Annotated in this window: 216 protein-coding genes and 5 pseudogenes (1 of these 221 cut by a window edge); 149 read left to right on the top strand and 72 right to left on the bottom strand. The window is 57.5% G+C overall.

Translation table 11 applies throughout. The features are described 5' to 3' along the window. Positions 1-547: the 5' end (the start) of an Rpn family recombination-promoting nuclease/putative transposase gene (locus tag ACZ500_RS08960; protein WP_464232163.1), read on the bottom strand. 548 nt of this gene lie to the left of the window's left edge; only the first 547 of its 1,095 coding nucleotides appear in the window; it begins with the start codon at positions 545-547; its stop codon lies off the left edge, out of view. A 748-nt stretch (positions 548-1,295) separates the two neighbouring features. On the opposite strand from ACZ500_RS08960, the gene ACZ500_RS08955 reads away from it, so the two are divergent. Further along, complete coding sequence (locus ACZ500_RS08955; RefSeq protein ID WP_464232162.1) at positions 1,296-2,498, top strand: hypothetical protein; 1,203 nt, start codon at positions 1,296-1,298, stop codon at positions 2,496-2,498. On the opposite strand, the gene ACZ500_RS08950 is transcribed toward ACZ500_RS08955, so the two are convergent. The 13 genes and pseudogenes from ACZ500_RS08950 to ACZ500_RS08890 form a co-directional block, all read right to left on the bottom strand. After that, complete coding sequence (locus ACZ500_RS08950; RefSeq protein WP_464232161.1) at positions 2,491-2,673, bottom strand: hypothetical protein; 183 nt, start codon at positions 2,671-2,673, stop codon at positions 2,491-2,493. The two genes, ACZ500_RS08955 and ACZ500_RS08950, sit on opposite strands and share 8 nt — an antisense overlap. A 108-nt stretch (positions 2,674-2,781) precedes the next feature. Then, complete coding sequence (locus tag ACZ500_RS08945; protein ID WP_464232160.1) at positions 2,782-3,210, bottom strand: RpnC/YadD family protein; 429 nt, start codon at positions 3,208-3,210, stop codon at positions 2,782-2,784. Continuing rightward, the gene (locus ACZ500_RS08940) at positions 3,207-4,781 is read right to left on the bottom strand and encodes an ATP-binding protein (protein ID WP_464232159.1); all 1,575 of its coding nucleotides are present in this window, start codon (positions 4,779-4,781) and stop codon (positions 3,207-3,209) included. The genes ACZ500_RS08945 and ACZ500_RS08940 overlap by 4 nt, the downstream gene beginning before the upstream one ends. A 99-nt stretch (positions 4,782-4,880) precedes the next feature. Further along, complete coding sequence (locus ACZ500_RS08935; RefSeq protein ID WP_464232158.1) at positions 4,881-5,891, bottom strand: Rpn family recombination-promoting nuclease/putative transposase; 1,011 nt, start codon at positions 5,889-5,891, stop codon at positions 4,881-4,883. 842 nt (positions 5,892-6,733) lie between these two features. After that, positions 6,734-8,317, bottom strand: a complete 1,584-nt coding sequence (locus ACZ500_RS08930) for an ATP-binding protein (RefSeq protein WP_464232157.1) — start codon at positions 8,315-8,317, stop codon at positions 6,734-6,736. A gap of 67 nt (positions 8,318-8,384) precedes the next feature. Then, positions 8,385-8,645 carry a type II toxin-antitoxin system RelE family toxin gene (locus ACZ500_RS08925; protein WP_464232156.1) on the bottom strand — a complete coding sequence of 87 codons (261 nt, stop codon included), beginning with the start codon at positions 8,643-8,645 and terminating at the stop codon, positions 8,385-8,387. Then, entirely contained in the window at positions 8,635-8,853 is a 219-nt protein-coding gene (relB, locus tag ACZ500_RS08920; RefSeq protein WP_464232155.1) for a type II toxin-antitoxin system RelB family antitoxin, read from the bottom strand. The genes ACZ500_RS08925 and relB overlap by 11 nt, the downstream gene beginning before the upstream one ends. Before the next feature lie 189 nt (positions 8,854-9,042). Further along, positions 9,043-9,477 (bottom strand): annotated as a pseudogene (locus ACZ500_RS08915) (PD-(D/E)XK nuclease domain-containing protein); the annotation flags it as partial. A gap of 14 nt (positions 9,478-9,491) precedes the next feature. Further along, positions 9,492-9,605: an AAA family ATPase gene (locus tag ACZ500_RS08910; RefSeq protein ID WP_464232154.1), complete on the bottom strand. Its 114-nt coding sequence runs from the start codon at positions 9,603-9,605 to the stop codon at positions 9,492-9,494. Positions 9,606-9,704: 99 nt separating this feature from the next. Beyond that, positions 9,705-10,832: an Rpn family recombination-promoting nuclease/putative transposase gene (locus ACZ500_RS08905; protein WP_464232153.1), complete on the bottom strand. Its 1,128-nt coding sequence runs from the start codon at positions 10,830-10,832 to the stop codon at positions 9,705-9,707. A gap of 792 nt (positions 10,833-11,624) precedes the next feature. Then, complete coding sequence (locus ACZ500_RS08900) at positions 11,625-13,208, bottom strand: ATP-binding protein (protein WP_464232152.1); 1,584 nt, start codon at positions 13,206-13,208, stop codon at positions 11,625-11,627. A gap of 99 nt (positions 13,209-13,307) precedes the next feature. Then, positions 13,308-13,610 carry a hypothetical protein gene (locus ACZ500_RS08895; RefSeq protein WP_464232151.1) on the bottom strand — a complete coding sequence of 101 codons (303 nt, stop codon included), beginning with the start codon at positions 13,608-13,610 and terminating at the stop codon, positions 13,308-13,310. A 1,113-nt stretch (positions 13,611-14,723) separates the two neighbouring features. Then, positions 14,724-15,884, bottom strand: a complete 1,161-nt coding sequence (locus tag ACZ500_RS08890) for a hypothetical protein (RefSeq protein WP_464232150.1) — start codon at positions 15,882-15,884, stop codon at positions 14,724-14,726. A 190-nt stretch (positions 15,885-16,074) separates the two neighbouring features. Here ACZ500_RS08890 and ACZ500_RS08885 point away from each other — a divergent pair, with 190 nt between their 5' ends. Continuing rightward, positions 16,075-17,409 (top strand): IS1380 family transposase, encoded by a 1,335-nt coding sequence (locus ACZ500_RS08885; protein WP_464232149.1) that lies wholly within the window; start codon positions 16,075-16,077, stop codon positions 17,407-17,409. A gap of 845 nt (positions 17,410-18,254) precedes the next feature. On the opposite strand, the gene ACZ500_RS08880 is transcribed toward ACZ500_RS08885, so the two are convergent. The 6 genes from ACZ500_RS08880 to ACZ500_RS08855 form a co-directional block, all read right to left on the bottom strand. Then, positions 18,255-18,590 carry an AAA family ATPase gene (locus ACZ500_RS08880; protein ID WP_464232148.1) on the bottom strand — a complete coding sequence of 112 codons (336 nt, stop codon included), beginning with the start codon at positions 18,588-18,590 and terminating at the stop codon, positions 18,255-18,257. Between the two features lie 99 nt (positions 18,591-18,689). Beyond that, a complete protein-coding gene (locus tag ACZ500_RS08875) occupies positions 18,690-19,721 on the bottom strand; it encodes an Rpn family recombination-promoting nuclease/putative transposase (protein WP_464232147.1) in 1,032 nt (343 codons plus the stop codon). Between the two features lie 167 nt (positions 19,722-19,888). Then, a complete protein-coding gene (locus ACZ500_RS08870) occupies positions 19,889-21,472 on the bottom strand; it encodes an ATP-binding protein (protein WP_464232146.1) in 1,584 nt (527 codons plus the stop codon). 99 nt (positions 21,473-21,571) lie between these two features. Next, positions 21,572-22,690 carry an Rpn family recombination-promoting nuclease/putative transposase gene (locus ACZ500_RS08865; RefSeq protein ID WP_464232145.1) on the bottom strand — a complete coding sequence of 373 codons (1,119 nt, stop codon included), beginning with the start codon at positions 22,688-22,690 and terminating at the stop codon, positions 21,572-21,574. Positions 22,691-23,532: 842 nt separating this feature from the next. After that, positions 23,533-25,116, bottom strand: a complete 1,584-nt coding sequence (locus ACZ500_RS08860) for an ATP-binding protein (RefSeq protein ID WP_464232144.1) — start codon at positions 25,114-25,116, stop codon at positions 23,533-23,535. Between the two features lie 99 nt (positions 25,117-25,215). After that, a complete protein-coding gene (locus ACZ500_RS08855; protein ID WP_464232143.1) occupies positions 25,216-26,214 on the bottom strand; it encodes an Rpn family recombination-promoting nuclease/putative transposase in 999 nt (332 codons plus the stop codon). 971 nt (positions 26,215-27,185) lie between these two features. Here ACZ500_RS08855 and ACZ500_RS08850 point away from each other — a divergent pair. The 31 genes from ACZ500_RS08850 (at position 27,186) to ACZ500_RS08700 (ending at position 63,868) form a co-directional block, all read left to right on the top strand. Further along, positions 27,186-29,105, top strand: a complete 1,920-nt coding sequence (locus ACZ500_RS08850) for a hypothetical protein (RefSeq protein ID WP_464232142.1) — start codon at positions 27,186-27,188, stop codon at positions 29,103-29,105. Between the two features lie 572 nt (positions 29,106-29,677). Then, entirely contained in the window at positions 29,678-29,920 is a 243-nt protein-coding gene (locus ACZ500_RS08845) for a hypothetical protein (RefSeq protein ID WP_464232141.1), read from the top strand. 1,147 nt (positions 29,921-31,067) lie between these two features. After that, positions 31,068-31,319, top strand: a complete 252-nt coding sequence (locus tag ACZ500_RS08840; protein WP_464232140.1) for a flagellar FlbD family protein — start codon at positions 31,068-31,070, stop codon at positions 31,317-31,319. 311 nt (positions 31,320-31,630) lie between these two features. Beyond that, positions 31,631-32,395 carry a WecB/TagA/CpsF family glycosyltransferase gene (locus tag ACZ500_RS08835; protein WP_464232139.1) on the top strand — a complete coding sequence of 255 codons (765 nt, stop codon included), beginning with the start codon at positions 31,631-31,633 and terminating at the stop codon, positions 32,393-32,395. A gap of 27 nt (positions 32,396-32,422) precedes the next feature. Continuing rightward, positions 32,423-34,090: a glycosyltransferase family 4 protein gene (locus tag ACZ500_RS08830; protein WP_464232138.1), complete on the top strand. Its 1,668-nt coding sequence runs from the start codon at positions 32,423-32,425 to the stop codon at positions 34,088-34,090. A 33-nt stretch (positions 34,091-34,123) separates the two neighbouring features. Next, positions 34,124-36,703: a hypothetical protein gene (locus tag ACZ500_RS08825; protein ID WP_464232137.1), complete on the top strand. Its 2,580-nt coding sequence runs from the start codon at positions 34,124-34,126 to the stop codon at positions 36,701-36,703. Between the two features lie 32 nt (positions 36,704-36,735). After that, the gene (locus ACZ500_RS08820; RefSeq protein WP_464232136.1) at positions 36,736-38,916 is read left to right on the top strand and encodes an O-antigen ligase family protein; all 2,181 of its coding nucleotides are present in this window, start codon (positions 36,736-36,738) and stop codon (positions 38,914-38,916) included. Between the two features lie 230 nt (positions 38,917-39,146). Continuing rightward, positions 39,147-39,782, top strand: coding sequence for a cohesin domain-containing protein (locus ACZ500_RS08815; RefSeq protein WP_464232135.1), 636 nt, complete (start codon positions 39,147-39,149; stop codon positions 39,780-39,782). Positions 39,783-39,888: 106 nt separating this feature from the next. Then, complete coding sequence (locus ACZ500_RS08810; RefSeq protein ID WP_464232134.1) at positions 39,889-40,206, top strand: dockerin type I domain-containing protein; 318 nt, start codon at positions 39,889-39,891, stop codon at positions 40,204-40,206. 80 nt (positions 40,207-40,286) lie between these two features. Next, a complete protein-coding gene (locus ACZ500_RS08805; RefSeq protein ID WP_464232133.1) occupies positions 40,287-40,583 on the top strand; it encodes a dockerin type I domain-containing protein in 297 nt (98 codons plus the stop codon). Between the two features lie 359 nt (positions 40,584-40,942). Beyond that, entirely contained in the window at positions 40,943-42,259 is a 1,317-nt protein-coding gene (locus tag ACZ500_RS08800; protein WP_464232132.1) for an outer membrane beta-barrel protein, read from the top strand. 239 nt (positions 42,260-42,498) lie between these two features. Continuing rightward, positions 42,499-43,539, top strand: coding sequence for a polysaccharide biosynthesis/export family protein (locus ACZ500_RS08795; protein ID WP_464233024.1), 1,041 nt, complete (start codon positions 42,499-42,501; stop codon positions 43,537-43,539). 35 nt (positions 43,540-43,574) lie between these two features. After that, positions 43,575-45,854: a GumC family protein gene (locus tag ACZ500_RS08790; RefSeq protein ID WP_464232131.1), complete on the top strand. Its 2,280-nt coding sequence runs from the start codon at positions 43,575-43,577 to the stop codon at positions 45,852-45,854. A gap of 76 nt (positions 45,855-45,930) precedes the next feature. Next, positions 45,931-46,710 (top strand): tyrosine-protein phosphatase, encoded by a 780-nt coding sequence (locus ACZ500_RS08785; RefSeq protein WP_464232130.1) that lies wholly within the window; start codon positions 45,931-45,933, stop codon positions 46,708-46,710. Between the two features lie 5 nt (positions 46,711-46,715). Beyond that, positions 46,716-47,813, top strand: coding sequence for a DegT/DnrJ/EryC1/StrS family aminotransferase (locus ACZ500_RS08780; protein ID WP_464232129.1), 1,098 nt, complete (start codon positions 46,716-46,718; stop codon positions 47,811-47,813). A gap of 104 nt (positions 47,814-47,917) precedes the next feature. Next, positions 47,918-48,670 (top strand): acyltransferase, encoded by a 753-nt coding sequence (locus ACZ500_RS08775; protein ID WP_464232128.1) that lies wholly within the window; start codon positions 47,918-47,920, stop codon positions 48,668-48,670. Then, complete coding sequence (locus ACZ500_RS08770) at positions 48,657-49,142, top strand: acyltransferase (protein WP_464232127.1); 486 nt, start codon at positions 48,657-48,659, stop codon at positions 49,140-49,142. The genes ACZ500_RS08775 and ACZ500_RS08770 overlap by 14 nt, the downstream gene beginning before the upstream one ends. Then, positions 49,135-49,578: a sugar 3,4-ketoisomerase gene (locus ACZ500_RS08765; protein ID WP_464232126.1), complete on the top strand. Its 444-nt coding sequence runs from the start codon at positions 49,135-49,137 to the stop codon at positions 49,576-49,578. The genes ACZ500_RS08770 and ACZ500_RS08765 overlap by 8 nt, the downstream gene beginning before the upstream one ends. Positions 49,579-49,614: 36 nt before the next feature. Beyond that, positions 49,615-50,034, top strand: a complete 420-nt coding sequence (locus ACZ500_RS08760) for a sugar 3,4-ketoisomerase (protein WP_464232125.1) — start codon at positions 49,615-49,617, stop codon at positions 50,032-50,034. Positions 50,035-50,198: 164 nt separating this feature from the next. Then, on the top strand, positions 50,199-51,281 hold the full coding sequence (gene rfbG, locus ACZ500_RS08755; protein ID WP_464232124.1) for a CDP-glucose 4,6-dehydratase: 1,083 nt from the start codon (positions 50,199-50,201) through the stop codon (positions 51,279-51,281). Continuing rightward, on the top strand, positions 51,203-51,796 hold the full coding sequence (locus tag ACZ500_RS08750; RefSeq protein ID WP_464232123.1) for a hypothetical protein: 594 nt from the start codon (positions 51,203-51,205) through the stop codon (positions 51,794-51,796). The genes rfbG and ACZ500_RS08750 overlap by 79 nt, the downstream gene beginning before the upstream one ends. After that, positions 51,789-53,405: a lipopolysaccharide biosynthesis protein RfbH gene (rfbH, locus tag ACZ500_RS08745; protein ID WP_464232122.1), complete on the top strand. Its 1,617-nt coding sequence runs from the start codon at positions 51,789-51,791 to the stop codon at positions 53,403-53,405. The genes ACZ500_RS08750 and rfbH overlap by 8 nt, the downstream gene beginning before the upstream one ends. Positions 53,406-53,448: 43 nt before the next feature. Further along, entirely contained in the window at positions 53,449-54,252 is an 804-nt protein-coding gene (gene rfbF / locus ACZ500_RS08740; RefSeq protein ID WP_464232121.1) for a glucose-1-phosphate cytidylyltransferase, read from the top strand. A 55-nt stretch (positions 54,253-54,307) separates the two neighbouring features. Further along, on the top strand, positions 54,308-56,026 hold the full coding sequence (locus ACZ500_RS08735) for a thiamine pyrophosphate-binding protein (protein ID WP_464232120.1): 1,719 nt from the start codon (positions 54,308-54,310) through the stop codon (positions 56,024-56,026). 43 nt (positions 56,027-56,069) lie between these two features. Further along, on the top strand, positions 56,070-57,104 hold the full coding sequence (locus ACZ500_RS08730; RefSeq protein ID WP_464232119.1) for an NAD-dependent epimerase/dehydratase family protein: 1,035 nt from the start codon (positions 56,070-56,072) through the stop codon (positions 57,102-57,104). Between the two features lie 63 nt (positions 57,105-57,167). Beyond that, a complete protein-coding gene (locus tag ACZ500_RS08725) occupies positions 57,168-58,157 on the top strand; it encodes a glycosyltransferase family 2 protein (RefSeq protein WP_464232118.1) in 990 nt (329 codons plus the stop codon). Further along, positions 58,132-58,608 carry a GtrA family protein gene (locus ACZ500_RS08720; RefSeq protein ID WP_464232117.1) on the top strand — a complete coding sequence of 159 codons (477 nt, stop codon included), beginning with the start codon at positions 58,132-58,134 and terminating at the stop codon, positions 58,606-58,608. The genes ACZ500_RS08725 and ACZ500_RS08720 overlap by 26 nt, the downstream gene beginning before the upstream one ends. Next, positions 58,605-60,125: an ArnT family glycosyltransferase gene (locus tag ACZ500_RS08715; RefSeq protein WP_464232116.1), complete on the top strand. Its 1,521-nt coding sequence runs from the start codon at positions 58,605-58,607 to the stop codon at positions 60,123-60,125. Before ACZ500_RS08720 ends, ACZ500_RS08715 begins: the two co-directional genes overlap by 4 nt. 238 nt (positions 60,126-60,363) lie before the next feature. Continuing rightward, the gene (locus ACZ500_RS08710) at positions 60,364-60,657 is read left to right on the top strand and encodes a GtrA family protein (RefSeq protein ID WP_464232115.1); all 294 of its coding nucleotides are present in this window, start codon (positions 60,364-60,366) and stop codon (positions 60,655-60,657) included. Positions 60,658-60,692: 35 nt separating this feature from the next. Beyond that, complete coding sequence (locus ACZ500_RS08705) at positions 60,693-62,183, top strand: hypothetical protein (protein WP_464232114.1); 1,491 nt, start codon at positions 60,693-60,695, stop codon at positions 62,181-62,183. A 221-nt stretch (positions 62,184-62,404) separates the two neighbouring features. Continuing rightward, complete coding sequence (locus ACZ500_RS08700) at positions 62,405-63,868, top strand: O-antigen translocase (protein ID WP_464232113.1); 1,464 nt, start codon at positions 62,405-62,407, stop codon at positions 63,866-63,868. Positions 63,869-64,331: 463 nt separating this feature from the next. Here ACZ500_RS08700 and ACZ500_RS08695 read toward each other — a convergent pair whose 3' ends face one another. Beyond that, positions 64,332-66,089: an IS1634 family transposase gene (locus ACZ500_RS08695; protein ID WP_464232112.1), complete on the bottom strand. Its 1,758-nt coding sequence runs from the start codon at positions 66,087-66,089 to the stop codon at positions 64,332-64,334. Positions 66,090-66,376: 287 nt separating this feature from the next. Here ACZ500_RS08695 and tnpA (ACZ500_RS08690) point away from each other — a divergent pair, with 287 nt between their 5' ends. The 6 genes and pseudogenes from tnpA (ACZ500_RS08690) to tnpA (ACZ500_RS08665) all read left to right on the top strand — a co-directional run. Continuing rightward, entirely contained in the window at positions 66,377-66,808 is a 432-nt protein-coding gene (gene tnpA / locus ACZ500_RS08690; protein ID WP_464232111.1) for an IS200/IS605 family transposase, read from the top strand. A 264-nt stretch (positions 66,809-67,072) separates the two neighbouring features. Then, positions 67,073-68,143 (top strand): glycosyltransferase, encoded by a 1,071-nt coding sequence (locus ACZ500_RS08685; protein WP_464232110.1) that lies wholly within the window; start codon positions 67,073-67,075, stop codon positions 68,141-68,143. Between the two features lie 238 nt (positions 68,144-68,381). Next, a complete protein-coding gene (locus tag ACZ500_RS08680; protein ID WP_464232109.1) occupies positions 68,382-68,993 on the top strand; it encodes a serine O-acetyltransferase in 612 nt (203 codons plus the stop codon). After that, positions 68,990-69,340 carry a glycosyltransferase family 2 protein gene (locus ACZ500_RS08675; protein WP_464232108.1) on the top strand — a complete coding sequence of 117 codons (351 nt, stop codon included), beginning with the start codon at positions 68,990-68,992 and terminating at the stop codon, positions 69,338-69,340. The genes ACZ500_RS08680 and ACZ500_RS08675 overlap by 4 nt, the downstream gene beginning before the upstream one ends. Further along, complete coding sequence (locus tag ACZ500_RS08670; RefSeq protein ID WP_464232107.1) at positions 69,341-69,589, top strand: hypothetical protein; 249 nt, start codon at positions 69,341-69,343, stop codon at positions 69,587-69,589. Beyond that, positions 69,502-69,744, top strand: a pseudogene (gene tnpA, locus ACZ500_RS08665) (IS200/IS605 family transposase); the annotation flags it as partial. The gene ACZ500_RS08670 and the pseudogene tnpA (ACZ500_RS08665), both read left to right, overlap by 88 nt. Positions 69,745-69,858: 114 nt before the next feature. Here tnpA (ACZ500_RS08665) and ACZ500_RS08660 read toward each other — a convergent pair. Then, complete coding sequence (locus tag ACZ500_RS08660) at positions 69,859-71,046, bottom strand: IS4 family transposase (protein WP_464232106.1); 1,188 nt, start codon at positions 71,044-71,046, stop codon at positions 69,859-69,861. A 493-nt stretch (positions 71,047-71,539) separates the two neighbouring features. Between ACZ500_RS08660 and ACZ500_RS08655 the strand changes: the two genes are divergently transcribed. The 17 genes and pseudogenes from ACZ500_RS08655 to ACZ500_RS08575 form a co-directional block, all read left to right on the top strand. Further along, the gene (locus tag ACZ500_RS08655; RefSeq protein ID WP_464232105.1) at positions 71,540-72,400 is read left to right on the top strand and encodes a class I SAM-dependent methyltransferase; all 861 of its coding nucleotides are present in this window, start codon (positions 71,540-71,542) and stop codon (positions 72,398-72,400) included. A 473-nt stretch (positions 72,401-72,873) separates the two neighbouring features. After that, a complete protein-coding gene (locus ACZ500_RS08650; RefSeq protein ID WP_464232104.1) occupies positions 72,874-73,917 on the top strand; it encodes a glycosyltransferase family 2 protein in 1,044 nt (347 codons plus the stop codon). A 49-nt stretch (positions 73,918-73,966) separates the two neighbouring features. Further along, a complete protein-coding gene (locus ACZ500_RS08645; protein ID WP_464232103.1) occupies positions 73,967-75,088 on the top strand; it encodes a glycosyltransferase family 4 protein in 1,122 nt (373 codons plus the stop codon). Between the two features lie 3 nt (positions 75,089-75,091). Beyond that, positions 75,092-76,408, top strand: coding sequence for a phenylacetate--CoA ligase family protein (locus tag ACZ500_RS08640; protein ID WP_464232102.1), 1,317 nt, complete (start codon positions 75,092-75,094; stop codon positions 76,406-76,408). 79 nt (positions 76,409-76,487) lie between these two features. Next, positions 76,488-77,741: an O-antigen ligase family protein gene (locus ACZ500_RS08635; RefSeq protein WP_464232101.1), complete on the top strand. Its 1,254-nt coding sequence runs from the start codon at positions 76,488-76,490 to the stop codon at positions 77,739-77,741. Positions 77,742-77,758: 17 nt separating this feature from the next. Beyond that, positions 77,759-79,360 (top strand): hypothetical protein, encoded by a 1,602-nt coding sequence (locus ACZ500_RS08630; RefSeq protein ID WP_464232100.1) that lies wholly within the window; start codon positions 77,759-77,761, stop codon positions 79,358-79,360. 317 nt (positions 79,361-79,677) lie between these two features. Further along, on the top strand, positions 79,678-80,637 hold the full coding sequence (locus ACZ500_RS08625; protein WP_464232099.1) for a GDP-L-fucose synthase family protein: 960 nt from the start codon (positions 79,678-79,680) through the stop codon (positions 80,635-80,637). Positions 80,638-80,668: 31 nt separating this feature from the next. Then, positions 80,669-81,427 carry a glycosyltransferase family 2 protein gene (locus ACZ500_RS08620; RefSeq protein WP_464232098.1) on the top strand — a complete coding sequence of 253 codons (759 nt, stop codon included), beginning with the start codon at positions 80,669-80,671 and terminating at the stop codon, positions 81,425-81,427. Positions 81,428-81,747: 320 nt separating this feature from the next. Beyond that, the gene (locus ACZ500_RS08615; protein ID WP_464232097.1) at positions 81,748-82,614 is read left to right on the top strand and encodes a glycosyltransferase family 4 protein; all 867 of its coding nucleotides are present in this window, start codon (positions 81,748-81,750) and stop codon (positions 82,612-82,614) included. A gap of 49 nt (positions 82,615-82,663) precedes the next feature. After that, entirely contained in the window at positions 82,664-83,581 is a 918-nt protein-coding gene (locus ACZ500_RS08610) for an acyltransferase family protein (RefSeq protein WP_464233023.1), read from the top strand. A 277-nt stretch (positions 83,582-83,858) separates the two neighbouring features. Continuing rightward, positions 83,859-85,340 carry an MBOAT family O-acyltransferase gene (locus tag ACZ500_RS08605; protein WP_464232096.1) on the top strand — a complete coding sequence of 494 codons (1,482 nt, stop codon included), beginning with the start codon at positions 83,859-83,861 and terminating at the stop codon, positions 85,338-85,340. 243 nt (positions 85,341-85,583) lie between these two features. Next, on the top strand, positions 85,584-86,498 hold the full coding sequence (locus tag ACZ500_RS08600; RefSeq protein ID WP_464232095.1) for a hypothetical protein: 915 nt from the start codon (positions 85,584-85,586) through the stop codon (positions 86,496-86,498). A gap of 431 nt (positions 86,499-86,929) precedes the next feature. Next, entirely contained in the window at positions 86,930-87,805 is an 876-nt protein-coding gene (locus ACZ500_RS08595; protein WP_464232094.1) for a Druantia anti-phage system protein DruA, read from the top strand. After that, a complete protein-coding gene (locus tag ACZ500_RS08590) occupies positions 87,798-88,457 on the top strand; it encodes a DUF6444 domain-containing protein (RefSeq protein WP_464232093.1) in 660 nt (219 codons plus the stop codon). The genes ACZ500_RS08595 and ACZ500_RS08590 overlap by 8 nt, the downstream gene beginning before the upstream one ends. Then, positions 88,378-89,199 carry an IS66 family transposase gene (gene tnpC / locus ACZ500_RS08585; RefSeq protein WP_464232092.1) on the top strand — a complete coding sequence of 274 codons (822 nt, stop codon included), beginning with the start codon at positions 88,378-88,380 and terminating at the stop codon, positions 89,197-89,199. Before ACZ500_RS08590 ends, tnpC begins: the two co-directional genes overlap by 80 nt. 255 nt (positions 89,200-89,454) lie before the next feature. After that, the gene (locus ACZ500_RS08580; protein WP_464232091.1) at positions 89,455-89,652 is read left to right on the top strand and encodes a hypothetical protein; all 198 of its coding nucleotides are present in this window, start codon (positions 89,455-89,457) and stop codon (positions 89,650-89,652) included. Between the two features lie 77 nt (positions 89,653-89,729). After that, positions 89,730-90,101: pseudogene (locus ACZ500_RS08575) on the top strand (sugar nucleotidyltransferase); the annotation flags it as partial. A 199-nt stretch (positions 90,102-90,300) separates the two neighbouring features. On the opposite strand, the gene istB reads toward ACZ500_RS08575, so the two are convergent. The 4 genes from istB to ACZ500_RS08555 form a co-directional block, all read right to left on the bottom strand. Next, positions 90,301-91,041, bottom strand: coding sequence for an IS21-like element helper ATPase IstB (istB, locus tag ACZ500_RS08570; RefSeq protein ID WP_464232090.1), 741 nt, complete (start codon positions 91,039-91,041; stop codon positions 90,301-90,303). A gap of 2 nt (positions 91,042-91,043) precedes the next feature. Then, a complete protein-coding gene (gene istA, locus ACZ500_RS08565; protein ID WP_464232089.1) occupies positions 91,044-92,510 on the bottom strand; it encodes an IS21 family transposase in 1,467 nt (488 codons plus the stop codon). Then, entirely contained in the window at positions 92,485-92,874 is a 390-nt protein-coding gene (locus ACZ500_RS08560; RefSeq protein WP_464232088.1) for a hypothetical protein, read from the bottom strand. The genes istA and ACZ500_RS08560 overlap by 26 nt, the downstream gene beginning before the upstream one ends. An 86-nt stretch (positions 92,875-92,960) precedes the next feature. Then, the gene (locus ACZ500_RS08555; protein WP_464232087.1) at positions 92,961-93,380 is read right to left on the bottom strand and encodes a hypothetical protein; all 420 of its coding nucleotides are present in this window, start codon (positions 93,378-93,380) and stop codon (positions 92,961-92,963) included. Between the two features lie 228 nt (positions 93,381-93,608). Here ACZ500_RS08555 and ACZ500_RS08550 point away from each other — a divergent pair. From ACZ500_RS08550 to ACZ500_RS08530, 5 genes and pseudogenes are all read left to right on the top strand, one after another. Next, positions 93,609-94,133: pseudogene (locus ACZ500_RS08550) on the top strand (sugar nucleotidyltransferase); the annotation flags it as partial. Continuing rightward, positions 94,120-94,695 carry a dTDP-4-dehydrorhamnose 3,5-epimerase gene (rfbC, locus tag ACZ500_RS08545; protein ID WP_464232086.1) on the top strand — a complete coding sequence of 192 codons (576 nt, stop codon included), beginning with the start codon at positions 94,120-94,122 and terminating at the stop codon, positions 94,693-94,695. The pseudogene ACZ500_RS08550 and the gene rfbC (ACZ500_RS08545), both read left to right, overlap by 14 nt. A 154-nt stretch (positions 94,696-94,849) precedes the next feature. Continuing rightward, the gene (locus ACZ500_RS08540; protein WP_464232085.1) at positions 94,850-95,017 is read left to right on the top strand and encodes a hypothetical protein; all 168 of its coding nucleotides are present in this window, start codon (positions 94,850-94,852) and stop codon (positions 95,015-95,017) included. A gap of 76 nt (positions 95,018-95,093) precedes the next feature. Beyond that, positions 95,094-95,858: a glycosyltransferase family 2 protein gene (locus tag ACZ500_RS08535; RefSeq protein WP_464232084.1), complete on the top strand. Its 765-nt coding sequence runs from the start codon at positions 95,094-95,096 to the stop codon at positions 95,856-95,858. Then, positions 95,851-97,422, top strand: coding sequence for a hypothetical protein (locus ACZ500_RS08530; protein ID WP_464232083.1), 1,572 nt, complete (start codon positions 95,851-95,853; stop codon positions 97,420-97,422). The genes ACZ500_RS08535 and ACZ500_RS08530 overlap by 8 nt, the downstream gene beginning before the upstream one ends. 294 nt (positions 97,423-97,716) lie before the next feature. On the opposite strand, the gene ACZ500_RS08525 is transcribed toward ACZ500_RS08530, so the two are convergent. Further along, positions 97,717-97,908: a hypothetical protein gene (locus ACZ500_RS08525; protein ID WP_464232082.1), complete on the bottom strand. Its 192-nt coding sequence runs from the start codon at positions 97,906-97,908 to the stop codon at positions 97,717-97,719. Positions 97,909-97,958: 50 nt separating this feature from the next. Here ACZ500_RS08525 and ACZ500_RS08520 point away from each other — a divergent pair, with 50 nt between their 5' ends. From ACZ500_RS08520 to ACZ500_RS08505, 4 genes are all read left to right on the top strand, one after another. Next, positions 97,959-98,144 (top strand): hypothetical protein, encoded by a 186-nt coding sequence (locus ACZ500_RS08520; protein WP_464232081.1) that lies wholly within the window; start codon positions 97,959-97,961, stop codon positions 98,142-98,144. Then, positions 98,141-98,938, top strand: a complete 798-nt coding sequence (locus tag ACZ500_RS08515; RefSeq protein ID WP_464232080.1) for a response regulator — start codon at positions 98,141-98,143, stop codon at positions 98,936-98,938. Before ACZ500_RS08520 ends, ACZ500_RS08515 begins: the two co-directional genes overlap by 4 nt. A gap of 67 nt (positions 98,939-99,005) precedes the next feature. Further along, positions 99,006-102,515 (top strand): PAS domain S-box protein, encoded by a 3,510-nt coding sequence (locus tag ACZ500_RS08510; protein ID WP_464232079.1) that lies wholly within the window; start codon positions 99,006-99,008, stop codon positions 102,513-102,515. Between the two features lie 59 nt (positions 102,516-102,574). Beyond that, positions 102,575-104,965, top strand: coding sequence for a hybrid sensor histidine kinase/response regulator (locus ACZ500_RS08505; RefSeq protein ID WP_464232078.1), 2,391 nt, complete (start codon positions 102,575-102,577; stop codon positions 104,963-104,965). A 61-nt stretch (positions 104,966-105,026) separates the two neighbouring features. On the opposite strand, the gene ACZ500_RS08500 is transcribed toward ACZ500_RS08505, so the two are convergent. Together ACZ500_RS08500 and ACZ500_RS08495 are read right to left on the bottom strand one after the other, a co-directional pair. Beyond that, positions 105,027-105,275: a hypothetical protein gene (locus ACZ500_RS08500; protein WP_464232077.1), complete on the bottom strand. Its 249-nt coding sequence runs from the start codon at positions 105,273-105,275 to the stop codon at positions 105,027-105,029. Positions 105,276-105,284: 9 nt separating this feature from the next. Further along, positions 105,285-105,458 carry a hypothetical protein gene (locus tag ACZ500_RS08495; protein ID WP_464232076.1) on the bottom strand — a complete coding sequence of 58 codons (174 nt, stop codon included), beginning with the start codon at positions 105,456-105,458 and terminating at the stop codon, positions 105,285-105,287. Between the two features lie 269 nt (positions 105,459-105,727). Here ACZ500_RS08495 and ACZ500_RS08490 point away from each other — a divergent pair, with 269 nt between their 5' ends. Further along, complete coding sequence (locus ACZ500_RS08490) at positions 105,728-105,943, top strand: hypothetical protein (protein WP_464232075.1); 216 nt, start codon at positions 105,728-105,730, stop codon at positions 105,941-105,943. Here ACZ500_RS08490 and ACZ500_RS08485 read toward each other — a convergent pair. Both ACZ500_RS08485 and ACZ500_RS08480 read right to left on the bottom strand, forming a co-directional pair. Further along, positions 105,893-106,252, bottom strand: a complete 360-nt coding sequence (locus ACZ500_RS08485; protein WP_464232074.1) for an HVO_A0114 family putative DNA-binding protein — start codon at positions 106,250-106,252, stop codon at positions 105,893-105,895. The genes ACZ500_RS08490 and ACZ500_RS08485 overlap by 51 nt on opposite strands. 4 nt (positions 106,253-106,256) lie before the next feature. Then, the gene (locus ACZ500_RS08480; RefSeq protein WP_464232073.1) at positions 106,257-106,778 is read right to left on the bottom strand and encodes a toxin-antitoxin system TumE family protein; all 522 of its coding nucleotides are present in this window, start codon (positions 106,776-106,778) and stop codon (positions 106,257-106,259) included. A gap of 166 nt (positions 106,779-106,944) precedes the next feature. Between ACZ500_RS08480 and ACZ500_RS08475 the strand changes: the two genes are divergently transcribed. Both ACZ500_RS08475 and ACZ500_RS08470 read left to right on the top strand, forming a co-directional pair. Continuing rightward, positions 106,945-107,559: a type IV toxin-antitoxin system AbiEi family antitoxin domain-containing protein gene (locus ACZ500_RS08475; RefSeq protein WP_464232072.1), complete on the top strand. Its 615-nt coding sequence runs from the start codon at positions 106,945-106,947 to the stop codon at positions 107,557-107,559. Further along, a complete protein-coding gene (locus tag ACZ500_RS08470; RefSeq protein ID WP_464232071.1) occupies positions 107,556-108,488 on the top strand; it encodes a nucleotidyl transferase AbiEii/AbiGii toxin family protein in 933 nt (310 codons plus the stop codon). Before ACZ500_RS08475 ends, ACZ500_RS08470 begins: the two co-directional genes overlap by 4 nt. A gap of 40 nt (positions 108,489-108,528) precedes the next feature. Here the strand turns inward: ACZ500_RS08470 and ACZ500_RS08465 are convergent, their stop codons facing one another. Continuing rightward, positions 108,529-109,920: a sigma-54 interaction domain-containing protein gene (locus ACZ500_RS08465; RefSeq protein WP_464232070.1), complete on the bottom strand. Its 1,392-nt coding sequence runs from the start codon at positions 109,918-109,920 to the stop codon at positions 108,529-108,531. Positions 109,921-110,140: 220 nt separating this feature from the next. Between ACZ500_RS08465 and ACZ500_RS08460 the strand changes: the two genes are divergently transcribed. The 8 genes from ACZ500_RS08460 (at position 110,141) to ACZ500_RS08425 (ending at position 116,223) form a co-directional block, all read left to right on the top strand. Beyond that, on the top strand, positions 110,141-110,314 hold the full coding sequence (locus ACZ500_RS08460) for a hypothetical protein (RefSeq protein WP_464232069.1): 174 nt from the start codon (positions 110,141-110,143) through the stop codon (positions 110,312-110,314). 74 nt (positions 110,315-110,388) lie between these two features. Then, on the top strand, positions 110,389-110,637 hold the full coding sequence (locus ACZ500_RS08455; RefSeq protein WP_464232068.1) for a type II toxin-antitoxin system Phd/YefM family antitoxin: 249 nt from the start codon (positions 110,389-110,391) through the stop codon (positions 110,635-110,637). Further along, positions 110,634-111,020, top strand: a complete 387-nt coding sequence (locus ACZ500_RS08450) for a type II toxin-antitoxin system VapC family toxin (protein ID WP_464232067.1) — start codon at positions 110,634-110,636, stop codon at positions 111,018-111,020. The genes ACZ500_RS08455 and ACZ500_RS08450 overlap by 4 nt, the downstream gene beginning before the upstream one ends. A 529-nt stretch (positions 111,021-111,549) precedes the next feature. Continuing rightward, positions 111,550-111,882 carry a thioredoxin family protein gene (locus ACZ500_RS08445; protein WP_464232066.1) on the top strand — a complete coding sequence of 111 codons (333 nt, stop codon included), beginning with the start codon at positions 111,550-111,552 and terminating at the stop codon, positions 111,880-111,882. A 766-nt stretch (positions 111,883-112,648) separates the two neighbouring features. Beyond that, positions 112,649-113,302 (top strand): DUF1638 domain-containing protein, encoded by a 654-nt coding sequence (locus tag ACZ500_RS08440; protein WP_464232065.1) that lies wholly within the window; start codon positions 112,649-112,651, stop codon positions 113,300-113,302. A gap of 164 nt (positions 113,303-113,466) precedes the next feature. Next, positions 113,467-114,237, top strand: a complete 771-nt coding sequence (locus tag ACZ500_RS08435; RefSeq protein ID WP_464232064.1) for an inositol monophosphatase family protein — start codon at positions 113,467-113,469, stop codon at positions 114,235-114,237. A 48-nt stretch (positions 114,238-114,285) separates the two neighbouring features. Continuing rightward, a complete protein-coding gene (locus ACZ500_RS08430; RefSeq protein ID WP_464232063.1) occupies positions 114,286-115,017 on the top strand; it encodes a ZIP family metal transporter in 732 nt (243 codons plus the stop codon). 84 nt (positions 115,018-115,101) lie between these two features. Beyond that, positions 115,102-116,223 (top strand): PAS domain-containing sensor histidine kinase, encoded by a 1,122-nt coding sequence (locus ACZ500_RS08425; protein WP_464232062.1) that lies wholly within the window; start codon positions 115,102-115,104, stop codon positions 116,221-116,223. Positions 116,224-116,361: 138 nt separating this feature from the next. Here ACZ500_RS08425 and ACZ500_RS08420 read toward each other — a convergent pair whose 3' ends face one another. The 3 genes from ACZ500_RS08420 to ACZ500_RS08410 all read right to left on the bottom strand — a co-directional run bounded on the left by ACZ500_RS08420 (position 116,362) and on the right by ACZ500_RS08410 (position 120,282). Continuing rightward, positions 116,362-117,585 (bottom strand): ATP-binding protein, encoded by a 1,224-nt coding sequence (locus ACZ500_RS08420; RefSeq protein WP_464232061.1) that lies wholly within the window; start codon positions 117,583-117,585, stop codon positions 116,362-116,364. 107 nt (positions 117,586-117,692) lie between these two features. Then, positions 117,693-119,636 (bottom strand): ATP-binding response regulator, encoded by a 1,944-nt coding sequence (locus tag ACZ500_RS08415; RefSeq protein ID WP_464232060.1) that lies wholly within the window; start codon positions 119,634-119,636, stop codon positions 117,693-117,695. Between the two features lie 64 nt (positions 119,637-119,700). Next, the gene (locus tag ACZ500_RS08410) at positions 119,701-120,282 is read right to left on the bottom strand and encodes a response regulator (protein WP_464232059.1); all 582 of its coding nucleotides are present in this window, start codon (positions 120,280-120,282) and stop codon (positions 119,701-119,703) included. A gap of 525 nt (positions 120,283-120,807) precedes the next feature. Between ACZ500_RS08410 and ACZ500_RS08405 the strand changes: the two genes are divergently transcribed. Together ACZ500_RS08405 and ACZ500_RS08400 are read left to right on the top strand one after the other, a co-directional pair. Beyond that, positions 120,808-122,382, top strand: coding sequence for a DUF4301 family protein (locus ACZ500_RS08405; protein WP_464232058.1), 1,575 nt, complete (start codon positions 120,808-120,810; stop codon positions 122,380-122,382). 145 nt (positions 122,383-122,527) lie between these two features. After that, positions 122,528-123,697, top strand: a complete 1,170-nt coding sequence (locus tag ACZ500_RS08400) for a two-component system sensor histidine kinase NtrB (RefSeq protein WP_464232057.1) — start codon at positions 122,528-122,530, stop codon at positions 123,695-123,697. Between the two features lie 40 nt (positions 123,698-123,737). On the opposite strand, the gene ACZ500_RS08395 is transcribed toward ACZ500_RS08400, so the two are convergent. After that, positions 123,738-123,869: a hypothetical protein gene (locus tag ACZ500_RS08395; RefSeq protein WP_464232056.1), complete on the bottom strand. Its 132-nt coding sequence runs from the start codon at positions 123,867-123,869 to the stop codon at positions 123,738-123,740. A gap of 34 nt (positions 123,870-123,903) precedes the next feature. Here ACZ500_RS08395 and rfbD point away from each other — a divergent pair, with 34 nt between their 5' ends. From rfbD to rfbC (ACZ500_RS08375), 4 genes are all read left to right on the top strand, one after another. Further along, the gene (gene rfbD, locus ACZ500_RS08390) at positions 123,904-124,791 is read left to right on the top strand and encodes a dTDP-4-dehydrorhamnose reductase (protein WP_464232055.1); all 888 of its coding nucleotides are present in this window, start codon (positions 123,904-123,906) and stop codon (positions 124,789-124,791) included. After that, positions 124,788-125,837: a dTDP-glucose 4,6-dehydratase gene (gene rfbB, locus ACZ500_RS08385; protein ID WP_464232054.1), complete on the top strand. Its 1,050-nt coding sequence runs from the start codon at positions 124,788-124,790 to the stop codon at positions 125,835-125,837. The genes rfbD and rfbB overlap by 4 nt, the downstream gene beginning before the upstream one ends. Positions 125,838-125,914: 77 nt before the next feature. After that, positions 125,915-126,811 carry a glucose-1-phosphate thymidylyltransferase RfbA gene (gene rfbA / locus ACZ500_RS08380; protein WP_464232053.1) on the top strand — a complete coding sequence of 299 codons (897 nt, stop codon included), beginning with the start codon at positions 125,915-125,917 and terminating at the stop codon, positions 126,809-126,811. Then, positions 126,798-127,346: a dTDP-4-dehydrorhamnose 3,5-epimerase gene (rfbC, locus tag ACZ500_RS08375; protein WP_464232052.1), complete on the top strand. Its 549-nt coding sequence runs from the start codon at positions 126,798-126,800 to the stop codon at positions 127,344-127,346. The genes rfbA and rfbC (ACZ500_RS08375) overlap by 14 nt, the downstream gene beginning before the upstream one ends. Before the next feature lie 200 nt (positions 127,347-127,546). On the opposite strand, the gene ACZ500_RS08370 is transcribed toward rfbC (ACZ500_RS08375), so the two are convergent. Further along, positions 127,547-129,052 carry a phosphomannomutase gene (locus tag ACZ500_RS08370; RefSeq protein WP_464232051.1) on the bottom strand — a complete coding sequence of 502 codons (1,506 nt, stop codon included), beginning with the start codon at positions 129,050-129,052 and terminating at the stop codon, positions 127,547-127,549. 482 nt (positions 129,053-129,534) lie between these two features. Next, on the bottom strand, positions 129,535-129,816 hold the full coding sequence (locus ACZ500_RS08365) for a hypothetical protein (protein ID WP_464232050.1): 282 nt from the start codon (positions 129,814-129,816) through the stop codon (positions 129,535-129,537). Positions 129,817-129,862: 46 nt separating this feature from the next. Between ACZ500_RS08365 and ACZ500_RS08360 the strand changes: the two genes are divergently transcribed. From ACZ500_RS08360 to ACZ500_RS08345, 4 genes are all read left to right on the top strand, one after another. Continuing rightward, a complete protein-coding gene (locus ACZ500_RS08360; protein ID WP_464232049.1) occupies positions 129,863-130,165 on the top strand; it encodes an encapsulin-associated ferritin-like protein in 303 nt (100 codons plus the stop codon). 60 nt (positions 130,166-130,225) lie between these two features. Beyond that, the gene (locus ACZ500_RS08355) at positions 130,226-130,561 is read left to right on the top strand and encodes a ferredoxin-thioredoxin reductase catalytic domain-containing protein (protein WP_464232048.1); all 336 of its coding nucleotides are present in this window, start codon (positions 130,226-130,228) and stop codon (positions 130,559-130,561) included. A gap of 224 nt (positions 130,562-130,785) precedes the next feature. Beyond that, a complete protein-coding gene (locus tag ACZ500_RS08350) occupies positions 130,786-131,301 on the top strand; it encodes a DUF6125 family protein (RefSeq protein ID WP_464232047.1) in 516 nt (171 codons plus the stop codon). Positions 131,302-131,383: 82 nt separating this feature from the next. Continuing rightward, entirely contained in the window at positions 131,384-133,186 is a 1,803-nt protein-coding gene (locus tag ACZ500_RS08345) for a M3 family metallopeptidase (RefSeq protein ID WP_464232046.1), read from the top strand. Between the two features lie 70 nt (positions 133,187-133,256). Here ACZ500_RS08345 and ACZ500_RS08340 read toward each other — a convergent pair whose 3' ends face one another. Beyond that, the gene (locus tag ACZ500_RS08340) at positions 133,257-133,850 is read right to left on the bottom strand and encodes an HD domain-containing protein (RefSeq protein WP_464232045.1); all 594 of its coding nucleotides are present in this window, start codon (positions 133,848-133,850) and stop codon (positions 133,257-133,259) included. Positions 133,851-134,044: 194 nt separating this feature from the next. After that, a complete protein-coding gene (locus ACZ500_RS08335; protein ID WP_464232044.1) occupies positions 134,045-134,224 on the bottom strand; it encodes a hypothetical protein in 180 nt (59 codons plus the stop codon). 443 nt (positions 134,225-134,667) lie between these two features. Here ACZ500_RS08335 and def point away from each other — a divergent pair, with 443 nt between their 5' ends. Genes def through ACZ500_RS08300 form a run of 7 tightly spaced genes read left to right on the top strand, consistent with a single transcriptional unit; the run spans position 134,668 to position 140,052 of the window. Then, positions 134,668-135,186 carry a peptide deformylase gene (gene def, locus ACZ500_RS08330; protein ID WP_464232043.1) on the top strand — a complete coding sequence of 173 codons (519 nt, stop codon included), beginning with the start codon at positions 134,668-134,670 and terminating at the stop codon, positions 135,184-135,186. After that, a complete protein-coding gene (fmt, locus tag ACZ500_RS08325) occupies positions 135,183-136,196 on the top strand; it encodes a methionyl-tRNA formyltransferase (RefSeq protein ID WP_464232042.1) in 1,014 nt (337 codons plus the stop codon). The genes def and fmt overlap by 4 nt, the downstream gene beginning before the upstream one ends. Continuing rightward, positions 136,193-137,059: a DUF116 domain-containing protein gene (locus ACZ500_RS08320; protein WP_464232041.1), complete on the top strand. Its 867-nt coding sequence runs from the start codon at positions 136,193-136,195 to the stop codon at positions 137,057-137,059. Before fmt ends, ACZ500_RS08320 begins: the two co-directional genes overlap by 4 nt. Then, a complete protein-coding gene (gene rsmB, locus ACZ500_RS08315) occupies positions 137,040-138,470 on the top strand; it encodes a 16S rRNA (cytosine(967)-C(5))-methyltransferase RsmB (RefSeq protein ID WP_464232040.1) in 1,431 nt (476 codons plus the stop codon). The genes ACZ500_RS08320 and rsmB overlap by 20 nt, the downstream gene beginning before the upstream one ends. 23 nt (positions 138,471-138,493) lie before the next feature. Then, entirely contained in the window at positions 138,494-139,162 is a 669-nt protein-coding gene (gene rpe, locus ACZ500_RS08310) for a ribulose-phosphate 3-epimerase (protein WP_464232039.1), read from the top strand. A gap of 47 nt (positions 139,163-139,209) precedes the next feature. Further along, entirely contained in the window at positions 139,210-139,434 is a 225-nt protein-coding gene (locus ACZ500_RS08305; RefSeq protein WP_464232038.1) for a rhodanese-like domain-containing protein, read from the top strand. A 33-nt stretch (positions 139,435-139,467) separates the two neighbouring features. Then, positions 139,468-140,052: a ferritin-like domain-containing protein gene (locus tag ACZ500_RS08300; RefSeq protein WP_464232037.1), complete on the top strand. Its 585-nt coding sequence runs from the start codon at positions 139,468-139,470 to the stop codon at positions 140,050-140,052. A 76-nt stretch (positions 140,053-140,128) separates the two neighbouring features. Here the strand turns inward: ACZ500_RS08300 and ACZ500_RS08295 are convergent, their stop codons facing one another. After that, positions 140,129-141,052 carry a universal stress protein gene (locus tag ACZ500_RS08295; RefSeq protein WP_464232036.1) on the bottom strand — a complete coding sequence of 308 codons (924 nt, stop codon included), beginning with the start codon at positions 141,050-141,052 and terminating at the stop codon, positions 140,129-140,131. Between the two features lie 179 nt (positions 141,053-141,231). After that, entirely contained in the window at positions 141,232-141,525 is a 294-nt protein-coding gene (locus ACZ500_RS08290; RefSeq protein WP_464232035.1) for a hypothetical protein, read from the bottom strand. 569 nt (positions 141,526-142,094) lie between these two features. On the opposite strand from ACZ500_RS08290, the gene ACZ500_RS08285 reads away from it, so the two are divergent. Next, positions 142,095-142,817 carry a LysM peptidoglycan-binding domain-containing protein gene (locus ACZ500_RS08285; RefSeq protein WP_464232034.1) on the top strand — a complete coding sequence of 241 codons (723 nt, stop codon included), beginning with the start codon at positions 142,095-142,097 and terminating at the stop codon, positions 142,815-142,817. A gap of 63 nt (positions 142,818-142,880) precedes the next feature. On the opposite strand, the gene ACZ500_RS08280 is transcribed toward ACZ500_RS08285, so the two are convergent. From ACZ500_RS08280 to ACZ500_RS08250, 7 genes are all read right to left on the bottom strand, one after another. Then, positions 142,881-144,002: an ABC transporter permease gene (locus ACZ500_RS08280; RefSeq protein ID WP_464232033.1), complete on the bottom strand. Its 1,122-nt coding sequence runs from the start codon at positions 144,000-144,002 to the stop codon at positions 142,881-142,883. Between the two features lie 2 nt (positions 144,003-144,004). Further along, complete coding sequence (locus tag ACZ500_RS08275) at positions 144,005-145,138, bottom strand: ABC transporter permease (RefSeq protein WP_464232032.1); 1,134 nt, start codon at positions 145,136-145,138, stop codon at positions 144,005-144,007. Beyond that, positions 145,135-145,887: an ABC transporter ATP-binding protein gene (locus tag ACZ500_RS08270; protein ID WP_464232031.1), complete on the bottom strand. Its 753-nt coding sequence runs from the start codon at positions 145,885-145,887 to the stop codon at positions 145,135-145,137. The genes ACZ500_RS08275 and ACZ500_RS08270 overlap by 4 nt, the downstream gene beginning before the upstream one ends. Further along, positions 145,868-146,674 carry an ABC transporter ATP-binding protein gene (locus ACZ500_RS08265; protein ID WP_464232030.1) on the bottom strand — a complete coding sequence of 269 codons (807 nt, stop codon included), beginning with the start codon at positions 146,672-146,674 and terminating at the stop codon, positions 145,868-145,870. Before ACZ500_RS08265 ends, ACZ500_RS08270 begins: the two co-directional genes overlap by 20 nt. Continuing rightward, on the bottom strand, positions 146,658-147,824 hold the full coding sequence (locus tag ACZ500_RS08260) for an HlyD family secretion protein (RefSeq protein WP_464232029.1): 1,167 nt from the start codon (positions 147,822-147,824) through the stop codon (positions 146,658-146,660). Before ACZ500_RS08260 ends, ACZ500_RS08265 begins: the two co-directional genes overlap by 17 nt. A gap of 347 nt (positions 147,825-148,171) precedes the next feature. Next, positions 148,172-148,636: a type II toxin-antitoxin system VapC family toxin gene (locus tag ACZ500_RS08255; protein ID WP_464232028.1), complete on the bottom strand. Its 465-nt coding sequence runs from the start codon at positions 148,634-148,636 to the stop codon at positions 148,172-148,174. Beyond that, entirely contained in the window at positions 148,633-148,854 is a 222-nt protein-coding gene (locus ACZ500_RS08250; RefSeq protein WP_464232027.1) for a hypothetical protein, read from the bottom strand. Before ACZ500_RS08250 ends, ACZ500_RS08255 begins: the two co-directional genes overlap by 4 nt. A 202-nt stretch (positions 148,855-149,056) precedes the next feature. On the opposite strand from ACZ500_RS08250, the gene ACZ500_RS08245 reads away from it, so the two are divergent. The 17 genes from ACZ500_RS08245 to ACZ500_RS08165 all read left to right on the top strand — a co-directional run bounded on the left by ACZ500_RS08245 (position 149,057) and on the right by ACZ500_RS08165 (position 172,425). Next, positions 149,057-149,221 carry a hypothetical protein gene (locus tag ACZ500_RS08245; RefSeq protein ID WP_464232026.1) on the top strand — a complete coding sequence of 55 codons (165 nt, stop codon included), beginning with the start codon at positions 149,057-149,059 and terminating at the stop codon, positions 149,219-149,221. A 310-nt stretch (positions 149,222-149,531) separates the two neighbouring features. Next, the gene (gnd, locus tag ACZ500_RS08240) at positions 149,532-150,449 is read left to right on the top strand and encodes a phosphogluconate dehydrogenase (NAD(+)-dependent, decarboxylating) (RefSeq protein ID WP_464232025.1); all 918 of its coding nucleotides are present in this window, start codon (positions 149,532-149,534) and stop codon (positions 150,447-150,449) included. Further along, a complete protein-coding gene (locus ACZ500_RS08235; RefSeq protein ID WP_464232024.1) occupies positions 150,450-150,638 on the top strand; it encodes a hypothetical protein in 189 nt (62 codons plus the stop codon). It begins immediately after the preceding gene. Beyond that, positions 150,635-151,378, top strand: coding sequence for an EI24 domain-containing protein (locus ACZ500_RS08230; RefSeq protein WP_464232023.1), 744 nt, complete (start codon positions 150,635-150,637; stop codon positions 151,376-151,378). Before ACZ500_RS08235 ends, ACZ500_RS08230 begins: the two co-directional genes overlap by 4 nt. 120 nt (positions 151,379-151,498) lie before the next feature. Further along, positions 151,499-152,764, top strand: coding sequence for a DNA-processing protein DprA (gene dprA, locus ACZ500_RS08225; protein WP_464232022.1), 1,266 nt, complete (start codon positions 151,499-151,501; stop codon positions 152,762-152,764). Between the two features lie 57 nt (positions 152,765-152,821). After that, a complete protein-coding gene (topA, locus tag ACZ500_RS08220; RefSeq protein ID WP_464232021.1) occupies positions 152,822-155,260 on the top strand; it encodes a type I DNA topoisomerase in 2,439 nt (812 codons plus the stop codon). 330 nt (positions 155,261-155,590) lie between these two features. After that, a complete protein-coding gene (locus tag ACZ500_RS08215) occupies positions 155,591-158,023 on the top strand; it encodes a 3-hydroxyacyl-CoA dehydrogenase/enoyl-CoA hydratase family protein (RefSeq protein WP_464232020.1) in 2,433 nt (810 codons plus the stop codon). 53 nt (positions 158,024-158,076) lie between these two features. Continuing rightward, entirely contained in the window at positions 158,077-159,261 is a 1,185-nt protein-coding gene (locus tag ACZ500_RS08210; RefSeq protein ID WP_464233022.1) for a thiolase family protein, read from the top strand. A 145-nt stretch (positions 159,262-159,406) separates the two neighbouring features. Then, complete coding sequence (locus ACZ500_RS08205; protein ID WP_464232019.1) at positions 159,407-161,191, top strand: acyl-CoA dehydrogenase family protein; 1,785 nt, start codon at positions 159,407-159,409, stop codon at positions 161,189-161,191. 249 nt (positions 161,192-161,440) lie between these two features. Beyond that, entirely contained in the window at positions 161,441-163,531 is a 2,091-nt protein-coding gene (fusA, locus tag ACZ500_RS08200; RefSeq protein WP_464232018.1) for an elongation factor G, read from the top strand. After that, entirely contained in the window at positions 163,528-164,223 is a 696-nt protein-coding gene (locus ACZ500_RS08195; protein WP_464232017.1) for a hypothetical protein, read from the top strand. The genes fusA and ACZ500_RS08195 overlap by 4 nt, the downstream gene beginning before the upstream one ends. A 94-nt stretch (positions 164,224-164,317) precedes the next feature. Beyond that, positions 164,318-164,632, top strand: a complete 315-nt coding sequence (locus tag ACZ500_RS08190) for a hypothetical protein (protein WP_464232016.1) — start codon at positions 164,318-164,320, stop codon at positions 164,630-164,632. Positions 164,633-165,146: 514 nt separating this feature from the next. Next, positions 165,147-167,972 carry an FIST N-terminal domain-containing protein gene (locus tag ACZ500_RS08185; RefSeq protein WP_464232015.1) on the top strand — a complete coding sequence of 942 codons (2,826 nt, stop codon included), beginning with the start codon at positions 165,147-165,149 and terminating at the stop codon, positions 167,970-167,972. 9 nt (positions 167,973-167,981) lie between these two features. Next, positions 167,982-168,545: an ANTAR domain-containing response regulator gene (locus ACZ500_RS08180; protein ID WP_464232014.1), complete on the top strand. Its 564-nt coding sequence runs from the start codon at positions 167,982-167,984 to the stop codon at positions 168,543-168,545. 484 nt (positions 168,546-169,029) lie between these two features. Continuing rightward, complete coding sequence (locus ACZ500_RS08175) at positions 169,030-170,487, top strand: aldehyde dehydrogenase family protein (RefSeq protein WP_464232013.1); 1,458 nt, start codon at positions 169,030-169,032, stop codon at positions 170,485-170,487. Positions 170,488-170,889: 402 nt separating this feature from the next. Then, positions 170,890-172,215 carry a phenylacetate--CoA ligase family protein gene (locus ACZ500_RS08170; RefSeq protein WP_464232012.1) on the top strand — a complete coding sequence of 442 codons (1,326 nt, stop codon included), beginning with the start codon at positions 170,890-170,892 and terminating at the stop codon, positions 172,213-172,215. A 48-nt stretch (positions 172,216-172,263) separates the two neighbouring features. Next, a complete protein-coding gene (locus ACZ500_RS08165) occupies positions 172,264-172,425 on the top strand; it encodes a hypothetical protein (RefSeq protein ID WP_464232011.1) in 162 nt (53 codons plus the stop codon). Between the two features lie 118 nt (positions 172,426-172,543). On the opposite strand, the gene ACZ500_RS08160 is transcribed toward ACZ500_RS08165, so the two are convergent. Beyond that, a complete protein-coding gene (locus ACZ500_RS08160) occupies positions 172,544-172,708 on the bottom strand; it encodes a hypothetical protein (RefSeq protein ID WP_464232010.1) in 165 nt (54 codons plus the stop codon). A gap of 104 nt (positions 172,709-172,812) precedes the next feature. On the opposite strand from ACZ500_RS08160, the gene ACZ500_RS08155 reads away from it, so the two are divergent. The 4 genes from ACZ500_RS08155 to ACZ500_RS08140 all read left to right on the top strand — a co-directional run bounded on the left by ACZ500_RS08155 (position 172,813) and on the right by ACZ500_RS08140 (position 175,703). Then, complete coding sequence (locus ACZ500_RS08155; protein ID WP_464232009.1) at positions 172,813-173,124, top strand: hypothetical protein; 312 nt, start codon at positions 172,813-172,815, stop codon at positions 173,122-173,124. A gap of 110 nt (positions 173,125-173,234) precedes the next feature. Further along, on the top strand, positions 173,235-174,443 hold the full coding sequence (locus ACZ500_RS08150; RefSeq protein ID WP_464232008.1) for an acyl-CoA dehydrogenase family protein: 1,209 nt from the start codon (positions 173,235-173,237) through the stop codon (positions 174,441-174,443). A gap of 38 nt (positions 174,444-174,481) precedes the next feature. After that, a complete protein-coding gene (locus ACZ500_RS08145) occupies positions 174,482-175,000 on the top strand; it encodes a response regulator (protein ID WP_464232007.1) in 519 nt (172 codons plus the stop codon). Positions 175,001-175,502: 502 nt separating this feature from the next. Further along, positions 175,503-175,703 (top strand): hypothetical protein, encoded by a 201-nt coding sequence (locus ACZ500_RS08140; protein WP_464232006.1) that lies wholly within the window; start codon positions 175,503-175,505, stop codon positions 175,701-175,703. Between the two features lie 164 nt (positions 175,704-175,867). Here ACZ500_RS08140 and ACZ500_RS08135 read toward each other — a convergent pair whose 3' ends face one another. The 3 genes from ACZ500_RS08135 to ACZ500_RS08125 all read right to left on the bottom strand — a co-directional run bounded on the left by ACZ500_RS08135 (position 175,868) and on the right by ACZ500_RS08125 (position 179,863). Next, on the bottom strand, positions 175,868-176,143 hold the full coding sequence (locus ACZ500_RS08135) for a GNAT family N-acetyltransferase (protein ID WP_464233021.1): 276 nt from the start codon (positions 176,141-176,143) through the stop codon (positions 175,868-175,870). 294 nt (positions 176,144-176,437) lie between these two features. Beyond that, positions 176,438-179,011 (bottom strand): hypothetical protein, encoded by a 2,574-nt coding sequence (locus ACZ500_RS08130; RefSeq protein WP_464232005.1) that lies wholly within the window; start codon positions 179,009-179,011, stop codon positions 176,438-176,440. 213 nt (positions 179,012-179,224) lie between these two features. Next, on the bottom strand, positions 179,225-179,863 hold the full coding sequence (locus ACZ500_RS08125) for an outer membrane protein (RefSeq protein WP_464232004.1): 639 nt from the start codon (positions 179,861-179,863) through the stop codon (positions 179,225-179,227). Positions 179,864-180,522: 659 nt separating this feature from the next. Between ACZ500_RS08125 and ACZ500_RS08120 the strand changes: the two genes are divergently transcribed. Further along, positions 180,523-180,840, top strand: a complete 318-nt coding sequence (locus ACZ500_RS08120) for a hypothetical protein (RefSeq protein WP_464232003.1) — start codon at positions 180,523-180,525, stop codon at positions 180,838-180,840. Between the two features lie 45 nt (positions 180,841-180,885). On the opposite strand, the pseudogene ACZ500_RS08115 reads toward ACZ500_RS08120, so the two are convergent. Both ACZ500_RS08115 and ACZ500_RS08110 read right to left on the bottom strand, forming a co-directional pair. Then, a pseudogene (locus ACZ500_RS08115) lies at positions 180,886-181,023 on the bottom strand (GNAT family N-acetyltransferase); the annotation flags it as partial. Continuing rightward, positions 181,020-181,304, bottom strand: a complete 285-nt coding sequence (locus ACZ500_RS08110) for a type II toxin-antitoxin system TacA family antitoxin (protein WP_464232002.1) — start codon at positions 181,302-181,304, stop codon at positions 181,020-181,022. The gene ACZ500_RS08110 and the pseudogene ACZ500_RS08115, both read right to left, overlap by 4 nt. 626 nt (positions 181,305-181,930) lie before the next feature. Between ACZ500_RS08110 and ACZ500_RS08105 the strand changes: the two genes are divergently transcribed. Beyond that, the gene (locus tag ACZ500_RS08105) at positions 181,931-182,236 is read left to right on the top strand and encodes a hypothetical protein (RefSeq protein WP_464232001.1); all 306 of its coding nucleotides are present in this window, start codon (positions 181,931-181,933) and stop codon (positions 182,234-182,236) included. A gap of 170 nt (positions 182,237-182,406) precedes the next feature. On the opposite strand, the gene ACZ500_RS08100 is transcribed toward ACZ500_RS08105, so the two are convergent. Both ACZ500_RS08100 and ACZ500_RS08095 read right to left on the bottom strand, forming a co-directional pair. Then, positions 182,407-182,853: a HEAT repeat domain-containing protein gene (locus tag ACZ500_RS08100; RefSeq protein ID WP_464232000.1), complete on the bottom strand. Its 447-nt coding sequence runs from the start codon at positions 182,851-182,853 to the stop codon at positions 182,407-182,409. Between the two features lie 2 nt (positions 182,854-182,855). Beyond that, positions 182,856-189,125: an FG-GAP-like repeat-containing protein gene (locus tag ACZ500_RS08095; RefSeq protein WP_464231999.1), complete on the bottom strand. Its 6,270-nt coding sequence runs from the start codon at positions 189,123-189,125 to the stop codon at positions 182,856-182,858. A gap of 462 nt (positions 189,126-189,587) precedes the next feature. Between ACZ500_RS08095 and ACZ500_RS08090 the strand changes: the two genes are divergently transcribed. The 6 genes from ACZ500_RS08090 to ACZ500_RS08065 all read left to right on the top strand — a co-directional run bounded on the left by ACZ500_RS08090 (position 189,588) and on the right by ACZ500_RS08065 (position 192,288). Continuing rightward, entirely contained in the window at positions 189,588-189,821 is a 234-nt protein-coding gene (locus ACZ500_RS08090; RefSeq protein ID WP_464231998.1) for a hypothetical protein, read from the top strand. 229 nt (positions 189,822-190,050) lie between these two features. Beyond that, positions 190,051-190,257, top strand: coding sequence for a hypothetical protein (locus ACZ500_RS08085; RefSeq protein ID WP_464231997.1), 207 nt, complete (start codon positions 190,051-190,053; stop codon positions 190,255-190,257). 377 nt (positions 190,258-190,634) lie between these two features. Beyond that, a complete protein-coding gene (vapB, locus tag ACZ500_RS08080) occupies positions 190,635-190,862 on the top strand; it encodes a type II toxin-antitoxin system antitoxin VapB (RefSeq protein ID WP_464231996.1) in 228 nt (75 codons plus the stop codon). Next, entirely contained in the window at positions 190,859-191,263 is a 405-nt protein-coding gene (gene vapC, locus ACZ500_RS08075; RefSeq protein WP_464231995.1) for a type II toxin-antitoxin system tRNA(fMet)-specific endonuclease VapC, read from the top strand. Before vapB ends, vapC begins: the two co-directional genes overlap by 4 nt. Positions 191,264-191,276: 13 nt before the next feature. Further along, positions 191,277-191,441 (top strand): hypothetical protein, encoded by a 165-nt coding sequence (locus ACZ500_RS08070; RefSeq protein WP_464231994.1) that lies wholly within the window; start codon positions 191,277-191,279, stop codon positions 191,439-191,441. A 541-nt stretch (positions 191,442-191,982) separates the two neighbouring features. Beyond that, complete coding sequence (locus ACZ500_RS08065) at positions 191,983-192,288, top strand: hypothetical protein (RefSeq protein WP_464231993.1); 306 nt, start codon at positions 191,983-191,985, stop codon at positions 192,286-192,288. A gap of 177 nt (positions 192,289-192,465) precedes the next feature. On the opposite strand, the gene ACZ500_RS08060 is transcribed toward ACZ500_RS08065, so the two are convergent. The 7 genes from ACZ500_RS08060 to ACZ500_RS08030 all read right to left on the bottom strand — a co-directional run bounded on the left by ACZ500_RS08060 (position 192,466) and on the right by ACZ500_RS08030 (position 201,181). Beyond that, positions 192,466-193,416, bottom strand: a complete 951-nt coding sequence (locus ACZ500_RS08060; protein ID WP_464231992.1) for a nitrilase-related carbon-nitrogen hydrolase — start codon at positions 193,414-193,416, stop codon at positions 192,466-192,468. A 28-nt stretch (positions 193,417-193,444) separates the two neighbouring features. After that, complete coding sequence (locus tag ACZ500_RS08055; protein WP_464231991.1) at positions 193,445-194,623, bottom strand: trimethylamine methyltransferase family protein; 1,179 nt, start codon at positions 194,621-194,623, stop codon at positions 193,445-193,447. A 334-nt stretch (positions 194,624-194,957) separates the two neighbouring features. Further along, positions 194,958-195,773 (bottom strand): MBL fold metallo-hydrolase, encoded by an 816-nt coding sequence (locus ACZ500_RS08050; protein ID WP_464231990.1) that lies wholly within the window; start codon positions 195,771-195,773, stop codon positions 194,958-194,960. 286 nt (positions 195,774-196,059) lie between these two features. Then, the gene (locus tag ACZ500_RS08045) at positions 196,060-197,394 is read right to left on the bottom strand and encodes an NAD(P)/FAD-dependent oxidoreductase (RefSeq protein WP_464231989.1); all 1,335 of its coding nucleotides are present in this window, start codon (positions 197,392-197,394) and stop codon (positions 196,060-196,062) included. A gap of 45 nt (positions 197,395-197,439) precedes the next feature. Beyond that, positions 197,440-199,062, bottom strand: a complete 1,623-nt coding sequence (asnB, locus tag ACZ500_RS08040) for an asparagine synthase B (RefSeq protein WP_464231988.1) — start codon at positions 199,060-199,062, stop codon at positions 197,440-197,442. Positions 199,063-199,129: 67 nt separating this feature from the next. After that, a complete protein-coding gene (locus ACZ500_RS08035) occupies positions 199,130-200,344 on the bottom strand; it encodes a trimethylamine methyltransferase family protein (protein ID WP_464233020.1) in 1,215 nt (404 codons plus the stop codon). A 282-nt stretch (positions 200,345-200,626) separates the two neighbouring features. Beyond that, positions 200,627-201,181: a MarR family winged helix-turn-helix transcriptional regulator gene (locus tag ACZ500_RS08030; RefSeq protein ID WP_464231987.1), complete on the bottom strand. Its 555-nt coding sequence runs from the start codon at positions 201,179-201,181 to the stop codon at positions 200,627-200,629. A 468-nt stretch (positions 201,182-201,649) separates the two neighbouring features. Between ACZ500_RS08030 and ACZ500_RS08025 the strand changes: the two genes are divergently transcribed. Then, positions 201,650-202,987: a sigma-54 interaction domain-containing protein gene (locus ACZ500_RS08025; protein ID WP_464231986.1), complete on the top strand. Its 1,338-nt coding sequence runs from the start codon at positions 201,650-201,652 to the stop codon at positions 202,985-202,987. A gap of 75 nt (positions 202,988-203,062) precedes the next feature. After that, on the top strand, positions 203,063-203,419 hold the full coding sequence (locus tag ACZ500_RS08020; protein WP_464231985.1) for a hypothetical protein: 357 nt from the start codon (positions 203,063-203,065) through the stop codon (positions 203,417-203,419). A 42-nt stretch (positions 203,420-203,461) separates the two neighbouring features. Here ACZ500_RS08020 and ACZ500_RS08015 read toward each other — a convergent pair whose 3' ends face one another. Further along, the gene (locus tag ACZ500_RS08015; RefSeq protein ID WP_464231984.1) at positions 203,462-203,683 is read right to left on the bottom strand and encodes a hypothetical protein; all 222 of its coding nucleotides are present in this window, start codon (positions 203,681-203,683) and stop codon (positions 203,462-203,464) included. 429 nt (positions 203,684-204,112) lie between these two features. On the opposite strand from ACZ500_RS08015, the gene ACZ500_RS08010 reads away from it, so the two are divergent. The 13 genes from ACZ500_RS08010 (at position 204,113) to ACZ500_RS07950 (ending at position 212,214) form a co-directional block, all read left to right on the top strand. Beyond that, positions 204,113-204,316: a hypothetical protein gene (locus ACZ500_RS08010; protein WP_464231983.1), complete on the top strand. Its 204-nt coding sequence runs from the start codon at positions 204,113-204,115 to the stop codon at positions 204,314-204,316. A gap of 229 nt (positions 204,317-204,545) precedes the next feature. Further along, positions 204,546-205,043, top strand: a complete 498-nt coding sequence (locus ACZ500_RS08005) for a rubrerythrin family protein (RefSeq protein ID WP_464231982.1) — start codon at positions 204,546-204,548, stop codon at positions 205,041-205,043. Between the two features lie 173 nt (positions 205,044-205,216). Beyond that, a complete protein-coding gene (locus tag ACZ500_RS08000; protein ID WP_464233019.1) occupies positions 205,217-205,426 on the top strand; it encodes a rubredoxin in 210 nt (69 codons plus the stop codon). 95 nt (positions 205,427-205,521) lie between these two features. Further along, complete coding sequence (locus ACZ500_RS07995; protein ID WP_464231981.1) at positions 205,522-206,013, top strand: Fur family transcriptional regulator; 492 nt, start codon at positions 205,522-205,524, stop codon at positions 206,011-206,013. Between the two features lie 168 nt (positions 206,014-206,181). Next, positions 206,182-206,700: a thiol peroxidase gene (gene tpx, locus ACZ500_RS07990; protein WP_464231980.1), complete on the top strand. Its 519-nt coding sequence runs from the start codon at positions 206,182-206,184 to the stop codon at positions 206,698-206,700. 144 nt (positions 206,701-206,844) lie between these two features. Next, on the top strand, positions 206,845-207,222 hold the full coding sequence (locus ACZ500_RS07985; RefSeq protein ID WP_464231979.1) for a desulfoferrodoxin: 378 nt from the start codon (positions 206,845-206,847) through the stop codon (positions 207,220-207,222). A 130-nt stretch (positions 207,223-207,352) separates the two neighbouring features. Beyond that, entirely contained in the window at positions 207,353-207,508 is a 156-nt protein-coding gene (locus tag ACZ500_RS07980) for a rubredoxin-like domain-containing protein (protein ID WP_464231978.1), read from the top strand. 38 nt (positions 207,509-207,546) lie between these two features. Next, positions 207,547-207,729, top strand: coding sequence for a hypothetical protein (locus ACZ500_RS07975; RefSeq protein ID WP_464231977.1), 183 nt, complete (start codon positions 207,547-207,549; stop codon positions 207,727-207,729). A 49-nt stretch (positions 207,730-207,778) separates the two neighbouring features. After that, positions 207,779-208,219, top strand: a complete 441-nt coding sequence (locus ACZ500_RS07970; protein ID WP_464231976.1) for a flavodoxin domain-containing protein — start codon at positions 207,779-207,781, stop codon at positions 208,217-208,219. 192 nt (positions 208,220-208,411) lie between these two features. Beyond that, positions 208,412-208,597, top strand: coding sequence for a hypothetical protein (locus tag ACZ500_RS07965; protein ID WP_464231975.1), 186 nt, complete (start codon positions 208,412-208,414; stop codon positions 208,595-208,597). Between the two features lie 204 nt (positions 208,598-208,801). Next, positions 208,802-209,029, top strand: a complete 228-nt coding sequence (locus tag ACZ500_RS07960) for a hypothetical protein (RefSeq protein ID WP_464231974.1) — start codon at positions 208,802-208,804, stop codon at positions 209,027-209,029. A gap of 60 nt (positions 209,030-209,089) precedes the next feature. Beyond that, entirely contained in the window at positions 209,090-211,063 is a 1,974-nt protein-coding gene (cooS, locus tag ACZ500_RS07955) for an anaerobic carbon-monoxide dehydrogenase catalytic subunit (RefSeq protein WP_464231973.1), read from the top strand. A gap of 365 nt (positions 211,064-211,428) precedes the next feature. Next, positions 211,429-212,214 carry an NRDE family protein gene (locus ACZ500_RS07950; protein ID WP_464231972.1) on the top strand — a complete coding sequence of 262 codons (786 nt, stop codon included), beginning with the start codon at positions 211,429-211,431 and terminating at the stop codon, positions 212,212-212,214. A gap of 121 nt (positions 212,215-212,335) precedes the next feature. Here the strand turns inward: ACZ500_RS07950 and ACZ500_RS07945 are convergent, their stop codons facing one another. Continuing rightward, positions 212,336-214,177: a lytic transglycosylase gene (locus ACZ500_RS07945; RefSeq protein ID WP_464231971.1), complete on the bottom strand. Its 1,842-nt coding sequence runs from the start codon at positions 214,175-214,177 to the stop codon at positions 212,336-212,338. Positions 214,178-214,679: 502 nt separating this feature from the next. Here ACZ500_RS07945 and ACZ500_RS07940 point away from each other — a divergent pair. After that, positions 214,680-214,802, top strand: coding sequence for a hypothetical protein (locus tag ACZ500_RS07940; protein ID WP_464231970.1), 123 nt, complete (start codon positions 214,680-214,682; stop codon positions 214,800-214,802). On the opposite strand, the gene ACZ500_RS07935 is transcribed toward ACZ500_RS07940, so the two are convergent. Continuing rightward, complete coding sequence (locus tag ACZ500_RS07935; RefSeq protein WP_464231969.1) at positions 214,774-216,078, bottom strand: CCA tRNA nucleotidyltransferase; 1,305 nt, start codon at positions 216,076-216,078, stop codon at positions 214,774-214,776. The genes ACZ500_RS07940 and ACZ500_RS07935 overlap by 29 nt on opposite strands. Positions 216,079-216,308: 230 nt before the next feature. Between ACZ500_RS07935 and ACZ500_RS07930 the strand changes: the two genes are divergently transcribed. From ACZ500_RS07930 to ACZ500_RS07920, 3 genes are all read left to right on the top strand, one after another. After that, positions 216,309-216,551 carry a hypothetical protein gene (locus tag ACZ500_RS07930; RefSeq protein WP_464231968.1) on the top strand — a complete coding sequence of 81 codons (243 nt, stop codon included), beginning with the start codon at positions 216,309-216,311 and terminating at the stop codon, positions 216,549-216,551. A gap of 167 nt (positions 216,552-216,718) precedes the next feature. Further along, the gene (locus tag ACZ500_RS07925) at positions 216,719-217,480 is read left to right on the top strand and encodes an ATP-binding cassette domain-containing protein (protein WP_464231967.1); all 762 of its coding nucleotides are present in this window, start codon (positions 216,719-216,721) and stop codon (positions 217,478-217,480) included. Next, positions 217,461-218,381 carry a SufB/SufD family protein gene (locus ACZ500_RS07920; protein WP_464231966.1) on the top strand — a complete coding sequence of 307 codons (921 nt, stop codon included), beginning with the start codon at positions 217,461-217,463 and terminating at the stop codon, positions 218,379-218,381. Before ACZ500_RS07925 ends, ACZ500_RS07920 begins: the two co-directional genes overlap by 20 nt. A 196-nt stretch (positions 218,382-218,577) precedes the next feature. Here ACZ500_RS07920 and ACZ500_RS07915 read toward each other — a convergent pair whose 3' ends face one another. The 3 genes from ACZ500_RS07915 to resB form a co-directional block, all read right to left on the bottom strand. Then, positions 218,578-218,766, bottom strand: coding sequence for a hypothetical protein (locus tag ACZ500_RS07915; RefSeq protein WP_464231965.1), 189 nt, complete (start codon positions 218,764-218,766; stop codon positions 218,578-218,580). A gap of 17 nt (positions 218,767-218,783) precedes the next feature. Further along, the gene (gene ccsB / locus ACZ500_RS07910; protein WP_464231964.1) at positions 218,784-219,626 is read right to left on the bottom strand and encodes a c-type cytochrome biogenesis protein CcsB; all 843 of its coding nucleotides are present in this window, start codon (positions 219,624-219,626) and stop codon (positions 218,784-218,786) included. Between the two features lie 120 nt (positions 219,627-219,746). Then, positions 219,747-221,180 (bottom strand): cytochrome c biogenesis protein ResB, encoded by a 1,434-nt coding sequence (gene resB, locus ACZ500_RS07905; protein ID WP_464231963.1) that lies wholly within the window; start codon positions 221,178-221,180, stop codon positions 219,747-219,749. 317 nt (positions 221,181-221,497) lie between these two features. Here resB and ACZ500_RS07900 point away from each other — a divergent pair, with 317 nt between their 5' ends. From ACZ500_RS07900 to ACZ500_RS07870, 7 genes are all read left to right on the top strand, one after another. After that, on the top strand, positions 221,498-221,818 hold the full coding sequence (locus ACZ500_RS07900) for a hypothetical protein (RefSeq protein ID WP_464231962.1): 321 nt from the start codon (positions 221,498-221,500) through the stop codon (positions 221,816-221,818). 146 nt (positions 221,819-221,964) lie between these two features. After that, complete coding sequence (locus ACZ500_RS07895) at positions 221,965-222,921, top strand: DUF2333 family protein (protein ID WP_464231961.1); 957 nt, start codon at positions 221,965-221,967, stop codon at positions 222,919-222,921. A 90-nt stretch (positions 222,922-223,011) separates the two neighbouring features. Continuing rightward, positions 223,012-223,362, top strand: a complete 351-nt coding sequence (gene hypA / locus ACZ500_RS07890; RefSeq protein WP_464231960.1) for a hydrogenase maturation nickel metallochaperone HypA — start codon at positions 223,012-223,014, stop codon at positions 223,360-223,362. A gap of 116 nt (positions 223,363-223,478) precedes the next feature. Continuing rightward, the gene (gene hypB / locus ACZ500_RS07885) at positions 223,479-224,144 is read left to right on the top strand and encodes a hydrogenase nickel incorporation protein HypB (RefSeq protein ID WP_464231959.1); all 666 of its coding nucleotides are present in this window, start codon (positions 223,479-223,481) and stop codon (positions 224,142-224,144) included. Between the two features lies 1 nt (position 224,145). Continuing rightward, a complete protein-coding gene (hypF, locus tag ACZ500_RS07880; RefSeq protein WP_464233018.1) occupies positions 224,146-226,509 on the top strand; it encodes a carbamoyltransferase HypF in 2,364 nt (787 codons plus the stop codon). Next, a complete protein-coding gene (gene hypD / locus ACZ500_RS07875; protein ID WP_464231958.1) occupies positions 226,506-227,588 on the top strand; it encodes a hydrogenase formation protein HypD in 1,083 nt (360 codons plus the stop codon). The genes hypF and hypD overlap by 4 nt, the downstream gene beginning before the upstream one ends. A 9-nt stretch (positions 227,589-227,597) precedes the next feature. Further along, on the top strand, positions 227,598-228,272 hold the full coding sequence (locus ACZ500_RS07870; protein ID WP_464231957.1) for an RIO1 family regulatory kinase/ATPase domain-containing protein: 675 nt from the start codon (positions 227,598-227,600) through the stop codon (positions 228,270-228,272). Positions 228,273-228,309: 37 nt separating this feature from the next. Here ACZ500_RS07870 and ACZ500_RS07865 read toward each other — a convergent pair whose 3' ends face one another. Continuing rightward, a complete protein-coding gene (locus ACZ500_RS07865) occupies positions 228,310-228,696 on the bottom strand; it encodes a cupin domain-containing protein (RefSeq protein ID WP_464231956.1) in 387 nt (128 codons plus the stop codon). Positions 228,697-228,825: 129 nt separating this feature from the next. Further along, on the bottom strand, positions 228,826-230,373 hold the full coding sequence (locus tag ACZ500_RS07860; protein ID WP_464231955.1) for a long-chain-fatty-acid--CoA ligase: 1,548 nt from the start codon (positions 230,371-230,373) through the stop codon (positions 228,826-228,828). Positions 230,374-230,686: the final 313 nt, after the last annotated feature.

The following is a 230,686-nucleotide window of genomic DNA, read 5'->3' as shown; positions in this document are numbered from 1 at the left end:
TCAGCAGCAGGAGCGGCAGCCTGAGCCGGATGGCGCCCTTGATCTGCTCGTCGCTGTATTGCGACAGGTCGCATAGCAGATACTTGAACTTCGGCACCAGAGGGCGCAATTCCCGGGGCAGCTCGAAAAGGTCTTCGAATGCGAGCCCGATCTTCCAGCAGCTCAGACCGTGATAGAGAACCACCGGGATTACCGGCGGGAGCGCCCCGGCCTCTCCCCGTTTCAACCACTCCGCCCATATCCGGACCATGTAGCGCAGCACCTGGTAGGCGGTCAGGCGATCCGGAGAACTCTTGTGCTCGAAGAGCAGATAGACGAAGGCCGAACCGCCTTGCTCGATCTCGACCTCGTAGAGCAGATCGGAGAAATAATGCTGCAGCTGGCGGTCGACGAAACTGCCCTTGCACACCGAAAGGGTTTCCAGATCCAGCAGGCGCGTGATCTCCGCCGGCAGGTAGTGGAGCACGAAGTCCCTGGCCTGATCCGCGTGCGACAGGGTTTGCTTGAAGTACCTGTCATGCGGACTGTTTACCTTATCTGAAGCCATGTTAAACGTGCTCCCTCGTCTCGTCAAGCTTCAAACCGGGCAGGGGGGTGGCTGCAGCCCTGAAGGGGAGGGCCGCCCGTCTTGGCTGCTTTTTTTCCGGCTATATCTGCCCGTTTTTTGAGCGGTGGCAATCATTCATGCCATTGCAAGCACGTTCTGTGCCGGATGGGATTCATGTATTGCAGTGCGCAAAACGTCATCCGCTCGCAAGAACGTCTATTGCAGAGGGTCGAGCGTCATCCGCTTAGCGAGAATGTATTCTCCCGACGTGACCGGCCATCGGCCGCCATCGTTCGGATGCGTCAATCCGGAGATTCGCCCACGGGCGCGGAGGCTGGTGCAATCTCCTCATCGTGGGGTTCGCGCAGAGGGCATCGCTCCATCCGCATAGAGGTTGCTGGCTCATTCATATCTTGGTCCCGGTCTATGACGGGATCGCCCCATCGGCCTGGAGGCGGCTATTGACAGGGGCTTTCCGTCGCTTGCCGAGTAGAAATCCACCCGTGTGGGCAGAGGTTGGTGCGGGGAGGCTGCATGGTTGGCTATCATCCGTAGAATCCACCCGTGTGGGCAGATGTTGGTGTTTTCGGTCAATTCCATATGATCAACATGCAGAAATCTACCCGTGTGGGCAGAGATTGGTGTTTTCGGTCGTGAGGTCCTGCAGACGAAGGCCCGTCGTGGTCGGGACAACCCGCTTTGCAGAGGATGTGCCATGCACTGTTGTTTGTGCATGCACCATGGGTTTTTGCTTTCGGTTTCGCTCTCCTTCCGTCCCGATCGGGCATTCAACCACCCGAACGGCAGGAACCACCCCCTCCACTACCCCGACCTGACGGCCTTGTTTTGGAAGAATGATGCCCTCGACGAGTTGGTGATCGCCTTTCCGGGGATGTCCTCTTTGGAAGACAGCGTGAAATGCGCAGAGATCCTTGCCGGGCTCGTGCCGAAACAATTATCGCAGGCGGATGGTTTAACGCAGGATGTGGACCGAGCATTGAAAAACGGGCAGCTTCGTCATCACCTCAAGTTGGTCGGGCACTCCATGGGCGGGGCGATAGCGGCCTATGCGGGGGCGAAGCACCATGTCCCGTTTGAGGTTTTCAATCCTCTCGGGCTGGGGTCTGGAATCCTTTCGACGCTCAAGAAAGAGGATATCCGGTATGCGAAGGAGCAAAGTGCCTGTTATATCGACGAAGGGGACTGGGTCAGCGACCCCCGCCGTCCCAAAGGCGGTCATTGGCTCTTTTCGGCTGGGCTCGGATTCCTCGGGGGAGGTTCGCACCTGGGGAAGTTCCACCTGATTCCGAACGAGTATCATCCACAGGATGGGGGACAGGATCTGCATAACCGACTCGATCTTGTCTTCGACCAGATGATCGGACGGCTTGTCCCTGATGCCCTGAGGTTGGAGAATATCTTCAAGCCTCCGAAAAAAGAGCCCGCGGTGAAGGATTCCAGCGATACGGTATCTCTTTGCTCCGACAAGAAGGGGGAATACTTGCCATGGGTGAGCATCTTGGAATACCGGCCTGAGCGCAGTGAATCAGTGCAGACAGGGGATCACTCCAGCGACCGCCCAAGCCATCTGAAAGACATAAAACCCACCCGGGACGACCGGCCCCTGATTGCGCCGCTTTCCAATCCTTTCGTCGTCGGCTATGCCGTCTATAGGGATTTTAACCTGGTCTTTCCGGATCTCAAAGGCATGACTCTCGAAGAGGCTCTGGTGATGATCGCCGAGGCCGCAAAACCCATTACGAACGTGGATATGAGATTTTACAACGTGGAAGTGGACGTCTACGACATCGATGGGACCGCCCTGCCAAAAAACCCTTTCAACTTGAGCCGCACGGTGCTCGAGCAGTATCCGCCCGCCGGCGCGGTTCAGCCCGTCTTCGTCTTGTGGAAGTCCATCGGGTGCAACGGTGCAAGCCTCTGGATCAAGTAACGGTGTTTGCTTGCCGCACCACCCCGTTGTGTCGCTTTACGGACGTTTGAGTGCAGAACTCCGAGAGGTGTGCCGTCAGCCACCCCCTCCGGCGCGTGGCGCGGACTGCCAAAACCCTGGCCGGGGCCCCGAAGAAAGGCTGCACCCCGATGGGCAGCTTCATTTTAGCGGTCATCTTGCGATTGCTCCCGATGTTGCATGTATCGCCCGGAGGCGGATTCGATCATCCCCCGGCTCCCCTGCCGTCGCCCGGAAGGCGGTTCAAAGGCGCTTTTCATATCCCTTAGATCTGACCGAGGACCGTCTTGAATTTCTCCATGTCGCGGGCATCGATCGCTTCCCTCAAGAGTTTTGTCAGGACATCTACATCGTCAATTTCCTCGATCTTCTCGACGATCTCTGCAGGAAGGGTGTTGAATCTCGTTCTCAGGGCCTCCGCCACCATCGCGCGCGCCCCTTTCAGTTTTCCCTCTTGTATTCCTTGGTGTAAACCTTGCTTTTTGCCCTGTTCCACGCCCTGTTGCATGCCTTGCTCCATGCCTTTTTGCATGCCTTGTTGCATACCTTGCTCGATCCATTGCTCCGCCAGAGTAGGCATAATGTCACCTCCCTTCTCGTGAAAAACAGCTTTGGCGTTTTTAATCAGATCCTCGGCCTTCACCTGATCGTTCGCGGAGGCCACGTAGCGCAGCGCGGCCTCCAGCGCCCTCACCCGTTCTGCCCGGCCGGTGGTGGGGCCAGGCTCCGGACCTCGAATGTGCAGAGGTTCCGTTCCTTGCGGCTGAACTCGACGCCGATCAGATGGATGGGCCGGCCCAGGTCCAGGTATTTGTCGGCATAGCGGCGAGCCAGGATCTGCTCCAGGGCCCGGCCCTCGGGCTCGAGTTCCACCACCTTGAACTCGAAGACGAACACCCGCCCCTCGAAAAGCACGGTCATGTCCACCCGGCCGCGGCTGGTGGCGTCTTCCACCCGGATGTCCAGCCCGAGGGCCGCAAAATGGCTGTAGAAGACGCTCGCGTAGTAGCCCTCGTACTCGGCGATGGCGTTTTTGCGGTGCCAGTCGGCGGGGATGGCGGCGAACAGGGCCCGGAAATGGGCCTCGAGGGCGTCGAAGTCGGCGGTGCTCAACACATCGTAAAGGCGGCTTACGACCCCCTCGGCCGCTCCGGGATCGGCCAGCAAAGATTTGAGCAGCACATCGTTCAGGGCGCTCTGCACCTCCAGGTTGGGGTAGCCCAGCCGGTACTCGGTCCGGGCGCCCATGCGCCGCGTCCCGGCAAAGGTCAGGTATCCGGTCTGGAAGAGCAGGGCCTCGACGGGCATGGTGTCCACATCGAAGGTCGAGAGCAGCATCTCGGAGGCTACGGTCTGCCCCAGGCTGGGGGTGAATACACCCCGCTCCAGCAGGAGCTTGACCAGGAAAGTGGGGGTGCCGGACTCGAACCAGTAGGCCCCGAAGGTGCGCTTGGAGAAGAGCAGCAGCACGTCGAAGGGGTTGTAGACGCTCTCCCCCAGCCAGTTGTACCCGTCGTACCACTCCCGGATGAGCGCCCGGTCCAGGCCCGGAAGCTCCGGGGCGAAGACTGCCTCCAAATCTTCCTCGGTGTACCCGCAGATGGCCGAATAGGGTGCTTCCACCGTGATGTCCCGCAGATTGTTCAGTCCGGAGAAGATCCCGGCCTTGCTGAACTTGGAGACCCCGGTCAGGAAGGCGAAGCGGATGTGGGCGTCGTTGTCCTTGATCACGGAGTAGAAGTCGCGCAGTACGTCCCGCACTCGGGCGGCCTCTTCCCGGTCCGCGATGGCATCCAGGATGGGCTTGTCGTACTCGTCCACCAGGATGACCACTTGGCGGCCGCTCTGCCGGTGGGCCTGTAAAATCAGGTCGGCGAAGCGGCTTCGGATTTCGGGGTAGTGGGCTTCGACCCCCAAGGCCTTTTCGTGCAGATCGAGCTGCCGCTCCAGATGATTCTGCAGATCCGCCACCGACCCGAGCACACCCCCGGCAAAGCTGAAGAGCAAGACCGGGTGGGATACGGACCAGTCCCAGTGTCCCTCGGCGTAAAGCCCGGCAAAGAACTCCCGGCTCCCGCTGAAGAGTTCCTTCAGGGTGTCCACCAGCAGGCTCTTCCCGAAGCGTCGGGGGCGCGAGAGAAAGTAGTAGCTTCCCTCCTCGATCAGCCCCAGAATAAATCCGGTTTTATCCACATAATAATAATCGCCTTCCCGAATCTTGCGGAAAGACTGCACCCCGATCGGCAGTTTCTTTTTGGCGTTCATCTTGCGTGTGCTCCCGGATTCACATTCACTGCCCGGCGAAACTCCCTGGCCTGCCCGGTGCGGCTTCTTCCCGGTCAAGAAGGGTGCATTCTACATCTCTCAGATCTGAGCGAGGACGGCCTTGAATTCCTCCATGTCGCGGACATGGATGACCTCTCGCAAAAGCTGTGTCAAAACCTCTGTATCTTCAATCTTCTCGATTTGCTTGACGACCTTTGGGGGAACGGCGTTGAATTTGGTTCTCAAGGCCTCAACCACCATCGCGCGTGTTCCCCTCAGTGTCCCTTGCTGCACTCCTTGCTGCAGGCCTCGTTGCATGCCTTGTTGCATGCCTTGCTTGATCCATTGCTCCGCCAGAGTGGGCATAATACCACCTCCCTTCCCGTCAAGAACCGCCTTGGCGCTTTTGATCAGATCATTGGCTTCCACCCGATCGCTGGCGGAGGCCACGTAGCGCAGCGCGGCCTCCAGCGCTTCGAGGGCGCTTTGGCTGTCGGACAGGGATTCCAACAGCCGCAGAAAGTCCGGCAGCCGCTCCACGAGATCATCGGAGAAGATATGCTTCAGCAGCAGGAGCGGCAGCCTGAGCCGGATGGCGCCCTTGATCTGCTCGTCGCTGTATTGCGACAGGTCGCACAGCAAATATTCGAACTTCGGTACCAGAGGGCGCAACTCCCGGGGCAGTTCGAAAAGGTCTTCGAATGTAAGCCCGATCTTCCAGCAGCTCAGACCGTGATAGAGAACCACCGGGATCACCGGCGGGAGCGCCCCGGCCTCTCCCCGTTTCAACCACTCCGCCCATATCCGGACCATGTAGCGCAGCACCTGGTAGGCGGTCAGGCGATCCGGAGAACTCTTGTGCTCGAAGAGCAGATAGACGAAGGCCGAACCGCCTTGCTCGATCTCGACCTCGTAGAGCAGATCGGAGAAATAGTGCTGCAGTTGGCGGTCGACGAAACTGCCCTTGCACACCGAAAGGGTTTCCAGATCCAGCAGACGCGTGACCTCCGCCGGCAGGTAGTGGAGCACGAAGTCCCTGGCCTGATCTGCGTGCGACAGGGTTTGCTTGAAGTACCTGTCATGCGGACTGTTTACCTTATCTGAAGCCATGTTAAACGTGCGTCCTCATCTCGTCAAGCTTCAAACCGGGCAGGGGGGCGGCTGCAGCCCTGAAGGGGAGGGCCGCCCGTCTTGGCTGCTTTTTTTCCGGCTATATCTGCCCGTTTTTTGAGCGGTGGCAATCATCCATGCCATTGCAAGCACTTTTTGTGCCGGATGGGATTCATGTATTGCAGTGCGCAAAACGTCATCCGCTCGCAAGAACGTCTATGGCAGAGGGTTGAGCGTCATCCGCTTAGCGAGAATGTATTCTCCCGACGTGACCGGCCATCGGGCGCGAGCGCCCGGATGCGGCAATCCGAGAATTCATGTATCCGCGCAGAGAAATATATCCCTCTATGCGCGCAGAGGCAGGTACGCGCAGCTCCCCCCGGTGCGGCAACCCATGCTGTGGATCCCTCTATACGTGCAGAGGCAGGTGTCCCCAAGTTCGAAGACTTTCGGAAAAGTCCGCCGCGGTCGGGACAGCCGTTCGCGGCAGATTCGATATGCACAGTCTTTTGTGCACAATGGCGGGGCCGTTTTACCTATCTTCCCTGTTCTCCCCTCGAACCCCAGGTCTGCCGGCCTTCCGGGTCGCAGCCTGAGCGAAGGAAAACAGGACGGTGCCCCGCTCGCCACGGCCTCGTTCAGCCCGCAGGGGACGTCCTTCGAACCGAATCCATAGATGGAAACAAGATGGGTTTCGGATTCGGTAGCGCGTAAACATGGGGGGAGGCGATGGTGTCGGCAAGCAGTCTTCGGGGACAGATCATCAGTCAGCGACAGGGGGGTGCTTCAAGGGGTTGGATGAGAATGTGGCAGTCGGAAGCGTTGCGTGCCTTCAAGGGCCATTATCGCGGCGGCCCTGCGTTTTCTGCAGCCGGTGGGGCCAGGCTCCGGACCTCGAAGGCGCAGAGGTTCCGCTCCCTGCGGCTGAACTCGACGCCGATCAGGTGGATGGGCCGGCCCAAATCCAGGTACTTCTCGGCGTAGCGCCGGGCCAGGATCTGGTCCAGGGCCCGTCCCTCGGGCTCCAGCTCCACCACCTTGAACTCGAAGACGAACACCCGCCCCTCGAAGAGCACCGTCATGTCCACCCGGCCGCGGCTGGTGGCGTCCTCCACCCGGATGTCCAGCCCGAGGGCCGCGAAATGGCTGTAGAAGACGCTCGCGTAGGAGCCTTCGTACTCGCCGATCGTGTTCCTGCGGTGCCAGTCGGCGGGGATGGCGGCGAACAGGGCCCGGAAATGGGCCTCGAGGGCGGTGAAGTCGGCGGACTGCAGGCTGCGCAGCAGGTTCAGGCGCAGCTGGGTCTCGCGGCCCGGGTCATTCAGGAAGGCGCCGGCCAGGCAGACGTTCAGGCTTTGGTAGACCTCGCGATTGGGATAGCCCAGGAGGAAAAACCGCGCGCCGGCGATATCCTCCGTGCGGTGAAAGGTCAGGTAACCGGTCTGGAAGAGCAGGGCCTCGACAGGCATGGTGTCTACATCGAAGGTCGAAAGGAGCATTTCGGATGCCACGGTCTGCCCCAGGCTGGGGGTGAATACACCCCGCTCCAGCAGGAGCTTGACCAGGAAGGTGGGGGTGCCGGTCTCGAACCAGTAGGCCCCGAAGGTGCGCTTGGAGAAGAGCAGCAGCACGTCGAAGGGGTTGTAGACGCTCTCCCCCAGCCAGTTGTAGCCGTTGTACCACTCCCGCACGGCCGCCCGATCCAGGCCCGGAAGCTCAGGGGCGAAGACTGTCTCCAGGTCGGTCTCGGTGTAGCCGCAGATGGCCGAGTAGGGCGCTTCCACCGTGATGTCCCTCAGGTTGTTGAGGCCCGAGAAGATTCCAGCCTTGCTGAATTTGGAGACTCCGGTCAGGAAGGCGAAGCGGATGTGGGCGTCGTTGTCCTTGATCACCGAGTAGAAGTCGCGCAGCACGTCCCGTACCCGGGCGGCCTCTTCCCGGTCCGCGATGGCGTCCAGGATGGGCTTGTCGTACTCGTCCACCAATATAACTACCCGCCGGCCGGTTTGCCGATGGGCGTGCAGAATCAGGTCGGCAAAGCGGCTTCGGATTTCGGGGTAGTGGGCTTCGACCCCCAGGGTCTCTTCGTGCAGATCGAGCTGCCGCTCCAGATGATTCTGCAGATCCGCCACCGACCCGAGCACACCCCCGGCAAAACTGAAGAGCAAGACCGGGTGGGATACGGACCAGTCCCAGTGGTTCTCGGCGTAAAGCCCGGCAAACAGCTCCCGGCTCCCGCTGAAGAGTTCCTTCAGGGTGTCCACCAGCAGGCTTTTTCCGAAGCGGCGGGGCCGGGAGAGAAAGTAGTACTTGCCCTGCTCGGCCAGGTCCACGGCATAGCCGGACTTGTCCACGTAATAGTAGCCGCCCTCCCGGATTTCCCGGAAAGACTGCAACCCGATGGGCAGCTTCATTTTAGCGGTCATTTTGCGATTGCTCCCGGATTCGGTCCCGAAGGCCTTGCGCCTAGCCGGCTTTCCTCGTATGTCCTGGTTAGATTTCGCTTTTGTAGGCATCTTTACGATTGCCGATTCTAAGGATGAGGATGTCAAGATCCAACAGGGCATAGATCACCCTATAGTCCACGACGCGGTACTTACGAAGCCCCGCAAACTGACCCTTGAGCACAGGATTGGATTCAGGGTGCTTGATCAGGTTCTTCTCGATGAGGTCAAGGATCCGTTTCGCCTCGGGCTTCGATAGCTTCATGAGGTCGCGGTGCACCGACTTCTTGTAGACGATGTTATAGGCCAAGAGACTTCCTCATCTCTTTGGCTGAAATAGCCTCGTCCCCCTTATCGTGGAGTCGGTCCAGGGCGATCTGGAGATCCGCGAAATCCTCGATATAGGATTCCAGGGCCTTCTGAATGATGAAAGAGCGGGACCTTTCGGTCTCTTTGGCTATGCTATCTAGTTGGCTGGCAAGATCCTTGGGAAGCCGTACTGATATTGCTGTATTCATAACGCATCTCCTGTCATTTATGTATTACACAAGTATACAGGAATGCCTGTTTTGTCAAGTAGTTTCCAATCCGGAAATGGTCTTTTTGGCCAATCTCGGCGTCAATCTGCTTCTCTCCCATTTCCTCGATCTTTTCGACGACTTCTGCATGAACGGTGTTGAAATTCGCTCCCAGGGCCTCCGGGGCTGTCACTCCTGCGGCCCGGCACCCCCGGCCGTTTGGTGCGGCGGCAGGCTCCGGACCTCGAATGCGCAGAGGTTCCGCTCCCTGCGGCTGAACTCGATGCCGATCAGGTGGATGGGCCGGCCCAGGTCCTGGTACTTCTCGGCGTAGCGCCGGGCCAGGATCTGCTCCAGGGCCCGGCCCTCAGGCTCCAACTCCACCACCTTGAACTCGAAGACGAACACCCGCCCCTCGAAGAGCACCGTCATGTCCACCCGGCCGCGGCTGGTGGCGTCCTCCACCCGGATGTCCAGCCCGAGGGCCGCAAAATGGCTGTAGAAGACGTTGGCGTAGTAGCCCTCGTACTCGGCGATGGCGTTTTTGCGGTGCCAGTCGGCGGGGATGGCGGCGAACAGGGCCCGGAAATGGGCCTCCAGGGCGGCGAAGTCGGCGGACTGCAGGCTGCGCAGCAGGTTCAGGCCTCGATCAGCCCCAGAATAAATCGGGTCTTATCCACATAATAATAATCGCATTCCCGAATCTTGCGGAAAGACTGCACCCCGATCGGCAGTTTCTTTTTGGCGGTCATCTGGTGTGTGCTCCCGGTGTTGTGGTCACCGCCCGGCGGCGGATGCGATCATCCCCCGGCTCTCCTGCCGTCGCCCGGAAGGCGGTTCAAAGGCGCTTTTCATATCCCTTGGATCTGACCGAGGACCGTCTTGAATTCCTCCATGTCGCGGGCGTTGATCGCTTCTCTCAAGAGTTTTGTCAGGACATCTACATCGTCGGTTTCCTCGATCCTCTCGACGATCTCTGCAGGAAGGGTGTTGAATTTCGTTCTCAGGGCCTCCGCCACCATCGCGCGCGTCCCTTTCAGTGTTCCCTCTTGTATTCCTTGGTGTAAACCTTGCTTTTTGCCCTGTTCCATGCCTTGTTGAATGCCCTGTTCTATGCCTTGGTGTAGGCCCTGCTTTCTGCCTTGCTCCATGCCCTTTTGCATACCTTGTTGCATACCTTGTTGCATGCCTTTTTGCATCCCTTGCTCGATCCATTGCTCCGCCAGAGTAGGCATAATGTCACCTCCCTTCTCGTGAAAAACAGCTTTGGCGTTTCTGATCAGATCCTCGGCTTTCACCTGATCGTTCGCGGAGGCCACGTAGCGCAGCGCCGCCTCCAGCGCTTCGAGGGCGCTCTCGTTGTCCGACAGGGACCTGAGGAGCTTGAGGAAGTCCGGCAGCCGCGCCGTCAGATCCTTTGAGAAGATATGCTTCAGCAGCAGGAGCGGCAGCCTGAGCCGAATGGCGCCCTTGATCTGCTCGTCGCTGTATTGTGACAGGTCGCATAGCAGATACTCGAACTTCGGCACCAGAGGGCGCAACTCCCGGGGCAGTTCGAAAAGGTCTTCGAACGCGAGCCCGATCTTCCAGCAGCTCAAACCGTGATAGAGAACGACCGGAATCACCGGCGGGAGCGCCCCGGCCTCTCCCCGTTTCAACCACTCCGCCCATATCCGGACCATGTAGCGCAGCACCTGATAGGCGGTGAGGCGATCCGGAGAACTCTTGTGCTCGAAGAGCAGATAGACGAAGGCCGAACCGCCCGGTTTGATCTCGACCTGATAGAGCAGATCGGAGAAGTAATGCTGCAGCTGGCGGTCGACGAAACTGCCCTTGCACACCGAAAGGGTATCCAGATCCAGCAGGCGCGTGATCTCCGCCGGCAGGTAGTGGAGCACGAAGTCCCTGGCCTGATCCGCGTGCGACAGGGTTTGCTTGAAGTACCTGTCATGTGGACTGTTTACCTTATCTGAGGTCATGTTAAACGTGCTCCCTCGTCTCGTCAAGCTTCAAACCGGGCAGGGGGGCGGCTGCAGCCCTGAAGGGGAGGGCCGCCCGTCTTGGCTGCTTTTTTTCCGGCTATATCTGCCCGTTTTTTGAGCGGTGGCAATCATCCATGCCATTGCAAGCACTTTTTGTGCCGGATGGGATTCATGTATTGCAGTGCGCAAAACGTCATCCGCTCGCAAGAACGTCTATGGCAGAGGGTTGAGCGTCATCCGCTCTCAAGAACGTCTATGGCAGAGGGGTGAGCGTCATCCGTTTGGCGAGAATGTATTCTTCGGGCGGGACCGGCCATCGGGCGCGAGCGCCCGGATGCGGCAATCCGAGAATTCATGTATCCGCGCAGAGAAATATATCCCTAACTTCGAACACTTTCGGAAAAGTCCGCCGCGGTCGGGACAGCCGTTCGCGGCAGATTCGATATGCACAGTCTTTTGTGCACAATGGCGGGGCCGTTTTACCTATCTTCCCTGTTCTCCCCTCGAACCCCAGGTCTGCCGGCCTTCCGGGTCGCAGCCTGAGCGAAGGAAAACAGGACGGTGCCCCGCTCGCCACGGCCTCGTTCAGCCCGCAGGGGACGTCCTTCGAACCGAATCCATAGATGGAAACAAGATGGGTTTCGGATTCGGTAGCGCGTAAACATGGGGGGAGGCGATGGTGTCGGCAAGCAGTCTTCGGGGACAGATCATCAGTCAGCGACAGGGGGGTGCTTCAAGGGGTTGGATGAGAATGTGGCAGTCGGAAGCGTTGCGTGCCTTCAAGGGCCATTATCGCGGCGGCCCTGCGTTTTCTGCAGCCGGTGGGGCCAGGCTTCGGACCTCGAAGCCGCAGAGGTTCCGCTCCTTGCGGCTGAACTCGACGCCGATCAGATGGATGGGCCGGCCCAGGTCCTGGTACTTCTCGGCGTAGCGCTGCGCCAGGATCTGCTCCAGGGCCCGGCCCTCGGGCTCCAGCTCCACCACCTTGAACTCGAAGACGAACACCCGCCCCTCGAAGAGCACCGTCATGTCCACCCGGCCGCGGCTGGTGGCGTCCTCCACCCGGATGTCCAGCCCGAGGGCCGCGAAGTGGCTGTAGAAGACGCTCGCGTAGTAGCCTTCGTACTCGCCGATCGTGTTCCTGCGGTGCCAGTCGGCGGGGATGGCGGCGAACAGGGCCCGGAAATGGACCTCGAGGGCGATGAAGTCGGCGGTGCTCAACACATCGTACAGCCGGCTTACGACCCCCTCGGCCGCTCCGGGATCGGCGAGCAGGGATTTGAGCAGCACATCGTTGAGGGCGCTTTGCACCTCCAGGTTGGGATAGCCCAGCCGGTACTCGGTCCGGGCGCCCATGCGGCGCGTCCCGGCGAAGGTCAGGTAACCGGTCTGGAAGAGCAGGGCCTCGGTGGGCATGGTGTCCACATCGAAGGTCGAAAGGAGCATTTCGGATGCCACGGTCTGCCCCAGGCTTGGGGTGAAGACGCCCCGTTCCGTAAGCAGCTTGACCAGGAAGGTGGGGGTGCCGGTCTCGAACCAGTAGGCCCCGAAGATGCGCTTGGAGAAGAGCAGCAGCACGTCGAAGGGGTTGTAGACGCTCTCCCCCAGCCAGTTGTACCCGTTGTACCACTCCCGGATGAGCGCCCGGTCCAGGCCCGGGAGCTCCGGGGCGAAGACCGTCTCGAGGTCGGCCTCGGTGTAGCCGCAGATGGTCGAGTAGGGCGCTTCCACCGTGATGTCCCGCAGGTTGTTGAGACCCGAGAAGATCCCGGCCTTGCTGAACTTGGAGACTCCGGTCAGGAAGGCGAAGCGGATGTGGGCGTCGTTGTCCTTGATCACCGAGTAGAAGTCGCGCAGCACGTCCCGCACCCCGGCGGCCTCTTCCCGGTCCGCGATGGCGTCCAGGATGGGCTTGTCGTATTCGTCCACGAGGATGACCACCCGGCGGCCGCTCTGCCGGTGGGCCTGTAAAATCAGGTCGGCGAAGCGGCTTCGGATTTCGGGGTAGTGGGCTTCGACCCCCAGGGTCTTTTCGTGCAGATCGAGCTGCCGCTCCAGATGCTTCTGCAGATCCGCCACCGACTTGAGTACGCCTCCGGCGAAGCTGAAGACCAGGACCGGGTGGGATACGGACCAGTCCCAGTGTCCCTCGGCGTAAAGCCCCGCAAAGAGCTCCCGGCTCCCGCTGAAGAGTTCCTTCAGGGTGTCCACCAGCAGGCTTTTTCCGAAGCGCCGGGGGCGCGAGAGAAAGTAGTACTTGCCCTGGTCGGCGAGGTCCACTGCATAGCCGGACTTGTCGACGTAATAGTAGCCGCCCTCCCGTATTTCCCGGAAAGACTGCACCCCGATGGGCAGCTTCTTTTTAGCGGTCATCTGGTGTGTGCTCCCAGTGTTGCATGTATCGCCCGGCGCAGGTCCCCGGCCTGCCCGGTGCGGCTCCTTCCCGGTCAAGAAGGGTGTATTCTACATCTCTCAGATCTGAGCGAGGGCGGCCTTGAATTCCTCCATGTCGCGGACATGGAGGAATTTTCGCAAAAGATGTGTCAAAACATCTGTGTCATCAATCTTCTCGATTTGCTTGACGACCTTTGTGGGAACGGCGTTGAATTTGGTTCTCAAGGCTTCAACCACCATCGCGCGTGTTCCCCTCAGTGTCCCTTGTTGCACTCCTTGCTGCAGGCCTCGTTGTATGCCTTGCTTGATCCATTGCTCCGCCAGAGTGGGCATAATATCACCTTCCTTCTCCTCAAAAACAGCTTTGGCGTTTCTAAACAAAGCCGCTCCTGCGACACGGCTCACTCGTGAAAGCATGCGGGGTGTGCTTTCGAGAGATTTTAAAAGTTTTTGATACTTGAAAAACCCTCTAGAACGCAGGACTCTCAGAAATTCAAAGACATCTGACAGTCGCGATTCCAGTTCTATAAGAATATATACTATAATATCTGAACAAATTTATTATTTTTGATTGTGAAGTAAAATTTGTGGTAATAATAAATAGCATATAAAATGAGATAATAGATAAATGTAAAGAACATGCATGATAAAATGAATTTAATCCATATAAATTCTATTTTATATTCGAGTGGATTGCAGCAATAATACCGCTGTGGAAATAATTCCGGGTTGAGTCGAGAACGATCTTCGAGTATGAATTGAAAAGGATAGCCATACTGTAATTGAGATAATTGGGATTGGTTTATCGCCCTTTGTGGTGTAACAAAAATAGTGAGGATAGCACTGAGTATCCCCAAATAAATAGATTTTATAAAAAATTTTCTCATAGATTAAATAAATCAAAATGGGCATTTTTCTCAATTTGTTGCTGAAAGGCTATTCAATCCCACTCCAATAACAGCAATAAACAAGAAAATTCAAGCAAAAAATGAGCAAAAAATAGCAGCAGCAGATACCCTTGATGGTTCCGAGGTTAACCATCCGCATGCGGAAGATTACGAGCGGATAAATACTATTCTAGATGATCTTTTTATAATATGCGAAATCGTTTTGCAAGACCTTATTGACGGAATCAAAAATCGTGATAAGGGAGCCGAAGGCATGAGTTAAGAGCAATTCCTGCGTCCCGGGATCATCAAACAAACGTGCAGATTGACGCCGAGATTGTTGAAAAAGCAACCGTTGGGTGGAGTGTATCCTCTCCCTCGGGCAGACATGCCGCCTGTAGAAAAAAACAACCTCCCCCGTGCTTGTCGAGGCCGTGCACGCAACCTTCAACGGCCTCGAACTGATCTTGCCTGGATTGCTCAGCCCGCCGTTTGATCCAGATCCCCTGATCGGTTACAAATTCATGATGCGAGTCAATACCAATCTAGTTTGTGAACTGAAAAAATCTCTATTTATGGATGGACACTTATTTTTTTATAGTCACTATTATTTGGTCCAGCGTACTGTTCCAGGGACTGACGAACTCCATGCAGGAACTAAATTCACGATTTTTTCGCTAAAACTGCACCATGTGCTGTAGCACCAGCTAGGATTGCGATAACCTTTTTGCGCTTGTAATTTGAATTTGTCGCTGCTCGAATTTCCATTTTTTGTTATGAAATAATTGTAGTGCCATATATTTCCTGGAATTGATTTAGCCTTTGATGCTCCTATTGTAAAAGCTAATTCATTAAATTCGCATCCAAAATAGTTATATCTTGTATCCAGATAGGGGTGAGAATCCGATGGCCATGTTGTTGCAGCATAGACAATCAAGGGATAACAATTTGGGTAGGATGTGCTTCCGTTACGCAAGTATGTGGCATTGTCGTAATTGTAAAGAAAGTAGTCATGTTCATATGTGTCAATTTCGGTAAAATTTGGATTATACCATCCCATATACTGTAACGTATATCTCTCAGTTGGAGAATACTGATAAGTATGTGAATATCCTACATTTGGCCACCATGTTTTTATGTCATTTTCTGTATAATTTTTCTCGTTTTGGTAGATATCATGGGTTTCGTCAGTATCTTGATCGAAATTTTCCTGATATATATTTCTGTCGAATTTATCTATAGATGCTATTTCGATGTGTTGAATTATGTTTGTATGTCTTTTTATTATTTCGCTTAATTGAATATGCGTAGTTTGAATCGTAGCTTTAGAAATATGTGTTGGAATATCGGATTGGTCATATAGCATTCTGTGCATTGATTCTAACATGTCGTAACGATTAATAACTATGTCATCATCCAATTCGTATGCTGTTTCTAAGATGGATTGGAATAGTGCATGTCTATATTTGTTAAATGTGCTATGAATATTTTCTAGGTTTATCTTATATAATTTTTCACTTGGTTGAACAAGGAAGAATTCATAATGCTCTGTTCCACCGATCACGAATTTCCCCTCAAGCATTATAAGTGTAAAAATATCGCTGTTTGAAATGGCAAATTTCTTTATTTCATTTAAATTGAGCAATTTGTTAAAATGAATTTTTAATATTAATTCATTTCTATTGTTTATGCTTTCAATTTCGGCAGCAGAAAAGTTTGTGATAAAAATTAAGTTAAATAGAATAAATGTGGAAAGTAATTTTTTCATATTAATATCTCCATTGTTTATATATAAAAAATGTTGTTTTACTCTAATAAGAATTACTTTTTTTATTTATATCCTGAATCCGTGAGCGAATTACTTATAAAATTAACGCGCATAGCAATATAATATATTGATTTTATTCACTAACTATGCTACGGTTTCACCTGTCAAAAGATCACTTGGGAGGTGAAACGTGAAACGATTTATCCTTGAGCGGTCCAAAAAAGATTTCTACACATCGCACTCGGGTCTTGCATTGATCGGACTGGGCATCAACTATTACAGCGACCTGCCAGGCAAAGCACGGAAGGCATTTCCTCTTGCCAAAGGCGTCACCGGAATCGGACTGGACGACGTCGTGCGCAGCTATGTCGGCATGCTCTCTCTTGGTCAAAGCGACTATGAAGCCATAACCAATAAGAAAGATGACACCTATTTCAAGCAGTCCCTGGGTATTCGTAAAGTGCCTTCGGCTGAAACTTTACGCCAACGCCTGGATGATGTTGCCGTGGGTCTGCGGCCTTTGGTGGATGCTGCAGCAGTCGATTTTATCCGTAATTCCAAAGCGTTGATTACAAAATTGGATACCGGGCACATTCCTCTTGATTGCGATGTGTTCCCCATGGACAACTCCCAGACCAAGAAAGAGGGGGTTTCCCGCACCTACTCCGGCACGGATGGGTATGCGCCCATCGCCGCTTATCTGGGCCGGGAGGGTTGGTGCCTGGAACTCGAACTGCGGGAAGGCAAACAGCACAGCCAGTGCGAGTTCATCCCCTACCTGGAACGTGTTCTGAAAAAGGCCCGCACCCTGACCTCGGACAAGCTCCTTGTCCGTCTGGATTCCGCCCACGATGCCCTCGAAGCCCGTGCCACCCTGGCGGGGCATGAAAAAGTCAGCTACATCATCAAATGGAACCCGCGTAACGAAGACCAGGCGGAGTGGGCCAGCCAGATCTTTACCAAAGGGAGGGTTACCTCCCCGCGACCCGGCAAAAGGGTCGGAATCCTCCGAGTCCACATCCGCCAGGAATATCAGGGCAAAACTTACCGCTTCCAAAGGGTGATGCGGGCCGTTGAGCGCACCAGCGACAAACGCGGTCAACTGCTGCTCAAACCGGACATCGAGGTGGAGGCCTGGTGGACGACGCTCGATCTGCCGGATGAAAAGGTGATCCGGCTTTACGAGGACCACGCCACCAGCGAGCAGTTCCACAGTGAGATCAAATCCGACATGGACATGGAACGCCTGCCATCGGGCAAGTTCGCCACCAATGCCCTGATCTTGACCTTGGCCGGTCTGGCCTACAACATCCTGCGTTTCATCGGGCAGTTGGGCCTCGTCGGAGACCGGTCGCCCTTACGCCATCCGGCCAAAAGGCGCCGCATCAAAACGGTCATCCAGGAACTGATGTATCTGACTGCGCGGTTGGTCACAACCGGCCGGCGTTTAAAAATCGTCTTTAGCCGACATTGTCCGGCTTTTGAAGCCTTCGGGGCTGTGTACAACCGCCTGGCATGCGGCTAGATCCGCAAACCAGGAAGTTTCATCAACCAAGATAGGTTATCTCAGGGTGAATTATGCCTAAAAAAAGCCATAAAACATAACTATTTAGCAAAGAGCATCAAAGAACGACTCTAATAGTGAGTGTAGAAGCCTCAGGACACTCACATCTACCGGTGGACTGGCCGATATTACGCTTCTGAGCCTGAAACCGGGCGACCGTTTACTGGAGTCTCACGGATTCAGGTATATTTCAGATCTTGATTTGAAAGTGCTCTATCATGGTTATTGTTTCTTGGTGAATTTTATCCTCTTTTCAGTTTTTAAGCAAAGTATGTGCCAGATGCCATGAAATGTGTTTGGAGAAGCGGCTGCTGTCTAGGGGATCGCCTAAGACGTTGGATCGACATGGATGTGGGGATTTCCGAAAGTGAGCGATTCTGGACGGGAAAGCAGGATGAATGTCAGAGACAGGGCACTCGGCCCATTTTTTGACGGTATTTCAGGGGGGGACATGCACAAATGATCGTGCATTGCTCTTCGGTGTGGCATGCCGCTCTAGCCAGTTTTCCATCCGGAAATGATTTTCCGGTGCAATCCAGTTTCCTATCCGGAAATGAGGATTTTGGGCCAATATCAGGAAAAGCAAACCTTGTGCGGAGGCGACCTGGTGGTCGCCACACAAGCAAAGGTGCAGATTGGCGGCGGGATTGGCAAAAAAGACTTTTTCCGGATGGGAACTGTTCGAAGGGGGTATGCAGGATCTTGCTTAGGAAGCTGGAAGGCAAAGAATTCATCATCTTATAGCTTGAGCCACAAGGTGCTCAAAGAATATCCGCCGGCTGGCTCGGCCTCTTCGGAAAGGCCTTTCAGCCCAGGCCGACCTCTCCGGCGCATGGCGCGGACTGAAGGCTGCGCAGCAGGTTCAGGCGCAGTTGGGTCTCGCGGACCGGGTGGGACACGGACCAGTCCCAGTGGCCCTCGGCGTAGAGCCCGGCAAAGAGCTCCCGGCTCCCGCTGAAGAGCTCCTTCAGGGTGTCCACCAGCAGGCTTTTTCCGAAGCGTCGGGGGCGCGAGAGAAAGTAGTAGCTTCCCTCCTCGATCAGCCCCAGAATAAATCCGGTTTTATCCACATAATAATAATCGCCTTCCCGAATCTTGCGGAAAGACTGCACCCCGATCGGCAGTTTCTTTTTGGCGGTCATCTTGCGTTTGCTCCCGGTGTTGCATGTGTCGCCCGGCGGCGGATGCGATCATCCCCCGGCTCTCCTGCCGTCGCCCGGAAGGCGGTTCAAAGGCGCTTTTCATATCCCTTGGATCTGAGCGAGAACCGTCTTGAATTCCTCCATGTCGCGGGCGTTGATCGCTTCTCTCAAGAGTTTTGTCAGGACACCTACATCGTCGGTTTCCTCGATCTTCTGGACGATGTCTGCAGGAAGGGCGTCGAATTTCGTTCTCAGGGCCTCCGCCACCATCGCGCGCGTCCCTTTCAGTGTTCCCTCTTGTATTCCTTGGTGTAAGCCCTGCTTTCTGCCTTGCTCCATGCCCTTTTGCATGCCTTGCTCGATCCACTGCTCTGCCAGAGTGGGCATAATGTCACCTCCCTTCTCGTGAAAAACAGCTTTGGCGTTTCTAATCAGATCCTCGGCCTTCACCCGATCGCTGGCGGAGGCCACGTAGCGCAGCGCGGCCTCCAGCGCTTCGAGGGCGCTTTGGCTGTCGGACAGGGATTCCAACAGCCGAAGAAAGTCCGGCAGCCGCTCCACGAGATCATCGGAGAAGATATGCTTCAGCAGCAGGAGCGGCAGCCTGAGCCGAATGGCGCCCTTGATTTGTTCGTCGCTGTATTGCGACAGGTCGCATAGCAGATACTCGAACTTCGGCACCAGAGGGCGCAACTCCCGGGGCAGCTCGAAGAGGTCTTCGAACGTAAGCCCGATCTTCCAGCAGCTCAGACCGTGATAGAGAACCACCGGGATCACCGGCGGGAGCGCCCCGGCCTCTCCCCGTTTCAACCACTCCGCCCATATCCGGACCATGTAGCGCAGCACCTGGTAGGCGGTCAGGCGATCCGGAGAACTCTTGTGCTCGAAGAGCAGATAGACGAAGGCCGAACCGCCTTGCTCGATCTCGACCTCGTAGAGCAGATCGGAGAAATAGTGCTGCAGTTGGCAGTCGACGAAACTGCCCTTGCACACCGAAAGGGTATCCAGATCCAGCAGGCGCGTGACCTCCGCCGGCAGGTAGTGGAGCACGAAGTCCCTGGCCTGATCCGCGTGCGACAGGGTTTGCTTGAAGGTCCTGTCATGCGGACTGTTTACCTTATCTGAAGCCATGTTAAACGTGCTCCCTCATCTCGTCAAGCTCCAAACCGGGCAAGGGGGGAGGCGATGGTGCCGGCAAACAGTCTTCCGGGACAGAGCATCGGTCAGCGACAGGGGGGTGTTTCAAGAGGTTGGATCAGGATGTGGCAGTCGGAAGCGTTGAGGGCCTTCAGGGGCCATTATCCCGGCGGCCCTGCGTTTTCTGTGGCCAGTGGGGCCAGGCTCCGGACCTCGAATGCGCAGAGGTTCCGTTCCTTGCGGCTGAACTCGACGCCGATCAGATGGATGGGCCGGCCCAGGTCCAGGTATTTGTCGGCATAGCGGCGGGCCAGGATCTGCTCCAGGGCGCGGCCCTCGGGCTCGAGTTCCACCACCTTGAACTCGAAGACGAACACCCGCCCCTCGAAAAGCACGGTCATGTCCACCCGGCCGCGGCTGGTGGCGTCTTCCACCCGGATGTCCAGCCCGAGGGCCGCAAAATGGCTGTAGAAGACGCTCGCGTAGTAGCCCTCGTACTCGGCGATGGCGTTTTTGCGGTGCCAGTCGGCGGGAATGGCGGCGAACAGGGCCCGGAAATGGGCCTCGAGGGCGGTGAAGTCGGCGGTGCTCAACACATCGTAAAGGCGGCTTACGACCCCCTCGGCCGCTCCGGGATCGGCCAGCAAAGATTTGAGCAGCACATCGTTCAGGGCGCTCTGCACCTCCAGGTTGGGGTAGCCCAGCCGGTACTCGGTCCGGGCGCCCATGCGCCGCGTCCCGGCGAAGGTCAGGTAACCGGTCTGGAAGAGCAGGGCCTCGACGGGCATGGTGTCCACATCGAAGGTCGAGAGCAGCATTTCAGATGCCACGGTCTGCCCCAGGCTGGGGGTGAATACACCCCGCTCCAGCAGGAGCTTGACCAGGAAAGTGGGGGTGCCGGACTCGAACCAGTAGGCCCCGAAGGTGCGCTTCGAGAAGAGCAGCAGCACGTCGAAGGGGTTGTAGACGCTCTCCCCCAGCCAGTTGTAGCCGTCGTACCATTCCCGGATGGCCGCCCGATCGAGGCCCGGAAGCTCCGGGGCGAAGACTGTCTCCAAATCTTCCTCGGTGTACCCGCAGATGGCCGAGTAGGGCGCTTCCACCGTGATGTCCCGCAGGTTGTTGAGGCCCGAGAAGATCCCGGCCTTGCTGAACTTGGAGACTCCGGTCAGGAAGGCGAAGCGGATGTGGGCGTCGTTGTCCTTGATCACCGAGTAGAAGTCGCGCAGCACGTCCCGTACCCGGGCGGCCTCTTCCCGGTCCGCGATGGCGTCCAGGATGGGCTTGTCGTACTCGTCCACCAATATTACCACCTGCCGGCCGGTTTTTTCATGGGTTTGGCGGATGAGCTGTTTGAAGCGGCTGCGGATTTCGGGAAACCGCATGCTGATCCCCCAATTCTCCTCAGCGTACGTAAGCTGCTCGATCAGGCTGTTTTCAAGCGCCTCGACCGATCCCAGGACACCCCCGGCAAAGCTGAAGAGCAAGACCGGGTGGGACACGGACCAGTCCCAGTGGTCCTCGGCGTAAAGCCCGGCAAAGAGTTCCCGGCTCCCGCTGAAGAGTTCCTTCAGGGTGTCCACCAGCAGGCTTTTTCCGAAGCGTCGGGGGCGCGAGAGAAAGTAGTACTTGCCCTGTTCGGCCAGGTCCACGGCATAGGCGGACTTGTCCACGTAATAGTAGCCGCTCTCCCGGATTTCCCGGAAAGACTGCACCCCGATGGGCAGCTTCATTTTAGCGGTCATCTTGCGATTGCTCCCGATGTTGCATTCACTGCCCGGCGAAAGTCCCCGGCCTGACCGGTGTGACTCCTTATCGGTCAAGGAGGGTGCATTCTACATCCCTCAGATCTGAGCGAGGACCGTCTTGAATTTCTCCATGTCGCGGGCATCGATCGCTTCTCTCAAGAGTTTTGTCAGGACATCTACATCGTCAATTTCCTCGATCTTCTCGACGACCCCTGCAGGAAGGGCGTTGAATCTCGTTCTCAGGGCCTCCGCCACCATCGCGCGCGCCCCTTTCAGTTTTCCCTCTTGTATTCCTTGGTGTAAACCTTGCTTTTTGCCCTGTTGCATGCCTTTTTGCATACCTTGCTTCATGCCCTGTTCCATACCTTGATGTAAGCCCTGCTTTCTGCCTTGCTCCATGCCTTTTTGCATACCTTTTTGCATACCTTTTTGCATACCTTGCTCGATCCATTGCTCCGCCAGAGTAGGCATAATGTCACCTCCCTTCTCGTGAAAAACAGCTTTGGCGTTTTTAATCAGATCCTCGGCCTTCACCTGCTCGTTCGCGGAGGCCACGTAGCGCAGCGCCGCCTCCAGGGCTTCGAGGGCGCTCTCGTTGTCCGACAGGGACCTGAGGAGTTCGAGGAAGTCCGGCAGCCGCGCCGTCAGATCCTTTGAGAAGATATGCTTCAGCAGCAGGAGCGGCAGCCTGAGCCGGATGGCACCCTTGATCTGCTCGTCGCTGTATTGCGACAGGTCGCATAGCAGATACTCGAACTTCGGCACCAGAGGGCGCAACTCCCGGGGCAGCTCGAAGAGGTCTTCGAACGCGAGCCCGATCTTCCAGCAGCTCAGACCGTGATAGAGAACCACCGGGATCACCGGCGGGAGCGCCCCGGCCTCTCCCCGTTTCAACCACTCCGCCCATATCCGGACCATGTAGCGCAGCACCTGGTAGGCGGTGAGGCGATCCGGAGAACTCTTGTGCTCGAAGAGCAGATAGACGAAGGCCGAACCGCCTTGCTCGATCTCGACCTCGTAGAGCAGATCGGAGAAATAGTGCTGCAGTTGGCGGTCGACGAAGCTGCCCTTGCACACCGAAAGGGTATCCAGATCCAGCAGGCGCGTGATCTCCGCCGGCAGGTAGTGGAGTACGAAGTCCCTGGCCTGATCCGCGTGCGACAGGGTTTGCTTGAAGTATCTGTCATGTGGACTGTTTACCTTATCTGAGGTCATGTTAAACGTGCTCCCTCGTCTCGTCAAGCTTCAAACCGGGCAGGGGGGCGGCTGCAGCCCTGAAGGGGAGGGCCGCCCGTCTTGGCTGCTTTTTTTCCGGCTATATCTGCCCGTTTTTTGAGCGGTGGCAATCATCCATGCCATTGCAAGCACTTTTTGTGCCGGATGGGATTCATGTATTGCAGTGCGCAAAACGTCATCCGCTCGCAAGAACGTCTATGGCAGAGGGTTGAGCGTCATCCGCTTAGCGAGAATGTATTCTCCCGACGTGACCGGCCATCGGGCGCGAGCGCCCGGATGCGGCAATCCGAGAATTCATGTATCCGCGCAGAGAAATATATCCCTCTATGCGCGCAGAGGCAGGTACGCGCAGCTCCCCCCGGTGCGGCAACCCATGCTGTGGATCCCTCTATACGTGCAGAGGCAGGTGTCCCCAAGTTCGAAGACTTTCGGAAAAGTCCGCCGCGGTCGGGACAGCCGTTCGCGGCAGATTCGATATGCACAGTCTTTTGTGCACAATGGCGGGGCCGTTTTACCTATCTTCCCTGTTCTCCCCTCGAACCCTAGGTCTGCCGGCCTTCCGGGTCGCAGCCTGAGCGAAGGAAAACAGGACGGTGCCCCGCTCGCCACGGCCTCGTTCAGCCCGCAGGGGACGTCCTTCGAACCGAATCCATAGATGGAAACAAGATGGGTTTCGGATTCGGTAGCGCGTAAACATGGGGGGAGGCGATGGTGTCGGCAAGCAGTCTTCGGGGACAGATCATCAGTCAGCGACAGGGGGGTGCTTCAAGGGGTTGGATGAGAATGTGGCAGTCGGAAGCGTTGCGTGCCTTCAAGGGCCATTATCGCGGCGGCCCTGCGTTTTCTGCAGCCGGTGGGGCAAGGCTTCGGACCTCGAAGCCGCAGAGGTTCCGCTCCTTGCGGCTGAACTCGACGCCGATCAGGTGGATCGGCCGGCCCAGGTCCTGGTACTTCTCGGCGTAGCGCCGGGCCAGGATCTGCTCCAGGGCCCGTCCCTCGGGCTCCAGCTCCACCACCTTGAACTCGAAGACGAACACCCGCCCCTCGAAGAGCACCGTCATGTCCACCCGGCCGCGGCTGGTGGCGTCCTCCACCCGGATGTCCAGCCCGAGGGCCGCGAAATGGCTGTAGAAGACGCTCGCGTAGTAGCCTTCGTACTCGCCGATCGAGTTCCTGCGGTGCCAGTCGGCGGGGATGGCGGCGAACAGGGCCCGGAAATGGGCCTCGAGGGCGGCGAAGTCGGCGGACTGCAGGCTGCGCAGCAGGTTCAGGCGCAGCTGGGTCTCGCGGCCCAAGTCATTCAGGAAGGCGCCGGCAAGGCAGACATTCAGGCTTTGGTAGACCTCGCGATTGGGATAGCCCAGGCGGAAAAACCGCGCGCCGGCGATATCCTCCGTCCGGTGGAAGGTCAGGTAGCCGGTCTGGAAGAGCAGGGCCTCGACAGGCATGGTGTCTACATCGAAGGTCGAAAGGAGCATTTCGGATGCCACGGTCTGCCCCAGGCTGGGGGTGAATACACCCCGCTCCAGCAGGAGCTTGACCAGGAAGGTGGGGGTGCCGGTCTCGAACCAGTAGGCCCCGAAGGTGCGCTTGGAGAAGAGCAGCAGCACGTCGAAGGGGTTGTAGACGCTCTCCCCCAGCCAGTTGTAGCCGTTGTACCACTCCCGCACGGCCGCCCGATCCAGGCCCGGAAGCTCAGGGGCGAAGACTGTCTCCAGGTCGGTCTCGGTGTAGCCGCAGATGGCCGAGTAGGGCGCTTCCACCGTGATGTCCCTCAGGTTGTTGAGGCCCGAGAAGATTCCAGCCTTGCTGAATTTTGAGACTCCGGTCAGGAAGGCGAAGCGGATGTGGGCGTCGTTGTCCTTGATCACCGAGTAGAAGTCGCGCAGCACGTCCCGTACCCGGGCGGCCTCTTCCCGGTCCGCGATGGCGTCCAGGATGGGCTTGTCGTACTCGTCCACCAATATAACTACCCGCCGGCCGGTTTGCCGATGGGCGTGCAGAATCAGGTCGGCGAAGCGGCTTCGGATTTCGGGGTAGTGGGCTTCGACCCCCAAGGCCTTTTCGTGCAGATCGAGCTGCCGCTCCAGATGATTCTGCAGATCCGCCACCGACCCGAGCACACCCCCGGCAAAGCTGAAGAGCAAGACCGGGTGGGATACGGACCAGTCCCAGTGTCCCTCGGCGTAAAGCCCGGCAAACAGCTCCCGGCTCCCGCTGAAGAGTTCCTTCAGGGTGTCCACCAGCAGGCTTTTTCCGAAGCGGCGGGGCCGGGAGAGAAAGTAGTAGCTTCCCTCCTCGATCAGCCCCAGAATAAATCCGGTTTTATCCACATAATAATAATCGCCTTCCCGAATCTTGCGGAAAGACTGCACCCCGATCGGCAGTTTCTTTTTGGCGGTCATCTTGCGTGTGCTCCCGGATTCACATTCTCTGCCCGGCGAAACTCCCTGGCCTGCCCGGTGCGGCTTCTTCCCGGTCAAGAAGGGTGCATTCTACATCTCTCAGATCTGAGCGAGGACGGCCTTGAATTCCTCCATGTCGCGGACATGGATGACCTCTCGCAAAAGCTGTGTCAAAACCTCTGTATCTTCAATCTTCTCGATTTGCTTGACGACCTTTGGGGGAACGGCATTGAATTTGGTTCTCAAGGCCTCAACCAACATCGCGCGTGTTCCCCTCAGTGTCCCTTGCTGCACTCCTTGCTGCAGGCCTCGTTGCATGCCTTGCTTGATCCATTGCTCCGCCAGAGTGGGCATAATACCACCTCCCTTCCCGTCAAGAACCGCCTTGGCGCTTTTGATCAGATCATTGGCTTCCACCCGATCGCTGGCGGAGGCCACGTAGCGCAGCGCGGCCTCCAGCGCTTCGAGGGCGCTTTGGCTGTCGGACAGGGATTCCAACAGCCGAAGAAAGTCCGGCAGCCGCTCCACGAGATCATCGGAGAAGATATGCTTCAGCAGCAGGAGCGGCAGCCTGAGCCGAATGGCGCCCTTGATTTGTTCGTCGCTGTATTGCGACAGGTCGCATAGCAGATACTCGAACTTCGGCACCAGAGGGCGCAACTCCCGGGGCAGCTCGAAGAGGTCTTCGAACGTAAGCCCGATCTTCCAGCAGCCCAAACCGTGGTAGAGAACGACCGGAATCACCGGCGGGAGCGCCCCGGCCTCTCCCCGTTTCAACCACTCCGCCCATATCCGGACCATGTAGCGCAGCACCTGGTAGGCGGTCAGGCGATCCGGAGAACTCTTGTGCTCGAAGAGCAGATAGACGAAGGCCGAACCGCCTTGCTCGATCTCGACCTCGTAGAGCAGATCGGAGAAATAGTGCTGCAGTTGGCGGTCGACGAAACTGCCCTTGCACACCGAAAGGGTATCCAGCTCCAGCAGGCGCGTGATCTCCGCCGGCAGGTAGTGGAGCACGAAGTCCCTGGCCTGATCCGCGTGCGACAGGGTTTGCTTGAAGTACCTGTCATGTGGACTGTTTACCTTATCTGAGGTCATGTTAAACGTGCTCCCTCGTCTCGTCAAGCTTCAAACCGGGCAGGGTGCGGCTGCAGCCCTGAAGGGGAGGGCCGCCCGTCTTGGCTGTTTTTTTTCCGGCTATATCTGCCCGTTTTTTGACCGGTGGCAATCATCCATGCCATTGCAAGCACTTTTTGTGCCGGATGGGATTCATGTATTGCAGTGCGCAAAACGTCATCCGCTCGCAAGAACGTCTATTGCAGAGGGTTGAGCGTCATCCGCTGAGGGAGAATGTATTCTTCCGGCGTGACCGGCCATCGGCCGCCACTGCCCGGATATGGTAATCCGAAGATTCGCCCAAGGGCGCGGAGGCTGGTGGTAAGCTCATTCAGCAGATCATCGTTGACTTCAGATTCGCCCACGGGCGTGGTGGTTGGTACAATCTCCTGCTCGTGATGTTCGCTCAGAGGGGGTTTGCCCCATCCGCATAGAGGTTGCTGGCTCATTCATATCTTGGTCCCGGTCTATGACGGGTTCGCCCCATCCGCCTGGAGGCAGCTATTGACAGGGGCTTTCCGTCGCTTGCCGAGTAGAAATCCACCCGTGTGGGCCGAGGTTGGTGCGGGGAGGCTGCATGGTTGGCTATCATCCGTAGAATCCACCCGTGTGGGCAGAGATTGGTGTTTTCGGTCAACTCCATATGATCAACATGCAGAAATCTACCCGTGTGGGCAGAGATTGGTGTTTTCGGTCGGGAGGTCCTGCACACGAAGGCCCGTCGTGGTCAGGACAACCCGCCTCGCAGAGGATGTGCGATGCACTGTTGATTGTGCATGTGCTATGGGTTTTTACTTTTGGTTTCGCTCTCCTTTTGTCCCGATCGGGCATTCAACCACCCGAACGGCAGGAACCACCCCCTCCACCTGCGGCCTGATTGTGTGGCACAGATCCTGCTTCACCCTTTTTGACCGTTTGAGTTCCTCCAATGAACCTTCATGAGCAGGAACCCGATGCCTCCGATCACCACCATCTCGTTCAGCCATCGGCAAATCCCCTTTGAACTGGATCTCGCCGCCCGAACCTTCAAGGTCAAGCAGGGCGGCGATCCGGAAACGGTCGCCCTGCGTCGGCGCGATTTTGAACATAGGCCCTGGTGCGGGTGCATGCCGAGCCTCGAGGAGAGAAAGGCGAGGGCCCTTTCCCGTGTGGAGAGCGACCTCGCGCGTCTGATCCATCTGCCGCTGGGAAAGGACTATTTCCTCTATGGCATCAGGGATCTGATCCAATCGAGCGACCGTTTGCTCAAGGACGCCGAGCAGCCGGTAGAGCTGCAGGATCTGATCGCCCCGCTCATCGAGCCGGTTATGTTTCCCCTGCATTCCGCAGCCGCCATGAAGCGGCTCCGCTCCGACCTGCAGGCCCTCAAGAGCCGCCCCCGCCTCACGCCGATCGTCTCCTACGGTCTGATGGATCCCTGGTCGTTTGAAAACGGCACACGGAGCCTGCCTCTATTCGAGGTGCGGGGGATCATCGACGTGATCACCGGAGCTATGGAAGCCTGCCCCCCGATCGAGCGGGAGGCCGTCCCCGGCATTCGCAACCATGGTGTGAACGATAAGCCCGGGCGAATGCCCGTATTGAAAAAAGAAAGACGAATGCCGCATCTGAGAAAGGAACTCTATCGTAGGAAAAAGACCTCTGTTGCCGTCGATCATGATGAGAAGACCCAAAAAAGGGACAGCGAGATGGAGCGGTCCACCGCCCTGAAACAATGGCCCGCGCGCCCTGAAAGGCCGCTGAACTTCCTCGATCCCGCGAAGTACAACTTCCTTGACCCTTCGAACCCCATTCCGTCCCCTTGGACCACCGCCGCCGACCATCGCCCGCCGTCCATTCCCGACCTGCTTTTTCCCGGACTCGGTGAATGCTTTTCGAAGCCGCTCGAGCAGTTTTCTCCGCCCGCAAAGCCGCCGAGTGTCCTCGGTTCCGGTCCCTCCCCGGAAGCCGAAAAGGAATCAGCGAAAGAAGGGTTGCAGGTGCAGCTGTATCGAACCCGGCCCGAACGCGCCGATAGCGGCGCTCCTTTGAAATCCATGCACGAAGACCCCAATCCAGCGTTTTACGAGAAAACGATCCGGAGGGCCAAGGATGTCATGCGGAAGTTGTTCATCTCCGATAAAACACAGAAGGAGGTCCTGAGGGCGGTGAGGGGCATCTGGGTGAATCATGCCTACGGGGTGCCGCTGCAAGAGAAAAGATCCAGGTGGCGGTTTTTGAAGGGCAGGCGGACCCGTGGCGAACCGATCATCGAGCTTCGCAAAAAGAAGAAGACCAAGCCATACTTCGAATGCACCCGTCAATTCTGGCTCCCCTATTACGAACACTGGAGGGCGGAGAGGAAGCGCAGGGCCGAGGAGTTTGGGGATCCGAGCTGGAGCCCTTATGATGAGAAATACAAAGCGATCTACAAACAGGTAGATGAGGAAACACTTAACGAGTTCTTTTCCTCAAAGCCTCAAGTGGACGCGTACTTTAATGAGCTGGAAGAGGGTGCCGAAGAAGTTTGCCGGCTTCGTAATAGCGTACCCGTCCAGAGCATATGGATTACCCCAAAGAAGGTGCCTTATTACGGTGAAGAACTTGACAATTTTTGTGACGGTTGTAGAGAGTTTTTAGAACTTTGGGAGGATCTGAGCCGGTCCCTTGACGATCGTAAAATATGCATCGAGTGCCTGTCGACACACATCTATGATCTAGGCGGCGGTATTCACGGAATATACAGCACATTTCTTGATGTTGAGAAAAGATCTGATCGCAAAAGGATTATATCTGATCCTTTTACGAAAACAGAGGAAATTGATCGCTTAAACTTGAACATCTATCCTACACCTGGTAAGACACTATGGAAAATCTACTGTATAAAAAGGTAAAATTGTAAACAACGGATTATTAATTAATGATTTTGAATCATTTATGCAATTAATGCACTTGTACAATGAACTTCCATGGAGGCATATCATGTGTGATACTCGATTCAATTTGGACCATGTGAATAGACAAATGCCCCAGTTCGATTCGTCAGAGCGTCATAGAACACATCGAGCGGTCATCAAACCATCCAGCAATTTTGGTAAGTTCGTTGTGGCGGTCAATCAGGCGCAGTGGATGATCCCTTCCATCGGAGCTGCCACCATCCGTAAGCTGTCCCCGCCGAACGTGAAAGACGTTCATCTCGTCACACTCCCTGAACAACGGCCCATCAGCCAGACAGTCGATGACACTTCTTCGAGATTTAGAAAATGCCGGTTTGTACCGGCCGGAGATAAATCCATCCGTATCGGGAGTAAATCGGTTCATTGGGGAAAGATATCCGGAAAAGTCGAAATGGACCTCCAAAAACTGGGCCGGCTCCGGGAGTACTTTCTCCTGAACCAGCAACCCCTTTGCCGCCGGCTATGCCGTCTATCGGGATTTCAACCTGGTCTTTCCGGATCTCAAAGGCATGACTCTCGAAGAGGCTCTGGTGATGATCGCCGAGGCCGCAAAACCCATTGCGAACGTAAATATAAGATTTTACAACGTGGAATTGGCTGTCTACGACATCGATGGGACCGTCCTGCCAAAAAACCCTTTCAACTTGAGCAGCACGGTGCTCGAGCAGTATCCGCCCGCCGGCGCGGTGCAGCCCTTCTTCGTCTTGTGGAAGTCCATCGGGTGCAACGGCGCAAGCCTCTGGATCAAGTAACGGTGTTTGCTTGCCGCACCACCGCGTTGTGTCGCTTTACGGACGTTTGAGTGCAGAACTCCGAGAGGTACCCCGTCAGTCACCCCCTCCGGCGCGTGGCGCGGACTGCCAAAACCTTGGCCGGGGCCGCCCATTCCCCTTCAAAAGAAGTGTTTTCCGTATTCCTCAGATCTGACCGAGGACCGCACACTCCGTGGACAGAACATCAGCGCGCGGTTTATCCATCGGCCCCGAGGGTTTCCGAACAAACCGTTCGGTGACCACCTCCTTGGCGAAGGAATCGACGGCCTCGCGATCCCCCGATATAGGCCGTCATGGTCTATCAAAATGATAGACACCAGGTAACTCTCCAGGATCAAAAGATATATTCTCCCCTACGGCCCAGCGGCCACGCGGTTTACGCCAATCTGACCCTCGCATCTTGCGCTGCAGCTCGGATCGGATCTTTTGTCTGCTGTGAAACGATTCCGCGTTCAAGCCTTCGTAATCACTCCATAGATCGATTTTCGCAAGACATCGTTTGTCCCTCGGCGCTGCTCATCGGTCCCGTTCGGACCACGGCATGTCTATCAAAATGATAGACAAGGCCTTTAAGAGGATCAAAATGATAGTATAAATTGGGAACATTTTCGTTTCTATATTTGAACATCCCATGATAACAGCCGCTTACGCATTTGGCACAACTCTGGCACATCCTATTGCGGTTACCTGCCGGAGCGACTGACTCAGTCACCGGTGCCCTCATCGACTCGATATCACTCGATAGACTTGGATGCTTGCCGGGGTCAACCCCGCAGCCCCGTCCTATTTGCGGAGGCTTGCCGGGATGGGGCCCCCTCGGGCGGGCTTTTGTTGGAGGCTTCAGCGATGAACCTGGCCGGTAATCGCTGGAGCGCCGAAGTTGGAGCGGAACGTCCCACCGGGAGTCTATCATTTTGATAGGAATTGCGTGGCGGCGTCTGCCGAGCGACGGAGGTGCAGCAGCGCAGGATCACACTCTGACGATGTCTGTGCCGTGTTGCTGAGGCCGCCGGCGCAGCCAGGCCAGGCGGGGGCACAGATCTGGGGCCGGTGTCCCGGAGTTCCTGCAGCCATCACCCTCCGCCCACAGAGCGGGCGGCATGGCCGACAGGGGAAGGGGCGGGAAATGATCGAGGTTGTGCTCATCGATAACTCGAAGATGTGGGTGAATCCGCTGCACATATTCTCCATCAGGTCGAAGCCCGATACGGTCATCACCTTCACGACGAAGCAGACCCTGACCGTCCGGGATTCCGCGCAGGAGTTGTGCACGAAGATAGACAACTATTTTCGGTTGATCAATCTCGGGTGCAGTTCTTTCGATATCGAATCAACCGATGGAACCGGCGGGCCGGGATTGATTCGGCAGGAGAGGTGAAAACCTCCAAAATCTGCCAGTAAATCAGTATCTAAAGGAATGGTCGGGCCAGGAACCGAAGGAGCGGAGCTGTGCCGAGCAACCCCGAAAAGGATCACCAGGATCCTAAGGCTTGGCCTTCTTAGAGAAGCACTTTTCCCCCCTGTTCAGAATATGGTCGAGCGTTCTGCGAATGGCCAGCCGCCATTCCTTCATTTTGCCCAAGCAGGTTGTGCCCGGGGAGTCTTGCCATACCGCAACAGGCAAGGAATCCGGTTCGAGACCAGACAACTCAGCAAAAATTTTTAGCGTTTGCAGGCGGTGAGCAGGTCATGAAGGACTACACGGAACCTATCCTTGGCCTGGGCGTTACACAAGCCACCCTCGATGCCTGCATCGATAGGATCCTGCGCGGGTTGGGATCCAGGGCCGAACGTCGGGTCGTGGCGTGCCTGAATCCGCACTCCATCGTTCTGGCAAGGCGGGATCCGGTGTTCTCGATGGCTCTCAGGGATGCGGACATCGTCGTGCCCGACGGAACCGGGATCGTCTTCGCATCGCGTATCCTTGGCGGTGCGATTCGCGAGCGCATCACGGGGAGCGACATCTTCCGCGAAGTAAACCTGCATATGAACCGGAGGGGCGGATACCGATGCTTTTTCCTGGGATCGACCTATAAAAACCTCGAACGGATCCGCGATAAGTTTTCAAGGCAATATCCCAACGTCGAGATTGTCGGGATGTATTCGCCGCCTTTTAAACCCGATTTCGACGAGAACGACACGCGAGATATGGTTGCTGCGGTAAACGCTGCCCGCCCCGATGTTTTGTGGGTAGGGATGAGCGCTCCGAAGCAGGAAAAGTGGATATACCTGAATCGGCGTAGGCTCGATGCGGCGTTGATCGCTGCGGTCGGGGCAGTGTTCGATTTTTACGTTGGGACTGTGAAACGCGCTCCGCGCTGGTTTTTGGACCATGGTCTCGAATGGCTGCCGAGGCTCATCCAAGAGCCCCGGCGGCTGTGGCGCCGGAATCTTGTTTCCACCCCCCTTTTTCTGAGCCTGGTTTTGCACGAGAAGCGGAGTCGATTCAGATAATCCGCTCCTCACCCTCGATTACCTCTCATGACTACCATTACCGTCATCTTTCTTATCGCCCTCATCCTGGCCTTGGTCAATACACCACTGGTTGCCAAGGTTGGTTTGCGTTTGGGGATCGTCGATCCGCCTGGCGAGCGCAAGATCCATCGACGGCCGGTGCCGCGTATCGGGGGCGCGGCCATCTTTTTGTCGTTTTGGGGTTCATTCCTCCCGGTGCTTTCTCCGTGGGTCCGCGAAAAGACAAATGTACTGCAGTTGATCGCCTCCGAACCGTCATTATTGGCGATCGCGCTCGGGAGCGCGGTCGCCTTCGGGCTGGGCCTCTGGGACGACAAACGCGGACTTGGACCATGGAAAAAGTTCGGGGTCCAGATTCTGGCGGGGGCGATTGCCTATTTCGGGGGCGTACAGATCCAGGGCGTCAGCGTCCCCGGGGTGGGGACTTTTCATTTAGGCTGGGTCGCTCTGCCGGTGACGGTCTTTTGGATACTGCTCGTGATGAACGCTATCAATTTGATTGACGGGCTTGACGGGTTGGCGGCAGGCGTGAGCTTTTTCGTTTGCATGGTGCTGGTGGCGTTGAGCGTGATCGGACATCATCTGCTTGTGGCCGCTCTGATGGCGGCGCTGGCGGGTGCCATTCTGGGCTTCTTGCGTTACAACTTCAACCCGGCCAAAATTTTTATGGGCGACGGCGGTAGCTACTTTCTCGGCTATATGATCGCCACCTCCAGCATCATCGGCTCGATCAAAGGCCAGGCCGCCGTGACGCTGCTGATCCCGGTCATCGCTATGGGGGTTCCGCTGCTCGATACCATGTGGGCGACGGTCCGCCGTTTCCTGATGGGGAAGGCCATTTTTCAGGCCGACCGGGAGCACTTCCATCACCGGTTGCTGCGGCTCGGGTACTCGCACCGGAAGGCGGTTCTGCTCCTGTACGGGGCATCGGTTCTGTTCGGGATTCTTGCCCTTGCGCTCGTCAATCTCCAGGACGAGCGGGTTGCATTGATCTTGGCCGTGATTGGCGTGGTGGTGATTTTGGGCATCCGGCGGCTTGGATACATGAACTACCTCAAAGGAAATCGGCTGATGGCGTGGATTCGCGAACTCGGCGACGCAACCGGACTCTCGCATGAGCGGCGGAGCTTCCTCTATGAACAGATCCAGATCAGCGAGGCAAGCGATCTCCAAGAGCTGTGGCGCCGGACGGCCCATGCCCTGGAGATGCTCGAAATCGATCTTGCGGCCCTGTATCTGAATGGCAAAGAAAAAGGAAGCGTAAAGAAGGACTGCCACCCGCTCGAGATGAGGGCTCCGCAAGGCGCCGGATGCCTCATGTTCGGCCCCGGGAATATGGATCGCCGCTTGACCGCTGCGTTGCACGCCAGTGTCTGCAGCCGGATCGATCCGCCGGATTTCGTCTGGAGCCGGGCTCCCCTCTCCGATACCCGGCAGCGCTACCAGCTGCGCCTCGAATTGGCGCTCATCGGCGAGGACAGTGAAAATCTCGGCACGCTGGTGCTGCTGAAAAACGGCGGTTCCGGCGCGACATCGCACTATACACTCAAGCGGGTCGAGCATCTGCGCCGGAATGTGATCGGAACGCTCGAAAACATTTTGGGCAAGGAAGGCGTGAGGATAAACGGCAATGTTCCTCTCCTTGGGTATAAGGCCCGCTCAGAACATCTGTGAAGCTGACTTTTCCAAGGCCGGCGGGACATTGACATGAGGCTTCGCATCGCTGCAGGCGTATTCTTGGTGCTTCTTTTTCCCTTCTTTGCGGGAGCGGAGGTCTTCAAAGGCATGTATGGCGTCTCACCGCCGGCCGGGGTGGATTTGAACAGCTATGCATCGCAGCTGAAGGCTGCTGGATTGAAGGCGGTTTTCGTCCCGGCGGACAAGGCCGTCGTTGCGGCCTTCAAGAAACGTGGATTCGAGGTGTATGTCAGCGTCAATGCATTTGGAGGCAGCGAGGCCTGGGAACGATATCCTGATTCAATGCCGGTCCAGGCAGACGGGCGGCTTATCGGGGCCTCGGAGCAGGGAAATGCCCCGGGAGGGGTCTGCCCAAGCCATCGAGGGTGGCGTCAGGAGCGCTTAAAAGCGATCCAAGAACTCGTCGAGGGGTTCAGAGGAGAGGTTGCGATCGATGGCATTTGGCTCGATTTTCTCCGATATCCGGGGGTTTGGGAGGCGGAAAACCCTCGAATACCGGATACCTGCTATTGTCCGAGGTGCCTCCGTCTCTTTCGGCAGCAGACGGGGATCGCCCTCCCGGCGGATCTCGACGCGGTTGCGGCCGCCGATTGGATCGACGAGCACTGTCCCTATGAATGGATGAAGTGGAAAAAGCGGCAGATCACCTCCTTTGCAGAGGAGGTCCGCGGCATCCTGGAAAGGGCCGATGCGCAAGACACCGTGAAATTGGGCGTCTTTCTGATTCCCTGGACCAAGGGGGAATATGGGAACGCCGTCTCGTACATCCTGGCCCAGGACGTCGGGGAACTCTCGGCCATCGCCGATATCGTCTCCCCCATGCTCTATCATCGGATCTCCGGCCGGCCCGTGTCCTGGGTGGGACAGGCGACGGATTATTTCCGGGAGGCCGCAGGTTGCTCCGTGTGGCCCATTGTCCAGGCGGGGGGCTGCGATCCCCGAGAGTTCAGTTCGGTCCTCGATACGGCGACTCGGGAAGGCGGCGCGGAAGCGGTCCTCGTCTTCGCGCTTCAGGACATGACGTCCGGACTGTGGGAGGCGTTCGGCTCTTTTCAGGGGGCCGCCAACCTGATCACGAACCCCGGGTTCGGAATGGCTTCGGATGGGAGCGGACCCGTCGAGTGGCGGCGCGGCGCCCCGGCCGGAGAAACCCGTTCGAAGAGCAGCCTCGACGTAGCGGCCGCGGATCGGATCGACGTCAGCGGCTGGGAGCCCCTTGCGCACCACCGTTCCCTGTGCTTGGGCATTTCTGCCGGCACCGACCGGGGGGGTGTGTGGTCGAGCCCCCTTCCAAGCTGTACCCCCGGGGAGACCTTCCTGTTCGAGTCGCTTCTCTACCGCCATAGCATGGAGAACGGCGTGTACCCCCGGTTCACGTTTTGGGGCGAGGAGCATCTCGTAAACGTCCATATGCAGGTAAGGCGTTTTCAACCCGTCAGGTTGCACGTCACCTGCCCGGAAGAGCCCGCAGCGGATGTCTTCGAGTTCGTGAACCACCATCCCGGGCATACCTTCTGGATGAGCGAACCGCGCCTGGTTCGGGTGGCGGATCTCAGAGATGAAAATGCGCCGAAGCCGGCCGCCTCCTTTTTTGAGGAGGGTTTCTACCCGATCGGCGTTTACGGCGCCGAACCCGACGCGCTGGAGACCGTGAAGGCAGCCGGCTTCAACACGGTCATCACGGACGGCCGCAAAGAGACGATTGAAAAATGCCATGAACTGGGCTTGAAGTATGTGGTATCGGTTCCCAAGGATCCGGACCGCCTGACACCGTTCCTGGACGAGTTGGCGAAGACCGTGCGCAGCGATGATTTGGCCTTTTATGTGAATGACGAACCTGGCATCCACGCGTTTCCTCGCGGCCGGGCACAGGACATCCAGCGTCTGATCAAAGCGAGGTTCCCGGATGCGGCTACCTGCATGGCGGTGGTCAGGCCCCGGGTTTGCCGCGATTATCTGGATGCCGCCGACTTCTTTCTCCTCGACCAGTATCCCGTTCCCCACATGCCCATGACCTGGCTTTCGGATTCCATGGACCGGGCGGCACGGGATGTCGGGCGGAGCCGTATGGCGGCGGTCGTCCAGGCCTTTGGCGGCAGGAAGTGGTCCGGTTGGGGATGGCCGCGTATGCCCCAATGGCATGAGATGGACTGCCTGGCCTTTCTTTCGGTGGTTCACGGGGCCAGGGGGGTCTTCTTTTTCTCGTTTTCCGAGGCCGGTGCGACGCAGGAGGGCGTAGAATCCCTGAAAAAGGTGACCGACAGGCTGCACCTTCTCCAGCCGTGGCTCAGCGTGGAGAACCTTCCCGATGCACCCGAGGTGAGCATGGTGTCCTCGTACCGCGCAGACCCCGGGGGGCGGCCCGCCATCCGGTGCTGCCTGCGCAGGACGGGGCAGGAGTGCCTGGTGATCGCCGTCAACACGATCGGCACCTTTGTCGAGGGGATGATCGCCGTCGAAGGCCCTCGGCCGACGCTCTACAGGGAGGTTTTTTCGGGCGAGGATCATGCCGCGGAGGAGGGAAGGCTCCGTGCCCGGCTCGGGCCCTACGAGGTCAAAGCCTTTTCCTTCGAAGTCGGCACGATCTGAAGAACATGGAGAGATCCGCCTTCACTCTCTACATGGCCGTACTGGTGATCGGCCCGCTCCTCTTCGGGGCCATCCACATGTACGCCTACACCTTCATGAGCCTCGGGGTGCTCGCAGCGACACTCCTCCTGATCGTGAAAAACGTCGGCCGAACCGCCGGGAGCGGAAGGTGGACCTTCCGATGCCCCCGAACGGGCCTCTACGTCTTCTTTTTTATGATGACCGCCTTCCTGGTCTTCCAGACCATCCCGTTGCCCGGCTCGATGACGTCGACCTTGTCGCCGGAAGCGCACCAAATTGCGGAGGCCGCCATCCCGGCGCCTCTTGTCGTCTACGGAGCGGCCGGCTCCGGTTTCCGGTCGGCGCTGGCCCCGTATATTTACCCTGTCCGCATGTCCATCATGCGTTTCCTGGTCTACGGCCTCTTCTTCTTCGGATTCGCTCAGGTACTCAACTCACGAAGGCGGATCGAACTTGCCGTTGTGCTGCTCCTCCTGACGGGCTCCTTCACCGCGCTCTACGGCATTCTTCAGACGTACTCCGCCGACCCCCATATCTGGTGGGTCAGAAGCGGCCCGAGCCGCCAGGCTGTGAACGGGACCTATATCAACCGAAACCATTTCGCCGGCTTCATGGAAATGGGTGTGCTCATGGCGGCTGCGTTTTCGGGGGCGATCGCCTTGGGCGTGAAAAAGCGGCTGCCCGTCCCCGGCATCGGCCTCAGAGGGCGTATCGGGGCATTCCTCTCCGGAGAGCAGGAGCGGAGCAAACGGGTCCTGGTCCTCCTGGCGGGGATCGTTATGGGGCTCGGACTCATCTTTTCCGGATCGCGCGCGGGGATGGCATCAGCCGCAGCCGGACTCCTTTGCCTGGGGCTCTTCTTCGTCTTCAAGAGGAAGAACCGTCGGAAAGGGGCCCTTGTACTCTTTCTGTTTACCGCTACGGCCGGCTATGCCCTTTACATGGGTGTGGATTATCCCTTGAGCCGATTCGAGAACCTGGAACCTTCCTTCGAGGCGCGATACAGGTACGCCAGGACCACCTTCGAGCTGTTTCGGGATTACCCGATTTTCGGTGTCGGCGTCGGCAATTTCCAGTACGCCTACCCGGTTTATCAGGCCCCGCAGGACCAGGGCATCCTGGTGGAGCATGCGCACAACGACTGGGTTCAGTTCCTGGCTGAGGCAGGCCTGGTGGGCTTCGCCATCATGCTCCTGGGGGCCGGCTGGATCGCCTTTGTGCTCGTGCGGGCTTATCGGAGGCGGCAAGAGCCCTTTGCGGTCTCGCTCGGCGCAGTCCCTTTCGCTGTGATGGCGGCCATCGGGCTCCACTCGGTCTACGATTTCAACCTGCACATGCCCGCCAACTTTCTGATCTTCACGGCTGTGCTCGCGATCGGGTTCAGCGCCCTGCACCTCGAGAGGGAGCCGATGGGGGCGCTCGGAGGCCTTCCATTCCGGGTGCTCCCGATCCGCGGCAGCGGGGCGCTGGCGCTGGCGCTGGGCCTCGGGCTGGTGCTTTGGACCGGCCTATGGAGCGTCAGACACTTTGTAGCGGAGGCGCACTGCAACACCGTCCCCAACTCGACACTGAACCGCGACATGGATCCCCCGGCGAAGGATATTCAAACCGCCATGGCCTGGGACCCCTGGAATGCGGGTTATCCTTACAGGCTGGCGCTCAAATTCATGCTCCCGAACCCGGAGGCCGCCGAGGCGGCTGCGCCGGGGGCGCAGGTCTTGGGCGCGAGCGGCATCGCCCCCCTTTTCTTGCAAGGGACGGCAGAGGCGATCATCCCCCCGCTTGAGCGCTCCCTCGCCCTGAACCCGTTTGAGGGCGAGCGCCACCTCCTCCTGGGCTGGGCCTACGCGAGCCTCTGGGACCGGCCGGATTACCGCGAGAGGTGGCTCCCGGCCGCCGATCTGGCTATGCAGCGGGCGGCCCTCTTCACCCAGGATAGAGAGGCCGGGGTGCATGCGGAGCTGGGGAATTTCTGGGTGCTTCGTTCGAAGGCGCTTCACCCGGCGGACCCCGAACATGCGGCCGCCCGGGCATCGGCTGCGGCCCATTACTCGAGGGCGCTGGACTTGTCTTCCGAAAAAGCCCGGAACTCCATGCGAGAGAAAATCAGCGCCTATGTCTGGCTCTTCTACCCCGATGAGCAGTTGGTCGGACAGCTTGTGAAAACTCCGGAGCCGGAAGTCATTCAGTGAGTTGGAGGATTTTGAGGGCAGGCTTTTTCCCTTGCTTTCTTTGTTCAAAACGTATACAGCTAAAGCGCCTATGAAACGGATCGATCTGCGGTGCCGGCCATTGTTTCAGTCTTGCGTTTATGGCTGGTTTTCGAAGGGGATTCAGTCTCGGGCAAAGGTTTCTTTATTTATTGGCGGCGGTTATCAGATCTACTTTCAACGTCTTTCGGGATGAACGGGAGGGAGAGGGTATGAAACTGGTCAAATCTTTTCTGGTGATGGTCCTGATGGTCCTGGTTCTTCCAGGACTGTCCTTTGGCGCTATGGTCCTCGAACTGGACCACCCCGGCACCGCTTACGTTGGGGAAACGTTCGATTTGACGGTGAAGATCGTCGGCACGGATTCGAATACCGATCCGTTGACGATCTGTGGATACGAGACCCTTCTGGACTTCGACCCGGAGGCCCTGGAGTTGACGGCTTACCAGGGTGAGCCATTTTTCCCCAGCGGCCTTCTGGGTCCTCAAGTTTATACGCCCACGAGCATTCCGCCGTCTTTGCCGGGCACCTTCGGGTCCATGGATATCACGATGGATAATCCCCCGGGTTTTCCCTATGGGGGCGCTACGGCGACCTTCACCTTCAAGTGCCTCAAGGCGGGTGTGGCTACGTTTTCCTTGACGGGTACCAACCTCGTCACGGATTGTTTGTTCCAGAACACGGATATCACAAGCGTGACCAATCCGTCGATCGCCGTGAACGAGAAGCTTGTGGCGCAGCCTGTCCCCACGATCGGTGAGTACGGTATGTTTTTGTTGATTTTCCTGCTGGGCCTTGGCGCGTTGTGGACGGTCAGGAGGAAGGCATCGGTCATGAGACGTTCATAAGAAGGCATTTCCCCCCGCTCATCCCGCTCGCTCCGCCGGGGCGTTTGAGCGCATGAAAAGGACAACCCAGGTTTAGAACCCAACATGTTTCGAGAGGAGTCAGACGATGATCAGGATATCCGGCGTTGCATCGCTTCTTATGATTATGCTTGCGATGGTTTTTGCGGTTTCGCTTCCTGCCCATGCAGGGGAGCCTGTTGAGAAGGCGGCCTCCATTCAAACGTTCGACGATTGTGCGTCTTTCAACACCGATTTGAACGGCGACGGTGCCATCGATGTGGCGGATCTGCTTGCCGTCAAGAAGTGCATCCATGACGGCTGCAGCGATTCTGCCTACGACGTGGATGGGGACGGGGCGGTGAACGAGGCCGATGCGGATATCGTCCTCAAGTGCATAGAGCTTCGCCGGACGCAAAGGCAATGATGCACCGCACACCCCTTAAACTTTTGCAAGGGACGAGGATTATGAAAAAGCTAAGCGCAGTACGCAAGACGATGGTTCGGATGGTTTTCTCCACAGCATTGTTCTGGGGTGCGCTTGCCACGCCGTCATTTGCCACGGTGGCCCCCGGACCGAGCGATATCACGAACTGCGATGATTGTCAGAACCTCGTGAATGTCGATGTGGACAGCGATGGGCGCGTTACGACGGCAGATCTTCTTATTGTCTACAGCAACATAAGGAATAATATCTACACGGCTGCGAGCGATGTGAACAGTGACGGCTTCGTCAACATGGACGATTTCACCATCGTCAAACGCTGTCTCGGGTGCACGGTGAGCGCGAGCCCGTTCAATTGAGAGGCCTTCCCGAGGCGAGTGAGTTGAGCGCCTCGGAGTCTTTGGTGGTAGCACGAGATCGACCTGAGAAGGCTCCGGGCACCCACCTTGCGGCCGGCTGCCCGGGGGGGCCCCCGGGGTTTCACGATCGGCCTCTGCGGACCGTGCAAAGGTGCCTTCGCGATCTCTCCTGCCGAAGTTCCTGTCCTGCCATTCCCCCTTCACCTGTTTTGAGATCGAGTGACATGCTGCGTTATCGGAAAAGCCCCTGCACGTGCGTGTCCGCACGGATGCCCGGGACCCTGCCCCTCTTTGCTCCAGGCAGTGGAGGAGCGGCTCACAGAGCGAAGAGGCGCGGCCGCACTCGGTCAGGGTGTGACGTGTCGGGGCGGCGGGCCGTCGCTTCGGCGGTGTTGTGCCCCCTGCTCATGGTGCTCCTGATAGGCACTGTCTGGCTGGGCCGGGCGCAGGGCGCCGTGTGGAGCCAGGCGGCAAGGTCTGCTGAAGGGTATATGCAGGGCGACACCGGCAATCTCAGGCTGGGGAAGTGGCGCGTCCTGCCCACCCTGGCGCTGGAGGGTGTTTATGACAGCAACATCTTCCTCAGCAACGGGGAGGGCGTGCAACCGCTCGACCCTTCGAGGCGCACCCGCGACCCCAAGGTGTCGGACTACATCTTCCACGTTGCGCCGGCGCTCGAACTCGCCTATGACATGGGGGTGCGCGGGGGAATCAAATTCGGTTACCAAGCGGATTTTGCGTTTTATCGCAGGCGGAGCGATCAGGACTGGCAGCGGCAAAGCGGCTCCTTCGGCTTCGACTATCGCGCGCCGGGAGGGTTGCTGCTGTCGATCGACGAACAGTTCACCGACGCCGATGACCCGTATGGAAACGACGTCCAATACGGCCTGGGCGAGACGCGTAGCCGCTGGACGAACGATCTGAAGGGAAGCGTCGGTTGGCGGTTCCCGAAGGATCTCAAGCTGCTTGCCCATTTCGGGCACAGCAAGAGCGAGTACGAAGTGGAGCGCGACCTCGACGCCGGCCAGAACTGGACGCTGATAGAGGCGGGGTTGGGCGTCGAGAAGAAGGTGATGTCAAGGACGTGGGCCTTCCTGGAATTCCGCAACGGCTGGCAAGACTACGATGATCACAGCCTGTCCGTCACCTCGGAGACCGATGCCGGCAACCAGCGTGTGAGCATTGACACCGGCCTGAAATGGGAAGGCATCGGCCGCCTGTCGGGATCTTGCAGCTTCGGCTATCAGTGGCTGCAATACGATAATGACCGGGATGCCCAGGGAATCCCCTACAGCGACTCCGGCACGTGGGTTGGACAGGCCGGCGTCGGCTGGAAGGCGACGGCCACGACCCTCCTCGGTTTTAATTTTTCGCGAAACGAATCCCCCAGCTCCGGTGCCGGCGCGGACACCATGGACACCACCTCGGCCGGGCTCACCCTTTCGCAGGAACTCCCTTATAAATTCCGCGGCATGGCCGGGTTTTCCTATGGTCTTTCCGACTACCAGTCGGGCCGCAAGGACCATGACTATTACGCGAACGTGGGCCTTACCTATCGGATCCGCGCCTGGCTCGATGCGGGCATCGGGTACCGCTATCTCCGAAAGGACTCCAGCGATGGGGCGGAATCGTTCACCGGGAACCAGTTCAGTGTTACGTTAGGCGCGCGGTATTGAACGGCGGAAGCCGGACAGGGAAGGGAAGCGTCCCGCTTTAGGGTTGCAAAGCGCCGGCCGAAACCGTAGGATCGAAGCAAAAATGAGAGACCCGCGGGGCGGTCGCTGTTTTTGGCCGCCCTTGTACATAGATTGAAAGCCGAACGGAAGACCGAGACGATATGATGTTGCCGCCGAAGATTTTGCCAGGCGCCGCCGAAGGGCGTCGCTGTCACCGATTGGTTTGGGCCCTGTTGAAAATGCGTGCTGGGGCGGTGCTGCTGTTGCTCCTCGCTTTTTGCGCCCCGGGGTGTGCGGTCAACGATGAGGTGGTTCGCGTCACCCATGTGCAAAGCGGGGAGCTGAGCGGCCTCGGGGCGGAGAACGCAGCCAGGGTCGCCGAGATCAAGAGGGCCCGCGGCGGCCGGGAAATCAGTCCGCAGATCGGCGAGGTTCTCGGTGATGCCCCCCAGTTGAGCGTTGCGGAATATCGTTCACGCTTTCCCGAAGCCGAATGTGCGGAGTCCGATTACCAGGTCGGCGGGACCGATGTGCTCTCGGTGGTGGTCTATGACGAGCCCGACCTCTCCAAAGACGCGGTGCCCGTGAGCAGGGAAGGTTACATCTCTTTTCCTCTTGTCGGGCGTGTCAAGGTAGCGGGTCTTACCCCGGTTGAAATCGAGCGGCTCATGGCCCATGAACTGGCGGCCAAGCAGTATCTTCTGGACGCGCATGTTTCGGTCATGGTCCGGGAGTACAACAGCAGGCACTTCATGGCCCTCGGGACGGTGAACGCCCCTGGCACCTACACCCTTCAGGCCGGGGAGCGCGTGCTGAACGCCCTTTCCAAGGTGGGCGGCTTCGACCGACAGCGGGCCGGGAGCCACGCCCTCCTTATCCGGACGCTCGAATCGGGGACGGAAACGGAGAACCGAGTCATCGTCAAGATCGACCTCGACAGCCTTCTGAAGAGGGGCGACCAGGCGTCCAACCTGCATCTGCGCGACGGGGACATGCTGTTCGTTCCACCCGTATCGCGTTATTACATCATCGGGCAGGTACAAACCCCCGGCTCCTATGATATGCCGAACGACGAAGTCAGCCTCGTGGAGGCCATCGGGGCCGCCGGCGGGTTCACGCCGATTGCGGCCAGGAACAAGACGCGCATCATCCGGGTGGAGGAGGGCGTGGAAAAGATCATCGTGATCAACGTGGATGCCATCACCCGCGAAGGTAGAAAGGTGAGCGACATCGCGCTCAAACCGGACGACATCGTCGTGGTCCCGGAGAGCTTTTTCTGATTCGGGGATCAGCGGCTTTTCAAACGGCAAAAACAATGAATGAACCTCTGATAGATTCCCCGGAAAGGGAAAAACCGGTCGACCTGCGGCGCTACCTGCAGGTAGTCCTCAAACGGCGCTGGGTCATTCTGGCGGTCTTCGCGGTCATCCTGATCGCCGTTGCCCTGAAAACCTACACCGCTACGCCGGTCTATCGGGCCACGGGCCGGCTCATCATCGAAAAGAGCCTCTCGGGGAGTTCCGTGATGCCGCAAAACGGCATGTTCTACGAGATCTGGGACCCGCAGTTCTACAACACGCAGCACAAGATCATCCAGAGCCGCGCGGTGGCGGCCTCGGTCATCGACCGGTTGAATCTGGAACATTCGGAGGAGTTTTTCCCCGAGCCCAAGGATGACCCCGTTTCAAGGGTGAAGCGATTCATCGCGGACCAAGTTCAAGGCGTCAAGCAGTCGGCGGCCGCTCTTTTTCGGACGGGCGACAGACAGGCCGTTCCGCAGCCTGACCAAGCCGATTCCAAAGGGCCGGATTCGGGGCTGATCTCTGCGGTCATGGATCGGATCACTGTCACGCCCGTCCGGGATACCCGTCTGGTGGACGTGAGCTTCGACGCGAAAGACCCGGTGCTCGCGGCGATGATCGCCAATGCGGTGGCCCAGGCCTATATCGAAGGTAATTTGGAGACACGGCTTGCCAGTGTCAAGGATGCGGTGGAGTGGCTCAGCGACCGGATCGAAGATGAGCGCAGAAAGGTCAACGAGGCGGAGTACGCGCTGCTCCAGTATAAGGAGCGGAACAAGATCATTACGGACTTCTCCAGCGACACCGAACAGGTAACTGCGCAGAAGCTTGCGCAGTTGAACGCCCAGGTGGTCGATGCTGAATCCGCGCGGGTCGAGGCCGAAACCCTTCTCAATCAGGCCCTTGCGCTCAGGGGGTCTCCCGAACTGATCGGCTCGATCCCGGATGTCTTGAGCAATTCGCTGATCTCGGAGATCAAGAGCATGGAGGTGGACATCTACAAGCAGATGTCCGAACTCTCCAAGAAGTACGGCAAAAACCACCCCAGGATGGTCGCCCTCGATTCGGAGTTGAAGGAGCTGAATGCGAGGAAGGCCAAGGAGGTGGAGCGCGTCGTCAACTCGCTCAGGAACCGCTACATGGTCGCCCAGGCGAAGGAAGAGTCCCTCAAGAGGGCGTTTGAGGAGCAGAAGGAGCAGGCCCTCCAACTGAACGAAAAGGCCATCCGTTACAGCCTGTTGAACCGCGAGGTCGAAAGCGCCCGGGAGATGTATGACCTCCTGGTCAAGCGATTCAAAGAGGCCACCGTCGCCGAGGACATGAAGGCGGACAACGTCCGGGTGATCGACAGGGCCGAGGTGCCCGCGAGCCCGGTCAGCCCGGACAAGCGCCGAAACCTCCTGCTCGCCCTCGCCGTCGGGCTCGCCCTCGGGGTCGGAGCCGCGTTTCTCCTCGAATACCTCGACAATACCATCAAGCTTCCCGAGGAACTCAAGGACCATCTGGACATCGCGTACCTGGGGCCGGTGCCCGCCTTTCAGCCGGAGGGGGATGGCGTCTCTGCGGGCGGAGATCTCGCTTGTGTCCATTCGCCCAGGTCCGGCGCGAGTGAGGCGTACCGGGGCATCCGCACGAACCTGCTCTTTTCCTCGGCCGGATCCGCCCCGCAGGTCATCCTTATCACGAGCGCCACGCCCCAGGACGGCAAGACGGTCACCACCGCCAATCTGGGGGTGACCATGGCGCAGGCCGGGAGCAGGACCGTCATCATCGACTGCGATCTGCGAAAGCCCAAACTGCACAAGGTCTTCGGCGTCAAAGCCGATTGCGGCCTGACGAATCTCCTGGTGGGCGCGAAGGGCAGCGAACAGGCGATCCTCGCCACCGAGGTCCCGGGGTTGGACCTCATCCCTTCCGGGCCGATCCCCCCCAACCCCTCCGAGATGCTCGGCTCCTCGCAGATGGCCGATCTCCTTACCACCCTCAGAAGCCGCTATGAGCGCATCCTGCTCGACAGCCCGCCTGTCACCGCGGTGACCGATGCCACGGTCCTGGCCAGTGCAGTCGACGGGGTCGTCCTCGTAATCAGGGCCGGCTCCACCGTGCGGGCCGCCGCGGCCGGCGCCGTCGACCAGATCCGGACGGTCGGCGGGCATATCCTCGGGGGTCTGCTGAATGCGGTCGATGCCGACGGGGGCAAGTATTACTATCAGCACTACTATTATCACTATTACGGCGATGATGGTGAGAAGAAGAAAAAGAGCCGCAGGAAGCGCAGATCCTCCGGTGCCTGATGCGCTCCACTGAACCCGACGGAATCACTCGCTCCCGCCTTGCGGGGTCCGAGCGCCGCTTTCATTTGACCGCCCGATGATCGATATCCATTGCCACATCCTGCCCGGCATCGACGACGGGCCGAGTTCGCTCTCCGAAGCCCTGGCGATGGCCAGGCAGGCGGTGGGCGACGGCATACACGCCATCGTCGCCACCCCGCATACCCTTAACGGGGTCTATACAAACGACCGGGCAAGCGTCCTGTCGGCCGTGGCTGAAATGCAATCCTTTCTCTCCGGACAGAAGATCGATCTCAAGCTCTACGCCGGCGGGGATACCCATCTGACGGATCATATGGCCGAGCGTGTCCATGCGGGTGAGATCTGCACGATCGCCGACCGGTCGAGACACCTCCTCCTGGAAATGCCGAGGCACGTGCTCCCGCGGGCTGTCCAGACCGAGGTCTACGCCCTGAGGTTGAACGGCCTCACCCCCATCATCACCCATCCCGAAAGAAACGACACGATCCAGCGCGACCCCGGGCTCCTTCTGGACCTGATCCGCATGGGCGCTCTCTCCCAAATCACGGCTATGAGCCTGACCGGGGGATTCGGGAGACTTGTCCGCAGCGTGGCGAAGAAACTGGTCGCCCAGCGCCTCGTGCACCTGATTGCCACCGACGCCCATTCGCCGGACCACCGGCCTGTGTCATTATCCGCAGCCGTCCACGTCGCTGCGGAAATCCTGGGCAGCACAGACGAGGCCGAGAGAATGGTGACAGCCGTGCCCAGTGCCATACTGGCCGGCGAATCCCCGGAAATCCCCGAACCCGCCCTTCGACCCGGAGGACGGGTTGAACGTGCAGCGAGAGTGTGAATGCAATGCCCGTCCCTTTTCTCGACCTCCAGGCCGCCTACCTGGAACTGAAAGCCGATTTGGATGCCGCCTCCCGGCGCGTGATGAACTCCGGCTGGTACATCCTGGGCCCGGAGCTTGAGGCCTTTGAAGCGGAATTCGCTGCCTATTGCGGCGTGAAACATTGCATCGGCACCGGCAATGGCATGGAAGCCCTGGCCTTGATCCTGAAGGCCTTGGGGATTGGTTCCGAAGACGAGGTCATTGTTCCCGGTTTCACGTTCATCGCCACCTGGCTCGCTGTTTCGGCGGTCGGCGCCCGCCCCGTCCCGGCGGACCCCGATCCGGAGACGTACAATATCGATCCGGCCCGAATCGAAGCGGCGCTGACCGATCGCACCAGGGCGATCATACCGGTTCACCTCTACGGTCAGCCTGCGGACATGGACCCGCTCCTCGAGATGGCAGAGCGTTACGGTTTGAGCGTCATCGAGGATGCGGCCCAGGCCCATGGCGCCCGTTACAAAGGCCGGCGCGCGGGAGGCCTGGGGCATGCCGCAGCCTTCAGCTTTTACCCGGCCAAGAATCTCGGGGCCTTCGGGGACGGCGGCGCTGTCACCACCCATGATGATGCACTGGCCCGGAAGCTGAAAACCTTGAGGAATTACGGCTCCCGGATCAAATATCACCACGAGGTCCAGGGGAGCAATTCCCGTCTGGACGAACTCCAGGCGGCGCTTCTGCGCGTCAAGCTCAGGGTCCTGGATGAGTGGAACGACAGGCGCCGTAGGCTCGCGGAGGTCTATTTGAAGCAATTGGCGGGGTGTCCAGGCCTCACGCTTCCCCATGTGCCTTCCTGGGCCGAACCCGTCTGGCACCTTTTTGTGGTCCGCCATAACGACCGACAAGCGCTCCAGCACCATCTCACGGAAATTGGCATCGGCACGCTGATCCATTACCCTGTCCCCCCGCACTTGTCCGACGCGTACCGAAAGGGCGGCTATTTCCGCATGGACCTCCCCTGGAGCAATCAATTGGCTGACAGCGTATTGAGTCTGCCCATAGGACCGCAATTGACGTTGGATCAACAAGACGCTGTCATTCGATCGGTTCGAGCTTTTTGACTGTCTTTAAACGTCTGTACGGGTATGCAGAGGCATTTCATCGACCCTATCGATAGGGTGACTGTATCTCCTAACCCCAAGCATAGAATCTGAGGGGGCTCCAGATGAAAAGGCCATACCCCAAAGCCGTGATCGAAACCGACCAAATCGGCCGCAACGTGTCGATCGCCGAATTCGCCGTGATCCGCAGGGGCGTTCAGTTGGGCGACAATGTCGTGATCCATCCGCATGTCGTCATCGAAGAAGACGTGACCATCGGCGACGGCGTGGAAATCTTCCCCGGTGCGGTTATCGGCAAAGTGCCCAAGGGCGCGGGGGCACTGGCCCGGCAGCCGGAATTCGAAAAGAAGCTGGTCATCGGCCCCAACTGCTCGATCGGCCCCCATGCGGTGATTTTTTACGATGTGGAAATCGGCTCCAACACGCTCGTCGGCGATGGGGCATCCATCCGGGAGCAGTGCTGGATCGGCTCACATTGCATTATCAGCCGTTATGTCACCATCAACTACAACACGCGCATCGGCGATTACACGAAGATCATGGACCTGACGCACGTCACGGGCAACTGCACCATTGGAAAGCATGTATTTGTAAGTCTCACTGTCGGTATGACCAATGACAACATGGCTGGCGCCGGCGGCTATGACGAATCCCGCGTTCAGGGCCCGACCATTTGCGATCACGCGGTCATCGGCGCCGGTGCGACGCTGCTCCCGGGTGTCGTCATCGGGGAAAAGGCCGTAGTCGGCGCCGGCGCAGTGGTGTCGCGCGATGTCCCTCCGGGCGTTCTCGTCATGGGAGTGCCCGCCCGCGTCGTTATACCGGTCGAACAAGGGGGGGGGGGTGCAGGTGCCTGATGCCGCCCTGCTCGAATCGGATCACGTCGGGGACGGCACCCGGATCTGGGCTTACGCCCACATCCTGCCGGGGGCCCGCATCGGACGGGACTGCAATATCTGCGATCAGACTTTCATCGAGAACGATGTGGTCATCGGCAACCGCGTGACCATCAAGTCCGGCGTGCATATCTGGGACGGCGCGCGCATCGAGGATGACGTGCTCATCTGCCCCGGTGTGGCTTTCACCAACGATCGATACCCCAGAAGCAAGCACTACCCCGAGCAATACCTGCCCATCATCATACGCAAAGGTGCCAGTATCGGTGCCAATGCGACGCTCCTTCCCGGCATTACCATCGGTGAAAACGCCATGATCGGTGCCGGGAGCGTGGTGACCAGAGACGTTCCGGCCTATTCTCTAATAGCCGGAAATCCCGGTCGCCTTATCAGATATCTTCCGGATGACGACTTGAACAGCAAGAATGCTTGATCTCCAGAACACGTCCCGCTCGGTTTACGATGCCGCCATCATCCAATTCCCCAAAATCCTGGATGACCGGGGGAACCTCACCTTTATAGAAGCCCGCCGGCACATTCCCTTCGACATCAAAAGGGTTTACTGGATCTATGATGTGCCAGGCGGGGAATCCCGTGGCAGCCATGCCTATCGGGAACTTCAGGAGGTCATCGTCGCGCTGTCCGGAAGCTTTGACGTCTTTCTGGACGATGGTCTTGCCCAGAAGACCGTTAGCCTCAACCGAGCCTACTATGGTTTATACGTGCCCAATATGATCTGGCGCCGAATGCAGCACTTCTCGACCAACGCTGTAGCGCTCGTTTTGGCCTCTCTTCCTTACGATGCAAACGAATACGTGAAAGATTACCCTAATTTCAAAAAAATGAATCAAACGCAACAACGCCGCTAACGATTTGCATATGAATGTTTTCCAAGGCACCTGCAGATGACATCGATCAACGCCTGCAAGGTAATCAATCTTCCCAAGATCAGCGAACGTAAAGGCGCTATTACGCCCATCTACGCCGGCGAGCATGTGCCATTTGAAATTCAGAGGGTTTATTATCTTTATGATGTGCCGGGCGGTGAAAGCCGGGGCGGGCATGCCCATAAAGAATTGCAGCAGCTCATTGTATCTGTGATGGGTGCGTTTGATGTGATTCTGGATGACGGGACCGAACGCCGCCGGGTGCATCTGGACCGAGCATATTACGGCTTGTATATCCCGCAAATGATCTGGAGGGAACTTGAAAATTTTTCCTCCGGCGGCATTTGCCTGGTCTTGGCGTCAGCTCCTTACGATGAGCATGATTACATTCGCGATTATTTGGAATTTGTGCAGATGATCAAATGCACCCGAGTATAACCGAGACCGAAATTGTGTGATGTCATTTAAACCATTTATCCTGCTCGTAAATCGACATTTGCCTTAAAGAGTTCCAAGCCCGATTTACGTTATCGGTCAGGATCGATCCCACCGCCAGAATCGGTGATTAGCCAATAAGATTGCAGCAAATTTTGAGAGCAGACATGTTTGATGGCTTTTACAGCGGGAAGAAAATTTTTATAACCGGCCATACGGGTTTCAAGGGCTCTTGGTTGTGCCTCTGGCTCCATGCCTTGGGCGCGAAGGTCGCGGGCTATGCCCTGGCCCCCCCCACCGAGCCCAACCTCTTTGGACTCGCCAAGGTCGAGGAAACGCTTCAATCCTCGCATGAGGCTGATATCCGAGACCTGGAAACCCTGCGACAGGCCATCCAGGCCTTTGGTCCGGAAATTGTCATCCACATGGCGGCTCAGCCCCTGGTCCGTGAATCCTATCTCGATCCGGTAGGCACCTATGCAGTCAATGTGATGGGGACGGTGCATCTCCTGGAAGCGGTGCGTCACACTTACGGGGTTCAGGCCATCCTCAACGTGACCACCGACAAATGTTACGAAAACCGGGAGTGGATTTGGGGCTACCGCGAAGACGAGGCGATGGGGGGTTACGATCCCTATTCCAGCAGCAAGGCCTGTTCCGAACTCGTGACGAGCGCCTATCGCCGCTCGTTCTTTACAACTGAGGGTGAGCCCTTATCCGGTGCTGCTTCTTTTCCCTGCGTGGCTTCGGCTCGGGCCGGGAACGTCATCGGCGGCGGCGACTGGGGTGCAGACCGGCTGGTCCCTGACTGCATGCGCGCCTTGCTCACTGGAGCACCAATCGCCATCCGCAATCCCGGAGCTATCCGGCCCTGGCAGCATGTGATCGAACCCCTGTGCGGTTATCTGTTCCTCATAAAGCGTTTGGTTGAAGACGGTCCCCGGTTCGCTTCTGCCTGGAATTTCGGGCCCGGTGAAAGCGATGCCGCTCCAGTGGAACGGGTGGTGCAGTCGCTCTGTGAGAAATGGGGAACCCCCGGCGCCTATACCATAGACAGCGGTCCCCATCCCCACGAGGCCTATCACCTGAAGCTGGACTGTTCCAAATCGCGGACCCTCCTTGGCTGGCAGCCCCGCTGGGGCCTGCAACAGGCCATCCATGCCACGGTTGAATGGACCCGGGCATACCAACGCGGTGCCGACATGAAGGATCTTTGCCTCCAGCAGATCGAGCGATACACGGCCTCTTAAAACCACTATCAGGAGGTGATGTGATGCCGGCCGAAAGAGGCCTTTACAGAAACGGAAAGATCGAACTTCTCGAGCCGCTCCCCTCCATCCCGTCCGCAGATCTCCTTATTGAGGTTGTCCCCCGCCTTTCCTGCAAAGGATCAGGACATGAGCCCCCGGATATGGTTTCCACAGCTCGCCTGACGGAATCCGAAATCCGTTCCGACGAAGTCCGGTTCGCTGCAGGGATCGACTCGACCAGGGTGCCTGTTTCAGCCTCCCTGAGACAGATCGTCATGCCGGACGCCAACGGTTTTATACACATTCAGGTGCCCTCCGGTTTCGGGCGTAAGGTCGAAGTGATTATGTCCCCCCTTTTGTCTGAAGAGACAGAATCCCCCGATTTTGAGTGTACGGATGAAAAGGGCATCATATACAAGATGAAAAGTTGGACAGACGAAGAATTTAAGTGGGCAAGCATCATAGGCGCATGTGGGGAGGACGACACCCGGCCGGAGGATCTTTTTGATGTCTGATATCGGCATCCTCGTTTCGACCGAATTTCGGTATGCAGACGGGTCAGGCGTTAAAACCAGACCCGGGCTCGTGATCGGAGAATATCTGGAGGAGTACCTCCTGGTATTCATCAGCAAGGAAGTGGAAAAATACCGAGAAGAACCTACATCCGTCGTTCTCGATAACGATAGCCTGGATGCCGGCAGATTGAACCAAACAAGCGTTATCCAAAGTCACAAAACCTTTTGGGCCGAAAAAGCTGCCTGCACACAAATCGGCCGGGTCAAGACCGGAGTGGTGGACAAAATTCTAAGGTTGAATCAGTTCTTTTCTCTCAGAAACTATTATCAGTTTGCGCACATGCCATCTCCCTTCATCCCGGGGACATCCCGCATCCCCTATGCCGGCCGGGTGTATGACGAAAAAGAGATGATCAGCCTGATGGATGCCTCCCTGGACTTCTGGCTCACCGCCGGCCGGTATGCAGCCCGATTCGAAAAGGCCCTTGGACAATTTTTAGGCGTCCGACACTGCTCCCTCACCAACTCGGGATCATCCGCCAATCTTCTGGCCTTCATGGCCTTGACATCTCCCAAGCTTGGCGAGCGTCGCATCAAACCCGGCGATGAGGTCATCACGGTCGCCGCAGGTTTTCCCACCACGGTGGCCCCGGTCATTCAATACGGGGCTGTTCCGGTTTTCGTGGATGTGCGCCTTCCTGATGCCAATGTGGATCCGGGTCTTCTGGAAGAGGCCTTGAGTTCCCGCACGCGGGCGGTCATGTTGGCCCACACCCTCGGTTTTCCTTTCGACCTGGAAACAGTCAAGCGCTTTTGCGATCGCTACAAACTGTGGCTTATCGAGGACAACTGCGATGCTCTCGGCTCCCGTTATTGTCTGGGCGGAGAATGGCGATACACGGGTACCATCGGGAATCTGGGCACGTCCAGCTTCTATCCGCCGCACCACATCACTATGGGCGAGGGAGGAGCTGTATATACCAACGATTTGGAACTCAAGCGCATCGTCGAATCGTTCCGGGACTGGGGACGGGATTGCTGGTGCCCGCCCGGAAAAGACAACACCTGCGGCCACCGGTTCGACCATCAGTTTGGCACCCTGCCTTTCGGCTATGACCATAAGTACGTCTATTCGCACTTCGGCTACAATCTGAAGGCGACCGATATGCAGGCGGCCATTGGCTGCGCCCAGTTGGAAAAACTGGAGGCCTTCACGGTCCGGCGCAAAAGAAACCATCGGCATTTCTATGAGGCCCTGAAGGATTTGGATGCTGTTTTTCATCTTCCCCAAATCGCGCCGGACACGGATCCCAGCCCCTTCGGTTTTCTCCTTACCCTGAAGGACGGCGTTGGCTTCACCCGGAACGACATCACGGCATATCTTGAAAAAAACAACATCCAGACCCGCAATCTCTTTGCCGGTAACCTCACGCGTCACCCGTGCTTCGACCATCTGACGTCGGGAAGGGATTATCGTATTGTGGGGGAATTAAAGGTCACGGACAAAATTATGCACGACAGCTTCTGGGTCGGTGTTTATCCTGGAATGGGTGCGCCGATGGGAAACTATATTTGCGAGCGAATAAGGACCTTTTTAAGGCACGCCTAATAGCAAACCAAAGCCGCATCAAGCAAATGAAGGGTATGGCAAGATGAATGAGAATATTCCCGTTGTTATCCTTTGTGGAGGTCAGGGCACACGGCTCCGCGAAGAAACCGAGTTCAAACCCAAACCCTTGGTTAAGGTCGGCGGACGCCCTATCCTATGGCACATCATGAAGATCTACTCTCATTATGGCTTCAAACGCTTTATCCTTTGCCTTGGATATAAAGGGGAACTGATCAAAGAATACTTCTATCACTACCAAATCATGAATAGCGATGTGACGATCACCCTGGGGGCGAATGGTGCATACAAGGTTCATAATAGCTATGATGAATGTGACTGGAAGATCACCCTCTGCAACACAGGCGACAATGCCCAAAAAGGGGCAAGGCTGAAAAAGATTGAGAAGTATATCGATGCGGATCAATTCATGGTGACCTACGGAGACGGGGTCGCTGACATCGATATTGCAAATCTTTTGGACTTTCACCGACGCCATGGAAAAATTGCTACGGTCACGGGTGTCCGCCCCAAATTTTTGAGATTCGGCGAACTCAGTATCGAGGAAGACCAGGTCACCCGTTTTGCTGAAAAACCAAAATACGCGGGCAACTATATGAATGGCGGCTTTTTTGTTTTCGAAAAGGCTCTTTTCGATTACTTGGAAGACCAGGATGATTGTGACTTGGAGACGCAAGCGTTGGAAGAAATAAGCAGGAATGGGCAATTGATGGTTTACAAGCATGACAGGTTCTGGGCTTGCATGGACACTATAAGGGACGCAGAATATTTAAATATGCTATGGAACAATAAACAGGCGGAATGGAATATTTGGCAAGCATACTTTTAAATATCGGACGATGTACCTTCAAAGTTCAAAAAATCAATATATCTACGGGTGAAAAATGATTGTTTCAGATTTTATAGCCGATTTTTTATATAAGCAGGGCGTAAAACACGTTTATGAATTAATAGGCGGTATGATCACTCGCTTAGTGGATTCGATTCACCGCCAAGGTAAGATAGAGCTAATAAGTGTCCACCACGAACAAGCGGCCGCCTTTGCTGCTGAGGCTGAGGGACGCCTTACCGGAATTCCCGGAGTCGCAATGGCAACCAGTGGTCCCGGTGCGACTAATTTATTGACCGGCATTGCTAGTTGTTATTTTGATTCTATTCCAGCTATTTTTATCACAGGCCAGGTAAATCGTAGCGAGATTAAGAACGATCGGCAAATACGACAACTCGGTTTCCAAGAGTTGGATATCGTCTCTATGGCAAAGCCAGTAACAAAAGGTGTTTTTCAAATCATTGACCCCTGCGAAGTACCGAACGTTTTTCATCAAGCGTTCTTCTTGGCTAAGTCTGGTCGCCCGGGTCCGGTTTTAATCGATATTCCGATGGATGTTCAGGGTTCAAATATAAATGTTGAGAGTGCAGGATTGCGAACGGATGAGGCATTAGTAGAGCCGAGGTATGATCTGCTTGATCAAATCCTGAATAGCATGAGACTTGCCCAAAGGCCAATGATCTTAGCAGGAGGAGGGGTTCGTTCTGCTCAAGCAACGGAATTGGTGCGTCGATTTGTTGATATAGTTAAAATGCCTCTTGTAAATTCCCTGCTGGGAATGGACATTCTCCCGTATCAACATCCGTTGCGAGTCGGGCTCATCGGCACCTATGGCAACCGATATGCAAATTTAGCAGTAGGAAAATCAGATCTGCTATTGGTTTTGGGTAGCCGTCTCGATATCAGGCAAACAGGATCCGACGTTCTTTTTTTTAAAGGGGACCGAACCATTTACCATGTCGATATTGAAGTAGGCGAGATAAATAATCGGGTTAAAGGTTGTCACCCGGTCTTATCACATCTGGTTTCGTTTCTTTCTTCCATAATTGATCTTGCTTCAAAAATGGAATGGAAAAAACCAAGAAAATGGATAGCTGAAATTGCGGATCTGCGTGAAAAATGGCCAGATATTGCGGAAGCCCAAGGGGTGAAGGGTATTAACCCTAATTTGGTAATGCATGAATTGTCCCGCTATTCCAAGGAGGCGTCTGCATATTTGGTGGATGTCGGCAATCATCAAATGTGGGCAGCTCAATCGTTGGAATTGCTCGAACACCAGAGGTTTCTCACTACAGGGGGTATGGGGGCAATGGGTTTTGCCCTTCCTGCTGCTGTAGGGGCAAGCCTTGCAACCGGTAAGCCCGTTGTGATGATCGCCGGAGATGGCGGAATGCAGTTGAATATCCAAGAGCTTGAAACGATTTCCAATCATAAGCTCGCGATCAAAATGGTGATATTCAATAATCGTTCGCTGGGTATGGTACGGCAGTTCCAACAAAGCTACTTTGCTGAGCGTTACCCTTCGACATATTGGGGCTATTCGTCACCCGATTTTGCTGACGTGGCAAATGCCTATCACATTAGAAGTCAGTCCGTAATGGATTCCCAATCTCTCCCTTCAGCCCTCGAAAAGATGTGGGAAAATCCGCAAGCTCCTTTCTTGTTACAGGTATTCGTTGATGTATCTGTAAACGTCTATCCGAAGATTGCCTTCGGGCATCCGCTGACCGAGATGGAGCCTTTTGTGAAACCGTCGGAGATGGAAGGCACATAATGCGGGATGCGGCCAATTTTTCGTGCAAGGCGCGGTATGCGTTTTGATTCATACGATTGTTCAACAAGATATTGAATTTGTATTCAAGATGGTTGGCCAGGATCTTAACCGCCTGCAAGGGAAACGAGTGTTGATTACGGGCGGAACGGGTTTCATCGGTACCTGGCTTTTAGAAACGCTCTCCTGGCTAAATGCGAATTCAAATCAACCTTGTAGAGTTTATGTCCCAAGTCGAAACCCCAAGGCGTTTGCACAGAAAGTACCCCATCTGGCCTCAAGCCCAGAGATCGTTTTTTTGACGGGAGACATTGTCGATTTTGAGTATCCGGATGGTGAATGCGATTTTATCATTCATGCAGCTGCGCCAGGCGAACCGAGAGTGCTGAAAAATGATCCACTCACCGTTGCAGAGACCATCGTCATGGGAACGCGCCGTACGCTAGAACTGGCAACGAAAAAAAATGTAGAGGGGTTTTTGTTTCTCAGTTCTGGGGCAGTATATGGGGTTCAACCACCGGAGCTGGAAAGAATCCCTGAGGATTATCATGGTGCCCCAGATATTACCAACGTCCGCTCTGCGTATGGTGAAGCTAAGCGATACGCAGAAATGCTTTGCAATCTCTATCGCCAAAGGTATGACCTTCCTATCCATATCGCACGGCCTTTTACCTTTGTTGGGCCTTACCAGGACCTGAATGGGGGATTTGCAGTTACGGACTTTCTGAGGGATGCTCTGTTAGGCGGACCCATAACGATACAAGGCGACGGAACAACGGTCAGGTCATATTGCTATGCCGCAGATTTGACCATCATGCTGTGGAAAATCCTCCTTCAGGGACCTGTAGGTTGTGTTTATAATGTGGGGTCCGATGAACCGGTTTCCACTCTGGAATTGGCTAATAAAGTTGCCTCGTTTATGGATAGTCGCGTCGAGGTGCGTATTAATTCAAAGCCGAAATTAGAATACAAGGCATCCCGCTATTTGCCTGATATCAGTCGCGGGAAGTCTGAATTAGGCATCAGTGCCAATACTGACATCGACAAGGCCATTGAACGAACGCTATCATGGATCAGGTAGCGTTTTGTAATAAAAAGCACGTAAAGTATTCAATGCGATAGGAGTGTTTTCTAAAATATACCAATGAAAACTATAAGCATTGTCACCCCGTGTTATAATGAGGCAGAAAATGTGCGAGAGCTCCATGAACGTATCGCGGCGGTAATGTTGTCGCTGGAAAAATACTCCTATGAACATATCTTTATCGATAATGCATCGACGGATCACACGGTTGATATTCTGAAAGAAATAGCTGTCCATGACCAAAGGGTGAAGATCATTGTCAATGCTAGAAATTTCGGTCACATCCGCTCTCCGTATTATGCTCTTCTCCAGGCCCAGGGAGATGCCGTAATCAGCATTGTCGCTGATTTTCAGGACCCTCCAGACATGATACCGGAATTTATACGAAAATGGGAAGAGGGGTATAAAATCGTTGTCGGCGTAAAAAGACAAAGTGAGGAGTCCCCTCTCTTTTTTGCGGTGCGAAAGCTCTACTACAACCTTATAGGCAAGCTCTCGGAAATCAAGCTTATCAAGAATTTTACTGGGTTCGGACTTTACGATCGGAAGGTCATCGAAATCTTGCGTAAAATCGACGACCCGTATCCCTATTTCAGGGGCCTCATTTGCGATATTGGTTTTGAACGGGCGGAAATCCCTTTTGTTCAGCCTGTCAGAAAGAGGGGCTTTACCAAAAACAACTTCTACACCCTGTACGATATCGCCATGCTTGGCATCACAAACCACTCAAAGATCCCGCTGCGCTTGGCAACGATGACGGGGTTTGGTGTGGCGATTCTCAGCCTGATGGTGGCCTTTGGATACTTTTTATATAAAATCCTTTTCTGGAGCAGTTTTAACCTTGGGATTGGGCCTTTAGTGATTGGGTTATTTTTTTTCAGCTCAGTCCAATTGTTTTTTATCGGCATTATTGGAGAATACCTTGGGTCTATCCATACCCAGGTCTTGAAGAGGCCCCTCGTTGTGGAAAAGGAGCGCATCAATTTTGACTCCTGTGATGCTGAAGGGGATTTCATTAGAGAGGATGGACAGAATCCACATCGTGCTTAGGTCCCCGGCTTTCTCTTTCCTGCATAACTCACTTGGCAAGCATCGGGTAAAGGCGAAATTTGTTCTTGTCGGCATCTGGAATACCGTGTTTGGGTATGGTGTTTTTTGCTTTTTAGACACATTGTTTTCGCAGATACTGACAGGCAGACATTTTGCCTATATGTCCGCAATGGTTTTGGGGCAGATAATAGCTGTCATTAATGCCTATGTGTTCCACAAGTTGATCACGTTCAGGTCAGACGCGAAGGGAAGGGCCATCATCAGGGAGTTTTGCAGATTTTCCTCAGCTTATGCTGTCACCTTCTGCCTGAGCGTGGTCTTGCTTTTTGCCTTCGTTGAAATTGCCCAGATTCCCCCTAAACTATCAGCGGCAATGATTATCCTCATTTGCACGATCATCAGCTATCTGAGCCACTCGCGTTTTTCGTTTAAAAGCATATCCTTGAAATGAATGTTTACATAAGCAAAGACCAAGAATGGTTTTGCCAAATGAGAAATATATTAGAGAAGAAATTAATGTCATATTGGACAATATTTATTCTTTATTGTATTTTTTCAATCGTGACAATTGAGAATTATCAATTGCCTTGGGGGGATGAAATCTTTTTTGTTGACATGGCGCAGAACTACCTCACGACAGGCAAGCTTATAAATTTCGCTTTTTTCCCGGAATCACCTGTTGAAATAAAATATTATGGGCCAGTATTTTTTTGGCTAAATTCAAAATTATTCGCTACTTTTGGTTTTAATATCTGGACGGGAAGAATTTTAAATTTGTTTTCAGGGCTAATAATTATAGTTATTTCACTAAAAATACTTGAACATCTGGAGATAAAAAAGCGCTATATCTATTTGTTTTTGTTGTTGATAATGACAGACCCCAATTTTAACTTTATATTACACTCTGGTCGAATGGATTTTGTTGCTACTATGCTTTTTATGGTTGCCGTTTATATGTACATGTTTATTGAAATCAAGAGCCGATATAAATATTTTTTATGTGGTGCTTTGATCGCATTAGGCGCTTTAACTACATCAAGATTGTTTTTGCTGTTACCGTTCTTAATTTTTTATCCACTTTTTGGAGAAACAAAAGCTGAGAAAAAGAAAATCTTTATGAGTCTGGTCTTTGTATTTGCTGGGATGATTGTTATCTATTTTACTTGGATAGCTTACGAGTTTAAAGATCTAAATGATTTCAGAAATTGTTTTTTAATCAAAACAGGTTTAGACAACAATGAATCGAATGTTTTCAATATTTTTATGCTATCTGGGGATTGGTTTAATAAATTATTCAGAAATTCTTATTTGTTCATACCAAGATATATTATATTTTACGGGGCGGTTATCTACCTCATTGTGAAAAAAAATATTGAAAATCGGAAAAACCTAATTTTCTTCACGTTGGTTTCACTTAGTCTTATTGTATTGGTAAGAGAAATTGCTTCCGAGGCGTATATCGCCATGGTAAAACCGTTAATATATATTATAATTGTTTATATGACTTATGATATTTTTGTAAAAACGAAAAGGTGGAAAATTTACAAATATGGAGTGATTGCCTTATTGATTATTGTTCTATCAATACATTGTGTTTCGATGTCTGACAAACTCATAAAAATATGGGTTACTCAAAATGAGCTAAATAATGCGGGAATTGAGAAAATGATTAAAATGACTATTCCAGATGGATCGTTAGTTATGGCAGATCCACGTTATTTTTATGAATGCAAAGCAATAAATTGTAAATTTATAGCTGAAAAAAAGGATATATCTAAAATTGCCCCTGAATATATTATTACAAAAAACGAAGAATTCAATAATATAAAATACGATCTAATTTCAGATTTCGCGTACCTGAAATGGAAACCTAAAAGCGATATAGATATTCTACAAAAGCTTTTAGATCTTACAAGCACACGAAGTAGCTACTCTACAAATGCCTATATTTTTAAACGTATTTCTTAACACGCGCGATTGAATCATTGGAGCTTGGAATTTATATAGAAAAATATTTATTTTAAGCGTTGAGCTGAATCCTTGAACGTTTAATGCAGCGCAGGGGATCAACGGTCTGAGTGGTTGTAATGCTTTAAATGGGAAAAATCTTGACATGGGGTGTTATAGAATCTGCCTGGGTACTTTGAATGTTTCTTCCCGATTGTTTATTGAGCTCCGTTTTTCAGCATTGTTCTGCAGCCGATAGATGTTGGGGATGGTCATCTCGAATGTCATTTCTATTTTGAATGCCTACATATTTCATAAATTCATAACCTTCAAATCGTATGTGAAAGGTATTGGTTTGGCAGGCGAATTTTTCAGATTTTCAGCGACCTATCTGCTTACATTCTGCTTCAGCTTAGGTATGCTCCCCTTGTTTGTTCTGGTGATGGGTATTGATCCAAAAATCGCCGGCGCCATGGTTATCCTTTTCTGTACAGGGATAAGTTATGTGCCGTATTCCAGATTCTCATTCAGTCACAAGCACCGGTCATATTGATATCGAAAGGCATTCAAGTGACATCTTCAAGACAAATGAATTATCTAAAAATAGGAATTCTTTTATTTTTGTTGATGTTGACGTTTTATTATTCTGTAAGTGAAAAGGTCACAAAGAATAATGGTTTTGGCTGGGATGGTGATTATTATGCGTATTTAGTATCTAATATATATAATGACCTTTTTTCACAAAAAATTGACAACTATTACATCAGAAGAATTCTGCCTCCGCTATTAGTTTCTTTGCCTACAAAATTCTTCGATATTCCGATCACGCGCGACTATATTGTCTATGCATTCGTCACCGCTAATCTCCTATGTATTTTCGTTTCGGTTATCTTGTGGCTAAAGATATGTAAAATGTTTCAAATGAGCACTACCAGAACAACAGTCAGCCTTATTTTATTGTTCGGTTTCTATTGGATTGTTAAGGGTGCCGCTTTTTATCCGGTCTTGACGGATATTTTTGCATTTTGCGGTGCTATTGCGATGCTTTACTGCTATCTGACGAGCAGGACTTTTTGGCTTGCATTTGTCGTGGTGCTCAACTTTTTTGTGTGGCCGAGTACAGTCTATATGGGAACATTTTTGCTCATGTTCCCGAAAGAATCTTCATTCACGATTGCGCCGAATTTTGTTCATAAAATGTCTCGGTTCTTATGCATTTGCATATTGGCTGGTTTTGGCGGATTATATAGCATTCTCATGCTTTATCAAAACTATCCGACTATCCAATTCAGCCTGTTATCTCTGCTATCCAAAGTTATCGGTTCTGTCCTTGCCATGGTCTACATTTATCTGTGTATTGTTTATGTCATGGAAAATTTTAAAGGACCATCGAAATTATTTAGAATCTACAATACAAAACTGAGATATCTTATAATATGTGTTTTTATAATTGGTGGCTGCCTGATGCTGCAGTATTATTTGGCTCCCATTAAAGTGGAAACCGGACTTACTGCATTGGGCCTAGTACGTGGTAGCATTCTTAAGCCGCTGGTTTTTCTTGTCAGCGATATCACTTATTATGGTGCAGGTGCAGTTTTGTGTATCGTGTTTTTCAAGCCGATGCTAAAAAGAATATTCGATTTAGGATTGGGTGCCTATTTAACGGTAGTGTTCAGCCTGGTACTCAATATGTATCCAGAGCCTCGTTTTATCCTGACCGGATTCCCTCTTTTTGTCTTAGGGATTAGCTTATGCGGACATTTTGATCGCTTAAGCAGTAAGCAATGGGGCTTGCTCATCGGCACGCAAATCCTTTTCTCCAAAATCTGGCTGCCAATCGGGGCTGCTGTGGAAGACTGGGAGAATCTCATTGGCTTTCCCGCACAGTTCTATTTTTTGAATTTCGGTCCGTGGATGGCTAAGTCATCATATTTCATACAGCTTTTCCTTGCAGTGATAATTGTAATGCTGTTCTATCATATATTTCATTTACCTTCAGGAAGTTGTAGCCGCATAGAGATGAGGGATATGCCCTTTTCGAATAAATTGCCTACAGAAAATAATACAACACCGCTTTGATACTATCTGGCTGTGCAGCTTTTGGGGTAAAGCAAATGTTGACTGAATTTGTTTATTGAACTTTCCGAAATGCTTTAATGTGTTTATTGTGCAGCCAGGCGTGAAAAAAGAGAACTCATTTATTTTCGAGCCAACAACCACTCGTCGTGACGAGTTACCGTGAAATTCTGAAATCTACCTCCATGATCGGCGGCTCCTCGCTGATAAACATGGGGATCGGAATGGTCAGGACCAAATTCGTGGCGTTGCTGCTGGGGCCGTCAGGAATGGGTCTGATGGGTGTCTACACGGCTATCAGCGGTATGGTCGGCACCATTTCCAGTATGGGTATTGGCACCAGCGGCGTCCGTGAGATCGCCGAGGCCCATGGCAGCGGCGACCAAGATCGGATTGCCCGCACCGTCAAGACCCTGCGCCGCACTGTCTGGGTGACCGGACTTCTCGGCATGCTGATCATGATGCTGGGGTCCACGCTCCTTTCCAGTGCCACCTTCGGCTCAACCGAACATGCCCTCTCCATCGCGCTGATTGGAATCACGATTCTTTTGGGCAACATCACCGCCGGCCAATCCTGTCTTCTCCAGGGAACCCGCCGGATCAAGGATCTGGCCAAAGTCAGCGTCATCGGCGCCTTGAACGGCACGGCCATCAGCATCCCATGCTATTATTTCTGGGGAAAAGCCGGTATTGTCCCAAGCCTTCTCCTTACCGCTGCGGCTGCCTTGGGTACGTCCTGGTGGTACGCCCGCCGGGTTTCTGTGAAACCAATCGAGCTGTCTTGGCGGGAGAGCCGGGAAGATGCCGGCCGTCTTCTCCGGCTGGGAATTCCACTCATGCTGGCCGGCCTGATGACCGCTCTCTCCGGGTATGTCATTCGGATTCTGCTTATCCGCCAGGTAGGTTTGGAAGGGGTGGGAATTTACCTCGCGGCGTTCACCTTTTCCGAAATCGTGGTCAATTTTGTTTTGCAGGCAATGGGAACAGACTATTACCCGCGCCTGACCGGACTGGCACACGACGACAAGCTTGTAAATGAATCCGTCAATTCCCAGACAGAAATCTCCCTTCTGCTGGCCGTTCCGGGTCTGGCTGCCACCATCGTCTTCGCGCCCCTGGTCATCACGATTTTTTACTCGGGCAAATTCGATGCGGCGGTGGATATTCTGCGCTGGTCCGTTTACGGCATCTTCGGACGGATCGTCTCATGGCCCCTGGGCTTCATTATGCTGGCCAAAGGCATGGGAAAAACCTTTTTTTGCTCGGAGACCATCGCCAATCTGCTCCACATCGCAGCGATCTGGGGCTGCACCAAACTGTGGGACCTATCCGGCGCCGGCATTGCTTTCTTGCTCCTGTATGCCATCTATACACCCTTTGTGTGCACCATCGGCTATGCAGTCGCCCGCGTGACGTGGAACCGGGTCAATCAGCTGCACATCCTCGCTTTTGGAACAGTTTTGGCCGTTGTCGGATTAATCAACGTCATGATAGCCAGTATATGGTATCAGTACGTCGTTAATTCAATCATCTTATCACTAGTGAGTCTGTACTGTTTTTGGAGGTTGTCAAAGAAATCAGGCGTTGCCATAGGTTCCTTGTTTGGAAACCGAAAAAAATGCCGATGGCATATGACTGACAAACAGTATGATTTGACTGATGTTCTCCGCGTAGGGAAAAATAGGTAAAAAAAACACTTAACCTATGTTTTTATTATAGCCAGTGCCCATCCGAAAAACGTAATTTATTGATAAGACTTAAAAAAAGCGCATTTTAAGGTGGATAATTTCTTAGATTTTGTTGGTATAGCGTTATTCAAACATTTGAAATAACGACAACAAATAAGAAAAGGCCACCAAGAAATGCGCAAAAAATATCAGCAGCAGATGCCCTAGATGGATTCCGGCGTTAACCATCCGCATGCCGAAGATTACGAGCGGATAAGTGCCATCCTTGATGATCTTTCGCTTGGCATCAGGGCATAAAAGCACCATCTGCCCAGATTGAGGAACCCAATGAGATCCAGGCCAAAGTGATGGCCGCCTTTGGGTATGAACAATAGCTGACGGTTAGGTTCTACAACTCCGACTCGAGTTTACAAATAAGAAATTAAAAAAAGAACCAAGCCTTTGTTATCGCAGTAAAAAATAGCTACTGCTTTTGTAGGACCCTACCGTCCTGGATCACGAAGCCGAGAGCATCCAGAACAGCGATTTGCTGAGATGTGGGCTCTTCCAACCTCCGTCCGGGTTTCTTCGTGCCGGGAAGCCAGAAGAGGGCCGTCCGCAAATCACGGAGATGGCGCACCGCCTCTGCGGCGGACATCTTGAGTCCATGGGCGCGAAGCGAGCGCTCCAGAAGCGTGAGGTAGACCAGAGCGGCAATGCAAACAAAGGCATGGATCCGTATCTTGGAATCGGTCCAATGGTATTGGGGCATAAATGCGATTTGAAAGGGATGTTTTGTCTTACGGAACTGGTTCTCGATGAGATGCCGATCTCTGTAGGCCAAGTATACCTCCTGGGCAGTCCACGTATGGTGGTCCGTGACCAGGATGCTTTTTGCCATTCTTTTGATCGTGGCGTCCACCTGGTAACGGTTGAGTTCAAAGCCCATGGCAGGAAGAGAATCCTCCGTGAAGAAGCTCAGGTTGAACAGTGCCGGGCTCAGGTGCAGTGATGCACATATTTTCTCGTACCGCTCCCTGATCGCCTCCGGAGAGCGGGAGTGGGGATGCCCCTCTCTATAAGCCCGGCGCAGCGTGAAAAGGTCTTCGCGAAGGCGGTTGAGTTTCTCCTTCAGATCATAGCGTTTCTTTCGAAAGGTCCTCGGATTGAAGGTCATGACGACCTTGCGCTCGCGGCCCCAGAAAGACGCGGTCGTTTCATGGTACAGGATCTGGTCTTTCGCCTGCCCCGCTGCCAGAAGCCTGTCGTTCACTTCGCAGGGCAGGAGCCGGAACTGCGAAAGAGGAACGGCGGCCAATTCCGGCGCAAAATACGGGGAATAGGATGTGATGAAGTGCAGTTTTTCGTCCCCGTCAATGCGTTGGACGGCTTCCTCGGCGTTCATCCCTTTGTCGAAGATCAAGGTGATGTCTCCCGATGCCGTCCCGGCAGCTCTGAGGCGGGCGACGATCTCGTCGAGATGGAGGCGGAAAAACCGCGAATCGTGCTGGTTGCCTGGATAGAGAGAAGCGTAAACGGGCATGGAACTCGACCGTTCCGTGATAAGCGCCAGCCCTACCTGTCGTAAATAGTGCTTCCCGGCTTTGTTGTGTCCCCGCTTGGCGAGCGTGGAAGGGGTGCGGGAACTCAGGTAGGTATAGTAATTTGTGGTGTCGAAAAGGAAGTGTTCTTCCTCGCCGTGGGAAAGCGTGCGGACCTTGGTGAAAAACCGGTCCATGATGCGGGTAAGCTCATGCTCACCGATACGATCCCAGTGGTTCCAGAAGTTTTGGGCGGTGAGGGCATCGAGGTTTACAGGACGGATCTGCTGAATATCGGTGACGCCATACCATTCGGACATCCTGCGTTTGCTCATGGGGGCAATGGCGCGATTGATGACGGCATAAAGCATCAACTCTCCGGTGGAAGGTCCCTGCCTCTTCCTTTTTGCAGGGACGGCGTCGTCGACAATGCCGGCGAGGTTCAAAGGCTTGTCGATTTCAAGCAGGGCAAAAAGCGATCCGAACTCTTTGGAGGAAATCCGGCTGGGGAACCCACTCTCTTTGGCCATAAAGACGGAAAGGATTTTGTCGGCAGAGCCGAGATACACCTGGTTGACAACGGTAGGTTTGCCATCGATGCGTTGGGTCTCACGCACGTAGTAGTAGGCGTTGCCTTTCTTGATTTTCTTGTGGAGGTGCGCCATGACACCCACTATATACAGTAGGGTCCTACATGTCAAGAGAAAATATCCCTGATGGTTATATATGCTGCATTTGAGAAGGCAATTTTTCGGCATACAGTAGGGTCCTACAGATAAACACCAGCTAACATATTGATATCACAAATAATCAGGCGGTTTCTGTTCGCTTATTTGTAAAGTCGAGTCCGAGACTTAATTGTCTTGTAATTAATACGAGTAAACCCCCGGCTTTGCCGGGGAGACACACAAAGTTTGACAATTCCGGGAATATACGAAAGCCTCCAAGATTGTGAACCGGTCAAAGATCACTTTCAAGGAGGCTTTCGATGAACAACGTTCAAAGCTTAAACCATACGGCATGGGATTGCAAGTATCACCTGGTTTGGATTCCGAAGTACCGAAAAAAGATTCTTTACGGGGAGTTACGGAAATATTTGGGAGACGTGCTACGTGAATTGGCATCGCACAAAGAGAGCAAAATCCACGAAGGACATCTGCGAGGCGACCATGTCCACATGCTGATATCAATTCCGCCAAAATATGCTTTCTCCCAAATCGTCGGTTATCTGAAGGGGAAAAGCGCAATTCACGTTGCTCGCCAATATATGGGAAGGCAGAAGAATTTCACTGGTCTTCACTTTTGGGCAAGAGGCTACTACGTCTCTACAGCCTGTCACGATGAAGAGGTGATCCGGCAATACATCAAAAGACACGAAGAAATCGACAAAAAACTCGACCAGCTAGGTTTGTTCAAATAGCAGCCACCTTCAGGTGGCCCCCGATTTTATTTACCGCTTTGAGCGGTTCACAAATTCAAGCCTCCGGCTTTGCCGGAGGTCATGACTACAGAATATTGGAACTTCATTCAGCTTCAAACTCTGAAACTCCTGTCAAAAAGATCTTTAAGCTTTCGCCGCTTATCGTAGCCTTTTGCGATATAGAGCAAAATTTGGAAGGAAGCTTGTAGATGGAATATAAATTTCGCTAAAAAGCGCAAAACACAAAGACTGTCAGGTATAACTGTGGGAAAAGGGCTACCGCTTATTTCATTGGTAATTATTTCTTATAATCAGGAAAAGTATATACAAGAGGCTGTTGAAAGTGCTTTTGCACAAGATTATTGTAATCTTGAAATCATAATTTCTGACGATCATTCACAAGACGATACGTGGGGATTAATCACTCGATCCGCTAAAAGATATAGTGGCGATCATCAAATTATTCTGAATAGGAACCAACATAATCTCGGGATTGTACTGAATCTGCAGAAAGCTGTTTCTCTTTCTTCAGGCGAATGGATTGTTTGTCAGGCTGGGGATGATGTTTCGCTTCGTCATAGAGTTTCGAGCATTCAGTCCAAGATAAGCGAAACAAAGGGTGTTTTCGCAATTGGGACTGCATGTAGGATTGTTGATTCGCAGGGGAAAAGTATAGGCTTTCGCGGCTACAAACTAGGCCATCTGCCGAATATACGTTCAACCATTTTAATTGGCGCAACCGCTGCTTATCATAGGGACTGTTTCACGTTATTTCCTTCGCTCAATGCAACACAAATCTCAGAGGATCTAATCCTCCCTTTTCGGGCATTGCTATTAGGAAAAGTTGTGATTACAAATATAGTTGTCTTACTGTATAGGGTGCATGAAAAGAATGTTTCAAGTGATTCTAGGTCATACGAAGAAATTTTGAAAAAATGGGCTTATTTTGAAAATAGAAATCCAGATGCTTATATGCAAAGGATAAGGGATATCAACGCTGCTTCCCACATACCACTTTGTACTAGAAGTAATCTTGTACAGTTACAACGTACGTTTATTGATGAAGCTGCGGAAGCTAAAAAGCGGATAGAGAAACTCATAAGATTTTATGAGTTAAAGGGGCTTTTTAGATTACGTTATATTTTAAAACTTGAGTTAAACATTAGCTTTTTCCACTCATTTGTTTTCAAATGTAAATTTGTGTTACGGCAATCAAATTTAATTTGGCGTCTTTATTCTAAAATGCGGTTTAATGTTTTGCAATTCAATTGTTATACAGCGCCCGACTCTGCTTCAAATGTCATAAAACTGGAGGATTATAAAATATTTACCTGAAACCGGGTGACTGTTTATTGGAGTCTCACGGATTCAGGATCAAGATATCGCTTCACATCTAATGCAAAAAACGGTTTGTGAAAAATTTTCTTTAGATGTGGTTGTCAACAGGCTGCTTAATTCAAAAACTAATCCGAGAATAACCGATATAATTATTTTATGCCAAATCGTTGGATTGCAAATTTTAAATATTGAGATAATAAAAAATCGACAGGCATGGCTAGCAAGTAGATGAGAAATGAAAACAGATATAAGCAATATCAAGAGAGTATTTCACATTTTTTTATATTTACCATTTTTGGTTCCCTGGTTGCTTACCAACAAGCGTTCTCTGATTCAAAGGGACTTAGCGCGATGGCCAAAAATATTTATGTGGGATTCATTAATAGCGGATTTTCTGTATTCAATGCGCAATCCTGTTTATCGCGCTGTTTTTTTCCATAGAATAAAATGTGGCAATGTTTCTGCAAGATTAATCGGTAGAATGATAAGTTGGTTTTATAAGCCTCCGCAATCGCTTCAGATTTTTACACGAGAGATTGGACCTGGTCTTTTTATCGAACATGGAATCTGTACCATTATTGCCGCAAAAAGAATTGGTTCGGATGCCTGGATCAATCAGGGCGTCACTATCGGGTGGAAAGATAAAAATGGGCCGCCGGTGATTGGGAATAATGTGAGAGTGGGGGCCGGCGCCAAAATACTGGGGAACGTCGTTGTCGGGGACAACGTCCAAGTGGGTGCCAACGCCGTAGTGGTAAAGGATGTCCCCCCCGATACAACCGTGGTAGGGGTGCCTGCCAGAATTGTGCGGCGGAATGGTAAAAGAGTTTTGGAAGATTTGGTATGAATAAAATTCAAAGGGCAACTGAGTATGTTCCTGTTTCCGTCATTATCCCCGCCTTAAATGTCGAAGCCTGCCTTGCCCGTGCGGTGTCAAGCGTCCTGGAGCAACTCCCGCCGCCGTTTCAGGTGATCGTTCTAAACGACGGTTCTACGGACAAAACGGCTGAAGTGGCGCGAGGTTTTCGTGAGCGTATCCGCTACCTGGAACAAACCAACCAAGGGGCGGCCGCGGCCCGGAATGTCGGGCTAGCTGCGGCAACAGGCAAATATGTGGCTTTCCTTGATTCTGATGATTATTGGCAGCCCGGCTTTGTTGAAAAAACCATCAATTTTATGGAAGCGCACCCCTAATTGGTGGCTGGCAACACGGGTTACGGGAAGAGAGACTGGGATGGAAACGATTATTATTGCCCCGTTCTGGATAAAGAAGATTTTGCATTTTATGGCATTGAAGGAGCTGTGTGCCCGAGTTTTTATGAGTTCTGGACGAAATACCGTTCGGTGCTTACTGAATCAGTGATGATGCGTACGGCCATTGCAAGTATCACCTGGTTTGGATTCCGAAGTACCGGAAAATTTTTCTTTACGGGGAGTTGCTGAAATATTTGTGAGATGTGCTGCGTGAATTGGCGTCGCGCTAGGAGAGCAAAATCCACGAAGGACATCTGCGAGGCGACCATGTTCACATGCTGATATCAATTCCGCCAAAATATGCTGTCTCCCCAATCGTCGGTTATTTGAAGGGGAAAAGGGCAACAACGTTGCTCGGCAATATATTGGAAGGTCACAACTGTCCAAATTAGGCGGGGATTCAAACTCCACTCCCTGAAAACATTTGGATTCTAGACCGGATTTGGCGGATTTGGAAATTAGGTTGTACTTTCAACATGGATGCTGTCCCGATTATAAAAGCGCGAAAGCCAGCTGTTCATGGTCTGGGCCGAGGTGAGATGTCCCCCACGGCTCGTAAGATTTCGATAGGTAAAGAGGTTCATCTTGAGCAGCGCCACCAGGTTGGAAATGGACCAGGCGAAGATGGCTCCTAATTGAAGATGTTTGAGAATCAGCATGGCGATCAGTGCTGTCCAAATCTGGGTCTTCAAAGCGTTGGCAGAGGTCCCGACAAAGGTTTTGATCTTCAGGTTCTGTTTCAACAGCTTGAAAAAGATCTCTATCTGCCACCTGTCTTTGTAAATGGCAGGGATGGTGACCGGCGAAAGCCGCATGTGGTTCGTGACGAACTCGAAGGTTTCGTTCCGTTCCTCGTCATGCCATAGGATCCTGCGCAGATATTCAGGACAGGCTTCCTCAGCCTTCTTGCTGATAAGGTGAATGATGTCATCGGCTAGGACACGGGTATCTTTCGGACAGGGTCTACGCTCGCAAACCTCGAACTGGGCGTTTTTCTTGGCCCTGGTAACGAAGAAAACCCCTTGCTGGCACCACTTGCCCCACAACCGATAGTCGTTGTAGCCCCGGTCGTCCACAACGATAGTCCCCGGATCAAACCGGATTTGATGCGCTATCTTCACATCGGAGACGTTTCCGTTGGTAATCACCCCAAATGAAGGGAGATATCCGTCGTGATCCAAAACCAGGTGCAGTTTCACTGCTCCCTTCGTCCGCCGAAACTTGGCCCAATCAAAAACCTTTACGCACAGGTCGATGGTCGTGGAATCAAGGCTCATCAGCTTATTTTTGAACCGAAATTTTCGCTTGAATCCGGCTGCCTGGACCCGGCACCTCTCCAACAGGTTGAAAAAGACTGTCTGGTAAAGCTCCCAAGGACGATGCTCATTGGCATAAGCCAGGCTGGAGCGACTCGGCGCGCGAATTCCCAGATGGACCAGCTTTCCTTCGCAGGTTGCAAGACCGCCGCAGATTTCGCGCAGGCTATGGGCGCGCCCCAACTGGCAGAAAAGCATCGCGACAAATTGTCCCCAGCACGTAAACCCCCTGGCATGCCGTTCCGCCCGAGTCTCTTTCACCGCCGCCTCAAATTCCGCCCGCGGAAAAAGTTGCAGCAACTGGCTAAATATGCTACCGAACCTGTTCATGGGTATCAGCCTCCTCTTGGTGTGTTTGTTTTTCCCAAAATCCTTATACACCAAAGAGGCTATACCCAGAAACCTCGATCACCTTCCCGACTCCACCTTGCGCTTCACCTCCGCCCTAAACGCCCGCAATTCCTAATTTGGACAAGAGTGAGGGCGGGTAAGGTTTTAAGGCATGAAGAAGCTAACCCAAATTGCATTGAAAAGGTCCAGGGTTGAGGAAAAGGGGCCCTGCGGCGACCGGGTCACCCACAGGGCTTGCAGCGGTCGAGCCTCCAGGCCCCGAGGTTGTCGCGAGAAAACGGCGCCGCAATTTTACAGCCAAATACAAACTGCGTATTCTTGCAGAGGTCGACAGGTGCTCGAAGCGGGAGAAGTGGCCTCCTTGCTTCGCCGTGTACGGACCCATACGCACGGTGGTGTGGGAGGGCGAAGGCCGTGAGGCCTTCCCCTATCCCGATTTGTTTTGTTTGTGTAGCATTATATGGGAAAGCCGATGAATGAGAATGAAGCATTGAATAAAATGATTAGGCTGCAGAAGAACGCAGAGCGACTAATGGAGTTTCCGTCGCGTTTTGTTACTCCAAAGTCAATTGATAATTGGAGACATACCCGTATGCTTGCGTTGGCAAATCCTTTACTTAAGGCTTCCCCGTTTGACGTTTGGATGACTGTAGGGGATGGGCGGTATGGATCTGATTCAGCATATCTTCTTGCATTTGGAATGACTGCAATTGCGAGCAGTTTAACTGATGATACCCTTAAAATTGCTTATGAAAAAGGGTGGATAACTGAGTATAGGGTTGAGAACGCTGAGTGTCTATCTTTGAAAAATGATTCAGTAGATTGGATACTTTGCAAAGAAAGCTACCATCATTTTCCACGTCCACCTGTTGCATTTTATGAAATGCTCCGTGTTGCTGCTAAAGGTATATTTCTTATAGAGCCAATCGACGAAAGGAGAGTTTTAAATATTTTTAAAAGTCTTATTAAAAAGCTTCTTAGAGGACGTGGAGACATTGATTTTGAGCCCAGTGGAAACTATCTATACCGTGTCAGCATCAAAGAAATTATAAAGATGCATTTAGGTTTAGGAGGAAGACTTCTTGCGTTTAAGAAGCTGAATGATTTCTATCACGAAAAACTGTCAAACATGCCAGCAGACAGTCGAAATCTTTTTTTTATAATGACGAAACTTGGCATCTCTCTGCAAAATGGGCTTTGTCGGTTGGGTCTTCTTGGGTTTGGCCTAGGTGGGATAATTGTTTTCAAAAAAGAGCCGGAAGAGTCCTTAATCCAAGGTCTGCGAGAAGAAGGATATGAAATTCTATATTTGCCAAAGAATCCATATTTTTGATATTGCTGATGGATATGTTTTGTGATTGTTATCTTGGATAGGCGATATTGGTATCGTCACTTTGGGTATTGCTTGTGTAGCCCATCATATCAAAACTCCTACGCTGGGCAAAATATCGATACAAGATATTCCAGCGGGCAGCCGAGAAGAAATTGAGGGCGGATCGAAGGCAAAATCCAAAGCTGTTTGCGCACTCCGAACTGTTGAGTAAGCTGGAAGGGTACTCAGACGCCATATGACGCGAGAGTGTCACATCCAGTGCTGTGTGGAACTGATTAGTAAGTCTTGAAAAACGAACACGATCTACAGATGCTAGCGCTGAGATTTCTGGCGAATGTGGTCTTGAGTGTGCAACCGAGCTGTTTTTCAATGTTTCTCATATTTCTTTGTGCGAACATCAGATCTCTATAAGTTGCTCGAGAAAGGACTAACTGTGCTTATTATAGAAGTTGGTTGTGTGCGCAGTGCCGAATATGAATGAAAATCTGTCCAAAGAGTTGTGTTGCAAACTAAGCGGCGTCTCTGTCATCATTCCCGCCTATAACGTCGAAAGCTGCCTATCCCGAGCCGTTCTTAGCGCCCTGAATCAGGATCCGCCGCCTTTGGAGGTGATTGTTAGCAATGACGGATCAACGGACAAAACGGCTGAAGTAGCCCAGAGCTTTGGAGATCGTATCCGATACCTGGAACAAGCAAACCTCGGCCCTGCGGCTGCCCGCAATTCTGGTTTAGCTGTCGCAAAGGGTGAATATGTGGCTTTCCTCGATGCGGACGATTACTGGCTCCCTGGATTTATTAGAGCCACGACTCAATTTATGGAGGTCAACCCTGAAGCTGTAGCAGTGAGCACGGGGTGGCAGATTCAGCCCCTAAAAGGTGCAGCAATAAGTTTTCCTCCACCTGGAAGACAACCTGATATTCCCTGCAAGCCCTGCATGCTGGAAAATTTTTTTGATTTCTGGGCCCGCTATGATCACATCCGTACCGGGACGGCACTGATAAGACGTTCCAAACTGGGGAGCGACGGTATTCAACGAACCGATCTTCGCATCTGTGAGGATCTTGAGTTCTGGGCTTTTCTGGCTACGAAAGGTCCGTGGGGTTTTATTCCTGAAGCCTATTGGTTCGGCGATTCGGCCAGGGAAGCTGCCCGTGAGGGTTGGTTAAAAAGGTATATAACCCGCGGAAAATTTTGTCCCACGGTGCAAATGTGGCAAGTACGGGTCTTGCCGAATATAAAAGAGGATGTCTTGCCGTCCTTTAAAAGGATACGGGGAAAAGTTGCCGCAAGCTATGTCCACAATATGGTTCTTGCGGGGCGGCATAAAGAAGCAAGAGAAACGTTTGAAGCATATGCCAAGGAAATACCTAGGACATGGATAACCCGCTTGATGTTCGCAGGGTATCGGCTTGGCTCGTTCGGTTGGGCCAGTTCGTGTGGTTTTTTGATGTTAAGGGAATATCAAAAAGCGATTTTGTTGGCCGTCGGGCAAAAACTGTCAACCGTAAAAAGGTAAAATGCGAATAACCTACGTTTGCCGGTCCTTCCTCGACTACCGGGTGCCTGTGTTTGAGGCACTTGATGAGTTGGTTGAGGGGAGGTTGAGCGTGGTTTTTTCGGATAAAATCCCTGAGCGGGTTATACAGCGGGCGCGTAACATATTGGGCGAGCGGGCTGTGGGCCTTGCAGGGGAGCGTGCCTTGGGCTTTCACGGCAACATATCCAGCGAGTTTTCCAACACCCGACTGCGCATTCCTTGGCAACCGGGCATCCTGAAAGAGATTAGGAAATCCAAGCCTCATGTGTTAATCGGCGACGGCTTCTCCCAATGGACCCTGGCTGCACTGGTTTATCGGATAGTAGAAGGTATTCCCCTGGTAGTGTGCTATGAACGTACGACGCATACAGAACGTAATGCCCAGGTGTACCGTAGGATATTTCGAAAAGCGGTTATAGCCTTTGTTGATGCCATGTGTGTCAACGGCAGTCTGTCAAAGGAGTATGCGCAATCATTGGGCATGTCTGCAGACAGGATTACCATTGGTCACATGGTGGCTGATGTCAAAGAACTGCCTGAGAAGCATAAGAATCTTCAGCTGGACCAGGTATCGGCGCTTCGTCAAAGCCTGGGCATTCCATTGGATGCAGTGGTCTTCCTGTCGGTTTCCAAACTCATCAAACGCAAAGGAATAGCGGAGTTTTTGGATGGATGGAAACGATTTGCCTGGTCAGATAATGTGAAGCCTCACCTGCTGGTTGTGGGCGATGGACCTGAATGTCGGAATCTGGAGGCGATCTGCCGCGAGGCAAACTTGCGTAATGTCACTTTTGCTGGGGCGATTGATTATAGCCATATTCATCAGTACTATGGGCTTGCGGATGTTTTCGTGATTTCAACGCTGGAGGACAACTGGAGTTTGGTTGTGCCGGAGGCGATGGCCTGCGGACTGCCGATCATGTGTTCTAGATACAATGGCTGCTGGCCGGAACTGGTCACGCCTGAAAACGGGTGGGTGTTTGATCCGTTGGATTCAATGGATACGGTTTCCTGCCTTGAAAAATGTCTGGCAGGGCGCGATAGGCTCCCGGAAATGGGCAGAAAGTCGTTTGAGATCGTGCAAAACCATACACCGGACCATGCGGCCAAGGCGATCCTAAATGCCTGCAGGATCGCACTTAAAAGGTAAATAATGAGATCACTATTACAATTGATTTTTCCCCGATATTGGCCGCTTGAAGAAGAGTTCAAAAAGCGCGAATCATTTATGAGTTTATCCAAGACCGATCGAGATTATATAAGGTTACGAAAACTTAACGAGCGGTGGCTAAAAGCTCAGAATAACTCAAAGTATTATCAACGTATAAAAAAGAAGCATAATTTACCTGAAACATTCTCTTCTATAGAAGAATATATTTCATTGATGCCAATAACGACCAAAAATGCGGTTTCAAGACATCCAAAACATTTTTTGTTGAATGGGCACGCACGAGGGAAATGGATGTCGACCGGGGGATCCACTGGCATTCCAACCAGGGTATATTGGAAACTCAAAGGACATCTGGAAAGCTTGAGGGATCAGTATTGGGCGCGCATGTGGTGGGGAGTTGATCCTTTCGATAAGCAGGCGATGATTTGGGGGCATTCCCATACATTTGGCCATGGAATGATAGGAACTTATCATAGGCTTATGGTCCCAATTACCGATAAAGCGCGACGGAGGATGAGACTAAGCGCATACCAAATAGACGAATCATCGTTGCGAAGATACTATGATAAGATTGACGCGTTTCAACCAGCATCTTTATATGCGTATTCATCTGCAGCATTCCTGCTTGCGATGGCCAACTCAGATCGCCCCCCCTTGGGAAAGACCCTTAAAGCGGCGTTTTTAGCAGCTGAGCCCATATTGCCACAACATAGAAAAATAATTGACCAAATTTTAAGATGTCCGGCAGTGGGCGAATATGGAAGTATTGAATGTGGAATGATTGCGTATGAACATCCTTCGGGAGGTTATCATATTTTCGAGAATTCCGTTTTAGTAGACACTTCCAAGAATCCCTCAGGTGGATATGACTTGATCGTTACGCAACTAAGGGATAGCCATTTTCCTCTATTTCGATATCAAATTGGAGATATGACGGCTAAAGAAATAGAGCGCGGGAATAATGGTCGCGAAATTCTTGGAGAAATAAAAGGTCGGACCCACGATTTTTTGCGAACACCTTCTGGAAGATTCTGCCACGGAGAAATGATTACACACTGCATAGAACAACTAAGCGATATATTGATTTTTAATGTTCATCAGAGGCGCGATTTCCGAATAATCATAACTATCACAACAAATGACAGCAAACCATTATCATTGAAAAAGGAAAATTGGTTAAAAACGTCTATCCGTACCACATTGTGTGAATCAATTTCTATCGATTTAGACTACAAACCAGAATTGAGCCGATCTATAGCGGGCAAGCATAGGTGGATAACGACCGAGTTCGAGCAATGACTTAGAATTTATTGTGCTGCATTTTTTCAAAAATTAAATTTTTCTCCTAGAGAAGTATTCTGATATCATGTATGCAACTATGAGTGATGCATATAAGAAACCGCTGACCCATTCTAACGCCACTGAGCGAGTTGATAAATCCGCTGCCTATTGGAATCAATTGAAAGGGGCGTTACCTATATGGTTGTGCATTTGGGGGCTTGCCTTTCGGAGGATGGTGCTGCGCCGCGGAAGGTCCGCGGAAAATTTCGCGACCGTCGATTCATTTGCGCTTGTAGATATAATTTTAGTTGGGATAATGACGATCCTGGTGCTGAAAAAGCTTGCAAAAGGAAATCCCTCTATCAGGAGATTTTTCCCTGTCAGCGGTGAATTCCTAGTCGCGATGTATTGTTTAGGCATTGTAAGTATGATTTGGTCGCCAATGCCAAGTTACAGCGGGTATAGAGCGTATGAAGTATTAATAAGCATCTTTGCAATCTATGTATCGCTATCTTGTTTCAGCCAAAAAAATCTTGAAAAGGGCGCCTTGACTCTTGCCGTTGGTGCGCTGTTTATATTTTATGGTGGCAGGTGGTTGGAAACGGGCGTTTCATCAATCGCCGGACTTCATGTTGATGCTGCAAGTGCCGCCATGATTTTCGCTTATTGCTTCGGTGAGTTGCTTACTTCTCCCGATGAGGAACGAAAAAGGGTGCTTAGGAGGCTGGCCGTATTATCACTTGGCATTTTGGTAATATCGACCAGTTCAAGCAGCAACATCGGGGCGGCTTTTGGGGTTCTGACTGCCATCTTCAGCAAAAGAAATCGATTTCTGGCCTTTTCGCTCCTGTTATTTCTTGCTTTAGTTAGTTTCATGATGATTTCGGGCGCAGATGATTTGCAAAGCGCCATGTTACAGATTTTCTTTCCTGGCAAGAATTATGAAGGGGTCATGAGCGGGACTGGGCGAGTCAGCGTTTTTAAATATTACTGGCCTCTTGTCTTTGATCATCCTTGGTTTGGTTATGGTTTTGGTATAGCGACTCGCACCCTCGGTTTTTACGCAAATACCGCGCACAACATATTCTTGGATATCCTTCTCGCTATTGGTTTCGTTGGCTTTACACTGTTTTTTTTGTTCTTTTTTAATTTTATTTTTGAAAATATTAAGGCGACCAAAATCAGAATGAGAAGCGCGCTTGGCTGCAGGGCAATGTTTGCAGCTGGATTGGTAAATTGCCTCGGATCTCCTTTTATTGGTAATTTTTGGGCAGTCCCAATTATCGTTTTTTCGAGTTTTTTGGCGCTTCACCATTTTTCCTATTACCAGCAAACCACCAAGAAAATTTGATACGTCAGTTCTGATGCATGGATGGCGTGCATAATAAAAATACTAAGTCTTTCAAAGTTTTTCTGGAGATGAACCGACTGACCGTTCTAAGTTCGTTTCCGCAGAATTGTATTTTTTCATTGGGCAAAATTGCTTATAAATATAAGTTTATTATCCTCTTCATAATTGTCTTGGCACTTGTAATAGGCCAAATTTATAACCAACGTTGGCAAGGCGACTTTTGGCAACATTCTGCTGTTGTATCGGCATTGTCTGACAATTTCGTTGATCCAGGGCATCCGAGACTAAATATCAATACTCCTTATGAAATGTATTCTCCCTATTTGCTCCTCCTGGCTTTTTTGGCTCGGGGATTAGCGATACATCCAATCATAGTTTTATCATTTTTTGCGGTTCTAAATCTTGTGTTCTGGTTTTATGCGATGCGATTTTTTGTTACCAGGATCAGCACTGCAAAAGATACGCCCTTTTATGCCATCTTATTTACGTTGGTTATGTGGGGTCCACATCCGTGGATGTGGAGCGGATTTCTGCATTTAAAAGCCATTGGAAATGTTATACCCTATCCTTCAGCATTTTCCATCGCTTGTACGCTCATTGTCTGGGGATGGGCGATCACCCTCGAAGGGAAGAATAAGTGGGTAAAGATTTTTTCTATGGCTGTTATTTCGGGAATAGTGCTCTTATCCAACCCTCAAACAGGGATGGGCCTTGTGGCGGGCCTGGGAGCGATTGCTCTCAGTCGGTTTGCCAATGGATGCCTGATGCCAGCGTTGCTGATATGCGGGGCAGTGGTTGGCGGTTTTGGATTGGCACAGCTATGGCCTTATTATCCCTTTTTTGATGTTGTTGCCCCAGGAAAGTCTGTAAGTTATCATCTTGGCAATTATTGGATGTACCACAATGTTTTATTAGGAATGGGGCCGGCGCTTTTGGGATTGCCTTTAATTATCTCTAGATTGCGTTATAATCGATATGATCCAATAGGCTACATGGCTGTAGTGTTTTCAATTATATATGTTTATGGATATATTACTAAGAATTATGGATATGGTAGAATTATTGTTCAGATAATGTTCATTCTTCATTTTGTCCTTGGGGAATGGTTTGCCCGGGCAATTGAAATGACTACGTCTGGAAAGTTGATGCGGTTTAGAACTGCCATGATTTTCAAATTCACTAGGGCGGTCATAATTGCCATGAGCCTGTATTTTCTTGCGTTAGGAATTTATAGGTTTCATCCTGGAAGGGATAGCACCTATGAATCCCTCACGTTTCTTAAAGATTATGTGTCATCTCAAGATGTTGTCATTACAGGGTTGGACAATGCGGATATGGTCCCCTCCTTTGGAGGGAAGGTCATAGCGACTTCGACTAACGAATCATTCGTAAGTGATATTAAAGCCCGCTGTGATGAAATCCGAGAGTTTTTTGATGTCAAAACAGAATTGCATGCGCGGGAGCTATTAATCAAAAGGCACAAAGCCAGATTTATTTTGCTAAGTAAAACGAATCCTGATTTGACTGAGAATTTAAAAAATGAGTTAAGGTTATTTGGAATAACTGTATATAGAAGTAATGATCACGAACTTATATCGATCGCATCAGAAATTTTCTAAAGCCTTGATGAAGCGATTTTAGAGCATAAAAATTCCTTTTGAATTTGGTGCGGTACCGACGTATATGGTTAACTGACGCAAAACCACCCATTTAAGTTACTACAATTTGTATATTTGTGCCTGTAGTGTCTGTTTCAGTGCTTGTATTGTAATTTCCGCGCGCTGAATCGTCTTTTTCTTGCGATCATATCGAATATCCATCGCTTTTCACGAGAACTTTCCTGATACGTAGCACCTTTATCACATACAGTCGCCGACGAACCGTTGACGTCGGCGCTATCGCTTAATTTGGGATAAAATTATAAAGGAGTGGAATTATGAAGAAAATTATGGTCACGGGTGGTCAAGGAACCGTTGGTTATGCAATACAACAAATAGTTTCCCGTGAACCGGTGGAAGGGTACCGCTTTATATTCGTGGATATTAGTGATGGTAACCTCTGTAGCAAGACAGCCACCCTATCGCTTTTTGAGAAAGTTCGTCCAGACGGCGTAATCCATCTTGCTGCAGATGTTGGCGGTTTGTATAAGAACATGGATCACGGAGTTGATATGCTCGAAAACAACCTGCTGATGAATATGCATGTAATGCAGTGCTGCAAAGAATTTAATGTAGAAAAACTGGTATCGTGCCTTTCTACATGTATTTTTCCCGAACTGAGTCTGAGTCATCATATTAGATTGCCTATCGATGAGACCATGATTCATATGGGACCGCCCCATCCTTCTAACGAAGGCTATGCGTATGCTAAACGGATGGTAGATGTGCAATCCAGATATTATCGTAAACAATATAAACAAAATTATATTACGCTCGCACCGACAAATATCTTTGGACCCAATGATAACTTCTCGCGTGAAAATAGCCACGTCATTCCTGCACTTATTCGGAAATGTCATGCAGCCATGAATAATGGTGGTGATTTCGTTGTCTGGGGTTCAGGCCGTCCCTTGCGACAATTCATCTTTTCTCTTGATGTTGCAAGGCTCTTTATCTGGGCATACCTCCATTATGACGAAGCAGAGCCGTTAATCCTATCACCTGATGAGAGTCAGGAGGTGAGCATCGCTACGATTGGCCAGTATGTCGCGGACGCATTTGGTTACTTTAAGCCATTGATGTTCGATACCAAGTATTCAGACGGTCAGTTTCAGCGAACGGTGTCGAATCGCAAGTTGATGGAATGTTATCCGGATTTTAAATTTACACCGCTTCCCGACGCAATAAAGAAGGCCGTAGATTGGTATCAGGAGAATTTTGCCAAGGCAAGGCTATGAAAATTGAACCTTTAGAAGAAACTATCCTCATATGATTGAACTGACAATACTAATCCCTACCAAAGAAGAAAAGGGAAACATCGAACCGGCCGTTTGCCGAATGCCCAATTTTGGTGTTGAAACTGAGTTGCTATTTGTGGATGGTCACTCAGTGGATGGCACCATGGCCGAGTTAGAAAGAGTAGCATCTGCGTATCCTAATCGCTGTATTCATTACTTTACGCAGGAGGGTAAAGGTAAGCGCGCCGCTGTCTGGCAAGGCTTTGAACGCGCAATGGGTAAAGTTGTTGTGATCCTTGACGGTGACATTACTGTGCCTCCAGAAGAGTTGCCTGGAGTTTATGAAATTCTTTCTAAATCACAAAACATTTTTGTGAATGCAACACGTTTTCGCTACCCTATGGAAAAGGGAGCTATGCAATTTTTGAACTATTTGGCAAACCGGTCATTTGCGTTGCTGGTGAGCTTTATTGTAGGGACATGGCTGTCAGATACGCTTTGCGGGACGAAGGGGATGAGAAAGGATGATTTCATCAAATTGTGCGAAGAGGGATTTCTGAAGAATATTGATCCATTCGGTGACCATGAGCTTATTTTTGGAGCTTGGAATCTAGGTATGAAGATTGTTAACTATCCTGTTCATTATAGTGCTAGAAGCTATGGATCACCAAAGATCGCCAACATGAAAATATCTGGGGGATCGGCATTTCTTCGAATTGATCTTGCGGCATTGAAGCATAAATTCCTAAAACGGAGTAAAATTCGGTTTTCACAAAATGAATTGCGTTAAGGCTTCGGATGCGGTTGCTTTTATTACATAATCAGTACGGCGCTGTCAGCGGGGAAGAATATGCGCTCAGGGCCATTGCGGGCATGTTGGAGGAAAATGGGCATCAAGTTTCCTGGTTTCTGCGCTCTTCTGTGGGGATCGAGGGTATTCGGGGTAAAGTCCGGGCTTTTTATTCCGGGATTCACAGCCATGGGGCCGCACAGGCCTTGCGTTTATTTTTGAGCGAGCACCCTGTCGATGCCGCCTTGGTCCAAAACCTTTATCCGTTTCTTTCGCCTTCTATTTTAAAGGTGTTGCGCGAGTTTGCCATTCCGATGATCATGCGTTGCCCTAATTATCGACTGTTCTGTCCGAATGGGCTTCATCTGTGCCACGGAGAGGTGTGCGAGCGCTGTTTGGGGGGGAAAGAATACTGGTGCGTGATCCGGAACTGCGAAGAGGACCTGTTTAAAAGTCTGGGATATGCGCTGCGCAATGCAGCGGCGCGAATCAGCAGACGGATTGTGGATCATGTGGACATGTTTGTGGTGTTGTCGGAGTTTCAGCGGCAACGGTTTATCCAGGGAGGCATCGCCCCGGAACAAATTGCAATCGTACCCAACATCGCCCATCTGTCAGCGAAGCCATCCTCCTGCGATCCGGGCATTCTGGTTTCTTTTGTAGGCCGGATCAGTCCGGAAAAGGGGATCGAGGATTTTATTGCAGCGGCGGAACGGCTCCCGGAAGTCCCATTCGCTGTGGCTGGCAACCACGAGCAGATGCCGAAGCTGCTCCGACGTTCACCGGCCAATGTGCAATGGATGGGATTTCTTAGAGACAGCGCGCTGGATGATTTCTACAGGCAGTCCCGAATCCTGGTCTTCCCCGGGCGCTGGTTTGAGGGGTTCCCCAATGTGATTGCAAGCGCTATGGCAGCCGGCAAGCCGGTCATCGCGTCCCGTCTGGGGGCGGTGCCTGAAATTGTGGAACACGACAAAACCGGGCTGCTGTTCCAACCACGCGATGTTTCCGAATTGGCCGGCTCCATTCAGCGGCTTTATGCTGATCCGTCTGAATGCCTCAGAATGGGCGAGGCCGGGCGGATCAAAGCGGGGACTTGTTACAGCCAGGAAGCGGTTTATCGGAAACTCCTGGAAGTTTTTACCAGAGTTATACCCCCTGCCCCTATCCTTCCCCATCGTGCCTGAACCGCCCAAACCGAGATTGCACAGGTTCGATACGGCTGCCGGGATCACGATGGTCCTGGTGGTGTTCGGCCATAACTATTTCGGCGATTTCAGGCAAGATGCAATCTATGGCCCTCTTCGGGATTTTCTCTACCAGTTCCACATGTCCGTTTTCATGTTTTTGTCAGGGTTTTTAGTTTTCTATACTTGCAGGCCCATCAAAACCATGAAGGCATACAGGCAATATCTATCCAAAAAGGGGCGGAAGTTCATTCCCATCTATTTTCTGTTATCGATTCTTTATGTTCTTTTGGATCTGTATTTTAAAAAATACGACATCGAGCGGGTTCCGGGTCAGATATACAACATGTTCTTTTCACCTGTCCGGGGCGGCGCCATTTTTCTCTGGTACCTGTATGTGCTGCTCATCTTTTATGCTTTTACGCCTTTCCTGAAAATACTTCCCCGAAATCTTCTTTACTTGGTAGCATTGGCTGCTCTCTTGTTGACGGTTATCCCATTGCCATACATCTTTTCCTTGAATCTGGTCGGCAAATACTTTTTCTTTTTTATCACCGGCGGCTTGATGACTGATCATATAGGGTTTTTCGAAACCGTTTTACCCAAATGGGGCGTGCTTTTTCTTTGCCTGTTCGCCATTCTCTTAGTGAATGTGTTTACCCGTACAGCGAAGGTTCCATATCAGGTGACCAGCATCGCTGCCATTGTCAGTATCCTATATGTATCGTCAATCCAGTGGGTTGGAAGAATTAAGTTGCTTAAACGCATCGGCAGGCATTCCTTTTACATTTATCTTTTAAACTCGCTGGTGATTGGCATTTTTTACCTGATTTATCACCGAGCTGGGCTTGATTCTTTTATCCATCCCCGCTTCTATATCATCATCCTGACGATCTTAGGAACGATGCTCCCTTTATGGTTCAGCATGATGGAAGGACGTCTTGATGGCCGGAGGTCGGAGGGATAAGGGCTAGAGGCGGGATATCCGATGTCCGAAGTCGGAGATTGGAGGGATGAAGCACTGAATGGAGGAACCCGAACCTGATTCGACTATGCCCATGGCTGGCACCTATCTCTTTCTTGAACATCGCAGTCGGGTGACCGACGAAAACCGGGCCATTGAGTGGATGATCAACAGAAGGCTCAACAGCCCGCGTCCCTTCCTAACCAAGAAACGGTAAACCCGCAGGGCCTGGCCCTCGCAGTTCGATGTTTCTGACCTCAATCCTCTGGCATCCTGCCGTATGCTTTTCACTTCCCTCGAATTCTATCTTTTCCTTACAGGCCTGCTGATCGTCTGGCGCATTGCCCCCGCCCGGTTCGGCCCTGGGGTCCTCCTGGCCGGCAGTTGCCTGTTCTGCGCCTGGTGGCAGCCGTGGTTTGTGCTGGTGCTCGTGTATGTCACCCTCGTCAGTTTTCTGACTGGAATTCGGATGGCATCCGCCACGGATATCGAAGCTCCGAGTTCTGTCCTGCGGGCTTCTTGCACTCAGAAGCCCCAGGCGTACTTCTGCAAAAAAAGGCAGGTGTTGATTGCTGCGGTGGTGCTCAACCTCCTGCCGCTGGTCTTTTTCAAGTACTATAATTTTTTCAATGATTCACTGCGGCAACTCTGGGGTGGGTTCTATGCCGTGCCACACCTCGACCTGCTGCTGCCGGTGGGGATATCCTTTTACACCTTTCAGGCCGTATCCTACTGCGCGGATGTTTACAAGGGAAGGATCGCGGTTGAATCCGGGCTGGTGAGGTTCGCCCTCTATCTAGCGTTTTTCCCCAAGCTGATCTCCGGCCCCATCGAGCGGGGGGCGGCTCTGCTGCCCCAGATCAAAAGACCGTCTCTGTTTCAGAGCGGTCTTTTTGTGTCCGGGGTCCAGCTATTTTTCTGGGGGATGTTCAAGAAGCTTGTGCTCGCAGACCGGATGGGCATGTATGTGGACATGGTCTTCGGCGCTCCGCAGGGGATGTACGGGAAAACGGCCATGATCGGCGCATGGATGTTTTCCCTTCAGATCTACTGCGATTTTTCCGCGTACATGGACATGGCCATCGGGTGTGGAAGGATGTTCGGCATCGAGCTGAGCCGCAACTTCAATTTCCCCTATATGGCGAAATCCGTCCGGGAGTTCTGGCGCTGCTGGCACATCACCCTGACATCTTGGTTCAGGGATTATGTGTATATTCCCCTGGGCGGCAACCGGGCGGCTGCGGGCCGGTGGGCGCTGAACATCATGCTGGTGTTCCTGCTGAGCGGTCTGTGGCACGGGGCGGCGTGGACCTTTGTCTTTTGGGGCGGGCTGCACGGCGTTTTTTACCTGATCGGCAAGTACACGGTGACGGTGCGAGAGCGAGGGCGGCGAAGGCTTGGGATGGGGGGGCGGATCGAGGCGGCGATGCAGGTGCTCGTCACCTTCAACCTTGTGTCCCTGGCCTGGGTGTTTTTCAGGGCCGGGAGCATTGGAGAGGCCTTTTTGCTGATTCGGAACATGTTCATCGATCTCGAACTGCCGGTGCGTATGCTCTCGAGCCAGTTTTCGACCTTCCTCGCCTTTGCGGCTGCGGGTGTCTTTGCCGGTCTGGAATGGCTGACCTATGCGGGGGCCCGGAAGCGCGTGAACCTGGTCCAGGCGATCCCCCCGTTCCTGCGCTACCCCGGGTATGCGCTGGGGCTCCTGGCGATCACCCTTCTGGGGGTGAGTAGCCGGCAGTTTATCTACTTTCAATTCTGAAAATGGATGTTACACGCAGGAGAGAGGCACGAGGTTTTTGGTTTCCCGAGGGCGGTGGCTTACAGGCCCCAACCTGTTCGCCTTGAATCCGAAGGGAAGAGCTAGGCAGCGCCTTTCTTCTCCCATCGAAGCGAGAAGTGTTCACTGCCGGGCTGATGAGGAGGGGAGATCAAAGCGCACCTGATCAAGGCCCTGATCATCGGCATCCTCTTCTTTGCCGGGGACATCGGCATCTCCCATGTATTGAAGCAGGGAATGGCCCGCTACTACGGGTTGGACAAACCGGCGCAAATCCTGTGCGTGGGGCATTCGCACATGGTGTTGGGGATCGATGCGGAACGGCTGGAGCGGGAGTTGGGCGTACCCGTGGCCAAGTATGCCACGGCCGGGGCGAATGCCTTGGACCGGCTGTGGATGGTGCGGCAGTTCGTGGAGAGGCAGCCTTCGGTCAAGACGGTGATCTACGATGTGGATCCGCGGCTGTTCGACACAGAAGGGCTCAGCTCCGCGTCTTATACGCTCTTTTTGCCCTACATGGGCGATCCGGTCATGTCCCGCTATCTCCGGCGGGAGGCGACCTGGCAGGAATTTTACTCGGCCAGGGTGATCCGGACGACCCGCTTCCGGGACCAGACCATCAACGTGGCACTGAGGGGCTTGCTTGGGAGGGTCGAAAACAAGAAGACCAGCCGGATGCGGGTAGAAGATCTTCAGGGGTTCCTGGAAAGAGAGGCGGCGCGGGGGATCCGCAACAACCCCGATGCGCGGGGTTGTTTTCTCGAAACCATCGATTTTTTGACGAAAAGAGGCATCACGGTGGTCCTGGTGTACATCCCGGTGGCGGATCTCCTGAACGCCGTTGACCCGGAGGGCCAGGAGGGGGTCCTGCAGGTGTTCAGGGACGTGGCCGGAAAAAACGACAAGGTGGTCTTTCTGGACTACAATCGGGATTATCAGCACCGGCATGAATGGTTCTACGACCTGCGCCATCTGAACGGAGAAGGGAATGAGATCGTGACCGGCAGGCTGATTGCGGATCTGAAAAGGCTTTTTTGGGAGGGCGGTGAGAGACGCTCGTCTGCAGACTCCACGGACATGGATGTGTCTTCAATGGAGACGATCCTACGGCATAGATCTGGTCGGCCGGTCGAGGGGTGATGTGCAATGGGTGCGGAGAGTTAACCGTCAGGGTAAAACACCTTTTTGATTGCGGCGAGCGAGGCATCCTGTGCGTTTCAGTCTTGCGTTGTAACGAGGTGCCATATCAGGGGCAGGGGGCGTTTTCCATCAACAAAACAGCCTCTCGAGGGCAGCAGAGCAAGGGCACGGGGGAGTAAGCTTCGGCTGGACAAGGCATCGTCTTCTTCCAGCCCAGCAACATCGTGGGGACCTTTATCCTGATAGAGCAGGCCAGGGGGCACAGCGACCGGGTTGGGGTTTTTCGATAACCTCCGCAATGCTGGGTTCTACGGGAGTCATGCCAGGAAATGGATTTATTGGGAGAGCGTATTTGATCACAGGGGGTGCATTTTCCCCTGGCGTCCGAGGCTAAATTTTGCTAGGGTGCCTTCCCAGGAGGGAACAGCACCTTGGCAGAGACCCTGTATCAAATTCGCGGCCGTCAGATCAGAGAGGAAGACCTCTCGTTTATCCGCGATACCATCTCCCGGCATTGGGAACGCGGTCGAACCGCCATTTCCCGAGTGCTGTGTGAGCACTGGGACTGGCGGCAGCCGAACGGGCAGATCAAAGGGATGGCCTGCCGTGCGCTGCTGCTCAAGCTCCAAGAAAAGCAGGTTGTTAATCTCCCCCCGCCTTTGTCCACAACGAATCCTCGGAAGCCCCGTAAGGCTGTTCGACGCAGCTATAACTACGACACCTCGGAGATTCACGGAACGGTCTCCGAGTTTGGCTCTTTGAAAATCGAGATGGTCCGGCGCACCCCGGATGAAGGCCTGTGGGATCACCTGGTCGATAATTACCATTACCTGGGGCGCCCCCGAATCGTCGGTGCATACTTGAAGTACCTGGCCTACCTGGATGGACACCTGGTGGCTTGCCTCGGTTGGGGCTCAGCGGCCTGGAAGGTGGAGTGCCGCGACCGGTTCATCGGTTGGGAGCCTCCTACCAGGGAAGCGAACCTCTACAAGGTCGTCAATAACGTCCGGTTCCTGATTCCGGGCTGGGTTTCGGTGGAACACTTGGCCTCGAAGCTTCTGAGCGCCAACATCCGGATGCTTCCCGGGGACTGGCAGGCGTTTTACCGCCATCCCGTTGCCTTGCTCGAAACCTTCGTGGACACCACCCGGTTCCAGGGCACCTGCTACCGGGCGGCCAACTGGGTCTATGCAGGACTGACCAAGGGACGTGGACGCTACGACCGCTATAACCGTTGCATGGAACCGGTCAAGGCGGTCTACCTCTACCCGCTTGGCAAGCGTTTCCGCGAGGCGCTCCATGGCTGAAACGACTCTTTTTCCCGAAGGGATCACCTTGACCCAAGAGGGGCTGCAGGATGTCCCGCGCTCCGTGCTCATCCAGATCATCCTCGCCCTTGCGGAGGAAAAAAGCGAGTTCCGAAAACGGATCGAACACCTCGAAGCGCGTCTGAACAAGGATTCCTCCAACTCGGATCGGCCGCCGTCCTCGGATCCGCCCTTCAAAAAGAAAAAATCCGGGAAGAAAAAGAAAGACACCGATCGACGGAAACTGACCCATCCGGGGCACCGGCAGGAGATGCTCCCGCCGAAGGAAACCCGAGTCATCCTTCCGGAAATCTGCACCTGCGGCAACCGCGAGTTCCCCGAAACCGAACCGTATTATACGCACCAAGTCATCGAACTGCCGCCGATCGAACTCGAGGTCATGCACTTCGAACTGCACCGAGGCAGGTGCTCGGTCTGCGGCAAGATGCAAAAGGCCACCGTCCCCAGGGAACATCGGACAGGCTACGGTCCCAGGCTTTCGGCCATGATCGCCGAGATGGCGGGCACCGGAGGCAGACAGTCGCTCAACGATTCAAACCTTCTGCGCTTCGGTGCTTGGGTTCCATATCAGCCTGAGCGCCATCCAGAAGATCATCGATCGGGCCTCGGCCGCGATCCAACTCCACTATGAAACGATCGGCCAGGCAGCCAGGCAGGCGCCGGTCAACCACATCGACGAGACCAGCCACCGCCTCAACGGCTTCCTGCAATGGCTGTGGGTCATGGCGGGGCCGGCAGTGGCTTTCTTCATGATCCATTCCAACCGCTCGAAGGAAGCCTTCGAAGCATCGATCAAGGACTGGACCGGCATCCTGGTCTCGGACGGATACGGCGTGTACCGCAAATGGGTCGGACTGCGGCAGACCTGCCTTGCTCATCTGATCCGCAAGGCCAAGGAACTCTCCGAAAGGAAAGACCCGGACATAAAACGTTTCGGTCTCTGGGCAACCCATGAACTCCAACGACTATGTCATATGGCCAAGGATCCCCCATCCGTCGGAGAGTGGCAGGCCTTTTATGCTCGTTTGATCCGCTTGATCACCCTCCACGAGAAGCGCAAGGATGATCCCGGCAGATTTGCACGCTGTCTTCGCAGGGAGATCGAAAACCTTTGGATGTTTCTCTCTGAGCAGGGGGTGGATCCCACGAACAATCATGCCGAGCGGATGCTTCGATTCGCCGTGCTGTGGCGCAAGTCCAGCCAGGGTACATCCAGTGAAAAAGGCAACCGTTGGGTGGAGCGTGCCCTCTCACTCAGGCAGACCTGCCGGCTTCAGAAAAAGACAACCTTCCCCGTCCTTGTCGATGCCCTGCGCGCCTACTTCCGGGGTCAGGAACCCGACCTCGCCTGGATCGCTCAACCCACCGCCTGATCCAGATCCTGTGATCGCTTACCCTATGAGTATCTTTTTGACACGGGTTAGACAAACCATGAACCGATTTTCCCAGAAACCGGGCGGCTAAAGTCACAAAACAAAAAAAATATCAAAATCTCATTTTTCAAAGAGCGAAATGTAAGTTCTACGGGAGTCATGCCAGGAAATGGACTTATTGGGAGAGCACTCCCCTCACTCCGGGCATCCCTTACTTCTCGAGCCGGTTTGTCCTATCGGAGCCTGATCCGGTTCGTGAAGGATCGGCCGGGACACGACTACCGCTATGCCATGGACTTTACGCGGCTCCGGACCGAACTCGGTTGGACCCCGGAGGAGTCCCTCGATACGGGCCTCCGCAAGACGGTGCGCTGGTATTTGGAGCACAGTGGCTGGATCGACCGCGTCCGGAGCGGGGAGTACCGCCGCTGGATCTCGGCCCAATACGGCTGATTCGGCCCGCAGGGGAGGCGGCGCGGTCCGGATGGCGCCCTGTTCATCCGGGGTGAGAATTCAATCAGGAGCAATGCATGAAAGGCATCATTCTGGCGGGCGGGTCGGGCACACGCCTCTACCCCATCACCCGCGTGTTGAGCAAACAGCTCATTCCGGTCTACGACAAACCGATGATCTACTACCCCCTCTCGGTCCTCCTGCTGGCGGGGATCCGCGAGATCCTGATCATCTCGACCCCCGAGGATTTGCCCCGTTTCAGACTGCTTCTGGGGGATGGCTCGAGCCTGAACATCTCCATCTCCTACGCCGAACAGGCTCGTCCCGAGGGGCTGGCCCAGGCCTTCATCATCGGGCGGGAGTTCATCGGGGAGGAGAGCGTGGCGCTGGTTCTGGGAGACAACATCTTCTACGGCCACGGGTTTTCCCAGTTGCTGCAGCGCTGCACTATTAACGCCGGTCAAAAAATGGACAGAATGGGCGCTTTAAAAACCACCAGAAAGAGTATCAGGGCATAGCTGTACACGGGGCGGCAAACGGCTTCGCGAAGAAGTGGAACCTGCGGGAGCCCGATACGCCCGAGGAAGAGCCCGGCACATCTCCAAGAGGGAGAGGCAGGAGCAAGCAAAGATTGTTTATGGGATGGATCTATTTGTGTTTTCTTCGATAACTTATTCCTCCGAGGATGATGACCTCCGAGTTGTAGACGAGGCGGTCAGCGATCGCGGAGGCTACCGTATTGGAATCGAAGACCTTTCCCCATTGAGCAAAAGGCAGATTGGTCGACAAGATTGTTGACCGCTGGGTATGCCTTTGACTGATGACCTGGAAGAAGAGGTTCGAACCCTGTGAGCCAAGCGGAAGATAACCGAGTTCGTCACAAGCGAGGAGATCAGGGGTCTGGTATTGCCGAAGCTTCCTGATGAGCGACCGATCGAGCTCAGCGGCGACCAGCTGGTTGATCATGTCGATGGCGCTGGTAAAGAGGACCTTGAGGTTGGCATTGCACGCTGCGGTGGCGATGCATTTGGCCAGCATGGTTTTCCCGGTACCCGGGTTGCCGATAAGGATGACATCCTGCTTTTTTTCGATGAAGTCAAGGTTGAGGAGTGCGAGGATTTTGTTTTTCTGATCCTCGCGGGACTTGTGGTGGTGGAAATCAAACTGATCGATGCTCACCCTTTCCGTGATGCCGGATTGTGAGAAGCGGCGGCTGACGGCGTTTTTCCACCGCTCCTCCTGTTCTGCATCCAACAGACGCTTCAGGATGTCCAGGATGCCGAGATTTTTCTGCCGGGCCTGCTCGAGGACGCCCTCGAGGTTGGCAGCCATTACGGAGAGCTTGAGGCCTTTGAGGTCCTGGTAAACGGTCTCTATGGACACGGACATGGTTATCTCCCCTTTCTGAGCACAAAGGCGTCGAAGTCAGCGAGGTTAGGTTCCTCGAGCCGGATGCGGTTCAGGCGTTCTTCCTTGAGTTGGAGTGGGGGGTGGTTTTTGACAGGGGTGTGATCCTGGACGAGGATATTTTCGATGTAATGGGCGCCGAAGGCCTTGTTGATCAGGGCTTTTTGAAGAGCGGCCAGGAAGGCGACCAACCCGTAGCGGTCCTTGAGGGCAAGGAGTTTGGTGACATTCTTCCTGAGGGGAAGGCGTGCTGCAGCAATATGTTCGAGGTAGAGCCTGGCATCTTCGCCCAGGGCGGCGAAGAGGGCCACTTCTTCGGATTGCCACTGTCTGCGCATGCCTTTTAAGACCGCTTCGCGGTGTTCAGGGAGTTCGATGCGTTGTTTCCGTTCCCAGGAGCGCTGATGGGTGGCGATCAGCTTTTCCTTGAGATAGATGCTGAGGGTTTGCTGATCGGCTTTGACCACGACCTGTTTGCCGACAGCCCAGGGGGGAGTGGTGTAGGTGTTGGCATCGAAGTGAATGCAAAAATCGGTGTGGACCTTGAGCACGGCTGATTCACGGCAATCGGGAAGGAAGTCGGGCAAAGGCCTGAGTTGCTCCTGCAGGGCTCGATCGACAGGCCTCTGAGCGGTGGTGGCATGCAGCCGGCAGTTGGCGAGGGTATCGCGCCAGTGATCGGCCTGGCGCTGCAAGTCGGTGAGATCGACGAACTCGCGCAGGGGCCAGAAGTTATGGCGGATATAGTGGATGACGCCCTTTTCGACCTTGCCCTTTTCCTGCGGCTGACGGGGGTTGCAGGCCCTCGGGGTGATGCCGAAAGGACGGAGGAACTCCAGAAAGGCTTCGTTGAAGCGGATGAGGGATCCTTCCCGTTCGAGCACGGCGGTGAGCATATTGTCGGTGAGGACTTCTCTCGGGACCCCGTTAAAGAAACGAAAGGCGTTCAAGAAGCAACGGTGAAGGGTCTGCTGGTTCTGGGAGTGGGTGAACTCGAGGTAGAGCAGTCGGCTGTAGCTTAAAACGATGGCGAAGCAGCACAGCCTGCGCTCCGTATCGCCGTAAGGGAGGCTGCCGAAGTGGCCCCAGTCGATCTGACACTGCTCGCCCGGCAGGGTTTCGAAGCGCAGGAACACACGGCGCGGTGCGGGCCTGATCGATCGCAGGAAGTCCTTGAGGATGGTGAGTCCTCCCCAGTACCCCTTGGCAGTAAGCCGCTGGTGGATAACGGTGGCCATGGCGCGGGGGTTACGTTCGAGCATGGCCCGGATTTCATCCCGGAACGGGTCGAGTTTGCTGGGCCGCTGGACTTTTTTCCGTTCGGGGGCTGGATCGCGAAGGTATTTGGTTACGGTTTGCCGGTTCAAGGCCAACTGCTCCGCGATATGGCTGATCGTCCAGTCTTCCTGTGCCAGGCGGTGGATCTCAAAAACGAGGCGTCTTGTGATCATGGTCTCCTCCAAGGCTTTGGTGGATGAGTTGGCGAACGGTGGCGCGGTCAGTCCCGGGCTCACGGGGCAGGGAAAGGATCTGAAACAGCCTTCCGTCAAACGCGATGAGGTCTTTGTGGATCAAACCGTCCCGTGCAAGGATATATTCATCGGCCAGGAGGCCCGTCAACGAACAGATCCGGTCATAACTGTAATAGGACAATCCGTGCCGGTCTCCGACCAGGACCAAAAAGAGATAGAGGATCAACTCATGGTGGCTGAGTTTGGCCCAGAAGCCCTCGCGCAAGAACCGGTGCTCGATGGCGGCAAAGCTCCCCACGATGTTTCTTGCCCTGTCGGGGCGGAGCAGCCGTTTTTCGATCATGGTCTCTTTCCTTTCGAGAGGAAAGCTATCATGCGGATGAAACCAAAGGCGATCGAGTCCTCTTTTGCAATCAGACGTTTTCGCGTTTAAGAGGCGGGAATCAGGATAACTTTCTGTGGGAACGCGTCCATTTTTGCAATCACCGGGAGGATGTAAAAGGCCTGCGCATGCCCGCCAATCCAGGGGGTAAACGCGTCCATTTTTGCAATCTGTTTTCCTGCCGATCTACGGCTGTTGCGGCAGCGCTGCAGCAGGCGGTTACGCTGAGCTTTTCCGGGATGGCGTTTACGGTAGGCTTTGTAGTATCCCGGGTGGCGGTCGTGCCACGCCTTCTGGCAGTCGCGCTGGTTGGCTTTGTAATCCGGGTCGGAGAGGAGTTTTTCACGCTGCCACTGTCGCTTCCGGGCGCGCTGGCATTCCTTTCGGGCGCAATAGCGCTGGGTCTTGATGCGCGGATTAGGCTCGAAAACAGATCCACAATGGACGCATCGGATAGTTTGGTTCATGGTTGCCCTCCCCGTGGATGACAACCATAACACTTATGAGCCTAATCTTTCGAGATTGCACAAAAATATGGAATAAAGAAGAGAAAGAAGCAGATCCAAGAAGAAAAGACAGGTCTTACAGAGAGGAAAGAAGGAAGAACCTGCAATGCCGGTTTTTCAGCCGCCCATCTTGCCCACTTTTCTACTGGCCATACCTGTCCATTTTTTGACCGGCGTTAATACTGCACCACGATGGAAAGCGGGGGGATCATTTTCGGGTATGCGGTGAAGGACCCGCGGCGCTACGGCGTGGTGGAGTTCGATCAGGAGGGCTGCGTGACGGGGATCCAGGAAAAGCCCGAGGCGCCCCGCTCGCGCTATGCCGTTCCGGGGCTGTATTTCTACGACAACCAGGTCGTGGAGATCGCGGAGGCGCTCAAGCCCTCCGCCCGGGGGGAGCTGGAGATCACGGACGTGAACCTCGCCTACCTCGAACGCCGGCAGCTGCGGGTCGAGCTTCTGGGACGCGGATATGCATGGCTCGACACCGGCACCCACGAATCCCTGCACCACGCGATCCACTTCGTGCGGGCCATCCAGGAGCGGCAGGGGTTGAAGATCGCCTGCATCGAAGAGATCGCCTACCGGCTTGGCTACATCGACAGGGAGCAGCTGAGGCGGCTCGCTGTCGAGATGCACCAGGCCGAGTACGGCCGCTACCTGCTCGATATCCTCGAAGAGGGAGACGACCGCCATGCCGATGAACTTTATTGAGTCCGAACTGCCGGGCGTGCTGTTCGTCGAGCCGAGGGTCTTCGAGGACGAACGGGGCTGCTTCATGGAGACCTACCACCAGAGGAGCTTTCTCGAGGGGGGCATCGGCTGCACGTTCGTCCAGGACAACTTCTCCCGTTCGCGGAAAGGAACCCTGCGCGGCCTCCACTATCAGCTGCGGCATCCACAGGCGAAGCTGGTGTACGTCATCAGCGGGGAGGTCTTCGATGTGGCGGTCGACATCCGCCGCGGCTCGCCCACCTTCGGTAAATGGGTCTCCGTGGTCCTTTCAGGGGAAAACCACCGCCAGATCTTTGTCCCGGCCGGGTTCGCCCACGGGTTCTGCGTGCTGAGCGAAACGGCCGACGTGGTTTACAAGTGCACGGATTTTTACGCCCCGGGGGACGAATACGGCATCCACTGGTCCGATCCGGACCTCGCCATACCCTGGCCTGTCGCCGAACCGCTCCTCTCCCCGAAGGACGCCGCCAATCCCCGCCTGGCCGACGTCCCCGAAGCGCTCCCGAGATTTTTGAAATTCCCAAAGACTTACGGGGGCTAACGAAGGAGTCGTGTTACCAGATGATTTGGCAATTTTTCGAATGTCCTCTCGTTCTTAATATAAAAATCTGGCTTCGGAAGACAAAAATGCCCGCTGAGTTGGAAATCAGGCCAAATCAAGCCATCTTATATAATCTTACACTTTCAGTCCGGAAATGGTTTTTTTTGACAACCTTGGCGTCAATCTGCACATTTGCTTGTGCGGCGACCTACAGGTCGCCTCCGCGCAAACGCTCGATTTCCTTGATATTGGCAAAAAATACTCATTCCACGATTGGAAACTGGGTTGTACCGGGAAATCATTTCCGGATGGATCTAAATAGATTATATGAAACGGGGTTGCTTAGCTTTGTTCGTGCGATCGAGTTCAAAGTTTTTTAAGTCGTTAGGGGGAGGACCATGGCTGAAAATATATCAAATAAAAATTTGAACATAATTGTTGTTATGCCTGCTTATAATGCTGCTAAAACTTTAAAAAAAACCATCGAAGAAATACCAACTGGAAGTATTAATAAAATTGTATTGGTTGATGATGCTAGTAAAGATGACACGGTCACAATTGCAAAACATATGGGTGTTGATGTAATTTGTCATGGGAAAAATCGTGGTTATGGAGCCAATCAGAAAACATGTTATGATACAGCGTTAAAAATGAATGCAGATATAATTATTATGTTGCATCCTGATTATCAGTATAATGGGGCGGTTATTCCGTATGCAGTGGGGTTTTTATCATCTGGAATTTGTGACGTAATTATCGGATGTCGAATAAGAACTCGCAAAGAAACGCTTGAAAATGGAATGCCATTTTATAAATATATTAGCAATCGCTTTCTTACAGTTATCGAAAATCTTATTTTGGGGCAAAACTTGGGAGATTTTCATTCAGGTTTTAGAGCGTACACACGCAAAGTCTTGGAAACCATTCCTTACAATCAAAATTCTGACGATTTTGTTTTTGATACTGAATTTTTGGCTCAGGCAGCTTTTTTGGGTTTTCGAATTGGTGATGTGCCAATTCCGACGCGCTATTTTTCAGAAGCATCTTCAATTAATTTTTCTAGAAGCCTCACTTATGGGATACAAACAATTTTCGTTATGTTTAAATATATTTTGCAGAAAAGCACTATTCTAAATTCAAGGATATTCCGAATAAATGGCTAAAACAATGCAATTTATTGTGGCATTATTAAATTTGACAAGAAAATTTCAATTCATCACTCTGCCAGTTTTGGGGTTTTGTCTCGTTATGTTTGTATCGAACCGGTGGGGTATTGGCACAACAACTGATTCGGCGTCATATTTGGCTACCGCTCAGAATTTGTCAGATGGTCTTGGCTATGTGAAAAAGGTCGGCGAGCAGTATGAGCCCTTTAGTTGGTTCCCTCCGCTTTATCCAGCAGCGATAGCCTTGGTCTCCCTTCTAGGTGTTGACGTTTTTAGTAGTGCTCTCATTGTTAATGCATGCCTATTTTCAGTGCTTCTTTTTTTGGTAGGATTGATCATACATTCAATGATACCGGAATCTAAATGGGGTTGGTTCTTGGGCGGGTCCTACTTAGGAACGTCAATCAACGTTCTTCAAGCATATGGGTATGTGTGGAGTGAGGCATTATTCCTACCGTTGTACTTGATTTCTATATGGTTGACACATATTTACATTGCGAGGGGGTCGCGGATGCATCTATTTGGAGCGTCCACTGCCGTTGGGTTATCTATTTTGACACGTTATGCAGGTGTTTGTCTTACACTGGCTGCTTCCGTCGCGTTGGTTCTGCAAAATGGAAAGAGATTTAAAGAAAAGGCGGTAGATATAATATTGGTAAATATCTTGCCTCTTTTATTATTTGGAGGGTGGAGCTTGCGCAATATAGGACACTCAGGGAATTTGACCGATCGAAAGCTATCTTTCTCAGGTGGTTTTGATGAAGTGTTTCAGATCTCGTTCGGTTTGTTGTCTTGGATTGGGGGCGCTTCATTGTTCGGGTTTTCTCGATTAACGCTGGCGCTCCTCGTTTCGGTTCCGAGTTTGATCGTGGTGGGGTTCTTTATCTGCCATTGGTGGAATGCGCGTATGAGGCGAACGGTTTCGCGCTTTGCGTCATCTTCCCACATTAAGGTACTGACTATTTTTGGGGTTACCTATTTTTTATTCATATGCGGGATCTGGCTTACTGTTGATGGCATATCAGATAGTGCAGAAACACCGCGCATGTTGCTGCCTCTGCAAATTACAGTAGTTGTGATTGCTACTGTGATGATATACCAACTTCTTATTTCGGGTCCTCGGAATTCAGGTAAAATGTTTCGTGCTGGAGTCGCCATTTTTTTACTCATTAATATTTTTGGGGCCACTGCATGGGCCAGTTATAAGTACGTGTACGGATTGGGTTTTAGAAGTAAAAAATGGATGCCCATGGCTGTCGTGACAAACAATACTACTTTGCAGGAAGATGGTTTTTTGTATACCAATTTCCCGCAAGCATTATACTGCATTTCACATAAGGAATCATGTTTTGTGCAGATGAATGATTTTTATGAAGATAAAGATAATGCGCTGCTAATTGAAAAAAAACTTATGCAATATGGTGGTGCGATCTATTTTTTTAAGGATGGATATGATAATAGAGAATTGATTTCAATGTCAGCAATTACAAATATTTTTTCTCCGGATGAGATCTATGAAAATTCTGTTGGCATCATCATTCGATACTCTCCTAAGATTTAGTTTCATTTGCTTTTGCTTAATTCTTGGCTTCGGATAGGTGTTCGCAGGGTAGCCGAAGATAACGGAAAATCCGGCTGGTTAGACGGAGCGTCCAGAAACGCGTGTTACTTTTTAATAGGCCTGTGACTCGAATTTACAAATAAGAAATTGAAAGACGAAGGCGTGGATACGCATTTTGGAATCGGTCCAATGATATTGTAGCATAAAGGCGATCTGAAACGGATTTTTCGTCTTTCTGAACTGGTCTTCGATGAAATGCCCATCTCTGTAAGGCGAGTATATCTGCTCAGCGATTCAGGCATGGTGGTCGGTGATAAGAATGCTCTTCGGCATCCTTTTGATGGTGGCATCGACTTGGTAACGATTGAAGTGGAAGCCCATGGCGGGAAGAGAGTCCGGACCGGGGTAGGCCTCGATGCGGGCCAGGGAGCAGCCGGTGACAATAAGGTATAGAAGGGGAATGAGGACTGTGAGTCTGCGTTTCATATCGGCCCGAGCGGGGTGTTAGTGTGCGGAAACGGCTCCTTCGAAGCAGGGTGCCCGTATCTTACCATGGCGATGCGGTTGCGGCAAGGGCGGTCTTTACCTGGAAAGAGGTGAAGACCGCCCTTGCCATAAGCGGGGGTGGGCGTCGAAGAGGGCGGGCCTGGTTTTTGCCGGGGGTAGTCATTAGCGGCGCGGCCGAGGTGGCGCGCAAGATGAAGGAGGTGATGTCGGGGTGACGGTGCATGCGCTCTTCCCGAATGCCTTGATTGTGGACAACGATTACTTCTTCGTGAGGTTCCTGGTCGATCAACTGCACGAGCGGGGTTACACGGCCGACAGGGCCTATGACGGCAAGGAGGGCATTGCGCGGTTGCAGGACGGGTTTTTCAGCCTGGTCTTCTGCGACATCATCATGCCCAAGATCGACGGCCGGGCGGTCATTGCGTATATCCGCAGGCACTGTCCCGTGCAGCCGAAGGCGGTTGTGGCGGTATCGGGGCTGTTTGTCGAGCTGGTCGGTCAGCTCGACGGCATCGAGGCCGATTACTTCATGGCGAAGGGGCCGCTCGAGCAGATGTCCGAACAGGTGCAGAGGTTGCTCGACTACATCGAAACCGGCGGCGGGCCCCCGCCGAGGTTTTTCTTCGAGCCGGAGGAGCGGGATGGACCTGCGGGCTTCAATCAGCCGGCGGTCGAGTTGATGGAGGTCCTGAAGGGCGAGCGGAGCATCCTCGAGAGTCTGGCGATGGGAGTGGTCGTGGTGGACAAGGATGCCAGGGTGCTGAGCGCCAATCCGCCCGCACTCGAGCTTTTCGGTCTGCCGGCTGCGGAGATCGTGAACCGGCACATTGCCAGCCTTTTTGCGGAGGAATCGCGGGGGGCGCTCATCGGTGCGATGCGCTCGGCCCTGCTCGATCGGATCCATCGGAAGGTGGAGTTGAGCGGGTCTTCGGGCGGGGGCAGCCGGCCCTGGGCCGTGTCGGCCTGGGAGGCGCAGGGAGAGGTCATGGGCTGGATCCTATGCGGGTGAGGGGTTGGAAAAACGGGCTCAAAGAGGTTTGGCCGCGGATCGAGGTCTTGAAGGGACGGTTCTTGCGATGAAAAATATCCGGAAGGTACTGGCGATCACCGCGGGGGTGATCTGGGTGTTCGGGATCATCGGGTCGGCCGTATGGAGTCAGTGGCAGATGCGGCGCTCGCTGATGGTGTTGGCCGAATCGGAGGCCGCCGCCTCGATTGAGAAGGACGTCGTTTACCGCCGGTGGGTGTCCATGCATGGCGGGGTCTACGTGCCGCCGACGGAGACGACCCCGCCGAACCCGTATCTGAGCCATTTGCCGGAGCGGGATATCACCACGACGGATGGAAAGACCTTCACCCTGGTCAGTCCGGCCTACATGACCCGCCAGGTGCATGAACTGGGGCGCGAGCGGTACGGCCTGCGGGGGCATATCACGAGCCTGAATCCGCTCCGGCCGGAGAACGGGCCGGACCCTTGGGAGGCGGAGGCGTTGAAGGCCTTCGAAAGGGGTGTGAAGAAGGTCGAGTCGGTCGAGGTCCTGGACGGGGAGCCGCATCTCAGGGTCATGCGGCCTTTCGTGGTCGAGCAGGAGTGCCTCAAATGCCATGGGTCGGAGGGCTATCGGGAGGGGGATATCGGCGGGGGTATCAGCGTGTCGACCCCGCTTTCGGCGCATATCGCGGCGTTCGGCGACCATCGGATGCTGGTGGTTCTGGCGCACGCGGCGATCGGGATTTTGGGCCTCGCCGGTTTGTGGGGAGGCGCCGGGATCTTGAAAAAGTCAGAGAGGCGGCTGAGGCAGAGCGAGGAGCGGATCCGCGGCATCGTCGAACATAGCACCTCCGTCTTCTATGCCTGCGATGCGAAGGGGGTTCCGACCTATCTGAGCCCCCAGATCGAAACGGTGCTCGGGTACACGCCGGAAGAGGCCATGGCCCGTTGGGGGGACTTGATGACGGACAACCCCCTGAACCAGATTGCCGAGGAGCGGGCCGCGGCCGCTTTCGAGACGGGCGAGGCCCAGCCGCCCTATGAGATCGAGGCCGTGCACAAGGATGGCCATCCGGTCTGGGTGGAGTGCAGGCAGAGCCCTGTTGTCGAGGACGGGCAGGTCGTGGGGATGGCCGGTTCCTGGAGGGACATCAGCGAGCGTAAGGCAGCCTTGGCGGCGCTCAGAAATCGCGAAGAGCGTCTGAGGCTGGCCCTGGAAGCCGCTGGATTGGCCACCTGGGATTTCGATGTGCCGAGCGACACGGTGACCTATGATCGGCGCTGGTTTCGGATGCTCGGCTATGCGGTGGGCGAGATCAAACCCGATCTCCGCAGTTGGGAAGCGCTCGTCCACCGGGAGGACAAGTCGTATGTAATCGGGCGATTTCATGCCCACTTGGCAGGGATGACGCAGACCTACGAGACGGAGCATCAGCTCTGCCACAAGTCGGGCGATTGGATCTGGGTGCTGGACAGGGGGCGCGTGACGGAACGCGACCCCGAGGGGCGGCCTTTGCGGGTCTGCGGCACGCTGATGGATATCACCGCCCGCAAACACGCCGAGCGTATGACGCAGATCCAGCTCGATCTGATCGAATTCGCGGCCGACCACAGCCTGGATGAGGTGTTGAAGCACGCCTTGGACGAGATCAGCGCGTTTGTTCGGAGCCCGATGGCCTTTTTCGCCCTGGTGGCGGCCGACCAGAAATCCCTCTCGTTTCAGCAATGGTCCTCTTCGACCAGGCAGACATCTTGCCGGATAAAGGTGAAGCAACTGCACTACAGCCTCGATCAGGCCGGCGTCTGGGCGGATTGCGTGCGGGCGAAAAAGCCCGTGATCCACAACGACTACCGCGCCCTGCCCCGCAAAAAGGGGCTGCCGGAGGGCCATCCCGAACTGGTCCGGGAGTTACTGGTGCCGTTGGTGCGGAAAGAAAGCGTCGTCGCGATCCTCGGTGTGGGCAACAAGCCCGTGCCTTACACGGAAGAAGACGCCGAACGGGTGGCGTCCTTGGCCGATTTGACGTGGGAGACCATCGAGCGCAAGCGGGTCGATGAGAGGCTGCGAGAGAGCGAAGAACTGCAGGAGGCCATGATCGAATGCTCGCCTGTCGCGCTTTATGCGGTCGATCCGGCGGATGTCGTCCTTTCGTGGAATGCGTCGGCGGAAAAGGTCTTCGGGTGGAGCGCCGAGGAGGTCGTCGGGAGGCGTCTGCCCATCGTTCCGGAGGGAAAGACGGCCGAGTTCGATGCCATACGGAGGCGGGTCGTGGAGGGGGAGGTGGTCTCGGGCCTGGAGGTGGCGTGGTGGAAGAAGGACGAAGCGGTCTTCCACGGCAGGCTTTCGGTTGCACCGATCCATGACGTCCAGGGCCGGCTTGTCGGGATCATGAACAGCATGGAGGACATCAGCGCCTGGAAAGAGGCGGAAAGGGAGAAAAAGGAACTCGGGGAGCAGCTGCTTCAGGCGCAAAAGCTCGAGTCGGTGGGGCGTCTGGCGGGGGGCGTCGCCCATGATTTCAACAACATGCTCAGTGTGATCCTGGGCTATGCCGAGATGTCGATGGAGCAGCTCGAGCCGGGCAACCCCGTTGCGGCCGGGCTGTTGGAGATCCGGAAGGCCGCCGAGCGCTCAACCGTCCTCACGCGCCAGTTGCTCGCCTTTGCACGGAAGCAGATCGCGGCCCCGAAGGTGCTCGATTTGAACGAAACCGTCGAGTCGTTTTTCAAGACGCTGCGCCGGTTGATCGGGGAGAACATCGGTCTGGAATGGGTGCCGAGCAGGGAGCTGTGGCCGGTCCGGATCGATCCGGCGCAGGTCGATCAGATCCTGGCCAACCTGTGCGTCAACGCGCGGGACGCCATCAGGGATTGCGGGAGGATCCTCATCGAAACGAACAACGCCGTTCTGGATACGGCATACTGCAGGGACCATCCGGAGGTCGTACCCGGTCAGTATGTCATGCTCGCCGTGAGGGACGACGGATGCGGGATCGACAAGGCGGCCATGCCGTATGTGTTCGAGCCCTTTTTTACGACGAAGGATGTCGGCGAGGGGACCGGGCTCGGGCTGTCCACGGTCTACGGGATCGTGAGGCAGAACCGGGGCTCCATCGATGTGTGCAGCGAGCCGGGGGAAGGCACAATGGTCAAGATTTATTTCCCGCGGCATCGAGGCGGGGTTGCGGAGTTTCACAAAGGGGGGCGTGAGGAAGGCCCGATCCCCCGCGGCGGCGAAACGATCCTGGTGGTGGAGGACGAGCCGGAACTCCTGAAGATGACGAGCAGGATGCTCGAAGAACTGGGATACGGCGTCGTGGCCGCTGCGTCCCCCGATCAGGCGATCAGGCTCGCGCGCGAGCATGCAGGCAGGATAGACCTGCTCATCACCGACGTGGTCATGCCGGGGATGAACGGCAGGGACTTGGCGAAAAGGATTCTTTCCCTGGAGCCCGCCGTGCGGTGTCTTTTCATGTCCGGCTACACGGCCGACGTCATCGCCCAACACGGGATGCTCGACGAGAGGCTCGCGTTCATCCAGAAGCCGTTCAGCATGAAGGAGCTTGCCGTCAAGGTCCGCCGGTCGTTAAATTAAGCGAAAGGGGTCGGTGTGGGGTCCGCCGCACAGGGTGGGTGCCATGCCTGTTTCGAGATATGATGACAGCACTCGTCCTTATAGTTGTTCTATTGCTGGTGATGCACCTATTGTACCGCCGCCGGGTGCATGCGGCGGGGGAGAAGCTGCGTCGGTCGGAGGAGAAGTACCGCCTGCTGGTGGAAAACGCGAGCGACGGGATTTTTGTCGCCCAGGACGGCCGATTCGAGTTCGGGAATCCAAAGGCCTTGGATCTGGTCGGGTACGAGGCAAAGACGCTGCGGGGGCGCAGCTTCGTCGATTTCATCCACCCCGAGGACCGGGCGATGGTGGTCGAGCGGCATTTTCAGCGGTTGAAGGACGAAAACCCACCCGGGAGCTACTCCTTCCGGATCCTCCGCCAGGACGGTTCGGTTAGGTGGGTCAACCTGAAGACGGTGCGGATCGACTGGGAAGGCAGGCCCGCGACGCTCAATCTGCTCGAGGATTTCACGGAGAGGAAGGCGGCGCAGGAGGCGCTCGAGGAGAGCGAGCAGATGTATCGGAGCCTGGTCGAGCGCGCCAACGACGGCATCATGATCATCCAGGACGAGCGAATCGTGCTGTGCAACAGCATGTTCGCCGACTGGGTGGAACTTTCGAAGACGGAGGTCGAGGGCCGGTCGTTTATGGATTTTGTAAAGGAGGAGGACGCCTCCGTGGTCCTCGAACGGCACCGGAGCCGGATGGCCGGGAGGCCGGTCGAGGGGCTCCTCGAGGTGGAGGTTCCGCGGAGGGGCGGCGGGGTTATGCATGTGGAGATCAACGCCGGTCTGATCGCCTACAAGGGGGCGCCGGCCAATCTGGCTATCCTGCGCGACATCACCGAGCGCAAACAGACCATGACCGAACTGCGGAACAAGCGCGTCGAACTCGACCAGATCATCGAGGCCCTGCCCGACGCCATGGTCTACACCGATACCGGGCGGAGGATCCTCCGGGTCAACCCGGCCTTCACCCGGATCTTCGGCTGGGAGGCCTCGGAGGTGCTGGGCAGGTTGACGCGTTTTCTGCACCCGGACGAGGAGTCCTTCCTCGAGCACGGGAAGCTGCACTACAACCGGGAGGCCATCTATGTTGTCGATTCCTATGAGCTTGTGACCTGGAGGAAGGATGGCAGCACGTTCCTTGCCGAGGTTGTGGCTACGCGGGTGCGCGATGCTGAAGGGAAGATCGCCGGGTTCCTTTCCCTGGTGCGCGACATCTCCGAGCGGCGGGAGGCGGAGGAGCGAATCGCACACCTCGAAAAGCAGTTTTACATGGCGCAGAAGCTCGAGGCCGTGGGGAGGCTGGCCGGCGGGATCGCCCACGACTTCAGCAATGTGGTGATGATCATCGATTTCTATATCGATCTGCTGGAGAGCAGTCTGCCCGAGTCCGATCCGCTGCGCGCCAAGGCGGCGTGCGTCCGCGAGGCCTGCGGCAGGACCGCGCGGCTGACGCGGCAGCTGCTCGCCTTCAGCCGCGGGCAGGTCTTGCATGTCGAGTTCATGAATCTGAACGACCTGATCGAGCAGATGATGAACATGCTGCAGCCCATGGTGAGGGACGATATCCGGATCCGGTTCGTGCCGCAGAAGGGTCTCGAACGGATCGAGGCCAACCCGGGGCAGATCGAGCAGGTCGTCATGAACCTGGTGATCAATGCGCGGGATGCCATGCCGAAGGGGGGCGAGATCGTGATCGAAACGCGGAACGTGGAACTCGATGCCGCTTACGCGGCGCGGCATGTCGAGGTGCGGCCGGGCCGGTATGTGATGGTGGCCGTGAGCGATACCGGTTCGGGGATTCTGAAGGAGATCCAGGGGCAGATCTTCGAGCCGTTTTTTACGACCAAAGATCCGGGGTTCGGGACGGGCCTCGGGCTGTCGACCGTTTACGGGATCGTGAAGCAGAGCGGCGGGAACATCTGGCCTTACAGCGAGCCGGGGCGGGGGACCACCTTCAAGGTGTACCTTCCATTGGCGGCCGAGGGCGAGGCGCTGCAGCAGGCGGACGAGCAGCCGCTCGAATTCTACGGGTCCGAGACGGTGGTTTTGGTCGAGAACGAGGAGTGGCTGCTGGAGTTGGTCGAGTATATGCTCCAGGTGGCGGGCTACAAGGTCCTCGCGGCCGGGAACGGGGAGAAGGCGCTGCGGGCGGCCGAGGAGCATGGCGGACCCGTGGACCTGCTGCTGACCGACGTCGTGATGCCCGGCCTCAGCGGCCCGGAGACCGCCGAGCGGCTGCTGAAGATCCATCCGCGTGCGAAGGTCCTCTACATGTCCGGCTACAGCGAGGAGATAGTCTTCCGGGAGAACGGGGAGGGGGGCGAGAAGACCCCTTTCATCTCCAAGCCCTTCACGGCGGCCGAGCTGGCGCGCAAGCTGCGGGAGCTGCTGGGGGGCGCCCCTTCTGAGACAAGGGTCTGAGCGCCGGTTTCTCCGAACGGGTTCCCGGCGGTGTTTCAGGTCGTTTATCCGTTCAGAGCGTTTATCCGGGGAATCTGCGCGTAACACCCTGAAAGACCCCGCTCCGGTGCGATCCGCCGGACGTCGAAAAGACAGGAAAGCGCGGGAGAGAAGGACGTTCCTTCTGTTTCGGCGTTTGCGGCCCTGAGGCCTCGAATGCGGAAAGAGGAAGAACGTCCTTTTTTTGTTGTCGATGCATCTTTTCGTAGGCGGTGAGGGCCGTTGGCACCATAGCGGCCAGGTCGCTGACGTTGCCGGGGATCAACAGCATCTGCGGTTGCTAGGCCTCGAGCAGCCATTCCTGCAACCCCGTGACTCGGATCCATGAAGGGATGTCCAGTCCGCGCTCCACGCTCTCGGAAAGAATCAACCCATCGACCTCGCCCAGCATCTGCCTTCCCGCCGCCAAGCCTTTCAGCTCCCGCCCGATGATTTTCTTTAAAATAGTCTTCATACAAGGAAAATATATGTGAATATTTTCCTTAAATTAAGGAAAATGTGAAAAATCGGGTGGCGGCGATGAAGACCAGGAACCAGGATAATCCATTCTTAAGTGACTAAATTAAACGAAATTTAGTCACTTTGGACACCCATTTTCATTAAAATGTGGTCAGTAAACGGGGGCTGAAAATGGGTTAAGGTTTTTCACCGTATGGGCAAATACCGACTCCACGTCCCGGGGGTGAAAGGGATGAGCCGTTTCATAACAGTTTCCATCCGGAAATGGTCTTTTTGGCCAATCTCGGCGTCAATCTGCACGTTTGCTTGTGCGGCGACCCACAGGTCGCCTCCGCGCAAACGCTTGATTTCCTTGATATTGGCAAAAAATCCTCATTTCCGGATTGGAAACTGGGTTCTATAGGGAAATCATTTCCGGATGGACACCAATTAAATTCCGAATTGAACCATAAAATCCGTCGCTTCGACTACAGGCCTTAATTTGCGGTCTCGCTTTTCGATCTTCACGATACCGTAGCGGGCCATCGTTTTGAGCGTCCGCGACAGGTTGCTGCTGCTGCGCCCGGTCACCGCTTCCAACTCTTTGAGCGATTGAGGTTTATGTTTCAAAATGGTCTTCAACAGCCATTGGTTTTCATTGCTTAGAACCTGGGCCATGGACTGCAGCGATTCGAACCATATTTTGGGTTCATCCGGCTGTGGTTGGTATTCTCCGTTGGCGATGGCCAGGCTGCGCTTCTTGTAATCCTCATAGGACAGAATGCCGATATGGAGTACTTTTCGGTTCATTTTTCTACCTCTGATATTGGCTCATGATTCGGTCGACTTCGCGCCAGAAATCATCGAGCAACTCGCCTGCCGATTCGTATTCGTAAGGGGAAATGACATTGAATTCATGTTTGTGATCCCAGGAAATTTTCCTGGCGCCGTAGCGCTTGGTCTTGGGTTTGAAGGCGTGTGCATTGTCAAAGCCAAGCAGTCGCCGGTTGTTTCGGTCGTGCAAGGTCAAGCAATACCGGACTCCATGAGGGATATGGGGTTCCGGCGCGACCCGAAAAGCCTCGAATTTTGTCCAATAACCCTTATCCATAAAGAAAATCTCACCATCCAAATTCAGCAAGGTAGCAAGGCTTTCATCGTCCTCGGAAGGTCGTCCGATCTCCATGTCAAAATAGATTATCACCAGATGATAAGATACGCAAGCTTTTTTCATGAGCGTGGGCTGTTTGCTGTTTAGAACCTTGGCCGGTTGCTCCTGGGCCAAGCCCACCTGTTTGCGGATTTCGGCCAGGTTGCTGTGCTTTGAGTTCTTCACGGTGTCGGCATGGGGTCGCCCAAGGGCAGGGCTCGGAATCCGCAGCAAATTGACTCCGAGGGGCAGTGTTTCTTGCTCGTCTTCGGTCAGAAGTAAGCAGGATCAACGGGATACCCTCCAAGTTTATGTTGCAAATCCTTTTTACTTATGTATATTTGAAGAGGATTTGCACAAAGGAGATTCCATGAGTCGACAGCAACAGATACTGGAACTCGCCAGAACAAAAGGGATTATCCGGGCCGAGGATGTTGAGGCGGTGGGTATTTCCCGAAACTACCTGTACCGAATGCATAAGGAGGGGCTTCTGGAGAAGATCGCTGTGGGACTCTATACCCTGCCGGAAGCTCCTGTGACTGAAAACTCGTCTCTGGCGGAGCTTGCGAAAAGGCTGCCTCACGCCGTTGTTTCTCTTATTTCCGCCCTGAGCTACCACGGGATCACCACCCAGATCCCCCATGAGATATGGCTGACCATTCCGAGAGGCTCCTGGCGGCCGGATGTGGGATACCCACCGGTTAACCTGACCTATGTTTCAGGACCGGCCTATTCTTTCGGTATTCAGGAGCATGTCATCAACGGCGTGACGGTTAAAATCTACAGCCCGGCAAAGACGGTTTGCGATTGCTTCAAGTTCCGCAACAAAATCGGCCTCGATGTCGCCATTGAAGCACTCCGCGAGGCATGGCGCTCACGTAAAACCACCATGGATGAGTTGGTGGAAGCCGCCCGAATCGACAGAGTGTCGAAAATCATGCGCCCATACCTGGAGGCGACTGTATGAACCAGAACAAGAAAAACGTTGCCCATTCAATTTTTCAGCGGCTTCTGAACCGCGCCAAAACCAACAAGGAAGATTTCAATCTTCTGCTCTCCCGGTACGGCATGGAGCGATTCCTATACCGGCTCAGCGTTTCGCCCCACAATGACCGGTTCATTCTGAAAGGAGCCAGTCTGTTTTTGGTCTGGAAAGGACAGAATTACCGCGTCACGAGGGATGCGGATCTTCTGGGATTCGGCAATTCCGATATCGAACAGCTTGCGGACTTGTTCCGTGATATCTGCCGCATCGAGTTTCAGGGTGATGGTATGAGCTATCTGCCGGAATCCCTGAATGCGGAGGAGATCCGCGAAGACCAGGAATACGATGGAGTGCGAATCACTTTGGTCGGTATGCTCAATCAGGCCAGGATTCCTCTCCAGGTTGATATCGGCTTTGGTGATGCGATAACACCAGCCCCTGAACAGATTGAATATCCAACCCTTTTTGATGCTCCCCCGCCGCTCTTGAAAGCCTGCCCTCGATATACTCTGGTGGCCGAAAAGGTGGAAGCAATTGTCAAACTCGGCCTGGCAAACAGCCGGATGAAGGATTTTTATGATATCTGGCTGCTCTCCAAGCTCTTCTCGTTCGAGGGGAATGTTTTACGAAAAGCGCTGGCGAATACCTTCGACCGGCGGCGCACAACATTTCCGACGTCAACACCTTTTGCGCTCACGCCCGCTTTTTACGAAGACTTTCAGAAAACAGTGCAATGGACAGCCTTTATCAAAAAGTCAAAGCCCGATATTCCAGTTGGCGACCTGTCTGCTGTTATCGCCGACATAGCTGTCTTCCTCACACCTGTCATCGAAAGTCTGCAATCGAATGCTTCCTTTGATGATGCATGGGTGCCTGATCAGGGGTGGGGCCCGGAATCCGCAGCAACTTGACGCCGAGGGTCAGCGGCTCCTGCACGGCGGGCGAATGCCTCTATTTCCGCAAAGGGATCTCCCATTTCTTCATGTATTTCCAGACAGCGGTGCGGCTTACACCTAGGCGGCGCCCGACCTCGGCCTTGTTCCAGACGCATTCGTCGAGCAAGTTCATGAGGAGGTCGCGGGTGAGCGGTTTGGCAAACCAGCCGCTTGGCGCCGGCGGGCCCCCGTCCTTCAGGGGGGCGGGGCGGTAGGCGAAGCGGCGGATCTCGACCGGCAGGTCGAAGACGTCGATGTAGTCCCCGGCGCACAGGACGAAGGCGTGCTCGATGGCGTTTTCGAGTTCGCGCGCGTTGCCCGGCCAGGGGTAGTCCATCAGGATGCGCATGGAGGTCTTCGTTGCGCCCTTGATGACCAGGCCGGTTTTGCGGTTCTGCAGTTCGATGAAGTGGGTCACGAGGCAGGGGATGTCCTCCTTGCGCTCGCGCAGGGGCGGGATGAGGATCGGGAACACCTTGAGCCGGTAGAAGAGGTCCTCCCGGAAGGCGCCCTGCTGCACCTGCTGCAGGAGGTCCTTGTTGGAGGCGGCGATGATCCGGATGTCGATCCTGCGCTTGCGGGATTCACCGACCCGTTCGATCTCCCGCTCCTGCACGACGCGCAGGAGCTTCACCTGGATGAACGGGCTGATCTCGGCGATCTCGTCCAGGAAGATCGTCCCTCCGTCGGCCTCTTCGAAGCGGCCGACCCGGTCGCGGATGGCCCCGGTGAAGGCGCCTTTGACGTGGCCGAAAAGCTCGCTTTCAAGGAGCGTCTCCGAGAGCGCGCTGCAGTTGACGGTGACGAAGGGCATGCCCTTCCGGGCGCTGTGGTGATGGATGGCGCTGGCGACCAGTTCCTTTCCGGTGCCGCTTTCGCCCTGGACGAGGATGGTCGCCTCGCTTGCGGCGGCCGCCTCGATGGCCGAGAAGACCTGCTGCATGGCGTGGCTCTTGCCGATGATGCGGTCGAAGCGGTGGATCTCGCCGAGGCGCCGGGCGGCCTCCTCGGCCTCATGGCGCGCCTTCTGCAGCTCCGTCAGGTCCGTGACGGTCTCGACCACGCCCTTGATGATGCCTTGTTCATCCCTGACGAGGCGGGCGCTTTTGATGACCGGGACGTCGTGTCCCTCTTTGTGGCGCAGGAAGCACTCCCTGCCGTCGAGGCGCCCGTAGGTGAGGATGCCGCATTCCGTGATGCCGGTCGGACAGCTCTCTTTAAAGCACTCGGTGAAGTTCAGGAGGGCGCAGGGCTGCCCGATCGCCTCCTGGGCGCTGTAGCCCGTGATCCGCTCGATGGACGGGTTCCAGGAGGTGATCCGCCCCTGCTCATCCAGGGTGAACACCCCGTCCGCCATGGACTCGAGCAGCAGGCTCGAAAAGTTGGGATCCAGTGTTCGCATAGGCATTGAAGGCCGGGGAGGCCGGTGTTGCAATCCCGATTTCGCATGTCCGGGGAAAAAGAAGGTTTCCTCAGGTTGAACCATAAAAGCCAATAAGTAGTAAGTAACGTTACCGGGTTGCTTTGTCAAGCGGATCGCGGTCCGCGGGAAGCCCGATCCGGATATAAGGCACAATAATTGAGAGGGTTCAGGGGATGCAGGACCCGATCATGAAGGAGTTCTCCAGGTGGTAAAGGGCAGGGTGAGCATGGCCTCGGTCCTCATCTCGGTCTCGTTCATGCACATTATTCCAAAGGCCTTTTCGATGAACGGCTACGCCCCGTGCCATCTCTTCGGGGGCTATATGGGGCTCCACCTCTTCGACCTCCTTCCGCGGACCGAGCGGCTGGAGAAGCGGTGACGGCGAATGATCTTGACACGGTAAGTCGCCGTGAGTAGACTTAGTTCTGTAAACTAAATCAACCAGAGGGACTGATGCAAACCTACAATATCCATGAGGCTAAAACAAATCTCTCGCGTCTCATCGAAGAGGCGGCGCGTGGCAACGCTTTTATCATCGCCAAAGCCGGTAAGCCGATGGTCAAGGTTTTGCCCTTGTCCCAAGAGGAGCGGGGAGGTGTCGGGAGGCTCGGATTTTTGAAGGGTCAGATCTTCACGCCGGATGATTTCGATACGCTGGGGGCCTCTGAAATCCTCGAGCTTTTTGAAGGCCGAACAAGGTGAAACTTCTGCTGGATACACACGTCCTGCTTTGGGCGGCTGGCGAACCTGAAAAACTTTCCGCGAAGGCCCGTTCGCTGCTGTCATCCCCCGAAAACACCCTCCTTTTCAGCGCGGCGAGCATCTGGGAAATCGTGATCAAGCTGGGCTTGGGGCGGGAGGACTTCAAGGTCGATCCTCATTTGCTGAGAAAGATGATGGTTTTACACGGCTACATCGAACTCCCGGTTACGGCCGAGCATGCCTTGAGGGTTGACACGCTTCCGCTGCTGCACAAGGACCCCTTCGACCGCATCCTCATTGCGCAGGCAAAAACCGAAGGAATAACGCTCCTTTCCGCTGATGCGAACGTGTTGCAATATGAGGGGTCGATTCTGCGCGCGTAGCCCGGCCAGGGGTCGTCCATCAGGATGCGCATGGAGGTCTTCGTTGTGCCCTCGATGGCCAGGCCGGTGTTGCAATCCCGATTTCCCATGTCCGGGGAAAAAGCAGATTCCCTCAGGTTGAACCATAAAAGCCAACAAATAGTCAGTAGTGTCTATCCGGAAATGATTTCCCGGTACAACCCAGTTTCCAATCCGGAAATGAGGATTTTTCTTCACCGCTTCGCCGCTCAGTCCCACCGCTTCGCGGCGGGTCCCGGTTTGGCCAATATCAAGGAAATCAAGCGTTTGCGCGGAGGCGACCTGTAGGTCGCCGCACAAGCAAACGTGCAGATTGACGCCGAGATTGGCCAAAAAGACCATTTCCGGATGGAAACTAAGTAACGTTACCGGGTTGCTTTGTCAAGCGGATCGCGGTCTGCGGGAAGCCCGATCCGGATATAAGGCACAATAATTGAAAGGGTTCAGGGGATGCAGGACTTTGCAACGGCTTCGGCGGGCCGGCTTCGGGTGTCGACGGAGGGAGAGAGGATTGGGTTTGATCCCGGTCAAGACGGTGGGGGAACTCAGGGGGGCGAAAAATCACGGGCTGACGGTGGTTCATTTCGGCGCCCCTTGGTGTGCGCCCAGCTCCCTGCAGGACCCGATCATGAAGGAACTCTCCCGGTGGTACAAGGGCAGGGTGCGCATGGCCGCGGTCGATATCGACCGGAACCCGGACATGGCCGTGCGGCTCGGGATCGAATGCATTCCGACCATCGTGATCTTCCGCGATGGGATAGAGGTGAAGCGCTTCCTGGGGCTTCAATCGGCCGAGGTCCTTTCGGCCGCCATCCGTTCGCTTCAAGGTGCAAGGCAGGTTTGATCGGCCCATGGCACAAGTCTTGCTGTAGTATATGGGCAACAGAAACAGCGGTTCGTTTGCCATAACCTCTAACCTCTAACCTAAACCCTCCTGATTCAGGGCGGGGCATGCGGTCGAAACGTGGGATTCCGCATGCCCCGTCTCCTTTTGGACCTCCGGCGATGTAGCGTTACTTGATGCGTTACAGAACGTTATTAACATGAGGTAACGGTTTCCACGGGGAGCGGGTGGATCGCTGCGAGATGCCTCGAAAGGGGCGGGCGGGTGTATCCGCAGCGGATGCGGATCGGGGAGGGGCTGATCCTCTGTCCCATGGCGAGATGGACGGCGTGCGGGATCTGCACATTTCGAATCGCCGGCGCCGTGCGGGTTCGATCCATTTGAAATCGGCACGAATCTTGATGCGGAAGTCAGGCGGAAGGTCTATTCTTTTATGATGAATGGCGAAGGGATGATTCAATAGAACATCGATCGAGGAGGGGTTTACGATGCCTAGAGGAGACGGAACAGGTCCGAGAGGACAAGGGCCCGGAACGGGCAGAGGCCAGGGTGGAAGAAGCGGTGGGGGCGGTGGAGGCCGAGGCGGTGGATTCGGGGCCGGCCCGGGTGGAAATTGCGTGTGCCCCAGCTGCGGCGCGAAGGCTCCCCACGAACTGGGGATTCCATGCTACGAGCAGGTATGCCCGAAGTGCGGCGCGGCGATGACGCGCGAATAGGGGGGCTTGCCGACCGGGACGGCGACAACGAGAGGGAAGGAGATCTGTGAATGGGCTCAGTATCGTTTGCCGAGATCGCTGTGGTCTCATGCGGAACATTGAGTTTAGAGTTGAACCATTTGAGAAAAGAGGGTTTTCTTGATACGAAGCACCTCTTTTACACGACTCCGGGCCTTCACGAGGACTGCCGGGAACTCGAACGGCAGCTGATCGACCGGATCGAAAAGGCCAAGGAAAAGACGGACAAGGTCCTGGTCGTCTACGGCGGCAAGTTCTGCTACGTCAACGCGGACAACCCGACCCGGACGATGCGCACGATCATCGCCGAGCAGGGGGAGGGGGTGGCGCGGATCGAGGCCACGCACTGCATGGATATGATCGCCGGAGAGGCGGAGCGCGAGCGGATCGCCCGGGAGATGGCCGGAGGCGAGAAGGTCTGGTGGATGACGCCGGGCTGGATCCAGTTCCGCCACCAGGTGTTCAAGGGCTGGGACCAGGGTCTGGCGAACGAGAATTTCCCCCGGCACACGGGCGGGGCGATCGTGCTCGACGGCATCGGCTTCCTGGACGGCTATATGGCGGAGAAGCCCGAGGAGTTCCTGGAGTACTCCGACTGGATGGGGATCCCGATCCAACCCTATCCCATGACCCTCGACCGGTTCAAATCGCTGCTTCTCGATCAGGCGAAAAAGCTTCTGGCCTGAGCCGTGCCGTGGCAGCACAGCGGGCCGGGGAGGGGGCCGGGTCCTGCCCGGGTTCTCGACCGGCCCCTGCGCCGGTGTTGCGCGGCGCCGTCGCTGTCTTATCATCTCGGTAGGAAGACAGAATCGAAATCGATCGAAGACCTCTTCGAACGAGGGGGCAGGATATGCTGAAGACAGCGATCGAGGCGGCGCGGGAGGCAGGGCGGGTGATTGCCGAGCGGTACCCGTCAGAGCGGCGCTTTTCTCTGAAGGGCTTTCGTGATCTGGTAAGCGATGCCGACACCGCGGCGGAGGCGCGGATCATCGAGTTGATCGCGCGGCGCTTCCCGGACCACGCCATTTTGTCGGAGGAGGGGGGCGGGGTCGCCGCGGGCGCAGGTGAATACACCTGGGTCGTCGACCCGTTGGATGGCACGACGAACTATGTGCACCGCCTCCCGGTCTTCGCCGTCTCCATCGGGGTGCTCGAGCACGGCCGGCCGCTCCTGGGGGTCATCTACGATCCCTTGCGGGACCACACCTTCGTGGCCCACAGGGGAGGCGGGGCGAGGCTCAACAACGAACCGATCCAGGTGAGCGCGGTGCCGCATCTGAACGAGGCCCTGCTCGGATTCGACTGGGGGCACAGCGACGAGATGCGCACGAAGGTTGCAGGCTGTGCGGCGAGGATGCTCACGCACTGCGGGGGCCTGCGCGTCATGGGCTCCGCGTGCCTGGCGCTCGCCTATGTCGCCGCCGGGTGGCTGGACGGGTATTTTCAGGCCGGGCTGAAGCCCTGGGATACGGCGGCCGGCGTCCTTCTGGTGTCGGAGGCGGGCGGATGCTGCAGCACACTGCGTGGGGAGGCATACCAGGTGAGTGAGCCGGGCTGCCTGACATCGAACGGCGCGATCCACGACCCATGCCTCGAAATCGTGAAAGGGACCCTGGCGTAGCCATCCGGCGGCACGGCCGGCCGCGAAAAGCGGCCGTTGGAGGAGGCAATGCACGACACGTTTTGGCCTGCCTTCGGGGCGAGCTTCCTGGCGGCCCTCGTGACGTCCATAGGCATCTATGTCATCCGCCGTTTCGAGCGGTGGGGGCGGGAAAACAGCATCTACTTCGTCTGCTTTGCGGCCGGGGTCCTGATCTCGGTCTCCTTCATGCACATTATCCCGAAGGCCTTTTCGATGAATGCCCACGCCCCGTTCTATCTCTTCGGGGGCTACATGGGGCTCCACCTCTTCAACCGCTTCATCAACGCCTTCGTGTGCGACAAGAACGCCGACGAGCGCTATGCGATCGGTCTCGTCCCGATGGTCGGCATCGGCCTGCACTCGTTCATCGATGGCTTCATCTATTCCATCACCTTCACCGTCAGTATGTTCACCGGGTTCCTCGCCGCGACCGGGATGGTCCTGCACGAATTCCCCGAAGGCATCATCACCTATCTGCTGCTGGTCCGCGCGGGGTTCAGGGAGAGGCTGGCCTGGCTGCTGGCCTTCGTGGCCGCGGCGGTCACGACCCCTCTCGGGATGCTGGTTTCCTACCCCTACATCAGTCGGATCGACAAGCCGTTCCTGGGTGCGCTGCTGGCCTTTTCTGCCGGCGCCCTCGTCTATGTGGGGGCTACGCACCTTCTGCCGCAGGCCGAGGCGGAGCGGAAAAGGTACAGTTTCCTCGCCCTGGGTGCGGGGGTCCTGATCGCGATGATCATCATCTTTTCGAAGTCATAGGGCAGCCGCGCCGCGCCGGCCCTCGATGGCAGAGCGGGGGATTCCGACGTTTTGGGATCACGCCATTTCAAAGGATGCAAGCCGATGGAACGAAGAGTGGAAAACGCGGAGGCGCAGAGCGAAGTCCGAAACGGGACCCTTTCCGATGTCACGTTTTACAGCTTCGTGATGGATAGTCTGCCGGTCGGCATCCTTACGGTCGATCGGGACATGAGGATCACGAGCTTCAACCCGTGGGCGCAGACCCTGACGGACTACACCGAGGAGGAGGTGCTCGGCCGCTACTGCGGTGAGGTGCTTCGGGGGGGGCGGTGCGGCAGTGACTGCCCCCTGAAGAAGTCGATTCATGACCGATCGCCCATCGTGTGGATCGAGACCACGATCAGGAACAAGGCCGGGGATACGATCCCGGTCAGGATTCACACATCCGCGCTGACGGACAAGGACGGGAAGCTGATGGGGGGTGTGGAGGCCTTCCAGGATATGACCAGGGTAAAGGCCATGGAGCGCGAGAAGGACAACATCATCTCCATGTTCGCCCACGACATGAAATCGTCCTTGACGATCATCGGCGGCTTTGTGCTGCGGCTCTTGAAAAAGGCCATGGAACTGGACGAGGAGACGAAGGCGAAATATCTCGAGATCATCCAGAAGGAGACCGGGAAGCTCGATTTCCTGATCAACGACTTCCTCGAGTTTGCGCGGCTGCAGACCGGCAAACTGAAACTGAACCTGCAGGCCGTCTCGCTCGACAAGGAGTTGATGGAGCTGTTCGAGGCGTATCAGTCGCGGGCCATGCAGTCCGGGATCGACCTCGAGTTCCGGGGCGACATCATCCTGCCGGTGATCCTGGCCGATCCCAACCGCCTGCGCCGGGCGTTCACCAATATCCTGGACAACGCCTTCAAGTTTTCCAAGAAGGGGGATGTCATCCGCATCGTGCCGGATTTGGGGGAAAAGGAGATCTCCGTCCGGATCGAGGACCAGGGCCCCGGGATCCCGGCGGAGGACCTCCCGTTCATCTTCGAGGCCTTTTACCGCGGGAAGAAGGTCGAAGGGAAGGAAGAGGGGGTCGGGCTCGGCCTGGCCAGCGCCAAATCGATCGTCGAGGCCCACGGCGGCCGGGTGACGGCCGAGAGTGAATTTGGCAAGGGTTCGGCCTTCACCATCATCCTCCCGAGGACCGAGCGGCTGGAAAACCGCTGACACCGCCTCGGCATCTTTATCCCGCCTTCGGCGCGAGCGCTCGATTGCGTCGATCCCGACCGGACGGGGACCCGCCCAAAAAGGACGGGGCCGAGCGGCTGCAACCGGTGAAGACGCATCCTTGTTTCCGGACAAGCATCAAATCGCGCCGGCTGGCACGGCGTAAACCGAATCGGTCAGGGGCAGCGCCTCCTGGACGAGGCACACCAGGGCTCCGGGGCCGGCCCGCAGGGAAAGGCGGTCGAGCACCCCGAAATGCCGGATGTCGCGGCTGCCCGGCGAGGCTGTTTTTTTGATCTCGATCGGGTACGCGGTCCCGTCCTGAACGATCAGGAGGTCGATCTCCTTCTGATCCTTGTCCCGGTAAAAGTAGAACGGGGCCCGCTTCCCGCTGTGCCACCAGCCCTTGAGCAATTCTCCTACGGCCCACGTTTCCAAAACGGCCCCGGACATGGCGCCGGCCTCCAGGGTCTCGGGGCTTGACCACTCCGTGAGATAAGCGCAAAGGCCCGTGTCCAGGAGGTAGAGTTTCGGCGTCTTCACCAGGCGTTTGGTCAGGTTGCTGAAATAGGGCTCCAGCAGGTAGACGATCCCGGAAGCCTGCAGGATGGACAGCCAGCTCTTGGCGGTGCCGGTCGAAACCCCGGCGTCCCGCCCGAGTTCCGCGATGTTGAGCAGCTGTGCCGTTCGGGCTGCAGCTGTCCGGAGGAAGCGTAAAAAGGCCATCTCGTCGCCGACTTTGGCCAGGTCCCGCACGTCCCGCTGTAGATAGGTCTGAACGTAGGAGCTGTAAAAAAGATCCCGGTCGACGGCCTCGTGGAGTGCGACCGCGGGGAAGCTTCCGCGCCAGATCAGGCGGTAGAGTTCCTTGAGAGAGAGGGGTGCCTCCGCCCCGGCGCGCTCCAGCACAAGCTCCGGCAGAGGTACGAACGGCCGGGAGTCCGCGGCGCGCCCCGCCGATTCGAGTCTTGACAATCCCAGCATCTGCACGATGCCTGCCCGGCCGGCAAGCGATTCCGAGATGTTCCGCATGAGGTGAAAGTACTGGGAACCGGTCAGCCAGAACGCCCCCGGCCGCCGGTCTTTGTCGACGGCCATTTTGATGTAGGGTAGGAGCTCCGGGGCGTATTGGATCTCATCGATCAGCAGGGGCGGGGTGTAGCGCTGGAAGAAGAGCGCCGGGTCATCTTTTGCGAGTTCCAGCACCAAAGGGTCGTCAAGAGTGACGAAGGTCCTCTTTTCACCGCTCAGATGCCTCAGCAGGGTGGTTTTCCCAACCTGCTTGGCCCCGGTGAGCAGGAGGACCGGAAAGTGCTCCGCGGATGCGGCGAAAAACCCCTCCAGGGTGCGGGGAACATACATGGGTTTCTCCATATGTGTCTATTTTGCAATTGGATTGCATGATAGACGAACTTCTTGGTCTTGTCCATGGCGAACGCTCTCGACCCTGTCAAGGGACATCCCCTGCTTCATGTATGCAGGATCTCGCGGATCTTCGTCGAAAGCTCGTGGAGCCGGAAGGGCTTCTGGATGAAGCCGCTGCAGCCGCGCTGCACGATCTCTCCGGCCTCACCGTCCAGGCTGTAGCCGCTCGCGAGCAGGACGCGCACGTCCGGGTCGACGGCCTTCAGTTTGTCGAACAGCTCGCCGCCGCTCATGCCGGGCATGATCATGTCGAGCAGGACGAGGTCGATCGACGCGTGATGCCGCGTGAAGACCTCCATGGCCTCGGACCCGCTTTCCGCAGCGAGGACCCGGTAGTCGAGGGCCTCCAGAAGATCCCTCCCCACGTCGCGGATCCGCTCCTCATCGTCGATCAGCAGGATGCACTCCCGCCCGCCGGAAGAGGTCGATTCCTCTTCATAGGGCGCCTGCCCGCCCGTTTCGAGCGATTCATTCCGGTCGCCGCCTGCGGGGAGGTGGACGGTGAAGACGCTCCCTCTCCCGGGCTCCGACCGGACCTCGATGTGGCCGTTATGCCCCTTGACGATGCCGTAGACCGAGGCGAGGCCGAGGCCCGTCCCCTGTCCGGGGGCCTTGGTGGTGAAGAAGGGTTCGAAGATGCGCTCGAGGGTATCGAGGTCCATTCCGCAGCCGGTGTCGTGGACCGATAGCGTGACATAGCACTCCGCGCCGGGCTCGAAGGCGGGGCGGCTCACCTCGGCGGGCGTGGCTTTGCGGGTTCGGACAAACAGCTCGCCCCCCTGGAGCATGGCGTCGGCGGCGTTGACGAAGAGATTCAGCAGGAGCTGCTGCATCTGGCTTTGATCCGCGTCCACTGCGGGCAGCTCGGCCTCGAGTTCCGCCCGGAAGGTGATCTGCTTGCGCGTCTTGACAAGCGTGTCGGCGGAGTCGCGAACCAACTGGTTCAGATCGAGGGGCCGCACGTCGTAGCGGCCCTTCCGGGCATAGCCGAGGAGTTGGGAGGTGAGCCTGGAGCCGTTGCGGACCTGCGCTTCGATCTTCCTCAGCCGCTCGTAATGGGGATGGTCTTCCGAAAGCGGCCAGAGCATCAGAGAGACGTTGCCCTGGACGTTCATGAGCAGGTTGTTGAAGTCGTGTGCGATGCCGGCCGCCAGCGTGCCAACGGCCTCCATCCGCTGCGCCGAGATGAGTTGGGCCTCGAGTTCCATGATCTCCGTCACGTCGCAGAGGATCACCACCCACTTCTCCGTAGGTGCAGGGAGGGGAAAGGAGTTCAGCAGCGTCTTGCGGTGGTTGATGGAATAGGGCCCCGCCCGGTGGATGGGGGTGCGTGAATGGACGGAGGCGTCGAGGAGCTTCTGGATGGTGCTCCGCTCGCGCGGGACGAAAAGGTCTTCCAGCATTTCACCGAGCAGGCACTCCTCCGGTATCCCCGACAGGGATACGGCGGCCGGATTGACGTAGACGATCCGCTTCTCCGCGGTCAGCTCGAAGATGGCCTCGGACATGCCGGCCAGGATCAGTTCGAAGTGCTCCTTGAAAGCGAGCAGTTCCCGGGTGATTCCCCGGGAATAGATGCTGTCGATCCCGGCGATCCTCTCCGGGCATCTCTGCCGCGGGTTGGATTCGGCGGCTTTCAGGACAGCGAGGACGTTGCGTGCCATTTCAGCCAGGGGCGTTTTCGCGATCTGCGCATCGATGTCGAGCATTGAAGGGGTGTCGCGCCGTTCGGCGGCGATTGCGGAGAGGATCACCAGGTAGGCGTTTTCCAGATGCGGCATGCCCCGGATGATCCGGCAGAGTTTTTCGCCGGAGATGTTCGGCATGACCAGGTCCACGAAGATGACGTCCGGGGTGTGCTCGCGGAGGAGGTCGAGGGCCGACAGGCCGTCTTCGGCCGTCAGGACCCGGTAGCCCTCCTTTTCCAGGAGATCCTCCATGAAGGCCAGAATGAGCTTGTCGTTGTCCACTACCAGAATCGTGCGCATTTCAGTTTCCCTGTGAGATGCACTGGATGAGGGGAATCCCTGAACGATCGGTTGCGCCGCTGCCTTATCCTGTCGAAAACTGCTCTTCCAGGACATCCTGAAACTCCTTCAGGTCGAAGGGTTTCTGCAGCACGCCGTCGATCGGTGCCCTGGAGAGCCTTTCCAGGTTCGAAGGGGTGGCGTGGCCGGTGATCACCACGATTTTCGTGTCGGGGCTGGTTTCTTTGATCTTCAGGGCCAGTTGATGGCCGTCCATGTGCGGCATGACGATGTCGAGGAGGACCAGGTCCGGCCTGGACGAACCGATAAAGAGCGCGGCTTCGAGCGGATCGAGGAAGGTCCGCAGGGTGCAGCCGGCGCCCAGAGGGGTCTCCAGGAAGAAGGCCTTCAGGATCTCCAGGATCTCCAGGTCGTCATCGACCGCCACCACCGTCTTCCGCTTCTCCGGGCCGAGCGATTCAGGTATCGCCATACCGCGATCCGTCAGGAAGCGGCGGAGGGTGCTCCGACTGACGAGATACCGTCCGCCGGGGGTGCGGGCCGCCTCGAGGGCCCCCTGTTTGATCCAGGCCGAGACCGTTACCCGATGCACGCCCAGGATGGCGGCGACTTCAACCGAGGAGAAGGATTCATCGAAAAGCCCCATACTTGTATATCCCTTGCCGTTGGGGTATGCTGTGCAAACAGCGTTCTTTCACCGAGCGGCCGGGATATCGCCGGCCGGCTGCCGGTCTGAATCGAGGCCCGGGGCGGGGGTTGACTGCCGCTTTCCGGACAGGGCATCTGCTGCAGGGGTCGATCCCGCCGCAGGCCCTTCGGTTGACTACAAAACTAACGTAGACTAACATGAACTGCCTTGTCAATGATTTTCCCGGGCAACACCATGGAATAATGGACTGTTTTCATCTGGAACGGGTTTGTGCGGCGGAATGCGCCGCCGGCCTCGGGCGCCGCCGGCGGTCCGGAGAGGTTGGATCTCGGCGTCGTCCAGGGTGTCTCCACCTTTTGGTTGCGCCGAAGGGTGAGGGCGGAGGGGGCTGCAGGTGCGGGGCGGGAGGCGCCATCCCGGTTTCGGGGAAACGCACGTAAACGTCAACGGGCGCCGGTCCGGCGAATCGGGGCGGGACTCGGCAGGCGACGGATATCGAAGAGGGGGAGAGGCTGTTTCGGCATGATCGATTTCAAACCCGGAGACAGGGAGACGCTTCGTACGAAGGGCATCGACCCTGAAGAGGCTGCATTGCAGATCGAGCGGTTCCGCAAAGGGGCGCCGTTCCTGGAGCTGGTCCGTTCGTGCACGGTCGGCGACGGGATCGTGCGCTTGACGGATGCCGCGCAGGAGCGCTGCCTGCAGGTCTTCGAGGAGGGTGCGCGGGGGCTCAGGCTCGTCAAGTTCGTGCCCGCCTCGGGCGCGGCGAGCCGGATGTTCCGGGACCTTCAGAAGATCCGGAAGGGGCCCGAAAGGGTTCGGATGGACCGGGTGCGGGCGCTCGCCGAAAAGGGGGATGCGGCCGCGCGCGCCGTCCTCCTGTTCATGGAGGGGATCGGGCGCTTCGCCTTTTTCGCGGACCTGAGGAGCCGGATGGCCGCCGACGGCCTGGCGGTGGAGCAGAAGATCGATGCCGGGGATTTCACCGAGATCCTCGACTATCTTCTGACCGGGAAGGGCCTCGACTACGAGGCGCTGCCCAAGGGCCTCCTGAAGTTCCACGCCTATCCGGAGGGGGCGCGCACCGCGTTCGACGAGCATCTGGTGGAGGCGGAGGACTACGACCGATCGGGCGACGGGGTCTGCCGATTGCATTTCACCGTGTCGGAGGAGCACCTTTTCGGGTTCGAGCGGCGTTTCGCGGAGGTGAAGCCCGCCTTCGAGGCGGCCTGCGGGGCGTCCTACGCCGTTGAATTCTCCTTTCAGGACCCGTCGACGGACACGATCGCCGTCGACCCCGCAAACGAGCCCTTCCGGACGAAGGAGGGCGAACTCCTCTTCAGGCCGGGCGGGCATGGGGCCCTCATCCGGAACCTCAACGGCCTCGACGCCGATCTGATCTTCATCAAGAACATCGACAACGTGGCGGTCGACCGTCTGAAACCGCCCGCGGTCCGCTGGAAAAAGATCCTGGCCGGGCTCCTGCTGGAGGTCCAGGCGAAGGTGTTCCTGCATCTCTCCGCCCTGAGGGAGGGGGACCCGGGCGAGGCGCAGCTCTCCGGGGCGGCCGCCTTCCTGAAGGAGGCGTTCGGGGTCGATCCCGATGCGGAGCGGGAAGGGCTTTCCGCCGAGGCCTGGCGTGGACGACTGGCGGAGCAGCTCGAGCGCCCGCTCCGGGTCTGCGGCATGGTCGAAAACGCGGGCGAGCCCGGAGGCGGTCCGTTCTGGGTGAGGGGCGGGGATGGGCGGATCAGCCGCCAGATCGTCGAAAAGGCGCAGGTCGATCTCGACGCCGCCCCGCAGCGGGAGCGATGGCGATCCTCCACGCACTTCAACCCCGTCGACATCGTCTGCGCGACCAGGGGCCGGGACGGGCGCCCCTTCGACCTCGGCCGCTTCGTGGATCCCGAGGCGGTGATCATCACCCGCAAGTCGCAGGGCGGCAGGGACCTCAAGGCGCTCGAACTCCCCGGGCTCTGGAACGGCGGCATGGCCCGGTGGCACACGGTCTTCGTGGAGGTGCCGCTCGTCACCTTCAACCCGGTCAAGACGGTGATGGATCTCCTGAGGGAGGCCCATCAGCCGTCCGAAGATTGAACGCTCCAGGCCGAAACGTCTTTTGCGGCTCCGCTCGGGCAGTCGGTGGTTGACTCCCGGGCGATTTTTTGAGATTCTCCAGGCCGGGTTGTGACGGCGCCCGTGCAGCGGATGGGCGCGGCCTCGGACCCCGGACGACGATTGAATGCCCCGAGGGATCGGCCGGTGCACCGGAGGTCCTGCTCGATGCCGGCCCGGCGGCGCCCGCGCGATTCGGGAGGATGACCCCATCAAAGAGATCATCGTCGAGAATATCATCACCGGCCTCCCCGTCGGTCTGGTCGTCATCAGCGCGAAGGGGGAGTTGATCACCGCCAACCCCGTGGCTTCCCGTCTCCTGGGATATCAGGTGCAGGAGCTGCTCGGGCGGGGCTGGGGGGAGCTGTTTTTCCAGAATCCGGCCAACGACGATTTCAACCAGGTGCTGCTGGATGCGGTCGGTCAGGCGCGGGTGCATCTGCGCCGAACCGTGTCCTATGTCCGGCCGGACGGGATGACCCTGCGGCTTCTCGTGACGACCTCCTACGTGAGCGAAGACGGCAACGTAGAGGGGGTTGTCGTCCTGCTCGAGGACCTGACCGAACTCCACGCCCTCTACGAGCGCGAAAAGGCGATCCTGGAGGACAAGAACCGCATCCAGGCCGAGCGTGTGGAAAGCCTGCGCTACCTGGCCCTGGCCGTCGCCCACCAGATTCGCAACCCGGTCATGTCGATCGGCGGGTTTGCCCTGCGGCTCAAGAAGGGGGTCCCGGCGGAGACATCCGAGGCCCGCTACCTCCAGTTCATCCTGGACGGGGCGGCGCGGCTCGAGAAGATCGTCGACGGCGTGAAGGCCTACGCGGATTCCTTCGAACCGCGTCTGCAGACCGTGAAGCTCGACGAGGTGGTGCGGACGGCGGTCGAGGCCTTCCGGCGGGAGTATCGCGGGTCGCTGGAGCGGGTCGAGTGGCGGATGGAACTCGATCCGCTGGAGGAGCGCCTGGATCCCGGGCTTTTCCGCTCCGGCTTGAAGGAACTGCTCCTGAACGCCGTGCAGGCCCTCAAGAACGGCGGGGGCACGATCAGCCTGAGCCTTTCCCGGGCCGGCGACGGGTGGCGGATCGAGGTGGCGGATACGGGGGTCGGAATCCCCGAATCGGATTTGCCCTATGTCCTGGACCCCTTCTTCTCGACCCGCGCCGATGCCGTGGGCATGGGCCTGGCGAAGGTGCATCGGGTCGTGACGGACCATGGCGGAACGCTCGAACTGGACAGCCGTGAGGGCGAAGGCACGCGCGTGAGGATCACGATGCCGGGGGTGGCGAAGCGGCGGTGAACCCGGAAATGAGGATTTTTTCTTCACTCCCTTCGGGTGCTCAGTCCCACCCCTTCGGGGCGGGTCCCGGTTTACCGATGTTAAGGAAATCGAGCGTTTGTGCGGAGGCGACCTGGTGGTCGCCGCACAAGCAAACGTGCAGATCGATGCCGAGATCGGCAAAAAAGAGCATTTCCGGATGGAAACTGTCTGACAGAGCGTAACCCATGGCGAAAAAACAGGTCCTGATCTGCGGCGGCGAAGGGCAGCTCGGGCGCGACTGCGTCCTGGCCCTGGAGGGCGGGTGGCGCGTGGCGGCCCCGGGTTCGAAGGCGCTCGATATCACGGAGCGCACAGCCGTCCTGGAGGCGGTGGAGGCGCTTCGCCCGGATGTCATCTTGAACTGCGCCGCCTACACCAAAGTGGATCAGTGCGAGACCGACCGGGACGCCGCCTGGCGGGTCAATGGCCTCGGGCCCCGGAACCTCGCGGAGGCGGCGGCGACCTACAATGCGCTGCTCGTGCATATCTCGACGGACTATGTCTTCGACGGGCGGCGCCCGCCGCCCGAACCGTATACGGAGGGCGATCGCCCCGCGCCGCTTTCGGTTTACGGGCGAAGCAAACTCGCCGGGGAAATGGCGGTGCGGGAGATCCTCGACCGCCACATGATCCTTCGCACCGCCTGGCTCTATGGAGCCGGCGGCCACAACTTTCTGAAGACCATGCTGCGCCTGGCGGTCTCCGACCCCGAGCGCCTCATCCGGGTGGTGAACGACCAATACGGATGCCCGACCTGGACTGCGGATCTGGCCCGGCAGATCGGCCGGCTCATGGAGGCCGGCGGCCGGGGCGTCTACCACGCTTGCGGGGAAGGCTCCTGCACCTGGTACGAACTGGCGCGCCGGTTCCTCGAGCGCATGGGCGTCGGGCACCGGCTTGCCCCCTGCACGACGAGCGAGTACCCGACGGCGGCGGTGCGCCCGCGCAACTCCATTCTGGAAAACCGCCGCCTCAGAGAGGAGGGGCTCGACCTCATGCGCCCCTGGGAAGAGGCGCTCGAGGCATTCATCGCCCTGAACCGAAGGGCTTTGCTGGAAGAGGTCAACGCATGAAGAATATGCTCGTGACAGGGGGCTGCGGCTTCATCGGCAGCAATTTCATCCGTTATCTGCTGGAGGAGTCGGACTTTACGGGGCGCATCGTCAATGTCGACAAACTGACCTACGCCGGAAACCTCGAAAACCTCGCGGGCCTCGAGGAGCGCTTCCCCGGACGTTATTGCTTCGAGCAGGGGGACATCTGCGACGGGCCCTTCATCGAGTCGGTCTTCGGCACCCATGCGGTCGACTGCGTCTGCCACTTCGCGGCGGAGTCCCATGTCGACCGGTCCATCGCGGCGCCGGACGCGTTCATCCGCACCAACATCGTCGGGACCTTCACCCTGCTCGAGCAGGCCCGGGCCCACAGCGGCCGGGTGGGCCTGTTCCACCACGTCAGCACCGACGAGGTCTACGGGAGCCTTGGCCGGGAAGGGGCCTTCACGGAGAGCACCCCCTACTGTCCGAGCAGCCCCTACTCCGCCTCGAAGGCGTCTTCCGACCACCTGGTGAGGGCCTACCACACGACCTACGGGCTGCCGGTGACCCTTTCGAACTGCTCGAACAACTACGGCCCCTACCAGTTTCCGGAAAAGCTGATCCCGTTGATGGTCCTGAACGCCTGCGAGGGGAGGCCGCTGCCGATCTACGGCGACGGCCGGCAGGTCCGGGACTGGCTCTACGTGCGCGACCACTGCCGGGCGGTCTGGACGATCATGAAGGAGGGCCGGCGGGGCGCGACCTACAACATCGGCGGCAATCAGGAGATGGAAAACCTCGCGCTGGTCGAGCGGATCTGCGGCATCCTGGAGCAGGAGCGCCCGCCCCGGGACGGAGCCTCCTATCGGAGCCTGATCCGGTTCGTGAGGGATCGGCCGGGGCACGACTACCGCTATGCCATGGACTTTACGCGGCTGCGGACCGAACTCGGCTGGACCCCGGAGGAGTCCCTCGATACGGGCCTCCGCAAGACGGTGCGCTGGTATTTGGAGCACAGCGGCTGGATCGACCGCGTCCGGAGCGGGGAGTACCGCCGCTGGATCTCGGCCCAATACGGCTGATTCGGCCCGCAGGGGAGGCGGCGCGGTCCGGATGGCGCCCTGTTCATCCGGGGTGAGAATTCAATCAGGAGCAATGCATGAAAGGCATCATTCTGGCGGGCGGGTCGGGCACACGCCTCTACCCCATCACCCGCGTGTTGAGCAAACAGCTCATTCCGGTCTACGACAAACCGATGATCTACTACCCCCTCTCGGTCCTCCTGCTGGCGGGGATCCGCGAGATCCTGATCATCTCGACCCCCGAGGATTTGCCTCGTTTCAGACTGCTTCTGGGGGACGGCTCGAGCCTGAACATCTCCATCTCCTACGCCGAACAGGCCCGTCCCGAGGGGCTGGCCCAGGCCTTCATCATCGGGCGGGAGTTCATCGGGGGGGAGAGCGTGGCGCTCGTTCTGGGAGACAACATCTTCTACGGCCATGGGTTTTCCCAGTTGCTGCAGCGCTGCACCACGATGGAAAGCGGGGGGATCATTTTCGGGTATGCGGTGAAGGACCCGCGACGCTACGGCGTGGTGGAGTTCGATCAGGAGGGCTGCGTGACGGGGATCCAGGAAAAGCCCGAGGCGCCCCGCTCGCGCTATGCCGTTCCGGGGCTGTATTTCTACGACAACCAGGTCGTGGAGATCGCGGAGGCGCTCAAGCCCTCCGCCCGGGGGGAACTCGAGATCACGGACGTGAACCTCGCCTACCTCGAACGCCGGCAGCTGCGGGTCGAGCTTCTGGGACGCGGATATGCATGGCTCGACACCGGCACCCACGAATCCCTGCACCACGCGATCCACTTCGTGCGGGCCATCCAGGAGCGGCAGGGGTTGAAGATCGCCTGCATCGAGGAGATCGCCTACCGGCTTGGCTACATCGACAGGGATCAGCTGCGGCGGCTCGCTGACGAGATGCACCAGGCCGAGTACGGCCGCTACCTGCTCGATATCCTCGAAGAGGGAGACGACCGCCATGCCGATGAACTTTATTGAGTCCGAACTGCCGGGCGTGCTGTTCGTCGAGCCGAGGGCCTTCGAGGACGAACGGGGCTATTTCATGGAGACCTACCACCAGAGGAGCTTCCTCGAGGGGGGCATCGGCTGCACGTTCGTCCAGGACAACTTCTCCCGTTCGCGGAAAGGAACCCTGCGCGGCCTCCACTATCAGCTGCGCCATCCGCAGGCGAAGCTGGTGTATGTCATCAGCGGGGAGGTCTTCGATGTGGCGGTCGACATCCGCCGCGGCTCGCCCACCTTCGGGAAATGGGTCTCCGCGGTCCTTTCAGGGGAAAACCACCGCCAGATCTTCGTACCGGCCGGGTTCGCCCACGGGTTCTGCGTGCTGAGCGAAACGGCCGACGTGGTCTACAAGTGCACGGACTTCTACGCCCCGGGGGACGAATACGGCATCCACTGGTCCGATCCGGACCTCGCCATACCCTGGCCCGTGGCCGAACCGCTCCTCTCCCCGAAGGACGCCGACAATCCCCGCCTGGCCGATGTCCCCGAAGCGCTCCCGGGCGCCTGAGGCGCCTCATCGGATGGGCCGCTTTTTGGGCAGCCGCTCAGAGCCGATCCGCTCCAACCTTATCGCCGGACTCTTGTGCCTCCGTTCATCCCGCACATCCGCTGGCATGCCGCATGTGGTCGTGCCGCTGAGATTTTTTGCCGCCTGAGTTCCGGCCCCATCTGCTGAAAGGCCTTTTCGCACCTCCGCCCCGTTTGGATTCAGCGCCAGGACGCCATGAGGGCGAGGCAGGCCCGGTTCAGCTCCTGTGCGCGCGCCGGGCTTCCGGCCTCGGTGTAGCAGCGGAACTCCGGTGCGTTTCCGGAGGGGCGGAGGTGCACCACATCGCCGTTGTCGAAGGTGATGCGGAGGCCGTCGGTCCTGTCGCAGCCGACCGGGCGGCCGAAGGCCGTGCCGAAGACGGCGGCGATCGCCGTCAGGTCCCGCTCCGGGTCGCCGGTCCAAAGCGCTTCGAGTTTTTGCCGGCTCTTTTCGGGGGGGAAGTCTTTGAGGCGGTCGCTGAAGGTGAAGCGCTGGGGGAGCTTTCGGAGGAGCGCGCTGATCGGGGAGCCTTCTTCGCGGGCCGCAAGCAGGATGGTCAGGTGCACGATGAGGGCGTCGCGGGTGGGAAGGGGGGCCAGGGTGCGGCCGCGCTTTTCGATCGGGGAGGCGGTCAGAAACCCCCCGTTCGCTTCGTAGCCCGTCACGCGGCGCGCGCCGTCGGCCGCCGCCTGCATCATCCCCTCGATGACGTAGGGGGACCCGATGCGGGTCCGGTAGACCCGTTCGAAAAAACCGCACCGGTCGACGGCCGAGTTGCACGAAACGGGAACCACCACCGCGTCGGCCCCGAGATAGGCGGCGCAGAGGATCCCGGCGACGTCGCCGCGCAGCCAGAGGCCGGTTTCGTCGGCGATGAGGGGCCGGTCTCCATCGCCGTCCGTCGAGACGATCGCATCGAAGGAGTGCTGTCGGGCCCATTGCGCCGCGGCCGCGACATCCTCGGGGCGCAGGGCCTCCGTGTCGACCGGGATGAAGCGCTCCGAAAACCCGAGCCGGGTTACGGCCGCGCCGAGGCCGCCAAGGACCGTCGCCATGGTCTCCCGGCTGACCGATGAATGTCCGTAGACCCCGATCCGCGCCCCCTGCAGGCATCCGGGGGGGAAGAAGTCCAGAAACCGCCGGATGTACCGCTCCCGGGCCGCTTCGCTGACCGGGGGAAGTTCGACCGGTTCGCGAAGCCGGCCCGAAGCGTCGAACCGCCCGTCGGGGATGGCGACGACCTGCCGGCGGATGCCCGCCTCGTCCGCCTTGAGGATCTCACCCTTTTTCGTGTTGTATTTGATCCCGTTGCGGTCGTCCGGGATGTGGCTGCCGGTGACCATGACGGTCGGAATCCCCTCCTCGATGCCGTGGAGGGCCAGGGCCGGGGTGGAAAGCCTGCCCGCGTGCTCGAGGCGGTAGCCCCGGTCGGTGGCCGCCCTGGCGGCCGCCTTCATGATGCGCTCGGTGCTGGGGCGCAGGTCGCCGCCGACGGCCACGGTCCCACCGGGCCCGGATTCGCCGCATTCCTCGAGATACTGCAGGAAGGCGGCCGTATAGCAGTAGCAGACGCGGTCCGTCATGTCGGCTGCAAGCCCGCGGACCCCGCTGGTCCCGAACTGCACACCGCTCTGGATCATCAACTCCGTAATGGACTGCCGGATTGCCATTGTTTTGCCTTTCATCGAAAACGGGGGAGTCGCGCCCGAAACGCCGTGTCGTGTCCATCCTGTCTGCCGCTGCGGGCGTTTCAGGGCCGCAGGCCTGCGGCCCGTCCGGGTGTCCCCGGGGCGTCGAAGCCGCACCCGCTCCCAGCGGGCGGGCTGTCTGTCTATATGAGGAGCGCCGCCTTTGCGCCTTCCGCACGCCGACCACCGGATGGAGATTGGCGCCGCTGCGCTGTTCGAGCGGGATACGCAGGAGAGTGTTAACAGAACAGCACCGCCCGCGTCAAGCTCCCGCGGTTTATTTCCCGCGTGGGTCCGGGATGCCGGGTCGCTCCGAGGTCTCGCCCCTCTCTCGGCGGTCCGGGTTCGGGTCGGCGCAGATCCGCCGGCCGCGGCAGCGGCACGGCGAGGCGCGTGCGCCCCATGGCGGGCCTCCGGATGCCTTGGACGTTCATGGTCCGTCGGCTCGGTGTCGATGCCCTGAAGGCGGCCTTTTATTCTCATGCGCCGCAGGGGGCGGCGGGCGGAGGCGAGAAAAGGATTGACCCCGGACGCAAACGATTTATAAGCTTAGAGCATTGGTGCGCACCGGGAGTTGTCTTCCGGATGGAAACCAAGTAGTCTCCATCCGGAAATGATTTCCCGGTACAACCCGGTTTCCAATTCGGAAATGAGGATTTTTTGCCAATATCAAGGAAATCAAGCGTTTGTGCGGAGGCGACCTGCAGGTCGCCGCACAAGCAAACGTGCAGATTGACGCCGAGATTGGCAAAAAAGACCATTTCCGGATGGAAACCAACTAAACCTGTCGACAACAAGGAGGATGTCATGGCCCACGAAGGACTGCACGAACCGGCAGAGGAATTGTCTCGGGAAACGAAGGATATGCATCGCGCTCTCGTCTCGCTGATCGAGGAACTCGAGGCCGTGGACTGGTACAACCAGCGCGTCGATGTCTGCAAGGACGAGGCCCTCAGGGCGATCCTGGCCCACAACCGGGACGAGGAGAAGGAGCACGCGGCGATGCTCATGGAATGGATCCGGCGCGCCGATCCGGCCTTCGACAAAGAGCTGAAGGACTACCTTTTCACGGAAAAATCCATCGCCGAGATGGAGAGTGAACACCATTAGACGGCTCCGATGGACGCTGAAGCGGAAGACGGAACAACCCTTGAAGGGGGTCGAGCGAAGATGGACGAAGTCGAGAAGCTTTACGAAATGCTGAAAAAGGTCCAGGAGCCGAAAGGCTACTTTTTCAACACGGACAAGGAACGGGTGATGGATCTGCTCGGGGCCCTGCTGGTCAACAAGGACCGTTACGGGTACATGTGCTGCCCGTGCAGGCTCGCCTCGGGAAACCGCGAGAAGGACAAGGACATCCTCTGCCCCTGCGTCTACCGGGAGGCGGACGTGGCCGAGTACGGCAGCTGCTACTGCAACCTCTACGTGTCGAGGGACTGGAACGAGGGGCGCACCCCCCACCGCTACGTCCCGGAGCGCAGACCGCCGGAAAAGATGTTCGGGTGAGCCCGCTGCGGCCGAGCCGGCCTGGTGCATCTTTGGACGGACGGGGCTGAGTGATCCGGGCGCCTCATGTGCGGCGCTGCATCCCGGTCGGTGCGGGCTCCTCGGGAGCGTCTTGGTCCACCACCCACTGGCGGGGCGCTCCATGCGCAGCGCTGCATCCCGGCCGGCGCAGGCGCGGGGGCGCCCGGCCCGAATCATGAACCCTCCCGGGGGAGACAGAGCCCATGGATCTGCGCATCTTCGAAGACATGGAGGCGGAAGCGCTCCGGAAGTACATCGGTTTCCTGCTTTGGCACTACCGCGTGGCGGACGCCTTCTGGTTCATTCGCGCGGCCGAGCGCTACGGCCAACCGGCCGCCGAGAGGCTGAACGAAGAGGTGTGGGGCAGGGTGCCCGCCATGGCGGCGAAGGACCTGGTGCAGCGCTTCGACATCCGGGCGAAGGGCCTCGAGGGCTTCGTGGAGGCCCTCCGGTACTTTCCCTGGTGCATCCTGGTCGGGTACGAGATCGAGTCGTCCCCGGACGAGGTCCTGCTCTCCGTGCCCTCCTGCCCGACGCAGGAGGCCCGGCTGAAGCGGGGACTCGGGGAGTATGTCTGCAAGGAGATGCACCGCGGGGAGTTCGAGAGCTTCGCGCACGCGGTGGACGAGCGCATCCGGGTCGAATGCCTGTTTGCGCCGCCCGACCCGCACCCGGAGACGATGTTCTGCCGGTGGCGGTTCACGCTGCAGACGGCGTGAAGCCGGTCCGTGGGCGGGTGCCGTCGACAGGCCCTCGGGTCGAAGTCCGACGCACTCCCGGCGGCCTTCGCGGGAGAGGCATATGGAGGATTTAAAGACGCATCCCCCGCGCTGGGATCTTGGGGCCCTGTACCGCAGCCCCTTCGACCCCGCGATCGTGCGCGACCTCGGCGAGGCCCTTAGCGCGGCCCAGGCTTTCCGCAGCGGCTGGGAGGGGCGGGTGCAAGCGCGCTGCGCGATGCCGGAGGAGGCCGCCCTCGCCCTGAGGGCATTCGAGGCCTGCCGCGACAGGATCCTCCGGCCCGTGGGCTACGCGACCCTCGTGCAGGCGGTCGATACGCAGGGATCGGCGGTGCGGGCCCTTTACGACCGTGCGGCGGCGGCCTCGGGGGCCGTCGAAAAGCAGCTGGTTTTCTTCCCCCTGCAGCTGGCGGCGATGGGCCCCCGCGCCCTTGAGGGACTCGCGGCGTACCCTGCCTGCAGGGAATACGGGCCTTACCTCCGATGCCTCGCCCGGCGGGCGGCCGCCTTCCTCCCGGAGGCGGCCGAGCGTTTGGCGCTCGACCGGGATCTGACCGCACGGGATGCCTGGCGTCTCTTCTACGACATGACGCTCGGCGCGCTGCGAATCCTGCCGGAGCGCCGCGGCGGCAAGCCGATCGGGCTGCCCGAGGCCCTCGGGCGGCTGGGCGCGGCGGATGCCCGGATGCGGGCGGCCGCCTTCGGGGCGGTCTACCGGGCGCTCGACCCCTTTATCCCCCAGCTGGCCTTCGTTCTCGACACCCTGACCCATCATCGGATCCTGGATGCCTCCGCACGCGGGTTCGCCTCGCCGCTCGACGCCTCCGCCCTTGCCGCCGGCCTGACGGCGCACGGGGTCCTCGGCCTCCTCGATGAGGTGGAATCCCGCTATGCCCTGGCCGTGCGCTATTTTCGGCTGAAGGCCAAGGGGTTCGGTTCGGCGCGGCTGCCGATGCCGGACCTTGCGGCGCCTTGGGGACCTGAGGCCTGCGGCGCGCCCTACGCAGAGGCGAGGGGGCGGCTCGAACGGACGGCCGCGGCTGTCGACCCCGCATGGTATGCGGCGGTGCACCGGGTCTTTTCGGAGGGCCGGGTGCACGCGGCGCCCGAGGCCGGGAAGCGGAGCGGGGCCTTCTGCCATGCGCCGCCGCCCTCGAGGGCGCCGTATGTCTTTCTCTCCTATACCGGTTCGCTCCGGGACTTCCTGACCCTTGCCCACGAGGTCGGACACGCGGTCCACTATACCCTGGCCTCCCGGCAGACCGGCCTCCTTTTCCAGGGGTCGCGGGTGGTGGAGGAGGCGGCGGCGACCTTTTTCGAGCTGCTTGCCTGCCGTCAGTGGCTGTCGGAGGCTGTCTCCCCGGCCGTGGCGCTGCAACTGGCGGCCGCGCGCATCGAGGGCTTCATCGGGACGGTGATGCGGCAGAGCGTGCTGACCCGCTTCGAACTGGCGCTGGGGGCGCGGCGGGGCGCATCCCCGCTCGGCGCGGATTTCATCGGTGCGGCCTGGATGAAGGAAACCTGCGGGCTTTACAGGGAGGGCGTGGAGATGCAGGGCGTCTATCGGCACGGCTGGGCGCTCGTCCCGCACTTCTTCCACCGGCCGCTCACCTGCCATGTCTACGTCTACGGGCAGCTCGTATCGTACGGTCTCTATCGGCGGTATCTGGATGAGGGCGGGCGGTTCACGGCGCGGCTGAGGCGCCTTCTCGAGGCGGGAGGGAGTGCGGAGCCCGCGGCGCTTCTCCGGGAGGTGGGGATCGATATCGAGGGCCTCGCCTTCGCCGCGGAGGCCTTCGAGGTCTTCGAGGGGTTTCTGGAGGATTTCGAACGGATGGTGAAGAGCGCCGGGCCGATGCGATAGGCGCAGCGTCTCGAGTAAGTGCACATCGGCGTGGTCGGCCGGGCGGGCGCCGGCCGGCCACGGGGCTTGTTCATTCGGGGTCGCGGCGGTTGTTCGGGCCGTTGACCCACCAGTCCGTCTGCTTGTCGAACCACCAATCGGTCCAGTCTGTTTCGAGCACCACCTTCGCCAGCGCCTGCGCCTCGTCCGTCGAGAGCCGCTGCAGGGCGAAGGAGAGCCAGTCTTGGGCGTGCGGGTTTCCGAGGTCTTTGTAGGACTTCAGTTCGAGGATGAGGTCCAGTTGATCGGCATCCTTCGCGAGGCGGGCCTCGAGCGTCGCGCCGGCGTTGAACTCTTCGCAGAGCGACAGGATGTCGCCGCCGAAGGGAAGGCCGACCACCTGGTCCTGCAGGGCTCGGACCTCGTCGACCGTCACGTAGCGTTTGTTGACGTAATTGTGGTCTCCCGTGCGGGCCTCGGGCAGGTCGTGGAAGAGGCACATCAGGGTCACCCGTCCAAGATCGACGCCCGGTGTGCGCGAGGCGAGGACGTAGCCGATCACCACGGTGCGGAAGGAGTGCGCCGCCACCGATTCCCTGCCGGAGCCGAGGAACTGGTACCCGGTCCGCGGGGTTTTTTTGAGCATGCCCACTTCGAAAAGAAATTTTGCGATGCGGTCCAACATGGGTCAAATCGCCTTTCTCAATGAATGGAAACCTTACAGTGCCCTTGCGAAATGAGTGTCCGGCCGGCCACGGCCCTTGTCCGCATCAGAGGAATCATGTGCCTGCACACAGGCGGCCTGCAGCTCGCTGCACGATCAGAGGCGCGGGTTGACGCCGCGAGCGGCCAAAATGACCGTTTTCGGATGCCAATTCATTAGTTTCCAATCCCGAAATGAGGATTTTTCTTCACCGCTTCGCCGCTCAGTCCCACCGCTCCGCGGTGGGTCCCGGCTTGGCCAATATCAAGAAAATCAAGCGTTTGCGCGGAGGCGATCTGCAGGTCGCCGCACAAGCAAACGTGCAGATTGACGCCGAGATTGGCCAAAAAGACCATTTCCGGATGGAAACTGGGTTGTACCGGGAAATCATTTCCGGATGGAGACTCATTAGAGGGATGGCATAGAAAAGTCAAGGAGGTTTTGCCGCGTTTACCTTGATTTGTCTGCAAAGCTTGCTTAAAATGATAAGGTTGAAACTTGAACGAAAAGTGTTTTCCGAAACCAACCCGTTTTCGATCTTGAATGATAGGGTCCCCGCCCGGGAGGCAGGCGGCCGGTTCAAGGCCGCGCTGCCGAGGGTGTGATCGACGCCGTGATGGGCAGCGAAGACCCTTCGAGAGTGGAAAGCGGCCAGGCCTCGATCGGAACAGGAGGGCAGACCGCCCGGCCGGCAGTCGGCCGTGGGGGATGCCCGGATTTTTTCCGGGAGGGAGGCCCATCAGCGTGAGGAGGGATGCCGGGGCCGGCGCAGCGCCGCCCTTCGGCGTCAGGGAACGATATGGAAGAAAAGGAAGGCCTATTGGAGATCCTCACCTATCCCGATCCGATCCTGAAGACGGCGGCCGAGCCGATCGAGAGCATCGACGGCGAACTGCAGGACCTGATCGACCACATGATCGAGACCATGCACGCCGCACCGGGCATCGGACTGGCCGCCAATCAGGTGGGTGAGCTGAGGCGGGTCATCGTCTTCGAACGCCGCCCCGGCACGGAGGAGAGGTCCCCCTTCGCCCTCGTCAATCCGGTCGTCGCCTCGGGAGAAGGCCGCATCGTCTGGCCGGAGGCCTGTTTGAGCGTGCCGGACTACACGGCCGACGTCATCCGGATGGCACACGTTCTGGTTCGGGGCGTCGACCGGCACGGAAAGACGCAGGAGATCGAGGCAGACGATCTGCTGGCGGTCTGCCTCCAGCACGAGATCGATCATCTGGACGGGGTGCTTTACATCGACCACATCAGCAGTCTGAAGCGCAGCATTTACAAACGCAGGCTGCAGAAGCGGCTCAAGAACCCGTGAACGACACCGACGGCCTGAAGCGAATATCCGACGACAGACGACTGCTTGGCCCGCTCCCCGAAAAGGCCCGCATCGTCTTCATGGGGACGCCCGAGTTCGCCGTGCCCGGGCTCGAGGCCTGCCTCGAGGAAGGGCATCGGGTCGCAGCCGTCGTGACCCAGCCCGACCGGCGGAAGGGGCGAGGGCGGAGCGTGATGTTTTCCGCCGTCAAAAAGGCCGCGCTCTCGGCGGGGCTCGAGGTCCTGCAGCCCGCGAAGGTCTCCGATGAGGCCTTCCTGGAGCGGATGCGCGCGCTGCAGCCGGACCTGCTGATCGTCATCGCCTTCGGACAGGTGCTGAGGCGGCCGCTTCTGGAACTGCCGGGCTGCGGGGCCGTCAACATCCATGCCTCGCTGCTTCCCCGCTACCGCGGGGCTGCGCCCATCCAGTGGGCCATCCTCGACCGGGAGGGGGAGACAGGCCTGACGGCGATGCTCATGGAGGAGGGCCTGGACAGCGGTCCGATCCTGCTGCAGCGGCGGGTCGCCATCGGAGCGGAGGAGACCTTCGGGGGCCTCCACGACCGGCTCGCGCAGCTCTCCGGCGCGTTTCTCGCCGAGACGCTGCGCCGGTTCCAGACCGGGACGCTCGAGGCGGTCCCCCAGGACGAGGACCGGATGACCTACGCCCCGAAGATCACCAGGGAGCATGCGGCCATCCGCTGGGAAGAATCCGCCGGTGCGGTCTCGGCGCGCATCCGGGCGATGGATCCGGCTCCGGGCGCATTCACCGTGTTCAACGACCTGAGGCTCAAGCTCTTCGAGCCCCGTGTAGTCCGGGAAGAGGCGGACGCGGCCTCCGTGCCCGGGCGCGTCCTCGGCTGTGCTGAAGGCCGCCTGCTGATCGAGGCGGGCGAAGGGGTCCTGGCGGTCGGCGCCCTGCAGATGCCGGGGAAGCGCCGCATGCCCGCGGACGATTTTCTGCGCGGCTTCGCGATCCCGCAGGGGGCCGTCCTGGGTTCGCCGCCATGACGAAGCGCACCGCCCAGCTATACGCAGCGGGCTCCCCGGGCGCGCCTGCAGACGATCCCCTGTCGCACCGGATGCTTTCGGAGTCCGAACCCTCCGGCGCGCCGCGCAAGCGGGTGTTCATCTTCCTGCTGCTGGTGCTCTGCCTGGTTCTGCTGATCCTCGCTTTTCTCCTTTGGTATGTCCCCTATGTCGGTCTGAGCGCGATCCATCCGAGCATGCCCGTCGTTCTGGGCGTCGTCCTGGGGGCGGCCGTCTGCTTCATCCTCGGGGGGGCCCTGACCCTCGTCTTCACCATCATCCGGGGGAAGAACCTCTTTTTCAACCGGCGCATCCGCGGCGCGGTGGTCCGTTTTCTCTTTCCGCTGCTGGTGGTCCTCGGAAGGTGTTTCCGGATCCGGAAGGACCAGATCCGGCGCTCGTTCGTCGCCATCAACAACCAGCTGGTTCTGGCCGAGTGCGGTCGGGTCCGCCCGCAGAAGCTGCTGATCCTCCTGCCGCATTGCCTCCAGTTCCACGAGTGCCGGGTCCGCATCACGGCCGACGTGGCCAACTGCAAACGGTGCGGGAAGTGCCGGATCAAGGAGCTGGTCGAACTGGCGGAGCGATACGGCGTCGCCGTCTCCGTGGCCACGGGCGGGACGCTCGCGCGCCGGATCGTCGTCCAGAAGAAGCCGGACCTGATCATCGGGGTCGCCTGTGAACGGGACCTGACCAGCGGCATCCAGGACAGCTACCCGATCCCCGTCTTCGGCATCTTCAACCGGAGGCCCCACGGCCCCTGCTTCGACACGGACGTGGACATCGCGATGGTCGAAAAAGGGGTCAAGCGGTTCTTGGCCGGTCATGACGATGGGACCCCGTGACGCGGCGCTGGAGGCCCTCTGCGCCCTGGAGGGGCCTTTGGCGAGGCTCGAAGGCGGGGCGCGGGACCTTTTGGGCTGGGCGGCTTTGCCGGACGAACGGGACCGGGCCCTTGCGGTGCAGTTGGTGCAGGGGGTGATGCGCTGGCGGGCGACGCTCGACTGGATCATCGCCCGGAAGCTTCGGTTTCCCTTCAGTAAGCTGGAGCCCCGCGTGCTCGACATCCTGCGGCTGGCGGTCTTCCAGATCACCCGGATGGACCGGATCCCGCAGTCGGCGGCCGTCAACGAGGCGGTCAAACAGGCCCGGGCCTGCGCCCGGCCGCACGTCGCCGCCTTCGTGAACGGCTTGCTGCGGGCGGTGTGCCGGGAAGGGGAGCCGCTGCCCTTTCCGGACCGGAAACGGGATCTGCGCAGGCACCTGGCGGTCGTCCATGCCTATCCGGAGTGGCTCGTGGACCGGTGGCTGAAGGAGTGGGGGATGCCGGCGGCCGAGGAGCTGATGGCGGCCGGGAACCGGATCCCGGACCTGACCATCCGGGTGAACCGTATGCGCATCGGGCGGAGCGCCCTGATCCGCGCCCTTGCCGAGGAGGGGGTCGCCGCCGAAAGGACGGCGTACGCCCCCGAAGGGCTTGTCATCCGGGGCGTGAAGGGGGGCGTCGAACGGCTGAAGGCCTTCCGGGAGGGCTGCTTTCAGGTCCAGGGCGAGGGCGCACAGGTCTTCTCGCACCTCCTGGGGCCGCAGCCCGGGGAAAGGGTCCTGGACCTGTGCGCCGGGCTCGGCGGGAAGAGCACCCATCTGGCCGAACTGATAGAGGGGCGCGGGTTCATCCTCGCGGTCGATCTGCAGCCCAGGCGCCTGCGCGGGCTCGGAGAGGCGGCGCGCCGCCTCGGCCTCGGCGGATGCATCCATTGCGCAGCGGCGGACGCCCTGCACGGAGCCGCGAATGCCTTTCGGGGCGGGTTCGACCGGATCCTCGTCGATGCGCCCTGCTCCGGCCTCGGCGTGCTCAGCGGACACCCCGATATCAAGTGGCGCCGCCGCCCCGAGGACATCGCCCGCCTGGCCGGGCTCCAACTCGGGATCCTGGAGGGGGCGGCGCGGATGCTGAAGGAAAACGGGGCACTCTTTTACGGGACCTGCACGTTGATCCGCGAGGAGAACGAGGGCGTCGTCGAGGCGTTCCTGGCGGCCCACCCCGACATGGCGCAGGAGGATCTTCGGGTGCAGGCGCCCCCCTGGGCGCGTCCGCTGATCGATGCGCGCGGGTTCCTCCAGATCCTGCCGCACGTCCACGGGCTCGACGGGTTTTTCGGCGCGCTCCTGAGGCGCCAAGGGGGGAGGGAAGGCGCAGGCGCGCCGGGCCATCCCCTCCGGGATGAACACGGGTCGGAATCGATCCGAAAATGATCGTTACGAAAAGGAGACGTGTATTGGGAAAGATAGCCCCTTCCATCCTCTCGGCCGATTTCACGCGGCTCGGTGAGGAGATCCGCGCGGTCGAGGCCGCCGGGGCCGACATGATCCACATCGATGTCATGGACGGTCATTTTGTGCCGAACATCACCATCGGCCCCTTGATCGTCGAGGCCGCGCGGCGGGTGACCACGCTGCCGCTCGATGTCCACCTGATGATCTCCGACCCGGACCTTTACGTCGGCGAGTTCGCGAAGGCCGGGGCGGACATCCTGACGGTCCACCCGGAGACGCTTCGGCACCTGCACCGCAGCGTCCACGCCATCAAGGACCTCGGCGTGCAGGCGGCCGTCTCCCTCAACCCCGCGACCGGCCTGGAGATCCTCGACTATGTCCTGGACGATCTCGACATGGTCCTGCTGATGACGGTGAACCCGGGCTTCGGCGGCCAGCGGTTCATCCCGGCGGTCATCCCGAAGATCGAGCGGCTGCGGCGGATGATCCTGGAAAGAGGGCTCCAGACGGCCATCGAGGTGGACGGCGGGATCGGCCCGGCGACGATCGGGAGGGTCGCGGCGGCCGGGGCGGATGTCTTTGTCGCCGGGTCGGCCATCTTCGGCACGGACGACTATGCCGGTACGATCCGCCTGATGCGCGCGCGCATGCACGAGCCGCTCGAGGTGTAGATCCCCCCGGGCCGGGAAAACGCCCCTTTGCAACGGAAAGGATTGCCATGATTTCCATCAGACATCTGTTTGGACACGTCGACTCCCTCCAGCCGGAGGAGGTCAAGGCCTTCATGGCCGAGCACGAGGCGGGGACCTACACCTTTCTGGATGTCCGTCAGCCGGGCGAATACGAGAAGGGCCATATCCCCGGGGCGGAGCTGATCCCGCTGCCCGAGCTCGAGGGTCGGACGGGGGAGCTGAGGCGGGACCAGCCGCTTTTTGTCTACTGAGCCCTCGGGGGGCGCAGCCGGGTCGCTGCGCAGATGCTCAAGGGCAAGGGGTTCGAGCAGGTCTACGACATGAAGGGCGGCATCAGGGCCTGGAAGGGTGTGAAGGCCCGGGGCCCGGTGGAACTGAACATGGACATGATCACCGGCGAGGAGTCCGCAGCCGGCATGATCGGCATCGCCTACGGAATGGAGGAGGGCCTCGCGCGTTTCTACGCGCTGGCGGCCGAGCGGACGAACCACACGGAGGCGGCGGCGCTCCTCGAACGCCTCGGATCGATCGAAGGGGCCCACAAGCGGAGGCTCGTTGCGCTTTATGACGAGGTCGTGCCTGGAGCGGGCGGCGAAGCGGCGCTGCGCGCAAATGCCGACTACAGACGGGTGGAGGGGGGGTTCGAGTTGGAGAGGTTCCTGAAGGAGAACGAGCGCGTCTTCGCGTCCCCGGCCGACTGTCTGCAGCTCGCCATGATGATCGAGGCCCAGGCCCTGGATCTCTATCTGCGTTTCACCGATAAGGCGACCGACGAGAAGGCTCGCCGGGTGCTCTTCAAGACCGCGGAGGAGGAGAAGGGCCACCTCGCGGCCCTCGGCGATCTGCTCGACCGTCTTGCTGCGAAGTGAGGCGGTGGTCGGGGAAAAGGCCTGCAGGGCGCCCGGGTCTTTCGGACCCGGGCGTTCCGAGGTGTTTCGGGGAGGGTTAAGGCTGCTCCGGCTCGGATTTCGGGCGGACCGACAGAACCGGGCACTGGACCTGCCGGATGACCCTGTCGGTCGTGGACCCGATGAAAAGCTTTTCCACCAGGCCCTGTCCGCGCACGCCCAGGACCACCAGGTCCATCTTGTTCACGAGGGCGTACTTCGTGATCTCTTCGTGAGCCCGGCCGGCGAGGAGGCTCGTCTTCGGTCTGCACCAGGTGCGCGCCTCCTCCGGAACGAGTTTTTCGAGGGTGTCCCTCAGCTGGAGCCGCAGGTCTTCGGTGAAGCCCTCTTCCACCTCGGCCTCGGTCTTGGCGATATGCTCGTAGACCGGAGGTTCGATGACGTGGACGAGGTGCAGCTCGCTCTCGAACTCCTGGGCGAGGCTCAGGGCATACTCGAACGCCAGATCGGAATAAGGGGAGAAATCGCATCCGACCAGGATCCGCTTCATCGGTACGGATGCCGCGCTCAAGACCTCGGTCCCCCTTTCGGGGCCGCGCACGGCCAGAAGCGGGCAGGGCAGGATGTGCATCAGACGTTCGGTGACCGAACCGAGGAGCATCCGTTTGATCCCGGAGCGGCCGTGGGTAGCGACGACGGCCAGGTCGGCCTCCTTTTCGGCGGCGAGGCGGGAGAGTTCGTCGGCGGTGTGCCCGACGGTGACAAACGGCTCCCATACGACGGGGGCGTCCCCGATAAGCCGGTTGAGGTATTCGTAGGCGTAGTCCGTGATCCGGCGCTCATGCAGAAGCGGGTCGGCCATGCCCTCGCCGTACATGGTGGCCGCCGGCAGATCGATGATGTGGCAGACGTAGAGCTTGGCCTTGTATTCCTTGGCCAGCGCAATGCTGTAGGCCAGGGCCTGATTCGAGAAATCGGAAAAATCGATGCCGCACAGGATCTTTTTCAGAAGGATACGCATGCTCTTCCACCCCTCGAGTGTCCATTGAAATGATGATGATCGCTTTTTACGGTTTTCTCCGGGTCCTGCGATAGGCAGCCGGGTCGGGGAAACGGCCGCTCGGCCGGGCTCGGGGAAGGGCTCCCCGGAGCCGGAGGACGGCGGGGAATCAGCCCCGGAGCGGCTGATTCCCGGCGGTGTCACGGTTCGTGATACACAGGTTTGCCCATCTCGGCAAAGGTGAAGTTGTAAAAGACGTTGTAACCGTTGTAGTCCAGCACCCGCAAATCATCGCTCTGTTTCAGGTCGCCCATGATGACGGCGTAATGATTGCCGTATTTCTTTTTGACGGTTTCGAGCGGCAACTCGCACGCAATGAATTTGCTGATTCCCTTCGATGCCAGTTTCTTGACGAGGTTCGCGTCCTGGAACGATTCGTAAGTGGTGAGGATCAGAATGGGACCCGTGCCTGTAAAAATAAGCCCTGCCTTCATGGTGCACCTCCTTTTCCGTTGCGGGAATCCACCTGGTTGAACCCACCGATAAGCCGCGATGCAAGGCGCACCCCCGGATGTCGAATGCCAGAGCAGGCGATCTCCTCCCACGGCGCCCCGAGTCGACGGGACGACGCGCCCCGGGCGGTCCTGCACTTCCCGGTCCGGCCGCCGGCGGCCGCAGCCGGCCGAGTCGGAGTCCATAAGGAAAGTTCTTCTTCGGTCATTCCAAGAAAGGGTCTGAAAAATTACAGCACAAGCCACCGTTCTTTTCAAGCTCTTTTTGGTGTCGGGGGAGGCCGGAACCGATCAAATATTCTGCCGGGCTGGAACGGCGATTGCTTGAAGTGCCGTCTCTTTTAGGGTAGTCTGGTATCCGTCCGGAAATGCTCATCCAGCGCGGTCCGGTTTTCAATCCGGAAAGGGGTATTTTTCTTCACAGCCTTCGGCGGCGCCCTGCCCTCAGGGGATGGGGACTGCCAGGCTGGGTCCATACCGCCCATCGCCTTCATGCGGGCGGTCGGAGGGGTGCAGGGGCGTGGGCATGCTTTCGGAGAGGAGAAGGGCCGGTGAGGATCCGGCTCGAACGAGGAGCCTTTTTTGGGATCGAGGAGACGGTCATGCTGAAGGACAAGGATACGGAATTGGACGAGATGGAAGAGGAAACCACCGAGGCATTCGATTATGCAGACAGAGAGGACCGGAACAGGACAGGCGGGTCGGGGTCTTCCCCGGGAGGCTCCCTGCTCAAGCCCATCCTGATCGCTGCGGTGGGGCTGATGCTGCTGATCATCGTGCTTCTTGTCCTGAGCGGCCGGGGGCGGAACGACATCAAACTCGAGGAAAAGGTGGCGCTCCTGGAGGCCAAGATCGCGCAGCTGGAAGAAAAGGCCGGCAAATCGGCCGGGCTTCCGGAGCGGCTTGCCGCGCTCGAGCAGGAGCAGATTTCCATCAAGGATTCCGTCGAGGGTTCCATCGCGCAGCTGGACCGGAACCAGCGCGATATCGGGGCGCAGCTGCAGAGCGTCGTAAGACAGCTCGAAACCTCCTCCCGCCAGGCCAATCGGCCTGCCGCGCCCAAGCCCGCCTCGGCTCCCAAGGCGGCCGCCAAACCGGCGGCAAAAAAGGCTGCACAGGCGGCCTCCTCCAGCTTTTACACGGTTCAGCCGGGCGACACCCTTTACCGCATCGGCCTGAAGCACAACCTGAGCGTCGACAAGCTGCGTCAGCTCAACGGCCTGACGGCCCAGGACCTCATCCAGCCGGGGCAGAAGCTGAAGGTTTCGCCGTAGCCCCGGCCGGACCCCGCTTGCCGGTTCGGCCGGGCCTTGGATCCAGCCGCGCCCTTCGGGGTTTCAGTCGAGGTGTTTCCTGAAGCGGCCCACGGCGGCCGAGAAGACGGCGAGGCCGAGGAGCCCCAGAGCGGCGAACTGCGGCCAGAGCACCTCGAAGCCGGTCCCCTTGAGGAAGATGCCCCGGATGATGACCAGAAAGTGCCGGAGCGGGTTCAGATGGGTGAACCACTGCACGGGCAGGGGCATGTTCGAGATCGGGAAGACGAATCCGCTCAGCATGAAGAAAGGGACCATGAAAAAGAACGTGGTCATCATGGCCTGCTGCTGGGTGGTGGAGATGGTGGAGATGAAGAGTCCGATCCCGAGCGTGCTCAGGAGAAACAGACAGGTGGCGCCGAAGAGCAGGGGCGCGCTTCCGACCATGGGGATCTCGAACCACCAGACGGCGAACAGGGTGACGGCCAGCATCTGGGCCTGGGCGATCAGGATGTAGGGGATGGTCTTGCCGAGGATCCATTCGGAGGAAGTCAGCGGCGTGACGATCAGTTGCTCCATGGTGCCGGCCTCGCGCTCCCGGATGATGGCCATCGAGGTGAAGAGCAGGATTAGAAGCATGATCAGAAAGGCCACGATGCCGGGAACGTAGAAGTACTGGCTGTCGAGGTTCGGGTTGTACCAGGTGCGGATGAGCCCGTCGATCCGTCCGTATTCGAGGCGCTGCGGGTAGAGTTCCCGAACGAAGCGGTCGTTCAGGCCCTTCAGGGCGGTGAGGGTGTGGGAGATACGCACCGATGCCATGTTGCTCATGCTGCCGTCGACGAGGATCTGCACCTCCGCCGTCTGTCCCGAGCGGAGGGTCGCGCTGAAATCGGGCGGGATGATCACCGCCATGTCGACCCGCCGGTCCAGGAGGGCCTGTTCCAGGTCCCGGGGATCCTCCGGGGCGAGGATGACCCGGAAGGTCTTGTTGGCATCGTAGGCCTCGCGCAGCATGCGGCTTTCGACGGTCCGGCTCTGGTCGACCATCGCAAGTCGGATGTCCCTGACATCCGTGCTGACGACGTAGCCGAAGAGGATCAGTTGCACAAGCGGCGTAATGATCAGCAGCGGCCGGTTTTTCCGGTCCCGGAAAAGCTGGATGAATTCCTTCCTGACGAGTTCCCGGATCCGCAATCCCTTCATCTTCAAAGTCCTTCCCGTTTGAGCGCGAAGAGCGTGCCGAGCCCGAGAACGCAGAACATCCCGAGCAGCACGGCATAGCTCGGCCAGAGCTCGGCCAGTCCGAGGTTCCTGAGGTACAGGCCGTTCATGATATCGATGAAATAGGTCGCCGGGACGACCGCGGTGGCCTTCTGGAGCAGCGGCGGCATGTTGATGACCGGAAAGACGAAGTCGGAGAGGAGGAGCGAAGGCAGATAGGTCAACAGCACCGCCAGTTGGTTGGCGACCAGTTGGGACTTCGTCAGGATCGAGATCAGGAAGCCCAGGCTGAGAGCGACGCAGAGGTAGATGGCCGAGGCGAGGATCATGAGCCAGAAGCTCGATTTCATGACGACGCCGAAGAGGACCTGCCCCATCAGGACCGCGATCAGGACGTCGACGAGCGCGATGAAGAAGTAGGGGACCGCCTTCCCGACGAGGAACTCCAGGGCGTGGACCGGGAGGGAGAGGATCGTTTCCATCGTGCCGTCTTCGTATTCCTTCGCGATGACGAGGCTCGTCAGCATGGCGCCGACGATCATGATGATGATGGCGATGATCCCCGGGACGATGAAGTTCCGGCTCTCGAGGTTCTCGTTGAACCAGACCCGCACCCGGCCATCGATCGGGATGTCGATGGCGCCCATGCCGCTGCGGTCGAGAAAGGCCTGCAGCAGGCCGAGGTTGTACTCCTGGATGAAGGCCTCCACGTAGCTCTTGGTGATGCCGGCGAAGTTCGGGTCGCTGCCGTCGATGAGGACCTGGAGGGGTGCCTCACGATCGGCCCGGAGCGCCGCGCTCCAGCCGGGCGGGATCACGATCCCGAGCGTAGTCCGGCCCGCGTCGAGCTCGGCCTCGAGGTCGCGGGTGCGGGGGAGCCGGGCCGTGACGCGGAAGGCGGTGCCGGCGTCGAGGCGCCGGATCAGGTCCCGCGAAAGCGGCGTCCGGTCGTAATCGACCACCATCGTGCGCACGTCTTCCACGTCGAGGCTGAGGGCGTAGCCGAAGATCAGGATCAGGAGCAGGGGGATGGCGAAGGCCAGGTAGAGGCTCCGGAAATCCCGGATCAGGTGGTAATATTCCTTACGGGCGATGGCCCGGGCGGCGGCCGGCCTCATGAGCGCCTCCTGCGCATCAGGGCCACGAAGGCCTCATTCAGACCGCCGCCGCCCTCCGGGAGATGCTCGGCGATGATGGCGGCCGGGGTTCCCTCCGCGACGATGACCCCGTCGTGGATCATGACGATCCGCCCGCAGTGTTCCGCTTCGTCCATGTAGTGGGTCGTGACGAAGACCGTGACGCCGCCTTCCGCAAGCTCCCGGATGAAATCCCAGAAACGGCGGCGGGTCAGGGGGTCGACCCCGGAGGTCGGTTCGTCCAGGAACAGGACGTCGGGCCCGTGCAGGAGGGCGCAGCCGAGGGCGAGGCGCTGCCGGAGGCCTGGCGGCATCTCGCGGGTCAGGCGGTTGCGGGCGTCCTTCAGCCGCGTCATGTCGAGGACCCAGTCGATCTTTTCGGGCCAGCTCCGAACCGGCACATCGTAGATGCCGAGATAGAAACGGATGTTCTCGAAGGGTGTCAGGTCCTCGTAGAGCGAGAACCGCTGGGACATGTACCCGATGTGCTCCTTGATGCGCTCGGACTCGGTGAAGAGGTCGTACCCGGCGACATGGCCTTCGCCGGCCGTAGGCCGGATGATGCCGCAGAGCATGCGGATGATCGTGGATTTTCCGGCGCCGTTCGGGCCGAGGAGTCCGAAGATCTCCCCCCGTTTGACCGAGAAGGAGACGCCGGCGACGGCCGTGAAGGCCCCGAAGCGTTTGACGAGCGCCTTGACGCGGACCGCGTCAGAGTCCGAAGCGGTCATGTTCGGGGCCCCCGTCGATATCCTGGATGTGGTGGACGATCGCGGATTCGAGGTCGGCAAATCCCTGGCACAGGACGTCCGGGGCCGCCTCGGCGAGGATGCGCGCACGGTGCATGAGGAGGATGCGGTCGCATTTCTTCGCCTCGTCGAAGTAGGCGGTCGAAACCACGATGGTGATTCCCTGGGCGCGCCGTTTGGTGAGGATCTCCCAGAATTCCATCCGGGAGACCGGGTCGACGCCGTTGGTCGGCTCGTCGAGGATGAGGACCTCCGGCTCGTGGACGAGGACGCAGGCCAGTCCGAGCTTCTGCTTCATGCCGCCTGACAGGTGCCGGGCCTGGCGTTCGACGAAGGGGAGGAGGTTCGAAAACCCGAGGAGGCTCTGGCGCTTCGAGGGGCGCAGGCGCGCCGGAATGCCGTAGATGTCCATGAAGAAATCGAGGTTTTCCGCCACGGTGAGGTCCTGATAGAGCCCGAAGCGCTGCGGCATGTAGCCGATCAGACGCTTGACCCGGTCCCTCTCCTGGACCGTGTCGAATCCACCGATGGTGATTCGCCCGGTGCTGGGCCTCAGCATGGTGGCCATCATGCGCAGGAGCGTGGTCTTGCCGGCCCCGTCCGATCCGACGAGACCGAAGACGATCCCCCGTTCGATGGCGCAGTCGGCCGCGGAGACGGCTTCCAGGGCGCCGTAGCGCCTGGAGACCCCCCGGACCTCGATCAGCGGGGCCGACAGCCGGTGGGCGGGCCTGTTTTCACCCAATGGATGTTCACTGAAGCCAGGCATCGGCCGGCATCCCTGGCTTCAGCTCGAGGTCGGGGTTCGAGAGGGCGATTTTGACGAGGTAGACGAGTTTGACCCGCTCCTTGTGGGTCTGGATGATCTTCGGGGTAAACTCCGCCTCCGGCGAGATGTAGATGACCGTTCCGCCGTAGTCCTTCTCCGGGAAGGTGTCCGTCCTGACCGTGGCGTTCTGCCCGGGCTTGACGGTTCCGAGCTCGGTCTCTCCCACGAAGATCTTGAGTTCGACCGATCGGAGGTCGGCGACGGACAGGACCTCCCTGGTCGGGGTGACCACCTCGCCCGGTTCGACGTTGCGGCTGGTGACGATGGCGTCGAAGGGGGCTGCCAGGACCGTCCACGCACCTTCGGTCTCGGCGAGGCGCAGCGCGGCCTGCGCCGCGTGGACGCGGGCCCGCGCGACGTCGAGCGCTGCGCGGGCCGCATCGATCCTCTTCAGGTTGCCCTTTGCCTCGTCCAGTGCCGCGCGGCCCTCGGACAGGCGGGCCGCGGCCGCTCGGATCGACTCCTTCCGGAAACCTTCGCGCGAAAGGTCGGAGGCCGACTTGGCCCTTTCGTATTCACGCAGGGCGGTTTCATGGCGCAGGGCGTAGGCCTCCATCTCGGCGGCGGAGACGACTTTCCGCTCGAAGAGCTTTTCGTAACGTTCCTTGTCCCTGCGGGCCTCCTCGAGGGTCGCCCGCGCCGCGAGCCGGGCCTGCTCGGCCCGGTGGACCTCCTGCCGCCGGTATCCGGCCTCCATCTCATCGAGGTTGGCCTCGAGCGATCGGACGGCCGCTTCGGCGCGGGCCACCGCGGCCGGCGCCGCGATCTCGATCGTCGCGAGTTGGATCTCGGCCTGGGACGCCGCGTGGACCGCCTGCTCGAGGTCGGCGGCGGCCTTCTGGACCCGGGCCTCGTAGGTCGAGGCGTCGAGCCGGGCGAGGACCTGATCCTTCCGGATGGCCTGGCCCTCGTCCACCAGCACTTCCTGGACCCGGCCGCTGACCTGGAAGGCGATGTTGGATTCGATGCTCTCGATGGTCCCGGAGTAATACCGCTCCGCCGTCTTCTCGCGCCGCTGTCCGAGATAGACCAGCAGGCCTACCCCGAGGAGCAGGATGACGAAAACAATCAATATGAGGCGCTTTTTCAATGTTTCGTCCGTCCTTCAGGCTGGTTGCCGGGTGTTCGCGCAGAGGTTTCCTGCGCCGGTTGGTTTTGGGGCTCGCTTTCTGCGGCGGGACAAGGGTGCGCCCGATCCGGACCGAAAAGGGGCCTCCAACCGTTTCATCGCTTGGGGAAAACACCGCTCTCAAAAGGAAGATCAAGACAGTAGCGCTTTATACCACCGGGAGCGAGAGTCGATCAAGCCGCAATCGCACCCGGAGGGCCGGAAATGGTCGGGGAGGGGGTTTTTCTGCGCGGAGGGAGGTCCGGGGAAGGCGCGATTTGCAGTGCTGCAGGGAAATTACTTGATTGCTACTTCAAACCCCTTATGGGTTACGGCATGATAATCTCCGGCCCCGAAAGAGGATTTATTGCCTTTGCTCCTATTGCTTTGGTAGCCTTGAGCAGAATATCATCGGCTGCCACAAATAGCATCTCTTCAATCTGATTGAATAGGCTGAATGTGGCGAGATGAATTGCATCCAGAGCTCTCAAGCCTGACGTTCTTCCCAGCCGTTTGACAAGAGCCTCTGCCTCATTCAGTACCGCTCTCCCGACTTTCCTGGTGTTAAGCCTTGAATATTCTTTATAAAAACCATCAAGGGCTTTGGCCAAATCGTCCTCAGTAAGCTCATTCATTCTTAACCTTCGATGGAGCGCACAAACAAATTCCAGCCTGGCAAGTTCGGAAACCCATATTTCATTCTCGAGGTCGGACATAATGGAAACAACGACATTGGTACCCTCCTCCCGATGAAAAAATTTGACCAACGCCGATGTATCAAAAAATAGGATCATATCCGGTCCTCACGCAGTTGGCGTATGTCATCTGAGAGTGATCCAGGGCACTTCTTCAGGATTTCCTGCACTTCGAGAAATGCGGGCTTTGCATCTTTCAAACGGATGTTCTTTTGCTCCTTCAGGTCCAGCACCATTTCATAAACATCCATCAGATCCTGTGGTGGCAGATCCTGAATCTCTTTAATCAATTGCTCTCTAACCCGCATAGTTTTCACCTCAGTTCAACCTATTGTTGAACTTCCTTCCAAAGCTTTGTCCTGCCGGCCCAAATATCGTCCAACCCATTTTTGACGAGCTTCTCGAATTCGGAGGATCGAGAGAGAATCCAGCTTTCTTTACGGTCTTCCGTTTCGTCCATGATGGAAAGCATTTTTCTGTTCTAAATAAAGACGATTGATAGCGAGTTTCCATCCGGAAATGGTCTTTTTTGCCAATCTCGGCGTCAATCTGCACGTTTGCTTGTGCGGCGACCTACAGGTCGCCTCCGCGCAAACGCTTGATTTCCTTGATATTGGCAAAAAACCCTCATTTCCGGATTGGAAACTGGGTTGTACCGGGAAATCATTTCCGGATGGAGACTAGCGAGGTCCATCTGATTGCTCTTCCAAAATACCCTTGCCATGATCGAAGTGCAAGGAGATTCCAAATGTCTTTTTTTGACCGGCGTCAATAACGGCGAGGCGGTTGAAAGCTGCGCAGATCCTGTTACAATGTGTGTGAACCTCGGGTTTCCGGAGGGTGCCGGGGCATTCACCGGAGGGCTCGCGGAAAAGATGGCATCGGGGTCCGAGGCCGGCAAGGCCGAGGATTCGAACGAAAGAGGACGGCGGAGGCCCCATGGGCGCGGGGCCGCCTGGAATGGCCGGAGGCGGCGCCCTGGGAGGAGGGCCGGATGCAGATAGCGATGATCGGATTGGGGCGTATGGGGATGAACATGGCCCGAAGGCTGATCCGGGGCGGACATGATGTGGTGGGCTACAACCGGACCCGGGAGAAGACGGAGCGGTTGGCGGCCGAAGGGGCCGAGGCGGCGTTCAGTCTGGAAGAGCTCGTGAGGAAGCTCGCAGCGCCGCGTGCGGTCTGGTTTATGCTGCCTGCCGGCGCCACGGTGGACGAGCACCTGACCCGGTTGGCCGGGCTCCTTTCAGCGGGGGATGTCGTGATCGACGGGGGGAACACCTATTATAAAGACGATCTGCGCCGCGCGGGGCTCCTTGGCCCGAAGGGGATCCAGTATGTGGATGTCGGGGTGAGCGGCGGCATCTGGGGTCTGGAAACCGGATACTGCCTGATGGTGGGGGGCGACAAGGACGCTTACGCCTCGCTGGAGCCGGTTTTTCGGTCGCTCGCCGCCCATGCGGATGGTGTCCTGTACTGCGGCGGGACGGGCGCGGGACACTTTCTGAAGATGATCCACAACGGGATCGAGTACGGGATGATGCAGGCCTATGCCGAAGGTTTCGGTATCCTGGATGCCTCCGCCTACTCCGACGATCTGGACTACGCGAAGGTGGCGCACCTCTGGAACCAGGGGAGCGTCATCCGCTCGTGGCTGCTCGAACTGGCCGAGGGGATGTTTTCGAAGAGCGCGCGCCTGGCCGATGTCGGCGCCTTCGTCGAGGATTCGGGGGAAGGCCGGTGGACGGCGCTCCAGGCCGTCGAGAGCGGCGTCCCGGCCCCGGTGTTGACCCTGTCGCTGATGAGCCGCTTCCGCAGCCGCGTGGAGGACAACTTCTCGGACAAGGTGGTGGCGGCCCTCCGGCGCGAGTTCGGCGGGCACGCGGTTGTGAAGACAGAGCGTGAGGGGTGAATGCGGAAGGGACGAATTGGAGTGGAGCCCGATCCCGCAGAGGGCGCAGCCGCCCGCAAGGCCTGGACGGTGCGGCGCGCGCAGCGCAGGGAACCGGCCTTGCCCTCGATCGAAGCGCGGCTCGCCCGCAGGGCTGCCTCGGCGATGCCGCAAGGCCTGCTTGAGAAGGAGATGACTCGAACGTCATGAAATCGTTCATCATGGGTTTTACGTATCATGTGCGGGGCCTCGGCCTGGCCTTCCAGCGGCCCCGGCTCCTTTTCTGGGGCATCCTGCGTCTGGTGGTGGTGCTGGCCTTGACCGTGGCGGCCTCGGCGCTGATCCTCGTCTACCATCAGGAGATCCTCGATGCGGTCTGGACGAGGCCCGAAAGCCGATGGATCCTCTGGCTCTGGGTGATCGTTTCGTGGCTCGTGTCCCTGCTTTTGACGGGGGTGGCCGCCGTGCTCGCCTATCTGCTGGCGCAGATCGTCTTCGCCGTGCTCGTCATGGACTACATGTCGCGTATCACCGAAAAGATCGTGACCGGGCATGTGGAGGAGCCCGGCGGCGGGCTGCTGAAGGTCCTCCTGTACCTGATCGGCCAGGAGATCCCGCGGGCCATTCTGCCGGTGGCCGGGTCGCTGATCCTGATGGTCTTCGGCTGGCTCCTGCCCTTCGGGCCCTTGTGGGTCCTCCTTTCATCGGCGGCGGCGGTCTGCTTCCTGGCCTGGGACAACACCGACCTCGTTCCGGCGCGCCGGCTGCTGCCTTTCGGCGAGCGGTTCCGGCTCTTCAAGGAAAGCCTGCTCTTTCACCTGGGCTTCGGCCTCCCGTTCCTGGTGCCGGTGGTGAACATCTTCCTCCTGTCCTTCGCCCCGGTAGGCGCGACGCTCTATGCCCTCGACCGCATGGGGAAGGGCCGGGGCGCGGGGGATGGGGCGGTTTGATGGAATTTGTCCTTGACTAACCGCGGCGGGTCTGTTTTATATTCTGGTCTGATCGATTCGCCGGGTCAGCCGCCTGTCGATCGATCGTCTCCGGTCCTCGGTTTCGGGGGCAGGACCGGGATGAACGGCCCCCCCCTCGACGCATACGCCTCCGGCCCCGGGAGGATTCATCGAACGCCGGACGACAGCTGGACCGCAGCCCGGTCCGGTTTCTCTGAACCCGAAAGCCGCTCTTTTGCCGATCCCATGCAAACCTGGTCTGACGAACGGTGCTACTGGCTGGGTCTCTATCTGATACCCGGACTGGGGAACAGGACCTTCAAACGGTTGATCGATGCGTTTGGGGATCCCCGCCGGGTCTTCGGGGCGGGTCTCGGGGACTTGCTCCGCGTGGAGGGGGTTAGAGGCGAGGTCGCGCGGGCCATCGCCCGGCGCGGGTCCGAGGTGGATCCCGAAAGGGAGCTGGAGGCGGCGGAGCGGTGCGGGGCCCGGATCGTGACCTATGCGGACCGGGAATACCCGCCCGAACTGCGCGAGATCCACGCCCCGCCGATGGTGCTTTACGTCAGGGGCCGGGTGCCGCCTCCGAACGGGTCGCCGGTGGCCATCGTCGGCTCTCGCAACGCCAGCCACTATGGGTTGAAGGTGGCCGAGCGGCTCGGCAGGGGCCTCGGCCGGAGCGGCGTTGCGGTCGTGAGCGGCATGGCCCGCGGGGTCGACACGGCGGCCCACTGGGGCTGCCTCGGTGCGGTCGGCTACACCGTGGCGGTGTTGGGCACCGGGGTCGATCAGGTCTATCCGCGGTCGAACAGCCGGCTCATGGCGCGGATCCTCGAGGCCGGCACGGTTCTGAGCGAATTCCCCATGGGGACGCAGCCGGAGCCCCGGAACTTCCCGATCCGCAACCGGCTGATCAGCGGGTTGAGCCGTGGGGTCGTCGTGGTGGAGGCCACCCGGAGAAGCGGTTCCCTCATCACCGCCGCCCAGGCCCTCGAACAGGGGCGGGAGGTGTTTGCGGTGCCGGGGAGCGTCGATTCGATCAAGAGCGCGGGCGCCCATTTCCTGCTCAAGCAGGGGGCAAAGCTCGTCGAGGGGACGGAAGACATCCTGGAGGAGTTGGCACTCCGGCCGCGGAAAAAGATGGGTTGGGTGAAGGCGCCTGAGGCACCTCACATTTCGGACGGTTTGGAGAAGGCGGTCTACGGGGCGCTGGACGTCTATCCGCTCCACATCGACGAGATCGTCCGCAAGACCCGTCTGCCCTCGGGGGAGGTCCTCGGGGCGCTGATGACCCTCGAACTGAAGGGCCACGTGAAGGGTCTGCCTGGCAGGACCTATGTCCGGTCTGATCCCCCCGCTCCCGATGAATGTCCGCCGGAGCGTTAGAGGCGGCCGAGTCCGCTCGGCAGTGATTTTCCCTATGAACAGGTTATACTCGAGCTTATGGCTAAGAATCTTCTGATCGTCGAATCGCCTGCAAAGGCCAAAACCATCCAGAAATACCTCGGTCCCGACTTCGTGATCAAGGCCTCCGTCGGGCACGTGAAGGATCTGCCCGTGAACCGTCTCGGGGTCGATGTCCGGCGGAACTTTACGCCCGAGTATGTGACCATCAAGGGCAAAGAGAAGATCCTGAGGGATCTGAAGCAGGCCGGGAGGAATGTCGAAACGGTCTACCTCGCCCCCGACCCGGACCGGGAGGGGGAGGCGATTGCCTGGCACATCGCCGAGGAGCTGCGAAACGGCGGCCCGGCCATCGTGCGGGTGCTCTTCAACGAGCTGACGGCCGGCGCCATCCGCGAGGCGGTTGCCTCGCCCAGGGAACTCGACCGGCACAAGTTCGAATCGCAGCAGGCGCGCCGCGTCCTGGACCGTCTGGTCGGCTACCAGATCTCCCCGATGCTCTGGACCAAGGTGAAGCGGGGCCTGAGCGCCGGGCGCGTCCAGTCGGTCACCGTCCGGATGATCTGCGACCGGGAGCGCGAGATCTTCGCCTTCGAGCAGCAGGAATACTGGTCTTTGACGGCGCATCTCGATGCGGACCGGCCTCCGCGCTTCAAGGCCCGCCTGGTGGCCTTCGACGGCGAAAAGTGCGATCTGAAGACCGGGGCCGAGACCGACGCGGTCATCGAGGCGGTCCGGGACAAGCCCTTCAAGGTGCGGCGGGTCACGAAGAAAAAGACGAAAAAGAGCCCTCCGCCGCCTTTCACGACGAGTCTCCTGCAGCAGGAAGCCAGCAAAAAACTCGGATTTCCTGCCAAAAAGACCATGTTCATCGCCCAAAACCTCTATGAGGGCGTGGCGGTTGGTTCCGAGGGGCAGGTCGGTCTGATCACCTATATGCGGACCGACTCTTTCCGCCTCTCGAACGAGGCGCTGACGGCGGTCCGGGAGCGGATCGTCGCGGATTTCGGGCAGGCCTTCCTGCCGAAGAAGCCGAACCAGTACCGCAGCCCCAAAGGGGCGCAGGAGGCCCACGAGGCCATCCGCCCGACGGATGTCCACTTGGCGCCGGACCGGGTCAAACCCTATCTGACGAAGGACCAGGCGGCCCTCTACACGCTGATCTGGAAGCGTTTCCTGGCTTGCCAGATGAACCCGGCGGTGCTCGACCAGACCCAGATCGAGGTCGAGGCCGGAAAGGGCCTTTTCCGGGCCTCCGGGGCGGTGATCGCCTTCAAGGGGTTCATGGCGGTCTATGACGAGCCGGCCTCCGAGACAGTGGCGCCCAATAAGGAAGAGGACGCGCTCCTGCCCGAACTGAAGGAGGGGGACCCGCTTTCGCTCGTCAAGCTCGAGCCTGCGCAGCACTTCACACAGCCGCCGCCCCGCTTTACGGAGGCGACCCTGATCAAGGCGCTCGAGGAGAACGGGATCGGCCGCCCGTCGACCTACGCCTCCATCATGGCCAACATCAGCGACCGCGAGTACGTGGTGCTCGAGAAGAAGCGCTTCAGGCCGACCGAACTGGGTTTTCTGGTGACCGACCTCCTGCTGGCGAGTTTTCCCGACATCCTGGATCCGGCCTTCACGGCGCAGATGGAGAACCGCCTCGACATGATCGAGCACGGGGAGGCCCAGTGGACGGAGGTCATCCGGGAATTTTACCGCGTCTTCAAGGAGGAACTCGACCGCGCGCAGTCCAAGCTCAAGGGCGAGGTCCCTACGGGGCTTGCCTGCCCGAAATGCGGGCGGCCGATGGTGGTGAAATCGGGGAAAAACGGTGTTTTTCTGGCCTGCTCGGGCTATCCCGAGTGCCGGGAGACGGCCGATTTCACCCGGGACGAAAAGGGCCGCATCATCGTGTCCGCCGTCCCGGTGGTACCGGAGGACCTCGGCCCCTGCGAGCTTTGCGGGCGCCCGATGGTGCTGAAGACCGGACGCTACGGCCCGTTTCTGGCCTGTTCGGGCTACCCCGAGTGCAAGCACACCGCTCCGCTCGGCTCCGAGGAGGACAAGACGGCCGCCTCCAGACCGTCGGATATTCTCTGCCGGGAGTGCGGGGCGCGGATGCTCGTCAAGACCAACCGCTCCGGGCAGCGGTTCCTTGGCTGCGAGCGCTACCCCGAATGCAAGCACACCGAACCCTACCGGACCGGCGTGAGATGCCCCGAGGAGGGCTGCGGCGGCACCCTGGTGGAGAAGTTCACCAAGAAGGGGAAGCCCTTCTACCCCTGCGACCGCTTCCCGGAGTGCCGCTTCGTGATGTGGGACGAGCCGTACGAAGGGGAATGCCCGGAGTGCGGCACCCGGGTCCTCGGCATCCGGCGCGGCAAAGGCGGCGAAGCGATGCTCGTCTGCCGCAAGCGGGGCTGCAAATTCTCGCGGCCGCTGCAGTCCGGCGAAGACCCTTCCCAGGCGGAAGAACCACCGTCCGCATAGATCACCGTTGCCGAGTGCCTTTGGCAAGCGGACGGCAGGAACCGTCCGCCGGGGCACTGGCTGGTTTGCGCGTTTTGGAAACGCGTGCACAACCCCATGCATCTGCAGAAGTGGGTCCGCTCAGAATCCTATTCGCTGCCCGAACATCCTCCGTCCCCCCACCAAAAAGTATTGACAATGCCAAATGCGTATGTTACTTTCGCGAAAAAATGAATGATAATTCATTCATAATTTTTTTTGTGTCTGGGTAGAACAGCATGAAATATCGGGTTATTCTTGGCAGGGTCGAGCGTTTGGAAACGTTAGCGGATGTCTAAAGGAGGTCGCTTTATGGACAAGAGGATCAGGAAGGCCGGAGTGCTGGGGGCGGGCGTGATGGGCGCCACCATAGCCGCGCAGTTGGCCAACGTCGGTATCGAGACGATCCTTCTCGATATCGTTCCCCCGAAGCTGGGAGACGATGACCGGAAAAAGGGGCTGACGGAACAGAGCAAGGCTTTTCGGAACAAATTCAGCCAGAACGGTGTTGCGACGGCCCTCAAGTCGAAGCCGGCATCCTTTTACATCCCTGAAAACGCCGAGATGATCGCGCTCGGAAACCTCGAAGACGACCTCGGGAAGCTGGCCGATGTCGACTGGATCATCGAGGTGGTGGTCGAACGCCTCGACATCAAACGGGCCGTCTTCGAAAAACTGGAGACGGTCCTGAAGCCCGGGATCCTGATCACCTCCAACACCTCCGGAATCTCCGCCGCGGCCATGTGCGAAGGGCGCTCCGAGACCTTCCGGCAGCATTTCGCCATCACGCATTTTTTCAATCCCCCCCGCTACATGAAGCTCCTCGAGATCGTTCCCGGGCCGGACACCCTGCCGGAGGTGGTCGAGAGGCTCGCCGAGGTCTGCGAGAAGCTGGTGGGAAAAGGCGTGGTCTATGCCAAGGACACCCCGAACTTCATCGCCAACCGGATCGGCGTCTACAGCATGCTTTACGGCATCAGGGCCATGATGGACCTCGGGCTGAGCGTCGAGGCGGTCGACACCCTGACGGGGCCGGTCATCGGACACCCGAAGAGCGCCTCCTTCCGGACCGCCGACCTGGTCGGGCTCGACACCCTCGTCCATGTGGCCGACAACGTCTATGACGGGGCGCCGGACGACGAGAAGCGCGAGATGTTCAAGGCCCCCGAGTTCATCCTGAAGATGATTCAAAAGGGCCTGCTCGGCGAAAAGACCAAGCAGGGCTTCTACAAGAAGGGGAAAGACGGGGAGGGGAAGAAGGTCATCCTTTCGATCGACTACAACACCCTCGAGTACACCCCGCAGCAGAAGGCGAAGTTCGCCTCCCTCGAGGCCGCCAAGAACGCCGGGGGCACCGGGCAGAAAATCAAGACCCTCTACTATGCGGACGACCCGGCCGGCCAGTACACCTTCCGGACCACCACCGAGACCCTGATCTACTCGGCGAATCGCATCCCCGAGATCGCGGATGACATCGTCAACGTCGACAATGCCATGAAGTGGGGCTTCGCCTGGAAGATGGGGCCCTTCGAGGCCTGGGACGTCCTCGGACTCGAGAAGTCCGTCGCCAGAATGAAGGCGGCCGGATATGCCGTTCCCGGCTGGGTCCAGGAGATGCTCGATTCCGGTAAGACGTCCTTCTACAAGAGCGAGAACGGCAAACGCCTTCACTATGACAAGCTCTCGGGCGAATACCGCGAGATCCCGGTCAAACCGGGGATCATCCTGCTGCCTTCGCTCAGGGAGCGGAACAAGGTCGTCGCGGACAACACCGGTGCGACGCTCTACGACATGGGCGACGGGGTGGCCTGCCTCGAGTTCCACACCAAGATGAACGCCATGGGCGACGACATCATCAGCATGGTGGTCAAATCCGCCGACATCGTCTCCGAGCAGTTCGAGGGCCTCGTGATCGGCAACCATGGGGGCGCTTTCTCAGCCGGCGCCAATCTGCCTCTGATCCTCTTCACCGCGCAGGAGGAGGAGTGGGACGACCTCGACTGGATGATCAACACCTTTCAGCAGTCCTTGATGAAGCTCAAATACCTCGACAAGCCCGTCGTCGCTGCTCCGGCCGGTCTGGCGCTGGGCGGCGGCTGCGAGATCTGCCTCGCCTCGGACCGCGTCCGGTTCGCTGCCGAGACCTACATGGGGCTGGTGGAGGTCGGGGTCGGGCTGGTCCCGGCCGGCGGCGGCACCAAGGAGATGCTGATCCGCAACACCGACCACCTTTTCGAGGTGCCCCGGGGCGGGATCTATCCGAAGCAGATCGAGCTGATGCCGTTCGTCGCCCGTGCCTTCGAGACCATCGCGACCGCGAAGGTGGCGACTTCCGGCCCCGAGGCGATCAAGCTCGGGTACCTGAGGCCGACCGACAAGATGACCGTCAACCGGGATTACCTCCTCGAGGACGCCAAGAAGACGGTGCTCGCCATGAACATGGAAGGCTACCGGCCGCCGCGGCCCGGACAGGCGATCCGCGTGGCGGGCGAGAACACCTTCGCCATGATCAAGCTGGCGCTCTGGACGATGCACGAGTCCGGATACATCACCGACCATGATGTGACGGTCTCGACGAAGGTCGGGTATGTCCTGTCCGGCGGCGAGGTCCTGGCCGACACGCTGGTCAGCGAGCAGTATCTGCTGGATCTCGAACGGGAGGCCTTCCTGAGCCTGTGCGGAGACCCCAAGACCCAGGCGCGGATCCAGCACATGTTGACCACCGGCAAGCCGCTCCGGAATTGATCCTTGCAAGGAACCTTTCGGACCATCGTGATGAGGGAGGATGCAATATGATGATGAAAGAAGCTGTGATAGTAGCCGCCTGCAGGACTGCGGTTGGAAAAGCTCCCCGGGGGATCCTGAAGGACACCCGGCCTGAGTATATGGGGTGCGCCGTGCTGGGGGATCTGTTGAAACGGGCCGGCGGCCTCGACCCGAATCTGATCGACGACGTGGTGATCGGCTGCACCTTTCCGGAGGCCACGCAAGGGCTCAACCTCGGGCGCGTGCTGGTCATGTCCATGGGCTGGCCGGACCGCATCCCCGGGATGACCGTCAACCGGTTCTGCTCGTCGGGGCTGCAGGCCATCGCCATCGGCGCGGAGAAGATCATGTGCGGGTTTTCCGATGTGATCGTGGCCGGCGGCGTCGAGAGCATGAGCCAGATCCCGATGGGGGGCAGCATGATGTACCCCAACCCGGCCCTGGTCGAGATGCGGCCGGGGGCCTTCACCGGTATGGGCCTGACGGCCGAGAACGTGGCCGAACGATACGGGATCGGCCGGGATGAACAGGATACGTTCGGCGCCCTCAGCCAGCAGAAGGCCGAGGCGGCCATCGTGGCCGGGCGGTTCAAGAGCCAGATCGTGCCCCTGAAGATCAAGAAGCAGGTGCGCCTGCCCAATGGGCGGTTCGGGTATGAGGAGTTCATCTTCGACACGGACGAAGGCATGCGGCCGGGGACGACCAAGGAAAGCATCGCCAGCCTGAAGCCCGCCTTCAAACCCAACGGAAGCGTTACCGCCGGCAACTCCTCTCAGACATCGGATGCCGCCGCCGTCGTGCTCCTGATGAGCAAGGAGAAGGCCAAAGAGCTGGGCCTGAAGCCCATGGCCACCTTCCGCTGGCACGCCGTCGAAGGCTGTGAACCGGAGTATATGGGCGTGGGTCCGGCCGTCGCCATCCCGAAGGTCCTGAAGCTTGCCGGGATGAGCATCGATCAGATGGACCTGATCGAACTGAACGAGGCTTTCGCCGCCCAGGCCATCTACTGCATCGATACCCTTGGTATCAACAAAGAGATCACGAACGTAAACGGCGGCGCCATCGCCCTTGGGCACCCCCTGGGCTGCACCGGGGCGAAGCTCACGACCCAGCTCGTCTACGAGATGCAGGAGCGCAAGGCGCGCTTCGGCCTGGTCTCCATGTGCATCGGTTTCGGCATGGGCGCTGCGGCCATCTTCGAGGTCGAAGACTACTGAGGAGGCGGCTCGAAGAGGCACCTGATACGGGCGATGACAGATTTCAAGAACCGTTTACAGGCTGATCGATGGAAGCCCGGGAGGGGCTTTTGGCGGCGGCGGGGCGATCACGGTCGAATCAACGACAAGAAAAGGAGTGACTGAAATGGCGGAGAAAAGGGTTTTTGCAGGCGGGGAGTTTCTCGTCACGGATGTGGCGCCGGAGGATGTCTTTACGCCGGAAGACTTCAGTGAAGAACACAAGATGATCTACGAAACGGCCAAGGACTTTGTGACGAAGGAGGTCCACCCCTATATCGACGCGCTCGAGGAGAAGAACCACGACCTGGTCCTGAAACTTCTCAAGCAGGCCGGGGAACTGGGGCTGCTCGGGACAGACGTTCCGGAGTCCTACGGAGGGCTCGGGCTCGACAAGGTCAGCACGACCGTCGTTGGCGAAGTCATGGGGACCGCCGGGTCCTTCTCGGTCGTCTACGGGGCGCACACCGGGATCGGGACGCTGCCGATCGTCTACTTCGGCAGTGAAGCGCAGAAGGAGAAGTACCTTCCGCTCCTCTCTTCCGGGGAGTGGTGCGCCGCCTACTGCCTGACCGAGCCGGGGGCGGGATCCGACGCCCTCAACGCGCGCACCAAGGCCGTTCTCTCCGAAGACGGAAAGTTTTACGTGATGAACGGCGAGAAGATGTTTATCACCAACGCCGGCTGGGCCTCGAGCTTCGTAGTGTACGCCAAGGTGGATGGCGAGAAGTTCACGGGGTTCATCGTCGAGAAGGATTTCCCGGGGTTTTCGACCGGGAAGGAAGAGAAGAAGATGGGCGTGCACGGCTCTTCGACCCGGCCGGTCATCCTGGAGGATGCCCAGGTGCCGGTCGAAAACGTCCTCTACGAGGTCGGCAAGGGCCACAAGATCGCCTTCAACATCCTGAACCTCGGGCGCTGGAAGCTCGGGGCCATGACGGTCGGCGGCTGCAAGGCCTGCGTCACCCAGGCGGTCAAGTACGCCAACGGGCGGGTGCAGTTCAAGGTCCCGATCAGCTCGTTCGGGATGATCAAGAGCAAACTCGCGGAGATGGCGGTCAGGACCTTCATGAGCGAGAGCATGATGTATCGCATGGCGGGCATGTTCGACGACAAGCTGGGGACCCTGGATGCCGAGGCGAAGAAGCTCGGGGCTGAAAACGCCAAGGCGATCGAGGAGTACGCGGCCGAGTGTTCGATCACCAAGGTCTACGGGTCCGAATGCCTGGATTACTGCGTTGACGAGTATGTCCAGATCCTCGGCGGGTACGGGTTCTGCTCCGAGTATCCGGCTGAGCGCTACTATCGGGATTCGCGCATCAACAAGATCTGGGAGGGCACGAACGAGATCAACCGGATGCTGGTGCCCGGAACGATGATGCGCCGGGCCATGCAGGGCCGGCTTGCGCTTCTTCCCGCCGCCCAGGCGATCGCCGGGTTCCTCATGGGCTACTCGCCGCTTTCGGTGCAGCTGCCGGATACGCCGCTGGCCCAGCAGGAGCACATGGTCGGGATGGCCAAGAAGATCGCGCTCATGGTGGCCGGCGTGGCGGCGCAGAAGTTCGGGGCGAACCTCGCGAAGGAGCAGGAGATCCTTGCCAAGATCGCGGATATCGTCATCGAGATCTTCGCCATGGAGAGCGGGCTTCTGCGGGCGCTCAAGATCATCGGCAAAGAGGGCGAGGGCAAGGCCCGCTATCAGATCGAGGCCGTCAAGGTCTATATCGACGAAATGATTCCGAAGATCGAAAGCTGGGCCAAACAGGTCATCGCCTACACGGAGGGCGGCGACATGCTGCGGACCCAGTTGGCCGGGATCAAGAAGCTTGCGCGCTACCAGCCGATCGACGCGGTGAGCCTCAAACGGTCGATCGCCGACCGCATCATCGAGATGGAGGCGTACCCCTTCTAATCCTTTCGGATTTTTTATGTTGGAAATCTCTTAGCGTTTTCTGCTAAAGTGATGTATCAAAAAGAGGGCTTGGGCCCTCTTTTTGATTTTTCCGCCCGTGGCGTGGACGCTGCGGCGGCGGATTCGCTGCAGCGGGCTGCTTTTCAGACCGATTCGAGTTTCGATCAACCAGAAGGAGCCTTTTCCGGGCGAGCCGGAGAAAATTCCGGGTGGTCCCGGCGGTATTCCAAGTGATCCAGAGGAAAATGAATGTCAGAGAGAATTGAAAGATTGCGGAACTTGGGCATCAGCGCCCACATCGATTCGGGCAAGACGACGCTCACGGAGAGGATCCTCTTCTACACCCATCGGATTCATGCCATCCATGAGGTCCGCGGGAAGGACGGCGTGGGGGCCAAAATGGACTCGATGGAGCTCGAACGGGAGCGCGGCATCACCATCGCCTCGGCCGCGACTTACTGCGAGTGGAAGGGCTATCACGTCAACATCATCGACACGCCGGGGCACGTCGATTTCACGATCGAGGTCGAGCGGGCGCTGCGCGTCCTGGACGGTGCGGTCCTGATCCTGTGCGCGGTGGGCGGGGTGCAGTCCCAGTCGCTGACGGTGGACCGGCAGATGAACCGCTACCAGGTCCCGAGGATCGCCTTCATCAACAAGTGCGACCGCTCGGGGGCCAATCCGCTGCGTGTCGTAGACCAACTGCGGACGCGCCTCAATCACAATGCCGTCCTCGTCCAGCTGCCGATCGGCGCCGAAGGGGACTTCTGCGGGGTCGTGGACCTGGTGGCCATGCGGGCGGTATACTTCGAGGGCCCGAAGGGGGAGGAGATCCGGATGGACGCCATCCCTCCGGACCTGGCCGAACAGGCGGCGAAGAAGCGCGAAGAACTCCTGGACGCGGCGTCCATGTTCTCAGATGCCCTGATGGAGGCCATCTTCGAGGACCAGGTCACCGAAGAACTCATCATAGATGCCCTGCGCCGAGGGACGCTCTCCCGGCAACTGACCCCGGTCTTCGTCGGATCGGCCTACAAGAATATCGGTGTGCAGGCCCTGCTGGACGGCGTGAGCCGGTATCTGCCGAGCCCTGCGGATGTTCGGAACGAGGCCCTCGACCTCGATGCCGGGGAGCAGATGGTGCCGCTGCGGTCCGATCCGGAGGCGCCGCTCGTCGCGCTGGCATTCAAACTCGAGGTGACACCGTACGGCCAGTTGACCTATATGCGGATCTATCAGGGGTCGCTCGGGAAGGGGGACGATCTCGTGATCTCGCGCACCCGGAAGAAGATCAAGGTCGGGCGGCTCGTACGGATGCACGCCGACGAGATGGAGGATATCAGCCGGGCCGAGGCCGGCGATATCGTCGCCCTGTTCGGCATCGACTGCTTTTCGGGCGACACCTTCACCGACGGGCGCGTGAACTGCAGCATGTCGTCGATGTTCGTTCCCGAACCCGTCATCTCATTGGCCCTGACGCCGCAGGACAACAAGAGCCAGGTGAACATGTCCAAGGCCCTGAACCGCTTCATGAAGGAGGATCCGACCTTCCGGTCGCACGTCGACCCGGAATCGGGCGAGACGATCATCTCCGGCATGGGGGAGTTGCACCTGGACGTTTACCTCGAGCGGATGAGGCGCGAGTTCAGCGCCGCGGTGACGGCCGGCATGCCGCAGGTCGCCTACCGGGAGGCGGTGACGGAAAGGGTCGCATTCGACTACACCCACAAGAAGCAGACCGGAGGCGCCGGTCAGTACGGCCGTGTCGCCGGCTACCTGGCCCCGTCCGAGGAAGGGGAGTACACCTTCGTCAACGAGGTCAAGGGAGGGGCGATCCCAACCGAATTCATCCCCGCGGTGAACAAGGGGTTCCAGTCTTGCCTCAAGAAGGGGCTGCTGATCGGATTTCCGGTCCTCGGCATGACGGTCGGAGTGAACGACGGGCAGGCGCACAGCGTCGATTCGTCGGAGATGGCCTTCAGCCAGGCGGCGATCGGCGCATTCAAACAGGCCTACATGAAGGCGCGGCCGGTCATTCTCGAACCGGTCATGAAGGTGACCGTGGAATGCCCTTCGGAGTACCAGGGGGGCGTCATGGCTTCTCTGAACCAGCGGCGTGGACTCATCATGGGGTCTACGGAAGACGGGGTTTTTACGGGGGTCGAGGCCGAGGTGCCTCTGGCCGAGATGTTCGGCTACGCGACCGTGCTTCGTTCTTTGACGCAGGGCAAGGGGGAGTTCACCATGGAGTTCTCACGCTACGCGAAACTGCCGGAGGCCCTTGCGGAGGAACTGAAAAAGCGCCTCAGGGAGAAAACAAAGGGGGATAAGGTGGCATGAAAGACAGGATTGCATCGAGTCCTGCGGAGATACTGTCGGCCTCTTCACAAGGGGGCCTCGGCAGGGGAAACCTCGGGGCGGTGGTGGCTCGTGCGGGCGTGGGTAAGACGGCCTGCCTCATTCATATCGGATTGAGGCGTCTCCTCGATGGGGAGCGGGTGGTGCATGTCTCCCTCAAGGAAGGCCCCGACAAGGTCTCCGCCTATTATGGACTGATCCTTGCGGAGCTGGTCCGCGATCTCCCGGCGGACGAACAGAAGCGTCTGCAAACCGTCATGGAGAAAAACCGGATGATTTTGGCCTACCTGAACCAGAGCTTCGATGTGGCGAGGCTGCGGGCCAATCTCGTCAATCTGAGGGATCATCTCGATTTCAGCGCGGATCTGCTCATGGTCGACGGCCTCGATTTCGAGCACGTGAAGCGGGAGGATCTGGAGGCCTTCACGGCCTTTGCCGCGGAGTGGGGGGTGGAGATCTGGTTTTCCGTCCTTTCGCACAGGCACCTGCAGGAGACGAATGCCCGAGGGGTTCCGCAGCCCCTGGATGCGCTGGACGATTATTTTAGCGTCATCCTGCATCTGCGCCCCGAACCGTCCGGCATCTACCTCGGGTTTCTGAAGGATCACGCCGCACCTGCGGTCCCCGAACTCGCGTGGCGCCTCGATCCGAACACCTATCTCGTGCTTTCCTGAAGCAGGAGGCGTATAGCCTGAGGGCGGGTGGGCGCCCCGGAGGCCCTGCCGCCGGAGGATCGAGCAGCGCCTGTCCGGCCCCGGAAAAGAGACCATGAAAACTGTCATCGAACTGGTTGTGGCCCTCGTGATCCTTGTGGGGGTGTACCTGCTCACGCAGCGCATCGTGATCTGGCGGCTGCAGCGGACCTGCAACCGGGTCCTGCGCGACCTCCGGGCCAAGGGGGCTGTCGCCCCTGAATCGGCGGTCCCTCTGCCCTACGCCCGGAAGGACCTGATCCGTATCGGTGTGCGCGACTACCGCCCGAAGGCGGTCGAGATCCTCCTCTACCAAGGCAAGATCGCGATGAACGACGACGGCGCCTACTACCTGAGCCGCAGCATGACCGCCGAGGAGCCGATCGGGTGACTATATCACGCGCGTCAGGGGCCACCTTTTTCCGCCACACATAGAATGGCTGTGTTGCCGTGAAACTGGATGAAATCAGAGTAACCGTTCAAGAAGATGGACTAGAGATTTCGCAGGAAGACTGCTTTTCATTTTCGATGCCTTTTGGCTCTGGAGGCACCCTATCCAGTAAGGATGCCTTTTCGGCTTAGCGATTGCCAGTTTAAAACGTATCGAGCAGTTCCACCGACGGCGATATGTAGTCCGGAGCGTGTGGGGGCTGGGATGGCCCTTTTCTGGAGCATTGGGCTGCCGAAGGCGAACTGGGCATGACATGTCCGGTGGATAGGACAGGTCAACTGCCAAAGCGCCGAAAATTCAGGCACGCTGCTCGTCAGTTCCCGTTTAAGAATAATTTTTCAATACTTCGCCGCCTCACCGCCATACAATTTAATAGTGATTTGGCAGCCTGCGCTCTTTCTGTGGTTCACGAACCTATTCGCTTTCCAGCCTTTTCATCCTGCGAGTAAGAGATATGGCCAACTATTTTGAGGCATTAATAGGAGCCGCTCATTCTGAGACACCTTTTAGGATTGGTAAGAAGGCTGCCGAAGAAGCCTTGCTGCAAGTCAGGAAGCTTCCTCCGCGTTTCGCTATAACATTTATTTCACCTGAACTGGATGTTTTTGAGGTCAATCGAGGCCTGCTCGAGGTATTGAAAGGATTACCGCTCATAGGAACAAGTACAGCAGGTGAAATAAATAACGGATATAAAAAAAACAGTGTTGTCGTTATTCTTTTTTGTTCTCATCACATAGACGTAAAATTGGGAATAGGAGAAGGCGTATCCAGCGATTGTGAAAAGGCTATCACGAATGCACTTGTAAATGCAGGTGTTTATGAGTATTTTACTCCAAAATCTGCTATAAATCAAATGCTGAAAGTACATGCCCCAAGCATGGCCGGAATGTCACCCGTACTTCTGATTGTCTTCTCGCCAGGAGTGACAAAAAAGGGTTATTCCTTTACCCACGATATCCACAGTTACCTCAGGAAAAGATCTTCGAACAGGATTCCCATTTTTGGCGGGAGTTCGGCGGATTACTTCAAATATGCCCGCAGTTATCAGCTTGTAAACGATCATATCTCAAACGATGCCGTGGCAGTTGCGTTTCTCGAAACCGACGTGCTTTTTGGACTCGGTATGTCCCACGGTTTTTCACCGACGACCAAAAGGGCCCTCGTCACAAAGGCCTCCGGGCATCTGGTTCACGAGTTCGATGGCCGTCCAGCATCAGATGTGTATGCGGAAATGCTCGGTATCACTGCGAGTCAGATCAAGGCCAATCTTCCCGCACCGCCCTCCCCCCTAAACGAGTTTCCCTTGGGTTCTATTGACGTCTATGGAAATTCACTTCTCCTTGTTCCGGAGCACATTCTCTCCGACGGATCGATTCAATTCCCCCATCTTATTGGTAATGATCGTGTCATGACGCTTATGAAGGCTGATAGACATGAAATTGTAAAGGCGGGCGTATCCGCCTACGACAAAGCTGTCCGCTACGGCGGCCTCACTCGACCGTCGGTAGTCGTTATGCTTTCATGTGCCCTTAGACTTACGCAACAGGAGGAACAAGAAGAAATCGACCTGGTTCGGAAACGGACAAACGTGCCTGTCTGTGGATTTTATACGTACGGTGAGATGGGTATCTTCGATGATGGCCTTCCGGTCTACAATAACCAGTCAGTATCCATTTTGGTTTTTTCCGATGAACTCAATCCCGTTGCATCGCTCATGCACCATAGTAAAAAGGTCTACCAGGAATTCACATCGCAAGTTGAAAAAAAGATCAGTCAGATCAAATCTATCAGCAGGATCAACCAGATCATTCAAGCTACGGCCAATGAGGTCGATCTCATTTCGGCCATCACGAAAGAACTTCCTGTGCTTTTTCCCTGGGCAAACGGATCCTTTTATGACGGAGGATACAAGACGGCCACTACGGTTGACGAAGTTTCTCGATTTGGGCATGACTTTAAGGATGGGGTAATGCTCGATAGCGATCCGCATTGCATTTCTGTAAATTTGTTTAGCCATGGCAAGCATTTTGGAGTCTTGGTCCTTAAACCCAAGAATGGAGAAGAAGCGCCCGAGGAAGAAGAGCGGGTCTTAGCTGAAATTGTAGGAAATCTGGTTGCCAGCGGGCTTTACAGGATTAGACTGGACCGAAGCCTTTCCCTGAAAATGAAACAGGTCGAGATTCTCAATCAGCTGGGATCAGAATTTGCGAAGCGTATCAATCCTAATGTCCAATCCCAGAATATCGTCAGACATGTGTGCCGCATATTAGGGGCGACATTTGCAACACTTTGGTTGGTAGACTTGGCTCACCATTTCTGGGTCAAGGAAGCGCTCGATGCGGCTCCTGATTTTCATCCTGGACTCATTGAGACGGAGAACGATGAAAAGGTGGTAAAATGGCAAGTTGAGCATTGTAAATCTTTTTTCTTTTCCCGAAAATCCTATGTTCCTTGTCCTATCGATTTGAACGAGCCTTTCTCTTTCAATTTTGTTACAGTCCCTGTCATTTACAGGGATGAAATTCGCGGTGTGCTGAATCTGTACTTCAATGTCGATGAACCATTTCTATTTTTTCCGGAAAGCCCCTCAAATGGGCCTGGGTTTCTTGCGAGCATTTGCTCCCAGGTGGCTATGTTTATCGAAAACAGGGCGCTAAACAAACATTCTCTTTTTTACCAGGAAGTCAATCATCGAGTGAAAAACAATCTTCAGAACATCGCTGCTCTTCTCAGGATGCAAATGCGGAGGCTCGACCGGATTACCCCGGAGCAAGCACTTTCCGACAGCATCTCCCGAATTATGAGTATCGCCTTAGTGCACGAAACACTTTCCGAAGGCCAAATGGGGCTTGTAGATTTGGGGAAACTGGTTGGTAATATCAGCAGGGCGGCCGAGACAGGAGGGATGGGAAGACCTTGGATTACGCTCGACGCGTCCGAACATCCGATCTTGATTCCTTCGCGTGAAGCCACTTCGGTCTCACTGATTGTCAACGAAGTGGTGCAGAATGCAATTCAGCATGGGTTCAAGGGAATAGAGAATGGCCGGATTTCGATCAGAATCAGACAGTTTCAGGGCTGGGTGAAGATCACTGTCCAGGACAGTGGCCCTGGATTCCCATCAGGATTCGATTTCGAAAAGGATGTCAACCTCGGCTTGATAATAGTTCGAACTCTCGCGACAGAGGAGCTGAAAGGCTCCTTTCATATCCGTTCTGAAGGGAATGCGGCAGTAGAGTTAAATTTTCCTTTACCATACGGGTATCATCATAAGAGCTAGGAGGTCCCTTTGACTTTGCGTATTCTCATCGCAGACGACGAACCTTTGCTTCGTTGCGACCTCAAAGAAGTTCTTACAGGTTTAGGCTATTGTGTCGTAGGGGAAGCCAGAAACGGGTTGGAAGCCCTGCGCCTGGTTCACCTGAAACAGCCGGATGTCGTAATTTTAGACATCAAGATGCCTGAAATGGATGGCCTCCAGGCGGCACGAGAAATTTCGGAAGATTATCCCGTGGTGATCTTAACCGCATTTTCCGAGCGTCATCTGATTCAAAAAGCAAAAGACGCGGGGGTAATGGCGTATATCACTAAACCATTCCGCGTCGGTGACGTCTCGTCTGCCGTTGAACTAGCGGTTAGCCTATTTACCGAAAAATCGGTTTTGGCGGATCGCGTAGCTGCACTAAAGGAACAGTTGGAAAACAGAAAGGTTGTGGAACGGGCCAAGGGTCTGCTCATGCAAAAGGAAAAGCTCAGTGAGAATTCGGCCTATCGCCGTATGCAGGAAATAAGCATGAAACGGAATAAGCCCCTTAAAGATGTTGCCCAAGCCATCATCCTCATGTACGAATAGACGTCATATATTTATCCATAGGTGATGTTGAAAACACTTTCCGAACATCTTCTTGTGCGGCGACCACTAAGTCGCTTCCGCATAAACTATTGATTGTATTGATTATGTCAAACTGGGATCCACCGCGAAGCGATGAAGTTGCGCACGCCAAACGTGTGAAGAAAAAATCCCCATTTAGGGATCAAACCGCGAAGGGGTTTCATTATGATGGGTGTATATCAAAGAGAGAGGCACCTCATGACGGAGGTCTAATTTTTTTTCTTGACAAGAGCTTATTTTCTTTGCAATCGTAAAAGCAATTTGTGGAGCGGAACCTGACGACGGGTTCCGGAGGTGATGGCGCCTCTTCTATCCCTTGTGTGGATGGAAGGGGTTTTTTTTTGCGGTTTGGCTTCCTTGTTCGGACCAGGGTTCGGATAAGGTTGAATGCGCGTGAAATCCGGTTCCTAAGCTATCGATAAAGAACATAAAAAGGAGGATTCAAGTGGAAAAGGAGTTCAGAATGTATATCGCCGGAGAGTGGGTCAATTCACTTGACGGAGAGTTTTACGAGGATCTCAACCCTTTTACTGGGGAAGTCTTTGGGCGGGTAGTATCCGGAAAACGGGCTGATGCTCGACGTGCCGTGGAAGCCGCATCCCATGCACTTCCGCAATGGTCCGGTATGCTCCCGGGTGAACGTCAGGCGCTTTTCTTGAAGGCGGCGGAAATCCTTGAAAAAAAACAAAACGAGATTGTTTCTGTTTTGGCCGATGAGACAGGATGCACCTTCGGCTTCGCCATGTTTCAGACAATGTTTACACCTGGCCTTTTGCGCGAAGCCGCCGCACAGGTGCATCAGGTCTCGGGGGAAATTATCCCCGCCGACCTGCCTGGGGCCTTTCATATGGCTATTCGACAGCCTGTAGGGGTCGTCGCAGGGATTGCGCCGTGGAACGCACCTTTGATTCTTTCGCTCCGTTCCATATGTCTGCCTATTGCTTACGGAAATACTGCGGTTTTAAAGCCCTCTACGGAATCGGCTGTAGCGGGCGGCATTGTGATCGCAGAGGTTTTTCACGAAGCCGGGTTTCCCAAGGGAGTCTTGAATCTCGTTACAAACGGGCCGGGAAGGAGTTCCGAGATTGGGGATGAATTTATTGAGAACCCTGCAGTGCGCCGCATCAATCTGACAGGCTCGACTGCCGTCGGCCGTAATTTGGCCGAAAAAGCAGGCAGGCATCTTAAGCGCGTAGCTTTGGAATTGGGGGGCCAAAACCCTTTGATTATCCTTGCTGATGCCGATATAGACAACGCGGTCAATGCTGCAGCTTTCGGCGGTTTTTTGCACCAAGGACAAATTTGTATGTCTACTCGGAGAATCGTTGTAGCAGAAGCGGTCTCGAAGGAATTCACTGAAAAATTCGTGCAAAAGGTTTCTACTTTCAAGGTTGGAGACCCGAAAGAACCCGATACTCTCATTGGTCCTCTCATCAACCGGATTCAACTCGAAGAGGTCAAAAAAAGCGTTGAAGCAGCCGTTCGCGAAGGAGCCAAAATCCTCTGCGGTGGAAAATCCGAAGGACTCTGCTACTATCCGACGGTCCTCGCCAACGTCAAACGCGGCTCATCTTTTGCGAGTGAAGAAACCTTCGGCCCAGTGGTCTCGATTTTCGAGGTAAAGGATGAGGAGGAAGCTGTGGCTGTTGCCAACGATACACGCTACGGCCTTTCGGCAGCAGTTTTCACTCGGGATCTTCAGAAAGGCCTGTCCATGGCTGAACGTATCGAATCAGGCATCGTTCATATCAATGATCAAACCGTTCACGACGAACCGCAGGTGCCCTTTGGCGGCGTGAAGGACAGCGGCTGGGGCCGCTTTGGTGGAAAGGCCGCGCTGGAGGAATTCACCGAACTGCGCTGGATCAGCATGCAGCGCACGCCAAGGCAATATCCTTTTTGAAACTATACAGACTGGACCTAAAAAAGGCAGAAGCTGTTAAGTATCGGCAAATGACGATCCTATTGCCAAAACAAATCTGTCTTGTTTAGTAAATAAAGAAGAAAATTAATTTGATAAAAAAAATCCAAAGCTGGCTTAGCGGCAAATCATATTGATTTAGTCTGAATGTTTAGCATTAAAATGTTCTATGTCTATGGTCTCATTGAAACGCTCCAACAAAATTTTTTATTGAAATGAATATTTATCTTAAAGATAACAAAATTGATAATTTTGATTGATTATATCTAAATCAATATAGATATCTGAAAATATAATTATTGGCATTAAATTTGTAAATTTAAAAGGATTGAAGATAAAATCATCAGTTTCAGTAGAAGTAATTTGCGAAAGGTAATTGAGTCAATGGGCAGTAAATACTGGAATCCAACGCTCGAAACTCTTTCAAGGGAAAAACTCAGGGCGCTTCAATTGAAAAAGTTCAGGCGGATCTTCGATTGGACGTACGAGCATTCCCGGTTTCATCGCGCGCTCTATGACCAAGCGGGCGTTCGCTCTGGTGATATCCGATCCTTCGAAGATATCCGCGCAGTGCCAAAGGTGGAAAAATCCATGATGCGCGACATCCAGAGGAAAGATCCGTTTCCCTATGGGGACGCCCTTTGTGTACCGCTGGAGGAGGTGACCGAGTTCCGCCAGACGAGCGGCACGACCGGTCAGCCGGTTTATCAGCCGGATACCTGGCAGGATTGGGAGTGGGGGGCCGAGTGCTGGGCTTGCATCCTCTGGGCCCAGGGGTACCGCCCGTCGGATCGGGTCTTCCTGCCTTTCGGGTACAATATTTTCGTTGCGTTCTGGACGGCGCATTACGCCGCCGAAAAGGTCGGCTGCGAGGTCGTTCCGGGTGGCATCCTCGATACAAAGGCACGCATCCTCAAGATCCAAGAACTGCGGGCCACCGCGATGATGGCCACGCCCACCTATGTCCTCGGCATGGCGGAGACCGCCCGCAAGATGGGGATCGACCCCGCTGCGCTGACGATCCGCAGAATCACCTGCGCCGGAGAACCCGGTGCCGGGATTCCTCCCACCAAAAAACGCATGCAGGATGCCTGGGGAGCCAAGGTCTTCGATCACGCCGGTGCTACGGAGATCGGTGCCTGGTCCTTCGAGTGCGCAGAGCAACCCTTCGGGATGCATGTGAATGAAGGGATGTTCCTGGTGGAAATCGAAGACATCGAGACGGGGGAGATCATCGAGGAACCCGGCCGGAGAGGCAAAATGGTCATCACCGCCTTCGATCGACAGGCCCAGCCCTGCGTCCGCTTCGATTCCAAAGATGTCATCGAATGGGATTCGGAGCCGTGCCGCTGCGGCCGGACCTTCCGCCTCATCAAGGGCGGGGTCCTCGGCCGCGCCGATGACATCACCAAGGTCAAAGGCGTGCTGCTCGCCCCCTCCGCCATCGAGGAAGTGGTGCGGAGTATCGAAGGGCTCGGCGACGAATACGAGGTCCTCGTCGACAAGGTCGGAGATTCGGACCGGATCACCCTCAATGTGGAGTTGCTGCCGGAGGCGCACGGAAACCGGAAGGCCGTCGAGGCAGCTCTGGTCGATCAGTTGCGCCTGAAGACCAACCTGCGCTACGACCTCCAATTCAACGATTACGGTCAGTTGCCCCGTTATGAGGTTAAGGCCAAACGGTTCAAGGACCTGCGAAAGGATCATTGACACGGAAGGAGAAGGTCGGCAATGGTGGATGAAGCGCAATTCAGGGAAATGGCCGAGACGATCGCCGGTATGCGGAGATCAGTTGAAGGTCTCCATACGATGGCGGATAGCTTTCCGGCCGTCAAACGCAACACCGCCCGCATGCTGGCATCGTTGAAGATGCTGGAAATCAATGTGTGGGATTTGAACGATCTCTCGGAAGAGGAATGAGGGAGCGCGAACCAAATGGCCCTTAATCTCCAAGTCCGATCCTGTTTGCGGTTCGAATTCAAGGGCGTTATTGATTGTTCGAAGCTGGTACTGCCAAATTGTGAATGATTATTCTAGACTAGTGTCCATCCGGAAATGATTTCCCGGTACAACCCAGTTTCCAATCCGGAAATGAGGATTTTTGGCCAATATCAAGGAAATCAAGCGTTTGCGCGGAGGCGACCTGTAGGTCGCCGCACAAGCAAACGTGCAGATTGACGCCGAGATTGGCCAAAAAGACCATTTCCGGATGGAAACTAGACTATATTATTTATGGCTTGGGTGTACAAAGGTAGTGGGGCTTTTCTGTAGCCTGTTTGGGACAAAAATCAAACGAAGGAGGAGAAAATGGCTAAAGAAATTATTTTGTATAACCTGAAAGACAGTGTTACCGACGAGGAATACAAACAATACTGCAAGGAAAAGAAGGGACCTTTCCTGAATGGACTGCCATCTTGTAAGAAATTTACGCTTGTAAAAATAACTGCCTCTAAAAAGGGCGAGATTCCCTATAAGTATGTGGGAATTGTAGACGCTATCAGTCAGGAAGCCTGGATGAAGGATATCCAATCAGAGGCATTCCAACAGTTTCTGGGGGAATGGATGCAGAAGGTGGCGGATTTCCATATTCTTATGGGAGAGGAGGTTTTTGGCGAATAAAAGCAAGATTAGATGGTCAGGAATGAGCGTCCAATGAGGGATATTTGAGGTAATGGGGCCTCTTTTCTCCGGTGGGGAAAAGGGGCTTTTTACATGCTGCGGAGGTTGATATGCTTCGGAAGGATACATTTACGGAAGAGCAAAATGCTATTCGGGATATGCTGCGAAAATTCGTGGATAAAGAAATCATGCCCGTCCGCCTGGAATTAGAAAGCGATCCTAAACTCGTTGAATCCATTCATCAAAAGCTCGTGGATCTTGGTATTCAAAGGGCTGGATATCCTTCTGAATATGGCGGAACCGGGCCTGGATCACCCACCACCCTGGGAATTGTCTGTGAAGAGCTGGCGCGCGGGGATGCAGGCATCAGCCTCAGCTGTGGCATCAACGCCGGATTTGTGCTTCAGGCTGCGATGGTGGCCCAAAACAAAGCCATTCTCGATAAATTCATCCCTCCCTTTTGTGGTGACAAAATCAATTATGCTTGTTTGTCCATGACGGACTCCACCGGCGGTGCAGACACGGAAAACCCGTTGTTGCAGGGTAGAGGCATCAAGACTAGGGCGATACTCGATGGTGACGAATGGGTCATCAATGGCAGCAAATCATGGCCTACCCATGCTGGGATCGCCAGCGTTTATTTAACCGTCTGCAGTACGGGTTATGAGCAAGGTGAAGAGGGAGTCGCACTGATTTTTGTGCCTGGAAACAGTCCGGGGCTTAGTTTCGGCCAACCGGAAAAAAAATTGGGATTCAGAACATCTGTCAATGCAAGTATTTTCTATGACAATGTGCGTGTCCCTAAAGAATACAGGCTGGCGGGTCCGGGGGCGGATGCACAGTTTTACTATGCTACCATGGCCGGTACCCAATGGCATTCATCCGTGATATCTTTGGGAATTATGCGGTCCGTTTTCGAGATCATTTTGGACTATACCAAGGGGCGGGAAAGCGGCGGAAAACCGGTCAGAGAGTGGAGTCTTGTTGCTGGCATTTTAGCAGATATGGCTATTAGGCTGGAAATGACTCGTGGCGCTGTTTTCAGTTATGCCTATATGATGGAGCATCCAGAGATTTATGGGCCGCCCTTTACCAAAGATATGGTGGCAAAAGCCAGCATTGTCCGCTCCTATGCTTCTGACAGCTGCGTATGGGTGGCAAACAAGGCTGTTGAGCTTATGGGCTCAAACGGTCTTTCTCCAGAGTATCATCTTGAAAAATATTTAAGAGATTCAAAAATCACTCAAATCTGGCTTGGCGGTCAACAGATATGCAAATACCGCATAGCAAATGGCTATTATGATTATTACGTTCGCTGATAAGCGGTGGGCGTAAGATAAACAAATCGGAGTCGAAAATGAGTAGGAAAAATTTGTTGGACGGAAAAAAGCTCCTCATTGTGGATGATGAGAGGGATGTTCTTGATAGCCTTGAAGAATTGTTAAGTGTGTGTCAGCTGACACGGGCGGAATCTTTCATTGAAGCCAAAATAAAATTGGAAAACCAGCATTTCGATATGGCGGTACTGGATATCATGGGAGTGGATGGTTTCTCTCTCCTTGACATAGCGCATAAAAATGGAATATTGTCCGTTATGCTAACTGCACATGCGTTGACTCCTGAAAACACTATCAGGAGTTATAAAATGGGAGCTGCCTATTTTATCCCCAAAGAAAAGATAACAGACATCTCATTGTATCTCAACGACGTTTTGGTTGCAGTTCAAGAGAAGCAAAATTATTGGAATACATGGATGGAACACGTGGGGCAGTATTACGATCACCGATTCGGTCCCGGTTGGAGAGCTGGACAGCCCAATTTTTGGAAGGCACTCGCTAAGAAAGACTGGAAGATGGCTTCTGAAATTGAAATTTAAAGCAAAAGACTGATGTGGACCTTAAACACTGGGCCATTGTCTCGGAGATTAAGGTGTAAGAATTCCAATTTCAATCCCGTTGAGCGTTAGTCGGGGCTTGGGCTCGTTTCGCGGAGCCTTGCGGAACTTAGGCGAGGCGAGGCCAAGCCTACCGCCGTTTTTCGAAGACAGGGCTTCCCATGATGTCGGGCCCAGTTAGTTTCCATCCGGAAATGGTCTTTTTTGCCAATCTCGGCGTCAATCTGCACGTTCGCTTGTGCGGCGACCTATAGGTCGCCGCACAAGCGAACGCTTGATTTCCTTGATATTGGCCAAAAATCCTCATTTCCGGATTGGAAACTGGGTTTTATAAGAAAATCATTTCCGGATGGACACCAGTTAGGAGCAGAACCCGGTAAAGAAGATGGAAACGGGCAGGATACCTGCCGAGGTGATGTCGCCCGCCTCGTTGTTTTCGGAGCGGTGCGGTCGACGCATTTTAGAACGGTCAGGAAGTGCGTCTGTGAAAGGGGAAAAACGATCCTTTGGCAAGGGGGCTGTCGCCCCTGAATCGGCGGTCTCTCTGCCCTATGCCCGGAAGGACCTGATCCGTATCGGTGTGCGCGACTACCGCCCGAAGGCGGTCGAGATCCTCCTCTACCAAGGCAAGATCGCGATGAACGACGACGGCGCCTACTACCTGATCCGCAGCTCCGCCGTGTAGGAGCGGATTTCTCCGCTCTTTGGAAAAAAGCTGTTAGCATGGCCTCTCAGGAAGAATCTTTTGCGCTTCTACCCTGAATGAAGCTTTTTTGAGAGGGACGCCCTTTGTGTGAAGCGATATAAGCTCGGTAAGCAAAAAGGATCGCAGAATATCTCTGCCGGTCCTCATCTCGGGTGGGCGAGATTTTCCCTGAAGTCGCTAAAGGCCAGAAAGTAGGTCAGGGGACGCAGTGGAGAAGGACGAAATCCAGCATGCTCATAGAAACAGGCAGCTTTTTCATGCAAGGCATGGACTGGCAGTGCTCGAATGCCCATGATTTCAGACGTCTGGAGCGTGCGAAACACGGCGTCCCGCAGGAGATCGAGACCCAGTCCTTTGCCTTGCCAATCCTTGTCGACAGCAAGGCGACCCAATACTACCACGGGGATGGGGTCAGGCATATTGCGGCGTAGTTTGGAAGGAGCCTCGTGCGCGGCAACTGCGCCGGCAGTTGCTTTCTTCATGATCTATTCCAACCGCTCGAAGGAAGCCTTCGAACGTCGGAGAGTGGCAGGCATTTTATGCTCGTTTGATTCGCTTGATCATCCTCTCCGACCGTTGCTACGGTTTTCAGGAACCGAGAATACCGCCAAAATGGAATGAAGAGCGAGCGAAGACGTTCTTAAACCCCTAAAACCGTGCTCTTCCCTCGCTCCAACCCGGCCATCGGCTTTACGTCTTGTCGGCAGGGTTTCTCATCTTTTCTTGTGCATGAAGTTCCATATTTTCGTATGTTCTAATTTCGGCATCCAGAACAGCTCCGGAACAGATACCGGCCCTCCGAACTCTCTGTCGACAAAGGTCAGCGACAAGTGGGTGAGCCGGTTCATCCTGCATATATACTCGTAAGAACCACTTGAGTTGCTTCCATTGCCATAGATATTTGCGTAGACATGATATTTTGTACCTGGTTCCAGCGTGAATGAAATCTGATTATTCAGTTTTTTGTTGTAATATTGTGTGACATCGACATCCGACGCCTTGAAGCTATCGGTAATGTGCTTAACGATTTTACCATGTGTTTCATCATATATTCCAGCGAAGCAGCCTATTTCAGATTCATTGCTCCAATTGTTTTCATGATGGATGTAGACGCTTCCCGTTATTTGACCGGCAATATTGAGGTAAGCCGTTGTCGCCTCGCTTCCTTGAAACGTAAAGGGATGATACCATTCAACCTTCATATCGATACTGGAACTTTCGTTACTGTATTTGTTTTTTCCGTGCACGTAAAGGTAGAGACCGACATCGTTGAGGTTTTCGTCGTGCCACCAATTAACCGGGCCGCTGCGGTCGTTGTTGTAGTAATTTCTTTTGAAGGCGGATGGATCCATGATCGCGTCCTTGCCGCCAATGCGAAATGGCGCCAGGAAATAGCCATAGGAGATCGTGCCGTTGGAGGATTCTTTATAATCATTCGTATAAGTCTTCACGACGGCGTTGCCCAGCACGGGATAGGATCCATCCCCGGTCGTATACTTGACCGTGTAGTTATCTCCCGGGTCGAAGGCACCCAAATCGCCTTTGAGGAGGCTGTACGTCGTGCCTTTCCGCAAGGTGCCCAGGTCGGGGGTTTTCAGGGTGCCCCAGTAATCGTAAGGCCTGTTTTCCATCTCTACATCCACCATCACCCCCGGTGTACCGACCCATTGACTGTGATTGGGATCGATGTCTCGGACAGCGCCTATCTCCGTGATATCGTAGATGAGATTCTGTGTTCCGAAGACGCCCAGCCTCAATCCGTAGTGGTCCTCACCCAAGGTCTGGGTCACGAAAAAGGTGGCCCTGGCCAGAACCTCCTGCGCGCTTTCGGGAAGGAAATTATTTTCCCAGTAGAGCCCGCAGTTGTTGGTGATCAGCTTCAGCACGTTTTCCATGAACCTGTCGGTTTCCTCTTGGATCATGGGCTGAAAGGTGCCTGTCATGTAGCTGTAAGCCGGAGTTATTTCGTCTCCGAAGATCGAGGTCCCCGTCGGAGTTTTACCCGAACTGGACTGGTAGTTCAAGGCTTCCACCACGATGTTGGCTCCCTTGAACTGGTAAAAGAGGAGCACCGCGAAATACTGCTCCAGTGTCTGGTAATAGCTCACGAGGTGATCGGCGTCTGTCGATCCTTGAAGGAGGAAGGCATTCGTCCAGAGGTCGAGGAGACCGTCGGTATGCCCGATGTCGGGAATGATGGCATCATGGATCTTTTGCACTTGCGACTCGATGTCCCATGCCCCAGTGACGTTATCGATGAAGGTCTTTATCTGGGCCTTGGTTGTCGGGTTGGAATCACTGGAGGTGCACCAGGAATACCATTTAAGGGTGTTGGTATCTCCCCGGCTGTCCACGTCCTCCGGGCCGTAATGGGTCTTGATCAGCGTGACGGCATCCTGTGCGCTCTGGCCCTGGATATAGGTTTCTACCTCGTTTGTGTCCAAGGCAAGGCTCTTCGCCAGGTTCGTCAGGGCGGTGATGATTTGTTGCAGGTCGTTCAAGACCGCATCGAGCTCCGATTTCAAATCCGAAAGGCGGTTATCAATGTCATCCCCCCCGATATTGAGCAGTCCCATAATCCAGCCGGCACCCTCGCCGCCGAGCTTTGAGATGGCGCCTTTCAACAACGCGGCCATGACATTTTCAAAATAGGAGGAGCCGATGGATTCGGGATCATAGAAGCAACGGGTTTCCCCTGCCTCGAGTTCCTCCAGAAGGTGGTTTATGAAGGAGGTTATGGTTTCGGGGTCCGCTTCCTTCATGAAGATATAGTGAGAGAAATAGTAGCAGTACCACTCGCTACTGTGGATGATCTCGTCCAAGTCGACCGATTCCGGGAGGGAGAGGAATGTCTCGACGGCGTCCTTTGCCTGCATATAGGGAATGTCCGGATGGTCGTCCAGGTAAGCTCCGAGGAGGGTCGTGATAGCATTGACCTTGTATTTCTTTCCAGGGTCGAACGCGTATATGGAACGGATCAGTTCGTGTTCGAATGACTTCCCGGCTGTTTCTCCCTTTTTGATCACAAGCTTGAACGATTCAGGCAGCGGGACCGTAATGGAAAAGGAACCGTCTTCACCGGTAACGGAATCTAAGGAATTGAGCAGAAAACCATTTCGATCATAAACAAGGACCGTTGCTCCGGATATGGGATTCTCCAGGAATGCTTTTCCCGTGAGTGTCCGCGACTTTTGCATGTAGAGTTCGTCTTTTACATCATCCACCCAGGCTGCCGTTGCTGTGAGCGGGGATACGATCGAAAACAGAAAAGCGAAGAAAATGACCATTAATGGAGCGAAATGGACCTGAATTTTTTTTTCAACTTGCATTTTCAACCCCCTTTTCGGCTTGGAAACTTGGTCGTCCTTGGTAAATCATTTCCGGGTGGCATCTGAGTACACTATATTGACAAGGAACGAGCGAAATGCAGGGTACGAGTGTTTTTCAACAACCTGCTATAGGAACTGAAGCAGGATCTGTGTAGGGTTCTGGCCCGATTGTCAAAAATGGTAGTTCAAACCGATTGTGATGGGCATTGTCCAAAAGCCGTCGGCTTCCGATGGTTTTCGCAGGTTCGGATCGGGTGAATCGAGATAACGCGCCTTGACATCCAGGGAGACTCCCCAAGGGCCCCAGCGGTATTCCGCTCCCGCTCCGGCATTGAAGAGGAATACCCAGGAGGAGTCCCAGTATTTCCCGCTGAGGCTCTGGTAGGAGACCTCCACCGAGGATAGGTAGGCGGCGCCGAAATCCAGCCGGAGGTAGAAGTCCCAGGGGACGGCGTCCGGAATCAGATGTAACTTGCCGCCGGCATAGAGCGGTATAATTTCAAGATCGTCGAAGGAAATCCCCTGATAGGTGTCGCCGCCGAAGACCTCATACCCGATCCCAGCCACGCCGCTGAACCATCGGCAGAACTGCCAAGAAAATTCACCTCCGCCGCCTAAACCAGTGCCGAAGGCATCGTCGTAATCCGGTGCTCCCAAGCCGGTGCCGGCCTCTCCGGAAACAAACGGGCTCAACTGTCCCCAGAGCCGCACCGAGCGCTTTTGTTCCGCAGCGAAAGCCGGGGCTGGGAACAGGAATGGCAGGCTCAAAAAAGACAGCAAGAAACAACATGTCAGGGACTTTTTGCTCATAATTTTCTCCTGAAGTTTTTTGTTATTGCCGGCGATTTGCCCTTGGCAAAATCAGGAAATTCACCAAACCCGGTTTGCGGATCTAGAGAGAAGAATGATCTTGAGTGATCTCTTCGTTGAAGGTTGACGATTGTAGAGAATCAGCTTATCGAGCGGAATAATGTAACAACAATGAAAAAAACACAATAGGCAAAGACGTTTTTTAACCCAAACAGGCCGCTGTTTCGTAAGCTTCCTGTATGGATCTTGCCTTTCGGCATGCTGTCGGCACGATGATCCCTATCCACAAAGTTCCATTTGGGATGGAATGGGCTCGCAAAATACCTGGAGGCCTGACTCCAGGGATTGAGGCAGAGTGTGGATCTTGGCATCATAGCTGCCTGGATCACAAGGGAGAGACCTGGCGCAGCCTTCCGGGATGGGATGAGGTCTTGTGTGACGGATTTTGCTCTGCAGGAGTGCGGGGGAGGTTCACCTTGGGCTGGCGGTAAGGCAAAGGCCCTGGAAATACGCGCCCATTCCAGAGTTGTAGTGCATATCTCCCTGAAGGAGGGCTCCCGGCAAGGTCTCCGCTTATTACGCGCTGATTTTCGCGGAACTGGTATGCACCCTGCCGCCGGAGGATCGAGCAGCGCCTGTCCGGCCCCGGAAAAGAGACCATGAAAACCGTCATCGAACTGGTTCTGGCCCTCGTCATCCTTGTGGGGGTGTACCTGCTCACGCAGCGCATCGTGATCTGGCGGCTGCAGCGGACCTGCAGCCGGGTCCTGCGCGATCTCCGGTCCAAGGGGGCTGTCGCCCCTGAATCGGCGGTCCCTCTGCCCTATGCCCGGAAGGACCTGATCCGCATCGGTGTGCGCGATTACCGCCCGAAGGCGGTCGAGATCCTCCTCTACCAGGGCAAGATCGCGATGAACGACGACGGCGCCTACTACCTGAGCCGCAGCAGCAGCGCCGCCGAGGAGCCGATCGGGTGACTATATCACGCGCGTCAGGGGCCACCTTTTTCCGCCACACACCGTAACGACATAAGTCCTGGATGCTCCGCTTGCCTGATTGGCTAACGCCCTCCGTTTGAGCCAATCGTCCATCAGTGCTTCGCCGGACCGAAAGGAGACGAAATCGTGATATGCTGCGAGAGGCTCTGGCGCCTGGATCATTTTTCCCACTGAGGTTTGCGCGCCAGGAGCGCCTCCAAACGCTCGTTTGGACCGGTGGGGATATCCAGAAGCGCTTGGAACTCGTGAAACCGTTTGTGAGAGACCTGAAACAGTGCCTGATCGAGAATGGCATCCTTCGCAGCCTTGGTGACGATATCGAGAATGAACTCCGTTCGCGTTTTGTTGCTGATCGAAGCGGCCTCATCGATAAGATCGCGATGATCAGGGGCTACCCGAATGTTGATGTTGGCACTGCGATTTCGTCGTGCGGTTTTTGGCATAGTTGAGAGTCTCCTCTGAGATAGCATAAGATCCCCCAAATCGCATGCCAATACATTGTGCGTACACTGCCATTCGGAAAACGGTCACGCTGGACGGTTTGAGTGACAAAGTCCCAATCGGTCAACAACGGTCATCCGGCATGAATCCCCCTGTTTACCGAGAAGAGCCTACGGTGAAAGGATTTCCTTTGCCGGCTGGCGCTGTTTTGCTGCCTTCCTGTATTGATCTTGAATTTCGGCATGCCGTTGGCACAATGATTCTTATCTACAAAGCTTCATTTCGGATGGGGTGGTTTCCCAAGAAGCAAGCGATCACAGGGGGTGCATTTTTCGTTGATGTCGGCTGCTAAATTTTGCCAGGGTGCTTTCCCAGGAGGGAACAGCACCTTGGCAGAGACCCTGTATCAAATTCGCGGCTGTCAGATCAGAGAGGAAAACCTCTCGTTTATCCGCGGTACCATCTTCCAGTATTGGGAACGCGGTCGAACTTGAGGTTACCCACTTCGAGCTGCACAGAGGCAGGTGCCCGGCCTGCGGCAAGATGCAAAAGGTCTCCGTCGCCAAGGAACGTCGGAAAGGCTAGGGTCTTAGGCTTTCGGCCATGATCGCCGAGATGGCGGGCACCGATGGCAGACAGCCGCTCGACGATTCAAACCTTCTGCGCTTCGGTGCTTGGATTCCATGTCAGCCTGAGCGCCATGCAGAAGATCATCGATCAGGCCTCGGCCGCGATCGAATCCCGCTATGAGCGGGAAAAAACAACCTTCCCCGTAGTTGTGCCCTGCACGCAACCTTACAGGGCCAGGAACCGGACCTCGCCTGGATCGGTCATCCCGCCGTTTGATCCAGATCCCCTGATCGTTTACGAAAATTGCTGCTATGGCTTACAAGTCCATAGACTAAGTCAATGGCATTGGAAAATAGTTAATTAATCTGCATAGTAGATAATGAAGTATGAAAAAATGATATGAACGGATTTTTATTTATCATTCCAATTTGGTTGAAGAAGCGCTTTTAGAATTCCCGGATAACCCTCTTTTAATAACGATAAATGGCGGCCAGGTAGCGTAGAATAAAAGAAACATTCCCGTCAATTTATTTTTTATATCATTCCTTTTCGCAAAAACTCTATGATTCTGTCGATCTCCTTGCCTTCTCGCTGATACTTCCTGGCATATTCTTCACCAATCTTTCTGTCGATATGCCAAATAGATTCAAGTGCATCAGCCCGAAAATATATCAACTCGGAACGGTCTTCGAGAATATTTATGAGCATAGGCAAGGCGCGTTTGTCACCAATCTTCCCTAGAGCACCGATAGCATACCGGCGTCTTGGCATGTCTTTTTTCTGAATTTCAACAATCAAATACGGAACTATGGGTTTTCCGGCTTTCAATAGATAGTAGTCGCTAATTGGCTCGGGTTCCCTGTCATTGTAAAAATTCTGAAGAACTTTTCTGGCTTCTTTTTCGTCCATCGCAGATTCCGAGCATCCTACTGCAATTATGAATATTATGAGAATAACCCGAATACTCTTAAATACAGCCATGGCTAATTCCAATATTTGACGGTCAAGGGTATTGAATCTTTTTGACCGGAGAGATAATTGAAAAAGCTCCCTTCCCCGGAACCAACATCGATACAGCCCGCTGAACCAGGAAACCAACCACCGTGAATGAAGAATGTACCCCGTCCAAGTATACTACCACCAGGGATATCGATTGGCACACGATAATGGCCCCAAGAAGGCACACCCCCATTCCATGTGTGGATAAGTCCGAAGGTAGCTGCAGCTTTTTTCAAAAAAGGCAAGTCAGACCATTTTTCAATTTTACCCGGATTTACTGAATATTCTTTCCCTTCTGGTATTGGCCCTATGTTTCTTAAGCCCTGATCAGCAGGCGTCGTGCCGGGTCTACCCGACGAAGCCTTCCAAGAATCAACTATATTTCCTTTGTTATCTGTTGCCGTTAACCGTTTCCCATCAAAAGACAGAGGGTCATCTTCAATCGATTGTCCACTTTGCAACTTCGGCATTGTTAAATTACTAGCCCAGACTGCACCCACTGTGCCGCCGATGATACCCCCGGCATAATAGGCCAGCCCATCCAATCCGCCTGTAGCAGTTGCCGCGACAGCGCCGGCGCCAAACATTGCATAAGCTCCATTTGCACCCCATGTGGCATATACGGCACCTCCTACGCCTCCGAGGATGCCACCAAAGGTTGCGCCTTGAATGATGCTTTCGATATTCCTATCGGTAAACGCACTACCTACAGCTCCGGCTAGCATTCCTGCCACTACCGGATTTCCACCAGAAAGTACGTAAGCCGCACCGCCTACAAATCCTGTAAACACCGCTTCAAAAAAGTTCCCTAAGCTAAAATGCCCCGTTGGATCCGTGTAGATTATTGGATTGTTCCGACAGTAGCTGTATCGGTTCAACGTCTGGGGATCCATTGGATCGGGCACGATGGAATCCGGGGAGATGAAGCGTCCGATGCTGGGATCATAGAGGCGGGCGTTGTAGTTGTAGAGGCCGGTTTCGATGTCGTGCTCCTGGCCGGTGTAGCGGTGGTCGGCGATCTGGCTTCGGGATGCTTTCCGTTCGGCGCCGAAAGGCGCATAGTCGGCCCGCTCGACCACCTGGCCGTTGGCATTGGTGAGGGCCGTGGTGCCGCCCAGATGGTCCTGGTGAAAGAAGAGGAGGCCGCCGGAGTCCATGCGGGCGATTCTGGCGGCGCCGGCAAAGATGTATCGCGTCTGGATGCCGGCGCGGATCTCGAAGTGCTCGCCCATATACCAGGTGTCGGGGGTCCCCTGGACGGTCTTCTTCACCCGTCGACCTTCCGGCCCGTAGACAAACTGGGTGGTGAGGGTCCCGGACGGGCGTTTGTGAACGATCTGCACGGGCTGATTGTCCGCGTTCCAGGTGATCTGCCTCTCCGCGGGGGCGAGGGGGTCGGTGAGATCAGGGCCGTTGAGGAGGTTGCCGTTCGGGTCGTATTGAAAGGGGTTCCGGGAAAGGATTCTGCCGCCTCCCGCAGCGCTTTGCTCGACCTGAAGGGATGAGACCGCGTGGGGACGGACCGAATCGTAGGCATAGCGGAAGGTGACATCCCCGCAGCGCCGGGTGAGGAGGTTCCCGGTGGGCCCATAGGAGAACGAGAACGGAGGGAGGGAGGCCGTGGAGGGAGTTTCCGCGGTCAGCCGGTCGAGGCGGTCGTAGGTGTAGGTTAAGGTGACGTCCTGGACGCTGTCGAGGATCTCGGAGAGGTTCCCGCCCTTCGTGTACCGATAGGTCTTGTGCTGGATATCCTTCGAGGGCATCCCGCTCGGATCGGTGGTGAGGATCGCGGTCAGGCGCATCGAGGAGGGGTCATAGGAGCGGGTGGTGGCGGTCCGGTTGGCGCAGACGGTGCGGCCGATCCGGCCTGCGGCGGTATAATCGGTGAACCGGGCGAATTCCCTGCCGTCGGAGCCGCTGACGGCCGCCAGAAGGCTCGTGCCCTTGTGATAGGTGTAGTCGACCCGGTAGGCGTCCGGATAGGTCAGGGTGCGGAGCCGGCCGGCGATGTCGTAGGTGTAACGGGTGGTGCCTTGCTGCTCCCCGAGGTCGGTGGTGACGGCCAGCACCCGCCCGAGAGGATCATAGGCTTCGTAAAGGGTGCCGAGAGACCCCCGGGCGGCCTTCCGGAGCCTCCCGCGTCCGTTCGGGATCGACGTGTCGTCATAGGTAAAGGTGATCGACGGCTCCCCGTTCGAATAGGCCTTGAGGACCAGCCGGTTGAGGGCGTCGTAGCCGAAGCGGGTCGTCAGCCCGCGGGCGTCGGTCTGGGCGGCGAGGTTTCCGTTCGGGTCATAGGCGTATCGCCACGCACCCATATCAGGGTCGCGCATGGTGGTTTTTCGGCCCAGGGTGTCGTAGACGATCTGCGTCTGGTTGCCCTCGTGATCGATGACCTTCAGCAGGTCGCCGGCCGCGTTGTAGGTGTAGCGCGTATACAGACAGCCGCTCTCGGCCTGTTCGATGACCTGGAGGACGCGGCCGAGCGTGTCTTTGACGATGGTTTTCCCTGTGCCGTCGGGCCCCCACACGCTTGTGGAAAGGCCCTGATAGGTATAGGCAGTGGCTATTTGACCGTGTTCGCCGTCCGGGCCGATGACCCAGAGCGGGCGCCCGCGCTCGTCGTAGACCGTCTGCCGATAGGGGTAGCGGGCGGGCGGCTTGCCGTCCTCGAGGAAGTAGGGGCCGGCCGTCAGATCCTCCCGGCCCATCGCATCGTAATGGCGGTAGGCGATGACAGGCTTTCCTTCTTCACCGAAGCCGATGGTCTGGATGGGGCGGCCGAGACCATCGACATAGACATATTCGGCCTGCACGTTCCCTTCGCTGTCTTGAAGGCGGGCCGTGGCGGTATATCGGGGAAGGCTTTCGAAGCCGTAGCTCGACCAGGTGACCCCTCCGTCCGGATAGGCGGTTTGGACGAGGCGTCCGAGCGGGTCGTAGGCATACTGGAGGACGCGGCCGTTTTCGTCCTTTTCCCACAAAAGGGAGCCGAAGCGGGGATCGTAGCCCTTCTCGATCACATGATCGATGGTTCCCGTCCGGGGATAGGTGACCTTGACGGGGTAGGAGCAGGTGTCGGTGTCGTAAGTGGTGCGCGTGCTGCGGCCCAAGGGGTCGGTCACTTGGGTCAGGTTCCCGTACATGTCATAGCCAAAGCTGGTGCGGGGGCTCTTTCCCCCGTCAAGCCAGGCCTCCTCCCAGAGGCGGTTGCCCGTGGCGCCGTATCCGCAGCGTTTCCTCCGGGCGGGGATCCACTCGTACTCCTTTCCTGCCGCCCGTCCTTCGAGGAGGGTTTCCTCCGTGAGGCGCCAGAGCCACCCGCCGAGGTTCTGGTAGGTCCACATCCGGGCCAGGGTAGGGGCGTTGGTTGCCCTTTGCCAGGTGCAGACGAGATGGCCGTTTGTCTTGTCGTAGGAATGCCCTTGCTCGGTGGAGACTTCATGGGTCTTGCCGCTTTCGTAGTCGTAGGAGCAGGTCTGCTTCCAGGACAGGCGCACATGGGCGGTTGTTTCGCCCTGATCCAGAAAGGCCTTTTCCCAGGTGTAATGCTCCTCGGCCAGGATGGGTCCGTCATCGGGTCCGCGGTGGACCTGGCAGTAGGGGCGGCCTTTCAGGTACCGGTCTTGATGGTACCAGGTATCGTGCGTGCTGCCGTCCGGGTCTTGCCTCCGGACATAGCCGAAGCCGCGAAACTCCCGTTCGGCGGCATCGAAATACCCCCCGGCATAGGTGTAGCGGGTCGTCGACTGATTCCCGAGCCCGTCGTCGCTCGTGATGCTGGACACCGTATAGACCCTGAAGGGGAGGAGGATGTTGGCGTAGCGGGAGGAGGGCGCGTAGGTGATCGCGGCGCCCCCGCCGAGGTTGCCTTTCATCTCGGCCAGAAGGTCGGGGAAGGGGCCTTTGGACAGAGAGACGTCTGTCTGCTGCTTACCGATGCGGCCGATGTCCGTTTTGCCGTCCCCGTCGAAATCCCCGGTGAGGATCGGGAATTTCATCGTGCTGGTATAGTCCTGGGCCTTGGTGAACCGGACGAGGGGTTCGAGGGCGACCCAGCCCTTGGCGCCGTCGAAGCGGTAAGAGCGGATCTGCTGGTCCCCGGCCCGGCCGATATCGATACCTCCATCCCCGTTGAAATCCCCTAAGACCATCGGATGGGTCCCTGTGCCGGTGTAGCCCTGGTCGATCCCGAGGTCGCCGTCGATATCTGCTACGCGCTCCCATTGCCCGTTGCCTTTGGAAAGCAGAACCCCGACCCCGCGGGTGTGCACGCGGCCGACATCGCTCTTGCCATCCCCGTTGAAATCGCCGACGAAGACCGGGTACTGACCGGCGTTCACGTATCCCACATTGCGCCCGAACTCGGAGACGTCCGGCATCCGGCGCCATCCCGTCGCAGGATCCGAGAAGTAGACCCGCATCCCCGAGGAATGGACCCGTCCGATGTCGGTGCGCCCGTCCCCGTTGAAATCCCCGATGACCATCGGGTAGAGGCTCGTGTCGGTGTAGCCCTGTCCGGTGCTGAGATCCCCTTCGATCGAGGCGAAGGGGGCCCACTGTCCGTCTCCCTTCGAGCGGTAGACGCTGATCCCGCTGCCTCCCGCCCGGGCGATGTCGGTCTTGCCGTCGCCGTCGAAATCCCCGGTGAAGGTCGGATAGCAGGACCAGCAGGGATAGGCCCCCGCCCCGAAATCGGCCAGATCGGGTATCCGCCGCCAGCCATCGCCGGCTGAGGCGAAATAGATCCGGACCCCGCCGTCATGGACCCGGCCGAAGTCGGTCCGGCCATCCCCGTTGAAATCCCCGGTGATCACGGGCCACTGGGCGCCTTCGATCAGGGTGCAGTTTCCGATCCGGTCGTCGACGATCTCCTGGATCTTCTTCCAGCCTCCCTCCGGCGTACGTACATAGAAGATCGCCCCGGTGCAGGTCAACCGTCCGATATCGGTCCGGCCATCTCCGTTGAAATCCCCCGTCATGACCGGGTAGCGGTCGTAAAAGTCGATGTGGACGCCGTATTCCCAGCCCATATAAAGGCCGGTGTGGGGATAGGCCGCAAACCCGAAATCGTTCAGGCTCCCGCCCTCATCCCAGCCGGTGCCGCCTTCCTGCCAGCCGAAGGCGGCCGGGGGGAGCGCCGTCTTGCCGTCGGTGCCGTACTGGGTGATGGAAAGGAGCCGGGAGCGGCCGCTGGCGCGGCCCTGCTCGTAGGCGAGGACGTAGCGCCGGGCCAGCTGGCTGCCGGCGTAGACGGCGATGCTCTTCAAGCGCTGAGCCGTCACGGCCTTGTCATGCCCCGGATAGGAAAGGGTCTTGTCCGGGCGGTCTTCCGTCGTGAACTCGACCCGGTTCGATGGGGCGAGACTGCCGTTCCCGGTGTAGTCGACCCGAAGGGGATAGATCTCCCCCTGGTCCTTGCGGTAGGTCACCGTCATGAAGTTCCCGTTCGGGTCTTCGACCCGGTCGAGGCACCACTTGAAGATGCCAAAGGGGCCTTCCTGCCTGGAGGCGGCGCTCGATCCGTAGAAGTACCTCAGCCCCTCCCGCGAGAGGATCTCCCAGCCTCCGGAAGAGGGGTTGCGGTAATATTTCGAGAAGGCCCTCTCGATCCGCTCGCCGTAGTACCCCTGGCCCCATTCGGGCCTTCGAACCAGTTCGGAGGCGGCCCCCTTGATCGTGGCGACGAAGTCATCGGCTGCGTAATCCAGACCGTGTCTGGTCGAACGCTGGATGGCGCCGAGGTCGAACGACCACCCGACGCCGACCCAGCCGTTTGTGCGGGAGCTGTCATAGGTGAGGGCGAGTTCGGGCGAGACGGCGCATCTCCCGGGCGGAACGAGGATCGGGATGGCGCAGGCGGCCGACCCCCCGAAAGAGGGGCTTCCCGGGAGCAGGACGCCGAGCGTGCCACTCGTATCCTGATCCGAGGGCATGGGTTCGGCCGGGCTGCTCCGCTGAGGATCCTCCGGAGGGGGCTCCGATGGTTCGGGAGTGGGTTTCGGGGATTTTGAGCTTGCTTCGAGCACTTGTTCGGATGCCTGGAGGCTTTGCCGGAGCGGGTTGGCCAAGGCGCCGGAAGCGGCTGCGAGCCGTCCTGCTTCGCATCTGGCTTCAACCAGCCGGGCATCGCCGCCCGTGGTGGTTTTGCAGTATCCCGTTTCAATCCCCGGAATCGTTGTCACCATCAGCATCCATCCCAACACCCACGCAATCGGGCGGAGACCCGCACCGCGGTCGAACAGCCGGTTCACGATCCAACCCCCTCGGGAAGGCCGCAGGCGCCAGGGAAACGGGGTGCCTGCTTTCAGACTCTGTGGCCTTCATGGCACGGGGGGCGAGTCCGGTTAGAGGTTCAAGGTTTAGGGCCCATGCGGTCGGTTAGGGATCGCTTCTACGGGTCCGCTACGGGGTCGCTTCAATGATGTTACCTGGCGATCGGCTGAATGGGGCCGATGTCCAGGCCGATTGGAGGTCGATGATTCAAGGGCCGGCGCTGCGGATACCTGCCGGCGATCTTGCGCCGTTCGGAATCCATATCCCTGGCGGCGCGACGGGTGTTCAGGCATGGGCAGAATCAAGATGTGTGCCGAATGGGCGAAAACGGGATGTAAATGCGTCCATTGGAAGATCAGTGCACGAAGGTTGCATGTTATTCCAATGGCTTGTATGAACATTAAGACCCTTGTCAGACGATGGTGAAAGGATTCTTATTCATGGCTCTGACCACGAAAGACAGCGAGGCGCAGCGATATCGCCCGGCATCCGATGCATCGCTGCACTATTTTCAAGGCAGGACATGGCCCGCCGTAGGGCGGCGTTGGATCGACCGCCGTTTTTCGAAGACAGGGCTTCCCATGATGTCGGGCCCAGTTAGTTTCCATCTGGAAATGGTCTTTTTTGCCAATCTCGGCGTCAATCTGCACGTTCGCTTGTGCGGCGACCTATAGGTCGCCTCCGCGCAAACGCTTGATTTCCTTGATATTGACAAAAAATCCTCATTTCCGGATTGGAAACTGAGTTGTGCTGGGAAATCATTTCCGGATGGACACCAGTTGGGAGCAGAACCCGGTAAAGAAGATGGAAACGGGCAGGATACCTGCCGAGGTGATTGCGCCCGCCTCGTTGTTTTCGGAGCGGTGCGGTCGACGCATTTTAGAACGATTAGGAAGTGCATCTGTGAAAGGGGAGAAACGATCTGTTGGCAAGGGGGCTGTCGCCCCTGAATCGGCGGTCCCTCTGCCCTATGCTCGGAAGGACCTGATCCGCATCGGTGTGCGCGATTACCGCCCGAAGGCGGTCGAGATCCTCCTCTACCAGGGCAAGATCGCGATGAACGACGACGGCGCCTACTACTATGTCGACTCTGAGGTGTTGGATCATTAAGGACACGGCTTCTTCCAAGGAATCTTATAGGCATGATCGTAAATGGGATGGAGAGTGTGCAACTGCTGGAGTCAACCAGGGAGAGGAGGGATTTCCCGAATGCAGACTGAGAGCGTAAAACAGCAGACTTACCGGATGGTCGAAACTCTTCCCGATTCGGCAACCTGGGAGGATTTGATGCGCAGGATCTATGTGCGATAGGCCATTGAAGCCGGTTTGAAAGACAGCGACGAGGGACGGACGATAGATGTCAAAGAGGTCCGCCATACTCTTGCAGTTGGTTTTTGGTTGCGCGAAAAGATTCATCTTTCCATTGACATGCGGCACATTCCATGGTATATACCCTGGTAACGATCAATCGTACGATGGAGGTTCACATGAAAACAGCGCGCCTTTTTATCAATGGACGGAGCCAAGCGGTTCGCCTGCCCAAAGATTGTCGGTTCTCGGGATCTGACGTCTATATCAAAAAACTTTATGGGGTGGTCATGCTCATTCCTAAGGATGATCCATGGGCCTCACTCATCAATAGCCTCGACCATTTTTCAGAGGACTTCATGAGTACGCGTGAACAACCAGAACCTGAGTCGAGGGAAGCATTGTGACCAGCTTCATGCTCGATACCAACATTTGCATCTACATCATCAAAAAGAAGCCGGAACAGGCACTCGAACGACTGAAGGGCGCTCGAATTTCCGATATCGGGGTTTCTTCGATTACACTCAGCGAACTTGCATACGGCGCAGAAAAAAGCTCTCGACCCGATCAGAACAGAATAGCCCTGGCCGAATTCTTGGCTCCCCTTGAAATCCTCTCCTATGACGACTTGGCTGCCCAGGAGTACGGGAAGATTCGAACCTATCTGGAACGCCCTGGAAGCCCGATAGGGTCAATGGATATGCTCATCGCGGCGCACGCATTATCCGTCAATTGCACTCTGGTCACCAACAACGAACGTGAGTTCAGCCGTATCGCATCCCTGAAAATCGAAAACTGGGCTAAATAGTTTCCATCCGGAAATGGTCTTTTTGGCCAATCTCGGCGTCGATCTGCACGTTTGCTTGTGCGGCGACCTACAGGTCGCCTCCGCACAAACGCTTGATTTCCTTGATATTGGCCAAAAATCCTCATTTCCGGATTGGAAACTGGGTTCTACCGCGAAATCATTTCCGGATGGAAACTAAATAGTCCTTTGCCTATTCGAATACATTGAACACGAGGGCCCACGAGCACCGGCCGGGGGGCAGTGAGCTTGCACCAGGGGCGTGCTTCGTCGTCGCCTGAGGGGATTGCGCTCGGGTGGAGGGTGACGGTCCCGTTCAGCGGCATCGACCAGGGGGCGCAGGAGCGGGTGGTTCAAATCCGGTGGGGGAGGCGTTTTCCCGGCTGGGGACGGTTCTTGGGCTTCCTGTATGAATCTTGACTTTCTGCATGCAGTCGGCACAATGATTCTTATGCGTAGGGTTCCTTTTAGGAAGGAATGGGTTCCTGCAAGGCCTGGAGGCCTGCGTCCCGGGGATTGACGCAGGGTTTACGTCCTGGCATCACTCACAGCCGCATAGATCGATAGGGAGAGACTGGCCGCAGCCTCGAGGGAGTATGTGTCTGCCGGTTTTTCGGCCCGCAGGGCGGCGGTGAGGTTTACAGGGGTCTGGCGGTAGGGCACTGGGGATGGAGGCCCATTCGGGCAATCGATAACCCTTGGAGCGGTCAGGAGGTGCAGCCATGGAGAAGGAGAAACGATCCGTCGGGAAGGGGGCCTGGCTGAAGGTCTTTTGTCCGGAGGCTCGGTGTTTGACGGAGGCGGAGATCGTGTCGATCCCGGCCGAAGAGCGGAAGGAGGCCGAGTCGGGCGCTGAAAAGGGGCTTTGGCTGGAGGTTTTCTGTCCGGATGGCGCTTGCTTGAAGGAGGAAGAGCGGATCGATCTGCCGCTCCGCCCCAGCGCGGAGAAGGAAGAGCGGGGCGCCTGGCTGAGGCTGTTCTGCCCGGAGGGCCGCTGCCTGATAGAGGACGAAACCGACATCCCCTAGGCGCCGTTGTTTGGCGGCAAGGTTCCGGAGGCAAGCTGAAGGCTGAAGCGGCCTCGAGATCCGACGGGCGTAGAGGACCTCTTTTGCGGGGCCGGTTTTGACGGCGCAGGCCCCGTCATCCGCTGCGCCTCCCGCATGTTCGATAACAGGGAAGGGGCGCCCGAGGTTACGTGCGGATCACGGTTTCTCGCCCTTGCTGTGGCAGCGGTATTGCGCGTTGGCAAGAGGAGGGGTGGTCAGTTTCTTGAACAGGATGCGCTGGAGTTCCCGGTGGGTAAAGTAGGGGTCGTCATTGCGCAGATAGGGAAGCTGGATCCTCTTTTCGCGGAGGATCTCCCGTGAGAGCTCTCCGAAGACGGCGTCTTCCCCGTAGAGGCGGGCCTTGGCGATCCGCTGCCCGTAGGGGTTGATAACCTCGCTTCCCCCCCAGAACCGGTAGGTTTTTGGAACCTGATGGGGAAAGTCCGTCGAAAGGCCTGCGGGTTCGCACTCCCCGAAGGTTTCCTCCCCGACCCGGTTCGCGCAGATGTTGTAAATGCCGAAGATGCGCGAATAGAAGGTGTTGATGGTCTCCCAACTTTCGATATTGGAGAACCCGTCGCCCATCGATTCCTTGGAGGAGTTGATGACCGTGATGAAGACGTCCGCCTTCTGGGTGACCCCGAGGTAGGGGAGGGACGGGTGCCAGAGGTCGTTGCAGACGTAGACGGCGAAGCAGAAGCCGCCATAGCGGAAGACCGGAACCTTTTTCCCGGAGGAGAAGTATTTACGCTCCTCGAACACCCCGTAGTTCGGGAGATTGAGCTTGCGATAGGCGAAGAGGAGTTCGCCGTCCACGGCGACCAGCGCGGAATTGTAGAAGTTCATCGAGGGGGATTCCTCGATGAAACCGACGACGGCGGCCGTGCCCCGGCTCGCTTCGGCGATCTGCCGGATTTCCTTCGAGTCCATCCGGAGGGCGACCTTCGGGTAGTGGTGCCCCACGAAGTAGCCGGTCAGCGCCAGTTCGGGAAAAACGATCAGCTGGGCCCCCTGTTCGCGCCCCGCATGGATCTTTTCGATGATGCCGGCAAGGTTGGTCTGGACGTCCAGGAGGACGGGACTGGTCTGATAGACGGCAATGCGCATACGTTCTCACCTCCATCCTTTCCGATGATCAGCAGACAAAGGCCTTTCCGGTGTTCTTCAATGTGTGGTCATCGCGCATGAAGTTCGCCTGGCTGCCGTTTCTGCGGATCGTCTCCAGCCCCTCCTCGTCGTAGGGTTCCAGTGGGTAATCGGGTGCCGCCTCCGGTCCGGTTTCACGGCACAGCGCGATGTGCCGCTCGAGCTTGGCGATCGAAAAGGAGATGAGTTCGCGCAGAAAACCGAAGGCGTGGCGCATCTGGTGGAAGCCGTGCTGCTTCATCAGTCCGAAGCCCTTGACGGCCTCCTCTTCGGCCCGGCCGTTGGGGGCGTCCTGGCTGGTGGTGCAGGCGGTCTGGATGGAAGGCAGGCCCAGTCGTTCATTCACTTTTTCCATGAGGAGGTTCGCGACATTGTGGGCGACCAGGCCGAGGTCCACCGCATAGTTCTTCTGGATGTTGGCGATGGAAGGCAGCCCGGCGTGGACGACCGTGATCCCCGGGTTGACGAGTTGGGTCAGGGTGATCCCGAAAAGGGCCTCGGCGTGGGTCAGGGTGAGCAGACCGGACATGGAGTAGGGGGCGGAGAGCCCGGCCATGGGCATGGTCGACACGTAGATGGGGATGCCCGCCCGGACCGAGGCCAGAAACGGGTCGATCATGCTCTCGATCACATTGAGGGGGCTGTTGATGATGGAAAACTGCAGGGTCAACCCGCCGCGCGTCTCGTGGATCTCGCGGGCCTTCTCGATCCCTTCGGGGGTTAGGGCGGCCACATAGATCGGCTTCGAGCAGTGTTCGATGATGGTCTCCATCACCGGTACTTCGGCGTTCTTGATCAGGACGCCGCGGGCCATGAAGGCCACTTCGTCCGCTTGCTGAACGGTCTTCGCGATGCGGATCAGGTGGTCGAAGGTGGGCGGAATCAGTTCGCCGGTGTCGTCGTCGTAGACAAACGGGGCTGTCCCACCCACCCCGAAGGCGTTTTGGCCGATCCAGTAGCGATCCCGTTTGGGCGCAGACTGCAGGGCCTGCTCCACGAGCGGTGCCAGTACATGGATATGCCCTGTGGTTTCATCGTAGGCCGCAAGGCCTGTGTCTTCAAAAAGGGATTTCACCTGACGGTTGGCGCAGCGGACGCCGACCTCCTCCAACACGCGAAGCGCGTCCTGGTGTATGCGATCGATGTATCCGTTCATGGGTAGCTGCATTTTTGTGACACCTTTCCTGTCCCCGGCCGGAAACCGTCTCTTTCAGCCAATGGGCCATCCATCCGCGCGTTTGTTCGCGCGGTGATCCGGGAGGGGGCGCCTCCTCGCGATGGCTTGATTCCCGCGATCCTGGTTGAAAATCCTGATTCCCCGCCTGGAAACGTGTTCGTGTTCATATAAATTTACGGCATGGACATGTTTTAGGTCGATTTCGGTATGGACCTTTTTTACGTTCGATTCCGGTGTGGACATTTTTTTCGTTCAAATAGGGACTTTTAGTCTAAAATCCCGCTCGTCCCCTAAACGAATCAGCGGATGGGGTGAAAGGGTGCGCTCACACACGGACCGTCAGACCGTCGTAGGCGAAACGCGCATTGGGCAGCGTTTCCGCGAGCGCCCGATAGTCGTCGAAGCCGCGGTTCCAGTATTCTTCGAGGTGCACGAAGAGAACCTGCCGGGCTGCGATGCGTCCGGCCAGGGCCAGGGTTTCCTCGAAGGTGTAAAGCGTCTGCCGGGAGATGTGCGACGCAGGATAATGGAACCCGTGCTTCAGCCCGTCCTCGAAGATCCCGGGCTGGATGACCAGCAGGTCGGCGCGCTGCACCTCCAAACGATCCTCCGGAAAGGGCTTGATGTCGCAGGGTGCATAGACGATCCGGTTCCCGGCGTCTTCGAAGACGAGCACGAAGGCCGTCTGGGCGCCCCGATCGACCGGGATCGCCGTCACGTGCAGACCGCCGATCCGGGCCGTTTCATCGAAGGCCACGCGTTCGACGAAGCCCTGCCGCTCGTAAAAATCGATCGATGGTCCGTAGATGGACCGGATCTCACGGATTCGCTCGTCCAAGGCGGCGGGGAGATGCAGACGGATCCGCTTCTCGGGGTAGGCCTCCCAGGACCGGAAATCGAGTGCGATCTGCTCGACGACCCGGAACCCTTCCACGTGATCGGGATCGAGGTGGGTGAAGAGCAGATGGTCGATCCGGGTCAGCTCGCAGCGGTTGATCTGCGCGCAGACATCGGCCGGGGTGTCGATCAGGACATGTTCATCGTGGATGAAGGCCGAAGGCCCCGTTCGCCGGTAACGGCCGCCTTTTTCCCTCGCCTCCGTGCAGATCCTGCACCCGCAAAGGGGCTTGGGGATGCCCATGCATCCCCCTGATCCGAGAATGGTCATCTCCATGGTTTTTCCCGGCGCCGGCATGTGATGCGCCCCCGGGCTGCAAGGGTTGTCGATACCTCGAGTCCGGGGAATCCCCTCTGGCAGAGGGCCTGCTCGGCGGAGCCGGCGTCGTTTGGCAGGGTGAAAAGGCAGTTCTGTCCGCCGCAAGATGCACGCAAGATGCAGCCTTCAAAGACGGCGTGTGCGGCAAAAGATGCCCGGCAGCGGCGCCGTCCCCGGGAGTAGACATCCCTTGTGCGGCGCAAACCGGTGATCAGCTCCAGGGAAAGGGGCTGTGGGAAACGGGGTGCAGCTCCCCTTTCTGGTAGCGGTCGAAGCGGAAGGGCTTCAACAGCGCCTGCTCTTCCCCCAGCACCTCCTTGGCGACCAGTTGGCCGACGCCGATCATCTTGTAGCCGTGGTTGGAATCGAGGATCATGTAGCAGTTGTCTTTGAAGCGGTCGAAGATGGGAAAGCTGTCCGGCGTAAAGCACCCGAGTCCGCCCGAGGGCTCGTTCTTGTAGTCCCGGTAGCGGTTTTCGTAGCGCTTCTGGCAGTGGGCCAGCGCCGAGGTCCACATGTGGACGAACTCCGGCCCCACCACGAAATCCGGCGAGTCGATGCCGTAAGGATCGACTGTGACGTCGCCTTCCACCTTGTAGGGTGCGGCCCCGCCCTGCACGCCTCCGAAGTGAAAATCCGGCTTGTAGTAGATGCCCCACATTTCATCGGTGATGAGGGATCCATCCTCGCTAGAGTGAAGCGGGGCATCCGAATCGACGTGGATGACCGGCGGCATCTGCCCCCGGTTGTCCATGGCGTATTCGGGCGGGACCCCGAGCGTCCCTTCGACGAGGCACCAGTAGGTCCACATCGGAATGTCCTGGTGGACGATCCCGTTCCGGTCCTTGACGTCGATTACGTTCGGCAGTTCGAGCATGTCCCAGAAGGTCTTCGCCCAGGGGCCCGGGGCCGCGATCAGCCAGTCGCAGGCGACCGGACCGTTGTCGGTCTCCACATGGGTGACGGCGCCCCCCTGGGTGCGGATGCCTGTGACGCTCACCCCGGTCATGATGCGGACCCCTTCGGCTTCGGCCTTGTCCGCCAGGCGGTAGAGGGAGCGGGTGTTGTGGGCGTAGCCGCCGAGCTTCTCATGCAGGATGGAGGTGATGTTTTTCGCCTGCCAGTCGTCGAAAACGTTTTTCCGCATGTAGGCGAGGCAGTCCTTTTCCCCTTCGATGAAGTCGGAGGTGTAGCCGATGGACTTTTGCTGGCGGTAGATCTCCGCCACATCCTCATGCATCACCTCGGGGGATATCTGCATGTACCCTACCGGGTGGTAGCCGTATTTTTCCGCGTCCTCCTCCCAGATGGCGACACTGTGCGCCATCAGTTCGCGCATGGCGGGCTGGAAGTAGTTGTTGCGGATGACGCCGCAGGCGATGCCCGAGGCGCCGGCGCCGATCGCCGTCTTGTCGAGCACCAGGATATCCTTGCCGGAGCCCGCTCCGGGGTGTTTCTTCAGGGTTTTGGCCAGATGCCAGGCGGTGCTGAGGCCATGGATGCCTGCACCGATAATCACATATTTGGATTGGGATGGAAGTGCCATCGTATAGATATCGTCCTTTCTTGTCGGGGTGGTTGTGAAGATGAATCAGGCGGTGGCGAGCTTGGACAGGCCTTCCGGGGCCCGCGAGTGGTCGTGTTTCAGCGCACCGTCGACGGTCCCCTTGACCTTTTCCCGCTCTTCAGCGAAATCGAAGCCGGTCCAGATGCCGATGGACCCCAGGATGGAGTCCTGCGGGTGAAATTCCCGAAAGATCTTGAAGTAGTAAGCGGCTTCCTTACTGTTGATGACGGCCTCGGGGTTCTCCGCCCTGATCCGCAGATATTCTTCGTCGCTCATCGCTGCTTCGGCCATCTGTTCACCCAGGCTTTCACAGCCCGCTCCCTGGGTGTATTGCACCTTGTAGCGCCACAGGATGTCGTCCGGGAGGTAGTCGGTGTCTTGGAATGCCATGCGCAGGATCCACTTTTCGATCTTGGCCCCGTTGTGCTCCCGGATCTTGAGCTCGGGGGGGATCTTCATGCTGAGGTCGATCATGTCGACATCCAGGAAGGGGACGCGCAGTTCCAGACTGAAATGCATCCCCATACGGTCCGCGCGTTGCAGGTTGATGTTGTGGAGATTGCCGATGCACCGGCGGGCTTCCAGGTTCAGCTGGTCGAAGGGGAAGTGCTTCATATAGTGGTAGCCCGTGAAGAGTTCGTCGGCCCCTTCCCCTGTCAGAACGACCGTCACATAGCGGGCGGCGAGTTTGCAGGTGAAATAGCAGGGGACGGCGCAGCGGACCAGCGACGGGTCGTAGGTCTCGAGCTTCTGGATCACGAGCGGCAGGGCCTCGTGATATTCAGCTTCCGTAAAGAGCAGTTCGTGATGGGTGGATCCGATATGCGCAGCGGCGATCTTTGCCGCCTTGACGTCGTCGCTGACATCCCCGGAGGCATCCTTCATCCCGACCACGAAGGTGTGCAGATTCGGGATCTCCTCGGCCGCGATGGCGGCAACGAGGCTGCTGTCGAGTCCGCCGCTGCAAAAGGAGCCGACCGGAACCTCCGGGTCGGCAAGGAGCCTTTTCTTGACGGCCCTCACGAAGGTCTCCCGGATCCTGCGGCAGACCGGTTCGATATCCGTCAGGAGGTGATCCTCGATGGGCGGGATGTCGTAATAGCGCACGAAGCCGCTCTCGGGGGTGTAGTAGTGCCCGGCCGGAAATTCATGGACCTCGTCGACGCCGGCCAGGGTCATGGCGCCCAGCTCCGAGGTGAAGTAGAGGGCGCCCTGCCTGTAGCCGTAGTAGAGGGGTTTGATGCCGATCGGGTCGCGGGCCATCAGGAATGCGTCGCCGTCGAAGAGGGCGAAGGCGAACATGCCGTCCAATTCCTTCACGCATTCGGGTCCTTTCTCCTGATAGAGCCGCAGGATCACTTCCGTATCGGAATCGGTGCCGAAGGAATGTCTGGGCCGCAGCGACTTTTTGAGTCGACGGAAATTGTAGATCTCCCCATTGCAGATGATCCCCGTGCTGCCCCCGTTGGCCAGAATCGGCTGATGTCCTTTGGCGACGTCGACAATCGACAAACGGGTGTGTCCGAAGACCAAGTTCTCGCGGGGATGGATTCCCCGGTCATCGGGTCCGCGATGACCCAGCGCGTCCAGCATCCGGTTGACGGTTTCCGTATCTGGGGTGCCTACGCACCCCGCAATACCACACATGGCAGCCTCCTATCGTAAGATATTCGAAAGATGTTTCGGAATATTGCCGACTGAAAGAAGGGCGTTCTCAGTTCACGAAGATCTTGCCGAGGTTCGCGGTTGTCAGGGGATCCTCCATGTACATGCCGAGGCCGATTTGCTGGATCGACTCCATGCCCCTTTCGTCGTAGACGGGCATCTCGATACGGGGGGCGTCGGCCGCGGTGATCTTCTTCGAGAGTTGGCTCGCCTTGTCGAGCTTTTCGAAGGAGAAGTCGATCAGATAGCGGAGAAAGGCAAACGGGTGGCGCATCATGTGAAAACCGTATTTCATGCACATCGCCTGCCCGGCCATGGCGTCCTGATAGGCCCTGTCGGTCAGATGCTCTTCGTGGGTGGTCCCGGCGCTCTGACACGTGGGGAGATCCAGTATGAGATTCAGGTGGGTCATCAGGATATTGAGCAGGAAGTGGCTCACGAGTCCGTAGTTCGGGTTGTATTCGATGCGCGGGTCGGCGATCGTCGGGAAGCCGGCGTGGATGCAGGTCACGCCGGGGTTCAGCAGCTGCGCCGCACAGATGGCGAAGAGTACCTCGGCGTGCGTCATGGCCAACACCCCGTTGTAGCAGTAGGGGGCGCTGATGCCCGCCATGGGCATGGCCGAAACGAAGACCGGCAGGCCGGCCCGCACCACCTTGACGAAGTGTTCGGAGAAATTCTCGTTGACCTCGAGGGGTGGGCGGGTCAGGCAGAAAACGATCATGATGTCCTTCCGCTCCTCGTATAGCTCTTTTGCGCGGGCGAGCGCGGCATCGGAGGTGACCGCGAAGTAAAGGGGCTTGGAGCAAATCTCGGACATCAGAGACATCTGCTCGACCTCGTTTTTCAGCTTGATGCCTCGTCCCATTCCGGCAATGGCATCGTTCGCCTGTGCAATCCGCGCGATTTCCTTCGCGTAGTCCGTATTGGGGAAGATCCCGCCCTGTCCCTTCCGATCGTCGTAAACGTAAGGTGCGGTGCCGCCGATGAAGAAGCTGTTCAGGGGCACGAAGAAGTCGTCCAGTCCGGGGACGGTCTTGAGGCATCGCTGCACCAGTTCCCTGGTGACAAAGATGCGATCCTCGTAAACAAAACCGAGGCCATCGTTTTCATAGGCTTGAAAGGCCGCCTGGATATCGGGCTGCCGGCAGCCGACGCCGAGGTTTTCGAGGATCCACAGGGCGTCCTCATGGGTCCTGAGGAGCATCTGGACGGTGTCTTCTCCCAGAGCGGCCTTGGACTGCGCTACCTGGTCTTCTCTCATACGTTCCACGCTATTCTCCTTGTTTGCAGGTTGGATCACGCTCCATCCTCGTTTCTGGATTGGATCGTCGCCCTTATGGGCAGCCTTCCCGGATGGATATCATCGAGTCAAGCGAAAGAAGCGGCGCCCTCTGTAAGGGCCCGGTGATCCCGGGGGATCTCCTCTCGGATGATTTGTATAAAAACCAAATCATGCAAAATAGTTTCAACTCAAAATACTACGCTAAAAAAAATCGCTTGTCAAGGGGGAGGCTCGGCAAGCGTCAGAAACGGAGGTCGCGTTTTACTCGTTGGGTAGATCCAAAGGGGGTGTATTTTCGATTTCCTCGTCGAGATGCTCCATCTCGAGATCGGCAAGGTCCGGCATGTCGAGCATCCCGGTCAGGGTGTGCAACCCCTTGCGGATGTTTTCGACCTCGAGCAGAGGGAGCTTTCGGAGCCCTTCCATGATTTTGCGCTGAACAGGCGGGGGGGCGTTCATGGCCAAGGATTCGCCCGCTTCGGTCAGTTCGATCATGATGACCCTGCGGTCGGGCGAGTTGCGGACTCGACGGACGAGGCCCTTCTGTTCGAGCCGATCGATGATGCCGGTGACGGTGCTGGATTTGACGAGGATAAGGCGGGCGATCTGGGAGGCGGGGATAGGCCCGTTGGCGTGCAGGGCGAGGACGCAGTTCAACTGCGGCGTACTGATCTGATGGTATTTTATCAACTCCTTGGAGTAAAGGGTTCCCGCCTGTCCCAGGCGGCGTATTTGATAGAGGATCTCGCCGATGAGTAGGTCTCTTTCCTCCTGAGCGGGTTTTGGATTTTCTGCGGTGTTGCAATACGATGGCATGGTTTTGAACCCTCGATGGGCAAGATCGTTATGGGCAATAAGGTTTCCGGATCCGGACGGTGCCTTTTCGATCCAGGAGGCGCCACAACCGCCTGCCGGCGCGGCAGGGTCGGAGGCGGACCGATAGAGATTTTCACGTCATCCCTGAACCGGGCAAAGCGTGCAAGGGACACGTTATCATTTGAATATTATAGAGATAGCCGTCAGGATTTAGCAATGACAAAAGACCGGCGGGGGTCTTTCGGGTGCGCGCGGCGGCCGTGAGGTCAAGCATATCGGCGGGTCTTGAGGTCGCCGCTGCCCGCGGCGCAGCCTGCGCCGCGGGCCGTCCCATCGCGGCAGGGCGCCTGAGCGTTTCCGTTGGGGTCTTTGCCCTTGCCGGTCCGGAAGGATTCGAGTATATTTTTGGTCCGAGCCCGCGATTTCGAAAAAGGCAACCCACGCCGTCCCGTCAACGCAAGGACCCCGATGAAAGACTACCCCCTCGAGACCCTCATTACCCACCAGAAGAACCTGGAGCGCATCCTCGACAATCTGGCGGAAGGCATCATAGCGCACGACACCTCCCGGCGCATTCTTTTTTTCAACCGGGCCGCCGAGGAGATCACCGGATACAAACGGGAGCAGGTCGTCGGCCGGGACTGCCACGAGGCGTTCGGGCGGCCCTTTTGCGGCGAGCGGTGCGCCTTCGCGGGTGAGCCGCTCCTTGACCTCCAGGACACGGAATACCCGCTTCATATCACCCACATGCAAGGCGGACAGCGCCAGCTCGAGATGCGCGTGACGCCGATGCGGGACGATCGGCAGCGCTTCGTAGGCGTCATCGCTGCGTTCCGCGATATTACGGACCTCGTGGATTTGAAGCTGCAGCTGGGGGAACTCGAAAGCTTCGCCGGCATCGTCGGGCGGGATCACAAGATGATCCAGGTCTATCGCCGTATCCGTGACCTTGCCACTGTCGACTATCCGGTGCATATCAGCGGGGAGACCGGCACGGGAAAGGAGCTGGTGGCTGCGGCGATCCACAATGAAAGCCGCCGCGGAGGCGGGCCGTTCGTGCCGGTGAACTGTGCGGCGCTGCCGGAGGGGGTGCTCGAGAGTGAGCTGTTCGGACACGTCAAAGGGGCCTTCACCGGCGCCGTCCGAAGCAGGAAGGGCCGCTTCGAGCTGGCCGCCGGCGGAACCCTGTTCCTCGACGAGGTGGCGGATATGCCGCAGAGCGTTCAGGCGAAGCTCCTCCGGGTTCTCCAGGAGGGCCGCTTCGAGCGCGTCGGCGCCGAGGGGTCCGTTGCAGCCGATGTCCGCATCATCAGTGCGACAAACCAGGACCTCAAACAGTGTGTCGAGGCGCGGCGCTTTCGTGAAGACCTCTATTACCGCATTCACGTTGTCCCGATCCACCTGCCGTCGCTGCGGGAAAGACGCGACGACATTCCGCTGCTGGCGCGGCATTTTCTCGAGAAGGCGCTGGTGGATGTCGGCCGGCAGGCCGTCGTGTCACGGGAGGCCATGGCGGCCATGATGGATTACGAATGGCCGGGCAATGTGCGCGAACTGCAGAGCGCGATCCGTTTCGCCCTGGTCCATGCCAAGGGGCGGCTGATCCGGAGAGGGGATCTTCCTCTCGAGCTGAGGCATGGAGGCGCGCGGTGCGGGCCAGGGCAGCGGCTGAGAAAGCTTACGGTCGAAGGGGTTCGCAGCGCCTTGCTGCAAACCGGGGGCAACAAGGTGAGGGCGGCACGCCTGCTGGGGGTGGGCCGGGCAACCCTGTACCGTTTTCTTGCGGAGAACGGCGATGTCTCATGATACACTTCTGTCTCGCCCGTGATCTTCCTGAATCATTCTCGAATCTCTACATAACCAACTAGTTTCCATCCGGAAATGGTCTTTTTGGCCAATCTCGGCGTCAATCTGCACGTTTGCTTGTGCGGCGACCTACAGGTCGCCTCCGCGCAAACGCTTGATTTCCTTGATATTGGCCAAAAATCCTCATTTCCGGATTGGAAACTGGGTTCTATAAGAAAATCATTTCCGGATGGACACCAACTAGCTTCCATCCGGAAATGGTCTTTTTTGCCAATCTCGGCGTCAATCTGCGCATTTGCTTGTGCGGCGACCTATAGGTCGCATCCGCGCAAGTGCTTGATTTCCTTGGTATTGACAAACCAGGACCCGCCGCGAAGCGGTGGAACTGAGCACGCGAAGCGTGTGAAGAAAAAGTACTCATTTCCGGATTGAAAACTGGGTTGTACCGGGGAATCATTTCCGGATAGACACCAACTATAGGAGTGGATTGGACCATCGCTGACCGGCTTCACATTCCTCATGGAGCGCCGGCCATCCGGGGATCCGCTTCCAGGACCGCAGCCTTCGAAGCACGTGGCGCGGTTGAGACCCGGAGCGGGCGGGGGTGCCGGGGGACTCGATGGGCAGGGCGTCGAAGGCCTGCCGCGAGGGCAAAAGGCTGGAAAGGCGATGGTCCAACCGGATGTGTCTCGGCAAGAGGTGTCTCATCGGTGTCCCGTCGACGGGTGTTTTGGGTCCCGGTGGCCGGACAGCCCTGTCAAACGGGGGGGGAATCGGCCTGATCGCGCCCCGCCTCGCCCTTCCTGGATGCACGGTTTTGGTCCGTCCTTGCCGCCCTCTCGAATGGGGCTCGATGGGCCGGGAGTTCGGCGGCGCAGGATCCAGACGTCTGGATAGATCCAAGGAAATCATTTGGTTACGATATTGAAATATCAGCGGACCGCACGACGGTGCGCTGTCCCCGGAAGTCGGGGGGATTCCCTGGAAAGGCATTCACCGGCTTGCGCCGCTTACAGGTGGCGGTGCCGCCCGGTTTGGGTGGGGCGGGGCGAGGCCTTTTGGCACACGTCTTGTATCTGATTTACGGGGAAACCGATTGGAGGCCCCTGCGATGGGTGGATGCCGATGAAGCCATGCGACCGCGCTATCAGGAAGACACTGGAACTGACCGAGCGCATGATCGCCCTCGCGGACGAGGGCGACAGCGTCAGGGAGGACTCGAACTGCGGCATCCTTTACGGGGTGCTCAGGGACAGTGCGTTTCGGATAAGACAGCTGGCGGAAAGGGAGCGTGAGGCCCATATCCGCAAGGGCTGGTGGACGGAATAGCGGGTCGACCGCGGGTCTTCGTCATTGGACGACTTTGTTGGACGCGGTTCGCTGGAAAGGGTCGAACCCGAAGGGGCGAGATTCGCAGGTAAGGTGTATGCGGGAATGTTGATTGAGCACGGACGGATTTCCCATCAACCATGAGGATGTTTCTTCGCAGGTGAAGCCGGAAGGGCATATTCGCGCTTAGCAACAGACACGGATGATGAAAGAAGGGAGGAATAAAATCATGAGCAAAACGGAAGAAAATCTGAGAGAGGCCTTTGCCGGTGAATCACAGGCCAACCGGAAGTATCTGGCGTTTGCCAAGCAGGCCGACAAGGAAGGGTACCCACAGGCCGCCAAGCTGTTCCGGGCTGCGGCTGAGGCTGAAACAATCCATGCCCACGCGCATCTGAGGGTGCTCGGTGAGATCAAGGGCACCGCCGAGAACCTCAAGGCTGCGATCAACGGAGAGACGCATGAATTCAAAGAGATGTATCCGGAGATGATCGAGACGGCCAAAGCAGAGGGGAACAAGGCTGCGGAGAGGTCCTTTACCTATGCCAATGCGGTGGAGGAGGTGCACGCGAGGCTCTACCAGAATGCCCTCCAGAGTCTGGGCAACCCCCCTGATGTTGCCTGCTACTATGTCTGCTCGGTCTGCGGCTATACGCATGAAAACGAGGCGCCTGACACATGCCCCGTTTGCGGCGCCAAATCGAAGGCTTTTGTGCGGGTCGATTGAGTTTGAACGGCGGCCTGCAGGTCGGCTCTCCGGAGCCGACCGATCTCCTCGATATCGGCCGAATGTCGTCCTGTTCGGATTGGAGGCCGGGCCGTCCGGGCTGTCTCTTTTCGGATGGAAATGAACGGTTCAAGATGCTCCGGCGCAGGACAGACGTCGGAAGGGAGGTGGATATGGCGGCTCCTGAAGACATGTGGCAGTGTCAAACCGTGAACTGTGGTTATATCTATGACCCCGACAGGGGAGATCGCAAGGGAAAGATCCCCAAAGGGACCCGTTTCGAGGACCTTCCGGAGGATTGGAAGTGCCCCGTCTGCGGGGCGGGAAAGAAGATGTTCAGGCCCTTGGCCGGGCCCGGGTCCGTCGCGAAGGAGGGGATCTGAAGAGAAATTCCTTGACATGTCCGCTGACAGCTCTTAAAAATTAGGAATGATTCCTAATAGGTTGTGAGGATATGACGACAGGAACGGCACATCGAATGACGCGGCAGCGGGAGGTGATTCTGGAAGAGATCCGGAAGCTGGATTGCCACCCCACGGCGGATGCGATCTACGAGGCGGTGCGCAAGCGCCTCCCGAGGATCAGCATGGGGACGGTCTATCGCAATCTGGATATCCTCGCATCATGCGGAATGATCCGAAAGCTCGAACCGGATTTTCCCCAGATGCACTTCGATTGCAATACAAAGGAGCATTATCACGTTACCTGCATTAAATGCGGTAAGATTGAAGACGCGCACCTCGAAACGGTGAAAGATTCTGTCGAACACCTGGAATCCGCCATGGGGAGCTTGACCAAATTCGGCATCTTTGGCCACCGTCTGGAGTTTCTCGGCATATGCGCCGAGTGCCGTGCAAAGGGGGAGACGCTCCCGGTGGCCGATCCGGTCTCTGACGCCGATGCGGCGGAAGGGGATCCGGAACAGGGGGTACAAGGGGGGGTTGTCCGGTCTGAAATCTCAAAGGGTTGATCGGATCGGACTGGCCCTCAGGGTTTGTCCGAGGCCGGGAAGATGTCCGGCGGGTTTTTGGGCGGCGGCTGTCTGCCTCGGCACCCGCACCGGCCGTCGGGATGAAGTGAGGGTGGACGGAAAGGCCTGTTTGCTGGACGAAGGAGCAGGAACGACGAAGGAGGAGATATGGAAGAGCGTAGCGGAGTGGTCACCATGAAGGGAAGCCCGCTGACCTTGATTGGCGGGGTGATCGAGGTCGGAGACAAGGCGCCCGACTTTGTCGTTATCGACAACGATCTCAAACCGGTGCGTTTTTCGTCTTATGCCGGCAAGATTGTTGTGATATCCGCCGTGCCGTCCCTGGACACCCCGGTTTGCGATATGGAGACCAGGCGCTTCAACGACGAGGCGGGGCGCCTTTCGGATGACGTGGTGATCCTGACGATCAGCATGGATCTTCCTTTCGCCCAGAAGAGATGGTGTGGGGCGGCCGGGGTGGATCGGGTGGTCACGCTTTCAGACTACCGGGAAGCGGAGTTCGGGAAGGCCTATGGGGCCTTGATCAAGGAGCTGCGCCTGCTGGCCAGGATGGTTTTCGTCGTGGATCGGAGCGGCGTGGTCCGCTACGTGCAGACTGTAAAGGAGTTGACGCAGGAGCCGGACTATGATGCGATCCTTGCGGCTGTGCGCGGTCTGGCGGGCTGATTTCAAGACGTGAAGAAGGGGTTCCGAGGGTTTTCCGCCGGCCGCGAAACGTTGGGTGAGGCGGCCCCTTCAACCCTCGATAGGCTGTAAGGACTGTCTCTGAAGCGCAAACAGACAATCATCCATTCAAAAGGAGGGATACCGATGGCCCAAAAATTGGAGATTTATAAGTGTGAAGTCTGCGGTAATATCGTCGAGGTCCTTTTCGGCGGAAAAGGCGAACTTGTCTGCTGTGGACAGCCGATGAAGCTTTTCAAGGAGAACACGGTCGACGCGGCCAAGGAAAAGCATGTCCCGGTCATCGAGAAGCTCGCCGACGGCGGGTTCAAGGTCACGGTGGGCAGTGTGCCGCATCCGATGGAAGAGAAGCACTATATTCAGTGGATCGAGGTCATTGCAGACGGCAAGGCCTATCGGCAGTTCCTGGAGCCCGGCGCCGCGCCGGAGGCTGTCTTCAAGATCGAAGCGGCATCCGTCGTTGCCCGGGAATACTGCAATCTCCACGGCCTCTGGACGGCATAGGCACACACGGGGAGAGGTGCTCCCGTCCAGAAGAGGTGCGCGCGGGACCTGGGCCAGTTGTCGCGAGGGTCCCGCTGCAGGGAGCGAGGAGCGCCGCAGGCTGCCCCGGATAGAAAGGAGCGAGACGGATATGGGTGAGTGGAAATGCAAGGAATGTGGATATATGGTCAAGGCGGAGACCCCGCCCGAGACCTGCCCCATGTGCAAGAAGAAGTGTGAATTCGTGGATGTCTCCTGCTATATCCCTGACTGTGGGCAGACGGGCAGCGATCCCAGATTGAAGTAGATTCCATTTAATCTTCTGAAGCAGAGGAGGAGCGGGCCATGTCGGAAAAGAAGTACAGAGTGCGGGCCGAGTGCCCCGCTTGTGCTTGCGGGGATGTTACTTTTCTCGGTCCCGAGAAGCTGCGGGAGAAGTTTATCGGTAACGAGAATGAGGTCGAGATCCTGTGTCCGCATTGCGGCGCGAAGCTGAAAGGCAAGGTCGAGGTCGAAGACGCCGATTGAGCGAAGGAAGAACAGGCGGTTTGAATGGGGCTGCCCGGAGGTCGCGAACATGGGAAAAACTCTGGTCGTTTACGCCACCAGAACCAATGAAACCAGAAACATCGCCGAACTGATCGCGGAGGGCATCCGTTTTTCCGGTCATGAGGCGGAGGTGGTCAATGTGACCCAAATCAAGAAGGAATCCGATCTGGGTGGGTATGACGCGTACGTATTCGGCTCCGCCACCTACCACGGAGAAATGATGCAGGGCATGAAAACCCTGCTTTTCCTTGCGGAAAAGGCCGGGCTGGAGGGAAAGGTCGGTGCGTCCTTCGGCGCCTTTGGATGGAGCGGTGAAGCCCCCGACCGGATCTTCGATACCATGAAAAACATCTTTCGGATGAACATGGTGGGAGGGGCGCTGCGCCTCAAGTCCGCGAGCCTCGGAGGCGGGACGAAGATGGCCCAGGATTATGGGCGCGAAGTTGGACAGAAGCTCTCGGCGGGTTAGCCGAGTACGGAGGGACGGGCGCTTGTCCGGCTGGCCCGGGTCCTGACGGCCGCCGGAAAAGCTTCCCGGCTGCGGGCCGCGCGGGTCGGAGAAAGGCGCTACCCGTATCGTTCCGGGGGAAGCCGAGGAGGCGCCGTTCTGGAGAAAAATCCATAAATCCATGAAATGATTCAGGTCGGAGGAGGATGACGTATGACAACCCCACAGCATTGCCCCGGGTTCGAACAGTTCAAGAGCCTCAAGTCGTTTCTGTGCAAATGCCCCGACTGCGGCATGGAAAAAGAGATCTTCTCGGATGAGTTCGATCAGAAGCATGTGTGCGGCGGGTGTGGAAAGGAAATCGATTTCACGAAATGCTCTTTGGAAACGGGGAGCTGAGAGGCGGGAGGTGGCGATGCCTCCCGCTCGGGATGAACGAAACAAGTCGTTCGTTTGGGGGCAGAGTCATCGCCGCCCAACCTGGTGCCGATCGCTTTAGAAAGAGCTTATTGCGCCGCCCGGCGAAGGAAGGCCGGATTGGAAACTGGGTTGTACCGGGAAATCATTTCCGGATGGAGGCCACCTAACACTGAGGAAAGGAAAATGCATTTCGAATACCGTATCACCAGTCATGCGGAATCCGATTTCAAGCGTGTGATCTATTTTTGCTCCGAGAAGGGGGATTGCCGTTTGGAGGATGTTTCGGATATCCAGATCAAGACGTTGACCGCGATGTTGAATGACCAGGGCGCTGAAGGCTGGGAACTGGTTCAGCTTTTGTTTGGCAAAGGGGGTCTACTGGCCGTTTGGAAACGCGTATTGAATTTCTAATTTTATTAGTAATAGTTACTAGTCATGAAGGCTAATTCAATCCATGAAGGAGGATCTCTGATGGAAAAGGAAAAGAAAACGGATGAACTCGTGAAGTTGAACATCAAGGACGCCACGATGTGCGAGGCGACTGCGCAGATGCTCAGGAAGGCGGAACGGGACGGGGTCGAGACGGCCTTTCACCGGGCTGCGACGATGAAGGCCTGTCCAATCGGAGCGGATTCCGCCTGCTGCAAGCACTGTTCCATGGGGCCGTGCCGCCTCAACGCCAAAGATCCGTACGGAAAGGTCGGTGTTTGCGGCGCGACCATCGACACGATTCAGGCCCGGAACTTCGCCCGCATGGTGGCGAGCGGCGCCGCGGCCCACACCGACCACGGGATGAGCATGCTGGACCTCTTTCGTGAGGTGGTGAACGGGCATATCAAGGAATACCGGATCAAGGACACCATCAAGCTCGAGGAGGTCTGCCGGGAGCTCGGGATCGAGGTCGAGGGGCGCAGCCCCGAGGAAATGGCCAAAGACCTGTATAAGGAGTTGGAGCGGACCTATATTCAGGTGGAAGGGGAGATCCCCTTCGCCAAGCGTGTCCCCGAGAAGACCCTGGAGACCTGGCGAAAGCACGGGGTGGTCCCGAGGGGCGCCATGCGCGAGATCATGGAGCTGATGCATCGCACCCACATGGGCGTGGACCAGCACTATGAAAACATCACCAAGCAGTGCACTCGGACGGCCCTCTCCGATGGGTGGGGCGGATCTATGGTGGCCACCGAGATCTCCGACATCCTTTTCGGGACCCCGACACCCGTCCGCGCCGAAGTCAATATGGGCTGCCTCAAAGAGGACGAGGTCAACGTCATTATCCACGGCCATGAGCCGAACCTTTTCGAGTCCATGCTGGATTCGGTCAACGACCCCTCGCTGATCCAGGCGGCGAAGGAGGCCGGGGCAAAGGGAATCAACCTGGTCGGTATGTGCTGCTCCGGGGCGGAGATGCTTTCGCGGCACGGCATTCCGCACGTGGGCAACTTCATGTCGACGGAGGCCATCCTCATCACCGGCGCCGTCGACGCGATGGGCGTCGATGTCCAGTGCATCAAGCAGGGGTTGGCGAAGGTGGCCGAGTGCTACGGGACGAACCTCTTCACTACGAATCCCCGCTGCCACATCGAGGGCGCGGAGCACATCCAGTTCGAGGAGCATGCGCCCCGTGAGTGTACGGATGCCATCGTCGAACGCGCGATTGTACGCTTCAAGAACCGCAAACTGCCGATCGAGATTCCGCAGATCCGGAACCTGGGCGTCCATGGCTTTTCGCACGAGTACATCAACTACATGCTCGGCGGGAGCTTCCGGTCTTCCTACACCCCGCTGAACGACAACATCATCAACGGGCGGATCCGGGGTGTGGCGGGTGTTGTCGGCTGCACGAACCCGCGTGTAAGGCATGACTGGGTGCACGTGGAGCTTGTCAAGGAGTTGATCAAGCGGGATGTCCTCGTGGTGCAGACGGGTTGTTCTCAGATTGCGCTTGCCAAGGCGGGTCTGTATACGCCCGAGGCGGCCCACCTGGCCGGCGCCGGGCTTCGCGAGGTCTGTGAGACCGTAGGGATGCCGCCGGTTCTCGGGCTCGGGTCCTGCGTCGACAACAGCCGGATCCTGATCGCCTGCGCGGAAATGGTCCGGGTCGGCGGGCTCGGCGAGTCCATCGCCGACCTGCCGGTGGCCGGGGCCGCGCCCGAGTGGATGAGCGAGAAGGCCATTTCGATCGGTCACTACTTTGTCGCCTCCGGGGTCTACACGGTCTTCGGTGTGACCTTCCCGATCGTCGAGGGGACCAAGTTCCACAAGCTCCTCTTCGAGGGCCTGGCGGATATGGGCTTCGGGACGTGGGGCTTCACGCCGGATCCCTATGAGATGGCGCGCCTGATGGTCGCCCACATCGATGCGAAGCGCAAGGCGCTCGGGATCGACAAGGCGCGGGAGCGCGTGCTCATGGACATGGCCTCGCGGCGTGATCTGGAAGCGGCGTGATGCCTGCCGCCGAATGATGCGTTGAAAACGGGGGTCGAGGGGTGCCGGGATCCTTATGGATCCAGGGGCCTCTCGGCCTCTTCGATTTTTTCCGGCTCGCCGGTTTTGGGTTTCGGGCCTCGCTGCGCGGCCGAAAGGCCCCGCTGCGGGGTGCCTTGCGGATGTCGCCCCCTTGCCGGAACAAAAACCTTCATGATTTCGGCCGTTGTCTGGTAAACTCGCCAACGGAGCAGAACGGGGCCTGCTGAATGTTTTCCCTTTTCCGGCCCGCTCCGCGGCCGGCGACGGCGCGGCCCCTTCATACCTTCCCATCAGCTGCCCGGTCTTTTACGATCGGCCTTTTTTAGCAGGATGATTCGGAACCGATGTGCCTGATCCTTTTTGCCTGGCGTGTGCATCCGGTTTACGCGCTGGTGCTCGCCGCAAACCGGGACGAATACTATGATCGGCCGACCGCCCGGGCCTCTTTTTGGGAGGATGCCCCGGGTCTGCTTGCGGGGAGGGATCTGCGCGCCGGCGGGACGTGGTTCGGCGTGACGCGCCGGGGGCGGGTTGCCGGCATCACCAATTACCGCGATCCAGCCTTCTGCAGGGAGCAGGCGCCTTCACGGGGAAGCCTGATCACGGACTTTTTGCGGGGGGATGCGCCCGCAGAGGAGTTCATCGAGCGGCTTGCACCCAGGGCGGCGGAATACAACGGCTTCAACCTGGTGCTGGGCGGTTTGAGAGGACTCTACTGGTATTCCAACCGGGGCGGTGATCCATTGCCTCTTGTCCCCGGCGTTTACGGGGTTTCCAATCGGCTGCTGGATACGCCCTGGCCGAAGGTGGTGCTGGGGAAAGAGCGCCTGGTGGAGGCGATGGCACGCTGCGGCCGGCAGGAGGACCTCATCGAGGCGCTTCTGGAAATGCTTTTCGACCGACAGCCGGCCCGAGAGGAGGCCCTGCCGGAGACCGGTGTAGGCCCTGAGTGGGAGCGGATCCTTTCCCCTATCTTCATCGAGAGCCCGAGCTACGGGACCCGTTCTTCGATGGTCCTTCTCGTGGACCGCGCCGGAGAGGCGCATTTTGTAGAAAAGACCCACTCTCCCGAGCAGGCGCTCGACGGGCGTGTGGTTCGGCATACGTTCAGGATGGACCTCGCGGGTTGACCCTGGACGTTGAGGCCGACGTATGGATCGAACCGGTCCCGGGAAAGGGCGCTGCGCCGAAGGGCCGTGCGTCCGGGAGCGCCCCGGGCGTGAACGCCCATGGGGCGTTCGGGCCTGCCTGTTATTGGACGGCCACCAGCACCTTCTGCCCCGGGAAAATGGTGCTTCGCGTCGTCAACTTGTTCAGCGCCAGAAAATCCGACAGGCCCATACCGTATTTACGGGCGATGATCGCGGGACTGTCGCCTCTCCTAACGGTGTATTTCCTCGTCTGGCTGGCCGAAAGCGCGCCGCCCCCCTTGGGGAGAGTCAGGACCTGTCCGACCTGGAGACTCGAGCTTTTCATGCCATTCATGGACTGAATCACTTTGGTTGTGGTACCGAATTGCCGGGCCAGCCCGAAAAGGGAATCCCCCTTCCTCACGACATAGTCTACATAATTTTTCTGATGGACTTTGGCGACTGCCGCGGGAGGGGCGGCGGCCGACTTTTTGGTGGCCTGGCTGCTGGATGTCGGGATTTTGAGGGTCGATCCAACCAGGATATGGTTCGTGTTTTTGAGTTTATTGGCGGATTTGATGCTTCCAGACGATGTGCCGTAGCGCGCGGCGATGGAGGAAAGGGTTTCCCCCTTGCGGACGCGGTGCCTCACATAGGCGGAGCCGGCCCGTGATGGGGCAGGGGCTTTGACTACGGCTGCCGGGGGGCACCAGGAGGGGATGCTCTCCATCTTGGCGAGCAATTCCGTTCCTTTACCCTTGGGTACTTTGAGATCGTAAGGTCTTTCAGGTGTCGTGTTCTGTCGCAGCTCGGGGTTCATGCCGAGGAGGGTGTCGTAGGGTGTGGAGATGGCCTCCGCGACTGTTTTCAGGTGGATCTGTTTGTCGATGGTGACGCTCTCCATCGGAAGGACGGAATCGACTTCGGGCAGGGTCATTCCATAGGCCTTGGGATTCTGCAGGATGTGGAGTACGGCCAGAAAGCGCGGGACATAGGCCGCCGTTTCCCTGGGCAGCTTCTCGTAGAGGTCCCAGAAGTTATCCAGATAGTTGATCTGCTGGCTGTTGATGTGGCGCAGAACGGCGCCTTCTCCGCAGTTGTAGGCGGCCAGGGCCGTGGTCCAATCCCCGAAGATCCGGTGCAGTTCGGTCAGGTAAGCGATGGCGGCGTCAGTGGACTTTTCGGGGTCCATGCGCTCATCGATCCACTCGTCCCTCTGAAGGCCGAACTTATACCCGGTCGATGCGATGAACTGCCAGAGGCCGAGGGCCCTGGCGCGGGAAAAGGCCCTGAGCTTGAACCCGCTTTCGATCAGGGGCAGCCAGGAGAGTTCTTCGGGCAGGCCGGCCTCCTTGAGTTTATCCAGGATAAAAGGCCGATACCGGCCGGAGCGACGGTAGGCGTTGACGAAGAAGGGGTTGCCGGGAGCACTCAGATAGGCGATCTCCTTTTCGACATGGGAATTCATGATCATGGGGATGGCGGTATGCAGCCCGTTGGCTGCGGTGTAACGCGACGAATAGATCTCCACGGTGCGCTTCGAGATGGTGATGCGGATGTCGTCCCGCTGCTGGAGAATCTCTTCCCCGGCGTCGTCTTCGACACGCAGGATCAAGCCGTAGGCCTCGTCCAGGGTCGAAAGCGCCCTGTCCAGTTCGCCCCGCTCCCAGTAGTCGTTCGCGGCCTGGCAAAACTCGAGGGCCGTGTCGAGGAGTTGCTGGTCGGTGAGGCGGGACGGGTCGACGCCCTCTAGCGCGGCGCCGCGCTCGAGGGCGGGGCTGGAGGTCCTGGTGAATCCCGCGGCTGATTCGCCGGCCTGATATCCGCCCGGCCGCAGATCGCCGTCGATCGAGTGCCGGGATGAAGCGCTGTTTTCCAGGGGCAACCCGCTGCCGGCACACCCCGCCAGGAGCATCCCTCCGCAGAGCATCGGCGAAATAACCCGCGTCAGTCTGAAGACCATATCCTTTCGCATGTTTCTCCCTCGTTCACGCTGTTCTGTCAGGAAATAAGGTTGACTCCCCCGTCGCTGCATCGAACCCGAAAAGCGCGGAGTGGGAAGCCGGGCAGGCCGGCGAACCGCTCCGTCGTCATCTCGCGATGCCCTCGGCTGGAGGTTCGAACCGGATTCCGCCGCAGGGCGGATCGATCGGGCGCAGCCGATGGAGCGCCATCCCGACCTCTGGAGCGAACCTTCGCCAGTAAGGTAAATATGGTTTATGGACAGGCATTTATTGGGACGCAGGACCGCAACGGAACTTTTTATCTGTCAAACCGCCTCTCTGTTCCGGACCGGCATGGCCCAGGCGGCGCAAGGGGAGGCGGCAAGCTTCGAGGACTGAAATCTCCGGGGCTTCAAGGACTTCTGCGTGATGGTCAGGGGCCGCTGAACCGCGTGCACCTTTATCCGCCTTGCCGCGCCTCCCGCACAAGCATCGCCCGCGAGTATAGGAGAAGCCTTGCGATTGGTCAAGCCTGAAATCGCCCGGCAGAACGGGTTTTCCTGCCGATTTTCACCCGAATGGAAGGCCCTGGATGGGCGGGGTCCTCAGGCCAGGGTCATCCTGGTGCAGAAAGACCCCGAATGATGCCTTTCAGGGTGTCCTCCCGGTTCAGGGCAGGGTCTTCGGAGACGATCCGGAGCAGCTGGTGCAGGATCCTGCCGACCGTCGGGCCCGGACCGATCCCGAGCAGCTGCATGACGGTGTGGCCGTCGACGGCAAGGTCTTCGGGCCGCAGCGGCTGAGGCTGCTCCATAAGTTCGTCGATCCGGCGCTCGAGCCGATCGAGGGCCCGAACCCTATGTTCGGAGCCGGGGCCGTGCGCGAGGAGATCCGCACGCCGCAGCGCGAAAAGCTCCTGCAGGGCTTCCGGACCGACGCGTTGAACGAGGCGGCGGATCGCCGCATCGCTCCAGGGCGCTTCGGCGTCGAGCATATGGTGCTCGACGAGGTGGGCCGTGCGCTCGGCAAAGGATGACGAGAAGCGCAGCCTGCCGAGGATCTCGCGGGTCATTCGGGCGCTCAGGGCTGCATGGCCGTGAAAACGCCAGACTCCTTCGATCTTTCGCCGGGTTCCCGGCTTGCCGACATCGTGAAGCAGTGCCGCCACCCTCAAGACCGGACTCGGGGGGACCCGATCCACGGTTTCGAAGACGTGCCTCAGGACCGTGTAGCGATGGGGATGGCGCTGCCGCATCCGGTATCCCTGGAGGAGTTCGGGGATGATCCGCCCAAGAAGCCCTGTCTTCCTGAGGAGGATCAGGCTCGAGGAGGGGTGCTCGAGGAGGAGGATTTTCAGCAGTTCCTCCCGGATCCTTTCTCTGGCCGCCGCTTCGATGCGCCAGGCCTCGCGCGCCAGAGCGGAGAGGGTCTCGGCCTCGATCGAAAAGCGGAGTTCCCCTCCCAGGCGGACGGCGCGCAGGAGACGGAGAGGGTCCTCACGAAAACGGTCCTCGGCCCGAGGTACGCCTCGGAGCAGACGTCTGCCGAGGTCGGCCGCCCCGCCGAACGGGTCGGTGAACCGGCCAGAGAAGGGGTCCCAGGCCATCGCGTTGACGGTGAAATCCCTGTGGGCGAGGTCGCCTTCCAGGCAGTGTCCCTGGCCCTTGAAGGGGGTGATTTCGACGCGGGTCCCGGGAAGGAGCAAGGTGAGCGTGTTGGCCTGAATCACGAAATGCGGGATGTCCGAGAAGATCTGGATCAGGGTTTCGTGCGGGGCGCTTGTCGCCAAATCCCAGTCGACCAGGCGGCGCTTCAGCCATGCATCCCGGACAGCGCCGCCCACGACGACCGCCTGGTGGCCGGCGGTCTGCAGGCGGCGGCAGGCCTGCGCGACGGCCTCCGGCAGGGCGACCGGAGGCATCGATGCAGGGGCGCGGTCCCCGAAGGTGCCTTTCGACGAATCGACACAACGTCCGGGCGAGGCGCATCGTAATCGGTATGGATTTCCTGTAGGCAACATGAAACGCTATCCTGAGATCGGCCCGCGGCGAAACCGGTGGGACTGGGCACGCGAAGCGCATAAAGAAAAAATCCTCGTTTCCGGATTGGAAACGGGCCTGCACCGGGAAATCATTTTGTTTCCATCCGGAAATGGTCTTTTTGGCCAATCTCGGCGTCGATCTGCACGTTTGCTTGTGCGGCGACCTACAGGTCGCCTCCGCACAAACGCTTGATTTCCTTGATATTGGCCAAAAATCCTCATTTCCGGATTGGAAACTGGGTTCTACCGCGAAATCATTTCCGGATGGACCCCATCTTATACCCGCAAGCCGCTCCCGGACAAAGAAAATTGGTTTCCATTCGGACGCAGATGGTTTCCGGGGCCATCTCTGAACCGGAGAAGCCGTTATTGTGGGGAAAGTTGGATTTGAGGCTTGAATTTTATTCAACATAAGTCTAAATTATAGAATTTTCGGGCTCCTGACCATGTTTCTTCCCGGGTGCCGACGCGTCGCCGCCCGGTAGGAGTCCGCTTGAAAATGGAAACGGAGAGGTGTGCTATGCTGGAATTGAAAGACCTCCGCTTCGTGGTGCAGGAGGATGCATCCGAGGGTGGCAACGGCGCGAAGACCATCATCGACGGCGTCAATTTTACCTTCGAGAAGGGAAAATTCTACGCGGTCACCGGCCCGAACGGAAGTGGAAAGACCACACTGGCCAAGCTGATCATGGGGATCAACCCCGTTACTTCAGGGGAGATCCTGTTCGAGGGCAAGGATATTTCCGGATGGTCGATTACCGACAGGGCGAGGGCAGGGATCGCCTACAGTTTTCAGCACCCCGCCCGGTTCAAGGGCACGACGTTTCGTGATCTCCTCTCGATCGCGATGGGTACGGAAGACGAGGACAAGCTGGTGAAGATCATCGCGAGGGTCGGCATCTGTTCGCTCGATTTCCTAGACAAGCCCGTCGATTCGAAACTGTCGGGGGGCGAGATCAAAAAGGTCGAGCTGGCTACGACGATCGCGCGCAACCCGAAGATCGCCATCTACGACGAACCGGATACCGGGATCGATCTCTGGACCATCGACCCCATGGTCAAGCTCCTGAAAAGAGAGCAGAAGGAGTACGGCACGACCACCCTGGTGGTGAGCCACAACCGGGCCTTCCTCGAGGCGGCCGACAGGCTTCTTCTGGTCAAGAAGGGGCGGATCGTCTTCACCGGCAGCCTGGAGGAGGCGCTGCCCCTGCTGAACGACCTCAGTATCTGCGGCTACAGCGAGGTATGTGAAGGAGAAAGCGATGCTAAGTGCTATCGATAAAGAGCTGCTGAAAGAGGTGGCCGGCCTCGAAGGCATCCCGAAGGGCGCCTACAACATCCGCAAAAACGGCCAACTCCTGGGCCGCGAGGTGTCCGCCAATATCCTGATCGAGACGAACGAGGCCGGGAATGGCATCGTCATCACCATCGCACCCGGCACCCGGAACGAGTCGGTCCATATCCCCGTCATCGTCAGCCAGGCCGGCCTCCATGATGTGGTTTACAACACCTTCATCATCGGCGAGGATTCCGATGTCACGATTGTCGCCGGCTGCGGGATCCATTGCGGCGGCTCCGCGCCCGAGGGGCACGAAGGGATCCACGAATTCCGGATCGGTAAGAAGGCCCGCATGAAATACGTCGAGAAGCACGTGGCGCTGGGGGAAGGGAAGGGAAAGCGGAGCCTCGACCCGACGACCCGCGTCTTCCTGGAAGAAGACGCCTATGCCGAGATGGAGTTGAGCCAGCTCGGCGGCGTCGACGAGGCCCTCCGGCAGAACGAGGCGCAGCTGGGGCCCGGAAGCTCGCTGCTCATCACCGAGCGGGTTCTTACGGACGGCCGGCAGTCCGCCGTCTCCCGGAACGAGATCGTGCTCGTGGGTGAAGACAGCAAGGCCAATATGATTTCCAGATCGGTCATCAAAGGGGATTCCCGGCAGGATTTCTACGCGACCCTGGATGCGCAAGCCAAATGCTTCGGGCACATCGAGTGCGATGCGATCATCATGGACAACGGCGCCAACGAGACCATCCCCTCTCTCAAGGCGAGGCATCCGGATGCCGAACTGACGCACGAGGCCTCCATCGGCAAGATCGCCAATGATCAGCTGATGAAGCTGATGAGCCTCGGGTTGACCTACGACGAGGCGGTCAACAAGATCATTCAGGGTTTTCTGAAATAGGTTTCCACTGGGATGAGACGAGGGGATGCCGCGGTGCGGCATCCCCTCGTCATGTGTCGGACCTGATTTTCGAACGGGCGGGATGGCCCGGGAAAACGGGTTTCGGTTCGACCGTCGATGCAGCGGAACCCGTCGTTCGAAAAGCGTTCGGGCGCAGGATCGAGAACGCCCTAGTTTCCATCCGGAAATGATTTCCCTATAGAACCCAGTTTCCAATCCGGAAATGAGGATTTTTCTTCACCGCTTCGCCGCTCAGTCCCACCGCTTCGCGGCGGGTCCCGGTTTGGCCAATATCAAGGAAATCAAGCGTTTGCACGGAGGCGACCTGTGGGTCGCCGCACAAGCAAACGTGCAGATTGACGCTGAGATTGGCCAAAAAGACCATTTCCGGATGGAAACGCCCTATGATTTGGCGTAGCTGTGGAGGCCCGCCAGGTAGTTCACGCCGAAATAGGTGAAAAGCACACAGGCGAATCCCACCAGACACAACACCGCGATCTTTTTGCCGCGCCATCCCCTGACAAGACGGGAGTGGAGCACCGCCGCATAGACGAGCCACGTAATGAGCGACCATGTCTCCTTCGGGTCCCAGCTCCAGTAGCCGCCCCAGGCCGAATGGGCCCAGACTGCACCGGTGATGATGCCGAGGGTCAGCATCAGAAACCCGATTACAACCATCTGGTAGTTGAGTTCGTCCAGTATGCCGGTAGAGGGCAGGAGCCGGGTGATCGCCCCCGGCCGGCCCGCCTCGCTTCTCCTTTTCAAGAGGTACATGAGGCTCAGCCCGAAGGAAAGGCCGAAGGCCGCATAGCCGACGAAACATGTGATCACGTGCGAGATGAGCCAGTTGCTTTTGAGGGCCGGGATAAGGGGCTGGATATGGCTGGTGATCCCCGGTGAAAAGGAGGCGTAGGCCATGGCAAGGAATGCCAGGGGTGTGACGAAGGCGCCGAGGGTGCGGTTTCGGGTGCGCCACTCCACCAGCAGGTAAAGGAATATGATCATCCATGAGAAGAAGATGAGGGATTCGTAGAGGTTGGAAAAGGGGGCGTGCCCTATGCCCATCTGATAGGACTCGGCCCACCTGAGCGCTATGGCGAGGGTGTGTCCGATCAGCCCTGCGACGGAGATCAGCGTGGCGATTACCCCCGGGGCCTTCCGGTGCATGATCAGCATGAGGAGGTAAAAGAGAAACGCACCGAAGTAGAAAAACGTGATGTAGCTCAATATCGTCGCATTCAGCATAAAAATCAGACCTTTCTATCGGGTGTCCGTCCGGGGACGAGGATCCGGTTCGACCGGGTCAGCGTCCGAAAAGGGACTTTCGGGCCGGTCTCTGCGCCGGTCCAGGGTCGTTCTGCTCGGTCAGGCATGGGGCTCGTTCAGATGGCGGTTCAGGTCGCCGGTCAGACGTTCGATCTCCCGCTCGAGCCCGACGGGGTTCTTGCTGGATCTTCCGGCGACGCGGACACGGTTCCTGCCTTGGTCGGTGCGGTCGAGGCGCACCCAGACATGGCGGTGGGACATGAAGAAGGTGACGATAAAGCCCGCCACCATCATGAAGCACCCCGCCCAGACCAGCGGCACGCCCGGGTCGCGGTTGACCTGCAGCCCGGTGTAATAGCGGCTTTCCAGCCGGTCCAGCACGAAGGTGTAAGGCTTGTAGGCGGCCGGATCGAGGCGGGGGTTGTGCCCGAATACCCCCGGGAAACGCTCCTGGACCGAGGCGACGTTCTGAAAGACCCAGAACTGGATCTCTTCGCCCTCCTGCGGTTTGACGCCGACCAGCACGGCGGGTCCCATGACCCCCATCATGTTGGGGTTGGCATCGAGTACCCTGAAGGCCCCTTCTTTTCCGGGCAGTTCGACCGCCGGCCCGGCGATTTGCGCATCGACCGCCGTCGCCGCAGCCGGATCGTCCCCGCGCAGGAGCTGGAGGCGTACCTGCCTGCCGGGGGTGGAGCCGTAGCTCGACTGGTAAAAGGTCACGCCTTCGAATTCGGTGGGGTGGTTGACTCGGATGGGGCGTTGGGCGGCCTCCTTCCCGTCGATGAGAAAGGTCAGGTCGGAGCGGTACTCCTTGGGGGCGCCGCTATCGTAAAATTCGACCGAGAACCGGTCGCAGCGGACCTCGAAACCGAGCGGCAGGGGGTCCTGGCGGTTCCTGACCGCGATCTCGTGGATTGTTTCCCCTTCCACAATGTTGACGAAGCCCTGGAAGCCGATAAAAGACCCGACCAATCCGCCGATCAGGATGAGGAACACGCTCAGATGGACCAGGTAGACTCCGAAATGGGCGTAGCGGCCCTTTTCGGCATGCCAGGCGGAGCGTCCGCCACCGGCGGCGTGGACCCGCTTGTACCGCGAACGGAGGAGCGCCTCGATCCGGCTGGAGAGATCACCCGGGTCTCCTGCGACGAGGATGGTCTGATCGTCGGGCAGGTTTTCGAAGGGTTGATCCCGCTCGGGGCTCGGCTGTGCGCGGAATCGGCGCCAGGCGGTCGGAAACCGGTCGATCGAGCAGACCAGCAGATTGATCGTCAAGGTCCCCAGCAGCAGGCGGAACCAGAAAGAGTGGTACATGTCGAAGAGATCGAGGGCCAGGAAGATCCGGAACACCCGAGGGTTCAAGTCCCGGGCGAAGTCCATGGCGCCCTCCTGCTGTGGGATGATCGTACCGGCGATGGATGTGACCGCGAGGATGATCAGGAGCGCAAGGGTCAGTTTGACGGAGCTGAAAAAGCGCCACAAGGGATGGGGCTTTCTCTCGGGGTTGGTTGGGGGTGTCGTCTGGGTCAAATTTACATCTCCCATTCATTCGAGGATAGGTGCGCTGGATAGACCGGATGCGCGGGGCTCTGCAGGCCTGCCGATCCGGGCGTTTTCGGGCGCGAAGGCCCCCGGGGCGCCCGCCTTCCGGAAAAAGCCCTGACCATTCGATTATCGGCATCATGGATAGCAGGCGCAAGCGAAATGTGTCGTACAAGGGATGTTCGGTTTTCCGTGCAGGACTGTTTTTGACGTTGCTTTAAAGCACTCCGTTTGTTATGCGTTTGCTTTCCCGAGGCGTTCTGCCGGGCTTGTGGAAACTGCCTGTTCTCAAGGAGACGACCGATATGAGCGAATGGCCTTTGAGCCGGCTTTCGGGTCTTTTCTGGCGTTTTGTGATCCTGATCTTTGTCCTGTCTTTTATCCTGCCCTCATCCGAGTTTGTCGGCGGGATGTCAGAGGACGCCTTCGTCGTCTGGCTGGTCCGGCTCCTTTGGGTGGTGGGTCTCTCGGCGGGGCTTTCCGCACTCTTCTGGCTGGCCGGGCGCTTCAGGTCGCGGAGAGGCGTTCCGCACCCCTCGAACGAGGCCGGGGAAAAGGGCGCGCCTGTGGGTGAGGGCGAAGGGCCTTCCGCCGGGCGCCCGGAGATCGATGGAAAGGACATCTGACCCGACCGCCCCGGGCCAGGCAAGTCGTCCGATTATATGTTGACAAGCGAGCCGGGCGCTTCTTAGAATACCCCCAGCGGACCAAGGCTGCAACATCAACCAGGAGATCCGGCGCGGTCTCTCTTCAAGGTGACGGGTGCTGTCCAATGCAAGAATCCGGAAAGAGTCGTGGGGAGGGTAAGACCAAGTGGCTTGTGGCCTTTGTCGTCGCGGTCCTCGTCTGCTTCTCTCTGGTGGTCATGGCTGTCAATTCCAGGAAGCCGGAGCCCCTCGAACCGGCCGGCTACGACCGCAATATCAAAGGGGCCGCCTTCGTCCGGGTCAATCAGATGCTCCTCGAGCAGATGATGGGCAACTGGCTGCCGAACGATCTGTTCTGGCCGACGGTTTTCCTGGACAACATGCCGAACTTCCAGCTGGGTCAGCTCGAACTGGTCCGATACAACCTGCGGGTCTTGAGGGACGAACTGACGCGGCTGCGAGCGACGGACAAGATCGATCGGCTGGCGGAGGAAGCGTTCACCGCGATCTCGAACGATCCGCGCAGATGGTGGTTCCCGTCCGCCGAGAGCAAGTGGAAACAGGCCTGCGATAAGCTGAACACCTTCTACGAAAATCTTCTGACCGGGAAGTCGACCTTCTACGCCCGAGCGGACAATCTGGCCACCCTCATGACGGAGTATGCCTCCCTCATGGGGGGGATCAATACGCGCCTCATGAATGCGCCGGGGGATATCCGTGTGGTGCTGATCGATGAGGAGGACGCCGGGGGGTCCGGAAGCGAACCCGAAAGCGTGCAGGTCGACATCCCCTGGAGCGAGATCGACGACAATTTCTATTACGCCCAGGGTGCGGCTTACGCCCTGCTGGCCTCTTTCAAGGCAATCAGGGTCGATTTTCATGACGTCCTCGTCAAGAAGAACGCCCTCAAGCTGCTGGACAAGGTCATGGAATCCCTGCAGCGCTGCAATTTCGAGCCCCTGATCATCTTCAACGGGGATCCCGAGAGCATCTTCGCCAACCATTCCTTGAATCTCTCCGGGGTCTTCAACGATGCCCGCCAAAAGATCAGCTCGCTGATCGTGGCGTTGAACCAGGGATAAAATTCCCGGCACACACACCCCTATTTTAGCCCCTCCGCGGCGGCCTGCGCGCCGCCGCGCGGCCCTCGAAAGCCCCCCGTTATGCACGAAATGTCCATCGCTCAGGGTTTGATCGATATCCTTCGGGAAGAGATGTCCAAACACCGGGCCGAGCGTCTGTGTCGCGTCAAGGTCCGGATCGGAGAGCTTTCCGGAGTGGTTCCGGAGGCGCTTTCCTTCTGCTTCGGCGTGATCGTCGAAGGGACCCGGATGGAGGGCGCCGCGCTGGAACTGGAGCGGGTTCCGCTGGAAGGGCGCTGCCGCGCGTGCGGGGAGCGCTTCCGGATCCGGAATTACGCCTTTCAATGCCCGGAGTGCGGAGATGGGTCGATTGAGATCGTTTCCGGCAGGGATTTGTCCATCGTCGAAATGGAGGTGGATGAGGAGGGAAAGATCGGATAGCCGGCCTTGGAGGCTCGATCCGCTTCGGAGCGCCGTCTGGAGAAGCGCCGCCGATCGGATCGGATGGTGCTCAACCGGGAGGCGAACGGTGCCTCCGTTTCAGGGGGGGGATACGGATGAAGATTTCAGTGGTGAGAGACATCCTCGATGCCAACGAGCGCATCGCTCGGGAAAACCGCAGGCTTTTCGACCGCAAAGGCCTGATGGTGATGAATCTGATGAGTTCGCCGGGGGCGGGGAAGACAAGCCTCCTCGAACGGACGATCGATGCCTTGGGGGCTGAACTCCGGGTAGGGGTCATCGAAGGAGACATCCAGTCCTCGAAGGATGCCGAACGGATCGCCCGGCTGGGGGTGCAGGTCGTCCAGATCAATACCGGTGGGGCTTGCCACCTCGATGGCAACATGATCCGGGATGCGCTGGATGCGCTCGACCTGGACCAGATGGATCTGCTGGTTGTCGAAAACGTGGGCAACCTGGTCTGCCCCGCTGAATTCAGGGTGGGCGAGGACTTCAAGGCCATGATCCTGAGCGTCACGGAGGGAGAGGACAAGCCCGCCAAGTATCCCCTCATGTTTCGCGAGTCGAAGGTGCTGCTCATCAACAAGATCGACCTGCTTCCCTATCTCGACTGCAGCCTGGAGGAGATCCGCGAGGAGGCGTTCAGGGTCAATCCCGATCTGGTGCTGTTCGAGGTCTCCTGCAGGACCGGAGAGGGGCTGGATCGGTGGGTCGCCTGGCTCAAAGAGACGACCCGGGCCCGGAGGCCCGCCCTTGACTGAGATGATCGAGCGCAGCAGAGGGTCTATCAGGGGGATCGTCCAGGGGGTCGGGTTCCGACCCTTCCTCTATATGCTTGCCGAGCGCCACGGTCTGTCGGGCTATGTTTTGAACAGCTCGGATGGGGTCGAGGTCGAGGTGGAGGGGCCGCGGGCCGACATCGAGCGGTTCTTCGAAGAGGTTGAAGCCCAGCCGCCGCCCCTTGCCCGGATCGAGGCGGTGATCCGCCGGCCGGTCCCTTTCCTGGGCGAGGGGTGTTTCGCCATCCGCGGGAGCTTCTCCCGCAGGGAAAAGAACGCGCTCATTCCCCCCGATGTCTGCGTCTGCAGCGCCTGCCTGGCGGAGATGCGCAACCCGTCGGACCGGCGCTTCGGCTATCCGTTCATCAACTGCACCCACTGCGGGCCGCGCTACAGCATTGTTACGGATGTGCCTTACGACCGCACCGGCACGACGATGACCGCGTTTCCCCTCTGCGAGGCGTGCCGTTCGGAATACGAGGACCCTCTGGACAGGCGCTTTCACGCGGAGCCGATCGCGTGCCCGGAGTGCGGACCGCGCGTGACACTCTGCGACGCGGCCGGTGCGCCCGTCGCGGCAGAAGAGCCTGTAGGGGCCGTGCGCGGCCTGATCGCGGCCGGGTGCATCGTGGCCGTCAAGGGCCTGGGCGGGTTTCACCTGGCGGCGGACGCCGCCGACGACGGGGCTCTGAAGCGGCTGAGGAGCCGTAAGCACCGATACGGGAAACCGTTCGCTCTTATGGTGAAGGACCTTTCGGCGGCCCGCCGGATCGCGGTGGTGAACCATGCCGAGGCGCAATGCCTTTCTTCGCCCGAGCGTCCGATCGTGCTTCTGCGCAAGAGGCCTGGGCACGGGTTGTCGGAGGAGGTCGCTCCGCGAAGCCGCCTTTTCGGTGTGATGCTCCCCTACACGCCCCTGCATGCCCTCCTGATGGAGGGGGATTTCGCCGCCCTGGTGATGACGAGCGGCAACCGATCCGACGAGCCGATCCAGATCGACAACGGGGAGGCCTTCAAGAACCTGGCCGGCATCGCCGATTATTTCCTGGTGCACGACCGGGGCATCCATACCCATTGCGACGACAGCATCGTGCGCGTGGTCGACGGGGCGCCGCGCCCCGTGCGGCGCTCGCGCGGGTATGTGCCTGCGCCGGTCCTTCTGCCTGAGGCGCTGAAGGCCATGAGCCCGGTGCTTGGAGTCGGCGGCGAGCAGAAGGTCACCATCTGCCTCACCAAGGGAAACCGCGCCTTCCTGAGCCAGCACATCGGCGACATGCACACCCTCGAGACCTTCCGCGTCTTCGAGCGGACGACCGCTCACCTCGAACGGCTTCTCGGCATCCAGCCGCAGGTGTTGGCCCACGATCTGCACCCGGACTATCTGACCTCCGGTTTCGCGCGCACTCAGAGCGGCTGCCGGATCTCACCCGTTCAGCACCACCACGCCCACATCGTCAGCTGCCTTGCCGAGCATGGCTGGGAGGGCCCGGTAATCGGGCTCGCCATGGACGGGACCGGCTACGGCCCGGACGGGACGATCTGGGGCGGGGAGATCCTGCTGGCCGACTGGGTGTCCTTCGAGCGCGTCGGCCACCTCGAATGTGTGCCGCTTCCCGGTGGGGACGCGGCGGTCCGGGAACCGTGGCGTATGGCCTTGTCCTATCTCGACAAGGTGTTCGGCGACGGTCTTTTCGGATTGGAGATTCCTTTTGTGAAGGAGATCGATCCGGACAAGAGTGCGGTCGTTCTGCAGATGTGCCGCACCGGCCTCAACGCGCCCCCGACGTCGAGCTGCGGCCGGTTTTTCGATGCGGTGGCGGCCTTGATCGGACTCCGGGCGAAGGTCTCCTACGAAGGGCAGGCCGCCGCGGAACTCGAGATGTGCCAGTCGCGGACGAAGACCGAAGCCTATCCCTGGCGCCTCCGTTCACGAGGTGGCGGGTCATGGCTCCTCGAGGTGGAGCCGGTCATCATGGCCCTGGTGGAGGATCTCGCGGTCGGTACGCCGGCGGGGATCATGAGCCGGCGGTTTCACCTGGCGCTCATCAAGATGCTGGCCGAGGTGTGTATAGGCGTCCGGGGCCACACCGGCCTCTCCACCGTGGCGCTGAGCGGCGGGGTTTTCCAGAACGCGACCCTCCTCGAGGGGCTGACGGCGCTTTTGAGGCGCAGGGGGTTCACTGTCCTGACCCACCGGGTCGTGCCCTGCAACGATGGAGGGTTGTGCCTCGGCCAGGCGGTGTGCGCAGGATTGCTTGCGACCGGCCGGCACGGCCGGTTTGCCGAGGGCGACTATACGGATTCAGGCGCCCTGTCGGGCGGCGATCGATCGGAGCGGGGGACATGAAATATATCGACGAATACCGCGACGGGGCCGTGGCGCAGGTCCTGGCCGCCCGGATCGAACGGACGGTCGAACGGCCGATGCGCCTGATGGAGATCTGCGGGACGCACACCATGGCTATATTCCGTCATGGCCTGCGGAGCCTGCTGCCTGAGGCGATCGAACTGGTCTCGGGTCCGGGCTGCCCGGTGTGCGTCACGGCGACCGAGGACATCGATCGGTGCATCCGGCTCGCGCGCACGCCGGGTGTCATCGTGGCGACGTTCGGGGACCTGGTGCGCGTGCCCGGCAGCCGATCGTCCCTCAGATTGGAGCAGGCCTCGGGCGCGGATGTGCGGATGGTGTACTCCACCATGGACGCCCTCGAGACGGCGAAGGAGAACGGGCGCTCCGAGGTCGTCTTCCTGGGAATCGGCTTCGAGACGACTGCCCCGACCGTCGCTGCGGCTATGATCGAGGCCGACCGGCAGGGCATCGGGAATTTCTCGGTCCTCGCCCTGCACAAGCTGCTGCCGCCCGCGATGGAGGCGCTCCTGGCCGATCCGGACAATCACGTCGACGGGTTCATCTGTCCGGGGCATGTGACGACGATCATCGGGACGTCCGCCTATCGGGATGTGGTCGAGCACCATCACAGACCCTGTGTGGTTACGGGTTTCGAACCGGTCGATATCCTCGAGGGGATCCTCTTGCTGGCCGAACAGATCGCGGCCGGCCGCGCCGAGGTCGAGATCCAGTACCGGCGCGGGGCGAGCGCCGATGGTAACCCCGGTGCCCTGCGGTTTATGTGGGAGGTTTTCGAACCGGCTGATGCGCTCTGGCGCGGTCTTGGTTCGATCCCTGGAAGCGGGTTGAAGGTGCGGGAGGCCTATGCCGCCCGGGACGCCCGCCTGCGGTTCGACCTTGTCGTCCCGCCGGCGGCGGAACCTGCCGGATGCCGCTGCGCAGAGGTCCTGAGAGGGCGGATAAGGCCCCCCGAATGCCCGCTGTTCGGCAGGCGCTGTACGCCGCAGGACCCTGTAGGACCCTGCATGGTATCGGGCGAGGGGACGTGTGCGGCGTATTACCGATATCGGGGTTGAGGTTTGCCTATGTTTGAAACCGCGCGTCTCGACGAACTGCCCGAGCGCGCCGCACGGGTGCTGAGGGGGCCCTCGAGCACCCGGCCGGCGATCTGGCTCCTCGAGGAGGGGGGGGCGGCTGCCGTCGTCAAGGATTTCAGCGTCAACCACACGTTGTACCGCAATACGGCCGGGCGCTTTCTCGTCTGGCGGGAGCAGAAGGCCCTGCGCCGACTTGCCGGCGTCCCGGGTGTTCCACGGATGATCCGCGTGATCGACGGCCTTGCGATCTTTATGGAGCGGCTGCCGGGCCGGACGCTCGAAAACCTGGAGCGGGAGCACACGCTCGAACCCACCTTTTTCGATCGGCTGCGGGAGATCGTTCTGCAGTGTCATGCGAGGGGGGTCGCCCACTGCGACCTGAAGCGCGCCGCCAACATCCTGTTCGGCGAGGACGGCCGGCCGTATGTCATCGACTGGGGGGCTTCCATCTCGGAGAGCGAATTCCGGTTCTTCGGTTTGAGGCGGATCTTCGAGCGCTTCGAAGAGGATGATCTCCTGGCGGTGATCAAGGTAAAGCTGCGCCATTGCCCGGAGCGGGTGAGCGCGGACGAAAAGGCCCGGCTTTACCGGCGGAGCGGGCCGGAGCGTCTCGTCCGCCGTCTGCGGGATCGTCTACGGGAGATCCTGCAGCGGATCGCCTGAAGCGGCCCCGGGGAGGCACACCGAAGGCGGCGGGATTTCAGCGCGGCGCGCGGAGGATCTCCTCGGTGTCTTCATAGGCCTCGGGCAGGAAGCGCGGTGTGCAGACTGCCAGGAAGACGAGGTCCGAGGCCCCGGTGTTGGTGATGCGCTGTGAGGCGTCGGGCGGGATGAGGACGATATCGCCCGGGAGGAGCGGGGTGGGCGGGAGGCCTTCCACCTCCATGAGGCCGGCGCCCTCGAGGATGACGTAGCGTTCGACGGTCCTGCGCAGACGATGCCATCGGGTCGTCCGGCCGGCGGGGACCCGTGCCCGGGCGATGGAGAGCCCCGGGTCGTCCGCCGAGTTGGACGCCTCGATGATGAAACACCCCTCCTGCGTGTAGAACTCCGTTGCGGGGTCCAGCTTCCTGACGATGGGTTGCATGCCGATGCTCCCTGAAGTTTGTCGGCCTTCCACTCGATAGCTCGTTTCCATCCGGAACCGGAAGCAGTCTTTTTTCCCAACGGGTTGGACGCCAGGTCCGACCGGTTCCCGGGTGCGGGAGGCGGGAAGTCAGCTCCGCAGCCCCTTTTTGTAGATCTTGCCCGAACCGGTGCGCGGGAGGCTCTCCAGCAGTTCGACGCCTTTCGGGCACTTGTAGCTTGCAAGGTGCTTCCGGCAGAAGGCAATGATCTCCTCCGGCCGCACACTGCGCCCCGGCTTAGGCACCACGAAGGCCTTCACCGCCTCGCCCCATTTGGGGTCCGGCACGCCCACCACCGCCGCCTCGAGGATGTCCTCGTGCCGGTAGAGCACGTTTTCCACCTCGGTGGAGTAGACGTTCTCGCCGCCCGTGATGATCATGTCCTTCTTGCGGTCGACGATGGTGACGTACCCCTCCTCATCGATGACCGCCAGATCCCCGGTATAGAGCCACCCATCCCTTATGGCTTCGGCTGTTTCGTCCGGCAGATTCCAGTATCCTGGGGTGACGGTGTCCCCCTGGACGATGATCTCCCCGACCCGGGTCTCGTCCGCAGCGACATCGAGCCCCGCATCATCCACGACCCGCAGCCTGACATCGATGAACTCCCTCCCGGTCTTGGCCTTGAAGCGGAGTTGCTCCTCTGGGGGCAGCGACCGCAGGCGGCCCTTGAGGAGGGAAAGGGTGAGATAGGGGCTCGTCTCGGTCATCCCATAGGTCTGGACGTAGTCGCAGTGGAGGGTCTCCATGATGCGGCGGACCGTTTCAGGGGCGATCGGGGCGCCGCCGCTCAGCATGTAGCGGAGCGAGGAGTAGTCGAAGGCTCCGACCCGCGGCTCGTTCACCATCAGGTTGAGCATGGTCGGGATGAGGTTCGTGAGGGTGATCCTCTCGCGCTCGATGGTCTCGAGGACGCGCAGGGCGTCGAAGACCGGCAGGATGACATGCTTGCCCCCGGCCCAGGTGATCGCGAAGGTGGCCCAGGCATCGGCCAGGTGAAAGAGGGGCGCGACATGGAACCAGTGGTCGCGGTCCGTGATGTGGAGTTCGGCGATAGTCCCGAGGGCGTGACTCTTGACGTTCCCGTGGGTGAGCATGACGCCCTTCGGCCTTCCGGTGGTGCCGCTGGTGTAATAGAGATGGGCTATGTCGCGGTCTTCGAGGGCAAGGGGCGGGGGCGGATCCGGGGGCTCTGCCGCGAGGAGGTCCTCGTAATCGGCCTCGTTCGCTGCGCTGCGCTCGAAGCTCCTCTGGGTCCAGATGAGTTGTTCGATGCCGGGGGCGAGCGCCGGCAGATCCTGGATGTGCGCGTGGAAGCGGCCCTGGGCGATGAGGGCCCGGGCGCCGCTGTCCTGCAGGATGAAGCCGAGTTCGCCGGGGGAAAGCCGGAAGTTGAGCGGGACCAGGATGAGGCCGAGGTGGGCGGCCGCAAAATAACTTTCGAGAAAGACGTGGCAGTTCTCGTGGAGGACGGCGAGCCGATCGCCCTTCGCCAGGCCCATGCGGCGAAGGGCGCCGCAAAGGCGCCAGACCCGGGCTGCGAAGGCGGCGTAGTCCATGCGGAGCCGGCCGCAGACAACGGCCTCGCGCCGGGGGTGCAGCCTTACGGCCTTCGGGAGCAGTTCATTCAGGGGCATAGGGGGATCCTTTCTGCTTGTTCCATGCGGAATGGTTTATCGCCTACCGACGCGTTTCCATCCGGTCCGAGGCGTTTTTGTCTGGAAGGGTACCTTCTGGAGCCTTGCCTTTTCGATCCGAAACCCCGTGCGTTTGCGGCAGGATGCATCCCGGCCATAACACAATCGGAGGGTGAGGGTCAAGCGCACGTTTCCTGTAGGTGTGTCTACGGAAGAATGCACATTTCGTTGTGCATTGCAGGGGGCGGGGTCTTCTTCCGGACCGCAGGCCCCCGCCGCCGAACAGGTTTTTCGGGCGGCCTCGGCTGCTGAT

The organism is Desulfatiglans parachlorophenolica (genome assembly GCF_055394735.1).
Note: the sequence above shows the minus strand (reverse complement) of the source record. Positions and strands in the feature narration are given on the sequence as shown.

Bases quoted from the DNA above. Each gene is read 5' to 3' on its own strand.
- ACZ500_RS08850 (WP_464232142.1), top strand. From the start codon at position 27,186: ATGCCTCCGATCACCACCATCTCGTTCAGCCATCGGCAAATCCCCTTT.
- ACZ500_RS08185 (WP_464232015.1), top strand. From the start codon at position 165,147: ATGGCCAACTATTTTGAGGCATTAATAGGAGCCGCTCATTCTGAGACA.
- ACZ500_RS08750 (WP_464232123.1), top strand. From the start codon at position 51,203: ATGGACCCGGGCATACCAACGCGGTGCCGACATGAAGGATCTTTGCCT.
- ACZ500_RS08910 (WP_464232154.1), bottom strand. From the start codon at position 9,605: ATGACCGCCAAAAAGAAACTGCCGATCGGGGTGCAGTCTTTCCGCAAG.
- ACZ500_RS08525 (WP_464232082.1), bottom strand. From the start codon at position 97,908: ATGAAACGCAGACTCACAGTCCTCATTCCCCTTCTATACCTTATTGTC.
- ACZ500_RS08835 (WP_464232139.1), top strand. From the start codon at position 31,631: ATGAAGGACTACACGGAACCTATCCTTGGCCTGGGCGTTACACAAGCC.
- ACZ500_RS08720 (WP_464232117.1), top strand. From the start codon at position 58,132: ATGGACAGAATCCACATCGTGCTTAGGTCCCCGGCTTTCTCTTTCCTG.
- ACZ500_RS08510 (WP_464232079.1), top strand. From the start codon at position 99,006: ATGAAAAATATCCGGAAGGTACTGGCGATCACCGCGGGGGTGATCTGG.
- ACZ500_RS08190 (WP_464232016.1), top strand. From the start codon at position 164,318: ATGAAAACTGTCATCGAACTGGTTGTGGCCCTCGTGATCCTTGTGGGG.
- ACZ500_RS08165 (WP_464232011.1), top strand. From the start codon at position 172,264: ATGGCCGAGACGATCGCCGGTATGCGGAGATCAGTTGAAGGTCTCCAT.
- ACZ500_RS08930 (WP_464232157.1), bottom strand. From the start codon at position 8,317: ATGACCGCTAAAATGAAGCTGCCCATCGGGTTGCAGTCTTTCCGGGAA.
- ACZ500_RS07980 (WP_464231978.1), top strand. From the start codon at position 207,353: ATGGGTGAGTGGAAATGCAAGGAATGTGGATATATGGTCAAGGCGGAG.
- ACZ500_RS08410 (WP_464232059.1), bottom strand. From the start codon at position 120,282: ATGGGGCTTTTCGATGAATCCTTCTCCTCGGTTGAAGTCGCCGCCATC.
- def (WP_464232043.1), top strand. From the start codon at position 134,668: ATGGAAGAAAAGGAAGGCCTATTGGAGATCCTCACCTATCCCGATCCG.
- ACZ500_RS08605 (WP_464232096.1), top strand. From the start codon at position 83,859: ATGCTTTTCACTTCCCTCGAATTCTATCTTTTCCTTACAGGCCTGCTG.
- ACZ500_RS08150 (WP_464232008.1), top strand. From the start codon at position 173,235: ATGCTTCGGAAGGATACATTTACGGAAGAGCAAAATGCTATTCGGGAT.
- ACZ500_RS08160 (WP_464232010.1), bottom strand. From the start codon at position 172,708: ATGGTCTTTTTGGCCAATCTCGGCGTCAATCTGCACGTTTGCTTGTGC.
- ACZ500_RS08395 (WP_464232056.1), bottom strand. From the start codon at position 123,869: ATGCTCTTTTTTGCCGATCTCGGCATCGATCTGCACGTTTGCTTGTGC.
- rfbA (WP_464232053.1), top strand. From the start codon at position 125,915: ATGAAAGGCATCATTCTGGCGGGCGGGTCGGGCACACGCCTCTACCCC.
- rfbC (WP_464232052.1), top strand. From the start codon at position 126,798: ATGAACTTTATTGAGTCCGAACTGCCGGGCGTGCTGTTCGTCGAGCCG.
- ACZ500_RS08950 (WP_464232161.1), bottom strand. From the start codon at position 2,673: ATGACCGCTAAAATGAAGCTGCCCATCGGGGTGCAGCCTTTCTTCGGG.
- ACZ500_RS08855 (WP_464232143.1), bottom strand. From the start codon at position 26,214: ATGACCTCAGATAAGGTAAACAGTCCACATGACAGGTACTTCAAGCAA.
- ACZ500_RS07970 (WP_464231976.1), top strand. From the start codon at position 207,779: ATGGGAAAAACTCTGGTCGTTTACGCCACCAGAACCAATGAAACCAGA.
- ACZ500_RS07860 (WP_464231955.1), bottom strand. From the start codon at position 230,373: ATGCCCCTGAATGAACTGCTCCCGAAGGCCGTAAGGCTGCACCCCCGG.
- ACZ500_RS08780 (WP_464232129.1), top strand. From the start codon at position 46,716: ATGCCCGTCCCTTTTCTCGACCTCCAGGCCGCCTACCTGGAACTGAAA.
- ACZ500_RS07950 (WP_464231972.1), top strand. From the start codon at position 211,429: ATGTGCCTGATCCTTTTTGCCTGGCGTGTGCATCCGGTTTACGCGCTG.
- ACZ500_RS07930 (WP_464231968.1), top strand. From the start codon at position 216,309: ATGGTCTTTTTGGCCAATCTCGGCGTCGATCTGCACGTTTGCTTGTGC.
- ACZ500_RS08640 (WP_464232102.1), top strand. From the start codon at position 75,092: ATGAGATCACTATTACAATTGATTTTTCCCCGATATTGGCCGCTTGAA.
- ACZ500_RS08125 (WP_464232004.1), bottom strand. From the start codon at position 179,863: ATGAGCAAAAAGTCCCTGACATGTTGTTTCTTGCTGTCTTTTTTGAGC.
- ACZ500_RS07995 (WP_464231981.1), top strand. From the start codon at position 205,522: ATGACGCGGCAGCGGGAGGTGATTCTGGAAGAGATCCGGAAGCTGGAT.
- ACZ500_RS08825 (WP_464232137.1), top strand. From the start codon at position 34,124: ATGAGGCTTCGCATCGCTGCAGGCGTATTCTTGGTGCTTCTTTTTCCC.
- ACZ500_RS08005 (WP_464231982.1), top strand. From the start codon at position 204,546: ATGAGCAAAACGGAAGAAAATCTGAGAGAGGCCTTTGCCGGTGAATCA.
- ACZ500_RS08400 (WP_464232057.1), top strand. From the start codon at position 122,528: ATGCCCCGAGGGATCGGCCGGTGCACCGGAGGTCCTGCTCGATGCCGG.
- ACZ500_RS08660 (WP_464232106.1), bottom strand. From the start codon at position 71,046: ATGAACAGGTTCGGTAGCATATTTAGCCAGTTGCTGCAACTTTTTCCG.
- ACZ500_RS08405 (WP_464232058.1), top strand. From the start codon at position 120,808: ATGATCGATTTCAAACCCGGAGACAGGGAGACGCTTCGTACGAAGGGC.
- ACZ500_RS07870 (WP_464231957.1), top strand. From the start codon at position 227,598: ATGTTTGAAACCGCGCGTCTCGACGAACTGCCCGAGCGCGCCGCACGG.
- ACZ500_RS08790 (WP_464232131.1), top strand. From the start codon at position 43,575: ATGAATGAACCTCTGATAGATTCCCCGGAAAGGGAAAAACCGGTCGAC.
- ACZ500_RS08860 (WP_464232144.1), bottom strand. From the start codon at position 25,116: ATGACCGCCAAAAAGAAACTGCCGATCGGGGTGCAGTCTTTCCGCAAG.
- ACZ500_RS08055 (WP_464231991.1), bottom strand. From the start codon at position 194,623: ATGCAGCTACCCATGAACGGATACATCGATCGCATACACCAGGACGCG.
- ACZ500_RS08675 (WP_464232108.1), top strand. From the start codon at position 68,990: ATGAATAAAATTCAAAGGGCAACTGAGTATGTTCCTGTTTCCGTCATT.
- ACZ500_RS07895 (WP_464231961.1), top strand. From the start codon at position 221,965: ATGCAAGAATCCGGAAAGAGTCGTGGGGAGGGTAAGACCAAGTGGCTT.
- ACZ500_RS08815 (WP_464232135.1), top strand. From the start codon at position 39,147: ATGAAACTGGTCAAATCTTTTCTGGTGATGGTCCTGATGGTCCTGGTT.
- ACZ500_RS08505 (WP_464232078.1), top strand. From the start codon at position 102,575: ATGATGACAGCACTCGTCCTTATAGTTGTTCTATTGCTGGTGATGCAC.
- ACZ500_RS08110 (WP_464232002.1), bottom strand. From the start codon at position 181,304: ATGCCAAAAACCGCACGACGAAATCGCAGTGCCAACATCAACATTCGG.
- ACZ500_RS08715 (WP_464232116.1), top strand. From the start codon at position 58,605: ATGAATGTTTACATAAGCAAAGACCAAGAATGGTTTTGCCAAATGAGA.
- ACZ500_RS07975 (WP_464231977.1), top strand. From the start codon at position 207,547: ATGTCGGAAAAGAAGTACAGAGTGCGGGCCGAGTGCCCCGCTTGTGCT.
- gnd (WP_464232025.1), top strand. From the start codon at position 149,532: ATGCAGATAGCGATGATCGGATTGGGGCGTATGGGGATGAACATGGCC.
- ACZ500_RS08765 (WP_464232126.1), top strand. From the start codon at position 49,135: ATGCTTGATCTCCAGAACACGTCCCGCTCGGTTTACGATGCCGCCATC.
- ACZ500_RS08365 (WP_464232050.1), bottom strand. From the start codon at position 129,816: ATGGTCTTTTTTGCCAATCTCGGCGTCAATCTGCACGTTTGCTTGTGC.
- ACZ500_RS08795 (WP_464233024.1), top strand. From the start codon at position 42,499: ATGCGTGCTGGGGCGGTGCTGCTGTTGCTCCTCGCTTTTTGCGCCCCG.
- ACZ500_RS08890 (WP_464232150.1), bottom strand. From the start codon at position 15,884: ATGAAAAAATTACTTTCCACATTTATTCTATTTAACTTAATTTTTATC.
- ACZ500_RS08270 (WP_464232031.1), bottom strand. From the start codon at position 145,887: ATGACCGCTTCGGACTCTGACGCGGTCCGCGTCAAGGCGCTCGTCAAA.
- ACZ500_RS07925 (WP_464231967.1), top strand. From the start codon at position 216,719: ATGCTGGAATTGAAAGACCTCCGCTTCGTGGTGCAGGAGGATGCATCC.
- ACZ500_RS07960 (WP_464231974.1), top strand. From the start codon at position 208,802: ATGCATTTCGAATACCGTATCACCAGTCATGCGGAATCCGATTTCAAG.
- ACZ500_RS08900 (WP_464232152.1), bottom strand. From the start codon at position 13,208: ATGACCGCTAAAAAGAAGCTGCCCATCGGGGTGCAGTCTTTCCGGGAA.
- ACZ500_RS08420 (WP_464232061.1), bottom strand. From the start codon at position 117,585: ATGTATGTTCCCCGCACCCTGGAGGGGTTTTTCGCCGCATCCGCGGAG.
- ACZ500_RS08135 (WP_464233021.1), bottom strand. From the start codon at position 176,143: ATGCCTGACCCCATCCCCGTGGTAGTATTGGGTCGCCTTGCTGTCGAC.
- ACZ500_RS08195 (WP_464232017.1), top strand. From the start codon at position 163,528: ATGAAAGACAGGATTGCATCGAGTCCTGCGGAGATACTGTCGGCCTCT.
- hypF (WP_464233018.1), top strand. From the start codon at position 224,146: ATGATCGAGCGCAGCAGAGGGTCTATCAGGGGGATCGTCCAGGGGGTC.
- ACZ500_RS08210 (WP_464233022.1), top strand. From the start codon at position 158,077: ATGAAAGAAGCTGTGATAGTAGCCGCCTGCAGGACTGCGGTTGGAAAA.
- ACZ500_RS08100 (WP_464232000.1), bottom strand. From the start codon at position 182,853: ATGGCTGTATTTAAGAGTATTCGGGTTATTCTCATAATATTCATAATT.
- ACZ500_RS08680 (WP_464232109.1), top strand. From the start codon at position 68,382: ATGAAAACAGATATAAGCAATATCAAGAGAGTATTTCACATTTTTTTA.
- rfbH (WP_464232122.1), top strand. From the start codon at position 51,789: ATGTCTGATATCGGCATCCTCGTTTCGACCGAATTTCGGTATGCAGAC.
- ACZ500_RS08235 (WP_464232024.1), top strand. From the start codon at position 150,450: ATGCGGAAGGGACGAATTGGAGTGGAGCCCGATCCCGCAGAGGGCGCA.
- cooS (WP_464231973.1), top strand. From the start codon at position 209,090: ATGGAAAAGGAAAAGAAAACGGATGAACTCGTGAAGTTGAACATCAAG.
- ACZ500_RS08360 (WP_464232049.1), top strand. From the start codon at position 129,863: ATGGCCCACGAAGGACTGCACGAACCGGCAGAGGAATTGTCTCGGGAA.
- ACZ500_RS08435 (WP_464232064.1), top strand. From the start codon at position 113,467: ATGCTGAAGACAGCGATCGAGGCGGCGCGGGAGGCAGGGCGGGTGATT.
- asnB (WP_464231988.1), bottom strand. From the start codon at position 199,062: ATGTGTGGTATTGCGGGGTGCGTAGGCACCCCAGATACGGAAACCGTC.
- ACZ500_RS08265 (WP_464232030.1), bottom strand. From the start codon at position 146,674: ATGCCTGGCTTCAGTGAACATCCATTGGGTGAAAACAGGCCCGCCCAC.
- ACZ500_RS08335 (WP_464232044.1), bottom strand. From the start codon at position 134,224: ATGGTCTTTTTGGCCAATCTCGGCGTCAATCTGCACGTTTGCTTGTGC.
- ACZ500_RS07945 (WP_464231971.1), bottom strand. From the start codon at position 214,177: ATGGTCTTCAGACTGACGCGGGTTATTTCGCCGATGCTCTGCGGAGGG.
- ACZ500_RS08290 (WP_464232035.1), bottom strand. From the start codon at position 141,525: ATGAAGGCAGGGCTTATTTTTACAGGCACGGGTCCCATTCTGATCCTC.
- ACZ500_RS08425 (WP_464232062.1), top strand. From the start codon at position 115,102: ATGGAACGAAGAGTGGAAAACGCGGAGGCGCAGAGCGAAGTCCGAAAC.
- ACZ500_RS08090 (WP_464231998.1), top strand. From the start codon at position 189,588: ATGGCTCTGACCACGAAAGACAGCGAGGCGCAGCGATATCGCCCGGCA.
- ACZ500_RS08535 (WP_464232084.1), top strand. From the start codon at position 95,094: ATGGCTGAAAATATATCAAATAAAAATTTGAACATAATTGTTGTTATG.
- ACZ500_RS08635 (WP_464232101.1), top strand. From the start codon at position 76,488: ATGAGTGATGCATATAAGAAACCGCTGACCCATTCTAACGCCACTGAG.
- ACZ500_RS08065 (WP_464231993.1), top strand. From the start codon at position 191,983: ATGGAGAAGGAGAAACGATCCGTCGGGAAGGGGGCCTGGCTGAAGGTC.
- vapB (WP_464231996.1), top strand. From the start codon at position 190,635: ATGAAAACAGCGCGCCTTTTTATCAATGGACGGAGCCAAGCGGTTCGC.
- ACZ500_RS08805 (WP_464232133.1), top strand. From the start codon at position 40,287: ATGGTTTTCTCCACAGCATTGTTCTGGGGTGCGCTTGCCACGCCGTCA.
- rfbC (WP_464232086.1), top strand. From the start codon at position 94,120: ATGAACTTTATTGAGTCCGAACTGCCGGGCGTGCTGTTCGTCGAGCCG.
- ACZ500_RS08650 (WP_464232104.1), top strand. From the start codon at position 72,874: ATGAATGAAAATCTGTCCAAAGAGTTGTGTTGCAAACTAAGCGGCGTC.
- ACZ500_RS08785 (WP_464232130.1), top strand. From the start codon at position 45,931: ATGATCGATATCCATTGCCACATCCTGCCCGGCATCGACGACGGGCCG.
- ACZ500_RS08105 (WP_464232001.1), top strand. From the start codon at position 181,931: ATGGCAGACAGCCGCTCGACGATTCAAACCTTCTGCGCTTCGGTGCTT.
- ACZ500_RS08170 (WP_464232012.1), top strand. From the start codon at position 170,890: ATGGGCAGTAAATACTGGAATCCAACGCTCGAAACTCTTTCAAGGGAA.
- rfbD (WP_464232055.1), top strand. From the start codon at position 123,904: ATGGCGAAAAAACAGGTCCTGATCTGCGGCGGCGAAGGGCAGCTCGGG.
- ACZ500_RS08300 (WP_464232037.1), top strand. From the start codon at position 139,468: ATGCTCAAGGGCAAGGGGTTCGAGCAGGTCTACGACATGAAGGGCGGC.
- ACZ500_RS08000 (WP_464233019.1), top strand. From the start codon at position 205,217: ATGGCGGCTCCTGAAGACATGTGGCAGTGTCAAACCGTGAACTGTGGT.
- ACZ500_RS07965 (WP_464231975.1), top strand. From the start codon at position 208,412: ATGACAACCCCACAGCATTGCCCCGGGTTCGAACAGTTCAAGAGCCTC.
- ACZ500_RS08555 (WP_464232087.1), bottom strand. From the start codon at position 93,380: ATGAACCAAACTATCCGATGCGTCCATTGTGGATCTGTTTTCGAGCCT.
- dprA (WP_464232022.1), top strand. From the start codon at position 151,499: ATGAACGGCCCCCCCCTCGACGCATACGCCTCCGGCCCCGGGAGGATT.
- ACZ500_RS08620 (WP_464232098.1), top strand. From the start codon at position 80,669: ATGATTGAACTGACAATACTAATCCCTACCAAAGAAGAAAAGGGAAAC.
- ACZ500_RS08560 (WP_464232088.1), bottom strand. From the start codon at position 92,874: ATGATCGAAAAACGGCTGCTCCGCCCCGACAGGGCAAGAAACATCGTG.
- ACZ500_RS08050 (WP_464231990.1), bottom strand. From the start codon at position 195,773: ATGGGCATCCCCAAGCCCCTTTGCGGGTGCAGGATCTGCACGGAGGCG.
- ACZ500_RS08275 (WP_464232032.1), bottom strand. From the start codon at position 145,138: ATGAGGCCGGCCGCCGCCCGGGCCATCGCCCGTAAGGAATATTACCAC.
- hypB (WP_464231959.1), top strand. From the start codon at position 223,479: ATGAAGATTTCAGTGGTGAGAGACATCCTCGATGCCAACGAGCGCATC.
- ACZ500_RS08320 (WP_464232041.1), top strand. From the start codon at position 136,193: ATGACGAAGCGCACCGCCCAGCTATACGCAGCGGGCTCCCCGGGCGCG.
- ACZ500_RS08760 (WP_464232125.1), top strand. From the start codon at position 49,615: ATGACATCGATCAACGCCTGCAAGGTAATCAATCTTCCCAAGATCAGC.
- ACZ500_RS07935 (WP_464231969.1), bottom strand. From the start codon at position 216,078: ATGCCTCCGGTCGCCCTGCCGGAGGCCGTCGCGCAGGCCTGCCGCCGC.
- ACZ500_RS08940 (WP_464232159.1), bottom strand. From the start codon at position 4,781: ATGAACGCCAAAAAGAAACTGCCGATCGGGGTGCAGTCTTTCCGCAAG.
- ACZ500_RS07985 (WP_464231979.1), top strand. From the start codon at position 206,845: ATGGCCCAAAAATTGGAGATTTATAAGTGTGAAGTCTGCGGTAATATC.
- ACZ500_RS08440 (WP_464232065.1), top strand. From the start codon at position 112,649: ATGGGCTCAGTATCGTTTGCCGAGATCGCTGTGGTCTCATGCGGAACA.
- ACZ500_RS08905 (WP_464232153.1), bottom strand. From the start codon at position 10,832: ATGACCTCAGATAAGGTAAACAGTCCACATGACAGGTACTTCAAGCAA.
- ACZ500_RS07900 (WP_464231962.1), top strand. From the start codon at position 221,498: ATGAGCGAATGGCCTTTGAGCCGGCTTTCGGGTCTTTTCTGGCGTTTT.
- ACZ500_RS08830 (WP_464232138.1), top strand. From the start codon at position 32,423: ATGACTACCATTACCGTCATCTTTCTTATCGCCCTCATCCTGGCCTTG.
- ACZ500_RS08060 (WP_464231992.1), bottom strand. From the start codon at position 193,416: ATGCGCATTGCCGTCTATCAGACCAGTCCCGTCCTCCTGGACGTCCAG.
- ACZ500_RS08010 (WP_464231983.1), top strand. From the start codon at position 204,113: ATGAAGCCATGCGACCGCGCTATCAGGAAGACACTGGAACTGACCGAG.
- tnpA (WP_464232111.1), top strand. From the start codon at position 66,377: ATGAACAACGTTCAAAGCTTAAACCATACGGCATGGGATTGCAAGTAT.
- ACZ500_RS08820 (WP_464232136.1), top strand. From the start codon at position 36,736: ATGGCCGTACTGGTGATCGGCCCGCTCCTCTTCGGGGCCATCCACATG.
- ACZ500_RS08840 (WP_464232140.1), top strand. From the start codon at position 31,068: ATGATCGAGGTTGTGCTCATCGATAACTCGAAGATGTGGGTGAATCCG.
- fusA (WP_464232018.1), top strand. From the start codon at position 161,441: ATGTCAGAGAGAATTGAAAGATTGCGGAACTTGGGCATCAGCGCCCAC.
- ACZ500_RS08215 (WP_464232020.1), top strand. From the start codon at position 155,591: ATGGACAAGAGGATCAGGAAGGCCGGAGTGCTGGGGGCGGGCGTGATG.
- tpx (WP_464231980.1), top strand. From the start codon at position 206,182: ATGGAAGAGCGTAGCGGAGTGGTCACCATGAAGGGAAGCCCGCTGACC.
- ACZ500_RS08120 (WP_464232003.1), top strand. From the start codon at position 180,523: ATGAAAACCGTCATCGAACTGGTTCTGGCCCTCGTCATCCTTGTGGGG.
- istB (WP_464232090.1), bottom strand. From the start codon at position 91,041: ATGTCCGTGTCCATAGAGACCGTTTACCAGGACCTCAAAGGCCTCAAG.
- ACZ500_RS08280 (WP_464232033.1), bottom strand. From the start codon at position 144,002: ATGAAGGGATTGCGGATCCGGGAACTCGTCAGGAAGGAATTCATCCAG.
- ACZ500_RS08070 (WP_464231994.1), top strand. From the start codon at position 191,277: ATGGTCTTTTTGGCCAATCTCGGCGTCGATCTGCACGTTTGCTTGTGC.
- ACZ500_RS08205 (WP_464232019.1), top strand. From the start codon at position 159,407: ATGGCGGAGAAAAGGGTTTTTGCAGGCGGGGAGTTTCTCGTCACGGAT.
- relB (WP_464232155.1), bottom strand. From the start codon at position 8,853: ATGAATACAGCAATATCAGTACGGCTTCCCAAGGATCTTGCCAGCCAA.
- ACZ500_RS08710 (WP_464232115.1), top strand. From the start codon at position 60,364: ATGTTGGGGATGGTCATCTCGAATGTCATTTCTATTTTGAATGCCTAC.
- ACZ500_RS08700 (WP_464232113.1), top strand. From the start codon at position 62,405: ATGGTCAGGACCAAATTCGTGGCGTTGCTGCTGGGGCCGTCAGGAATG.
- ACZ500_RS08610 (WP_464233023.1), top strand. From the start codon at position 82,664: ATGGTCCTGGTGGTGTTCGGCCATAACTATTTCGGCGATTTCAGGCAA.
- ACZ500_RS08305 (WP_464232038.1), top strand. From the start codon at position 139,210: ATGATTTCCATCAGACATCTGTTTGGACACGTCGACTCCCTCCAGCCG.
- ACZ500_RS08295 (WP_464232036.1), bottom strand. From the start codon at position 141,052: ATGCGTATCCTTCTGAAAAAGATCCTGTGCGGCATCGATTTTTCCGAT.
- ACZ500_RS08455 (WP_464232068.1), top strand. From the start codon at position 110,389: ATGCAAACCTACAATATCCATGAGGCTAAAACAAATCTCTCGCGTCTC.
- ACZ500_RS08045 (WP_464231989.1), bottom strand. From the start codon at position 197,394: ATGGCACTTCCATCCCAATCCAAATATGTGATTATCGGTGCAGGCATC.
- ACZ500_RS08865 (WP_464232145.1), bottom strand. From the start codon at position 22,690: ATGACCTCAGATAAGGTAAACAGTCCACATGACAGATACTTCAAGCAA.
- ACZ500_RS08415 (WP_464232060.1), bottom strand. From the start codon at position 119,636: ATGCGCACGATTCTGGTAGTGGACAACGACAAGCTCATTCTGGCCTTC.
- rfbF (WP_464232121.1), top strand. From the start codon at position 53,449: ATGAATGAGAATATTCCCGTTGTTATCCTTTGTGGAGGTCAGGGCACA.
- ACZ500_RS08255 (WP_464232028.1), bottom strand. From the start codon at position 148,636: ATGATCCTATTTTTTGATACATCGGCGTTGGTCAAATTTTTTCATCGG.
- ACZ500_RS08875 (WP_464232147.1), bottom strand. From the start codon at position 19,721: ATGGCTTCAGATAAGGTAAACAGTCCGCATGACAGGACCTTCAAGCAA.
- istA (WP_464232089.1), bottom strand. From the start codon at position 92,510: ATGATCACAAGACGCCTCGTTTTTGAGATCCACCGCCTGGCACAGGAA.
- ACZ500_RS08845 (WP_464232141.1), top strand. From the start codon at position 29,678: ATGACTCTCGAAGAGGCTCTGGTGATGATCGCCGAGGCCGCAAAACCC.
- ACZ500_RS08490 (WP_464232075.1), top strand. From the start codon at position 105,728: ATGGTCTTTTTGGCCAATCTCGGCGTCAATCTGCACGTTTGCTTGTGC.
- rfbB (WP_464232054.1), top strand. From the start codon at position 124,788: ATGAAGAATATGCTCGTGACAGGGGGCTGCGGCTTCATCGGCAGCAAT.
- ccsB (WP_464231964.1), bottom strand. From the start codon at position 219,626: ATGCTGAATGCGACGATATTGAGCTACATCACGTTTTTCTACTTCGGT.
- ACZ500_RS08230 (WP_464232023.1), top strand. From the start codon at position 150,635: ATGAAATCGTTCATCATGGGTTTTACGTATCATGTGCGGGGCCTCGGC.
- ACZ500_RS08880 (WP_464232148.1), bottom strand. From the start codon at position 18,590: ATGACCGCCAAAAAGAAACTGCCGATCGGGGTGCAGTCTTTCCGCAAG.
- ACZ500_RS08495 (WP_464232076.1), bottom strand. From the start codon at position 105,458: ATGAAGACTATTTTAAAGAAAATCATCGGGCGGGAGCTGAAAGGCTTG.
- ACZ500_RS08870 (WP_464232146.1), bottom strand. From the start codon at position 21,472: ATGACCGCTAAAATGAAGCTGCCCATCGGGGTGCAGTCTTTCCGGGAA.
- ACZ500_RS08615 (WP_464232097.1), top strand. From the start codon at position 81,748: ATGCGTTGCCCTAATTATCGACTGTTCTGTCCGAATGGGCTTCATCTG.
- ACZ500_RS08810 (WP_464232134.1), top strand. From the start codon at position 39,889: ATGATCAGGATATCCGGCGTTGCATCGCTTCTTATGATTATGCTTGCG.
- ACZ500_RS08465 (WP_464232070.1), bottom strand. From the start codon at position 109,920: ATGCCTATGCGAACACTGGATCCCAACTTTTCGAGCCTGCTGCTCGAG.
- ACZ500_RS07920 (WP_464231966.1), top strand. From the start codon at position 217,461: ATGCTAAGTGCTATCGATAAAGAGCTGCTGAAAGAGGTGGCCGGCCTC.
- ACZ500_RS08590 (WP_464232093.1), top strand. From the start codon at position 87,798: ATGGCTGAAACGACTCTTTTTCCCGAAGGGATCACCTTGACCCAAGAG.
- ACZ500_RS08625 (WP_464232099.1), top strand. From the start codon at position 79,678: ATGAAGAAAATTATGGTCACGGGTGGTCAAGGAACCGTTGGTTATGCA.
- topA (WP_464232021.1), top strand. From the start codon at position 152,822: ATGGCTAAGAATCTTCTGATCGTCGAATCGCCTGCAAAGGCCAAAACC.
- ACZ500_RS08630 (WP_464232100.1), top strand. From the start codon at position 77,759: ATGGATGGCGTGCATAATAAAAATACTAAGTCTTTCAAAGTTTTTCTG.
- ACZ500_RS08020 (WP_464231985.1), top strand. From the start codon at position 203,063: ATGGTCTTTTTGGCCAATCTCGGCGTCAATCTGCACGTTTGCTTGTGC.
- ACZ500_RS08735 (WP_464232120.1), top strand. From the start codon at position 54,308: ATGATTGTTTCAGATTTTATAGCCGATTTTTTATATAAGCAGGGCGTA.
- ACZ500_RS08530 (WP_464232083.1), top strand. From the start codon at position 95,851: ATGGCTAAAACAATGCAATTTATTGTGGCATTATTAAATTTGACAAGA.
- ACZ500_RS08540 (WP_464232085.1), top strand. From the start codon at position 94,850: ATGGTTTTTTTTGACAACCTTGGCGTCAATCTGCACATTTGCTTGTGC.
- ACZ500_RS08500 (WP_464232077.1), bottom strand. From the start codon at position 105,275: ATGCTGTTGATCCCCGGCAACGTCAGCGACCTGGCCGCTATGGTGCCA.
- ACZ500_RS08485 (WP_464232074.1), bottom strand. From the start codon at position 106,252: ATGAACCGAAAAGTACTCCATATCGGCATTCTGTCCTATGAGGATTAC.
- ACZ500_RS08725 (WP_464232118.1), top strand. From the start codon at position 57,168: ATGAAAACTATAAGCATTGTCACCCCGTGTTATAATGAGGCAGAAAAT.
- ACZ500_RS08355 (WP_464232048.1), top strand. From the start codon at position 130,226: ATGGACGAAGTCGAGAAGCTTTACGAAATGCTGAAAAAGGTCCAGGAG.
- ACZ500_RS08370 (WP_464232051.1), bottom strand. From the start codon at position 129,052: ATGAAAGGCAAAACAATGGCAATCCGGCAGTCCATTACGGAGTTGATG.
- rfbG (WP_464232124.1), top strand. From the start codon at position 50,199: ATGTTTGATGGCTTTTACAGCGGGAAGAAAATTTTTATAACCGGCCAT.
- ACZ500_RS08775 (WP_464232128.1), top strand. From the start codon at position 47,918: ATGAAAAGGCCATACCCCAAAGCCGTGATCGAAACCGACCAAATCGGC.
- ACZ500_RS08340 (WP_464232045.1), bottom strand. From the start codon at position 133,850: ATGTTGGACCGCATCGCAAAATTTCTTTTCGAAGTGGGCATGCTCAAA.
- rsmB (WP_464232040.1), top strand. From the start codon at position 137,040: ATGACGATGGGACCCCGTGACGCGGCGCTGGAGGCCCTCTGCGCCCTG.
- ACZ500_RS08345 (WP_464232046.1), top strand. From the start codon at position 131,384: ATGGAGGATTTAAAGACGCATCCCCCGCGCTGGGATCTTGGGGCCCTG.
- ACZ500_RS08935 (WP_464232158.1), bottom strand. From the start codon at position 5,891: ATGGCTTCAGATAAGGTAAACAGTCCGCATGACAGGTACTTCAAGCAA.
- ACZ500_RS08025 (WP_464231986.1), top strand. From the start codon at position 201,650: ATGAAAGACTACCCCCTCGAGACCCTCATTACCCACCAGAAGAACCTG.
- hypA (WP_464231960.1), top strand. From the start codon at position 223,012: ATGTCCATCGCTCAGGGTTTGATCGATATCCTTCGGGAAGAGATGTCC.
- ACZ500_RS08705 (WP_464232114.1), top strand. From the start codon at position 60,693: ATGAATTATCTAAAAATAGGAATTCTTTTATTTTTGTTGATGTTGACG.
- ACZ500_RS08470 (WP_464232071.1), top strand. From the start codon at position 107,556: ATGAACCAGAACAAGAAAAACGTTGCCCATTCAATTTTTCAGCGGCTT.
- ACZ500_RS08655 (WP_464232105.1), top strand. From the start codon at position 71,540: ATGAATGAGAATGAAGCATTGAATAAAATGATTAGGCTGCAGAAGAAC.
- ACZ500_RS07915 (WP_464231965.1), bottom strand. From the start codon at position 218,766: ATGGTCTTTTTGGCCAATCTCAGCGTCAATCTGCACGTTTGCTTGTGC.
- ACZ500_RS07865 (WP_464231956.1), bottom strand. From the start codon at position 228,696: ATGCAACCCATCGTCAGGAAGCTGGACCCCGCAACGGAGTTCTACACG.
- hypD (WP_464231958.1), top strand. From the start codon at position 226,506: ATGAAATATATCGACGAATACCGCGACGGGGCCGTGGCGCAGGTCCTG.
- ACZ500_RS08030 (WP_464231987.1), bottom strand. From the start codon at position 201,181: ATGCCATCGTATTGCAACACCGCAGAAAATCCAAAACCCGCTCAGGAG.
- ACZ500_RS08155 (WP_464232009.1), top strand. From the start codon at position 172,813: ATGGCTAAAGAAATTATTTTGTATAACCTGAAAGACAGTGTTACCGAC.
- ACZ500_RS08350 (WP_464232047.1), top strand. From the start codon at position 130,786: ATGGATCTGCGCATCTTCGAAGACATGGAGGCGGAAGCGCTCCGGAAG.
- ACZ500_RS08035 (WP_464233020.1), bottom strand. From the start codon at position 200,344: ATGAGAGAAGACCAGGTAGCGCAGTCCAAGGCCGCTCTGGGAGAAGAC.
- ACZ500_RS08430 (WP_464232063.1), top strand. From the start codon at position 114,286: ATGCACGACACGTTTTGGCCTGCCTTCGGGGCGAGCTTCCTGGCGGCC.
- ACZ500_RS08130 (WP_464232005.1), bottom strand. From the start codon at position 179,011: ATGGTCATTTTCTTCGCTTTTCTGTTTTCGATCGTATCCCCGCTCACA.
- ACZ500_RS08145 (WP_464232007.1), top strand. From the start codon at position 174,482: ATGAGTAGGAAAAATTTGTTGGACGGAAAAAAGCTCCTCATTGTGGAT.
- ACZ500_RS08245 (WP_464232026.1), top strand. From the start codon at position 149,057: ATGGTCTTTTTTGCCAATCTCGGCGTCAATCTGCACGTTTGCTTGTGC.